We start from the raw sequence: 223,253 nt of genomic DNA, 5'->3' as shown, positions 1-223,253 counted from the left end.
CTTTACGGCGGCGCCGGCAACGACGTCCTTTATGGCGATGGCCTCGTTTCCGGGGGCGCGGCCGAAGGCGCCCGGATAACGGGCGGCGCGGACAGGCTGTTCGGGGGGGATGGCAATGACATCCTCTACGGCGACGGCCTGCTGGAGCTCTACGCCTCTGAAACGCACCTCATCGGGGGCGCGGATCTTCTGGACGGCGGCGCAGGCCACGACACCCTTTACGGCGACGGCATCGTTTCCCCGTATCTGTACATGGGCGGAGAGATGACCGGCGGCAGGGACATCCTGCACGGGGGTGCCGGCAATGACGTCGTTTATGGCGACGGCGGCGTTTCCACCTTCAGGTCCTCGGCACTGCTCAAGGGCGGGGCGGACAGGATCTGGGGCGGCAGCGGCAACGACCTTCTGCAAGGCGACGGCTGGGCCGATGGCAGCGATGCCGAGGTCGTGGGTGCGAACGACTACCTTGACGCCGGATCAGGCGCCGACACCGTCATCGGCGACGGATCGGTGAGCGCCGCGCCCGGCTTCAACCCCGGCAACGGAGTGCTGCGCGGGGGCAACGACACGATCGACGGCGGGACGGGCGCGGATTCGGTGCTTGGGGATGGCGGCGTCTTCACGAACGGCCAGTCTACCCTGACCGGCGGGGCCGACCGGATACAAGGGGGAAGCGGAAACGACACCCTTTACGGTGACGGGGTGGTCGAAGGCATGGACCTGGCCCTGCTGAAAGGCGGAAACGACACGATCCATGGCGGCGACGGCAATGACACGATCTACGGCGACGGGACTGCGGACACCTGGTATGGCGTCTCGTACTTCGGCCGTGTCGAGCTGCTTGGCGGCAAGGACCGGATCGTCGGCGGCAAGGGCGACGACGTCCTGTGGGGCGATGGCACGGCGAGCAACGGCACCGAGCGGGTGATTGCAGGCGGCGCCGACAAGTTCATCTTCAACGAACGCGACGGCCGGGACGTGATCATGGATTTCCGCAGCGCCGACGATGACCTTGTTCACTTCAACACCAGAAAACTGGCCTGGTCCGACCTTGATACCGACCGCAGCGGAAGGCTCGACGATGCCGACCGCTTCGTTCTTCTCGAAGACGGCGGCACCCGCATCGACTATGGCGCCGCCGGCGGGTTCAGCGATCCGGGGCAGGACATCCTCATGGTGGCCAGTGTCACGGGGATGACGGCTTCGGACTTCCTGTTCGGCTGAACGGCAAGGCAGCCAGGGTTCCCACGAGACGGCCCGAGCCTCGCCATTCCTGCTGGGGAGATGGCGAGGCTTCCGGGCTGGGGCCGGCCGATTCCGTCATCGCAAGCCGCACCGGCTGGGCGCATGGGAAGCAGGAATTGATCAGCCACCCTGCAAACCTTGTCAGCACGCCCGACAAGGAATTGAAATAACTTATAAAACGCGGGGTTTGGTAGGCCCGGAGGGACTTGAACCCCCAACCAAGGCGTTATGAGCGCCCTGCTCTGACCATTGAGCTACAGGCCCGCGCCTGAGGGCTGTCGCAAATGCGGGCGCGCGGGTCAAGGAAAACCGGGGCAGGCGGGTCGCGTTGATTGTCTGCGCCGGACGGCTGGGCTATCCAGCACCCAGGCAAGAGGGATGGGTGACATGACCAAGGCTGATGGCAGGGGCGGGCTTACCTACGCGCAGGCGGGTGTGGATATCGACGCTGGCAACGCCTTGGTGGAACGTATCAAGCCCGCCGCCGCGGCGACTGCCCGGCCAGGGGTGATGTCAGGACTCGGCGGCTTCGGCGCGCTGTTCGACCTGAAGGCGGCAGGCTACGCCGATCCGGTTCTGGTCGCGGCCACCGATGGCGTCGGCACCAAGCTGCGCATCGCCATAGAGACCGGAGAGCTTGACGGCGTCGGCATCGACCTTGTGGCCATGTGCGTGAACGATCTCGTCTGTCAGGGGGCCGAGCCGCTGTTCTTCCTGGATTATTTCGCCACCGGCAAGCTGCAGGTTGATGAGGCCGCCCGCGTCATCGCCGGCATCGCCGAGGGTTGCCGGCGTTCCGGCGCGGCCCTGATCGGCGGCGAGACGGCAGAGATGCCGGGGATGTATCACGACGGTGACTTCGACCTTGCCGGCTTTGCCGTGGGCGCCATGGAACGCGGCGCGCATCTGCCGCGGGATGTCGCGGAAGGCGACGTGCTGCTGGGCCTCGGCTCGGACGGCGTGCATTCAAATGGCTTCTCGCTTGTCCGCAAGGTGGTCGAAACGACGGGCCTCGGCTGGTCCGATCCCGCGCCCTTCGCCAAGGGGCCGCTCGGGCGGGCGCTGCTGACGCCCACCCGGCTTTACGTCCGCCCGGTGCTGGAGGCGATCCGGGCAGGCGGCGTCCATGCGGCCGCCCATGTCACCGGCGGCGGCATCACCGAGAACCTGCCGCGCGTCCTGCCCGAAGGAATGGGCGTCGAGGTCAACCTTGACAACTGGCAGGCTCCTGCCGTGTTCCAGTGGCTTGCCGATACGGCACGCATCCCCGAACGCGAGATGCTCAAGACCTTCAACTGCGGCATCGGCATGATCCTTGTGGTGGCCCCTGACCGTGCGCGTGCGCTGACCGGGATGCTGCGCGACGCAGGCGAGCGCGTGGTCGAGATGGGCGAGGTCGGCGGCGGCCGGGGCGTCGGTTATACCGGAACGCTGTGGTAAAACGCGTTGCGATCCTGATCTCGGGCGGCGGATCGAACATGGTCGCGCTGGTCCGTTCGATGACCGGCGACCACCCGGCCCGGCCGGTGCTGGTCGCCTCGAACGATCCCGCTGCGGCCGGTCTTGTCCGCGCCGCCGAGATGGGCGTGCCGACCGCAGCGGTGGATCACCGCCCGTTCCGCGGCGATCGCGGGGCCTTCGAGGCCGCGCTGCTTGAGCCGCTGCTTGCGGCCGAGCCGGACATCCTCTGCCTTGCCGGCTTCATGCGGATTCTCACGCCCGGCTTCGTGGACCGCTTTCAGGGCATGATGCTGAACATCCATCCCTCGCTGCTGCCGAAGTACCCCGGCCTTCACACGCATGCCCGCGCCATCGAAGCCGGCGACACGCGGGCAGGCGCCACCGTTCATCTTGTGACGCCGCTGCTGGACGACGGCCCCATCCTTGGTCAGGCCCATGTGCCGGTCGAGCCTGGGGATACGCCTGAAACCCTTGCTGCGAGGGTCCTGAAGGCCGAGCACCTCCTTTACCCGACCGTCTTGCACCGTTTTGCAGACGGCATGACGGGCCGGATCGACCTCTAGGGTTTTCTTCTTCGTCCAAATATCCCGGGATCGTCGTATACGACGATGGGGCAGAGCCCCGGAGACCGGCCGTTCCGTCAGAACTCACCGTTCCGGCAGCAGCCCCCGCGGCGCGAACCTCAGCACCAGCAGCAGCACGACCCCCATCGCGACATAGCGCATCTGCGGCGCGCTTTCGATCAGGTGGCGCTTGAGGCCTCCATCCGACAGCGGCGAGGTCAGCAGCGACATCGCGGCAGGCCCCCAGACCTCGGCCTTGATCCAGAGAAACCAGATCAGCACCGCGCCCAGCACCGCCCCCCAGTTGTTGCCCGACCCCCCGACGATCACCATCACCCAGATCAGGAAGGTATAGCGCAGCGGGTTGTATCCGCCCGGCGCCATCAACCCGTCCAGCGTCACCATCATCGCCCCCGAAAGCCCGATCACCGCGCAACCGAGGATGAACAGATGCAGGTGCCGCCGGGTGACGTCCTTGCCCATGGCCTCGGCCGCGATCTCGTTGTCTCGGATCGCCCGCATCATCCGGCCCCAGGGCGAATACAGCGCCAGTTCCGACAGCAGAATCAGCGTCAGCAGCACCGCCACGAAGATCGTGGCATAGGACAGCTTGACATAGATGGCAGAGGCCGTGGTCGGGTCCATCGCCCAACGCACGGCGGCCTCGACGAAGGCGGGGTTTGCCTGCAGGTCAAGCTCGTAAGGGACAGGGCGCGGGATGCCGGTGATGTTCAGCACGCCGCGGGCCAGCCAGCCTTCGTTCCTGAGGAGGGCGACGATGATTTCGCCGATCCCCAGCGTGGCGATCGCAAGATAGTCCGAGCGCAGCCCCAGCGCGACCTTGCCGATGCCCCAGGCGGCGATGGCGGCAAAGACCATGCCCACCGGCCAGCTCAGCAGCACCGGCAAGCCCAGCCCGCCGATGTTGCCGGCCTTGGAGGGATTGTTCGCCTCGATCGCGGCCACTGCCGGATCGAACAGCATCCGCGTCGCGACATAGCCTGCGATGACGACCAGCGCTGCGATCCAGAAGCGCGTTGCGCCCTTCAGCCGCGAGGCTGCCGCTGCAGCAATCACCAGCGTCGCAAGCCCGACCGCCAGCGCCAGGACCATCTGCGGTCCCCCGGCCGCCCAGGCGCCCTGCACCGGCTGGGTCGAGATCAGCACCGGGGCAACTCCCCCCAGCGCCACGAAACCGACGACGCCCGCGTTGAACAACCCGCCGTAACCCCAGATCATGTTGACGCCCAGCGCGGTCACGGCCGAAATCAACCCCATGTTCAGGATCGACAGCGCGCTGTTCCACGACCCCGAGAACATCGCGTTCGAGACCGTGCCTTCCAGCACGACCAGCAGGATCACCGCCGCGAACAGCAGCGGCGCGCGCCATGGGCTGGCAGAGGTTTCGGCCTGACGGTTGGCGCTCATTCAGGCCTCCTCAATAGGCTTTGCCGCGGAACAGCCCCGTGGGGCGCACCAGCAGAACGACGATCAGGATGACGAAGCTGATCGCCAGCTTGTATTCCGTGCCCAGCATCTGCAGCAGGCCGGTGGGCTCGAAACCCAGATATTCGGCGATCTTCTTCCAGGGATAGGTCAGCGCAACCTCGGAAAAGGCGATCAGGAAGCCCCCCGCGATGGCGCCGATTGGGCTGCCGAGGCCGCCCACGATGGCCGCCGCGAAGACCGGCAGGAGGATCTGGAAATAGTTGAACGCCTTGAAGGATTTGTCCAATCCATAAAGCGTGCCCGCCAGCACCGCGAGGCCGGTGGCGATGATCCAGGTCATCCGCACGACCCGGTCGGGGTCGATGCCCGACAGCAGGGCCAGATCCTCGTTGTCGGCATAGGCGCGCATCGCCTTGCCGGCGCGGGTGCGGTTCAGGAAGACGAACAGCGCCCAGACCGACAGCGCCGCGATCACCAGCGTGATCGCCTGCGTGGTCCTGAACGCAAGGCCCTCGCTTAGCCCGGTCATCTGCCGGAACTGCGGCACCGAGATGACAAAGCGGGCGCCGTCCGCGAACTGGATCTCGTCCACGCCGATCACAAGGCGCGTCAGGCCGTTCATCACGAACATGACGCCGACCGAGGCCATGACCACCACGATGGGCGCGGCGCGCACCCGGCGGTAGTGGCGATAGACCCAGCGGTCGGTCAGCAGCGCCAACAGCGCCGTCAGGGCGATTCCCAGCGGCAGCGCCAGGAGGGCCGAGGGCAGGGGGCCGAAAGATACCCCCAGCGACTGCAGCCCCCATGTCAGCAGGATCACGATGGCGGTGCCGAAGGCCATGGTGTCGCCATGGGCGAAGTTCGAGAACCGCAGGATGGCGTAGATCAGCGTCACCCCCAAAGCCCCTAACGCAAGCTGCGCGCCATAGGCCGAAGCCGGGATGACCACGAAGTTCAGGATCGCCACAAGGGCATTGAGAACATCCATCAGAGGCTTCCCCTTGCAGGTCGGACCTGCCCGTTCTGTCCGTCCATCGTCAGCCCCCCAGGAAGGTGCGGCGCACCTCGGGGTCGGCCATCAGCTCGGCCCCGGTGCCGGTGTAGCGGTTGGCGCCCTGCACCAGCACATAGCCGACATCGGCGATCTCCAGCGCCTGCTTGGCGTTCTGTTCCACCATCAGGATCGAGATGCCCGTGCGCGCGATTTCGATGATGCGGTCGAAAAGCTCGTCCATGACGATGGGGCTGACGCCTGCGGTCGGCTCGTCCAGCATCAGAAGCTTCGGTTGCGTCATCAGCGCCCGGCCAACGGCGACCTGCTGGCGCTGGCCGCCAGACAGTTCACCCGCGTTCTGGCGGCGCTTGTCGGCGACAGCCGGGAACAGCTCATAGACCTGCTGCATCGTTTGGCGGAAATCGTCCTGGCGCAGATAGGCGCCCATTTCCAGGTTCTCCTCGACCGTCATGGTCGGGAAGACATTGGCGACCTGGGGGACGAAACCCATGCCCGCCTTGACGCGGTCCTGCGGGTTCAGGGCGGTGATGTCCTGCCCGTCCAGCCGGACGCTGCCTTCCCGCAGGGTCAGCATCCCGAAGATCGCCTTCATGGCCGTGGACTTGCCCGCGCCGTTCGGGCCGACGATCACGGCGATCCGGCCCTTCTCGACCGCCAGCGTGCAGCCGTTCAGGATATCGGCCTTGCCATAGCCGCCGCGCATGTTCTCGCCGATGAGAAAGGGGTCGCCGGCAGGGCCGGGCCGGGCCGCGCCGCTGCGAAGGCTGCCCTGGAAAGTCCCGGCAGGACGCGGGTTCACGACCGAGGCGTCGCGGTTGCCGCGATTGGCAAAAGGATCGCTCATACCCCGACCTTGTCCTTGTTCTTGAGGCCGCGGCCCAGATAGGCCTCGATCACCGCCTCGTTTTCCATGATGCGCGCGGCAGACCCCTCGGCCAGGACCTTGCCTTCGGCCATGACGATCACCGGATCGCAGAGCTTGCCGATGAAATCCATGTCATGCTCGATCACGCAGAAGGTATAGCCGCGTTCCCGGTTCAGGCGGATGATAGCGTCGGCAATGGTGCCCAGAAGGGTGCGGTTCACGCCGGCACCCACCTCGTCCAGAAAGACGATCTTGGCCTCGACCATCATGCAGCGGCCCAGTTCCAGCAGCTTCTTCTGTCCGCCCGACAGGTTCCCGGCCTTTTCCTCGGCCACATGGCTGATGGTCAGGAAGTCCAGCACCTCGTCGGCACGCGCCCGGAGCGCGCGTTCTTCCTCGGCAATGCGCTTGCGGCCGAACCAGGTGTTCCACAGGCTCTCGCCCGACTGTCCGGGCGGGACCATCATCAGGTTCTCGCGCACCGACATGGACGAGAACTCATGCGCCATCTGGAAGGTGCGCAGCAGGCCCTTGTGGAACAACTCGTGCGGGGGCAGGTCGGTGATGTCCTCGCCGTCCATGACGACGCGGCCCGAGGTGGGCGGCAGCACGCCCGCAATCACATTGAACAGGGTGGACTTGCCCGCACCGTTCGGCCCGATCAGCCCGGTGATGGATCCGGTGCGGATCGTCAGGCTGGCGCCATCGACGGCGCGGAAGCCGCCGAAATGCCGGTGAAGGTCGTGGACCTCGATCATGCGCGCTCCGATTCTCCTGCCGGGTTCCCTAGACGACCGGGGGGCCATTCGCCAAGAAAAACCGGATGCGGCGCCCGAGAGGGCGCCGCGGATCTTGCGTCAGGGGTCAACGGGTGCGAACCGCGTTCAGGATGCCCCCCTTGAAGTCGACCTCGCGATAGGTGCCCGCGCTTTCGCCCGGGCCGACCAGTTCGACCGCCGAGGCGCCCACATAGTCGATGTCGGTGCCCGCCGCGATCAGTTCCAGCGCGCGGCCAAGCTGACCGGGCATGATCTGCTCGCCCGGCGCGTTGGCCACGTCCATCACCTTGTCCTTGTAGACGCGGGGATCGGTGGACCCGGAGGCCTGCATAGCCAGCAGGATCAGCGCAGCCGCGTCGTAGGCCTCGGCGGCAAAAGCATCCGAGCCTTCGAAGCCCGCATCCCGCGCGAGCGCGATGAAGGCGTCGCGCCCTTCACCCTCGGCCGAGGGGTTCTGGCCGAAGGAATGTTCCAGCTCGGTCCCGAAGCGGTCCACCAGCGCCTGCGTCACCATACCGTCGGTGAAGACGAAGGTGTCGAAGGCGCCGGAATCCAGCGCCCCGCGCACGATGCCCGAGCCGCCCTGATCGACATAGCCCGCGACGACCAGCGCATCGCCACCTGCGGCGGCCAGCGCGCCGACCTCGGCCGAATAGTCCGCCTTGCCGTCGTCATGCGCGGCGTTGATCGTGATCGTGCCGCCCTTGGCCTTGAAGGACTCGGCGAATGAATCCGCCAGACCCTTGCCATAGTCGTTGTTGGTGTAGGTCACGGCGACGTTCTTGATGCCGCGTTCGGAGATGATGTCGGCCATCACCTCGCCCTGCCGCGCGTCGGATGGCGCGGTGCGGAAGAAGAAACCCTTGTCGTCGATGGTGCTGAGCGCGGGCGAAGTGGCGGAGGGCGCGATCATCACCATGCCGTTCGGCACCGCCACGCGTTCAAGGCTGGCGATCGTCTCGCCGGAACACATCCCGCCGACAATGCCGTTGACCCGGTCCGAGGTTACCAGCCGCTCGACCGCCGAGACCGAGGCCGCCGCATCCGCGCAGGTGTTGTCGGCCTGCACGACGCTCACGGCGCCGCCTCCCAGCAGCTTGCCGGAGTCGCTGACCTCCTTTGCGGCCAGTTCCACCCCCTTCAGCATCGAGGGCGCCATCGATTCCAGCGGCCCGGTAAAGCCCAGCGAGACGCCCAGCTTCACGTCCTCGGCCAGCGCGGCCCCGGCCGTCAGCGCCAGCACGGCGGACGCCATCAGAAAACGGTTCATGTCATTCCTCCCAGTATGTGTTGTATCCCGTTCATGCGCGGGATTGCCGTGGTGACCGCCCTCCTGCGGTCATGAAACGCCCCGGCGCGGTGTGCCGGCCGGGGCGGATCGGATCAGCGGATGCGGACGGTGTTCATCTGGCCGCCGGCGAAATCCACCTCGCGGTAGGTGCCGGCGCTTTCGCCCGGCTCGATCAACTCGACCGCCGAGGCGCCGTCATAGTCGATGTCGGTGCCCGCCGCGATCAGTTCCAGCGCGCGGCCGATCTCTCCGGCGCTGATCTTCTCGCCCGGCGCGTTCGCGACCTCCATCACCTTGTCCTTGTAGACGCGGGGATCGGTCGAGCCCGCCGCCTGCATCGCCAGGACCAGAAGCGCCGCCGCGTCATAGGATTCGCCCGCGAAGGCCGAAGTGCCGTCGAAGCCTGCCGCCTGCGCCAGTTCATTGAACTTCGTCCGGCCCTCGCCCTCCGAGGAAGGGTTCTGGCCGAAGGAGGTCTCAAGTTCCGGCCCGAAACGGTCCACCAGAGCCTGCGCGACCATGCCGTCGGGCAGGATGAAGGTCTCGAACGCGCCCGAATCCAGCGCCCCGCGCATGATGCCCGATCCGCCCTGATCGACATAGCCCACGACCGCCAGCGCGTCCCCGCCGGCTGCGGCCAGTGCGCCCACCTCGGCCGAATAGTCGGCCTTGCCGTCGTCATGGGCCTGCAGCATCGTCACGGTGCCGCCCTTGGCCTCGAAGGCCGCGCGGAAGGATTCCGCCAGCCCCTTGCCGTAATCGTTGTTCGTGTGGGTGATCGCGACCGACTGGACCCCGCGTTCCTGCGCGATCCCTGCCATCACCTCGCCCTGCCGGGCGTCCGAGGGCGAGGTGCGGAAGAAGAAGCCCTGGTCCTGGATGTCCGTCAGCGCCGGCGAGGTCGCCGAGGGCGAAATCATCACGATGCCGTTCGGCACACCCACGCGTTCCAGGCTGGCGATCGTCTCACCCGAACACATGCCCCCCATGATGCCCTTGACGCCTTCGGCCGTGACCAGGCGCTCGACCGCCGCGACCGCTGCCGCCGCATCGGCGCAGGTGTTGTCGGCGCGCACCGGCGTGATCGTCGAGCCGTTCAGGAACTTGCCCGAGTCGTTGGCTTCCTTGATCGCCGTCTCGGCGCCATTCGCCATGTTCGGCGACATCGATTCGAGCGGCCCGGTGAAGCCCAGCGAAAGGCCGATCCTGACGTCCTCGGCCACCGCCAACCCTGCGCTGAAGGCAAGGGCGGTCGTGGCCAGAAACAGCTTCTTCATGCGGTCTTCCCCCTGATTGGACCTTTTGTCCTTGTTCGCGACACTAGGGCGGCGTTTTTCGAAAGAAAAGCATGTCGTGAAGGACAGGATCAAACGCGCCGGAACGTTTCCGGGGCAGGCTGCCGGTTGCCCGACTCAGGGTTTATTCCTTGGGGCAAGACCTTTATAACCCTGCAATCCGCAGGAGATGAGCCATGCCGCAGCAGACGCCCGACATCGACCGCAACGCAGCGCGCGCCAGCGACTGGCAGCGCGGAAGCTGGCGTGCGCGCCCGCGCGTGCAGATGCCGGATTATCCTGACGCAAAGTCCCTTGGAGCCGTCGAGACGCAGCTTGCCAAGTTCCCGCCGCTGGTCTTCGCGGGCGAGGCGCGCCGTCTCAGGGCGCAACTGGCCGACGTGGGGCAGGGGCGCCGCTTTCTTCTGCAGGGGGGCGACTGCGCCGAAAGCTTCGCCGAGTTCGCGGCCGACAACATCCGCGACACCTTCAAGGTGATGCTGCAGATGGCGGTGGTGCTGACCTGGGGCGCGCAGATGCCCGTGGTCAAGGTCGGCCGCATGGCGGGCCAGTTCGCCAAGCCGCGCAGCGCGCCGACCGAGGTGATGGGCGGCGTCGAACTGCCCAGCTACCGCGGCGACATCATCAACGGCTTCGACTTCACCCCCGAGGCGCGGGTGCCCGATCCGGGGCGGATGCTTCAGGCCTATACGCAGGCGGCGGCCTCGCTGAACCTGCTGCGGGCCTTCTCGACCGGCGGCTATGCCGACATCCATCGCGTGCAAAGCTGGATCGCCGATTTCACCGATGGGCCGGAAGCCGCGCGCTACCGCGACATCGCCGACCGGATTTCCGACGCGATGGCCTTCATGCAGGCCGCGGGCGTCACGGCGGAAACGGCGCATGAACTGGGCACGGTCGAGTTCTACACCAGCCACGAGGCGCTGCTGCTGGAATACGAGGAAGCGCTGGCGCGGATCGATTCCACCACCGGGCTGCCCGTCGCCGGCTCCGGCCACATGATCTGGATCGGCGACCGGACGCGGCAGGTCGATGGCGCCCATGTCGAATTCTGCCGGGGCGTGCAGAACCCGATCGGTCTGAAATGCGGGCCGTCGATCTCGACCGACGACCTCAAGGCGCTGATCGCGCGGCTGACCCCCGACAACGAGCCCGGCCGCCTGACGCTGATCGCCCGTTTCGGGGCGGGCACGGTCGGTGATCACCTGCCGCGGCTGATCCGGGCGGTGCGCGAGGAAGGGGCAGAGGTCGTCTGGTCCTGCGATCCCATGCACGGGAACACGATCAAGTCGGCCTCGGGCTACAAGACCCGGCCGTTCGAGTCCGTGCTGCGAGAGGTGCGCGAGTTCTTCGAGGTCCATGCCGCTGAAGGCACCGTCCCCGGCGGGGTGCATTTCGAGATGACCGGCCGCGACGTGACCGAATGCACCGGCGGCGTGCGGGCGATCACCGACCATGACCTGTCGAACCGCTATCACACCGCCTGCGACCCGCGCCTGAACGCCAGCCAGTCGCTGGAACTGGCCTTCCTCGTGGCCGAGGAACTGCGTGCCCGCCGCACCGGCACCCCCGTGCAACTTCGCGATGCAAGCTGACGGCTGAGAAGGACGGCGGCCTGTCGGGCGCGGTCCTCAGTCGTTGGAAATCACGCGGAAACGCAGGCGCCGTTCCTCGGGGGTATCATCCTCGTGGATATGAACGCGCGGTTCCGCGGGCGTCCACGACGCGCCGGGCTCTGCGAAGCCCGCAGCGGAAGGCGAGGGGGGAAGCAGCCGTCCGCCCTCGATGACCGGATCGGCCCGTTCGGCCATCAGGTCGAAGCGGCGCGGCGCGGTGCCGATCTCTCCTTCGGACGCAAGGCAGCCCAGCACGCGTGTCACGTCCCCCAGGTCGGACCGCAGCGGCAGCAGCAGCATCCTGCCCGTCAGTTCCGGTGCGCCGTAGGAACCAGGCGAGGCCAGCTCGATCTCGGCGATCTGCGGCCCTTGAAGCACGGCCTCAAGCACATCCGACAGCCTGCCGCGTGACCCGGGATGCATCAGCGCGCAAAGCGGCATGCCCCGGACCTCCATCCCCATCAGGTCGACAAGGTGCCGCCCGGCCAGCCGGAACCGCGCGCCGCCCGGACCGACCCGTTCCAGGATAAAGGCATATTCCAGCGCGCCGCCCAGACCCTGCGGCGTCACGTCGGCGCGTGAGGGCACCGCGCGGCCATGGCGCAGCGACGCCCAGTAGGCCCGCAATTCGGCCAGGATGCGGGATGGCTGCCGCGGCCCGAAGTCCGCCATTCGCAGCACCCGGTCCAGCGCCTCGTCGATGCCGTTGCTGTCGTTGCTCTCGACCATCACTGCGAATCCTCACTCGTGACAAAATATCTATAACGTGGAAACAGGTAAATTCACCGGGGAATTAAGGCCCTCGCCGGCTCAGGTTTCGGTCGCTGAAGGGCTCGGTGCCTCGCGCGGTTCGCGTGGGGGGCGGCCGACGATGTCACGCAGGGCGTCCAGCTCGATGAAGTTGTCGGCCTGCCGGCGCAGCTCGTCCGCGATCATCGGCGGTTGGCTGCGCATGGTCGAGACGACCGAGACGCGCACGCCCCGGCGCTGCAGCGCCTCGACCAGAGGGCGGAAGTCGCCGTCACCTGAGAACAGCACGGCATGGTCCAGGCGCGGCGCCAGATCCATGGCGTTGACGGCCAGCTCGATGTCCATGTTGCCCTTGACCCGCCGCCGGCCCATCGAGTCGGTGTATTCCCGCGCGGGCTTGGTCACGATCGTGTAGCCGTTGTAGTTCAGCCAGTCGATCAGCGGGCGGATCGGGGAATATTCCTCGCTTTCAAGCAGGGCGGTGTAGTAATAGGCGCGGATCAGCTTGCCGCGGCGCTCGAACTCCTGCCGCAGCAGCTTGTAATCCAGGTCAAAGCCCAGCGACTTCGCGGCGGCGTGCAGATTCGAGCCGTCGATAAACAGCGCCAGCCGGTCGTCCTTGTAAAACAAAGTGTTGCCCCTTCAAACTCAAGCACCGGAAATGGTTTGCAGAAGCTAGTCCTCGTCGCCATCGGCGCAAACCTGTTTTCTTCGACAGGTTGCCCTGCCGAAACCCTGCGCAATGCTCTGCGGGCGATGCCTGCCGAGGGATTGGCCGTGCGGCGGCTCAGCCGTTTCTGGCGCACGCCCGCGCATCCGCCGGGGTCGGGGCCGAACTATATAAATGGCGCCGCAACCCTGGCCAGCGACCATGATGCCGCGGGGACGCTGGAGGCGCTGCACCGGATCGAGGCGCGGTTCGGGCGGCTGCGCGACGGCGGTCGCTGGCAGTCCCGTACCATCGACCTGGACCTGCTGGCAGTTGGTGACACGGTGCTGCCCGACGCAGCGACCCAGGACGGCTGGCGGAACCTCGCCCCCGAGGCGCAGGCGAGGCTGTCCCCCAGGACGCTGATCCTTCCGCATCCGCGCCTTCAGGACCGCGGCTTCGTCTTGGCGCCTCTGGCTGAGATTGCGCCTGCTTGGCGTCATCCCCGCACGGGCCTGACCGTGGCGCGGATGCTGGCGGACTTGCCGTCACTGGCTCTTGCCGGCATGGCGCCGATGACGGGTTCACCTTGACTTTTCGCATCATAACTTCCACTTATGCCATCTTGCTCTTTCAGCCGATTCGCAGAGGTGTTGCATGGCACGCGTGACCGTCGAGGACTGCGTCGACAAGGTTCCGAACCGCTTTGACCTGGTGATGCTCGCTGCCCACCGCTCGCGTGAGATAGCATCGGGTTCGCCTGTGACCGTGGACCGCGACAACGACAAGAACCCGGTTGTCGCCCTGCGCGAGATCGCCGACGAGACCCAGCCCGTCGACGAACTGCGCGAGCGGATGATCGAGCAGTTCCAGACCCAGATCGAGGTCGACGAGCCGGAAGAGGACGCGATGGCGCTGCTGCTGGGGGCCGAGATCGATCGTCCTAAGCCCGCCGACGAGGAATCCGAGGAACGGATGCTTCGCATGATGCTCGAAGCGCAAAGCCGCGGCTAAGGCGGCGGAGCGGGCGGATCTTCGATTGGAGAAGTTCGACGTCGAGGATCTGATCGCGCTCGTCCGCAACTACAACCCGCGAACCAATGCCGAACTGATCCGGCGGGCCTATGACTATGGCCGCCGGATGCACGAAGGGCAGTTCCGCCACTCGGGCGAACCCTATTTCACCCATCCGGTCGCCGTCGCCGCCATCCTGACCGAGATGCGGCTTGACGACGCGACCATCGTGACCGCGCTGCTGCACGACACCATCGAGGACACCCGTTCCACATGGGTCGAGGTCGAGCAGATCTTCGGGCGCGAGATCGCCGATCTGGTCGATGGCGTCACCAAGCTGACCAACCTGCAACTGTCGGGCACCCATTCCAAGCAGGCGGAGAATTTCCGCAAGCTGTTCATGGCGATGTCCCGCGATCTTCGCGTGATCCTGGTCAAGTTGGCCGACCGCCTGCACAACATGCGGACGATCAAGTCGATGCGCCCCGACAAGCAGGTGCAGAAGGCGCGCGAAACGATGGACATCTTCGCGCCGCTGGCCGGACGCATGGGGATGCAGTGGATGCGCGAGGAGCTTGAGGACCTCGCCTTCAAGGTCATGAACCCCGAGGCGCGCAATTCGATCATCCGCCGCTTCGTCACGCTGCAGAAGGAAAACGGCGACGTCATCCCCCAGATCACCGGCGACATCCGCGCCGCGCTGGACGCCGAGGGGATCGAGGCCCATGTCTTCGGTCGCGCCAAGAAACCTTTCAGCGTCTGGCGCAAGATGCAGGAAAAGCAGCTGACCTTCAGCCGCCTGTCCGACATCTACGGCTTTCGGATCATCACCCGGACCGAGGCCGACTGCTACCGCACGCTGGGGATCATCCACCGCAAGTGGCGCGCGGTGCCGGGGCGGTTCAAGGACTATATCAGCCAGCCCAAGTCGAACGGCTACCGCTCGATCCACAGCACCGTGTCGGCCCGCGACGGCACCCGCGTCGAGGTCCAGATCCGCACCCGCGCCATGCACGAGGTGGCCGAGGCCGGGGTTGCCGCGCACTGGGCTTATCGCGACGGCGTCCGCAGCAAGAACCCCTTTGCCGTCGATCCGGGCGAATGGCTCGCCAGCCTCACCGAGCGGTTCGGAGAGGAGAACCACGACGAGTTCCTCGAACACGTCAAGCTCGAGATGTATCAGGATCAGGTTTTCTGCTTCACCCCAAAGGGCGACGTGATCCAGTTGCCCAAAGGGGCGACGCCCATTGACTTCGCCTATGCGATCCATACGCGGCTGGGGAACGGCTGCGTGGGTGCCAAGGTGGACGGCATCCGGGTGCCGCTGTGGACGCGGCTGAAGAACGGGCAGTCGGTGGAAATCATCGCGGCCTCGGGGCAGCGGCCGCAGGCAACATGGCTGGAGATCGTGGTGACGGGCCGCGCCAAGGCCGCGATCCGGCGCAGCTTGCGCGAGGAGGACCGTTCGCGCTTCATCCGGCTGGGGTCGGAACTGGTGCGCGTGGCCTTCGAGCATGTGAACCGCAAGGTCACCGACAAGGCCCTGCGTGCCGCGGCCAAGGCGCTGGCGCTGCCCGATTCCGATGAACTGCTGGCTCGCATCGGCTCGGCCGAACTGTCGGCGCGGCAGGTGGTGGGCGTCCTTTACCCCGACCTCGCCCCGGCCGAGGAGGAGATCGACCCCAACCGCGCCATCGCCGGGCTGGAAGCCGACCGCGAACTGACCCGCGCGCCCTGCTGCGATCCCCTTCCGGGCGAACGGATCGTCGGCATCACCTATCGCGGCAAGGGCGTCGTCATCCACGCCATCGACTGCCCGGTGCTGGCGGATTTCGAGGATCAGCCCACCCGCTGGGTCGATCTGCGCTGGCGCGAAGGGCGGCACCCGCCGGTCTATTCGTCCAAGCTGAACCTGACGATCCGCCATGACGCAGGCGTGCTGGGGCGCATCTGCACGCTGATCGGCGCGCAGGGTGCCAATATCTCGGATCTCGAGTTCCTGGACCGCAAGCCCGATTTCTACCGCCTTCGGATCGAGGTCGAGCTGCGCGACCGCGAGCATCTGCAGGCGCTGCTGACCGCGCTGGAAGCGGAAAGCGACGTGGCGCAGGTCGTGCGCATCCGGGATGCCACCGCGCGGGTCTGAGCCGCGATCACGCTTGGCGGCGCGGGCTTGCGTCCGCAAGGGGCGGCTGCTTCACTGGACCCGGTCCTGACAAGAGGCGCGGGTGTTCAAGCGCAAGCCACGCAGCTATTCGCAGATCGCCTCCGAGATGGTCTATCCCCGGGGGGGATGGTCGCGTGCCGCGCAGTATCTGGGCTACCGCGTCCGCCGCCTGCCGGACCAGCCGCACCGGATCGCGCGGGGCTTCGCGGCGGGCACCTTCATCAACTTCACGCCCTTGTTCGGCTTTCACCTGCTGGGCGCCTTTGCGCTTGCCTGGGTGATGCGGGGCAACCTGCTGGCGGCGGCTCTTGGCACGCTGATCGGCAATCCTGTGACGATCCCCTTCATGGCGATGACATCGATGGCGCTCGGCCGCTGGATGCTGGGGGTGGATGGCAGCATGACGCCCGCCGCGATCCTCAATGCCTTTGCCTCGGCGGGGCGGCAGTTGACCCACAATTTCATGTCGATCTTCGATGACCGCGTGGCCCAGTGGGACCAGTTGGAGACGTTCTTTCACGCAATCTTCCTGCCTTATCTGGTCGGCAGCATCATCCCCGGCACGATCGCCGCTGTGATCGCCCATTACCTGAGCCTGCGGGTGGTCGAGGGCTATCACCGTCACCGCGCCGCCCGCATGGCGAAGCGCGCGGCCAGGCAGGCGCGCAAGCAGGGGGGCGGCTGAGGCTCAGACGCCCAGTCGGTCGCGCAGGGAATACCAGCTCATCCCCGCGACCAGCAGGGGCCAGCGCAGCCCGCCGCCACCTGGGAAGGGGCGCGAGGGCAGGGCGGCCATGCTGTCGAACCCCTCGGACTGGCCCATCACCGCCTGCGCCATCAGCTTTCCCGCAAGGTTCGCCAGCGCCACCCCATGTCCCGAATAGCCGCCGACAGACAGGCAGTTCGGCGCAGGCCGGGCAAAATGCGGCATCCGGTTCAGCGTGATCGCCAGAGTCCCGCCCCAGGCATGGGTGATCGTCACGCCCTTCAACTGAGGATAGACCTGTTCCAGCGGCTTGCGGACCTTGGCGGCGATGTCCTTGGGGAAGCGGTATCCGAGGTTCTCGCCACCGCCGAAAACCAGCCGCCGGTCGTCGCTGAGCCGCCAGTAGTTCACCACGAAGCGGGTGTCATGGACGGCCACGTTCTCGCCCAGGATCTCGTCCGCACGGGCGCCCAGAGGCTCGGTCGCGACGACGAAGTTGTTGATCGGCATGACACGCGCGGCCACGCCTTCGTCCAGCCGGCCAAGGTAGCCGTTGCCGGCGAGGATCACATGGTCGCAGATCACCCGCCCGGTGCCGGTCTGAACCACGGTTTTCTCATCCGCGCGCCTTGCATGGCGGATCGCGTGGACATGGCTGCCTTCATGGATGCGGACGCCGGCCGCGACGGCCAGCCGTGCCATCCCCAGCGCCAAGGCCAGCGGGTCCAGATGCCCGGCGCCGCGGTCCACATCACCGCCCACATACAGGGGCGACTTGACCAGCGCCCGCAACCCTTCCGCATCCAGCGGCTCGATCAGGGGGTAGTCGTAGTCCCGGGCCAGCCGCTCGGCATTCGCGCGGGCATGGGTAGCCTCGCGCGCCGTCCGCGCCGCATGGGCGATGCCGGGATGAACCGTCACGCCCGCTTCGGCGGCAAGGGCGCGGGTCAGGGCCTTTGCTTCCTCGGCCATGTCCCACAGGCGCCGCGCGGCTTCGCGCCCGGCCAGCCGCTCAAGCTCGTCGACCTCCAGCCGCTGGCCGGACCCCATCTGTCCACCGTTCCGCCCCGAGGCGCCAAAGCCCACGCGCTGCGCCTCGACCAGCACCACCTGTCGCCCGGCGCGAGCCAGTGTCAGCGCCGCCGACAACCCGGTATACCCGGCCCCCACGACGACGACATCGGCCCGCGCCTCGCCGCGCAGAGGCGCGAAGGGCGGAAGCAGCGGGTTCTGCGCGGCATAAAGGCTCGGCGGATATTCCCCGCGCCGGTCGTTGGCAAACAGCAGGTTCATCGCGGCCTTCGTCAAATTCAGCAGACCTGCTTCTAACACGCTCTCGGCCAAGGGGAAATCGCCTTGGAAAAGTGCCGTATACTAAGGTTTCAAAGGCTTGGGTGAGTTGTCGGGTGGAATCATGCGGATCGGCAAGGGGCACGGGTGCTTCATGCGCTGCAAGTCTGGAAGCACAGGTTCGAGGGATGACAGGCTGCTGCGGTTTGCAGGATCGGTTGTTTTCAAAGTTCACCGAGGAACGGCGAGGATCGACAACGGAAATCTCTCGTTCGGTGGAGAATAGTGATCCGTGGACACTGGTGGAGGCCTTACTTATGTCAGCCCGAATGAGCACTCCTTGCGAACACGGCCTGTGGCATTCCAGAGGGATGACACGGCACATAACCTTGAAGTTTGCAGCAGGGGCTTTGATTGATCTGGCGGGCGGGCACCACAGTCTGTTGCAACCATCCAGAAATGTCACCCTTGCTGGCAATTCAGGAATGTCACCGGGCGCCACGATGCCGGCAGCCGGGCAGGGCGGAGACCTCCGCCATCGCAGCCCTGACCGGCTGCCTTGAGCGGCCGTCGGATCCAGTGCTCCGTCTGGCGTTCAGTTCGTTCTGGCTTCGACCTGCGCTCGACGTGCCTTGACCAGCAGAGGTGTGCGACCAGGTCCGACGGTGCCCTTGGGCTCATAGCGGGTGCGCTGCTTGCCGACGCGCCGCGCCCTGGGCGGGTCCTGGTCCTGCTGGGTCTGGATGAAGGCCAGCACCTCGGTCAGGCGCTTGTTCTCGGTGATCGCGGCGTGGGTGACGCGCTGCTCCTTGTCGAACATCCGGCAGGGCAGGGACACGCCCCTGGCCCGGATCTCCAGCCGGCCGTCCGGGAACTCGTAGGTGTCGACGTATGTGCCGACCAGGCCGAGCGTCAGGTGGTTCGGTTCGAGGATGATGCGCTTCCTGTCGTAGGACAGCGCCAGCTGCTGGCCGACATGGCGTTCGTCGCGCAGGCAGAAGATGTCGCGGAGCCGCTCCGGCTCGACGTTCAGGGGACGGTGCAGATCGTCCGACCGGCGCGGGATGCGGGCGAAGCGGGTATTGAAGGCCGCGATGAAGCCGGGCAGGAACGTATTGCCGGCTGCCATGTCCGCGATCCCGGCAAGCCGCAGTTCCTTGACCAGACGGTCCTGCAGGGTGCGATTGGCGCGCTCGACCCGGCCCTTGGCCTGCGAGGAATTGGCGCAGAGGATCTCGATGTTCAGCTCGTTCAGCGCCCGGCCGAATTGCGTCATGCCATGGCCGCTGCGCGCCTCGGTGCGGTTCACCCGAAACACGCTGTGCTTGTCCGAATAGAAGGCCACGGGCCGGCCGTGCTCCTGAAGGTAGCCCTCCAGCGCATTGAAATAGCTGAAGGTGCTCTCGGAGGCGACAAACCGGAGATGCATGAGCCGGCCGGTCGCATCGTCGATGAACACCAGCAACGTGCAGGCGGGGCCCCGATCCTCGAACCAGCGATGCTCCGAGCCGTCGATCTGGACCAGCTCACCCAGGGCCTCGCGCCGCAGCCGCGGCTGGTGCAGCACCCGCTGCTGCTTGCGCGAGACCCATAAACCGTCTTCGATCATCCATTTGCGCAAGGTCTCGTGCGAGATATGGATGTCATGCAGCTCGGCCAGCTTCTCGGCCGCAAGCGTCGGACCGAAATCGGCATACTGCGTCCGAACGAGTGCCAGCACCTGCTCCCGATGAAGGGCAGACAGGGCGTTGTTCGGCGCACGTCCGCGCGCACGGTGGGCCAGCCCGGCCGGGCCATCCGCCCGAAACCGCGCCAGCAGCCGAAATACCTGCCGCCGGGTCAGGCCGAGCAGGCCGGCGGCGTCTTCAACCCGCAACCGGCCAGTCCCAACCTCCGACAGCACCTCGATCCGGTTCAGCTCGCGTTCGCTCATCACCAGCCATCCCATGTTCGTCCCCCGAGGATCATGCTTCAACCGGGGGAGAGTGACATTCCTGCTTTGCTCAGCGGTGACATTTTAGCTTTGCGCGTATACAGTCAAGTTTTATAATCTGTATTATGTAAAATATTTCTCTGTGTCGACACCTTCCCTTGACACTTTCGCGCACCGCGACACCATGCCAGCCTGCTGTCACGCAAGGAATCCTCATGCCTCCCCGCCAAATCAATGAATGCTTTGCGGTCACTCCGCAGATCGACCCCGAGGATCTTTCGGCGCTTGCACAGGCTGGATTCACGACAGTGATTGCCAACCGCCCCGATGCAGAGGTCGATCCCCCTCATCGCAGTGCCGCCATGGCCGGCCATGCAGCGCAAGCAGGTCTCGATTATCACTACCTGCCAATCGTGCCGGGCCAGCTTGGTCCCGAGCAGATCGAGAAGTTCAGCGAGATCCTCGACAATGCGCCGGGGCCGGTGCTGGCCTATTGTCGTTCGGGGACACGCTCGATCACGGCTTGGGCGCTGGGGCAAGCGGGAAAGAAGCCGGTCGGCGAGATCATCGAGGCCGCACAGCAGGCGGGCTATGATCTTTCCCATCTGGCGCCTCTGCTGCGCGGCTGAGGGCCGCGCTTGTCGCGCGGCCGCTCGGTTCCACAGGATCAGCGCGCAAGCTCGCGCACGACCACGCCCCGGGAATTGATCGTGACAGTGACCGGCTCTCCCTCAGGGTTGACGGCCTCGACCTCGACACGGCCATCGTCGCGGCTGATGGCCCCCGGCTGGGTGTAGCCGCCATCCCGCAGCACGCCTTGAACCGCGGTGTCATCAAGAGGCTGCCCAGCCCTGTCGCCACCGCGGTCGCGACCGTCATCATCCCGTGAGCGCTCGCCCCGGCCCTCGCGCTTGCCATGGTGCTTGTCCCGGTCACTGCCGCGATCCATCCGCGGCCGGTCCATGTCGCCGCGGCCGAAACGCTGCAGCGTGCCGTCGGTCGAGAAGCCTGCGCGGATGCTCTCTCCCTGCGCGTCGGCGCCGGAAACCATCACGGCGTCATCGCCCCGTCCAATGCCTTCGACCCGCGCGAATTCCGAGAAAACGGCATTCGACCGCACGGCTTCGGGCACAAGCCGGGAAACGATGTCGGTGGGCAGCGCCGCGTCGTCTTGGGTCCCCATCATACGAAGCTGGCCCTGGTCGTCCAGCATGGCCCGGAACGCAGCGCCCCCCGGCAGTGTCCCTTCGACACGCTGCCCCCCGCGGCGGCCTTCGATGATGCGGGCATCGGTGATGCCCAACTCGGTCAGGGATGGCGGCAGCGTTGTCGCGGGCGCAGTTTCTGCCGGTGCTGCAGGCGGCGTGGCAGTTGTCTGCGCCGCCAGAGGCGCGGCAAGGGCCGAGACGGCTGCTAGTGCGGCCGCAGAGTTGCGAAGGATGCGAAGCATGAGAAAATCCTTTTGTTCGTGTTCATCGACGGGCTCAAATCGCCGGCGACCGAATCATCTCTAGTCGGCACCACCCGAACCGAAGGCCAATGGCCCGTTTGGACTTTGTTTGACTTTCTTCCTGTAGGCCGGGGAATGCGCCTCAGCTTGCTCATCGCCGCTGTTCTGGTCGGGCTGGCCCTGCTGGTTGTCACCCGCGACCGGCAGGACCGCCACGACCTGCCCCGGCCACCGGCCGGCATGGTGGCGATTCCCCGGCCGCAGGAACCCGGTCCGTGGGACGACCAGCTTTTCCGCGGCCGGGTCGATGAGGTCATGCCCATGCACAAGGCCGTCCGACTTGTCATGCGCCGCTTTGACGGCAAGGTGCTGGACATCGCCCTGATGCCCGCCCCGCGCGCCGATGTGGGCAGGCACCCGCTGATTTACCACATCCGCATCCTGACCGATGACCGCGACGTGCTGGACATTCGCATGGACGCCCTGACCGGGCAGTTTCTGGAACTGCGCGGCGAAGGCATCACCGATGCGCGGCGAACCCCGAGGAACGACTGACCATGCGCTGCCTGATTGCCGAAGACGACCCCACGCTTGCCGCCCAGCTCGCGGCCGCCATGAGCGACGGCGGCTTTGTCGCCGAGGTTTTCCACGACGGCGGAAAGGCCGAGTTAGCGGGCGCGACCGATGCCTATGACGTGGCCGTGCTGGATCTCGGCCTGCCGGGCATGTCGGGGATCGAGGTGCTGACCCGCTGGCGCGCACAGGGCGTGACCATGCCGGTGCTGATCCTGACCGCACGCGGCGACTGGTCCGACAAGGTGGCGGGCTTTCGCGCCGGCGCCGACGATTACGCCGTCAAGCCCTTCCGCCTGGACGAGGTCGTGCTGCGTGCGCAGACGCTGGTGCGCCGCGCCGCCGGTCACGCGCAGGTGGTCCTGCAGGCCGGTCCCCTCGCCTATGACACCCAGCTTGGCCTCATCACCCGCGAGGGCGTGACTCTGAGGCTGACCCCCTTCGAGACGCGCATCCTCGGCTATCTCATGCACCATCCCGACCGGGTGATCAGCCGCACTGAACTGAGCGAGCATCTTTACGACGCGGACAGCGACCGCGACTTCAAGTCGATCGAGGTGGTGATCGGCCGTCTGCGCCGCAAGATCGGCGACGGGCTGATCGAGACGCGGCGCGGCGAAGGCTATGTCCTGCGGCGAAGGCCATGATCCGCTCGCGGCTCGATTCGATCCGCGCGAGGCTGCTTGCGGCGGCGGCCTTGTGGCTGACCCTGACATTGCTGGCGGCCTGGTGGGTCATCGGCGGAGTGCTCGACCGCTTCGTGACCGAACGCTTCGATGCCGAGGCCGCCGCCATCGTCGAGACCGTCATCGCCGGGGTCGAGATCGCCGCGGACGGCACCCCTGCCCTTGCGCGCCCGCCCACCGACCCGCGCCTGTCCATGCCGCTGTCCGGCCATGCCTGGCAGCTTGAAGCCGATGACGGCGCCGGCATCGCGCGCTCACCGTCATTGCTGGACCTGCGGCTTGCGGCGCCGGCGGGCAGCTACGCCGGTTCCCCCGGCGTCGGTCCGGACGGCGAAGCGCTGCGGGTGATGCGGCGCCCCTTCACCCTGCCCGGCGGCGACCAGCCGCTTGCCGTGGTCGTGACCGTGCCGCAGGCCGAAATCGATGCCGCGCTTTCGCGCGTCCGCCAGCCGCTTGCCCTGTCGCTGATCGTGCTGGGCGCCGGGCTGGCGATGGCCAGCGTCCTGCAGGTCGGCTGGGGGCTTCGCACGCTCGACGCGCTTGGCCGCGACATCCGCGCCATCCGGGCCGGCCGCGCCGAAAGGGTCCCCCTGCCCCCGGTCGCCGAACTGCGGCCCGTCGCGGTCGAGATCAATGCGCTTCTGGACGCCAACCGCTCGGTGATCGGGCGGGCGCGCGAGCATCTGGGAAACCTTGCCCATTCGCTGCGGACCCCCCTATCCGCGCTGGCCAACATCCTGCCGGACGATCATCCGGGGCGGGCGCTGGTGGACCGCATGGATCGCCAGATCACCTGGCAGTTGCGCCGCGCCCGCACTGCCGGCACCCCCCGCCTGCTGGGGCACCGCACGCCCGTCGCGCCGGTCATGGACGACCTGCTGCTGGTCCTGCGCCGGACGGCGGCGACAGGCGGGCTGTCGATCGAGGTGACGGGCGAACCTTCGGCGCATTTCGCGGGCGAGCGGCATGACCTCGAGGAAATGCTGGGCAACCTTCTTGAGAATGCGGTCAAATACGCCGCCACCCGCGTCACCGTCTCGGTTGACCGGATCGAAGGGATGCTGAAGATCGGGATCGAGGACGATGGTCCCGGCATAAGGGACGTCGACCATGCGATTGCGCTCAGCCGCGGGGGCCGGCTGGACGAAATGGGGCCGCCCGGCGCTGGCCTGGGGCTTGCCATCGTCGCCGATCTCGCCGCCCTTTACGGGGGACGGCTGACGCTGGGACAGGGGATGCATGGGGGGCTGAGGGCCGGGCTGGTCCTGCCGGGATAGCCGGCAGGTGGACCTCATCGTGAACCCGAAAACAGGCTGTTCCGGCGGATTCCGGGGCGGTAGCCTTGCGACTCGATGCAGGTCGCGGGCATTGGGGCCGTTCCCATGCTGAAAGGTGCGACATGTCCGACCCTACCGACTTCGACCAGGCGCTCGGGCGCTTTCAGCCTGTCGCCGCCCCCGCCATCACCGGCGCGGAACATGACGCCCGGCTGGCGGGGCTGCAGGCGGCGATGCGCGGGAACGGCATCGGGGCGGTCTGGCTCGACGCTTCGACCTCGCTGGTCTATTTTCTGGGCCACGCATTGGGCCGGTCCGAGCGCATCCACGGCGCGCTGATCTTCGCCCAAGGCGAGCCGCTGCACGTCAGCCCCACCTTCGAGGAGCCGAAGCTGCGCAGCATCCTGCGCAGGCCCGGTGACATCTCGACCTGGGAGGAGGACGAGGACCCCTATGCCCTGATCGCCGCCGAGGTCGCGCGCCGCTGCGGACCGGGCGCGACGTTGGCCCTGGACGAGACGACCCCTTGGCTGTTCGCCGCCCCCATCACCGCCGCGATGGAGGGGCGCACGGTGCCGGCAAAGCCCATGATCTCGGGCCTGCGGCAGATCAAGTCGGCGGCGGAAATCGCCATCATCCAGACGGCCATGACCGCAAGCTGGCAGGTGCAGCGGGCGGTCTGGCAGGGGCTGCGGCCGGGCGTTTCCACCACCGAGGTCTGCGCCTTCATCGACGCGGCCCATCATGCGCTGGGCATGGCGCCGCTGTTCTCGGCCGTGCAGTTCGGCGAGGCGACGGCCTATCCCCATGGCGTGCCCTATCCCCAGCAGCTTGCCGGGGGCGACATGGTGCTGGTCGATCTGGGCGCGACCCTGCACGGCTATCATTCCGACATCACCCGCAGCTATGTCTTCGGCACGCCCACGCCCCGGCAGCGTGCGCTGTGGGAACACGAACGCGCGGCCCATGCGGCGGGTTTTGCGGCCGCACGGATCGGTGCCCCGGTCGAGGCGGTGGATCATGCAGCCCGTGACCTGCTGACGGCGGCAGGCTTCGGCCCCGGCTATGCGGTGCCCGGCCTGCCGCACCGGACCGGGCACGGTCTGGGGCTGGATATCCACGAGGAACCCTTCATCGTGAAGGGCAACCGCACGCCGCTGGCCGCCGGGATGTGCTTTTCCATCGAGCCGATGCTCTGCCTTTACGGCGAATGCGGCATCCGGCTTGAGGACATCGTCTACATGACTGATTCGGGTGCGCGCTGGTTCTGCCCGCCTGCTATCGCCATCGACGCGCCCTTCAAGGTGCCGGACGCTTGACGCAACGGTTCTGCAACACGGCAGTGGAACATCTGCCGCCCCTTCATCTATAGAACGGGAACAGAATCCGTCACATGCCTTGCAGACGGACAAAAACGACCTCAACAGTGAGTGAAAGGACCCTGGAATGAAGCTTCTCTCCCGCGGGCTGATCGCCGCGTCGGCGCTGGCCCTTTCGGCCGCCGCGACCCCGGTCATGGCCAAGACCTTCATCTACTGCTCGGAAGCCTCGCCCGAGGGGTTCGACCCGGCCCCCTACACCGCCGGCAGCACCTTCGACGCCTCGGCCCACCCGGTCTACAACCGTCTGACCGAGTTCACGAAGGGCACCACCGAGGTCGAGCCGGGCCTTGCCGAAAGCTGGGAGGTGTCCGAGGACGGCACCGAATACACCTTCAAGCTGCGCCAAGGCGTCAAGTGGCATTCCAGTGACCGCTTCACCCCCACCCGCGACATGAACGCCGATGACGTGGTCTTCTCGTTCGAGCGTCAGGCCGACCCCGCCCACCCGTGGAACCAGTATATTCCGGGGCTGAGCTACGAGTATTACAACTCGATGGACATGCCGAATCTGGTGCAGTCTGTCGAGAAGGTGGACGACCACACCGTCAAGGTCACGCTCTCCCAGCCCGAGGCGCCGTTCCTCGCGAACCTCGCCATGCCCTTCATGTCGATTCTGTCCAAGGAATACGCCGACGCGCTGGAAGCCGCGGGCACCAAGGAGGACATGAACAACGCGCCCATCGGCACCGGGCCGTTCCGCTTCGTGGCCTACCAGAAGGACGCTGTGATCCGCTTCCAGAAGAACGCCGACTACTGGGGCGCGGCACCGCTGATCGACGATCTCGTCTTTGCTATCACCCCGGACGCCGCCGTGCGCCTGCAGAAGCTGAAGGCCGGCGAATGCCACCTGATGCCCTTCCCCGCCCCCGCCGACATCGAGCAGATCCGGGCCGATTCGAACCTCAAGCTGGACGAGCAGGCCGGCCTGAACGTGGGCTATCTCGCCTATAACACGACTGTTGCGCCCTTCGACAATCCGAAGGTCCGCAAGGCGCTGAACATGTCGATCAACAAGCAGGCCATCGTGGACGCGGTGTTCCAGGGCGCGGCCGAGCCGGCGAAGAACCCGATTCCGCCGACCATGTGGTCCTATAACGATGCGATCCAGGACGACCCCTACGACCCGGAAGCTGCCAAGGCCATGCTGGCCGAGGAAGGCGTCAGCAACCTGCAGATGGAAATCTGGGCGATGCCCGTGCAGCGGCCCTACATGCCGAACGCGCGCCGCACCGCCGAACTGATGCAGGAAGACCTGTCGAAAGCGGGCGTGCAGGCCAGCATCGTGTCCTATGAATGGGGCGAATACCTGTCCAAGTCGATGGACCCCGGCCGCTCGGGCGCGGTCATCCTCGGCTGGACCGGCGACAACGGCGACCCGGACAACTTCCTGTCGGTCCTGCTCGGCTGCTCGTCGGCCAGCGAAGGCGGGGCGAACCGCGCCTTCTGGTGCAACGAGGAATTCTCGAACCTGCTGCAGCAGGCGAAAGTCACCTCGGATCAGGCGGAGCGCACGCGGCTTTACGAAGAGGCGCAGGTGATCTTCAAGGATCAGGCGCCCTGGTTCACCATCGCCCATTCGACGCAATATGTGCCGATGCGCCAGAACGTGACCGGCTTCGTCATGAGCCCGCTGGGCGACTTCACCTTCGAGACCGTGGACATCACGGAATAATCCGGGCTTCCCGGATGCCAACCGGATGCGCGGGACCTGATTCCCGCGCATCCCACAGGAAAGAGGCGAATGATCCGTTTCATCCTCTCACGGCTGCTCTATCTCGTCCCGACCTTCATCGGCATCACCATCATCGCCTTCAGTTTCCCGCGCTTCCTTGCGGGCGACCCGGTGCTGCTGATGGCGGGAGAGCGGGGCGTCAGTCCCGAGCGGCACGCCGAACTCACCGCGCAGCTGGGTTACGACAAGCCGCTGGTCATGCAGTATTTCGACTTTCTCGGCCGGTTGCTGCAGGGTGACTTCGGTACCTCGCTGGTCACGAAGAAGCCGGTGTTCACCGAGTTCCTGTCGCTGTTCCCCGCGACGGTCGAGCTTGGCATGGTCGCCATCTTCATTGCCGTCGTGCTGGGCGTGCCCATCGGCGTGATCGCCGCGATCAAGCGCGGAAGCTGGTTCGACCAGTTTTCCATGACTGCGGCGCTGGTCGGCTTTTCGATGCCGATCTTCTGGTGGGGCCTGCTGCTCATCATCTTCTTCTCGGGCTATCTCGGCTGGACGCCGGTATCCGGGCGCATCTCGCTGATGTATTTCTTTCCGAACATCACCGGCTTCATGCTGATCGACAGCCTGCTCTCGGGCCAGGACGGGGCCTTCGCCTCGGCGGCGCAGCACCTGATCCTGCCCTCGGTCGTGCTGGCCACGATCCCGCTGGCGGTGATCGCGCGCCAGACCCGGTCGGCCATGCTCGAGGTCATGTCCGAGGATTACGTCCGCACCGCCCGCGCCAAGGGGATGCCCCGCCGCCGGGTGATCGGCGTCCATGCGCTGCGGAACGCCCTGATCCCGGTCGTGACTACCATCGGGCTGCAGATCGGCGTGCTGCTGGCGGGCGCGATCCTGACCGAGACGATCTTTTCCTGGCCGGGCATCGGCAAGTGGATGATCGATTCCATCTCGCGCCGCGATTACCCTGCCGTGCAGTCCGGCCTGCTGCTGATCGCGGGCGTGGTGATGGTCGTGAACCTGCTGGTCGATCTCACCTACGGCCTCATCAACCCGAGGATCCGCCACAGATGAGCGATGCATCCGTCAAGCTTTCGGACGCCGCCATCCGCCGGCGTCAACTGGGCGAGTTCTGGTTCTACTTCAGCCGCAACAAGGGCGCGGTCGTCGGCCTCGCGATCTTCGTGCTGATGGTTCTGACGGCGATCTTCGCCGACTGGCTCGCCCCCCATAACCCGACGCTGCAGTATCGCGACGCCCTGCTGCTGCCCCCCTCCTGGCTGGAAGGCGGGCGCTCCGAGTTCCTGCTGGGCACCGACCCGGTGGGCCGGGATATCTTCTCGCGGCTGATCAAGGGTTCGCAATATTCGCTGTTCATCGGCATCGTGGTCGTCTCGATCGCGCTGGTGGGCGGTGTCATCATCGGTCTGGTCGCAGGCTTCTTCGGCGGCTGGATCGACGCGCTGGTCATGCGGATCATGGACGTGATCCTGGCCTTCCCTTCGCTGCTGCTGGCGCTGGTGCTGGTGGCGATCCTGGGCCCCGGACTGACCAATGCGATGATCGCCATCGCCATCGTCTATCAGCCGCATTTTGCCCGGCTGACACGCGCGGCGGTCATGGCCGAACAGCGGCGCGAATATGTCAGCGCCGCGCGTGTCGCGGGCGCGGGCAACCTGCGGCTGATGTTCCTGACGATCCTGCCGAACTGCGTGGCCCCCCTGATCGTGCAGGCGACGCTCTCCTTCTCCTCCGCCGTGCTGGATGCGGCCGCGCTTGGTTTCCTCGGCATGGGCGCGCAGCCGCCCGCGCCGGAATGGGGCACCATGCTGGCCGAGGCGCGCGAGTTCATTTCCCGCGCCTGGTGGGTCGCCACCTTCCCCGGCCTCGTGATCCTCGTCTCGGTGCTGGCGATCAACCTGATGGGCGACGGGCTGCGCGACGCGCTCGACCCCAAGATGAAGCGGAGCTGACGCGATGCCCGTTCTGAACATCCGCAACCTGACCGTCCGCTTCGCCACCGCCACCGGCAGCTTCACCGCCGTCGATGGCGTGGACATCAGCGTGGACCGGGGCGAGGTTCTGGCCATCGTGGGCGAATCCGGGTCCGGCAAGTCGGTGTCGATGCTGGCGGTGATGGGGCTTCTGCCCGATACCGCCACCGTGACCGCCGACGAGATGACCTATGACGGCCGCGACCTGCTGGCGATGCCCGCCGCCGAGCGTCGCCGCCTGATCGGGCGCGAGATCACCATGATCTTCCAGGAACCCGTTGCCTCGCTGAACCCCGCCTTCACCGTCGGCTTCCAGATCGAGGAGGTGCTGCGCCTGAATCTCGGCATGAGCCGCCGGCAGTCCCGCACCCGCGCGCTGGAACTGTTCCGTTCGGTCGGCATCCCCTCGCCCGAGGAGAAGCTGAAGTCCTATCCGCACCAGCTTTCCGGCGGCCAGTGCCAGCGGGTGATGATCGCCATCGCCATTGCGTCGAAGCCCCGCCTGCTGATTGCGGACGAGCCGACGACCGCGCTGGACGTGACGATCCAGAAGCAGATCCTCGACCTGCTGATGGATCTGCAGGAAGATTACGGCATGGCGCTGATCCTCATCACCCATGACATGGGCGTGGTGGCGGAAACCGCCGACCGCGTTGTCGTGCAATACAAGGGCCGGAAGATGGAGGACGCCGACGTGCTGTCGATCTTCGAATCCCCGCAGAACCCCTATACCCGCGCGCTGCTGTCCGCCCTGCCCGAGAACGCGACCGGCGACCGCCTGCCGACCGTGTCGGACTACTTTACCGCCGAGGCCGCCCGATGAGCGCGGTGGTGCTGGAAGGCCGCAAGCTCGTTCAGGACTATCACGTTTCCGGCGGGTTCTTCGGCGGGGCCAAGACGGTGCGGGCGCTCAAGGGCGTCGATTTCACCGTGGAAAAGGGCAAGACGCTGGCCATCGTGGGTGAATCCGGGTCCGGCAAGTCCACCCTCGCGCGCATCATCGCCCTGATCGACCCGCCCTCGGGCGGCGAGTTGCTGATCGAGGGCAACCGCGTGGACATCTCGAAGTCCCGGCCCGGCCCGGCGATGCGGTCCAAGGTGCAGATGGTGTTCCAGAACCCCTATGGCAGCCTCAACCCGCGCCAGAAGATCGGCAACGTGCTGATGGAGCCGCTGGTCATCAACACCGACACCCCCGCCGCCGAGCGCCGCGATCGGGCCGAGGCGATGCTGGTCAAGGTCGGCCTCGGGCCGGAACACTTCAACCGCTATCCGCACATGTTCTCGGGCGGCCAGCGCCAGCGGATCGCCATCGCGCGGGCGTTGATGCTGAATCCCTCGCTGCTGGTGCTGGACGAGCCGGTGTCGGCGCTTGACCTGTCGGTGCAGGCGCAGGTGCTGAACCTGCTGGCCGACCTGCAGGACGAGTTCCAGCTGACCTATGTCTTCGTCAGCCACGACCTGTCGGTGGTGCGCTATATCGCCGACGACGTGATGGTCATCAGCGAGGGTGTGGCGGTCGAACAGGGCACACGGGAAGAAGTCTTTTCCGACCCCAAGCACCCTTATACGCGCCAGCTTTTCGCAGCGACCCCGATCACGGATGTAGAATCGATCCGCGCCCGCGTCACCCGCCGCAAGGCCGCGAAAGCCGCTAGGGCGGGCTGATCCGGGGAAAGGTGGCCGGCGACGTGAGCCGGCCATCTTCTGCCTTACAGCGATCCGCCGCCCTGCATGGCCGCCTTGGTCAGCTTCTCGGCGATCTCGAACATCTCCTCGGGCGCATAGTCCGGGGTGAAGGCCGAGGGCACGCCCGTCAACTGGTGGATCTTGCCGCCCTCGGGCATCCCCTCGATCACCTCCAGCGGGCCGGGCGGATCGTCGGGCAGCGCCTCGCCGTTCCAGACGCCGGCAATTGCGGCGTAGTCGCCTGGCGAGAAGGTATAAAGCCGCCGATGCGCACCGGCCTGCAGGTATTTGCGGGCCTCCGGCACCTTGTCGGTCGGGATGTTCGGCGTCGGCAACATCTTGTGGATGTCCACGCCCGTCAGCCGCTTCAGCGCCAGGCCATAGGCATGGGCATGGACCCCGCCGCGCACCAGCAGATAGCCGCAAACCTCGCGCCCGGTGATGTTCGCATCGGTCAGCGACTCATAGACCCGCAGCTTGTGCAGCCGCGCGCCGCATTCCAGGTGGAAGTTGTGCAGCAGATCCACGATGACGTTGCCGGTCGTTGTCACCATGTCCGCGTTCCAGGACATCGAGTTCGAGTTGACCGGAACCGCCCCGCCCGCATGGCTGAAGAAGGACGCAGCCGAGCGGATGTCCTTCATCGCTTCGAACGGCGCGTTCGAGATGTCGCCGCCGTCGCCTTCGTCCCCGCCCGGCTTGTCGGGGCCGTTGGCCAGCATCGCCACTCCGTTCGAGACCAGTTCGACATGGCCCAGTTCCTCGGCCGTGATCGCGGCGACCAGTTCGTAGAACGGCCGCAGCTTGTTCTTGGACCGGAAGTTGAAGCTCTGGAACAGATAGTTGCCCAGGGTGGACATCTCGCCGTATTTGCCGCCCAGCAGTTCCTGCAGGGCAGCAGCGGCGTTGGGATCCTGGCGGGCAGGCGCAGGCAACTCGACTTGCAACTTGTCGACGCGAAGAAACATCTGTCGATTCCTCTTTGTGGCAGGACAGAGGCGCGGCTGATGAACCGGCGGCCTCGCGCCTCAACGCACGACGGAAGAAGTCAGACGATTTAAAAAATGTTAACTGTCCTCCTGCGACGGCATGGTCATCTGATCAGGATGGATGGTGCCCGAGGTCGGACTCGAACCGACATATCCTTGCGGATGGCGGATTTTGAATCCGCTGCGTCTACCATTCCGCCACTCGGGCACGCAGGCCAGCGATAAACCGGCAAAGGCGCCGGCGCAAGCGGCTCAGGCACCCGCCAGCTTCGCCTGCCGCGCTGCCCGCAGGCGAGCGAAGTCGTCCCCCGCGTGATAGGAGGACCGCGTCAGGGGCTTGGCCGCGACCATCAGGAAGCCCTTGCCCCAGGCGGCCTTTTCGTAGCCCGCAAATTCCTCGGGCGTGACGAAGCGGTCGACGCGGTGATGCTTGGGTGTCGGCTGCAGGTATTGGCCGATGGTGATGAAGTCGATGTCGGCCGCCCGCATATCGTCCATGACCTGCAGCACGCCCTGCCGGTCCTCGCCCAAGCCCACCATGATCCCCGACTTGGTGAACATCGCGGGATCAAGTTCCTTGACCCGCTGCAAGAGCCGCAGCGAGGCGAAATAGCGCGCGCCCGGCCGCACGGTTGGATACAGCCCAGGCACGGTTTCGAGGTTGTGGTTGAAGACATCGGGCCGTGCCGCGACCACGGTTTCCAGCGCCCCCGGCCTGGCCTTCAGGAAGTCAGGCGTCAGCACCTCGATGGTGGACCCCGGCGAGCGGTGGCGGATCGCCCGGATCGTCTGGGCGAAGTGATCCGCGCCGCCGTCGTCCAGGTCGTCGCGGTCCACGCTGGTGATGACCACATGGCTCAGCCCAAGGGTCGCGACCGCATGGGCCACCCGGCCCGGCTCGAATACGTCAAGCGCGTCGGGCTTGCCGGTGGTCACGTTGCAGAAGGAACAGCCGCGGGTGCAGATCTCGCCCATGATCATCATGGTGGCGTGGCCCTGGCTCCAGCATTCGCCGACATTGGGGCAGCCGGCTTCCTCGCAGACAGTGGAGAGGCGATTCGTCCGCAGGATGTCGCGGGTGTCCTTGTAGCCTTGGCTGACCGGAGCCTTGACCCGAATCCACGAGGGCTTCTTGGGCTGGTCCTGATCAGGGCGATGTGCCTTTTCGGGATGGCGCAGGACCGGGGGGGCGTCGGACATCGCAAAAAACCTCGGGGGTCAAGGGCCGAAGGGCCGTCGCTTCCCGAGGTAATCCCTTCCGCGCACCGGATCAACCGCCCTTCCCGGCTGGCGGAAACAGGTCATCCGATCAGCGGCCCGAACTTGCCGTAGCGTTCCCGGTAATGCCGTTCCAGCCGCATCAAGGCCAGCCGCAGGACGACCTTGCCCGACCGGGCGGGCCAGCCGAGGCGGCGCTCGGTCATCTCGATCCCCTCTAGAAAGCAGCAGACCCGCAGCACGAGGTCGCCCATCCCGGGGCCAAGCTCGCGCAGCGCCTCGGCCACGCGGCGACGCGCTGCCTCGGACCCGCCGCCGCCCGCGCCGGGAACATAGCTGGCGTCGATCCCGGCGGTCATGAAGCCGTCCCAGTTCTGGGTCACGCGCACGCCCATCTGCGCCAACTCGAAATCCTCGCGCAGGCGTTCGCCCGCCACCACCATGCCGTTGTCAAGGAACGGCTGGCCATTGGCATCCCGCCGACGCGCCATGACGTGCAGCGGGCTTTCCGCGATGTTCACCCGCATCCGGCGTGGCCCGCTGCCATCGGGGTCGTCGAGGACGCGATCTTCCATGATGCGGTGGGCCTGCGCGGCCCGGGGACCGGGATCGGCGCCCTCGAAGGGGGCCGCGGCCTCGGCCATGCCGGCGGGTGCCGGATCAACCCGCGCGGCATCGCTGAAATCCGCCGGAGCCGGCAGGCCGGCGCTGCCGCCAGTCGCCATCGCCTTCAGCGCCGCCCGTCCCGCCGCCGTGATGGCGTGGCGGGAAATGCGCCCCTGCGCGACGATCGCCACCCAGCCGCGCAAGGCAAGCATCTCTGCCACCGTCCGATCCAGCACGGCCGTGCGGATGTCGGCGCGGGTGACAATGGCCTTTTCCATCCCCGCGGCCACGGCCAGCACCGCCCCCGGTTCGGCCAGCCGCCGCAGCACGCGGCGCAGTTCGGTGCGGTCGGCCTGGGTGTCGCGTCCCCCCCGCTCGACCGCGCGGTCGACCAGCGGGTCGTCGCGCCGGTTCTCGAACTTGCGGATGCGGCGCAGGATCGTCGAGGCGTGGCAACCGGTTTCCCGCGCCAGCGCACGGATCGTTTCGCCCCCCTCGACATGGCGCAGGTACAGTCGCGCATCGTCGGGAAGGACCGAAGGCAGCGCCCCGATCGGTTCTGCGGTATCCACGGCAGCCGTTGCGGGGATCGCCGGTGTCGCTTCGGACGGCAGCCCGCCACAGGGTCGCGACGAGATGGCGGCGGCATCGGCGAAATCACCGGTCAGTATCGTCATTCCAATCTGTCCCTTGTCATCCTCGGGCCGATCATGGCCCTGGGTCTGGAACCTGTCCAAAAAGACAGGTGGTCCTCACATCGGTGACGAATGGCTAAGATTTCCTAAAGAACGTTAACCAAGGCGGACGGCGCAGCATGCGTTGACGCAACAGGGGCAGGGTTGAGGCAAGACTTGCGCCATCACCTGTCGCCCGGAGTATCCGATGAGCCTGATGTCGAACGTCCTCGCCTTTCCCGCGCAGCCGGTCCTGCCCCGGTTGCGCCGCCCGGCCGCGCTGATCCGCGCCGCCGTCGCCGGCCAGTCGCAGTGGCGGCGCGACCGCGACCTGCGCCGCACCCTGCGCTGCGAGATCCTGCCCCCGCCGGGCAAGGCGCTGGCGCGGCTGCGGGCGGACGAGGACAGGATGAACATGGCCCGGCAAGAGGGCGCGGCGGATTACGACATGCACTACCATGTCATGCTGATGATCGCGATTCTGGCCGAGTCACGGCTTTCCTCGGGCGAAAGCCCGCGGCTGAGCGCAATCTGCTGAAGGGTTCAGCGCCCCCGGAACATGGTTCCCAAGATGCCGCGGGCAATCGCCTGTCCGGTCTTGGTGCCAATCTGCCGGGCCATGCTTTTGCCGAACGCCTCGATCATCGTGTCGCCCCGACGGGCCGGCGCCGTGTTGCGCGTTCCGGCCTGCAGGCCCGGCTGATAGCGCCGGCCACGTCCCGTCTTGCCGGCGGGAATGGTGAACAGGTCGGCATCGGCCTGCGCCCGCTCGGCAGCGGCGGCCTGCCCGGCCGCCTCGGCCGCGCGCCGCGCCAGAATTTCATGGGCCGAGTCGCGGTCGATGATCTGCCCGTATTTCAGGCCCAGCGGGCCGAGCCGGACGATTTGCGCCCGTTCGGCTTCGGGGATCGGCCCGAGCCTTGACAGCGGCGGCCGGATCAGAGTCCGCTCGACGATGCCCGGCGCGCCCTTTGCGTCAAGAAAGGACGTGACCGCCTCGCCCGTGCCGACATGGCGGATCGCATCGGTGGTGTCGAAGGCGGGGTTCGGGCGATAGGTTTCTGCCGCCATCCGCAGCGCCTTCTGGTCGCGGGCGGTAAAGGCGCGCAACGCGTGCTGGACGCGGTTGCCAAGCTGGCCCAAGACGGCATCGGGCAGGTCGGCAGGATTCTGGGTGATGAACCAGACGCTGACCCCCTTGGACCGGATCAGCCGCGCTACCTGCTCGATCTTGTCCACCAGCGCCGCGGGCGCGTCGTCGAACAGCAGATGCGCCTCGTCGAAGAAAAACGCGAGCCGGGGCTTTTCCGGGTCGCCGACCTCGGGCAGTTGCTCGAACAGTTCCGACAGCAGCCACAGCAGGAAGGTCGCATACAGCCGGGGCGAGCGCATCAGCCGGTCGGCGGCAAGGATGTTGACGACCCCCTTGCCGGATGCGTCCAGCCGCATCAGGTCGGAAAGCTCCAGCGCCGGTTCCCCGAACAGGCGGTCGCCGCCCTGCTCCTCGAGCACCAGCAGGGCGCGCTGGATCGCGCCGACCGAGGCTGCCGGGACATTGCCATAGCGCAGGCTCAGGTCGCGGGCGTTCTGCCCCACCCAGACCAGCATCGCCCGCAGGTCCCTGAGGTCGGCCAGCGCCAGGGCCTCCTCGTCGGCGACCCGGAAGGCGATGTTCAGCACGCCCTCCTGCGCCGGGGTCAGGTCCAGCAGGCGCGACAGCAGCAGCGGTCCCATCTCGGCGGGGGTGGTGCGGACCGGATGGCCCTGCTCGCCCCAGATGTCCCAGAAGGTGACAGGAAAGGACTGGTAGTTTAGCGGCGCCCCCAACTGTGCCGCGCGCTTGAGAAAGCCATCGGCAAGCTTCGGGTCGGCGCCGCCGGGCATCGCCATGCCGGCAAGGTCGCCCTTGACGTCCGCCAGCAGCACCGGGACGCCTGCCAACGACATCGCCTCGGCCAGTGTCTGCAGCGTGACCGTCTTACCGGTGCCGGTCGCCCCGGCGATCAGCCCGTGCCGGTTGGCCTGGCGCAACAGCATCGCCTGTGGCTGCACGTGTCCCGGGCCTCCGCCGCCGACGAAAACGGTCCCGGAATCGTGATCGACGATGCGGTGCAGCGAGGTTTCGGCCGAAGGGGTTGGCAGGTCGGTCACGGGGGGGCCTCTGGCGGCTGCGTCGCGTCGAGCATACCTGATTTGTCCACCCTCGCCAGCGGTGCCGGTGCTGCCAACGCAATGGTTTTCCGGCAGTTGCCACCTGTCTTTTCCGGTTAATTGACGCTGGTTGCGGCTGCCCCTAAGGTCCCCGGCAATAAACCGCCAGTCCGACAGGGACGGAGGGGGAACGAAGCTTCGGAGTCGTTCCCCTTTCCCTGTCGCCTTGCCGGTCAGAGGGGTCGGCTGCCGCTGACAAGGGCCCGCGCCCGTGCTAACAGGGCCGCCGCGTTCAGCCGAAAGGATACCATATGGCTCGCACCTCCTCTGCCGTGCTGGCGGCCCTGATCGCGGTGGCTCCCTTCGCCGCCGCCCATGCACAGGAACCCACCGAACAGACCCCGCCCCCCGTCACTGCGCCCGCCGAGACCACCGATGCCCCGGCTGCGGATGCAGCGCCGCCACAGGCCGAATCTGGGGCCGAGGCCGCGCCGGCCGGGACGCCCGCGGACGCAGAAGCACCAGCCGAGGGGCAGGCCGCCGCAGCGCAGGACCAGGTCGGCAGCTATTACGCGAAAGCGACCCACGGCGACTGGCAGTTGCGCTGCCTGAGAACCCCTGACGGCAAGGACCCTTGCGAGCTTTACCAGTTGCTGCGGGACGAAAAGGAAACTCCCGTGGCCGAGCTTTCCGTGATCCCCTTCAGCGGCGAGGCTGCGGCGGTGCTGAACTTCGTGGCGCCCCTGGAAACCGACCTTCAGGCGGGCATGGGCCTGCAGATCGGCTCGGGCGAGGCCAACCGCTATCCCTTCATCGTCTGCGCCGCGATCGGCTGCGTCTCGCGGCTGGGGATGACCGAGGACGAACTGAACCTGCTCAAGCGCGGCAGCACCGCGACCGTGACGCTGCTGCCCTTCGGCGGAGAGCCAGAGGAAAACATGGTCGACCTGACGGTGTCGCTGGCCGGCTTCACCGCAGGTTTCACCGAGCTGCAGGGCCTTGTCGGCGCAAACCAGTAAGCAAGCCAGTAAGCCTGCTTTCCGCAATGCAAAAGAGGCGCCCCCGGGCGCCTCTTTTCGTTTCATGACGGGTGGGTCACTCTTCGATCGACAAGGCGACGAAGCGTGGCTCGCCTTCGCGGCGGATCAGCACCAGCACGGACTGGCGCCCGGCCTCGCGCGCCTCGGTGATGCGGGCGTTCAGGTCGGCCACGCTCGCGACCGGCTGCTGGCCCGCCTCGACGATCAGGTCGCCCGTGCGCAGCCCCTTGGCCGAGGCGTCGCTGGTGGCGTCGATGTCCTGCACGACCAGCCCGGACGTGCCTTCCGGCATCTGCATCCGGGCGGCGAGTTCCGGCGTCATCGGCGCAAGCGTCATCCCCAGCACCTGGCTGGACGATTCCTGCGTCCCGCTGCCCTCCGGCCGCTGGCCCGTGCCATCCGCATCGGCAAGCTCGCGCCGGCCCAGCGTGATCTGCAGCGTCACCGGCTCGCCGTCGCGCATCACGGTCACGTCCACCGCCTCGCCGACCGGGGCCGCGGCCACGCGGCGGACGAGGTCGCGGGTGTCCTCGACCTCGCCGCCCGCAAAGGCGGCGATGACATCGCCGGCCTGGATGCCCGCATCGGCGGCCGGGCCGGGCGGAACATCCGTGACCATCGCGCCCGCCTCGGATGCAAGACCCAGCGATTCCGCGATGTCGGGGCTGACGTCCTGAATCTTGACGCCCAACCAGCCGCGCCGGGTCTCGCCATATTCCTGCAACTGGTCCACGACGCCCGACACGACGTTCGACGCCATCGAGAAGCCGATCCCGATCGAGCCGCCGCTGGGCGACAGGATCGCGGTGTTCACGCCGATCACCTCGCCCTGCAGGTTGAACAGCGGCCCGCCCGAGTTGCCCCGGTTGATCGCCGCATCCGTCTGGATGAAGTCGTCATAGGTGCCCGTCAGCGCCCGGCTTTTCGCCGAAACGATGCCGGTGGTGGCGGAAAAGCCCTGCCCCAGCGGGTTCCCCAGCGCCAGAACCCAGTCGCCCACGCGGGCTTCGTCGCTGTCGCCGAAGCTGACGAAGGGCAGCGGATTTTCCGCCTCGACCTTCAGCACGGCGATGTCCGTGGTGGGGTCGGTCCCGACCAGCGTCGCCGGAAGGCGGGCGCCGGAATAGAACTCGATCTCGATCTCGTCGGCGCCCTCGATCACATGGTTGTTGGTGACGATCAGCCCTTCCGAGGACACGACGAAGCCCGATCCCAGCGCGTTCGACCGCTGCTGCATCTGCGGCCCTCCCTCGAAGGGCGATCCGGGGCCGCCGGGACCGGGAATCCCGAAGTCGCGGAACAGGTCCGAGAAGGGGCTGCCCTGCGGGAAGCCGGGGAACTGATTGACCGGCCGCGACACGATGGCGGTGGTGGTGATGTTGACGACGGCCGGGCTGACCTGCTCGACGATGTCGGCGAATGTCTGGGGCATGACGCCGGCGGTCGCGGCGACCTGTTCCCCCTGTGAGGTGGTCGCGTCAGGAGCCTGCGGCACCTCGCCCGTCATCGCCTCGCCGGGGACGGTCGTGGTCTCGGGGGTTTCGGACGGTTGCGCCTGCGTCGGCGTCACCTGCTGTTCCTGAAGGTTCTCGGGGGCGGGTTCGGCCTGCTGGGCAATGGCGGGGGCAAGGGCCAGCGACAGCGCCACGGCCGAGGCCGTCAGGCCGAGCCGGACCTTCAGAGGATTGAAACTCATCCATGATCTCCATGACTTGACCGGTTCATGCAGTCCCCGACCGGCCACGGGGATTGGCCGGGATATGGGGTAAGGCGTTGCCGGCGCGCAACACATCTTTCCGTCATTTTCCTGTGAAAGCAAAAGTTGCTTGACGGGGATTTTCAGGCTTCCTCCGGGGAAATGCGAAAAGGCGCGACCGGGACGGGCCGCGCCTTTCGTCAACAAGCCTGCGCCGGATCAGTTCCCGGCAGGGGCGGCGGGTTCGACCGGCACGGTCTGCGTCGTCACCCCGGCCTGGGGCAGGACCGCTTCCCCGGACGGGACGGCCGCCGCATCGGGCGCCTCGTCGCCGAGTGCCGGAGGGGCTGCCGTGGGGTCGACAGCCGCCGCGCCCGTCAGGGCATCGCCGCTCGGAGCGGTCTCCGGCTGGACGGGATCGCCGCCCACGGGCTGTTCGGCACCCTCAACAACCTCGGTTTCGCTGAGGCTCAACGCAGCCTCGGCGGCGGCCTCGGCCTCGGCGGCAGCGGCAGCGGCCTGCGCCGCGGCTTCCTCGGCCACCTCGCGGGACGACGGGGCATCCGGCGGAACTGCCGCCGAGACCTCAGGCGGGACCGCCACCGGGTTGATGCCGCTGTCCGCGCCGGTGCCGAGATAGCTGAAGAACTCGCCGGTCGGGTTCATCACGATCGAGCTGTTGCCCTGCTGCAGCGCCCGCTCATAGGCGGTCATCGAGCGGGTGAAGGCGAAGAACTCGGGGTCGCGGCCGAAGGCTTCGGCGTAGATGGCGTTGCGCTGGGCGTCGGCCTCACCGCGGACGATCTCGGCCTTGCGGCGCGCGTCCGAGGTCAGTTCCACCACCGTCCGGTCGGCGGTGGCGCGGACGCGCTGCGCGGCCTCGCCACCGCGCGCGATCTCGTCGGCGGCTTCGCGTTCCCGTTCCGCCCGCATTCGGGCATAGGTGGCGGCCAGGTTCTGTTCCGGCAGGTCGGTGCGGGTCAGGCGCACGTCGATGACCTGGATGCCGAGGGAATCCGCCTCGCGCCGGGCCACGTCGCGGATCTGCGCCATCAGCGCGGTCCGGTCATCCGACAGCACCGTGGTCGAGGGAACCGACCCCAGCACGCCGCGGATGGCGTTGGTCATGATGCCGGCAAGCCGCTGCTGGGCGAACTCGATCCCGCCTTCGCCAACGGCGCGGCGAAAGGTGACGGCGTCGGCGATCTGCCAGCGCGCGAATGCGTCCACCACAAGGCGGCGATCGTCCAGCGGCGTGACTTCCATCGGGTCGGTCTGCAGGCCGAGGATCCGCGCGTCATAGCGTACAATGCGGTCGATGATCGGCAGCTTGAAGCCAAGGCCCGGCTCCTCACGAACGGTGACGACCTCGCCGAAGCGCAGGACCAGCACCTTTTCACGCACGTCGACGATGTAGATCGAGGCCATGACGACGACCGCCACGACGACAACCAGCGGCAGGGCAAGGATGGATAAGGTACGGCGCATCAGTTGCCCCCCGTCGGCGCGGTTGCGATGGTCGTGTTGCTGGTGGCCCCGCTGTTCGCGGCGTTGACGTCGCTGGTGCCGCTGCGGGCGGCGGGCGGCGGCCCGCTGCGAAGCTGATCCAGCGGCAGATAGGGCACGACGCCCTGCCCCGCTTCACCGTCGATCAGCACCTTGTTCACGTTGCCCAGAACCCGCTCCATGGTTTCCAGATACATCCGGCGCCGGGTCACTTCGGGCGCCTTGACATATTCGTCATAGACCGAGGTAAAGCGCGCAGCCTCACCCTGTGCCGCGTTGACAGCCTGGGCGCGGTAGGCCTCGGACTGCTCGACCACCGCTGCGGCCTCGCCCCGCGCGCCGGCCAGCACACGGTTCGCATAGGCGTCGGCCTCTTTTTCCAGCCGGTCGCGTTCCTGCTGGGCGGCCTGCACCTCGCGGAAGCTGTCGATGACCTCGGCGGGCGGGTCGGCACGGCCGAGGTTCACCCGCACCACGTTGATGCCGGCCTGATAGCTGTCCAGCGTCGCCTGAATCGCCAGTTCCAGGTCGCGGGCGATCACGCCGCGGTCGCGGTTCAGGATCGGCGAAAGCTCGCTGCGGGCCACGATGTCGCGCATGGCGCTTTCGGCCACGGCGCGGATCGTGCCCTCGGGATCGGCGAGGTTGAACAGGTATTGTTCCGGGTTCGACACGTTCCAGACCACCTGGTAGGTCAGGTCCACGATGTTCTGGTCGCGGGTCAGCATCAGGCCGCTGTCCATCGGGTCGCGGCCGGTGCCGATGTCGATGGTCCGTTCGCGGGTCACGCCGACGATCTGGTAGGTGACAAAGGGCCAAGGCGCAAAGTTCAGACCGTCATCGCGCACGGCATAGGGACGCCCGAACAGAAGCTCGACCGATTTTTCAGAGGTGTCCACCTGGTAGATGCTGGCAAATCCCCAAAGGGCCACCGCGACAAGGGCGGCGATGCCCCATTTGCCGCGGTCCATGCTGGGCATCTGGCGGCGCGGGCCACGCGGACCACCCGTCCGGGGGGTGCCGTCGCGCCCGCCCATCAGCACGCGCAGCCGGTCCTGGCCCTTGCGCATCAGTTCCTCGATCTCGGGAATCTGCTCGGGGCGCTTGCCGCCGTTCGGAGGCTGCTGATCGGGTCCCGGTTGCCCCCAGGGACGCTGAGGCCCACCCCCATCGGGTTTCGGGGCCTGCGGACGGGCCGGCCGGTCGTCATCGCCACCGCCATTGCCGCCGCCCCATGGTCCCTGTTGTGCCATCCGTCTGCCTTTCGTGTGAAGTCATGTCCTAACTAGGGACATTGCCCGCAGGGACAAGACCTTGCCGGCAGGCGCCCCGCCCTGCGCGCCACAAGATCGCGTCAGGCCCTGGCGCCGCCTGCGCGGCGCACCGGCAGGCGCATCGTTACCAGTTCCTCGGCCAGCGTCGGGTGGACGGCGATGGCGGCGTCGAACTGTTCCTTGGTCGCGCACATGCCCACCGCCACGGCGACAAGCTGGATCATCTCGCCCGCCTCGGGGGCGAAGATATGGCAGCCCAGCACCCGGCGGTTGTCCGCGTCCACGATCAGCTTCATCATCGCGCGAAGATCCGACCCCGCGAAAAGCGAGCGCATGGGGCGGAACACCGCCTCATAGACCTCGATGGGGCCTTGCTCGGCCGCGTCCTCCTCGGTCAGGCCGATGGTGGCAAGCTCATGCGGACGGACATAGACGGCGCTGGCCACGAGGTCATGGCAGACGCGGCGGGGCTGGGCGCCGAAGACCGTATCGGCAAAGGCGTGTCCTTCGCGGATCGCGACGGGGGTCAGATTCACGCGGTCGGTCACGTCGCCCACAGCGAAGATCGAGGGCACGGCGGTCTGCGACCATTCGTCCACGACGATCTCGCCCCGCTTGCCCCGCTTGACGCCGGTGTTCTCCAGCCCCAGCCCCCCGGTGTAGGGCTTGCGGCCGGTCGCGAACATCACCGCGTCGTGGTGTTCAGTTGCCCCGTCCTCATAGGTGACGCGGATGCCGTCGCTGTCACGGTCAAGCCTTGCGGGATTGGCGTTCAGCCGCAGGGTGACGCCGATATGGGCCAGTTGGTTGGTGACAAGCGTGCGCCCGCCCTCGTCAAAGCCGCGCAGCAGCCTGTCGCCGCGATAGGCCAGCGTCGTCTCGGCCCCCATGCCCTGCAGGATCGTCGCGAATTCGCAGGCGATGAAGCCGCCGCCGACGACCAGCACGCGGCCGGGCATCTTCTCCATGGTGAACAGGTCGTCCGAGATCATCCCCAGCTCCTCGCCGGGGATGCCCGGCAGGGCGGGACGGCCACCGACGGCGATCAGGATGTGCCTGGCGGTGAACTGCCGCCCGTCGGCCAGCGCGACGGTGTGGTGATCGACCAGGGTCGCGCGGCTGTGGTGGACCTCTACGCCCGCGGTCAGCAACCCGCCTTCGTAGATGCCTTCCAGCCGCGACAGTTCGGTATGCAGGCTGTCGCGGAAGGCGGGCCAGTCGAACCGGCCGGCATCGGCATCCGCCCAGCCGTAGCCTCGCGCCTCGGCGGCGGCTGCAGGGGCCTGCGAGGCGAAGATCATCAGCTTCTTCGGCACGCAGCCGCGGATGACGCAGGTGCCGCCCATGCGGCTTTCCTCGGCCAGCGCCACTTTCGCGCCATGCTGCCCGGCGGCGATCCGGGCGGCCCGGACCCCACCCGAGCCGCCGCCGATGACGAACAGGTCGTAATCGAAGCTCATGGCCCCACCTCGGGCCGGGTCATCTCGATCACCGAGCCGTCGGGGGCGCCCACCAGCGCAAGATCGCACATGCCCAGAAACAGCCCGTGTTCCACCACGCCCGGAATCGCGGCAAGGCCCGAGGAAAGCCCCGAGCAATCCTCGATCACTTCCAGCGACAAGTCGATGATCAGGTTGCCCTCGTCGGTGCGGAAGGTGTGGCCGTCGCGCTGGCGCAGAAGGATCGGCCGCTGCGTCAGGTCCAGCGATTCAAGCAGGCGGCGGATATGGGTGACGGTTGTTTCCACGCCGAAGGGGATGACCTCGACCGGCAGGTGGAAGGCGCCCAGCGTTTCCACCACCTTGGTCGGGTCCGCGATCACCACCATCCGGTCGGATGCGGCGGCCGTGATCTTTTCGCGCAGATGCGCGCCGCCCCCGCCCTTGATGAGATTGAGGTCGGGGTCGATCTCGTCCGCGCCGTCCAGCGTCAGGTCGAGCCAGCCGATCTCGTCCAGTTCCTCGATATGGATGCCGAGATGCGTCGCAAGGTCGCAAGTTGCCCTGCTGGTCGCGGCGCAGCGCAACCGCAGCCCCTCGGCCCTGATCCGCCCGGCCAGCCGGTGGACCATGAAGACGGCGGTCGAGCCTGTCCCAAGTCCCAGCCGCATCCCGTCCTGCACCAGCGCGACCCCGGCGCGCGCGGCGGCATCCTTGGCGAGGTCGCTGGGGGAAAGATCGGTCATCGGCGGCTCCTGTCGCTTGGCGCGGTGTTGCCCAAGGGTATAGCGGCGACGGGCGGCCTGCGCGAGAGGGCGTTCCGGGGTCGAGCCGCCGCACCGGGGGTTTCACACCCCCGGTCCCCCGTGGGGTATTTGATCCAGAAAGAAGTCCTGCTGGGCTGGAAATGGTGTTGCACTGGCCTTGGGACACCGGTCGCGCTAATCGGCTGGCATGAGTTCCGACACTGCTTCCCGCCCCGCCCTGCCCCACGACCGCATTGCCGTCCTGATCACTGCCGCCGGGCGGGGAACGCGCATGGGGGGCGCGATGCCGAAACAGTGGCTGGACCTTTCGGGTCGCAGCGTGCTGGCCTGCAGCATCGACGCATTCGCGGGCTTCGAGCGCATCGTCGTGACCGTCCATCCCGAGGACATGGACCGCGCCATCGCCGAGCATGGCGGGCGCGTCACGCTGGTCGCGGGTGCCGAGTCGCGGTCCGGCAGCGTCCGCGCGGGGCTTGAGGCGCTGGAAGGGTCGGGCATCTCTCATGTCCTGATTCATGACGGCGCGCGGCCTCTGGTCACGCCGGCCACGATCCGCGCAGTCGTTGACGCGCTGGCCGAGGGCGCCGAGGCCGCTGCTCCCGGCCTTGCAGTCACCGATGCGCTGTGGCGCGGGGATGCTGCCACCGTCACCGGCTTTGCCGACCGCACGGGCCTGTTCCGGGCGCAGACGCCACAGGGGTTTTCGCTGCCGGTGATCCTTGCCGCTTATTGTGCAGCAGCCGGGGGCGCGGCGGACGATGTGGAGCTGGTGCAGAGGCAGGGGGTTGCCGTCCGCATCGTTCCGGGGGACGAAGACAACCTCAAGATCACATGGCCGGGCGACATGGAGCGCGCCGGGCGGATACTGCGGATGCGGGGGAACGACATGGATGTGCGGCTTGGCAATGGTTACGACGTCCACGCCTTCGGGCCGGGCGACCATGTCTGGCTGTGCGGGGTGAAGGTGCCGCATGACAAGGGCCTCATGGGCCATTCCGATGCCGATGTGGGCATGCACGCGCTGACCGATGCCATCTATGGCGCGCTGGCGCAGGGCGACATCGGGCGGCACTTTCCGCCCTCGGACCCGCAATGGAAGGGCGCGGCCAGCGAGATCTTCCTGCGCCACGCGGCCGAGCTTGCGCGGGGGATGGGCTATCGCCTTGGCAATGCCGATGTGACGCTGGTCTGCGAGCGGCCGAAGATCGGCCCGCACGCCACCGCCATGCAGGCGCGGCTGGCCGAAATCATGGGGGTCGAGGCCGACCGTGTCAGCGTCAAGGCCACCACCTCGGAACGGCTGGGCTTCACCGGGCGCGAGGAAGGCATCGCCTCGATCGCCACAGCAACGCTGATCCGAGAGGGATGATGGAACGGCAGATCGCTACCGGCTTCGGTATCGGATACCTGCGCCCCGCCCCCGGGACCTGGGCCTCGGCCGCGACGCTTGTGCTTGGCTACGCGCTGCACCGGCTGGGGCATTTTCCGCTGGTCGCGCTGGGCACGGTGCTGGTGATCGGCCTAGGCTTCTGGGCCGTCAACAAGGCTACCGCCGAGCTTGAGATCAAGGACGAAAGCGCCATCGTCATCGACGAGGTCGCCGGCCAGATGATCGCGCTTTGCGCCACCTCGGCTGGGTTCTGGTTTGCCGGGATGCCCGCCAGCGTCTTTCCCTGGCCCGCTTATGTCGTGCCCTTCCTGTTCTTCCGCCTGTTCGACATCTGGAAGCCCTGGATCATCGGCCGCGCCGACCGCCGCAGCGACGCGGCGGGGGTGATGCTGGACGACATCTGGGCCGGTATCTTCGCCGCCGTGGCCTCGATCCTCGCGGCGGGCCTTTCGCATGGAGTGATGTGATGGACAACGAGCCGACCAAAAGCCTCAAGGACCTTGCTGCCCGCGTCCTGAAGGCGGCCGAGGCGAAAGGGGTGATGCTGGCGACGGCCGAAAGCTGCACCGGCGGGCTGGTGACGGCGGCGCTGACCGATATTCCGGGATCGTCCGGGGCGCTGGATCGCGGCTTCATCACCTATTCCAATCAGGCCAAGCACGAGATGCTGGGTGTGAGCGCGCAGTCCATCGACGCCCATGGTGCGGTCAGCCCCGAAGTCGCGGCCGAGATGGCGAAAGGCGCGCGCGAACGTTCCGCAGCCGATATCGCCGTATCGATCACCGGCGTCGCCGGACCCGGCGGAACCGAGAAGAAGCCCGAAGGCCGTGTCTGCTTCGGCATCGCCGACGATAACGGTGTGCGGACCGAGATTGTGGACTTCGGCCCGCTGGGTCGTGACGGCGTGCGCCACGCCTCGACCGCCCATGCGCTGAAGCTGTTGATCAAGGCGCTGGGCTGAGGGCTAGAGCGTCCCCAGCAGCGCGCTGACTTCTTCCTCCATGGTGGCCCAGCTTGTCACCAGCCGGATCGTTCCCGCAGCCTCGTCGTCCTCGGCCACGGGCCAGTCCGCCGCACGCAGTCCTGCGGCGCGCAGGCGGGCGGTCAGGTTGCGCGGCAGACGGATGAAGATCTCGTTCGCCTCGACGGCGACCTGCGGTTGGAACCCCGCCGCCCGCAGGCCAGAGGCGAGTTCCGCCGCCGCCGCATTGGCGTGGCGGGCGAGGTCCAGCCACAACCCGCCGTCCAGCCATGCCAGCATCTGCGCGGCAAGGAAACGGTGCTTGGACCACAGGTGCCCCGCCCGCATCCGGCGGAAGGAAAAATCGCGGGCATGGTCGGGATCGAAGAACACCACGGCCTCCAGCGCGAGGCAGCCGTTCTTGGTCGCCCCCAACGACAGCGCATCGACGCCCGCCCGCCAGGTCAGGTCGGCGGGTGTCGCACCTGTCGCCGCCACGGCGTTGGAAAAGCGCGCGCCGTCCATGTGGACGGCCAGCCCGGCGTCCCGCGCGACCGCAGCCAGCGCGGACAGGCCCGAGGCATCGTGGACGGTGCCCCATTCGGTCGCGTTGGTGATCGACAGGACGGCGTTCCTGCCGTCATGCTCGTCCTCCTGCGGATAGTCCGCAAGCCGCGCAGCCACCGTCTGGGGGGTCATCCGGCCTGCCCCGCCCTCTACCAGCGCAAGCTGCGCGCCGCCGGCCATCCATGCGGGGGCGCCGGATTCCGAGGTCTCGATATGCGCGGTCCTGTGGCAGAAAATGCGGCCCCAGGGCGGGCAGAGTTGCGCCAGCGCAAGGGCATTCGCGCCGGTGCCGGTGCCCAGAAGGAAGACGGCGGCATCCGGGGCCTCAAGCACCTCGCGCAGCCGCTCGGCAGCACGTTCGGTCAGCGGGTCGCGGCCATAGGACGGGGCGGTCCCCTCATTGGCGGCGGCCAGCGCCTGCATGATGCGGGGATGGACGCCCGAGGCGTTGTCCGAGCCGAAATTCATGACAGATCCCCGATGACGTAGCGGTCCCATTCCTCTTCCGGGACGTCCAGTTCGCTGACGGTGCGGCCGCGCACCGAGACCCCGGCGCGATGGACCGCCTCGGGGTCGCCCGAGATCAGGTGGTGCCAAGGGTAAAGCGGCCTGCCCTCGGCCCGCAGGCGATAGGCACAGGTGGCGGGCAGCCACCATGAGATCTCGGCCAGCTTGTCCGGCGTCAGCACCACGCAGTCGGGCACATAATCGTGGCGGTTCGGGTAGGAGGAGCAGCGGCAGCTTTCCCCGTCCAGCAATCGGCAGGCGACGCAGGTGAAATCGAGGCTGCCGTCATCCTCGTATTCGATCTTGTTCAGGCAGCACTTGCCGCAGCCATCGCAGAGCGATTCCCACTCGGCGGCGCTGAGTTGATCCAGCGGCAGTTCCCAGAAGCGCGCGCGCATCAGGCGGCCGAAAGGATGCGGCGGGCCTGGTCCTCATCCTTGCGCATCTGGGAGATCAGCGCCTCCAGCCCCTCGAACCTGGCCTCGGGGCGGAGGTAATCGACCAGCGCGACCGAAAGATGGCGGCCGTAAAGGTCGCCGTCAAAGTCGAAGATATAGGTTTCCAGGTTGGGCGCGTTCTCGCCGAACATGGGGCGCACCCCCAGCGAGGCCACGCCGCGGTAATTGCCCTTGTCCGGTCCGTCCAGCACGTCCACCAGCACCGCATAGACGCCCAGCTTGGGCAGGTGCAACCCATCGACGGCAAGGTTCGCGGTGGGGTAGCCGAGTTCGCGGCCACGCTTGGCGCCATGCAGAACCTTGCCCTCGATCCGGTGCCAGTGGCCGAGCATCCGCTCGGCGTCGCGGGGGCGGCCCTCGGCCAGCGCCGCGCGGATCGCGGTCGAACTGGTGGCGGCGGCGTCGATTTCCAGCAGCGGCACAGCGGTGACGCCGAAGCCGAGGCGCCGACCGGCCTCGGCCAGCGTGCGGACATCACCAGCGCGGCCGCGGCCATAGCGGAAATCCTCGCCCACGGCGACATGGGTGACGCCAAGCCCCTCGGCCAGCACCTCGCGGGCGAAGTCCTCAGGGGTCAGACTGGCGAGCGTCGGGCCGAAAGGTAGTTCGTAAAGCTGGCTGACGCCGTAACGGGCAAGGCGGTTGGCGCGGGCCTCGGCGTTCATCAGGCGGAAGGGCAGTTCCTCGCGGCCTTTGAGGTGGGCGAAATATTCGCGCGGATGGGGTTCAAAGGTGACGATGCCCAGCGGCGCATCGGGCCGCGCGCCGCGCGCGGCATCGATCACGGCGCGGTGGCCGCGATGGACGCCGTCGAAATTGCCCATGGCCACGGTCGCACCCCGGGCGGCGGCGGGAAGGCCGCGCCAGTCGCGGTGGATGTGCATCGGCGGGTTCTGCATGGGCCCCCATGTCCGGGCCATGCCTTGGCCGGATCGGTCAGTCGAACTTGCGGGACGGCGCCAGAACCACCGCCTCGCCTTTCAGCACGACCGTATCGCCGACGAGGCAGCGCGTGGCAAGGGTGACGCGGCGCTTCGCATGGTCGATGCCTTCCACCTGCACCTCGGCCCGCACCATGTCGCCGGGGCGGACAGGCCCCATGAACTTCAGCGTCTGGCCCAGATAGACGGTGCCGTGGCCGGGAAGCTGTTCCCCGATCACCGCGGAAATCAGCCCCGCCGTCAGCATCCCGTGGGCGATCCGTCCCTCGAAGATCGTGTCGCGGGCATAGGCCTCGTCCAGATGCACCGGGTTCCGGTCGGTCGAGACCTGCGCGAACATCTCGATGTCCTGGTCCGTCACCTGCTTGAGCAGGTGGCGCATCATCCCGATCTCGAGATCCTCGATGACGATGGTGCCGCGTGGCTGGTTGTCGAGCATGTCCATGATCCCCTGCTGCATTGCAGCGTAGCAGAAGCCTTGGCATCGAGCAATAATACGAAAGTTCAATGCGCGGCAGGGAACGATTATTGCCGCAGCGTCACCGCAGCCTGCCGATGGCATAGGTGGGCGAGATCGCCTGTTCTTCCAGCCATTGCAGCATCCGTTTGGAATCGGGGCGCTCCACGTCCGCACCCATGTGCTCGGCGGCGAGGCCCCCGGTGACGAACAGCGAATCGATGCCTTGGTTCACGGCGCCGGCGATGTCGGTGCCGATGCCGTCGCCGATGGCGAGCGCCGGAACCTCGGGGCCGATGCCGAGGTGACGCCGGGCGAGGTCGTAGATCGGCGCGTGGGGCTTGCCGAAATACAGCGACTCGCCGCCCATGTCCTCATAAAGCGCAGCCAGCGCCCCGGCGCAGTAAAGCCGCTGCTCGCCGTAATCCACGACGAGGTCGGGATTGGCGCAAAGCAGCGGCAGGTTGCGGGCGCGGGCCTGTTCCAGACGCTCGCGGTAATCCTCGGGCGTCTCGGTCATGTCATCGTAGGGGCCGGTGACGACGATGCCCTCTGCCTCGTCCAGCGGCACGCGGGTGATTTCGGCGACACGCGGATCGTCCGTTTCGGTGAAGAAGCCGATGTCGCGATCGGGGCCGACATGCCAGACGCGGGCGCCGACGCGGCCCGAGAACATCGCATCCTGCGCCGCATCGCCCGAGGTCACGATGTCGTCCCAGGCATCATCCGGCACGCCAAGGCGCGCGATCTGCTCGGCCACCAGCGGGCGCGGGCGGGGGGCATTGGTCACAAGCGCGACGCGTCCGCCCTGGCGGCGATAGGCCTGAAGGGCAGCGATGGCAGCAGGATAGGCCTCGCGACCGTTATGGACGCAGCCCCACAGGTCGCAGAACAGCACGCCATAGTCGCCGCCGATCTCGGCGAGGTTCTTGATGATGCGGGTCACGTCCCTGCCCTTTCGCTGGCCTTCGGAAATGCGAGGGGCCGGGAATCGCCCCGGCCCCCATGGTCGTTCATTGCCCGGCTCAGACCTTGAGCGCAGGGATGATCTGCTTCTTGCGGCTCATGATGCCGGGCAGGACGACGGTGTCGCCCTCGACCGGGACGCCGAACGATGCCTCGGCCACACGGCGGACAAAGTCGTTGGGGACCAGCAGGGTGGCTTCCTCGTTCAGGATGTCCACGACGAACAGCATCACCTGGTCGGCGCCGTCCTCGGCCGCGACACCGGGCATGGCGGCCATCAGCCGGTCCTTGCGGTCCAGCAGCACCTGCGGCGCGGTGGTTTCCAGCACGGAAATCCGCATCTGCTTGCCGTCCACCATGTATTCCTTGCTGTCCATCTTCAGCAGCGCCGCGTCCGAGAAGGAGGAGACGTCGGATTTCGCAGTGAACATCTCGGTCGCAAAGGACGGGATCGCAATGTCGAGGTCCTTGGCCAGCTTTTCGGCGACCCTGCGGTCATGCGGCGTGGTGGTGGGCGAGCGGAATTCCAGCGTGTCGGACAGGATGCAGGTCAGCATCAGGCCCTTGACCCAGCGCGGCGCGCGGTCGAGGTCGGCGCCGATCAGATCGTGCATGATCGTCGCAGTGCAGGCCAGCGGGCGGATGGTGATGTTGATCGGCGTGCGGGTGGTGATGCCGCCGGCCAGCAGGTGGTGGTCGATGATCTCGATCACCTCGGCCTCGGCCAGCGAGGCGGGCAGTTCGGCCGGGTTGTTGGTGTCCACGATCACGCAGCGGTCGCCCGCGGCCACGTCGTCGATGATCTCGGGCATCTCGACGCCCCACTTGCCCAGCATCCACACGGCTTCCGTGTTGGGCATCCCCTGCAGCACCGCCTTGGCCGGGGTCTTGCGGGCCTCGGAAAGATACCAGGCCCAGATCAGGGGCGAGCCGGTCGAGTCGGTGTCGGGGGCCTTGTGGCCGAAAACCTGGATCATGGAGCATCCCTTCATGGCGGAGTCGCGGCGGCTTATAGGTGCGGGGAGGCCTGTTGTGAAGCAGAACCGCCGCGCAGGCGGCAGCGCCGGACCGGGGGCCAGCCCCCGGACCCCCGGGATACTTGCACGAAGAAGATGGGCGCAGATGGCGATGCGTTGGCGCTGGCCGCCGGAGAATCCGTGCGGCTAGCGGCCCATCGTGGCGGGTTCGGGATGGCATGCCGCCCCTGCGAGGGCGTGAAGCGGCGCGGGGCCTACCCGGTGATCGTCGTCTGCTGATGCTGGATCATCTGCCAGTCGTCCTTCTGCCGCACCCAGGTCGAGCTGCACAGCGCCTCGGTGTCGCCGTTCTTGCCATTCGCCGTGACGCGATAGGCCAGGACGACGCAATCCTCGGTCTCGACCATGCGGCGGTCGGTCAGCCGCGCGGCGGTCCAGCGGCGGCCGGCGTCAAGCCAGGTCCGGACCTCGCCGCCCTGCATCAGCCCCTTTGGGAAAACCATCACGCAGGAGGGATGCATCCGGCGCCACGCCTCGGCGGCCCCCATGGTCCACAAGGCTTCCTCGTCGGCCCAGCGGTTGTCGGTCCTGCTCATTCCCTGTCCCCTGTAATCGTCCAGCCATCGCGTTCCAGAAGCCGCAGCACCCCGGTCTCGCCCGGAAGGTGCAGCGCTCCGAAGGCCGCGACGACCGGCCTGCCCTCTGCCGCGGCCTTGTCCGCCGCCTGCGTCAACGGCTCGATCCACGATCTGTTCCGCTCGGTCATCAGCCGCGCTTCGGCAAGCTGCAACTGGCGGTCCACGGCCTCGCGCGGCAGGCCCGAGTCGTAGGCATCCAGCCGCCCGTATTCCCAGATCGCCCAGATGTCGCCACGGAAATAGGCTTCGAGCGTCGTCGCGGCATAGTCATCGGCCAGTTGCGCCGCGGGCAACGCGGCGCGGATCATGTCCAGCTCCTCTTCGGGCGTCAGGTCGCGGAAGATGCCGAAGACGGTGTCCCAGGGTTCCAGCGCAAGGATGGGCGTGCCGCTGTCCTCGGCGACCTCGATCAGCCGATGGTCGAGGCCCTCGCCACCATCCCCAGATTGCGCGGCCTCGATCATGCAGGGGGACAGCCCCAGCATCATCGCGACATACCAGGGCCGCAGGCGGCTGACCATGATCGCGGGCAGGCCACGCGCGGCCATGGCGGCGCTGAGTTCCCGCCATTCGGCATCGTCCATCCGCTCGGGCAGCGTCGGGCCATCGGCATCCACCATCAGCGACGGGTCGTCGGCCAGCGCGGCGGTCAGGCGGCGTTCCTCGTCTGGCCCCGCCTCGACCAGCAGCGCGCCTGCGTCTTCGATCAAGGGGCGCATGGCGGTCACCGTCGGATCGTGGCGCGGGTCGCCGAAGTGATAGGTGCCGACGATCTCGATCACCGCGTCACCCCTGGTCGCGCGGTAGCGGATGCCCTGCGCATAGGGGGTCGCCGCCACGGCCTCGGCGATCTGCGCCTGCCGTTCGGCGGGAAGATCCGCCATCAGGTCGGCGCCGGTGCAGAGGGGCGCATCCGTCCCACTGGCGCGGCCGGGATCGGTCAGCGCATGGCCCGGGCCGGTGGCCAGCAGCAGGGCGGCAGCGGCCACCATTGGCGCAAGCAGGCGGGTGACAAGGTTCATGGGCGGTTTCCTTTCATTCCCGATGCCATCTAGGCACAGGGACCCGGCCGTCCCAACCCGTGCATCCACGGGTTGACACCCTCGTGAGGCTGGCCTATCTCGACGCCATTGGCACTCGGCTGGTCTGAGTGCCAACAACACACTGCAACCTGAAATATCGGAGTGTTCACGATGACATTCAAACCGCTGCACGACCGCGTGCTGGTCCGCCGCGTCGAGTCGGAAGAAAAGACCAAGGGCGGCCTGATCATCCCCGACACCGCCAAGGAAAAGCCCGCCGAGGGCGAGATCGTCGCCGTGGGCGAAGGCGCCCGCAAGGATTCGGGCGAGTTGATCGCACCGGCGGTCAAGGCCGGCGACCGTATCCTGTTCGGCAAGTGGTCGGGCACCGAAGTGACGCTGGACGGCGAAGAGCTGCTCATCATGAAGGAAAGCGACATCCTCGGGATCATCGGCTGATCCCTGACGGCATCGCTTCAACCCTCAGACAAGGAACGAATAAATGGCTGGTAAAGAAGTCAAGTTCAGCACCGACGCGCGCGATCGGATGCTGAAGGGCGTGAACATTCTCGCCGATGCGGTCAAGGTGACGCTGGGTCCGAAGGGCCGCAACGTGATCCTGGACAAGTCGTTTGGCGCACCGCGCATCACCAAGGACGGCGTCACCGTCGCCAAGGAAATCGAACTGACCGACAAGTTCGAGAACATGGGCGCGCAGATGGTCCGCGAAGTGGCCTCGCGCACCAATGACGAGGCGGGCGACGGCACCACCACCGCGACAGTCCTGGCCCAGGCGATCATCAAGGAAGGTCTGAAGGCCGTCGCCGCCGGCATGAACCCGATGGACCTCAAGCGCGGCATCGACCTGGCCGTGACCAAGGTCGTGGAATCGATCAAGTCGGCCTCGCGCCCCGTGTCCGACAGCGCCGAAGTGGCCCAGGTCGGCACCATCTCGGCCAACGGCGAAGCCTTCATCGGCGAGCAGATCGCCCAGGCGATGCAGCGCGTCGGCAACGAGGGTGTCATCACCGTCGAAGAAAACAAGGGGATGGAGACCGAGGTCGAAGTCGTCGAAGGGATGCAGTTCGACCGCGGCTACCTGTCGCCCTATTTCGTGACCAACCCCGAAAAGATGGTCGCGGAACTGGAAGACGGCCTGATCCTGCTGCACGAAAAGAAGCTGTCCTCGCTGCAGCCGATGGTCCCGCTGCTGGAAGCCGTGATCCAGTCGGGCAAGCCGCTGCTGATCGTGGCTGAGGACATCGAGGGCGAGGCGCTGGCCACGCTGGTCGTCAACCGCCTGCGCGGTGGCCTGAAGGTCGCGGCCGTCAAGGCGCCGGGCTTCGGCGATCGCCGCAAGGCCATGCTGCAGGACATCGCGATCCTGACCGGCGGTCAGGTGATCTCGGAAGACCTCGGCATGAAGCTTGAGAATGTCGGCATCGACATGCTCGGCCGCGCCAAGCGGATCACGATCAACAAGGACAACACCACCATCATCGACGGTGCCGGTGAAAAGTCCGAGATTGAGGCCCGCGTTTCCCAGATCCGCCAGCAGATCGAGGAAACCACCTCGGACTACGACAAGGAAAAGCTGCAGGAGCGTGTTGCCAAGCTGGCCGGCGGCGTGGCCGTGATCCGCGTCGGCGGCATGACCGAGATCGAGGTGAAGGAGCGCAAGGACCGCGTCGATGACGCGCTGAACGCCACCCGCGCCGCGGTGCAGGAAGGCATCGTCGTCGGCGGCGGCGTGGCCCTGGTTCAGGGCGCCAAGACGCTGGAAGGACTGGAAGGCGAGAACTCCGATCAGAACGCCGGCATCGCCATCGTCCGCCGGGCGCTTGAGGCTCCGATGCGCCAGATCGCGGAAAACGCCGGCGTCGACGGCGCCGTGGTCGCGGGCAAGGTGCGTGAATCGGATGACAAGTCCTTCGGCTTCAACGCGCAGACCGAGGAATATGGCGACATGTTCAAGTTCGGCGTGATCGACCCCGCGAAGGTCGTCCGCACCGCGCTGGAAGACGCCGCCTCGGTCGCGGGCCTGCTGATCACCACCGAAGCCATGATCGCCGAGAAGCCCGAGCCGAAGTCGGCGGCCGGTGCCGGCGGCGGCATGGGCGGCATGGGCGGCATGGACATGATGTGATCCGCTGATAAAGCGGAAGAAGACCAGAGGGCGCCTGCGGGCGCCCTTTGTGTTTGCCCGAGCCATGAAAAGGCACATTATCCTGCAGGGTACGAGGAAACCGGAAACCAAGCCCCGGGTTCATGCATTTATCCGCTACTTTACAGAGTTCACACCCTGGCTGCAAAACAGCAGGGTTCAGGATGTTGGTTGATTGTCTGCCATGGATTTGACTGTTCTGTTCTCGACGCACAACGGTGCGGATGTGCTGCCTTTCGTTCTGGATGCGTATGCCCGTCAAAGCTGCGACTGCACCTGGAACATGGTTGTCGTGAACAATGCCAGCACCGATGAAACAGCGGAATGCCTTCGCAGCTATTCTTCACGCTTGCCTCTGACCGTCATCAATCATCCGGTGCCAGGGAAGAATGGTGCGCTGAATGCGGCTTTGCCGAAGCTTGAAGGATCGCTGATCGTTGTCACGGATGACGACGCGATTCCGGCCCCTGATCTTCTAAATCAGTGGGCGCGTATTGCGAAGGCCCAGCCCGATTTCGACCTGTTCGGCGGCCAGGTCGATCTGCTGTTCCAGAAGGAGCCCCCGGCGTGGATGCTCGAGTCCCGCTTCCATTTCGCGGAGTTGTTTGCCGCCTGCAACCACATGGAAGGCCCGATCGACGCGGGCGACATCTTCGGTCCCAACATGGCCGTTCGCCGGGCCGTGTTCGACAAGGGGATCACCTTCAACGAGGCCATCGGCCCCAATGCGAACAACAGGACCTACCCCATGGGCAGCGAAACCGAATTCTGCCTGCGCCTTGAGTCCTTGGGATACAGGTCCTTCTTTGCGTCAGGCCCGCGTGTCCAGCACATTGTCCGCCCGCATCAGGTTTCTCCGTCGTTCTGGAACTTTCGCGCCTATCGGCATGGACTCGGCGTCGGGCTGCGCGAACGCATGGAAAGAAGCGAGCACATCATTCCTCTCAGGAGGCGTCTGCCGAGCGTGGTCCTGGGCAGATTGAGACAGGCAAAAGGATACCTGGCTTTCAGATCCTCGTTGGCAGATACGTTCGATGCCCATGAAGGGCTGTGGAACTACCACTGGCACCGTGGCTATACCGATGCCAGAGGACATCCCCGGATCGAGGAAATTCACGCTGCCTGAAACCGCAATCGTCCTGCCTTCGGCAGAACGGCCCGCAGCATGGTTTCAGTTGACCACCGCCTCGACACCCATTCCCGCCGCAAGCGCCTTCAGCCGGGCCTCGGCGACCTCGGCCATCAGGTTGCGGCCGGTGCGGGTCAGGGTCAGTGTCAGGGTCCCGGCCTCGCGGTCCAGCGTCAACGTCCCCGCCTCGGCGGGTTCGCCGATGGCAAACATCGCGCCGAAGCGCATGGCGCGACCCAAGGTTTCCGCGTCGCGGATCTCCTCGTCGCTGAGCAGCTTCAGCAGCGGCGCCATCGGCGACGTGCCGACGGCGCGCCCGTTCTTGTAGCGGTTCAGCAGCGCCAGCCCCAGGAACACACGCTCGGGGTGCGACAGCGCAGCAAGGTTCGAGCGCGTCACGTTGTCGAAGCACGCCTCGGCCCGGTAGTCGGGATGCGCCCGCCAGCTCGTGTCGTGCAGGTGGCAGGCCGCGCGGACGAGGCGGTGACGCTCGGGCGGGGCGCCCTCGAACAAGGGCGACAGGAACTGGTGAAGCTTCTTGCCCGTGCCGGGGATGCGGGACATCTGCCGCTCGGTGAAGCGGGCGGCCTCGATCAGCGGGTCGCGCCGGCGGATGCTGTCGGACATCTGTTCGTAAAGCAGCCCCTCGCGGATGCCATATGAACTGACAGCGATCTCGCGCGGCTGGAACGTCTGGACAAGCTGGCGCAGCACCTGCACCGCCAGGGGCACCAGTTCCAGGCGGGACGCCGAAATCCCGGTCAGCGCCTTCAGCTCGGACAGGTTCATGCGGGCGATGAACTTGGCCGTGGCCGCCACGGCGTCGGGCGTCATGCGGTATTCGTGCAGCACCGTCATGGGATAGCCGCGCCGTTCCATGTCCAGCCGCGCGATCGCCCGCCACGATCCGCCGACCAGGTAGATCAGTTCGTGGTCGGCGCCCACGGCCTCGACCAGCCCCTCCATCACCGTCTCGATATGGCGCTTGAGGCCCTTGGCCTCGACCTGCTGCAACCGGAAGGGACCCAGCGGGGACGACGCGCGGCGTCCCACGGTGCCATTGCCGACCTCTGCCACCTCCATCGAGTTGCCGCCGATGTCGCAGACAAGCCCGCGGGCGTTGGGCCAACCCAGCAGCACGCCCTGGGCGGACAGGCGCGCTTCCTCCGTGCCCTCGATCACCACCAGCTTCAGGCCGGTCTGGCGGGTGACGGCGCGGTGAAAGGCGGGGCCGTCCTCGGCCTCGCGCACGGCGGCAGTGGCAACGCAGGTCAGATCCTCGATCCCCATCCCGCGGGCCAGCGCCGCGAACCGCTTGAGCGCGGCCATCCCTCGGACCACGCCCTCGGGGTTCAGCCGGCCGGTCGTGGCAAGCCCCTGCCCCAGCCCGGCCATGACCTTCTCGTTGTAGAAATAGGCGGGACTGCGGGCGGCGCCGTCGAAGACGACAAGGCGGATCGAGTTCGACCCCACATCCACGACCCCGACCCGCTTCAATTCGCGCGCCGAGCGGATGGGCAATCCCTGCTTGCCGAAGGGGGAAGGTTTCTGGCCGGGGGCGGTCGTCACGTTCATCGGTCTTCTCACTGGCTGGCGACGGGACGACAGGCCCGGCCGCGGTCGAGGTTCACTCGCTGGCGTGGGTCAGGGCCGGCACGTCTCCTGCCCCAGCCGTGCCCCGCCCCGACAGGGAGGGGTTTTCCATGAAGAAGCGGTGACAGTTGAACAGGTCGTCACGATCCTCGGGAAGATGACGCAGATAGCGGCCATCTGGTTGCAACAGCCAGCTCTGCGCCTCGTCGGCCATGTTGGCGGCCATGATCTGGCTGGTGATCTGGGCCTTGACCGTGTCGTTCATGCATTCGACCAGGGTTTCCACCCGGCGGGACAGGTTTCGGGCCATCCAGTCGGCCGAACTGATGAAGACCCGCGCCTTGCGCGAGGGCAGCCCGTGGCCGTTGCCGAAGCAGACGATGCGGCTGTGTTCCAGGAAGCGCCCGACGATGGACTTGACCCGGATGTTTTCCGACAGCCCCGCGATGCCGGGCCTGACGCCGCAGATGCCGCGGATCACGAGGTTGATCTTCACGCCCGCGTTGGATGCGGCGTAAAGAGCGTCGATCACGTCCTTCTCGATCAGGCTGTTCATCTTGGCCCAGATCTCGGCCGGGCGGCCACGGCGGGCGAATTCGGCCTCGCGCCCGATCAGGTCAATCAGCGTCGATTTCAGGTCGATGGGGCTGATGGCGAGGTTTTCCAGCCCCTCGGGCTGGACGTAGCCCGACAGGAAGTTGAAGACCTTGGCCGCATCGCGACCCAGCGCCGGGTCGCAGGTGAACAGCGACAGGTCGGTATAGATGCGCGCGGTGATCGGGTGATAATTGCCTGTCCCGTAATGGGTATAGGTCACCAGCCGCTCGCCCTCGCGTCGGACCACGCTGGAAATCTTGGCGTGGGTCTTCATCTGCATGAAGCCATAGACGACATGGGCGCCCGACCGTTCCAGCCGCCGCGACTGGCGGATGTTCGCGGCCTCGTCGAAGCGGGCCTTGAGCTCGACCAGCGCGGTGACGGATTTGCCGCTTTCGGCCGCCTCGCACAGCGCGTCCACGATCGGGCTGTCGCGGCTGGTGCGGTAAAGCGTCTGCTTGATCGCCACCACATCCGGGTCGCGCGCCGCCTGGTTCAGGAAGCGGATGACCATGTCGAAGGTCTCGTAGGGGTGGTGCAGCAGCATGTCCTTTTGCCGGATCGCGGCGAACATGTCGCCGTCGTGGTCCTGCACCCGTTCCGGCACCCGCGGCGTGAACGAGGGCCATTGCAGGTCGCGGCGGCTGTCCAGCACCAGTTCGCGCACATCGGCCATGCCCAGCAGGCCCTCGACCTCGACCATCTCATCGGACCCGACGTCCAGTTCCTGCATGATGGTGCGGCGCAGGCGGTCGGGCGAGCCGGCGGTGATCTTCAGGCGGATCACCTCGCCGCGTCGGCGGCGTTTCAGCGCCGTCTCGAACTCGCGCACGAGGTCCTCGGCCTCCTCCTCGACCTCGAGGTCACTATCGCGCAGAACCCGGAAGCCACAATGGCCAATGTCGCGATAGCCGGGGAACAGGCGCGACAGGTGCATCAGCAGCAGGTCTTCCAGCCGCAGGAAGCGCTGCCCGCCCGGCAGGGGGATGAACCGCTTGAGCTGGCCCGGAATCGGCAGAAGCGCCTGCATCTGCTGCCCGTCGGATTCGCGGGCAAGTTCCAGCGCAAGGCTGAAGCCGGCATTCGGGATGAAGGGAAAGGGATGCGCCGGATCGACCGCCATGGGCGTCAGCACCGGAAACACCTGTTCGATGAAATGCTGGCGCAGGAAGGCGGCCTCGGCACGGGTGACGCGGGACCGCGACAGGATGACGATTCCCGCGCGCTCCATCTCGCGGCGCAGCTTGTTCCAGACGGTCTGCTGCGCGCCCATCAGGCGGCGGGCGTCGGCGTTGATCAGGCTCAACTGCTCGGCCGGCGTCAATCCGTCGTCCGAGGGCGTGGCGTTCCCCTCGCGCACAAGTTCCATCAGCCCAGCGACGCGGACGGTATAGAACTCGTCAAGGTTGGTGGCCGAGATCGACAGGAACCGCAGCCGTTCCAAGAGCGGCACGCGCGGGTTCCTCGCCTCGTCCAGCACCCGCCAGTTGAAGCTGAGCCAGCTCATTTCCCGGTTGAAGAAGCGGGCAGGCCCGGTCGGCGGCCCGTCCGGCAGGGCGCGCGCCGGCGGGAACGGGCATTTCAGGAAGTCAGCCTGGGTCATGAAACGATCACGCGGCAAGGATCAAGCAACCGCCCGACTTGTGGCCCCCATGCGTCCCGCTGTCAAACGGATGCGGCCCGGCATCTCAAGGCCTTGTGCTTCTTTCCGGGTCGGACATCCCGGGGAAAACCCCCGCTGCGACCGCGCAGCCTCAGGCAAGGCCGCCGTTCAGCCGCTCCAGCGCCGCCATCGCCAGCGGCCGCGTCACTGCCCGCCCTTCGGACAAGGCGGCGCGGTCGATCTCGGCCACGAGGCGGCGGGCAAGGCCCAGGTCCCGGTCCATGTGGCGCACCAGCGCCTCGACGACACCCGGTCCGGGCGACAACTGGCGGTCGGCGAACAGCTTGACCAGCACGGCAGTCAGCAGCGGCTCGTCCGGGCGTTCCAGCCGCACCAGCGCGGTCGAGGCCATGCGCGAGGCAAGATCGGGCAGCGCCAGCCCCCAGTCGCGGGGTGGCGTCCGTGCCGTGATCAGCAGCAGCGCCCCCCGCTCGGCGGAAAGGTTCCACAGGTGGAACAGCGCAAGCTCTGCCCCCGCCGCGCCCCCTGCGCGATGGGCGTCCTCGACCACCAGCGCGCCGTCCTGTCCCACCAGCGTATCCGCGATCTCGGGCCGCAGGGCCGAGGCGCGGACCCGCTGCGCCCCGTTCTCGGCCGCCCAGAAGGCCGCGAGATGCGACTTGCCCGAGGCCTCGGGCCCGACCAGCAGCAACCGGCCCTGCGGCCAGTCGCGCGGGCGGTCCAGCAGCGCCATGGCCTCGGCATTGGCGGGTGCGGGTAGGAAATCCGCCCGCGACAGGGCGGGGGGCGTCCGCAGATCAAGCGTCAGTTGCCGCGCCACCCCGCTCAGCCCTTCCGTCCTTCCTCGATCATCTCGGCGGCGGTGCGGGGCGCGCGTCGCTCCTCCGGCTCCTGCGGGTCGGTGCCGTCCTCGGTGCGCCCGCCCCAGGTCCGCACGCGGGGGTTCGGTTGCCCGGTGCCCATCACAGGCGGCGCGTCGGGCCATTTCACCTCGACCTCGGCGACGGCGACCTTGGCATGATCCTCCTCGGCGGCCTCGATGGCGATAATGGCGGCCTCGTCGCGGGCCGATTCGATGCGGGCGTCGCGTATGGCCTCCCGGTGGGTGCGCTGCTGGCTCTCTACCCGGTGCGCGACGGTGCCGCGCGGCACAAGCTCGACCAGCGTGGGCGTGGGCACGGGGGCCGGCGCCTCGGCCCCCGTGTAAAGCGGGCTGACCTTGTAGCGATCGACCGAGTAGCGCACGATCACCCCCAACGCCGCGCCCAGCGGCACCGCGACCAGCAGCCCGACGAAGCCGAAGAGCGTGCCGAAGACGCTGAGCGCCAGCATCAGCCAGACCGGGTGCAGCCCGACATGGCCACCCACGATCTTGGGCTGCAGGTAGTTGCCTTCCAGCATCTGCCCCGCGACGAAGATGCCCGCCACCGCGATGATCCTCGCCGGTTCCCCCCAGAAGGTGAACAGCGCGACCCCGATGGACATGACGCCACCCAGCAGCGTGCCCACATAGGGAATGAAGGACAGCGAAGCCGCCGAGACCCCGATCACAATGCCGAAGGGCAGTTGAACGATCGCCAGCCCCACCGAATAGAACACCGCGAGGATCAGGATGACGACCGCCTGCCCCCGCACGAAGCCCGAGATGCTGTCATTGATCTGCCCGAAGATGCCGCGCAGCGTGTCCAGATGCGGGCGCGGCAGCAGCGCGTCGATGCGGCGCACCATCCGGTCCCAGTCCAGCAGCATGTAGAAGGCCACGACCGGCGAGATCACCATGACCATGACGAAGCCGATCACCCCGTTGAGCGAGCCCATCACCGTGCCGACGATCATGCCCATGCTGGCCGCCAGCGTCTCGCGCCCCCGCTCGATCGCGGTGTCGATGAAGCCGCCGTCCGGCAGCAGCTGCGGAAAGCGGCGCTGCACCAGTTCCTGCAGGCGGTCGATCATCGCGGGGGCGGTCTCGACCAGTTGCGTGCCCTGCCGGATCAGCAGCGGCACCAGCCAGACCAGCGCAGCAGCCAGCGCCAGCACCACGATGGCGGTGATCAGCACAACCGCCAGCACCCGCGACAGCCCCGCCCGTTCCAGCCGGTCCGCCACGGGATCAAGAAAATAGGCGATGGCCATGCCCAGCAGGAAGGGCATGATCGCGCCGCCCAGCACCCAGAGGACCAGCGCGAGGATCAGCGCCACCGCGCTCCACCAGATGGCCTGCTTGCTGCCGGCAAACCGCATTGCGAAACGCTCCGTTCCCGGCCGGGGTGCGGCCATGGTGCCTGCGGGAAAGCCCCGCCCGTGATCTTCTTTGTCGCGTCCCGCCCAGCGGCGCAAGCACGCTTGCGCCCGGCCGCGACCGTTGCCCCGCGCGGGGTGATCCGCTAACCCGGCGCCTGAACTCGCCAAAGGTCAATCCCATGCGTCTGTCGCGCTATTTCCTGCCCGTCCTGAAAGAGAACCCTTCCGAGGCGCAGATCGTTAGCCACCGGCTGATGCTGCGCGCGGGCATGATCAAGCAGCAGTCGGCGGGCATCTATTCCTGGCTGCCGCTGGGCCTGAAGGTCCTGCGCCGGGTCGAGCAGATCGTGCACGAGGAACAGCAGCGCGCGGGCCATATCCCTGTCCTGATGCCCACGCTGCAACCCGCCGACCTGTGGCGCGAATCCGGCCGCTATGACGATTACGGCGAGGAGATGCTGCGCGTCACCGACCGCCACAAGCGCGAAATGCTGTATGGCCCCACCAACGAGGAGATGATCACCGACATCTTCCGCGGCCATGTCAACAGCTACAAGGACCTGCCGCTGACGCTGTACCAGATCCAGTGGAAGTTCCGCGACGAGATCCGCCCCCGCTTCGGCGTCATGCGGGGCCGCGAGTTCCTGATGAAGGACGGCTACAACTTCGACCTGACGCGCGAGGACGCGCTGCACGCCTATAACCGGCACCTCGTCAGCTACCTGCGGACCTATGAACGCATGGGCCTGCAGGCCATCCCGATGCGGGCGGACAGCGGCCCCATCGGCGGCGAGAACACGCACGAGTTCCTCGTGCTGGCGGAAACCGGCGAATCCGAGGTCTTCTACGACAGCCAGATCACCGACCTTACCTTTGGCAATCGGCAGATCGACTATGACGACAAGGCCGCCTGTGCCGCCGTGCTGGAGGAGTTCACCAGCCGCTACGCCCGCACCGACGAGACCCATGACGAGGCGCTGTTCGCCGAAGTCCCCGAGGAACGCCGCAAGTCCGCCCGCGGCATCGAGGTCGGCCAGATCTTCTACTTCGGCACCAAGTATTCCGAACCGATGGGCGCCACGGTCGTGGGTCCCGACGGGCAGCGCGTGCCCGTCCACATGGGCTCGCACGGTATCGGCGTTTCCCGCCTGCTGGGCGCGATCATCGAGGCCAGCCACGACGACCGCGGCATCATCTGGCCCGAGGGCGTGACGCCCTTCCACGTCGGGCTGGTCAATCTCAAGCAGGGCGACGCATCCACCGACAGCGCCTGCGAGGCGCTGGAGCGGGAACTTTCCGCAAGGGGTCTTGAGGTGCTGTATGACGACCGCGACGAGCGCGCGGGCGCCAAGTTCGCCACCATGGACCTGATCGGCCTGCCCTGGCGGATCACCGTCGGCCCGCGCGGTCTGGCGAACAACGTGGTCGAACTGACCAACCGCCGCACGGGCGAGTCGGCCGAAATATCGGCCTCGGAAGCCGTGTCCCGCTTGGCCGACATCTACGCCCCCATCCTCGCGGCGGCCTACAAGCCGTGAGCGGGCTGTTCCGCCTGTTGATGGCGCTGGCCTTCGCGCTGGCGCTGTCGCAGTTCCCGGCCTTCTCGGACCAGTATGTCCAGCGGCTGGGCGGCCAGGCGGACGCCCTGCGCCAGGTCGCGGCCGAGTTCGACACCAGCGCCGACCGCGCCGGTCTGACCCGGCAAGCGGCGCTGGAGCAGATCGCAGGGTCCGCATTCCTCGATTCGCACGGGCAGGACATGGGCCGGGTGTTCGTGCGGCTGGCCCGGATCGAAAGCGACCTTGACCTTCTGCGCGCGGCCTCGCCGTTGGAACGCATCGCCCTGCCCCACCGGATGCGCGACACCGAGACGCTGGCCGCGACTTGGGGCGACTTTCGCCCGGCGGTGCCGCTGACGGCGGCCGGTTTCTGGGCGACCGGCTTCGGCTTCCTGCTGGGCTGGTTACTTGCCGGGCTGGTGCTGCTGCCGTTCCGCCGGAGCGAGCAGGAAGCATGGCGCTGATCCGCCGCCATCAGGCTGGCGGGGTCGAGTCCGAAGCGGTGTTCTCGGATTGCGAACGCTACCGCTATGCCCTTACGCGGGCCTGGGATGCGGCGCTGCCGCGGCTGGTCTGGGTGATGCTGAACCCCTCGACCGCCGACGAGCGCCGCAACGATCCCACCATCGCCCGCTGCGAGGCGCGGAGCCGCGCGATGGGCTGCGGCGCCTACCGGATCGTGAACCTCTACGCCTTCCGCGCGACCTATCCGAAGGATCTGCGCACCGCAGTCGATCCGGTTGGCGAAGGGAACGACGCCGCCCTGCAGGATGCGGCGGCGTGGGCGCGTCGGGTCATCTGCGGCTGGGGGATGCACGCCGCGCCGGATCCCGCGCAGGCGGCGCTGGCACTGTTCCGTCGCGCGGGGGCCGAACCGCTGCACCTCGGCCTGACCAAGGCAGGCCAGCCGCGCCATCCGCTGCATCTGGCCTACACAGTGGCGCCGCAGCCCTTCGCCGCCGATTCACAGGCGCCAGCGGGGCGCGCATCCTTCATGCGCATGACCCCGAGGTGAACCCAATGCGCGCCCGCCTGAACCTGACCGTCGAGGACTCTGTCGTCCACGAGGCCCGCGACTACGGCCTGAAGCTGTCCCGCATCGCCGAGGACGCGCTGCGCCACGCCGTCAAGCTGGAACGCAACCGCCGCTGGGTCGAGGAGAACCGCGAGGCGCTTGCGGCCTAGGCCCGCGACGTCGAGGAGCATGGGCTTCCGCTTGAAAAATACCGGATGTTCTGAACCTTGGCGCAGTTCGACATCCACCGCCTGCCCGACGGGCTGCATGTCGTGGACGTGCAGACGGATCTGATCGACCTGCCGCAATCGCGCCTTGTCGCGCCGATGTTCCGGGTGGATGAACGCGCGACGCTTGCGCAGTTGACGCCGGTGATCCTGTTCGACGGCCGGACATGGATGGTCCGCATCCCGCAGATGTCGGTGATGCGGCCCCGCGATTGGATCGGCCACGCCGTGGCGCGACGAAATCTTCCCCGCCATCGACATCCTGACCCAAGGGTTCTAGGCCAGCTCGCCCTCCAGCGAGTTCGAGGCGCTGGCCTTGATCCGCACCTGCACCAGATCGCCCACCTGCGCCTGAGGCGCATGGACGAAGACGGAATGCAGGTAGTCCGACTTGCCGACCAGTTGCCCCGGCATCCGGCCCGGCTTCTCGAACAGCACGCTCAGCGTCCGACCGACCATCGAGACCTGCGCCGCCTTCTGCTGGCGGTCCAGCAACGCCTGCAGTTCCTGCAGTCGCGCATTTGCCACGGCATCCTCGACCAGCGGGCGGTCGAAGGCGGGGGTGCCGGGACGCGGGGAATACTTGAAGCTGAAGGCGGTGCCGAAGCCCACCTGTTCCACCAGCCACAGGGTCGCGGCGTGGTCCTCTTCCATTTCGCCGGGGAAGCCCACGATGAAGTCCGAGGTCAGCATGATGTCGGGCCGCGCCGCGCGGATGCGGTCGATCAGGCGCAGATACTGATCCGCCGTGTGCTTGCGGTTCATCGCCTTGAGAATGCGGTCCGACCCGGATTGCACGGGCAAGTGCAGGTAAGGCATCAGTTGCGGGATGTCGCGGTGCGCCTCGATCAGGTCGCCCCCCATGTCGTTCGGATGACTGGTCGTATAGCGGATGCGGTCAAGGCCCTCGATCCCGGCGATGCGGCGGATCAGGGTGCCGAAGCCCTCGCCCGCATCACCGTGCCAGCCGTTGACGTTCTGGCCCAGCAGGGTGATCTCGCGCACCCCACGCGCCACCAGGTCGCGGGCTTCGGACAGGATGCGCTCGGCCGGACGGCTGACCTCGACCCCGCGCGTATAAGGGACGACGCAGAAGGCGCAGAACTTGTCGCAGCCCTCCTGCACGGTCAGGAAGGCTGCCGGCGCCCGGCGGGTCGCGGCGCGCGGCGGCAGGTGGTCGAACTTGTCTTCGGCCGGGAAGTCGGTGTCGACGGCGGGCGCATCGCCCCGCGCCATCGCGGGCAGGCGGTGATAGGCCTGCGGACCCACGACCAGATCGACCAGCGGCATCCGGCGGATGATTTCCTCGCCCTCGGCCTGCGCCACGCATCCCGCGACGCCGATCTTCAGGTCGGGCCGCGCGCCCTTCAGGGGTTTCAGCCGCCCGAGGTCGGAATACAGCTTTTCGGCTGCTTTCTCGCGGATGTGGCAGGTGTTCAGCAGCACCATGTCCGCATCCTCGGGGCGGTCGGTCTGGACATAGCCTTCCGCACCCATGGCCTCGACCATGCGCTGGCTGTCATAGACGTTCATCTGGCAGCCGTAGGTCTTGATGAACAGCCGCTTGGGGAGGTGCGAGGTCATGCAGGGTCCTGTAGCCATAATCCGGCGCCCTCATAACAGGCGTGGGCCGGCTGTGAAAGCCGAAGGATCTTGACCATCGATCCACCCGGATCTTTCTGATGCCTGCGCTGGATCACAGTTCTGACCAAATGGACAGCTTGCAACGCTTCGTAGTGAGATTAGTGTGGCGCAGGATTTCAGGACAGGTTTATCCTTTGTTGAACTTTTCAAAAACGGTTCTTCCCGGCTCGCTCTCATTTGATCCAAGAGAGGCGCCGCGCAGGCTGGATGGCATTCAGGCGGGTCGTGCGATAGCTGCGCTGGCTGTCGTCCTCTTCCACGCCAATGTCTATATCCTGCCCCACAAGCTTCATGATGGCGCAGCGGCGGCCACATTCTACAATGCGGGCTACACCGGAGTGGAGTATTTTTTCGTCCTTTCCGGCTTTATCATGTTCCACGTACACAGGCGTGACATCGGACATCGGGGCGCGTTACTGTCTTATGCGTGGAAAAGGTTTGTCCGTATCTTCCCGATTTACTGGCTGGTCCTGATCTCGCTATTCGTTGTCACGCTGATCGTGCCCGGAATCGGGTCAGCGGAACTGCGCGACCCACTGAAGCTGCTGGGATCAGCGCTGCTTCTTCCCTGGCCGCCTGCGCCCGCGCTGGAGGTCGCCTGGACGCTGCGGCACGAGTTGCTGTTCTACGCAGTCTTTGCTCTTGCGCTGGTATCCGCCCGCTGGGGGCTGGTGGTCTTGGCATCATGGACGATAGCCTGCATCGGCATGAGCAGCACGTCGCTTGGAAGCCATCCGCTGGGCTATCTGCTTTCGCCTTACAACGTTCTGTTCTCAATGGGCATCGCTGGTGCTGTCCTGTTCAGGCAGTTCGACCGGACCGCGGGACGGATCATGATCGCGATCGGCGTGCTCGGGTTCATCGCCATCGGACAGGCTGATGTTCAGGACTGGATGCCGTTGCCTTTCAGCCTGCGAACTTGGTTGCTGGGCTTGTGCGCTGCGATCACAATTGCCGGAATTGCGGCGGCCGAGCCATCGGTTCCCCGTGTCATGGCGCGCCTCGGAGACTCTTCTTATCTGCTTTATCTTATCCATGTGCCCGCGATGTCTGTCGTTGCGCGTTTGCTGGCCGCGGCCGGAGGGGCTGAGCTTCCGCCGGATGTCACCATCATCCTAGTAGTCGCGGCAGCGGTTGTCGTTGCTCACGGGCTGCATGTGATGATCGAAGCGCCGCTCTTGCGCCATCTGTCGCGGCGCATGTCGACATCGAGGGCACCGGCAGCACCGCCAGTCCATGTCATGGCGCTGGATCGTTGATCGGGTGCGGGGCCACGTCTCTGATCTTGGCAGCCTTGCCGACAACTGAAGCGAGCAGGGCAGCCTGTCCTGAAGAACACCGCCCTTGAAAGGGAGTGGCTCCTTCTACTCCCCGTCCCGCAGCTTTCCGGCCAGAAAATGGGCCGCCTTCTGCCACGATTCGTCATTGTCGCCGCGGAAGCTGAGTTCGGTATGCGTCTCCAGCTTCTCGCCCTCCAGATCGACGAGGCTGGCGAAAGCCTGCAGGATCAGGGTGCTGGTCTTCTGCACGACGATGAACAGGCCCCGCTCGGCCCCCCGCTCGCGCAGGGCCGCGACAAGGCATTCGGTCGTCTCGCGCGGGCAGGCGGCGGCGATCTCCTCGCGGCTGACCAGCGCGGCCGAAAGCTCGTCGGCAAGGATGCTCTCCATCAGCGCCATGCGGCGGTCATGGTCCGCCTGCTGGTCCTGCACCTCGTGCGAGGTGTCCAGCATCTTGACCGGCGGGATCGCCAGGTCCTGCGCCATCAGCGGCATCGGCAGCAAGGCCAGAGCGAACAGAAGCTTCCGCATGGCATCCTCCATCCCTGCCCCTGCAGGATGATCCTGCGCACAAGGCTGCAACAGCCCGACCAATGTCCTAGACTGTCACCCTGTCCTCTCGTGACGAAGGCTTTGTTGAACCCGCCAGCCCGCCCGGGTAGCCTTGCGCCAACCGCATTGGAGGCGATCATGGACGACAAGAGCTGGGCCGCGCGGGCCGAAACCGTTTCGATGTATGGCTTCACCGACCTGCCCAGCGTCGAAAGCCGGGGCACCATCGTCCTGACCCATGGCGAAGGGCCTTATGTCTTCGACACCCAGGGGAGGAAGTGGCTCGATTCGAACTCGGGGCTGTGGAACATGGTCGCGGGCTTTGACCATCCGGGAATGATCGAGGCCGCCAAGGCGCAATACGACCGCTTTCCCGGCTATCATGCCTTCTTCGGGCGGATGTCGGACCAGACGGTGATGCTGTCGGAAAAGCTGGTCGAGGTCTCTCCGTTCCGGCGCGGCAAGGTGTTCTACACCAACTCGGGGTCCGAGGCGAACGACACCATGGTCAAGATGCTGTGGTTTCTGCACAGGGCCGAAGGGAACCCGCAGCGGCGCAAGATCTTGACGCGCTGGAATGCCTATCACGGCGTCACGGTCGTCTCGGCCAGCATGACCGGCAAGCCCTATAACGAGGTCTTCGGCCTGCCGCTGGACGGATTCATCCACCTGACCTGCCCGCATTTCTGGCGCGAGGGGAAGGCCGGCGAATCCGAGGCCGAGTTCGTGGCCCGCCTTGCCCGCGAGCTTGAGGACACCATTCAGCGCGAGGGCGCGGACACCATCTCCGGTTTCTTTGCGGAACCCGTGCAGGGCGCGGGCGGGGTGATCCCGCCGGCCAGGGGGTATTTCCAGGCGGTCCAGCCGATCCTGAAAAAACACGGCATCCCGCTGATCGCCGACGAGGTCATCACCGGCTTCGGCCGCACTGGCAACACTTGGGGCTGCCAGACCTACGACTTCATGCCCGACGCGATCATCAGTTCCAAGAACCTCACTGCCGGGTTCTTCCCGATGGGCGCCGTGATCCTCGGCCCCGAACTCAGCGACCGGCTTGATGCCGCCATCGCCCCGATCGAGGAGTTCCCCCATGGCTTCACCGCATCCGGCCACCCGGTCGGTTGCGCCATCGCGCTGAAGGCCATCGACGTGGTGATGAACGAGGGGCTGGCGCAGAATGTCATCGACAAGGCCCCCCGGATGGAGGCGGGCCTGCGCGACATCATGCAGCGCCACCAGAACATCGGCGAGTTGCGCGGCGTCGGCTTCATGTGGGCGCTGGAGGCCGTGAAGAACGCCGAAACGAAGGAGCCGTTCCCCCCGCATCTGTCGGTCAGCGAGCGCATCGCCAACACCTGCACCGATATGGGCCTGATCTGCCGCCCTCTGGGGCAGTCCATCGTCCTCTGCCCGCCCTTCATCCTGACCGATGCGCAGATGGACGAGATGTTCGACAAGCTGGACGGCGCGCTCGGCCGCGTCTTCGATGGCTTGCGGGCTGAGGGGCACGCCTGACCGATCCGCGCAGGGTGACCCCATCCGCGCGTTGACCCCGGTCCATGCGCCCGATAGGTCACGCCCCGTTGATCCAGACAGGAATGCGCAGTGCCTTCTTCCCCGACCGTGCTGCTGATTGCCGGAATGCACCGCAGCGGGACCTCGTTCCTGGGGGAAAGCTGCGGCGCGCTGGGATTTGCGCTGCCGCGCGATGCGGGTGGCCCGGCTGACGACAACCCGCGCGGGCATTTCGAGCCGCAGGCCGTTGTCGCGCTGAACGAGGCCATCCTGTCGGATCAGGGCGCGCTGTGGTTCCGTGTCGGGCCGTTGGACCTTCCCGCGCCGGATGACGCGATCCTGGGCCGGATGGACAGGGCGGTGGCGGCCAGCTTCGGCAAGGCCGACCGCATCATGGTCAAGGACCCACGCCTGTCGCTGACCCTGCCTCTCTGGCGGGGGTGGCTGGATGCGCGGGGCGGGCGCGGCGCGGTACTGATCGCGCTGCGCGATCCGCGCGATGTCGCCCGGTCGATCAACCGCCGCAACGGATTCGCCGCCGATGCAGCGATGCTGTCCTGGATCAATCACACGCTCTCTGCGGTTGCCGGGTCCGAGGGGTTGCCGCGGCAGATCGTGCTGTTCCCCGACTGGGCGCAGGACCCCTCCCCCGTCCTTGCCCGTATCGCGGGTCTGTTTGACGAGGACGCGCCAGGCGGGGCGCAGTCGCGTGTTGCGGGAACCTTTCTGCCCGAGTCTGTCCACGGGCGGGACGACATCACGGCCAACGCCGGCCTGATCGAAAACCTTGCGCTTGAACTCTTCGACGCCCTCGCCGCAGCCGCAAGGCGCGGCGAGGTTCCGGCAGCGGCAGGGCTTGCCCTCTTCGCCCGGCGGTTCCATGCGCTGTCCGCCCCGGCCCGCGCGGTCGAGCAGGCGAATGCCGCCGCTTTGCGGGACGGTCATCTGGCCGCCGCCGCGCTGCGCCGCGATCTGGCCGCCCAGCAGGACCGCCTTCGCCAGACCGAGGCGCAGCGCGACGAAAGCGTGGCCATCCTGACCGAGCAGTTGCAATCGACCGAGGCCCAGCGCGACGAAAGCCTCGCCGCCATGGCCGACCAGCTTGCCCGGACCGAGGCGCAACGCGACGAGGCGACCGCCAGCCTCACCGCCCGCTTGCGCGCCACCGAGGCGCAGCGGGAAAAAAGCGTGGCGGACCTGACCGCGCAGCTTGCCAGCACCGAGGCGCAACGCGACGAGATGACCGCCAATCTTGCCGCTCGATTGTGCGCCACCGAGGCCCAGCGGGATGAGGCCGTTGCCACCTTCACGGCCCGGCTTCGGGCCACCGAGGCGCAGCGGGACGAGGGCATGGCCGCCCTTGCCGCCGAGCGGCGCGCAAGCGAGGCGCATCGCGTGGCCGCAACAGCGGCCGCCGCTGCGGCGGGCGATCTTGAACAGCTTGTCGCCGCGACCGAGGCGCAGCGCGACGAGATGACCGAGATCGCCGAGGCGCGCTGGGCCACCATCGAGCATCTGCAGGATCATGCAGCCCAGCTTGAGGCCCGGCTTGAGGCGACGGGGCAGGCGCTCGCCTCGGCCACGGCATGGCTTGAACGGGAACGCCAGACCATCCTGAAGCCGATCTACCGCCGGCTTTATCGCAGCGGTGGCCGGACCCTGCGCCGGGTGCTGCCCGGCGCCGCCGTCGAGCGCGTCAAGCGCGGCCTGCCGGTGCCGGGCGGCATCCCGCGGGCGCTGGCCTTTCCGCCGCTGTCGGCATCCAGCGCCGCAGGCTACGGGACCGTTCCCGCGCGGACAGGCGACAAGCCCGACATCTTCGTGCTGTCGATCATCAACTGGGATTTCCGCACCCAGCGGCCGCAGCATCTTTCCACCCGGATGGCGGCCGAAGGCCACCGCGTCTTCTTCATCGAGATGGAGCAGAACCTGCGCGAAGGCAGCGTGCGCGAGGTCGCGCCGATGGTCCATGTGGTCCGGCTGCCCGGCCGGGGAATGCGCGGGCTGCAATCCTATACCGGGGTGCCGACCGGGGCGCAGGCGCGTGCCTGGGTCGAACATTTCCACGCGCTGGCCGATGCGGTGGGCGCCTCGCCCGTTAGCCATGTGGTGATCGAGCATCCCTTCTGGTGGAACCTCGCCCGCCACCTGTCGCCGGAATACCAGATCACCTTCGACTGCATGGACGACATCGGCGGCTTTTCTAACACCGAACCCCATGTGCTGGAGGCCGAGCTGGAGATGATCGCGCGGGCCGACAAGATGATCGTCAGCTCGCAATATCTTCATGACAAGTTCGCCCCGATGCGCGAGGTGGCGATGGTCCGCAACGGCGCCGACGTGAGCCACTTCATCCGCGAGGGCGACGACCCCGCCCCCGCCTGGCTTGCCGGCAGGCTCAGGCCCGGCGCGATCCGCGTGGGCTATGTGGGGGCGATCGCCGAATGGTTCGACACCGACCTGCTGGAAGCCGTCGCCCGCGACAATCCGAGCTTCGACATCCATCTTTGCGGCGCGGTCACGGCCGAGCCTCCGCTGCGGCTGGGCCGGTTGCGGAATGTCACGCTGCACGGGGAAATCCCCTATGCCGACGTGCCGGCCTTTCACGGCCAGATGGACGTGCTGATCATTCCCTTCCAGTTGCTGCCGATCATCAAGGCCTGCGACCCGGTCAAGTTCTACGAATATTCCGCGGTCATGCGGCCGACCGTCTCGACCTCGCTGCCCGAACTCGACCGCGCGGGCGATCTGGTGTTCCGCGCCGACGATCCGGCGAGCTTCGCCGCGGCCATCCGCCGCGCGGCGCCGCTGGCACGGGACGCGGTGTTCGGCCAGCGGCTGCGGCAATATGCCCTGGACAACGCCTGGTCCTTCCGCGCCGCCGACCTGCTGGCCGAGATGCGGCGCGAGCCGAAGCTGTCCGTGATCGTGCTGCATTACGGCACGGACACCGACATGACGCTGGCCACGCTGCACGCGCTGCTGGGGCGGGGCGAGGTCTATCCAAACCTCGAAGTCGTGCTGGTGGACAACGGCTCGCCCCCCCAGGTGCGAGAGGTGCTGCGCGACCGCGCGGGCCAGGACGACCGTATCCTGCTGGTCGAGAACGGCGAAAACCTCGGCTTCGCCCGGGGCAACAACCGGGGCATCGCCGCGTCCAGCGGGGAATATGTCCTGCTGCTGAACAACGACACCTTCCTTGCGCCGGGCGCGCTTCTGGCGATGGTCCGTCACCTGCAGCGCAATCCCGTCATCGGCATCGTCGGCCCGATGACCAACAACATCGGCAACGAGGCGCGGGTCGAGGTCGCCTATGCCGACATGGACCAGATGATCCGCGCCGCTCGCGTTCTTGCGACCGGGCACCGGGGGGCATGGACGCCCCTGCACGTCTGCGCCTATTTCTGCGCCATGTTCCGCCGCGCCGACCTCGACCGGCTGGGGCATCTGCCCGAGGTCTACGGCCTCGGCATGTTCGAGGACGACGACCACTGCGCCACCTTCCGCAAGGCCGGGCTGCAGATGGCGCTGGCCGAGGACGCCTTCTGCCACCACCACCTGTCGGCCAGCTTCGACGCGCTGCCATCGGGCGAAAAGCAGCAGTTGTTCCAGCGCAACAGAGACATCTTCGAAAGCCGCTGGGGCACATGGATGCCGCACCGTTATCGGCAGGGCCGCCCCTCGGGCAGCCTGCCCGGCCGCTGATCGCCCGGAAGTTCCCGATGCGGACCGTCATCCTTCATTACCATATCTACAAGAACGCGGGGACGTCCTTCGATCACGTTCTCACCCACAACTTCGGCGACCGGCACGAGTTGTTTGACGGTCCCTATCCCTTCTTCACCATCGACCAGGACCAGTTGGACCGGATCATCATGCGCCGTCCGCAGGCGGTGGCGTTCTCCTCGCACCAGATCCTGCTGCCGCCGCCCAGTTCGATTGGCTACCGCGCGCTGGCCGCGATCTTCCTGCGCAACCCCTTTCTGCGGATCGCCTCGATCTACCGCTTCAAGCGCGGGCCGGAACGCGCTGACGGAACGCCGCTGGGCTCGCTCGTGCCCGAGGAGCTTGAGGCCGAACTGACCCGGCAGGCCGCCGAGGCCCAACGCACCGTGAACCCCGGCCTGCCCGAAGGAACGCTGCCCCTGCCAGAGCCGCTGCCCGCGCCCGATTTCGACAAGACGACGACGGCGATGGCCGCGCGCCGGCACGACCTTGCGGGCTGGATCGAGCATTGCCTGAACTCGCCGGCAGAGGTCGTCCATGTCTCGAATGCGCAGACCCGCTTCTTCGCCTCGCCCTACCGGACGCGGCCCGTCCTCAAGCGCACGGCAGAGGGGATCACCTATGATCTGGGAACCGCGCTGAGGACCCTTGCCGGGATCGAGCTGCTGGGCCGGACCGAGCAGTTCGAGGCCGACGTCGCCCGGTTCGGCGACATCCTGGCCGGCCACGGGCTGACGCTGTCCTTGCCCGACGACACGCGCCACAACGTCACCGATGCCGCGCCCGACAGCACGGCCGAGCGGGTCGAGGCGATGCTGTCCGCGCTGCCCCCTGCCCTGCGCGACCGGCTGATCCGCGCCAACTGGCAGGACGCCGCCCTTTACGACCGCGCCTGCGCGCTGATCGCAGCGGACCACCGGATATGAGGAAGAAGATTCTCTGCACCGTCGGCACCCGCCCCGAGGCGATCAAGATGGCGCCGGTGATCCGGGCATTGCAGGCTGATCCCTCCTTTGAATGCCGGGTGCTTGCGACGGCGCAGCACCGGCAGATGCTGGACCAGGTGCTCGACCTGTTCGAGATCACGCCCGATATCGACCTGGACATCATGGAACCCGGCCAGACCCTCGGCGGCCTGACCGGGCGGCTGCTGATCCGGCTGGAGGAGGTGCTGGCGGCCGAACAGCCGGACGCGGTGCTGGCGCAGGGGGACACGACCACCGTTCTGGCGACGGCGCTGTCATCCTTTTACGCGCAGGTGCCTTTCGGCCATGTCGAGGCGGGGCTGCGGACCGGCGACATCGCCAACCCCTTTCCCGAGGAACTGAACCGCGTCGTGGCAAGCCGCCTGAGCCGCTGGCACTTTGCCCCGACCCGGCTTTCCGCCGACCGCCTGCTGGCCGAGGGCTATCCCGCGGCCGACATCCATGTGACCGGCAACACGGTCATCGACGCGCTGCACCATGTGGCCGCGACCAAACCCCATATCGGCCTTGCCCTCGACCCCGGCAAGCGCCTGCTGCTGGTGACGCTGCACCGGCGCGAGAACTTCGGCGAGCCGCTGGGCCGCATCTGCGACGCGCTTGCGCGGCTGGTCGAGGACAATCCCGACGTCCAGATGGTTCTGCCGGTTCACCACAACCCGAATGTGCGCGGGGTCGTGCATGAACGCTTCGGCGCGATGGACCGCGTCCTTCTGTGCGAGCCGCTGGACTATGCCTCGTTTGTCGCCGCGATGAGCCGGGCGACGCTGATCCTGTCGGATTCGGGCGGCGTGCAGGAAGAGGCGCCGGCCTTGGGCAAGCCGGTCCTGGTGCTGCGCGAAACGACCGAGCGCCCCGAGGCGGTCAGCGCCGGGACGACGCGGCTTGTCGGCACCGAGACCGAGCCGATCCGCGCGGCGGCCCAAACCCTGCTGGACGATCCCGCAGCCTGCGCGGCCATGGCTTCCCGCGGATCGCCCTACGGCGACGGCAAGGCCGCTAGCCGAATCGTCGAGGTCCTGCGCCGCGATCTTTGTTGACGGCAGAGGATTGCTTCGGAGGAACAGCGTTCTAGGCAACCTCATCCACTTGCGCCGCGCGGATCTTCGACATGGATGCGCTTGGCCGCGACGGTTCCGACGAGGGCACATCCTCCAATCGAAGCCACGCATATGGAACAGGTCGCGGCCAGGATCATGGAGCCGGGCCGGGCAGCGCGGGAATATGCGAGCACGACCGCAGGTCCGAGGTTCGACGGAAGGAGGCGAGGGCGTTCTGGATTTTGCTTTTCGCGGCCAACCCCGAGCAGCCTGATTCCATCCCTCGGCTCGCCGTTGGCTCATCACGCTTCAAGCCGATAACAGCCTTTCGGTGACTGCAATCGTGCCTACCTTGCTGGAGGCAAAGCCATATCTCGCTATGGAAACGCCGCAGCAGCGCGGCGTCAGTCAGACAGCCTTGGGGACGCAGAGGGCATCCACTGCCTTCGCACGGCGCGCGAGGTCCAGAGCCGCCGTCCGTTCGCGGATGCGTCGCTGATCCACTGCATCTGCCCGTCTTGCAGAAAGCCCGCCGTGGCACCGCCGAGCGACAGGCGGGACTGATCGAACAGTTCGCAGCCGCCACTCAGGCCATCCGGCGCAGGGGCGGCAAGGATGACGATCGTGCCGCTGGTGCAAGCGTCGGCTGCCCGCCCGGCCGCGCCCTTGCCGGTGAGGTGAACGACGTCCCGACCGGCGAGGCTCGCGCGGCGCGCGCCCTGCTCGCCATGCCATCCCGGTCGGGCGGCGGCGTCCTCGGCACTGGCGAGATCGCCGTCGGCGCGCAGCCAGCTGTCCGCCACGAAGGCCCCGGCCGGCTTGGACAGCGACCGTCCTGCCGGGGTCATCAACCCGACCGCCGTCCCATCCGACGCGATCAGAAGATGGGGGCGCCCGGTCGCATGCCAGAGCGCCGCGCTGCCCAGCACCATCAGCCCTGCGAGGAAAAGGGTGATCCGGGAAAGCCGGCCGCGCGTTCCATGCAGGGCAAGCAGGCCGACCGTCACCCCCGTTCCGCCCAAGGGCAGCGCCGCCCAGTGGGGCGCGCGGACCGTCAGCACCGCGCCGCCCCAGCCGGTCACCTGCTCGGCCACGAACAGCATCCAGCGCGTCCCAAGCCCCATCAGCCATAAGGCTGGCTCGGCCAGACCGACAGGGGCCAGCAGCGCCGCGAGCGCGCCCGCGGGCATGACCACCGCCCCCATGACCGGGACCACCAGCAGATTCGCGACCAGGCCGTATTGCGCCGAGCGGTTGAAATGCGCCGCCGCGATGGGCGAGGTCGCCAGCCCCGCGATCAGCGACGAGATCACCAGCATAGCCACGCCCCGGACGATCCAAGGCAGCGCCTGCGCCCGCCGCGACCAGGCGGGAAACAGCAGGATCAGCGCGGCGGTGGCGGCAAAGCTCATCTGGAAGCCCGAGGTCACCAGCGCCTCGGGCGCCAGCAGCAGGATCACCAGCCCCGCAAGCGCCACCGTCCTCAGCGAGATCGCGCGGCGGTCCAGCAGAACCGCCGACAGCATCACCGCCACCATCAGCCAGGCCCGCTCGGTCGCCACGCCGCCGCCGGAGATCCACAGATAGACCGTGGCCACCACAAGGGCCACAAGCGCCGCGATCTTGTGGACCGCGATCCCCGCAGGCACCCCGCCGCCACGGGACTGCAGCGCGGCAAGCGCCAGCCGCAGTGCCGCATAAACGAACCCCGCCAGCATCGACATGTGCAGGCCCGAGATCGAGACGATGTGATAAAGATTCGAATCACGCATCATCTGGTTCGTGGCCTCGGCGATGCCGGAACGGTCGCCCGTCATCAGCGCCGCCGCGACCGCGCCCTCCTGCCCGCCGATGGACCGCTGCATGGCCTGCGAAAGCCGCGACCGGACGGCCGTCGCGTCGATCCGCCGGGCGGGTGCCGGCTCGACGGTCAGGATCGGCGTGCGGGTGTAGCCGACCGCGCCCAGCCTCTCGAAAAAGGCGGCGCGGCGGAAATCGAAGCCGTTAGGCTCGGCCGGACCGGGCGGCGGACCCAGGTGGCCCGTCAGCATGACACGGCTGCCCGGCGCAGGAAGCGCTAGTTCGCCCATCAGGGACAGCCGCACCTGATGGGGCGTTCGTCCGGGGGCTGTGTCGCGCAGCACCACCCGGTCCAGCGTCACCCGCATCCGGTCGCGGGCCGAGCGGTCGATTTCCACCACGCGGCCCTCGATGGGACCATAATAGCGGTAATCCATCACCGGTGCTGCCACGAGATGCAGGCGCAGCCCCGCCGCAAGAAAGCCTGTGAGCACCAGCGCCATGCCCATGGCGCCGAGCCGTAGCAGGTCGGCGCGGTTCCAGTCGAGCCGGCCCGCGACCGCACGACCCCGCGCGATGCGCGCGGCCCAGAGAGCGCCTGCCATTCCCGCCGCGGCAAAGGCGTAATGCGCCAAACCCGGCTCGAACCGCAGCAGGAACCAGCCGCCGATCCCCAGGGCAACCAGCACTGGCGCCCAGATCAGCAGCCCGGCGCGCGTCACCCGTTCGGCCGTCGGCAATGCGCGCGAACTTCCGCGAGTCATCAGGAACGTCCGAAGCACCCGCAACCTTGCGCGGAAGCGCCCACCGGAAGGTTCCGCCGCCTCGACCGCCGTCAATCTTGTTCTTCCCCGTTCCTGTCCGTATCCCTTCCGCGATCCTATCCCTCCGGTCCTTTCCGAAAGGTTAAGGCCCGCCCGAAGACCGAAAAGCAGGACCCGCCATGCCCTCATCCCCCGTTGTCACGCGCTTTGCGCCCTCGCCCACGGGCTATCTGCACATCGGCGGCGCGCGCACGGCGCTGTTCAACTGGCTTTACGCCCGCGGCCGCGGCGGCAGGTTCCTTTTGCGGATCGAGGATACCGACCGCGCCCGTTCCACCCCCGAGGCGACCGAGGCAATCCTTGAGGGGCTGACATGGCTGGGCCTCGACTGGGACGGCGAGCCCGTCAGCCAGTTCGCCCGCGCCGACCGCCATGCCGAGGTGGCGCGGCAGATGATGGCGGCGGGCACCGCCTATCCCTGCTACACCACGCCCGCCGAGATCGAGGCATGGCGTGCCGGGAACCCGAACCAGCCCTTTGTCAGCCCTTGGCGCGATGCGGACCCTGCGACCCGGCCCGACGCGCCCTTTGCGATCCGCCTGCGGGCACCGCGCGAGGGCGAAACGGTGATCCATGACGCGGTGCAGGGGGACGTGACCTTCCGCAACGACCAGCTGGACGACATGGTGCTGCTGCGGTCGGACGGGACGCCGACCTACATGCACGCGGTGGTGGTGGACGACCACGACATGGAGGTGACGCATATCATCCGTGGTGACGACCACCTGACCAACGCCGCGCGGCAGGCGCAGGTCTATGCGGCGAACGGCTGGGACCTGCCGGTCTTCGCCCATATCCCGCTGATCCACGGCACCGACGGCAAGAAGCTGTCCAAGCGTCACGGCGCCGTGGGCCTGCACGAATATGCGGCCTTGGGCTATCCGGCGGCGGCGATGCGCAACTACCTCGCCCGTCTGGGGTGGAGCCATGGCGATGCCGAGCTGTTCGACGACGCGCAGGCGCTGGAGTGGTTCGACCTCGGCGGGATCGGCAAGGCGCCGGCGCGGCTGGACTTCAAGAAGCTGGAGCATGTCTCGGGCCACCATATCGCCGCCATGACGGACGAGACGCTGCTGCAGGAACTGGCCGACTTTCTGAAGGCCACGGACCAGCCTGCCCTGACGTCTGTGCAATTGCAGCGCATGACGCCTGCGCTGGCCGCGCTGAAGCAGAAGGCCCGCACCCTGCCGCAACTGCTGGACCAGGCAAGGTTCGCGCTGATCGAGCGGCCGGTCGAGGCGGACGAAAAGGCGAAAAATGCGCTTGATACGGTGTCCAAAGGTATACTCGAAGATTTGACCGCTGCGCTGCAGAATGCTAACTGGGCGCGAGATGATCTGGAGGCGGCGGCGCAGCGGATTGCCGAGGCGCGGGGCGTGGGTCTGGGAAAGGTCGCGGCGCCCGTTCGGGCCGCCCTGGCCGGCCGGACCGCCACCCCCAGCGTATTCGACATGATGCTGGCCTTGGGCCGCGATGAAACGATTTCCCGTCTGGCGGACGCCACGGCGTGAAAGAACCCGACCTTACCGGCCCGGAATGGGTCAATGGCAAAAGGATTGTGCGATGGCCGACGCGAAGACTGCCCGGATCACGCTGAACGACAAGGATGTGGAACTGCCCATCCTGACCCCGACCGTGGGGCCGGAATGCGTGGACATCCGCAAGCTCTATGCCCAGGGCGATGTGTTCACCTTCGACCCCGGCTTTACCTCGACCGCCGCCTGCGAAAGCGCGATCACCTATATCGACGGCGACAAGGGAGAGCTGTGGTACCGCGGCTATCCCATCGAGCAATTGGCCGAGCACAGCCACTACCTTGAGGTCTGCTACCTGCTGCTGAACGGCGAACTGCCCACCCGCGAAAAGATGGAGTGGTTCGAGAACATCATCACGCGCCACACCATGGTGCATGAGCAGATGCACTATTTCTTCCGCGGCTTCCGCCGCGACAGCCACCCGATGGCGACCATGGTGGGCGTCGTCGGGGCGATGTCGGCCTTTTACCATGATTCGACCGACATCAACGATCGCAAGCAGCGCGAGATCGCCTCGCACCGGCTGATTGCCAAGCTGCCGACGATCGCGGCGATGGCCTACAAGTATTCCATCGGTCAGCCCTTTGTTTATCCGAAGAACGAACTGGATTACGCTTCGAACTTCCTGCACATGTGCTTTTCGGTCCCGGCCGAGGAATACAGGCCCGATCCGGCACTGTCCCGGGCGATGGACCGCATCTTCACCCTGCACGCGGATCATGAGCAGAACGCCTCGACCTCGACCGTGCGGCTGGCAGGTTCCTCGGGCGCGAACCCCTTTGCCTGCATCGCGGCGGGCATCGCCTGCCTGTGGGGCCCCGCGCATGGCGGCGCCAACCAGGCTGCGCTGGAAATGCTGCAGGAAATCGGCAGCGTGGACCGCATCCCCGAATACATCCGCCGGTCCAAGGACAAGGACGATCCCTTCCGCCTGATGGGCTTCGGCCACCGCGTTTACAAGAACTTCGACCCGCGCGCGAAGATCATGAAGCAGTCGGCGGACGAGGTTCTGGGCATCCTCGGGATCGAGAACAACCCGACGCTGCAGGTCGCCAAGGAACTGGAACGGATCGCACTGGAAGACGATTATTTCGTTTCCAAGAAGCTTTATCCGAATGTCGATTTCTATTCCGGCATCATCCTGTCGGCGATGGGTTTCCCCACCTCGATGTTCACGCCGATCTTCGCCTTGTCCCGCACGGTCGGCTGGATCAGCCAGTGGAAGGAAATGCTGGGCGACCCGGACAGCAAGATCGGCCGCCCGCGCCAACTTTACGTGGGCGAGGACCGGCGAGACTACGTCGCCGTGGACGCGCGCTGAATCTGCGAAAGACGAAGGAGGCCGCCGTGGCCTCCTTTTTCATCGGAATGCGCCGATGATCGGTCTGTCAGCCTGTGGATCTGGCGAAAGTTGATCCTCTGGCTGGACCTGTGTGCAGGACAAATCTCAACACAAGTGGCGGGCAGCGACGGCCTTCGGCTGCCCTTTCCAGACAGCTTGCAACGCCATGTCCCATTTCCCCACCTGTCAGACGAGGCGACCCGATTCCTGCGGCACGCGGTCCCTCAGGGCGCTGGCAGTCAGCGGGTCAGACTTTCCTCGGCCTTGTCGGCCAGCGCCTCGGCGCGGGCGGCGAGTTCGGCCAGCGCCTCGCCGATCTGCGGCGGGATCACCGGCACCTCGACCCGCGGCGGGTTCGACTTCAGCCGCGCCAACTCGCGTTCGACATTGACCAGCCGATCCTCAAGCCCCGAGGTCCGGTCGGCCAGCATCAGCCCCGCCAACAGCAACAGGCGCGGTTCCGGCATCCGCCCCGCCTGTTCCAGGATGGTGCGGGCCTCGGTGTCCAGCATGGCGGCCGCGCGCTTCAGCAGCCGCTCCTCGCCTTCCTGAGCGGAAAGTTCGTATTTCCTGTGGCCGATGGTGAACTCGACGATGGGCATCAGCGGCTTTCCTTTTCAACAGGCTCGTTGCCGCCCTCGCCGGCCCGGATGTCCTCGGGCAGCTCGGCATCGGCGGCAGGCTCGTCCTCGGGCAGTGGGTCCTCGTCGCGAAGGACGCCGGGTTCCGGGATCGCCATAGGACGGTCCTGCGGCTGAGTGCTGGCGGCATCAGCTTCCGGTTTCTGCACGGCATCGGCAGGGTTCCGGCCGTCCGTCGCGTGACTGCGCGGCGCGGTAGTCACGCCCAGCATTCGGTCCAGCGCGTCAAGGATTTCGCCCATCTGCGCGATCTCGGCCGCGCGAGCGGCACGCAGCGCATCCACCTCGGCCTGCAGAGCGGCAAAAGTCGCGACCTCGCCGTTTTCGGCCCAGGACTCCGGTCCGCCGCCGGTCGCCTCTATCAGTGCCCGGTTGGCCTGCGCGAGATCCTCGTTGGCCGCCGCAAGCCGCGCGGCCTCTCCGCCCATGACGGCCATGCGCTCATGCGCCTCGGACAGGCGCGCCTGCACGGCTGCGAGCATCGCCGCCTGACGCTCGCGCAGCGAGGCGACTTCGGCGGAAATCTCGGCATCGGCCGTTGCCGGGGGCCGGGGCGGGGGTGCCGCGATCGCCTCGGCCATCCAGCGGCCCGCCTGCTCGACAGCGTTGTCCAGGCGGTCCAGGGCGGCGATCAGCCGACGTTCGGCGGCGGAAAGGACTTTCATCAAAGAGCCTCAATCTGGTTGGCCCTTTGTGACAAAGCCCGCCCGCCAAGACAAGGACGGCCGAACCAAAGGCGGCGCGCCGCCGCTTGTCCCCGCCCGGCACCGTTCCTATAACGCGCCCCATGCTTTCAGCGGCGTGGATATCCCGAATTAGCGACCCGGCGGCGTGAGGTTTCGCGCCGCCGGGATGACGCTTGCCCGACCGCCCTGCCCCAAGGATTTCCGCCCATGAGCGCCGACCAGACACCCGACTACCGTAACACCGTCTTCCTTCCCGAAACCGATTTTCCCATGCGCGCGGGGTTGCCCCAGCGCGAGCCCGAGTGGCTGGCACGCTGGGAACGGCTGGGCGTCTACGACCGGCTTCGGGCGCAAGCCGAAGATCGCCAGCCCTTCGTGCTGCACGACGGCCCTCCTTACGCCAACGGGCACCTGCATATCGGCCACGCGCTGAACAAGGTTCTCAAGGACTTCATCGTCCGCAGCCAGCAGATGATGGGGCGCGATGCGCGCTATGTCCCCGGTTGGGACTGCCACGGGTTGCCGATCGAATGGAAGATCGAGGAGGAATATCGCAAGGCGGGCCGCGACAAGGACGCCGTGGACATCGTCGAGTTCCGCCAGGAATGCCGGCACTTCGCGGAAGGTTGGGTGGACATCCAGCGCGAGGAGTTCAAGCGCCTCGGCATCACCGGCAAGTGGGACGACCCCTATCTGACCATGGACTATCACGCCGAGGCGGTGATCGCGGGCGAGTTCATGAAGCTCTTGATGAACGGCTCGCTGTATCAGGGCTCGAAGCCCGTGATGTGGTCGCCGGTCGAACAGACCGCGCTGGCCGAGGCCGAGGTCGAATACCACGATCACACCAGCCACCAGGTCTGGGTGGCCTTCCCGGTCGCGTCGCAGCGCGACTTCGCGCCGCTGGACGGCTGCATGAGAACGGACCTGCTGGACGCCTCGGTGGCGATCTGGACGACGACGCCCTGGACCATCCCGCAGAACCGTGCCGTCGCCTTCGGGCCTGACATCGCCTACGGGCTTTATCAGGTCGGCGGAGAGAAGCCGGGCACCTACCTGCTGGCCGACAGGCTCGCGCCCGAGGTCTTCAAGGCAGCGAAGCTGGAAGCCGAGAACTGGCAGCGCCTGCGCGACGTGCCGGCCAAGGAACTGGCCTCGCTGGTGCTCGCTCACCCCTACCGCGGGATCGAGGGTGGCGCGGGCGAGTGGGACCATGACGTGCCCTTGCTGCCCGGAGACCACGTCACCGAGGACGCGGGCACCGGCTTTGTCCACACCGCGCCCAGCCACGGCGAGGACGACTATCAGATGGGCCTGAAACATGGCCTGCCGATGACCTACAACGTGATGCCCGACGGCAGCTATCGCGCCGACCTGCCGGTCTTCGGCGGTCAGGCGATCCTGACGCCCGAGGGCAAGGAAGGCCCGGCCAATGTCGGAAACATCAAGGCGCTGGCGGCGCAAGGAGCGCTGTTCGCCAAGGGCAAGCTGAAGCACTCCTATCCCCATTCCTGGCGGTCCAAGGCGCCGGTGATCTACCGCAACACGCCGCAGTGGTTCGCGGCCATCGACAAGCCGCTGGCCGATGGCATGGGCGAGCATGGCGACACGATCCGCGCCCGGGCGCTGGAAGCGATCGACCGGCTGGTGAAATGGACGCCGCCCTCGGGGCGCAACCGCATCTTCTCGATGGTCGAGAACCGCCCCGACTGGGTGCTGTCTCGCCAGCGCGCCTGGGGCGTGCCGCTGACGTGCTTCACAAAGCGCGGCGCCAAGCCCGACGATGCGAACTTCCTGCTGCGGAACGAGACAGTCAACGCCCGTATCCTCGAAGCCTTCGAGAAGGACGGCGCAGATGTATGGTATCGGGAAGATTTCAAGGATCGCGTCTTGTCCGGCATCGTGAATCCTGACGACTACGAGCAGGTCACGGATGTGCTGGACGTGTGGTTCGACTCGGGCTCGACCCACGCCTTCGTGCTGCGCGACCGCGAAGATGGCTCGCCTGATGGCATCGCCGACCTTTACCTTGAAGGCACCGACCAGCATCGCGGCTGGTTCCAGTCCTCGCTGCTGCAGGCCTGCGCGACCAAGGGGCGCGCACCTTATCGGGGTGTGCTGACCCACGGCTTCACGCTCGACGAAAAGGGCATGAAGATGTCCAAGTCGCTGGGCAACACCGTCGCCCCGCAAGAGGTAATCTCGCAATACGGCGCCGACATCCTGCGCCTGTGGGTGGCGCAGTCGGACTATACCGCCGACCTGCGGATCGGAAAGGAGATCCTCAAGGGCACCGCCGATGCCTATCGCCGGCTGCGCAACACCATGCGCTTCATGCTGGGCGCACTGGCGGGCTTTTCGGATGCCGAGCGGATCGCGCCCGCCGAGATGCCGGAACTGGAACGCTGGGTCCTGCACCGTCTGGCCGAACTCGATGCCCGCGTGCGCGAGGGCTACACGGCCTACGACTTCCAAGGCGTGTTCCGGGCGCTTTTCGACTTTGCCACCGTTGACCTGTCGGCCTTCTGGTTCGACATCCGCAAAGACGCGCTTTACTGCGACGCGCCCGACAGCCCCCGCCGCCGCGCCGTCCGCACGGTCATGGACGCGCTGTTCCACCGCCTGACGCTGTGGCTGGCGCCGATGCTGCCCTTCACGACCGAGGACATCTGGCTCTCGCGCTTCCCGTCCGAAGAGGACAGCGTCCACCTGCACGAATTTCCCAAAACGCCCGCCGACTGGCGCAACGAGGCGTTGGCCGCCAAGTGGGACGCCATCCGCCGTGCCCGCCGCGTGGTAACGGCCGCGCTGGAACTGAAAAGGGCCGACAAGACCATCGGCGCAAGCCTTGAGGCGGCGCCCGTGGTCCATGTCGAGGATGCCGCGTTGCTGAAATCCCTCCGCTCTGTCGATTTTGCAGATGTCTGCATCACCAGCGCCATCCAGTTGACCCCCGACCCCGCCCCGGCCGAGGCCTTCCGCCTGCCCGAAGTCCCCGGCATCGGCGTCGTCTTCGAGCAGGCCGAGGGAGAGAAATGCCAGCGCTGCTGGAAGATCCTGCCCGACGTGGGCAGCCACGACCACCCCGCCACCTGCACCCGCTGCGACGAGGTGCTGGACGCGGCTGTGTGACGTGTCAGCCGCATGGTGCCGGGCAAACCAGGCATCATGCGGCGCAGGCTGAAAAAGGATCGATCATATCACGCGCTGATCCGGCCTGATGTTGCGGCCCTCACCTTCCCTTGACGATCCGCAGGATTTTTTCCTTGAACCGTCAGAAAATCACGGAGGTTCCGTCCAAACCGGTAATCTGTGCTGCACCTCGGAATGGCACTAAAGAAAACATCTTCCTTGAGGCGGGGCGCAGCCTCCTCTATCAGGATGTCGTTTGCTCCATAGGCGCAATATCCTCTGCACGAGGATCAAGGGTCAGCAGTTCGATACCGGCAGCGGCAAGTGCCTCTTTCCCGAACTGCCGTGCGAACTCCTCTTCAGCCCGCTTTCGCACTTGACCGTTGACAAGTGCAGGCGCGACAGACCGCTTGTAAACGTCAAAATAACTGGTCGGATGCTGCCTTGCTTCCTGATACAATGTCGGCGAGGTGGTCTCGATTTCAACGAGCCATCTTCTTCCACGCGGAACTGAAAACAGCGGCACCTCTTGTCGAGCCGCAGCGACGGCAAACCATAGGTCGCAGACGCCCTTGGTCTGAAAGTCGTCGAGAGAAACCGCGAAGGTGGAACCATGCCAAGCTGCCGTTCCGGTTCCAAGTAGGTCCACGAAATGACCCTTGTGATGTTTGGCAAAATGATAAACGGTCCGCTGCTTCAGCCGTGAGAACTCTCCGGGCGGAAAGATCACCGCGTGAACACCGACCACGCAACGGCGCTCGAGCATTTCGATATGCTCGACCATCCGACTGACGTAATCCGTTGGATATATTAGATCGTCGTCAAACGTGAAGAGATACGCGTCGAGATCGCGCGGAAGGTCGTAGAACTTCCCATTGTCACGCAGGTCGCCTTCCGCTTCCTGGCTGCGGACCACACGGATTTTCGGTCGCTTCAGGAATCCTGGAACTTCCTCACAGTCATTAAGAGCGCCTAACAAAACCGCCTCTCGTGCGTTAGGGGACATGAGCAAGCCCCTTGTATCCGATGATCTGTGGGCGGCGCTGGAGCCGTTGCTGCCGAGGCCGCGGCCCAAGCCCCAGGGCGGCCGTCCCCGCTGCGATGACCGGCTGGCCTTGGCCGGCATCCTCTTCGTGCTCCGCTCCGGCATCCCTTGGGAGATGTTGCCGCGCGAGTTCGGCTGCTCCGGCATGACCTGCTGGCGCCGGCTGCGGGACTGGCAAGCGGCCGGCATCTGGGCTGGGCTCCACCGCATGCTGCTGGAGCGCCTATCGGATGCCGGACATCTGGACTGGAGCCGGGCCTCCCTCGACAGCGCCGCCGTGGCGGCCAAAAGGGGGGCACCGAGATCGGCCCGAACCCGACGGATCGCGGCAAACCAGGCACGAAGCGCCATCTTGTGGTCGACCGGAGAGGCACCCCGCTCGGGGTGCGCCTGAGTCCAGCCAACCGGCATGACAGCCTGATGCTGGCGCCCACCCTCGATGCCGTGCCGGGCGTGCGCCACGGTCGCGGCCGCCCGCGCAAGCGCCCCGACAAGCTCCACGCCGACAAGGCTTACGATAACCATCGTTGCCGGTCCGAATGCCGCGCCCGCGCGATCATGCCCCGCATTGCTCGGCGGACAGTGGACAGCAGCGAGAGGTTGGGCTGCCACCGCTGGGTCGTCGAACGAACGCTTGCCTGGCTCAACCGCTTCCGCCGTCTGACTATCCGCTATGAGCGACGCGCCGACATTCACGAGGCCTTCGTAATCCTCGGCTGCGCCCTCATCTGCCTCAACCAGATCAGAAGGTTTTGTTAGGCGCTCTAACACTACTCTGCCAGGTTTTGTGGTAGTTCGGGGTGGTGCTCACGGGAGGTGCCGTGATGAGAGCAACCACAAGCCACTGGCGGGCTGCCTATGAGGCTTGGCTCGCACCTTTCCTAGCTCGGCTCGGCAGGGTCGAGCAGCGCCGCTGGGCACCGGTGTATCTTCAGGGGCTGCTCGGGCCGGGCGAGCGCAAGAGCGTCGAGCCAATGGCCGCTCGCGTAGCGCCCGGAGACGTTCAGCAGCTTCACCACTTCATCTCCACCTCGCCTTGGCGCTGTGAGCCGCTCGAGGAGGAGCTGGTGCGGGCCGCCGACCGGCTCGTCGGTGGTCCAGAGGCTGTGCTGATCATCGACGACACCGCCCTGGTCAAGCAGGGGCGACACTCGGTGGGGGTTGCGCGCCAGTATTGCGGCCAACTGGGCAAAAAGGCCAACTGCCAGGCCTTGGTCTCGCTCACGCTGGCGCGCTGCGAGGTTCCGGTCTGTGTGGGCCTGCGTTTGTTCCTGCCTCGCGCCTGGGCCGAGGACGCAGGGCGGCGCGCCCGTGCCGGTGTGCCAGAGGCGATCCCCGGCCGGCCCAAATGGCGGATCGCCCTGGACGAGATCAGTCGCATCCAAGTGGCTGGAGCGCGCTTCGGCGCTGTGCTGGCGGATGCCGAGTACGGCAAGGTGGCAGACTTCCGGCAGAAGTGTTGATTTCCACCCGGAACTGACCCGGGTAGGGGCGTAATTTCCACTGAGAACTGACCCATGTGAACCTTCCCCAAAGCGGAGCGCGGCGGGGGTAATGGAGTGATCCACATGGGACTTTTGAACATCATCCGACGCATGGCGTTGCGGGAGAAGCTGCCGATCCGGGAGATCGCACGGCGGACCGGCCTGTCGCGCAACACCATCAGGAAGTATCTGAGCGCTGGGACCATCGAGCCGAGGTTCGCGACGCCTGATCGGCCGAGCAAGCTCGATCCGTTTTCCGAGAAGCTGGCGGCGTGGCTGAAGACGGAAGCCGGCAAGTCACGCAAGCAGCGCCGGACGCTGAAGCAACTCCATGCCGACCTCGTGGCGCTCGGCTTCACCGGCTCCTACGGCCGGGTCGCGGCCTTCGCCCGGCAATGGCGGATGGACCGGCAGCGCGAGCAGCAGACGACGGGCCGCGGCACCTTCGTCCCCTTGGTCTTTCGTCCGGGCGAGGCGTTCCAGTTCGATTGGAGCGAGGACTACGCGGTTCTGGGCGGGGAGCGCACGAAGCTTCAGGTCGCCCACATCAAGCTGGCACACAGCCGGGCCTTCCTGGTTCGGGCCTATCTGCTGCAAACCCACGAGATGCTGTTCGATGCCCATTGGCACGGGTTCCGCGTCTTTGGCGGCGTGCCGGGTCGCGGCATCTACGATAACATGAAGACAGCGGTTGACCGCGTTGGCCGCGGCAAGGAACGGCAGGTCAACATCCGCTTCCTCGCCATGACCAACCACTATGTCTTCGAGCCGGAGTTCTGCAATCCTGCCGCGGGATGGGAGAAGGGACAGGTCGAGAAGAACGTTCAGGATGCCCGGCCTCGTTTGTGGCAGCCGATGCCGAACTTTCCTGACCTGGCGGCGCTGAACGCCTGGCTGGAACGGCGCTGCCTGGAGTTGTGGCGCGAGATCCCGCACGGGGTTCTGCCCGGAACCGTCGCCGACGCCTGGGCCGAAGAACAGGCCGCGCTGATGCCGCTGCCGCCTGCCTTCGACGGCTTCGTCGAGCGGAGCAAGCGTGTCTCACCCACCTGCCTGATCAGCTTCGAGCGCAACCGCTACAGCGTGCCGGCGTCCTTTGCCAACCGTCCTGTCAGCCTCAGGGTCTACCCGGATCGGCTGGTGGTTGCCGCCGAGGGACAGATCCTGTGCGAACATGGGCGGGTGATCCAGCGGTCCCATCACCTGCCGCCTCGCACGATCTATGACTGGCGGCATTATCTGGCCGTCATCCAGCGCAAGCCGGGTGCCCTCAGGAACGGTGCGCCCTTCGCGGAACTGCCCGCGGCCTTCCGACAGTTGCAGGACCAGATGCTGCGACGACCCGGTGGCGATCGCGAGATGGTCGATATCCTGGCGCTGGTCCTGCAGCATGATGAACAGGCTGTGCTGGTTGCTGTGGAAATGGCCCTGGCCGAAGGCGTCGCGACCAAGACCCATGTGTTGAATCTCCTGCACAGGCTGATCGATGGCAAGACGACCGGCGGCCCGAACATCGACACACCGGAGGCGCTGATCCTGCGCCATGAGCCGAAGGCCAATGTCGAACGCTATGACGACCTGCGGGCGCAGATCGGAGACCGCCATGCGTCATGATCCCGCCAGCGGCGCCATCGTCATCATGCTCCGCAGCCTGAAGATGCACGGCATGGCCCAGGCCGTCACCGACCTGATCGAACAGGGGGCGCCGGCATTCGAGACAGCCGTGCCGATCCTGTCCCAGCTGCTGAAGGCCGAACTGGCGGAACGCGAAGTGCGCTCCATTGCCTATCACATGAAGGCCGCGCGCTTCCCGGCCTACAAGGATCTCTCGGGCTTCGACTTCGCTGCCAGCGAGATCAACGAGGTCACGGTGCGCCAGCTCCACCGCTGCGAGTTCATCGACGGCGCGCAGAATGTCGTGCTGATCGGCGGGCCGGGCACCGGCAAGACCCATGTCGCAACCGCCCTGGGCATCCAGGCCATCGAACACCACCGCCGGAAGGTCCGCTTCTTCTCCACCATCGAACTCGTCAATGCCCTCGAGCAGGAGAAAACCAAGGGCAAGGCGGGCCAGATCGCGGAGGGATTGACCCGGCTCGATCTCGTGATCCTGGACGAACTGGGCTACTTGCCGTTCAGCGCTTCAGGCGGTGCGCTGCTCTTCCACCTTCTGAGCAAGCTCTATGAGCGCACCAGCGTTGTCATCACCACCAACCTGAGCTTCAGCGAATGGGCCACCGTCTTCGGCGATGCCAAAATGACCACCGCGCTGCTCGATCGCCTCACCCACCGCTGCCACATCCTGGAGACCGGAAACGACAGCTTCCGCTTCAAGGCAAGCTCAGCCGCAGCAGCCAGGAAAACCAAGGAGGCCGGCCATGCCTTGACCCAAGCCTAACCCACGAAACATAACCTGAGGGTGGGTCAGTTCTCGATGGAAAACCCGGGTCAGTTCCGAGTGGAAATCAACAGGCAGAAGCTCTCGGAGCAGGGTCTCACCTGGGCGGTGGGCATTCTGCCGACCCAGACGGTCTATCCTGCCGACGTCATGATTGCTCCGGCTATGAAGCGACGGACCGGTCGGCCACCCAAGCATCCGGTGCCTTCCACCCGGACCTACAGCGTTCAGGCCGTCGTGGCCGCCCTGCCGAACGAATGCTGGCGGACCCTGTCGTGGCGGCGCGGCACCAAAGGCGATCTCAGGGCCGACTTTGCCGCGCTCCGGGTCCGGGTGGCCGATGGTCCGGTGATCTCGCGCAACCGGCGCCTGCCCGGTGAGACCGCCTGGCTGGTGTGCGAGCGCCGGACCTCCGGGGAGCGCAAATACTACCTGAGCAATCATGCGGAGGATGTCGCTCTGGAGAGCCTGGCGGCGCTGATCAAGCGTCGATGGGTTTGCGAGCAGATGCACCAGCAGATGAAAGGGGAGATCGGCCTCGATCACTTCGAGGGCCGCAGTTGGCGGGGCCTGCACCATCATGCGCTCATGACGATGATCGCCTTTGCCTTTCTCCAGCATCTGCGGCTTGGGGAAAAAAACCCCCACCAGACCGGGGCCGCCCCCAACCCCATCCTTGCCGCAGGTGCGTCGGCAACTCGCGGCCACACTCAGCGCCTTTGCACGGCTTTGTCCCCACTGCCGCAAGCCCGTGCCCTATCACCTCCGGCTATGAAGGTGGCAGAGTAGTGCTAAGATAGACGACAAGCTCGTCAAGTTGCGGCAGAATCGTGGAGACTGCGCGTTTCAGGCTGCCGAACCGAGGCGGGAAGCTGGCAATTCCGCCAATCCGCTTTTGCTGCCGTGAATGACGGGCCTGAGTCAGGCATTGCGGATGATGATGAGATGAGACGACATGATCTGGCTCGTTGAATGGGAAATGAAAAAGGAATGCGGCGCTCAGGCCCGCAGCCCGGCGAAGGTCATCGGGTCGAGGCTGACCTGCGCGAAGGTCGGCCCCTCGGTCAGCAGGCTGACGGCGTCGTGGGAATGCAACGATTCCTGGTGGCTCGCGATCACGCGGAAGTCGCCGACGCGGGGTTCCAGTTCCAGCTCGTGGGCGAAGGCGCGGACGGCGTCCTCGACGAAGATCGGGTTCGCGGCGTTCAGTTCCGCGAAAGCCTGCTCGTCCTCGCGCTTGACCATCACCTGCGTCTCGGTCGCAACCGCGCGGCGGCAGAGTGCCACCATGTCCTCGAACCACAGCTTCTCCTCGCCTTCCATCACTGCCGAGATACGGGCGATCGAGCGCTGGGAATGGGGCGTCGCCAGCTGGCTGCGCGATTCGCGGGCGTGTTCCGACAGTTCCAGCGAACAGGGGCAGGTCGAGGAATAAACGTAATCGAAGTGCATGACCTTCAGGCGCTGCCCGCCCTGGTCGATCAACTCCATCGCGATGTCGTAATACTGCCAGCCGCTGAGGCCCGAACGCAGCGATTCGACCTGTATCGGATAGGACAGCCGCATCTGCAGCCGCGCGTCGAAGGAATCGAGGTGGTCCTTGTAGTCGCTGACCGCCGCCGCCAGCACCCCCAGCGAGAACTGCTTTTCCGCATGGGCGTAGAAGGACCGCATGATCCGGCTCATGTTGATGCCCTTGCGGTCGGCGTCGAGGCTGACGGTGCCGGTCACGCTGGTTTCCAGCATGATCTCGCCCCCGTCCTGGCGGCGATAGCGGATCGGCAGGCGGAAATGGGAAATGCCGACGTGCTGGATGACCTTGCGGGCGCCGACGATCAGGCTGGCCGGGCCGTTCTGCAGGTCCGGCAGGCTGGCGCGATACTGTTCGTCCACCTTGAAGTCGGACGGATAAGTCCGGCTGAGTGCAGGATAAACGGGAATGAACGGCTTGTTGCGGGTCATGGCGCGTCCAGAGGCTATGCGTTGCCCCGAATATGGGGAACCGCGCCCGAAAGGCCAGAGGCTTAAGCCAAGGCCCCCAACAAGTCGGAGATCAGGTCGTCGGGATGTTCCAGCCCCACTGACAGCCGAACTAGCCCTGGCCCGATGCCCATGGTGGCGCGGCTGGCCTCGCCCAACCGCTGGTGGGTGGTGGTCGCCGGGTGGGTGGCAATGGACTTGGCATCGCCGAGGTTGTTCGAGATCGACACCAGCTCCAGCCGGTTCAGCATGGCAAAGGCTGCCTCCTGCGTGCCGAGGTCGAAGGCGATCATCGTGCCGCCGGACCCCATCTGCCGCATCGCGAGGTCATGCTGCGGATGCGACGGCAAGCCCGGATAGATCGTGGGCAGTCCCTCGCCCTCAAGCGCCTGCGCCACCAGCAGCGCACTGTCGGCCATGGCGCGGACACGCAGATCCATGGTCGTCAGCCCGTTCAGCATGATCCAGGCATTGAAGGGGCTGATCGCGCCGCCGGTGTGCTTGAGGTAAGGCTCGGCCATCTCGCGCACGAACTGGCGGGTGCCGCAGATGATGCCGCCGAGCGCACGGCCGCCGCCATCAACATGCTTGGTGGTGGAATAGACGACGACATCCGCGCCCTGTTCCACTGCGCGGGAAAAGACCGGGGTGGCGAAGACATTGTCGGCAATCACCAACGCGCCCGCTGCATGGGCGATTTCGGCGATGCCAGCAATATCCATGACCTCAAGAGTCGGGTTCGAGACTGTCTCAAAGAAGCAGCCCTTGGTGCCCGGCGTCACCGCCGCCCGCCACTGGTCAAGGTCGGTGCCGTCCACCAGCACCACGTCCACGCTGAATTTCTTCAGAACATCCAAGACGTAAAGACAGGAACCGAACAACTGGCGCGAGGATACCACACGGTCGCCGGGCGCGACCATGCCCATCAGCGCGCCATTCACCGCCGCCATGCCGGATGCAGTGGCAAAGGCGTCCTCGGTCCCCTCCAGCGAGGCCATGCGGTCCTCGAACATCCGGCTGGTGGGGTTGCCGTAGCGGGCATAGATGAACTCGTCGGGACCCACCTTCTGGAACCGCGCTTCGGCCTGCTCGGCGCTGTCGTAGGCGAACCCTTGGGTCAGGAACAGCGCCTCGGCCATCTCGCCATACTGGCTGCGGCGGATGCCGTGGTGGACGGAACGGGTGCGGGGATGGAGCTTGCGGTCGGCCATGGGGCGCCGATACTCCCCCGGCCGAAAAAGCGCAATCATCCCCTTGACGCTTCCGAAGCCGTCCCTAGGTTGAAGGCTCCTCGACCGGGCCCCTCTGGCGATCTCTGCGGATCGTGATGTCGGTCGCATCACGCAACACAACGCAGAGGACGACATGGAGCTGACCTCCCTTTTTCTTGGCCAACCCGTATGGATGTGGGCCATCTTCCTTGCCATCGTGCTGTTCCTGCTGGTGCTGGACCTTGGCGTCCTGAACCGCGGGCAGCAGGAAATCGGCGTGCGCAAGTCGCTGCTGATGTCCGCATTCTACATCGCCATCGGGCTGGCCTTCGGCGGCTTCGTCTGGGCGCAGCTCGGCCAGCAGTCCGCATTGGAATACTGGACCGGCTTCGTGGTCGAGAAGTCGCTGGCGATGGACAACGTCTTCGTCATCGCCACGATCTTCGGCTTCTTCGCCGTGCCCCGGCACCTGCAGCACCGGGTTCTGTTCTGGGGCATCCTCGGCGTGATCGTCCTGCGCGCGATCATGATCGGCTTCGGCGCGGCGCTGGTGCAGCGGTATGAGTGGGTGCTGCTGGTCTTTGCCGTCTTCCTGGTCGTCACCGGCATCAAGATGCTGCGCTCGGGGCACGAGGATGAAAGCGACCTGTCGCAGAACCGCGTGCTGAAATGGATGCAGCGGAACCTGCGCGTGACCGACGGCTTCGTGGGCGACCGCTTCTTCGTCCGCCAGCCTGGACAGTCGGGCAAGATGCGGACCTTCGTCACGCCCCTGTTCCTGGCGCTGATCGTGATCGAGTTCGCCGACCTCGTCTTCGCCGTCGACTCGGTGCCCGCGATCTTTGCCATCACGACCGACCCCTATCTGGTCTATACCTCGAACATCTTCGCCATTCTGGGCCTGCGGGCGCTGTATTTCGCGCTGGCCGCGATCCTGCACCGTTTCGCCTATCTCAAGCCGGCGCTGGCCGCGTTGCTGATCTTCATCGGCGGCAAGGTGCTGGTGGCCGAGGCGATCGGGATCGAGAAGGTGCCGCCGATGATCTCGCTGACCGTGACCTTCCTGATCCTTGCCACCGGGGTCATTGTCTCGCTCGTCAAGACCGCGCCGGGGCATGACGCCGCACTGAAGAAGGACGAGGCGGCCGAGCGTCTGGCCGAGAAGGCTGTGGGACAACCACGTTAATCTAGTCAGCGCAAACGTGAACGGAATGAGAACGCGGGCTTTGCAGAAAGGCCCGCGTTCTTTATGTTAGGCCGCATGAGCCAGTTCGACGATCACGACGCCTTCGAGGCCGCCGCCCGCCCTTCCCTGTCCCAGCGGGCGATGACGGGCCGCGCCGCGCCCTACCTTGACGGGCTGAACCCGGCGCAGCGGCTGGCGGTGGAGACGCTGGACGGCCCCGTCCTGTTGCTGGCGGGCGCGGGCACCGGCAAGACCCGCGCGCTGACGACGCGAATCGCCCATCTGCTGACGCAGGGCCGCGCCACGCCCGGCCGCATCCTTGCCGTGACCTTCACCAACAAGGCCGCGCGCGAGATGAAGGATCGTGTTGCCCGCCTGATGGGCGAGACGGTCGAGGGGATGCCCTGGCTCGGCACCTTCCATTCCGTCAGCGTCAAGATCCTGCGCCGCCATGCCGAACTGGTGGGCGACGGACAGGTCCACCTCAAGTCCAGCTTCACGATCTTGGACACCGACGACCAGATCCGGCTGCTGAAGCAACTGATTGCGGCCGGGAACATCGACGACAAGCGCTGGCCCGCGCGGATGCTGGCCGGGCTGATCGACGACTGGAAGAATCGGGCGCTGACGCCCTCGCGCGTGCCCGAAGGCGAATCGCACGCCTATGACGGCAAGGGTGCGAAGCTTTACGCCCAATATCAGCGGCGGCTGCTGGAATTGAACGCCGTCGATTTCGGCGACCTGTTGCTGCATTGCGTGATGATCTTCCAGGCGCACCCCGACGTGCTGGCGCAGTGGCAGGACCGCTTCCGCTATATCCTTGTGGACGAATATCAGGACACCAACGTCGCGCAGTATCTGTGGCTGCGGCTGCTGGCGCAGGCACACCGCAACATTTGCTGCGTGGGCGACGACGACCAGTCCATCTATGGCTGGCGCGGGGCCGAGGTCGGCAACATCCTGCGCTTCGAGCAGGATTTTCCCGGCGCGCAGGTGATCCGGCTGGAACAGAACTACCGCTCCACCCCCCACATCCTTGCTGCCGCTTCGGGGCTGATCGCGGCGAACAAGGGCCGGCTGGGAAAGACCCTGTGGACCGAGGCCGAGGAGGGCGAGAAGGTCCGCCTGATCGGCCATTGGGACAGCGAGGCCGAGGCCCGCTGGATCGGCGAGGAGATCGAGGCCTTCCACGGCGGCCACCGCCATTCCATCGGCAAGCGCAGCCTGAACGACATGGCGATCCTCGTGCGCGCCTCGCACCAGATGCGGGCCTTCGAGGACCGCTTCATGACCATCGGCCTGCCCTATCGCGTGATCGGCGGCCCCCGCTTCTACGAACGGCAGGAAATCCGCGACGCGATGGCCTATTTCCGGCTGGCCGTCAGCCCCACCGACGACCTCGCCTTCGAGCGGATCGTGAACACCCCCAAGCGGGGCCTCGGCGACAAGGCCATCCAGACCATCCAGCGCGAGGCGCGGGCCGAGGGTCTGTCGCTGCTGGAAGGCGCGGCGGCCGTGGTCGCCTCGGGCGCGCTGACCGGCAAGGGCGCGTCCAACCTGCGGCAGTTCACGCAGTTCATGGGCCGCTGGCACGCCGACGCCTTGGATTCCACCGTGAACCATGTCGAACTGGCCGAGCGCATCCTGGACGAATCCGGCTACACCGCGATGTGGCAGAACGACCGCTCGCCCGACGCGCCGGGGCGGCTGGACAACCTCAAGGAACTCGTCAAGGCGCTGGAGGAGTTCGACAACCTCCAGGGCTTCCTGGAACACGTCGCGCTGGTCATGGACGTGGCCGAGGGCGAGCAGGCCGAGGAAGTGTCGATCATGACCCTCCATGCCGCCAAGGGCCTGGAATACCCCATCGTCTTCCTGCCGGGGTGGGAGGACGGGCTGTTCCCCAGCCAGCGCAGCATGGACGAATCTGGCCTGAAGGGCTTGGAGGAGGAACGGCGCTTGGCCTATGTCGGCCTGACCCGCGCCGAGGAACTTGCGACGATCACCTTTGCCGGCAACCGCCGGATGTATGGCCAATGGCAATCCTCGCTGCCATCCCGCTTCATCGACGAACTGCCCGAGGATCACGTCGAGGTGCTGACGCCCCCCGGCCTTTACGGCGGCGGCTTCGGGGCCGCGGCGCAGGTGACGGGCCAGCCCTTCGCGCAATCGACCATGCACGATCGGGCCAGCCGCGCCGATGTCTACAACTCGCCCGGCTGGAAGCGGATGCAGGACCGCGCGGCCGTGCGGCCCGGCCCCTCGCACCGCCCGCCCATCGTGATCGACGCCGAACCCTCTGCCCGCTTTGCCGTGGGCGACCGGGTCTGCCACCAGAAGTTCGGCACCGGCAGCGTCATGGGCATCGCCGAGGACACACTCACGGTCGAGTTCCCGGCGGGCTTCAAGACCATCAAGGCGGCCTATGTCCAGCCTGCGGGTGGAACCAACGGCGACGTCCCGTTCTAAAGGGCGGCGCTGACCACATCCGCAAGCGGCGTGGTGGGCCGGCCGATCAGCGCCGAAAGCTGGCGGCCGTCCTCGAACAACGCTGCTTGGCCCGCATCCGCATCGAAGCCTGCGACCGCCGCGGCCATCTCCTGCGGCAGGCCCATGCCGGCAAGCGCCTCGGCGTAATCGGACTCGGACAGATTGCGATAAGGGATCTGCTTGCCCGTCTGCGCCGAAACCTCGGCCGCCAGATCCTCCAGCGTCCAGGCGGTATCACCCGCGAGTTCATAGGTCTTGCCGGCATGGCCCTGGCCTGCCAGCACCACGGCCTCAGCCTCGGCATAATCTGCACGCGCCGCGGCCGAGATGCGGCCGTTCCCCGCCGCGCCGATCAGCGCACTGTTGGCAATCGCCGCCTTCAGGTTGCCGGTGTAGTTCTCGGCATACCAGCCGTTCCGCAGAATCGTGTGCGGAATGCCCGACCGGGCAAGCACGTCCTCGGTCTGGCGGTGCTCCTCAGCCAGCGACAAGGGCGAGCGGTCGGCGTGCAGAAGGCTGGTATAGACGATCTCGCCGACACCCGCCTGCTTCGCCGCGTCGATCACGGCCTGATGCTGAGCCGCGCGCTTGCCGACCTCGCTGGACGAGATCAGCAGAAGCTTGTCCACTCCGGCAAGCGCCGGTGCCAGCGTCGCGGGCCGGTCATAGTCGAAAAGCCGCGCCTCGACCGCAAGATCGGCGGCTTTATCGGGCGAGCGGGCCAGCGCGACGATCTGCCCGGACGGCAGCAGCTTTTTCAGCTTCTCGATGGTCAGGCGGCCAAGCTGGCCGGTGGCTCCGGTGACGGCGACGGCCATGGTGTTCCCTTGGTTCCATGTGATGCAATTCAACGGGTCGGGTTGATCCGAAACGATGGTATCCCTTAGATGGTTGCCGTCCCTTACCCGCGAAAGGCAGCCCATGTCCCCCAAGTTCAAGGCCGCGCTCGACTACGGGCCGCTGATCGTCTTTCTGGCGGTGTTCCTGCTTTACCGCGACCGGACGGTCATGTTGTGGGGGCAGGAATATCCCGGCTTGATTCTCGCCACGCTGGTCTTTGTGCCGCTGACCATCGCCGCCAATGCCCTTCTGTGGTCGCGCACGGGCGAGTTGTCGGTGATGCAGCTTGTCACGCTGGTGGTGGTCGTGGTCTTCGGCGGGCTGACCGTCTGGCTGAACGACCCCCGCTTCATCAAGATGAAGCCGACGCTGATCTACCTGACCTTTGCCGCGCTGCTGGGCGTCGGTGCGGCGCTGGGCCGCAACTGGCTTGGCCTTGCGCTGGGCGAGGCGATCCCACTGTCGCCCGAGGGCTGGCGTATCCTGACCCACCGGATCATCTGGTTCTGCCTCGGCCTTGCGGCGCTGAACGAACTGATCTGGCGGACGCAGAGCGACACCGTCTGGGTCGTCTTCAAGACCGTCGGGTTGATCGTCCTGACGATGCTGTTCTTCGTCCTGAACGCCCGTGTCTTCGGGCGCTATGCGCTTTCGGCCCCGAAGGACAGCGGTCCCGGCGTCGGCTGAGGCGCCCCTGCGGCGAAGGGCGGCGCCAGAAGCCGCGACCAGCGCCGCGACGGCTGTTCGGGGCGGCAGCGCGCCAGCGAGGCCAGCGGCAGTTCCGCCGGCGTGCAGAGGATCGCGCGCCAGACGTCGAACAGCCCCCGCCGCAGATAGGGCGACCAGTGGCAGGCCCGGCTCGCCCCGCGCGCAATGGGGAAACCCAGCGCCCGCAGCCCGTCCAGCGTGCTGTCATCGTCGATCTGCAGGTCGAGCCAGTTCCCCCGCGGCCGGTCCAGCCCGAAGCCGAGCGCGCTGTGACGCCCGGCTGAAAGCAGCAGTTCCAACCCCAAGTCATAGGGGTCGTTCTCGCGCGAGGTAACGTTGACGACATCGGCCAGCATCCCGGCGGGACTGGCGATGGCGGCCTCGGCATCGTGGCGCAACTCGGCCGCGCTCAGCAGGATGACCCGGCCGACCGCGCCAGGCGTCGCCCGGCGCAGCGCCGACAGCGCCACCCTGCCCCCCAGCGAATGCCCGATCATCGCCACGGGGCGCTGCGCTGCCAGCGCCAGCCGGTCGATCAGTCCGGCAAGATCGGCCCCTACCCGCGAAGCCCGGGCATGGGCCTGCCGGAACCGCCCGAGCGCGGGCCAGCCGTGGGCGATGGCAAGCCCTTCGTTGCCATCCGCCGTGAACCCCAGCGCCGCGGGCCATGACACCGCCCGCCGTGTCCGGGGATCGGGGTCGAGCGACAGGATGTGCCTGTGCGGCGAGGTTTCGGCGCGTTCGGGCGAGAAGCGATAGCCGTGCAGCATGATGATGATCGGTGCGCCGGGTGGCAGGCTGGCCGCGCGGGCCCACAGGTCGGGTCGTGCCCCTGCTCCGCTATCCAGCGCGATCAACGCCATGGCTGCCTCGTCCTGCCGCGAGGCCGTGATGCCTGCCCGCTGCGACCGCAGGATGACGCGCCGGTGCAGGTTCGGTGACAAGGAAGGATCAGACCGGCGGCAAGCCCGCCTGCGGCTCAGGGGCGTTGGCCGCGGCCCTGGTTTCACGAGGCTCTGGTCTGCGGCCAGGAAAAGGAAAACCGCGCCACGGCAGCAGCCGGGCGCGGTTCTGGTCGTTCGGAAAAGGAGATCTTACTTGATCTTGCCTTCCTTGTATTCGACGTGCTTGCGCACGACGGGGTCGTATTTGTTGACGGTCATCTTCTCGGTCATGGTCCGGGCGTTCTTCTTGGTGACATAGAAATGCCCGGTGCCCGCCGTCGAGTTCAGCCGGATCTTGATCGTCGTCGGCTTCGCCATTGGTCCTGCTCCTGCTTCGGGGCGGGCCGTAGGCCAGTCCGATAACCCCGTGAAATTCCTGAAGCCCGCCTTTTAAGGCCAGCGCGCCCCGAGTCAACCGGATTCTGCGTGAAAGCCCATGGAAATCATGCGCGGATGGCCTGTAAGCCGGGTTCTGTCCGGGGGTGCCCTTGTAGAGGGGGCGCCCCGTGGATGACCATTCCTCTGGTCCCGCCGTTGCCGACGGGCTCTAGCTGCCAACCCGGATCTGCTGGGGCGCAGGCGGCCCTGCGGGGCCAGGCCCCGCGCGCGATCCCTATTCGGCATTGCTCCTGGTGGGGCTTGCCATGCCGGTCCGGTTGCCCGTCCCGCGGTGGGCTCTTGCCCCACCGTTTCACCCTTGCCCCCGCAAGCAGGGGCGGTCTGTTCTCTGTGGCGCTTTCCCTGGGGTCGCCCCCGCCGGGCGTTACCCGGCACCATGCCTGCATGGAGCCCGGACTTTCCTCGGAGGGCCGAAGCCGCCCGCGGTCATCCGGCCATCCGCGCGGGCTTCAGATAGAAGCCGCCGGCCAAGCGGTCAAGCCGCCTCAGTCCAACTGGACGGCTGCCAGGATCGGACCCGGCAGCCCGCCTGCCAGCGCCTGCTGGACAAGGATCGCGTGCCGCGTGTCGTCGGGATAGGCGTCGTTCGGATCGTTGCCCGCCCGCACGGTCAGCCGCAGCGGCTCGCGCGCGGGCCACAGGGTCACCGGCTCGGTCCCAACCACGATATTGCTGTAGACGATGCTGCGGCCGCGATTTTCGCCCGCCTTCACCAGCACCGTGCGATGCGGCAGGTAGCGCACCAGCGTCACCTCGACCCCGCCGGGAATCGGGGCGCGGGGGGTCAGGTCGATGACATGCCCGTCGCCCGCCTCGGTTGCCGTGACCATGACCACTGGCGGACGGGCATGGTGTTCGTCGATCAGCGCCATCAGCGCCGCGCGATGCAGGGTCAGCACCGTGTCCTGCCCGTCCACGATGATCTGCGGCGTATAGACCCCGCGCTCGCCCGCCACGGCGGCATAGCCTTCCTGCCGGGCAGCATGCTCGGGGCGGCCGAACTCATCCGTCCAGCCGAGATAATCCCAGTAGTCGACGTGCCAGCTGAGCGTCAGGACACCGGACTGTTCGGCAAGCGAGGCGACCAGCGCATCGGCCGGCGGGCAGGACGAGCAGCCCTGCGAGGTGAAAAGCTCGATCACCACCGGCGGATCGCCGACCAGCCCGACCCGCCCCTGACCCGGCGCCACGCCCGCCGCGGGGGGGTGGCGTTCGGGCACCAGCGAAAAGGCGCCCTCGGGGATCTGGGTTCCGGCTCCTTCGGGCGCCTCGATCAGCGCGACTTCTGCGGGGGCGGGACCGGCCATGACCGTGAGGGCAAGGCCGAATGCGGCCGCAAGCCGGACAGGACACAGGGAAAAAGTTAACGGCAACATCATCATTGCCGATCGGAGTAGGCCAGCAGGGCGGGCAAGGCCAAATCAAGGCTTCGTTAGCATCCGGGCATGGCGGGCCCACTTGCAAGTTCCGACGATTATGTATACCGTCGCATACAATCAATTGCGCCCCCCTGACTCGTCCAGAACGCTTGCACCGCAGGACGAGTCGGGGCAATTCGGGCGTCGTCTGCCACCTTGTCCCTGAGGAAGCTTGCCATGCCCATCGTCACCGGAACAGACACAGCCAAGACCCGCCGCGACCTGACGGTCGGCGGGAAGACCGTGGCCTATTACTCGATCCCCGCCGCGACCGAGGCGGGACTGGGCGATTTCTCGAAGCTGCCGGCCTCGCTGAAGGTCGTGCTTGAAAACATGCTGCGCTTCGAGGACGACGGCTTCACCGTCAGCGTGGACGACATCAAGGCCTTCGCCGAATGGGCGCAGAACGGCGGCAAGTCCGACCGCGAGATCGCCTATCGTCCGGCCCGCGTGCTGATGCAGGACTTCACCGGCGTCCCGGCGGTGGTGGACCTTGCCGCGATGCGCGACGGGATCGTGGCGCTGGGGGGTGACGCGCAGAAGATCAACCCGCTGAACCCGGTCGATCTGGTCATCGACCACTCGGTCATGGTGGACGAGTTCGGCAACCCCCGCGCCTTCCAGCGCAACGTCGATCTGGAATACGAACGGAACATGGAACGCTACCAGTTCCTGAAATGGGGCCAGGGCGCGTTCAACAACTTCCGCGTGGTGCCGCCCGGCACCGGCATCTGCCATCAGGTGAACCTGGAATATCTGGCGCAGACGGTCTGGACAGACACCGATCAGGACGGCAAGACCGTGGCCTATCCGGATACGCTGGTCGGCACCGACTCGCACACGACGATGGTCAACGGACTTGCCGTCCTCGGCTGGGGCGTCGGCGGGATCGAGGCCGAGGCCGCGATGCTGGGCCAGCCGATTTCCATGCTGATCCCCGAGGTCGTGGGCTTCAAGGTCACCGGCGCGCTGCGCGAGGGCGTGACCGCCACCGACCTCGTGCTGAAGGTCGTCAAGATGCTGCGCGACCACAAGGTCGTCGGCAAGTTCGTCGAGTTCTACGGCGAGGGGCTGGACAACATGCCGCTGGCCGACCGCGCCACCATCGCCAACATGGCGCCCGAATACGGCGCGACCTGCGGCTTCTTCCCGATCGACGACGAGACCCTGCGCTACCTGCGCCAGACCGGCCGCGACGAGGACCGCATCGCGCTGGTCGAGGCCTATGCCCGCGCCAACGGCATGTGGCGCGAGAAGGGCTTCGAGCCTGTCTTCACCTCGACCCTGCATCTCGACCTGGACGACGTGGTGCCGGCGATCTCGGGGCCGAAGCGCCCGCAGGACCACGTCGCGCTGGATGCCGCCGCCCAGACCTTCAAGGATTACATCAGCAGCCTGCCGCCCGCGCCGACGGCGCCCGTCCAGCAGAAGGCGAAGATGACGGCGGAAGGCGGCGCACCCATGCCGCACCCCGACGACATCCCGGGCGGCGACCGGGACGGCTCGATTGCGCGTGCCGCGGTCGAAGGCAAGGATTACGCGCTGCATGACGGCTCGGTGGTGATCGCGGCGATCACCTCCTGCACCAACACCTCGAACCCTTACGTGATGATCGGAGCGGGCCTTGTCGCCCGCAAGGCGCGGGCGTTGGGGCTGAACCGCAAGCCCTGGGTCAAGACCTCGCTGGCCCCTGGATCGCAGGTCGTCAGCGAATACCTGAACGCCGCCGGCCTGCAGGAGGATCTGGACGCGCTGGGCTTCGACCTCGTGGGCTTCGGCTGCACCACCTGCATCGGCAACTCGGGGCCGCTGGAGCCGGTGATTTCCAAGGCGATCAACGACAACGACCTGGTGGCCGTGTCGGTGCTGTCGGGCAACCGCAACTTCGAGGGCCGGATCTCGCCGGACGTGCGCGCGAACTACCTGGCCAGTCCGCCCTTGGTCGTGGCCTATGCCATCGCCGGGGACATGAACATCGACATCACGACCGAGCCGCTGGGCACGGGCAAGGACGGCCAGCCCGTCTATCTGAAGGACATCTGGCCCACCTCGCAGGAGGTCAGCGACCTTGTCCACGAGGTCGTCACCCGCGAGATGTTCCAGAAGAAATACGCCGACGTCTTCAAGGGCGACGAGCGCTGGCAGGCGGTCGAGACCACGGACAGCGAGACCTATGACTGGCCGCCGACCTCGACCTACATCCAGAACCCGCCCTATTTCCAGGGAATGTCGCAGGAACCCGGCGTGATCTCGGACATCGAGGGCGCGCGGGTGTTGGCGGTCCTCGGCGACATGATCACCACCGACCACATCTCGCCCGCCGGCTCGTTCAAGCCGACGACCCCGGCCGGGAAATACCTGATCGAGCGTCAGGTCGCGCCCGCCGACTTCAACAGCTACGGCTCGCGCCGCGGCAACCACGAGGTCATGATGCGCGGCACCTTCGCCAACATCCGCATCAAGAACGAGATGCTGGAGGGCGTCGAAGGCGGCTACACCAAGGGCCCGGACGGGCAGCAGGCATCGATCTACGACGCCGCGATGGCGTGGAAGGACCGGGGCGTTCCGCTGATCGTGGTGGGGGGCGTCGAATATGGCGCGGGTTCCAGCCGCGACTGGGCGGCCAAGGGCACCAACCTGCTGGGCGTCAAGGGTGTCATCGCCGAAAGCTTCGAGCGCATCCACCGTTCGAACCTCGTGGGCATGGGCGTGATCCCCTTCGAGTTCACGGGCGGCGACAACCGCAAGACCCTGGGCCTGAAGGGCGACGAGGAAATCTCGATCACCGGGCTGGCAGGCGACTTCAAGCCGCTGGCGCTCGTGCCCGCCACGATCCGCTACGCCGACGGGACCGAGAAGACCGTGCAGCTCAAGGCGCGCGTCGATACCGAGGTCGAGATCGAATATCTCAAGAACGGCGGCGTCCTGCACTACGTGCTGCGCAACCTTGCCAAGTCCTGAGCCTGTCAGGCAGCCTGTCTGGACATATCATCAAGGCCCCGGGAAACCGGGGCCTCTTTTCTGGGCCTTTCCGGCGTCCTGAATGCACGACGGATACCGCAGGCGAAAACAGGAACGCCTTCTTCCCATCACGGGTCAGAACCCCTCTATCGCCGGTCAGCAAACACCCGCCGGTCGCAATGGCGTCACGGGAATATTTTTCTCCGTGATACGTTGTCTTCGTGACCACACCCGGTCAGGCAAGGAGAATCGGCATGGCGATCATCAACGGAAACGACAGGGCGAACACTCTTTACGGCACCCCGCTGGGCGACCTGATCCGCGGGTTCGACGGTGACGACCGTCTTTATGGCCGCGCAGGCAACGACACCATCCATGGCGGCGATGACGATGACCGCATCTGGGGTGAGGCAGGCAACGATCTCCTCAACGGTGGCGACGATGAGGACTCGATCTGGGGCGGCACCGGCAACGACACCATCAATGGCGGCGACGACGACGACCGCCTATGGGGTGACGCTGGTAACGACCTCCTCACCGGCGGCGATGGCGAGGACTCGATCTGGGGCGGCGATGGTAATGACACCATCACCGCTGACGACGGCAACGACTATATCCACGGCGGCCTCGGGCACAACCTGATCAATGCCGGAGACGGCAACGACACGATCTGGTCGGCATCCGGTTCCGACACCATCAACGCGGGCGATGGCAACGACTGGATTTCGTCGGGCGCGGGCGGCGACCGGATCTTCGGGCTGGATGGCAACGACACCATCGACGCAGGGGCCGGCAACGACATCGTCATCGGCGGAGAGGGTAACGACCGCATCCGCGGCGGCGGCGGCAACGACGACCTGGCCGCGGGCGAAGGCAGCGACACGCTGGACGGCGGCGGTGGCAACGACATGCTGCGGGGCGGCGAGGGCGACGACCTGTTCATCTTCAACGCGGGGCAGGACACAATCCGCAACTTCGACAGCGAGGATGACAGGATCGACCTGCGCAGCTTTGCCGGGCTGGACAGCTTTGCCGATGTGCGGGACCACCTGAGTCAGTCGGGCGGGCACGTCTATTTCCGCGATGGCTCGGACTCGCTGAAGATCGAGTGGACCTCGCTGGCAAGCCTCGGGTCCGACGACTTCATCTGGTGATCGGGGGGCCGGGAGCCGGGGGTGCAGGCAAGGCGCTGCGCCCTCAGCTTCCGGCGGCCAGTGCCTTGTCCAGTTCGTGGCGGAAGCGGTCGGTGTAATCCTCGCGCACCAGCGGCCCTGCGTGGCGGTGCAGGATGTTGCCCTCGCCGTCCAGGATGAAGGTCTCGGGCGGGGCGGTCACGCCCCATTCGATCGCCGTGCGGCCCTGCGGATCGGTGGCGATCGCGGCGAAGGGATCGCCATGTTCCGACAGAAAGCGCAGCGCCGCAGGTTCAGGGTCCTTGAGATCAATGCCGACGACCTTGATGCCCTCGGCCGTCAGGGCCTCCAGCGTGGGATGCTCGGCCCGGCAGGGCGGGCACCAGCTTGCCCAGAAGTTGACAACCGTCACCTCGCCCGTCCGCAGGTCGGCGTCGGTCAGTTGCGTCTTGCCGGACAGCGTGGTCGCGGAGACCGGCGGCGCCTGCCGCCCCACGAAGGCCGAGGGCAGCTCGTTCGGATTGTCCCGCCCCATGCCCCACAGGAAGATGGCGGCAAGGCCCGCGAAGGCCAGCGGCGGAATGGCGACAAGCGGAGAGATCCTAGCCACGGCGTTCCACCTTCTCCAGCGCACGACGCGCCCGTGCTGCGGCGATCAGCGTCTGGGCGATCAGGCCCACGATCAGCACGCCGGAAATGCCCCAGGCGGTCAGCACCGGGACTGCGTGGCGTCCAAGCTCGGTCATCATGCGCGAATCTCCCTTGCCAGCAGGGCCGCGGTGCGGCGGCGGCGGATCTCGGTGCGGGTGCGGATCAGCAGCAGCGTGACGAACAGAAGGAAGAACCCCAGCATGCAGGCATACAGCGGATAGCTGTAGACCGAACTGATCCGGTCACCCGGCGCCACGCTGATGGTTGCGCCCTGGTGCAGCCCCTGGTTCCAGAAGTTCACCGCATAACGCGACAGCAGCGCAAAGACCGAGCCGACGAGGCACAGAACGCCCGTCAGATCGGCGGCGTTGTCAGGGTTCTCGATCGCCGACCACAGGGCCATGTAGCCCAGGTAGAACAGGAACAGGATCAGGAACGAGGTCAGCCTCGGGTCCCATTCCCACCATGTTCCCCAGGTCGGCTGGCCCCAGACCGCGCCAGTGACCAGCGCCATCAGCGTCATCACCGCACCGATGGGCGCTGCCGCGCGGGCGGCCAGCGCGCTGACGTGGTGGCGGCGGACCAGCCAGATCAGCGAGGCGACCAGCATCATGATCCAGATGTTGATCGCCATCATCGCGGACGGGACATGCAGGAACATGATCTTGACGGTCGCGCCCTGCTTGTAGTCCTCGGGCGTCATCCAGCCCCAGACCAGCCCGATGGGCAGGCAGATGGCCGTGGCCCCGATGATCCACGGCAGAACCGCACCGGAGGTCCGCATGAACTTGACGGGGTTGGCATATTCCCAGATCGACATGGTCTTTCCTCTAGCCGCCCAAGGCGGCGCCGTGAAGTCCCCTCACCGCAGGTTGACCCGCAGGGCACCCGCCGCGGCAAAGGGGATCGCGGCCAGCACAAGAAGGGTGATCCCGGCCAGCAGCACCAGAGGCGTCGTTCCGTCACCGCCTGCGGCCCCGCGTCGCACCGCCTCGGCCCCGAAGATCAGGGTGGGCACATAGAGCGGCAGGACCAGCAGCGACATCAGCAGCCCCCCGCGGCGCAGGCCCACGGTCAGGGCCGCGCCGAAGGCCCCCAACATCGACAGGGCGGGCGTGCCCAGCAGCAGCGCGGCGACCAGCCAGAGCTGCGCCTCCGAGGGAAGATGCAGCAGGATGCCGAAGACCGGCGCGGCCACGACCAGCGGCAGGCCGGTGGTGATCCAGTGGGCGGCGGCCTTGACCAGCACCGCGCCTTCCATCGGCAGGGGCGCGGTGGCGAGCAGGTCGAGGCTGCCGTCCTCCCAGTCCAGCGCGAAGATGCGGTCCAGCGACAGCAGACAGGCCAGCAGCGCGCCGACCCACAGGATGCCGGGCGCGATCCGGGCCAGCGTGCCCCCTTCCGGCCCGACGCCAAAGGGAACCAACGTGCAGACGATCAGGAAAAAGGCAAGGCCGAGGCCGAAGCCGCCCCCGGCCCGCGTGGCGAGCCTCAGGTCACGGATCAGCAGGGCGAGCATGACGCTCTCACTTGGGGCAATTCATAAAAATCCCGCGGGGCACCGTTCCCGTTCATGAGGGTGCGATGCTCTCGCCCCCACAGTGAAAGGCCAAGGTCATTCATCCGAAGGCCTCGTCGAAGCTTGCGGGTGCCCGAGAAGGCGCCCCTGCAGTGGCGCGATAGGCGCCCAGGTCCAGCACCCGCGCCTCGGGCAGCCCAAGGTCGATGTGGGTCGCCATCAGCGCCGCGCCCCCTTGCGCCAGATGGGCGCGGACCACTTGCGCGAACAATGCGACCGAACCCGCATCCAGCGAGACGGTCGGCTCGTCCAGAACCCAGACCGCGCGTCCCGTCACCAGCAGCCGGGCAAGGCCAAGCCGACGCTTCTGCCCCGCGGACAGCATCGCCGCCGGTCGCTCGGCCAAGGCAGTCAGGTTCATCGCCTCCAATGCCGGTTCGACGGCAGGTCCGCCGAAGACCTCGCGCCAGAAGCGCAGGTTCTCGGCCACGCTCAGCGCGCTTTTCAGCCCGTCGGCATGTGCGGAATAGGCGATCACGTCGGGATCGGTGATGATCTCGCCTTCGGTCGGCGGCTGCAGCCCGGCCACGGTCCGCAGCAGGGTCGTCTTGCCGATGCCGTTGGGGCCGCGCAGGATCAGCGCCTCTCCCCGGTCCAGCGCGAAGCTGATCCCTTCGACAGCGCGGCGGCCACCTCGGGACACGGCGAGGCCCCTCGCCTCGACCAGCGGCATCAGACGGGTATCAGCGCGCAGGCGACGCGCCGCCCCTCGGACAGCGTGAGGTTGTAGCTGCGGGCGGCGCTGGGGGTGGACATCGTCTCGACCATCAGCCCCGCGTCTTCAATCGCGGCCATCAGGGATGCGGGCAGTCGCGCGATCTCGGCGCCCATACCGATGAACAGCACATCGACCGACCCGCCGAGGCCCGTCAGCCCGTCCACGTCATCCAGCCCGCCCCAGGGCCGCAGATCTTCGCCGGCAAGCAGCACCGGGCCATGATGAACCTGACCCGCCACGCGGAAGAAGCCGGGGCCGTAGCCGTCCACCGGAATACCGTCGGGATAGTCGGTTTCGCGCATCGCCATCAGGGCGCGTCCTGAAAGGGCGTGCCCGCCAGTTCGTCCCGCTCGGCCTTCTGCGTCTTCTCGGGCTTGCCCCAGTCGCGGCGCACGCCCAACCACAGCACGATGCTTTTCGCCAGGTAGACCGTCGAGTAGGCCCCGATGAAGACGCCCAGGAACATCGCGAAGACGAAGTTGCGGATCACGTCCCCGCCCCAGATCAGCAGCGGCGCCAGCGCCAGCGCCGTGGTCATGGCGGTCATGACCGTGCGCGACAGCGTTTCGTTCACCGTCAGGTTCATGATGTCAATCAGGGGCATCGTCTTGAACTTGATCAGGTTCTCGCGCAGCCGGTCGAAGACCACCACCGTGTCGTTGACCGAATAACCGAGGATCGTCAGCAGCGCCGCGATGGTCGTGAGGTCGAAACGCAACTGGAACAGCGAGAAGATTCCGACCGTGATCAGCACGTCATGGATCAGCGCCGTGACCGCGCCCACTGCGAACTGCCATTCGAACCGCAGCCAGATATACAGCAGGATGCCAAGGGCCGCTGCGCTGACCGCGTAGATGGCGGTCATGATCAGCTCGCCCGAAACCTTTGGACCGACCGATTCCACCGCTGCGAAGCTGACATTCGGATCGACCACCTGCAGCGCGGCCTCGATCCGGTTCAGTTCCTCGGGCGTGACCGAGCCGGTGTCGTCGGTCGCGCCGATGCGGATCTGCGCGACATGACGGTCGGCGCCGAAGGTGGGGTCGAAGACCTCGGTGATCGAGACATCGCCGAGATCAAGCGCCTCAAGGGCCTGCCGGTAGTCGCTGACCTCGAAGGCGGTCGAGCTTTCCGCCCGGATCGTGGTGCCGCCCTTGAAGTCGATGCCGAAGTTCAACCCCATCGTCAGGGCGATGATGACCGAAGCAACCATCAGGACGAAGGAGATGCCGGTGGTCAGCCACTGCCAGCGGAAGAAGTCGATCTTCGTGTTGTCGGGGACGAGTTTCAGACGGAAGGCCATGATAATCCCCTTACAGGACCAGTTCGGTCGGGCGGCGGCGTTCCAGCCAGATTATGATCAGCAACCGCGTCAGGTAGATCGCGGTGAAGACCGAGGTCGCGATGCCGATGACCAGCGTGACCGCGAAGCCCTTCACCGGCCCCGAGCCGAGGAAGAACATCACCAGCGCGGCGATGAAGGTGGTGACGTTGGCGTCGATGATCGCGCTCATCGCCTCGTTGAAGCCGTCGTCGATGGCCTTCACCACGCGCTTGCCGGCCCGCAGTTCCTCGCGGATGCGCTCGTAGATGATGACGTTGGCGTCCACCGCCGTGCCCACCGTCAGCACGATGCCCGCGATGCCGGGCAGCGTCAGCGTGGCCCCCATCGCCCCCATGATCGCGAGGATCAGGATGACGTTGACGACAACGGCGATCGAGGCGAAGACCCCGAACAGCCCGTAGCTGGCCACCATGTAGGCCACGACCAGCACGGTCGCGATGGTGGCGGCCTTGCTGCCGGCGTCGATCGAATCCTGCCCCAATTCCGGGCCGATGGTGCGTTCCTCAAGGAAGGTCATCTCGGCCGGAAGGGCGCCCGCCCGCAGCAGCACGGCCAGTTGCGTGGACTCCTCAACCGACATCGCGCCCGAGATCTGGCCCGAGCCGGTGGTGATCGCCTGCCGGATCACCGGTGCCGAGATCACCTGTTCGTCCAGCACGATGGCAAAGGGCTGGCCGATGTTGGCCGTGGTATAGGCCCCGAAGCGGCGCGCACCCTGCGGACCGAAGCGGAAATCCACGGAAGGCTGGCCGTTCTGATCGAAGCTGGGCCGCGCGTCGGTCAGGTCCTCGCCGGTGACGACGGGCGCCTCGGCCAGCGTGTAATAGACGCCGGGCTCGTCCATGGACGGCACGACGATGTTGCCAAGGCCCGCCTGCACGTTCGGATCGGTGCCGCGCCCGACGACCGGGTTGAAGGTCAGCTTGGCGGTGGTTCCGATCAGTTCCTTCAACTCCTCGGCCGAGCCGATGCCGGGCACCTGAATCAGGATGCGATCCTGGCCCTGCCGCTGGATCGTCGGCTCGCGGGTGCCGACCTCGTCCACGCGGCGGCGCACGATCTCCAGCGACTGCTGGATGGTGCGGTCGTCGGTCGCGGCCTTTTCGGCCGCCGAAAGCTGCACGATCAGGGTGGGTCCGCTTGCCGTGACGTCGAGGGTCGAGGCCCCTGCCCCCGTCAGCGACACCACCGGCGCCGCGAAGGTCCGCGCGATCTGCACCGCGCGGGACATCTGGTCGGGATTGCCGATCTCGACATGCAACTGGTCAGGAGGCCCCGGAACCCGGCGGACGCCGCCTAAGCTGTCGCGCTCGGCCGCCAGCGCATCGCGCAGTTCCGGCCACAGCGCAGTCATGCGCGACTGATAGACCTCGTCGACATTGATCTCGCCCAGAAGATGCGCCCCGCCCCGCAGGTCAAGCCCGAGGTTCACCAGCGTCGAGGGCAGCCAGTCCGGCCACAGCGACCGGGCCGCCGCCTGTTCGGGCGTCTCGAACCCCGCCCGTCCGGCCTCGACGATGGCGTCGTTATGCGCCTCGACCCGCCCGTAGAACAGGTTGGGCATCGCATAAAGCAGCCCGAGGGCCACGAGGGCGAGGATCAGGATGCGCTTCCAGGTCGGGATCTGCAGCATGGCGGCCGCGCCTTACGCGTTCGCGGCGGCGGGGGCGGTGCGGTTGACCACCTGCGCGATAGTAGGGCGGACGACGCGGATGCGGACGCCCTGGGCGATCTCGACCTCGACCTCGTCGTCGCGCACGGCCATGACCTTGCCGATGATGCCGCCCTGGGTGATGACGGTGTCGCCCTTTTTCAACGTCTCGATCATCTGGCGATGCAGCTTCATCTTCTTCTGCTGCGGCCGCATGATCAGGAAATACATGATCAGGAAGACCAGAATCAGCGGGATGAACTGGGCGAAGGCTGCGCCGCCGCCGGCGGCGGGTGCCGCGGCCTGGGCAAAGGCGGGGGAGACGAACATGGGCGATCCTTGTCGAAGGGTCCGGGTGCGCGGGCCACAGGGGCGCCGGGCGGCGAATTGGCGCGGAACCTAGTCGCGCAAGCCGCCCTTGTCCAGAAACAGCCGCCGCTGTCGGGCCTACGCCAGGTCACGACTGCGGGGGCGGATGGTGGACTCTCTCCCTCCGCTCGTGTCTTTGGGCGGCAGTCCATCTCAGGGAGGCAATCTCCATGTCCGACGCATCCGAGGAAACCCGCCGCCTGATCGCCATCATGGCCGCCCTGCGCGACCCCCGGACCGGCTGCCCCTGGGACATCGAGCAGGACTTTGCCACCATCGCCCCCTACACCATCGAGGAAGCCCACGAGGTCGCTGACGCCATCGCGCGGCAGGCCTGGGATGAACTGCCGGGCGAGTTGGGGGATCTGCTGCTGCAGGTGGTGTTCCACGCACAGATGGCTTCTGAGAAGGGGATGTTCGATTTCGCCGATGCCGCCCGCGCGATCTCGGACAAGCTGGTGGCCCGCCACCCCCATGTCTTCGGCGACGAATCGCGCGAGAAATCCGCCGAGCAGCAGGTGAAGGACTGGGAGGCGATCAAGGCGCAGGAACGCGCCGCCAAGGCGGAACGCGGCACGCTGGACGGCGTGGCGCTGGGGCTTCCTGCCCTGACCCGGGCAGTCAAGCTGCAGAACCGCGCGGCCCGCGTCGGCTTCGACTGGCCCGCGACGGACCAGGTGCTGGACAAGCTGCGCGAGGAAACCGCCGAGCTGGTCGCCGCCCGCGACAGCGCCGACCCCGGGCATCTCGCCGAGGAATTTGGCGACCTGCTGTTCGTGATGGCGAACCTCGCCCGCCACCTCAGGATCGACCCCGAGGAGGCGCTGCGCGGCGCGAACGCCAAGTTCACCCGCCGCTTCCAGTCGATCGAGGCCGCGCTGGCCGCGCAGAGCCGCCGCCCCCAGGATTCGACGCTGGAAGAGATGGACGCGCTGTGGGACGCGGCAAAGGCGGCCGAGAAGACCTGACCGAAAACCACAACCGCGCGAGATGCGGCGGCGCGGCTTGACTTGGGTCTTCCCAGCTGCCGTCCTGAACCTGCCGCCCGCGGTTGCGGGCCAGCAGCAGAGGCAGCCCCATGGCCCCACATGATCCGACCCGTCGCGCGCTGCTTGCCGCGCTTGCGGCCACGTCCGCCGCGATGCTGGGTGCCCGCCCGACCGTCGCACAGGGGAACGCGGCGGCCTCGGCGGGCCTCATCTCGCCCAATGTCTGCCTGCTTGGCGTCGATGTGACGGAAGGCCCGTTCTACCTTGACCGGAGGATGGTCCGCGCCGACGTGACCGAAGGCAGACCGGGCCTTCCACTGGAGATGGCGATCCAGATCGTGGACGCATCCTGCCGCCCCATCCCGCAAGCGCGCGTGGACATCTGGCATTGCGATGCGCTCGGCGTCTATTCCAACGTCGCCGGACAGGATACCGCGGGGGAAACCTTCCTGCGCGGCACCCAGATGGCGGACGAGCGCGGGATTGTGACCTTCAGGACGATCTATCCCGGCTGGTACCGGGGACGCACCACTCATATCCACCAAAAGGTGCATCTTGATGACACCAACGTGCTGACCGGCCAGATCTTCTCTCCCGACGCGCTGTCCCGGCGGATTTATGACCAGATGCAGCCCTATGCCGGGCGGCGGGCGGAACGCGACACCTTCAACGGGAGCGACGGGATCGCGCGGCGTGCAGGCCCCGGCGCCTTCGCCGGGATGGAGGCGGCGGGCAATGGCTACCGCGGCAGCCTGGTCATCGGCGTGGACCCGCAGGCCACAAGCCGCAGCGCCTGACTAGCCGCTGACCGCGGCCAATGCGGCATCGTAGTCCCCGAGCGTTCCGCTCGCGCCGCGCTCGGACAGGATGCGCTTCCATGCCCTTGCGCCGGGGCGACCGTGAAACAGCCCCAGCATGTGCCGGGTGACCTGGTGCATCCGCCCGCCCGCCCCGATGTGCCGCGCGATCAGTTCGCGCATGGCCAGCGCAGCTTCCGCCGGTTCGGCAAAGGGCGGCTCGTCGCCCCAAAGCCGGTCCGCCGCCCCGAGGATGTTCCACGGCTCATGATAGGCTGCGCGACCGATCATGACGCCGTCCATCGCCCCAAGATGCGCCTCTGCCGCCTGCAGCGAGCCGATGCCGCCGTTGACCGACAGGTGCAGCGACGGGAAGGCCGCCTTCATCGCATGGACCAGCGGATAGTCGAGCGGCGGGATCTCGCGGTTCTCGCGCGGGCTGAGCCCCTGCAGCCAAGCCTTGCGGGCATGGATGGTGACGCGGCGCACCCCCGCGGCGGCAAGCGTTTCCAGAAAGGCGGGCAGCACCTCGGCAGGCTCCTGCTCGTCCACGCCGATGCGGCATTTCACCGTGACCTCGACGGGGCTGACGGCCTGCATGGCGCCGATGCAATCGGCGACCAGTCCGGGCGTCTTCATCAGCACGGCCCCGAAGCAGCCCGACTGCACCCGGTCGCTGGGGCAGCCGACGTTCAGGTTGATCTCGTCGTAACCCCAGTCGGCTGCGATCCGCGTGGCCTCGCGCAGTTCGGCCGGGTCCGAACCGCCAAGCTGCAGCGCCACCGGATGCTCGGCCGCGTGATGGTCCAGAAGCCGCGCACGGTCGCCATGGATGACGGCGGGCGCCGTCACCATTTCGGTATAAAGCAGCGCCCGCCGGCTGAGCAGCCGGTGGAACCCTCGGCAGGCGCGGTCAGTCCAGTCCATCATGGGGGCCACGGACAAACGGGCCGCCCGGACGGCCGGATCGTTGTCGCAGCGGTTCAGGGGCATTCCGACCGTCATCGGTGTATCAGTATGAGGGGGCAGCGGATTGGGCATGAGACTGGCGCATGTAGCAGATGCAGGGCACCGGCCGCAACTCGGCGGCCGATGACAGGCCGCCGGGGTTGATGCGGCCATGCAGGCGCGGCTTGAGCCTGACGCTGTCCCTTCCTATCTTGGTGGCAAGCGCGAAAGGCCTCCTCATGTTCTCGATCCCCGGCAAGTCCCCTGTCACCATCACTCCCGCCGCCGAGGTGCGGATCGCCCGGCTCATGGCCGACAAGGGCGCATCGGGCCTGCGGATCGGGCTGAAGAAGGGCGGCTGCGCGGGGATGGAATACACGATGGAACTGGCCGAGACCGCCCTGCCCAATGACGAGGTGGTGGAACAAGGCGCCGCCCGCGTGCTGATCGCACCCACGGCACAGATGTTCCTGTTCGGCACCCAGATCGATTACCAGACCGGGCTTCTGGACAGCGGCTTCCGCTTCGTGAACCCCAATGTCACCGATAGCTGCGGCTGCGGGGAATCGGTCCGGTTCGAGCCTCTGGAAGGCTCGGCTGCGCGCCGCGACAGCTGAGGGCGGCCCTTCGTCAGCGCCGGAGCCTCCGGCGGGGATATTTCAGGCCGAAAGACGGACTGTGCCTTTCTTGACCGGACGACGCTTCTTCTTCGGGCAAATATCCTGGGATCGTCGTGTACGCCGATGGGGCAACGTCCCTGCGCGGCGGTGACGCGCGGCACGGGGCCTTGATCCGCCTTGACCTGACGGGCTAGGCCAAGGCCGACCTTACAGGAGGATCTGATGTCGCCCCGCAAGCTCGCTGCCGGAAACTGGAAGATGAATGGAACCCTCGCCGCGCTGGCGGAGGTCGAGATGCTGATGCGCGACTGCGCGGGTGCGGGGGTCGAGATGCTGATCTGCCCGCCCGCCACGCTGCTGCGCCCGATGGCCGAGCGCGTCAGGCAAGGCACCGTTGCCGTCGGCGGGCAGGACTGCCACGCGAAGGAAGCGGGCGCGCATACCGGCGACATCTCGGCCGAGCAACTGCGGGATGCGGGCGCGACCCATGTGATCGTCGGCCATTCGGAACGCCGGGCCGATCACGACGAGACGGATGAGGCCGTTTCGGCCAAAGCCGTGGCCGCTCATCGCGCCGGCATCACCAGCGTCATCTGCGTCGGCGAAACCGAGGCGCAACGCGACGCGGGCGAGACGCTGGACGTGATCGCGCGCCAGCTTGCGGGCTCGGTCCCGGATTGCGCCACCGCCGGGAACACCGTGATCGCCTATGAGCCTGTCTGGGCCATCGGCACCGGCCGCACGCCCACGAGCGACCAGATTGCCGAGGTCCATGCAGCCATGCGCGATGCGTTGGTGGCCCGCTTTGGTGACGGGGCCGGGTTCCGCCTGCTTTACGGCGGCAGCGTCAAGCCGTCGAACGCCGCCGAAATCTTCGCCATCGCCAATGTCGACGGGGCGCTGGTGGGGGGCGCAAGCCTCAAGGCCGCGGATTTCGGTCCCATCGTCAAGGCGCTGGACGCCGCCTGAACCCTTGGCACGGCCCGGCGCGCCGGGCCGTCCCTACCGGAACAGGATCAGCGAGCCTGGCGACCAGCTTACGCGAGTGCGGGTGCCGAGGTCCGGCAGGTCGCGACCGAAGACGTTGCGCATCGAGATGCGGACCTGATGCGCCTGGCCGTCGAAGCGGTCGGCTCCGTCCAGCCGCACGTCGTAATACGTCATGTCACCGTAATAGACCATTTCCTCGATCACGGCAGAGGTCTCGCGGTCCGGCGCGGGGGCGTCGCGGGGCAGCAGCGTCACGGCCTCGGGGCGGAAGCCGACCGAGGGGCCGCTGTCGCCCGCATCGGCGCGGCTGACATTGGCGGCGGGGATGTCGAACTCGCCGAAGCCGGGGACATCGACCCTCACCCCCTGCCCCCTTTCGCCCAGGATATGGGCGGGCAGGAAGTTCATCACCCCGATGAAATCCGCGACCCGGCGGCTGACGGGGCGGGTGTAAAGCGCTTCGGCGTTGTCGAGCTGCGCGATCTCGCCCTCGAACATGACGGCGATGCGGTCGGACATGACCAGCGCTTCCTCCTGGTCGTGCGTCACCAGCACGAAGGTGATGCCGACCTGCCGTTGCAGCTTGATCAACTCGACCTGCATCTGCTCGCGCATCTTGCGGTCGAGGGCGGACAGCGGCTCGTCCAGCAGCAGCACCTTGGGCTTGAGGATCAGCGCGCGGGCCAGCGCCACCCGCTGCCGCTGGCCCCCCGACAGGGCGTGGGCGGCGCGGGCGCCGTAGCCGCGCAGCCCGACCATCTCCAGCGCTTCCTCGACCGCCTTGGCCTTTTCCGCCTTGGACCGGGGATCGCGGCGCAACCCGAAGGCCACGTTCTGGGCCACGGTCAGGTGCGGGAAGATGGCGTAGGACTGGAAGACCATGTTCGTCGGCCGCACGTTCGCGGGCACCTTCGCCATGTCACGCCCGTCAATCAGAACCACGCCCGAGCCGATGTCCTCGAACCCCGCAATGGTCCGCAGCAGCGTGGTCTTGCCGCAGCCCGACGGGCCGAGAAGCGAGAAGAACTCGGCCTCGCGGATGGTCAGGTCGATGCCGCGCAGGGCGTGGTAGTCGCCGTAATACTTGTGGACGCCCCGGCACTCGATCATGGCGCGGCGCGTCTCGATGGGCGTGGGACGGCCGTGTTCGTCGCGGGCAGGTCCGCCCTCGCGGGGGATGGGGTTTCGGGCGTTCACAGGAACCCTCCGCTGCTGGTCTGGCCGGTGCGGGCGGCGCCGCGGCGGCGGAAATATTCGGCGATCGCCAGAAGCAGGATCGACATCGCCACCAGCACCGTCCCCAGCGCCATGATCATCGGGATCGACTTGGGGAAGCGAAGCTGGCTGAAGATATAGGTGGGCAGGGTCGGCTCGTTCCCGGCGAGGAAGAAGGCGATGATGAACTCGTCCAGGCTGACGGTGAAGCTCATCAGCATGGCCGAGATGATGCCGGGCATGACCAGCGGCAGGATCACCAGCCGGAAGGCGCTCCATTTCGTTTCGCCGAGGTCGTAGGCGGCTTCCTCGAGCGACTTGTCCAGCGAGGAAAAGGCGGTCGTCATGATCGCCACGGCATAGGGCATGCAGATCAGCGTGTGGCCGATGATGACGGTCAGGATGGACAGTTGAACCCCCACCGCCAGCAGCACCACCAGAAGCGAGATGCCGACGATGATCTCGGGCAGGATCAGCGGCAGCATGATGAGGCCAAGCGCCGCTCCCTTCCCCGGAAAGCGGTAGCGGGTCGAGGCGCGGGCGGCGAAGATCCCGAGGCAGGTCGCCAGCACCGCCGAACTCAGCGCGATGGTCAGCGAGTTCACCAGCGCCCGCCGCAAGGTCGCATTCCCCCACATTTGCCCGAACCACTGGGTGCTGAAGTCCTGCAGCGGGAAGGCGATGATCGTGCCCGAGTTGAAGGCGAAGATCGGCAACAGCAGGATCGGCGCGTAAAGGAACAGCAGGTAAAGCAGCGCATAGGCGCGCAGGCCCCCGCCCCTCATTGCCGGACCCGCAGGAAGCGTCGGTTGAGCAGCAGGAAGATCACCGCCAGCACCGCGACGATGCCCATGGCCGTGACCGCGATGGCCGAACCATAGGGCTTGTTGTCGATGTCCAGCATCTGCGCCTGGATGAGGTTGGCAACCATGGGGATCTTGCCGCCGCCGATCAGGGTCGGGGTGACGTAGTCCCCGATGGTCGGGATGAAGACGATCAGCACCGCCGCCAGGACGCCCGGCATCGCCAGCGGCAGCGTCACCCGCCAGAAGGTCATCAGCCGGCTTTCGCCGAGGTCGCGACCCGCTTCCAGCAGCGAGCGGTCGATCTTTTCCAGCGCCACGTAGATCGGCAGGATGGCGAAGGGCGCATAGGCATGGGCCAGAGTCACCACGATCGACCCGGTATTATACAGAAGGAAGCCCAGCGGCTGCTCGATGACCCCGAGGTTCTTCAGGCCAGAGTTGATGACGCCGTTATAGCCCAGGATCACCTTCCACAGGAAGACGCGGATCAGGTAGCTGGTCCAGAAGGGGATGGTGATGAGGAAGATCCACATCGCCTTGTGCTTCGGCGGCACCACGAAGGACAGGAAATAGGCCACCGGAAAGGCCAGCACCACCGTCACCAGCGTCACCAGCCCCGCGACCCACAGCGACCGCAGCATCAGCGTGCGGAAGATCGGATCGGCCCAGACGGCGCGGTAGTTTTCCAGCGTGAACTCGCGGATGATGGTCTGGTAGCCGTCCTTGAGGAAGGAAAAGGCCAGGATCGTCAGCAGCGGGATGGCCAGCATCAGGACGGCATAGACCAGCGGCGGCGCGATCATGCGCAGCCCCTGCCCGGCCTCGCTGCCGTGTGCGGTCGCCATCGTTCCGTCCCTGCCGGTTAAATCGTTTTGCGGCATCGATTCCATAGTCCTGCGCCAAGGGAAAGACGCAATCGCGCGAGCGCGGCCAAAGCCCGAGATGACTTTCCGTCAGGTCGATGCGGCGCCATGTGGACAGACCCCCCGCGCAGATGCAATCTGCGCGCATAAAGCGGGGGCGGCCGGGTCAAGGCCGACATCCGTCACAGAGGAGGACATGATTTGACCGACAAGACCAAACTCGACCGCCGCCGGTTCCTGACGACCGCCTCGCTGGGCGGCGCCGCGGCTGCGGCCGGTGCGACGCTCGCAGCGCCCGCCATCGCGCAGGAGATGCCCGCAATCACCTGGCGCGTTGCCTCGTCCTTCCCCAAGTCGCTTGAAACCATCTACGGCAGCGGCGTCGACGTGTCCGAGCGCGTCAAGGCCATGACCGACGGCAAGTTCACCCTGCAGGTCTTCGCGGCGGGCGAGATCGTCCCCGGCCTGCAAGCCATCGACGCGGCGACCGATGGCACGGTCGAGGTCGCGAACTCGGTCGGCTACTACAGCTGGGGCAAGGACCCGGCCTTCGCCTGCGGCGCCGACCTGCCCTGGACCTTCAACGCGCGGGGCAAGGCGGCCTACAACTATCACGGCGGCGGGATCGATTCCTACAACGAGTTCCTGGTCAAGCAGAACCTGTTCTGCCTGCCCGTCGGCAACACCGGCGCGCAGATGGGCGGCTGGTACCGCAAGCAGATCACCGGGCTGGCGGACATGCAGGGCCTGAAGATGCGGATCTCGGGCCTTGCGGGCCGCGTGGTGGAAAAGCTGGGCGTCGTGCCGCAGCAGATCGCCGGGGGCGACATCTATCCGGCGCTGGAAAAGGGCACCATCGATGCCGCCGAATGGGTCGGCCCCCATGACGACGAGAAGCTGGGCTTCCAGAAGGTCGCCCCCTATTACTACTATCCCGGCTTCTGGGAAGGCGGGCCGACCGTGGGGATGTTCTTCAACCTCGCCAAGTGGAACGAGCTGCCCGAAGTCTACAAGGCGATCCTGCGGTCTGCCTGCCAGGCGACGGACCTGAACACGTTGTCGGAATACGACTACAAGAACCCGCCCGCGCTGAAGCGTCTGGCCCAGTCGGGCGCCCAGCCCCTTCCCTTCCCCGAGGACGTGATGCAGGCGGGCTTCGACGCCTCGCGTCAGGTTTATGACGAGCTTTCCGCCGAGAACGCCGAGTTCAAGCGGATGTGGGACGCGCAGAAGCCGTTCCTGTCGGACTGGTATCTTTACAGCCAGACGACGGACTACACCTTCGACACGATGATGATGATCCAGCAGCGCAACGGGAAAGTATAAGCCTTTCCGTTCGGGCTGCGCCGCCGTCCCTTCTCGGGGCGGCGGTTTTTTCCTGCCGGTATCGCAAATCGAAAAGGGCGCCTCGCGGGCGCCCTTTGTTTGTTCAGTTGCTGGCCGGAGCCGGCGGCGCGGGTGTGACCGGAACGGTGATCGTCCCGGTCGTCGTGCCCGCCTCGGGCTGGGCTGCCGGGGCAGGTGCGCCGAAGCTCGGCGGACCACCCAAGGCCCCAAGACCACCCGCCGGAGCCGCTGGCTCGGCTGCAGGTGCCGCAGGCTCGGGCGCAGGTGCAGGTGCAGGTGCAGGTGCGGGCGAACCGAAGTTCGGCGGGGCGCCAAGTCCCCCCAATCCGCCGCCCGGCGCTGCGGGAGCGGCAGGCGTCGCCGCATCCGAAGGCGCAGGCGCGGCGGGCGCCCCGAAGGGGTTGCCAAGTCCGCCCACCCCACCCGGCGCCGCGGGGGCGCCAAAGGGGTTGCCGCCAAGGCCGCCCAAGCCCCCAAGCCCGCCGCCGAGGTTGCCCGCCGGGAAGCTGACCTCGACATCCGAGGTGTCGATCGCCGGTCCCTTGTAGTGCATGACCATGCCCGGGAAGAGCATGACGATGCCGACCATCACCAACTGGATGCAGACATAGGGCACCGCGCCCCAGTAGATCTGCCCGGTCCGCACCGGCTCCATCATCAGGCCGGTCACCTTGTCCTTGTAGGGGACCTTGGGCGCGACTGATCGCAGGAAGAACAGCGAGAAGCCGAAAGGCGGGTGCATGAACGAAGTCTGCATGTTCACGCCCAGAAGGACGCCGAACCAGATCAGGTCGATCCCCAGGCTTTCCGCCGCAGGCGCCAGCAGCGGGACGATGATGAAGGCCAGTTCGAAGAAGTCGAGGAAGAAGGCCAGCAGGAAGACCAGGATCGAGACGACGATCAGGAAGCCGTACTGTCCGCCCGGCAGCGAGGTCAGCAGATGCTCGACCCAGATATGCCCGTTCACCCCGTAGAAGGTCAGCGAGAAGACCCGCGCCCCGATCAGGATGAACATGACAAAGGACGAGAGCCGCGTGGTCGCGGTCAGCGCCTGCGGGATCACGCCGCCGCCCAGCCGGCCCTTGGCGCCCGCGAGGATCAGCGCACCGACCGCGCCCATCGCTCCGCCCTCGGTGGGCGTTGCGATTCCAAGGAAGATCGTCCCCAGCACCAGGAAGATCAGCGCCAGCGGCGGGATCAGGACGATGATGACCTGCTGCGCCAGACGGCTCATCACGTTGGTCTTCAGCGTCCGGTCCAGCAGCGCCAGCACGTAGATCACGATCACCGCGGCCGAGGGCGCGAGGATATCCGCGTTGGTGCCGTAGCTCGGATACATCCAGATGAACAGCGCATAGGCCAGCGCACCCGTCAGGCCCAGCGCCACCAGCAGCGAGGTCACGCCGGAACCCAGCGTCCGTGCCTCTTTCGGCAGCGCTGGCATCGAGTTCGGGCGGATGATCGTCATCACGAAGATATAGGCCATGTAGAACCCGGTCAGCACGAGACCCGGGATCATGGCGCCCTTGTACATGTCGCCCACCGACCGGCCGAGCTGGTCGGCCAGAACGATCAGCACCAGGCTGGGCGGGATGATCTGCGCCAGCGTCCCCGAGGCCGCGATGGTCCCCGAGGCGATCCGCCGGTCATAGCCATAGCGCAGCATGATCGGCAGCGAGATCAACCCCATCGCGATCACCGAGGCTGCGACCACGCCCGTCGTCGCCGCCAGCAGGGCGCCGACGATGATGACGGCATAGGCAAGGCCGCCCCGCACGGGTCCGAAAAGCTGGCCGACGGTGTCGAGCAGATCCTCGGCCATGCCGGATTTCTCAAGCACGATGCCCATGAAGGTGAAGAAGGGGATGGCCAGCAATGTCTCGTTGGATAACAACCCCCACAGCCTGTCGGGCATGGCCTGCAGCAGGTTCCAGGACAGGTTGATGTTGCCGCCCGACAGGGGCGCGAGTTCCACCCCGATGACGAAGAACAGCAATCCGTTGGCGGCCAGCGCGAAGGCGACGGGGTAGCCCAGCAGCAGGAACACCACGAGGCTTGCGAACATGATCGGCGCCATGTTCTGCGCGATCAGTTCCATCATTTGCGCGGTCCCCGGTCGGTATGGTTGGTGCTGTGGTCAAGGGGATGGTCGATCTGGTCCGTCAGCGGATGATCAGGATCGGCAAAGCCCGCCCCGGACAGCAGCTTGTCGTCGATAACGACCTCGCCATGGGCCGAGAACTGCGCCTGCGTGTCGGGGATGATGCCGCGCATCACCGCGATCTTCTTGATGATCTCGGATATCCCTTGGAAGAACAGCAGCACGAACCCCGCCAGCAGCAGCGCCTTGGCCGGCCACAGGACCAGCCCGCCCGCGTTCATGGACCGTTCGCCCGAGGCGATCGAGCGTTCCAGCCAAGGCACCATCAGCCAGATCATCAGGATGACGAAGGGCATCAGGAACAGCACATGCCCGATCAGGTCGATCCAGTGCTGGGTCCGGCGCGAGCGACCGCCGTAGATGATGTCGATGCGGATATGTTCGTTTTCCAGCAGCGTATAGGCCGCCGCCAGCAGGAAGGCCGCGCCGAACAGATACCATTGCAGTTCCAGCCAGGCGTTCGAGGAAATCGACCATACCTTGCGGATGATCGCGTTCCCCGCGCTGACAAGCACGGCGACAAGGATCAGCCAGCTCACGCTGCGTCCGATCACCGTGTTGATGCGGTCGATGCCGCGGGACATGGCCAGCAGGCCGCTCATGTCGAGATCCCTCCCCGTCGCTGCCGCTTTGCCTGGGCCTTGGCGGCCTGTTTGATGCGGCCTTGATTGTCGCGCGGATATGGATGAGCAGCCCGGCAGCGGTCAAGCATTTCCGTGGGTCAGGCGATGGGTTGTGCAAACCAAGCGACAGACAGCATGAAGAACTACCGCAGCGCATGATTTCCGCATCACCTGCGACGGCTGAAAGCCCGGTCGGGCCGATCATTCGAGAAGCCCCCTCAGAAGCGGGTCGCCAGGCCGATCTTGAACAGGCAGCCGTCCTCGCGATAGTCCACCTCCGCCTTGGGCTGGTCGTCGGACAGATTGCCGACGCTCGCATGGAACAGCGTGCCGTCGGTCAGATCGCAGCACGCGGCCACGTCCACCATGTAACAGGGATCACTGTTCTGCCCGTCTGGGACTGAGGGCTGCTTGCCCGGACCCAGATCCATGTCATCCTCGACCACATGACCGGCCCGCTTGCCGACATAGATGACCTGACCCGACAGGTTCAGCCGGTCACTCGCCTGCCACGCCAACCGGGTGGCGACGTTCCATCCGGTCGTCGTCGCCATCGGATGGGCGGTGTCGAAATCACCATGCTCGAACTCGGTTTTCGCGATCCAGATGTCCGAGGTCGTCCACAGCAGGTCGTCGTTCAGGTAATGCTCGCCCCCGAACTCCATACCCGAGGTCTTGCCATGGTCGAAGTTGTCGCGTTCAAACAGGGGACTGCCGTCGGGCGTGAACTCGCCGGTGCGCCGGACGCCAGCATGTCCTTGATGTCGTTGTGGAAGGCGGTGATCTCCCAGCCTGTGTCCGCACCCTGATAGTTCAACCCGATCTCGCAGTTGTCCGAGGTCCTGGGGTCAGTCCGGGTCGCCGATGATCGTGCGAGGTTGCGCAGGTCGAGCGCGCCCGGCCTGCCGAGAGGCTGAGGTTGTCGCGCGGCGGCCCCGAAACATGGGTGCCCTTCCTGGTGATGATGTTGATGACCTTGCCCATCGCGTCCGAGCCGTGAAACGTGGACATCGGTCCCAGCACGACCTTGATGCAGTCTCTGGCGTCTGGCGGGACGATCTTCAGGTCGCCTCCATAAGCTCCGGGCGAGGGTGTTGCGGGTGCTGACCCGCTTGCCGTCGATCAGCCTCAGCGTGCGGCTGCTGGAAAGGCCCCGGAAAGACACGCCCGAGTTGCCGTCGTTGCTGCAAGTCAGGTTCCGCCTCGGCCTAGTCAGCAGCAGGTCGCGAATATCGCGTGCGCCGCTGGTCTGGATCACCTTCTGGTCGATCACCGTGATCGAGGAGGGGGCGTTCTGCACCGAGGTCGCGATGGACGGGATCGAGGTCATCAGGATCTCGTCCAGCGCGATGTTCTCGACGACTTCCTGCGCATGGGCGACAGGCGCGCAGACGATGTCAGCGCCGTTACGGAAAGAAGAGGCGAGCGGAGGCGGCGATCAGGGGCATCGCGATGCGGCATGTGACAACCTTCGACATGGGTAAAGATTCTGCCTGAGTGATGACGAAGATCGCCGGATGCCTTGGTAATTCAGTCTGCTTCTGGCAGGGTCAGCTCCGGTGAAGGTCGAAATCCATAATAAAAACAGTATGATGCCAAATCAGTCACATCAGCGCGGGGATGCTGAAGATGACCCTTCATGGGCAATGGACGTTTCGGCAAGGCTGCTGCGGTGAAGGTCCGCGCTGCCCCGGGCCGAGCGTTCCTCCGCATTGCCTAAGATCGCGAAGGCGGCCATCCAGGGCATACAGGGGAAACCCGGGGGCCGTTGTCCCTTCCCGAAAGATCGCGGTGCCATCGGTCCGCTACGGCGAAGGCTCAGTCGGCTGCGGCGATCCTGTCGATCATCGTGCCCCAAAGGACTGTGTCGGCCTCGATCCGCGCGGCCAGGTCGGCGGGCGTGCCGCCCTGGGCCTGCCATCCCGTCCCAAGCAGTTCTTCCTGCAGGGCAGGATCGGCAAGGATGTCGTTGATCATGGCATTCAGTCGCCGGATCACCTGGGGGTCGGTCCCGGCGGGGGCGATGATGGCGTTCCACAGCTCGGCACCGAAATCGTCGGGCAGGCCCGCCTGCCCCGCCATCACCGGCGCTTCGGGCATCTGCGGGGAGGCCTCGGCACAGGTGGCGCCAAGGATTCGCATCGTGCCGGACTCGACATGGGGCAGCGCGGCCGAGGGCGCCATGAAGCCCGCCTCGATGGCGTTCTCGAGGATGGAACTGGTGACCTCGGCGTAGCTGGCAAGGGGGACATGCCGCATCTCGATGCCCGCCGCCGCTGCGAAAAGCTCGGCGGTCAGATGGGCGGCCGACCCTTGCCCGACCGAGCCGTAGCGGATCGTCCCGGATTCGGCCTGCGCGGCCCTGACGAAGCCGGAAACATCCGTGTAGGCAGCATCAGTCGACACCGCCAGGACCAGCGGCGAGGTCGCGATCAGCGCCACGGGCGCGATGTCGGCCACCACGTCATAGCCCGGGTCCGACATCAATCGCGGAGAGGCTGTCAACGGCCCGTTGCTGGTGATCGCGAAAGCGTGGTTGTCAGGAGATGCGGCCAGCATCTGCCGGATGCCGGCGACACCGCTCTCGCCCTCGTTGTTCTCGACCACCACCGGCTGCCCCAGCCGCTTGGACAAGGGCCCGGCGATCAGCCGGGCCAGCGTGTCGGGTGACGAACCCGTTTGAAATCCGACATGAAGATGCACCGGGCCGGTCGGCCACGATTTTTCATGCGCCGTGGCGGCAATCGGCGGAAGGGCAAGAGCCAGAGCGGCGGCCAGGATGGTGCGGCGGGTTGAAATCAGCATCGGTCGGTCCTGAAGTCGTCAACGCCCGGTTGCGCGCGGCAGGACTGGGCGGGCGGACCCTCGGATATTCGGGATGAATGGGTCAACCCTCGAAGCGCGGAAAACTGTTTGCGTTCAATGCGGCAGAATGTCGTGCCATTCCGGGTGGCGGCGGAACTGCGCGGCGGCAAAGCTGCAAAGCGGCAGCAGCCTGCGCCCGTTCGCGCGGGCGTCCTCGACGGCGCGGGCCACCAGCGCCTGCCCGACCGATTGGCCGCGCAGCTCGGGCGGGACAAAGGTGTGGTCGATGATGTCGATGCTGTCCGACGCGGTCCAGGTCATCTCGGCCTCGGCGCCGTCCAGCCGGGCGACATAGCGTCCGCCCTTGTCGCTTTCCTCGCGTTCGATCTGCAATCCGGTCATTGGGATGTCCCTTCGTTTCTGCGATGTTCATGTGGCAACCGGATGTCCTCGGTGAATCCCTCGGCCCCGATGAGTGGGACAAAGGCGACGGCCCCAAGGTCATCCCGTTCGATGCCTCCCCGGGTCCGACGCAGGCGCAGCAGCCGCTGCATCGCGTGTCGCGGCCCGACCGGCATCACCAGCCGACCGCCCGGCGCAAGCTGCGCCAGCAGGGCGGGCGGCACCTCGGGTCCGGCCGCGGCGACCAGGATCGCATCGAACGCGCCCTTTTCGGGCCAGCCCCGCGAGCCGTCGTCATGGCGGATCTCGATGTTTTCATAGCCGAGCCGCGCCAGCCGCTCTCGCGCCGCCGCGGCCAGCGGTCCGATGCGCTCGACGGCTATGACCTCTCGCGCCAGCCTGCCGGCCACGGCGGCGGCATAGCCGGAACCCGCGCCGATCTCGAGCACGCGGTCGTCCGGGCTGATCTCGGCCGCTTCAAGCATCGCCGCGACGATATAGGGCTGCGAAATCGTCTGCCCCTCGCCGATCGGAAGCGGGCGGTCGGCATAGGCATCGGCGCCGCTGCCCGGCACAAAGGCCTCGCGCGGGACATGCCGCATCGCCTCCAGCACCCGGGGGTCGCGGACGCCGCGCGCCTCGATCTGGATGGCGACCATCTGCAGCCGTTCCTGTCTGCGGTCCGACATCGTGCAGCCTTCCATAACCCGGTGACACGGGATCAACGACCGTCCGGCCGCCGCGTTCCCGGCGCGCCCCTTGCACCCCCCCTCCCTCCGGCCTAAGTCAGACGGCAGCAGAGGAACCCGGAGGTTGTGACATGGCGATCGAAGCCTACGAGATCGAAACGTTGATCCGCGAGGCTTTTCCGTCGGCCCAGATCACGATCACCGACCTTGCGGGCGACGGGAACCACTATGCCGCCGAGGTCGTCGATGAAAGCTTCCGCGGCAAGAACCGGGTCCAGCAGCAGCGCATGGTCTATGCCGCGCTGAAGGGCCGCATGGACGGCCCGACCGGGGCGCTGCACGCGCTGGCGCTGACGACCAAGGCACCCGACTGATCGCAACTTGCTTGGGGACATACCCGAAATGACCGACACCCGCACCGCAATCCAGGAACTGATCGACAACAACGATGTCGTGCTGTTCATGAAGGGCACGCGCGAGGTTCCGCAATGCGGATTCTCAAGCCGCGTCGCTGGCGTGCTGAACTACATGGGCGTGGCCTACCGCGACGTGAACGTGCTTTCCAGCGACGACATGCGGCAGGGCATCAAGGATTTCTCGGACTGGCCGACCGTGCCGCAGCTTTACGTCAAGGGCGAATTCGTCGGCGGCTGCGACATCATCACCGAGATGACGCTGTCGGGCGAACTCGACCAGCTTCTGGATCGCACCGGGGTCGCCTATGACAAGCAGGCTGCCGACAAGATCCGCGAAGCCAATAGCTGAACAGGATTTCCGCAGGAAAAAAGGGCCGCAATCCGCGGCCCTTTTTCATGTCTCAGACGTAGCGGTCGTCGTCGCGGTACTGGTCATCGTCGTCATACGGGTCGTAATCGTGGCGTTCGTCCGACTGGCGGCGGCCCTTGACCCGGTTGGCGATGGCGATCCCGATCGCGAAGGCGCTGAGCAGCGGCGGTATCGTGGCCATGTCCGAATGCTTGACGCGGTCCACGGTGTTCTGCGCCTCGGCCAAGAAGCCCGGCGTCAGACCGACCTTCTGTGCCGCCTGCCCGGCGACATTGCGGGTGAACCCCTGGACCTTCGCCTCGGCGTCGCTGGCGAACTTCTCGGCCTTGTAGGCCGCATTGTCCATCAGCGTGTGCACCTTGTTCTCGACGGTGTCCACGACCTCGGTCGCCTTGACGCGGGCCTTTTCCAGCGCCGCGTCGGTGGCGAGGCTCAGCCGCGTCTCGACCTCGGCCTTCAGCTCGTCGGTGCTGGGCACCGGGTGCTCGACCTTCTTCGACATCGACAGAAGCACGACGCCGAGGATCACGAACAGGAGGCCGATGGCAAGCGAGGCCCCCAGCGGGCCCCAGCCGAGGTTGCGCGCAAGGAACGTCCACAACGCCGCCAGCAGGAAGCCCGCCGCCAGTGCGAAGACGGCGCCGGCGGCCGCCTTCATGGCGACCCTCCGGCCCGCGTCGCTCAGCGCGAGCTGCATGTTGCGCGCGTAATCGAACATCGGATCAGCGACGCGCGAGGATCAGGCCGACGAGAAAGCCGATGCCGGCCGCGATGCCCAGCGCCTGCGCGGGCTTGCGGCGGACCATGTCCGACATCTCGTCGTAATAATCGCCGGCATATTCCGCCACCTCATGGGCGCGGCGCTCGCCTTCGCGATACAGGCGGTCAGCCTCGGACTTGGCGCGGTCCACATACTCGGCGCCACGCTCCTTGGCCGTGTTTGCCACGTCAGCGGCGACGCTCTTGATCTTGTCGGCGTTGGTGTTGCCGGTGGCCTCGTTCCACGCGTCCTTGGCGTCGTCGGCCAGCTTGTTGACGCCGTGCTTCACATCCTTGGCAGTATCCTGCGCGGCGTCCTTCACGTCCTTGGCGGCCTGGTTCATGTCGTTCTGGGCGTTGGTGGGGTTGTTGGCCATCTTCGGTGTCCTTTCGAAAGGGCAGTTGCTTATGGCACCTGAACAAACCCCGCCGGGGTTTCGTTCCATGGTCGTGACGAAGATCGGGATGCCGCGATCCCCAAGGGGTTGGAACGCCCCGACAGTTCTCATCGTTGATCCTGTGACAGCCTGCAGGTTGCCGACGCCCTTGTATCCTGCAGCATGAACATGAAGGGAGTCCCCGGGCCATGACCGACATCACCGCCAACGCCGAACGCGACACTGAGACGCTGCGCAGCAGAAGGGGCTGGTTCATCGTCCTGGGCATCGCGCTGATCGCCCTCGGCATCATCGCCTTCGCCAACCTGTATGTCGCCACTGTCGCCACCGTCTATTATGTGGGCATCCTGATGATCGCCGGGGCCGTGGCGCAGATGGTCATGGCCTTTGGCGTCAAGGGCTGGACACGGGCGATCTTCCTGATCGGCGCGGCCATCCTTTACGGGCTGGCGGGGCTCTTCGCCTTCATGGACCCGCTGCTGGCCTCCACCGTCATCACGCTGCTGCTGGCGGCCATGCTGATCGCCTCGGGGATCGTGCGGATCGTGCTTGCCATGCGTGAACGGCCGCGCAGGGGCTGGGGCTGGGTGCTGGCAATGGGCATCCTCAGCATCATCGTGGCGCTGGTCGTGATGGCCGGATGGCCGGTCAACAGCCTGTGGATTCTGGGGCTGTTCCTGTCGGTGGACCTGATCTCGCAGGGTCTGGGCTGGCTTTTCGTGGGCATCGGCCTCGGCCGGGTCTGAGGCCCCCCGCCCATGCCGCGCAATCCGTTCTACAGTGGCCCGGTGTCCGACCATTTCGACGGGCTGCGCTTTCATTCCCCCCGGGAACCCGAGGCCAACAGCCTGCTTGAGCTTGCCTGGATGAACGCGGTCAAGACGGCGCGCTTCTGGCCGCCCGTCACCCCCGAGCCGCGCTTCGACCGCCCGCCGCAGCGGCATGGCGGGCTGCGGATCGCGATGATTGGCCATGCCAGCCTGCTGGTGCAGGTGGCGGGGACGAACCTGCTGGTCGACCCCGTCTATGCCGACCGGCTGGGACCTGTCCCCGGCACCGGCCCGCGCCGGGCGCAGCCGCCGGGCATCCGCTTCGACGACCTGCCGCCGATCGACGCGATCCTGCTGACCCACAACCATTACGACCACATGGACATCCCCGCGCTGATCCGCCTGTCGCGCCGGTGGGAGCCGAGGATCATTGCGCCCCTGGGCAATGACGTGCTGATCCACCGCCATGATCCGGGCGCCGGGGTCGAAGCCTATGACTGGGGCGAGACGGCCGTGTTGTCGCCCCGCCTTGCCGTTCATCTGGAACCGGCCTTCCACTGGTCGGGGCGCGGCGTGGCGGACCGGCGGATGACGCTGTGGTGTTCCTTTGTCCTGACCAGTCCCGGCGGGGGCGTCCTTTATCATGTCGGCGACACCGCCTATGGCGACGGCAGCATCTTCCCCCGTATCCCGGAACGCTTCGGCTGGCCCGACGTGGCGATCCTGCCCATCGGCGCCTATGAGCCGCGCTGGTTCATGCAGGCTCAGCATGTCGATCCGAACGAGGCCGTGCAGATCATGCTGGATACCGGCGCCCGCCGCGCCTTTGGTCATCACTGGGGCACCTTTCAGATGACCTACGAGGCGCAGGAAGAACCCTGCCACGAACTCCGCCGGGTGCTGGACGCCCGTGGCCTTCCCCGCCGGTGCTTCCAGCCGCTCAGCCCCGGCGAGGCGGTCGAGCTTCCCTGGCGCTGAGCCGTCACATCAGCGGGGAAAACAGCCGCGCGACCGAATCGCGAAAGCGCAGCGCGGCGTTGCGGCTGCGGTATTCCTCGGCCGTGAAGGCGCGGCAGTGCCTGCTGTCCTCAAGGAACGCCCTTTCAAGCTGTTCCGACAGCCCGGCGTCATAGATCACCGCGTTCAGTTCATAGTTGATGCTGAAGCTGCGGATGTCGATGTTGGCCGAGCCGACCGAACAGACCACCCCGTCGGTGATGACCGTCTTGGCGTGCATGTAGCCCGGTTCATACAGCAGCACGCTGGCGCCCGAGGCGGCGATCTCCTCCATGTAGGTGTTGGCGGCCCAGTAGGGCACATGCTGGTTGGTGCCGCGCTCGCTGATCATCACCCGCACGTCGACGCCCGACAGCGCCGCCGCCTTCAGCGCCTCCGAGATGCTGGTGTCGAGGATGAAGAAGGGCGACTGCATGTAGACGCGCTTGCGGGCGCTGGTGATCATGGCGAAGTAAAGCTGGCGGATCGCTTGCCATTCGGAATCCGGCCCCGACAGCGTCATCTGCACCGGCAGATGCGCATCGGCCAGCCGGTCGGGCGCGGGCGAGAAGTTTTCGGGCCGGAAAAGGTCCTCGCCGGTGGCGTTGTGCCAGTCCACGGCGAAAACCGCCTGCAGCAGCGTCGCGGCCGAGCCCACGACGCGGATGTTGGTGTCGCGCCAGGTCTCGAAGCCTTCGGGCGGCCTGATATGCTCGCACCCGATGTTCAGCCCGCCCGTGTGGCCGACCACCCCGTCGAAGACCGCGATCTTGCGGTGGTTGCGATAGGAAATGGTGTGGACGCGCCATAGCTTCGAAAAGGGCTCCATCCTGATGCCCGCCGCGCGCATCTTCCTGATGAGACGCCGCTTGAGCATGAAGAGCGAGCCGACCGGGTCGTAGATGATGCGCACATCCACGCCCTCGGCGGCCTTGGCGGACAGGATCTCGTAAAGCTCGTCGGCCAGCGCGTCGGTGTTCCAGCTGAAATACTGCAGGTGGATGGACTGGCGTGCCGCCTTCATGTCCTCGATCAGCGGCGGATAGGCCTCTTTCGCGTCATGCAGGATGCGAACCTCGTTGCGGGTGGTGATCGTCGAATGGCTGGTGTTGTAGACAAGCTGCGCCAGCGTGCGCCCCGACCCGCCGTTCGCGTCCATGCGGGCCACCGCCCGCTCGTGTTCCGGCGCGAGTGCCGCGAATACCGGGTTCAGCCGGTCGGCAAGTTCCTGGCGCATCAGGTTGCCGGTCTGGCCGAAATCCTGGTGCTTGCGCCCGAACAGCAGGTAGACGACCACGCCGAGGCCGGGCAGAACGAAGAACAGCAGCATCCAGGCGAAGGTCGCGCTGGGGCGGCGGTTCTCTGAGATGATGTAGGTCACGGTGACGACGAGATAGCCGGCGAAGGCTACGGACAGGATGGTGGTCATCGTCGCCTGCATCATGTCTTTCCTGATGTTCCCGCCGGTTCATATTGGCGGCGCGCCGGACCAAGGGCCAGCGGCTTCTGGCGGCGGAACTCAGCCGTCGCGGTCATAGGCGAACCAGTAGCAGCCGGCGATCAGCCCGCCGCCCACGATGTTGCCCAGCGTGGCCCAGAACAGGTTGGCCGCCATCCCGCCCATCCCCAACGAGGGGTCGGCCCCGGCGGCGGGGTCCAGCCACATCACCCCCAGTCCCATCGGGATCAGCGACATGTTGGCGACGGAATGTTCCAGTCCCGCCGCCACGAAGGCCGCGATCGGCGGCACCAGCGCCAGGATCTTGCCCTGCGTGGTGCGGGCGGCATAGCTCATCCACACCGCAAGGCAGACCAGCATGTTGGCCAGGATGCCCGAGGCGAATGTCGCCCCCGCCGACTTGGCCGTCTTCTGCCCGGCGACCTCCAGCGCGGCCGAGGCCAGCAACCCCTCGCCCGCCTCATGCCCGCCGGCGGCGATGAACAGGACCACCACGAAGACCGAGCCCGCGAGATTGCCGGGCCATGCCAGCGCCCAGGCGCGCCCGATCGCGGAAAACGAGGACTGCCCCTTGAACAGCCGCCCCAGCATGAGGGTGTTGCCGGTGAACAGCTCGGCCCCTGCCACCAGCACCAGGATCAGGCCCAGCGAAAAGGCAAGTCCCGCCCCCACCTGCAGGATGCCGAAGGGAACCGACCCTTCGGGAACCGCCATCACCACGAGAAAGGCGACCGAGCCGAAGGCGATGAACACGCCGGCAAGAAACCCAAGCACCAGCGTTTCCGCAGCCCCGAGATCAAGCGCATCCCCATAGCTGTCACGGGCTTCCGCCGGCAGATCGGGTGGCGCATGGTCGTCGATCTTCTTTCCGGCTTCGCTCACCCTCTGTCCTCCTTGGCCTCTGGTCCGAACCGATGGCGGGGAAGAGGGTTCCGAGCGGATGAGGCCGCTGGCGCGCATGTGAGGGAAAGACCGGGATTTTCCGTGGCGCGCGCCACCCGGAAACGAAGAACCCCCGCCGCGGCGGGGGTTCCATGGGGATCACTCGGCGATGGTGACGCGCGCCATGTAGTCGGGTTCTTCGACCGCGCCATTGGCGTTCGAGTCGCCCTTCTTGATCGCGTTCAGCACGTCCCAGCCTTCGACAAGCTGGCCCACCACGGTGTATTGTCCGTCAAGGAACGGCGCCGGGGCAAGGTCGATGAAGAACTGGCTGTTGGCGCTGTCCGGGTCCTGGCTGCGGGCCATGCCCACGGTGCCGGCCTGGAAGCTTTCGTCATTGAATTCGGCCTTCAGGTCCGGCAGGTCCGACCCGCCCATGCCGGCGCGAGAAAGGTCCGCGCCCTGCTTGCCGAATTCGGTATCGCCTGTCTGGGCCATGAAGCCGTCGATCACGCGATGGAAGACGACGCCATCATAGGCGCCCTGCTGCGCCAGTGTTACCAGCCGCTCGACATGGTTCGGGGCCTTGTCGGCCAGCAGGTCCAGCACGATCGTGCCCTTGGCGTTGCCGGCGGCATCCGCGACCTCGATCACCATGTTGGGACCGGGACCATCGGTGGCCTGCGGGGCGTCCTGCGCGGCGGCCATGCCCCCGGACAGGATCAGGGCAGAAGAGATCAGCAGCTTACGCATCGGCGGCAACCTTCATCGAGATCATGCGGTCCGGGTTCGCCGGCGGCTCGCCGCGGGCGATCTTGTCCACGTGCTCCATCCCCTCGATCACCTGGCCGTAGACGGTGTATTGGCCGTTCAGGAAATCGTTGTCCTTGAAGTTGATGAAGAACTGGCTGTTGGCGCTGTTGGGGCTCTGCGACCGCGCCGCCCCGATGGTGCCGCGGGCGTGCGGCAGTTTCGAGAACTCGGCCGGCAAGTCCGGCATGTCCGACCCGCCGGTGCCCGCACGGCCGGGGTTGTAGTCCTTTTCCATGTTGGCGTGCTGGACGTCGCCGGTCTGGGCCATGAAACCCTCGATCACGCGGTGAAAGGCCACGTTGTCGTATTTGCCGGCGCGGGCCAGTTCCTTCATCCGGGCTGTGTGCTTGGGGGCGACGTCGGGCAGAAGCTCGACCACCACGCGGCCGTCCTTCAGCTCGATGATGATCGTGTTCTCCGGGTCCTTGATCTCGGCCATCGGGGTTCCTTTCGTTTCTGCGGCGCCGGTCTAGGCGGGCCGCGGCACCGACGCAACGCCTGACGCCCCGCATGGGTCCGCCATGGACAGGGGCGGTTGACGCAGAGTTGACGCGCCGTCACCCTTTGGCGACAAGCACGGACAAATCCTCAAGGCAGGAAGGATGCCCGATGGCGCGCTTCAATACCATTGACGACATGGACCTGGATGGGAAGGTCGTCCTGACCCGCGTGGACGTGAACGTGCCGGTCGAGGGTGGCCGAGTCACCGATGCAACACGGATCGAGAAGATCGTGCCGACCGTCAAGGCGATCCAGGGCAAGGGCGGCATCCCCGTCCTGCTGGCCCATTTCGACCGGCCAAAGGGCAAGCGCGTCGATGAGATGAGTCTCCAGCAGATCCTGCCCGCGCTGGAACAGGCGCTCGGCCAGCCCGTCGCCTTCGCCGATGAGGCGATCGGCGGCGATGCCAAGCGCGCGGTCGCCGCGCTGAAGCCGGGCGACGTGCTGCTGCTGGAAAACACCCGCTTCTATCCGGGAGAGGAGGAGAACGACCAGACCTTCACCGCCTCGCTGGCAGCGCTTGGCCAGGCCTATGTGAACGACGCCTTCTCGGCCGCGCACCGGGCCCATGCCTCGAGCGAGGGGCTGGCGCGGCTGATGCCCTCCGGGGCCGGCAAGCTGATGGAGGCCGAGCTGAACGCGCTGGACGCCGCGCTGGGCACGCCCGAGCGACCGGTCGTCGCCATCGTCGGCGGGGCCAAGGTCTCGACCAAGCTGGACCTGCTGTCGAACCTGATCTCCAAGGTCGATCATCTGGTGATCGGCGGCGGCATGGCCAACACCTTCTTGGTGGCGCAGGGCATCGAGGTCGGGAAAAGCCTGGCCGAGCGCGACATGGCCGACACCGCCCGCGAGATCCTGTCGCGGGCGCAGGGAGAAGGCTGCACCATCCACCTGCCGGTCGATGTCGTGATCGCCCGCGAGTTCGCCGCCAACGCCCCCAGCGAGGTGGTCCCCGCCAACGCCTGCCCCGCCGATGCGATGATCCTCGACGCAGGCCCGCAGACGGTGGCGAAGATCCGCGAGGTCTTCGGCCAGTGCCGGACGCTGATCTGGAACGGCCCCCTGGGCGCGTTCGAGATCGAGCCCTTCGACGCCGCCACCACCGCCGCCGCGAAGGTGGCCGCCGAGATGACGCGGGCGGGCCAGTTGATCTCGGTCGCGGGCGGCGGCGACACGGTCGCGGCCCTGAACAAGGCCGGGGTAGCGGGTGACTTCACCTTCATCTCGACCGCGGGCGGTGCCTTCCTTGAATGGATGGAAGGCAAGGACTTGCCCGGCGTGGCCGCGCTGATCGCTTCGAAGCGCTGAGAACGGCTGCCGCAAGGCGCAAGGGCGGCCCGGCGGCCGCCCTTTTCATGGATGGTGGATCAGTTGCTGGCCGGCGGCGCTGCGTCCGTGCTGGTGGCGCTGTCCGACTGCAGGGCGTCGGTGCCGGGCGCGATGATCTCGACATCGCCGGTCTCAGGGTCGCCGCCCATCGGCGCGAACAGCAGTAAGGCGACCACCGCCAGCCCGATTGCGACGGCGATGGCCCAGATCGCCGGCCGATGGCGGCGGGCGGAACGCCCTGGAATGTTGTCGTTGTGGGACATGGGATGCCTTTCTTCCCGATGGCTCTGCTTTCGGCACGGTAACGTTGCTCGAAGGCGCCCCGTTCCGCCCGCCGATCCGTGCGGAACGGACCCGTTAGCGCAACCGCCCTTTCGTTCCCGCACTTGTCTGATATGGGAACGCCGACAATGACCAACGCGGAGCCAGCCCGATGCAGATGACCGACACCGTCAAGAAGATCCTTGCCAATTACGAGAGCGAGAACCCCGGGGTGAAGGGCAACCTGGCCCGGATGCTGATGACCGGGAAACTCGCCGGCACCGGCAAGATGATCATCCTGCCCGTGGACCAGGGCTTCGAGCACGGGCCGGCGCGGTCCTTTGCCAAGAACCCGCTGGGCTATGACCCCCATTACCACTACAGGCTGGCGATCGACGCGGGGCTGAATGCCTATGCCGCGCCGCTGGGCATGATCGAGGCCGGGGCCGACACCTTCGCCGGTCAGATCCCGACGATCCTCAAGTGCAACTCGGCCAACTCGCTGATGAGCGACACGGCCGGCAAGAACCAGGCCGTGACTGCCACCGTGCGGGACGCGGCGCGGCTGGGCTGCGCGGCCATCGGCTTCACCATCTATCCCGGCTCGGACATGGCGCTGGACATGTTCGAGGAGATTTCCGAAATGCGGGCCGAGGCTGCGGCCTATGGCATCCCGACGGTGATCTGGTCCTATCCGCGCGGCGAGGCGATCAGCAAGGACGGCGAAACCGCCATCGACATCGCGGCCTATGCCGCCCAGATCGCGGCGCTGCTGGGCGCCCATGTCATCAAGATCAAGCTGTCCACCGACCATCTTGAGAACAAGGACGCGAAGAAGGTCTACCAGGATCAGGGCATCGACATTTCCACGCAGGCCGCCCGTGTGCGTCACTGCATGGACGCGGCCTTCGGCGGCCGCCGGATCGTGATCTTCTCGGGAGGTGCTGCCAAGGGTTCGGACGCGGTCTACGAGGATGCCCGCGCGATCCGCGACGGCGGCGGCAACGGCTCGATCATCGGCCGCAACAGCTTCCAGCGTTCGCGCGAGGATGCGCTGGAGATGCTGGGCAAGCTGGTCGACATCTATCTCGACAAGGCCTGATCGCGACCGGCACGGGGCTTTGCCCCGCCGCCGGACCAAGGCATGAAGGGGCGGCGTAACCTGCCGCCCCTTTTTCACGAGCGTTCCGATGATCCCTCTCGGCCCCATCCGCATCGGCGCGGTCGCGCCCATCGCGCCGGGCGTTCTCAGCGCCATCGGCAAGCATCCCATGGACCAGCCTCTGTGGCTGGGGACCGAGGGCTTCGAGGGCAACAGCCAGGCCGACCCCCGCCACGGCGGGCCTGAGAAGGCTGTCCATCACTATGATGCGGGCCACTATCCGTCGTGGCGCGCGGATCTGGGCGACCTGCCGCAACTCGCCCCCGGCGGCTTCGGCGAGAACCTGTCGAGCCTCGGGCTGACGGAATCCGGCGTCGCCGTGGGCGACCGCTTCCGGCTGGGGGCCGCGCTGATCGAGGTGTCGCAGGCCCGCCAGCCCTGCTGGAAGCTGAACATCCGCTTTGGCATTCCCGACATGGCCCGCCGCGTGCAGGACAGCGCCCGCACCGGCTGGTATTACCGGGTGATCGAGCCGGGCATGGTCGCGCCGGGCGACGGGCTGGTGCTGGCGGATCGCTGCGCCCCCGACTGGACGTTGGACCGGCTGTGGCGCGTCCTTTACCGCGACCGGCTGAACCGGGCGGAACTGGCGGCCATGGCGGAACTGGCAGTGCTGTCCGAAGGCTGGCGGGCGCTGGCCCGCCGGCGGCTGGACAACATGGCGGTCGAGGACTGGACCGCGCGGCTGAAGGGCCAGCGCGGCGGGTAAACGCGCCATGCTGCGGGGCCCGTGATGATTCGCCGAAGGTCTATGCAGGGCGCCCACGGTTCCTCTTGCTCAGGATGAGCTTCGGCCACCCCGGCGCTGCCCTTCCCCTTTCGCGCCCGAAGCCCTAGTTTCCGCAGCACAACGAAAGGTGGCCCGGCATGTCGTTCTTTTCCAAGCTGCGCGAGCGTCTGACGAAGTCCTCGTCGAAGATCGGCGGTGGACTTGACAGCCTTGTCGCGGACCATGCCGACCAGTCGCCCCCGCCCGCCGAGCAACCCGCCCCGCGCAGGATCGAGCCTGTGCCCGCCGCCCCCGCTGCGTCTCCGCAGCCCGCAGCCGCCCCCCAGCCCGCCGAATCCCGCCCCGGCCTGATGGGCCGCCTGTTCGGCCGCACCGAGACCGTCCCTGCCGAGGCGCGGCGCGAGCTTGACGATGCGATGCTGGAGGAACTGGAGGACATGCTGATCTCGGCCGACATGGGCACCGAAACCGCGCTGCGGGTGACCGCGAACATCGCCGAAGGCCGCATGGGCCGCCGCATCAGCGCGACCGAACTCAAGCAGGCCTTGGCCAACGAGGTGACGCGGATCATGACCCCCGTCGCGCGTCCGCTGCCGCTGTATCCGAAGAAGCCGCAGGTCGTACTGGTGGTGGGCGTCAACGGTTCGGGCAAGACGACCACCATCGGCAAGCTTGCCAGCCAGCTCAAGGCCGCCGGCAAGAACGTCGTGATCGCGGCGGGCGACACCTTCCGTGCGGCGGCGGTCGAGCAGTTGCAGGTCTGGGGAAGCCGCGCGGGCGTGCCGGTGATGGTGGCGGCGCAGGGCTCGGACCCGGCGAGCCTCGCCTGGGACGCGATGACGCGGGCCGAGGCGGACGGGGCCGACCTGTTGCTGATCGACACCGCGGGCCGCTTGCAGAACCGCGCCGACCTGATGGAGGAACTGGCCAAGATCGTCCGCGTCATCCGCAAGAAGGATCCCTCGGCGCCCCACAACACCCTTCTGGTGCTGGACGCGACCACCGGCCAGAACGCGCTGAGCCAGGTGGAAACCTTCCGCAAGCTCGCGGACGTGTCGGGACTGGTGATGACCAAGCTGGACGGCACCGCGCGCGGCGGCGTGCTGGTGGCGCTGGCCGACAGGTTCGGCCTGCCGATCCATGCCATCGGCGTGGGCGAGCAGATCGACGATCTCGACGCCTTCGAGCCGAGCGAGTTCGCGCGGGCGCTGGTGGGCCTGTAATCTCAGGCAGCAGCACGGACCCTGAAATCGCTGCCGCGCGGCAGACGGGGCATCTTCCGCCACCGTGACGCAGGGGCGGAACCAGCCGGCACCTGCGCGCCGGCCGTTCTTGCAATCACCGCTGGCTGTTGTTTTCGCCCAGCTTTACGGGCGAGCCATCCTCTTCCTCGAACAACTGCCCGGCATTTGCGGCATCCGCCGAAAGCCACAGCTTGCCGCCCTCCGTGGAGGTCACGGCCGACAGCTGCACATAATGGTGGTGCTTGTCGTCCTGCCCATGCTCTTCGTCCTTGCGGACCATCTTGATGCGGTCGCCCTCGACCCCATCGACCTTGCCGACATGGACTCCGTCGGCGCCGACGACCTCCATGTGTTCCCTGATCTCGCTTGCTTCGACCATGACGGTCTCCCTTTCCGGCTGTGACGCGGGCCAACGCGCGAGAACGGGAAATGGTCCCTTTCAGTCGAAGGGCGTGGTCAGCTCGGTCACCCCGGTCTGCTTTTCGTAGATGCAGATCACTCGCTCGACACGCTCCTCGGCCTGCAGGGTGACGAGGGCCGCGGCGAAGCGTTCGGACCCGAAGGGGTTGACCTCGATCGTGGCGGCCGCGCCCTCGGGCAGCAGCGCACGGCACTTGGTTGCCACGTCAGCGCGCATCTCGGCCCATGCTTCTTCCGTCGAGGCATGAGCCGAAGTGGCAAGCAGCATGGCAAGCAGGACGAGGTGACGCATGGCGGCTCCTTCGGCACACGAACGCGGCGGGAAGCAGCGGGGTTGCAGGCTCAGCCCTGCGCGATGCCCAACCGCAGCGCAAGCTCGCGCATGGGCGCGGTCCCCGCGGCGGCGCGGTTGGCGAAAAGCGTGGCCTGGCTTGCATGGACCAGCGCATCGGGCAGGATCTTCAGGTGGTTCGCCCGCAGCGTCTCTCCGGTCGAGGTGATGTCGGCGATGGCCTCGGCGGTCAGGTTCGCCACGGTGCCCTCGGTCGCGCCCTGGCTGTCCACAAGCTGGTAGTCGGCGACCTCGTGTTCCGACAGGAAGGCGCGGACCAGCCGATGATACTTGGTGGCGATCCGCAGGCGGAAGCCATGGGCGGCGCGGAAGTCGCGGGCGATGGCGGCGAAATCGTCCAGGCCCTCGCAGTCGCGCCAGCAGGCGGGCACAGCCAGCACAAGGTCGGCATGGCCGAAGCCCATCGGTGCCAGTTCCACCACGTCGGACCGCCAGCCGGCCAGCTTTTCGCGGACGAGGTCGGAGCCGGTCACGCCAAGCTGGATGCGCCCGGCAGCGAGTTCGCGCGGGATCTCGCCCGCCGACAGCAGCACCAAGGACAGACCCTCGACGCCTTCGGCGCGGGCGGCATATTCGCGGTCGGACCCGGTGCGGGCCAGGCGGATGCCGCGCGCGGCGAACCAGTCGAAGCTTTGCTCCATCAGGCGGCCCTTGGACGGCAGGCCCAGCTTCAGCATGGCGCGCATTCCAGTTCCGTGACAAGGCCCGGACGGATGATGCCGCCGACGGCGGGGATCGCCTCGCCCTGCCCCAGCACCTTTGTCAGCGCGTCATAACGGCCGCCCGAAGCGACGGGCGGCCAGTCGGGACGCCCCTCGGCAGTGAAGGAGAAGGTCATGCCGTCGTAATATTCCATCGTCCGCCGTCCATGGCTGGTGTCGAAGCGGACCGTGGCCGGATCGATGCCGCGGGCTGCGATGGCCTTCAGTCGGGCGGCCAGCCGTTCCATCGCTTCGGCGATGGCAGGGATGTGGTCGGCCAGGACGCGCAATTCATCCACCGCCGTGGGCGCGGGGCCGGCAACGGAAAACAGCCGGTGCAGTCGTTCGCGCCATTCGGGGGCAAGCGGCGGACCTTCGGCGGCGGCCTCAAGCCGGGCAATGCGGGCCGCCATCTCGGCTTCGGTCCGCAACCCGGTCCAAGGGGCGCTGTTGACGGCGAAATGCCGGGGCTGCTCGACCTTTGAAAAGCGGTCGAGCAGGCGCTCGAACCTTTTGGGCCGCCAGATGTGATGCGCCAGCATCGCTCGGCGCGGGGCCGACAGCGGCAGGCCCGCCACGGCATCCAGCAGCAGATCCATGTCGCCCATCGTCGCCGTCAGGCCGCATGGGGCAAGAAGACAGTGGAACAGCGCGAAGACCTCGGCATCGGCGTCGGGGTCGCGCGAGAACAGCTCGAACCCGGCCTGCAGGGATTCGTTGTCGCGGGGGTTGGCGGGCCGGGTGTCGCCGTGGTCCTGCTTGCGGAAGACCTCGCCCAGATAGCAATAGCGGGCAGGTTCCGCGCCCTGCGCCATGTGCATCCGCACCACGGGCACGGTGAAGTCGGGGCGCAGCACGACCTCGCCGCGGATCGGGTCGGTGGTGAGGTAAGCGCGGGCGCGGATGTCCTCTCCGTACAGGTCCAGCAGGGTATCGGCGGGCAGCAGGATGTCCGGGGCGACCTCGACCGCGCCAGCCGCGCGGAAGGCGTCGAGGATGCGCCGGCCCACCGCCGCCTTGACGGTGCGGGAGATCATCGCGTCAGCATCTCGCGGACGGTGGCGACCAGATTTTCGCGCGGAACCTCGACCTGCGCGGGCTGGGATTTCCATTCCTCGACCGAGGCTTGCGTAGCGATCTTTGCGCCGAGAATGAGGTTTTTCACCTGCACGACATTCTGCGCCGCTTCGTTCGCGCCCTGGATCACGGCCACGGGTGCGCCGCGCCTGTCAGCATACTTCAACTGATTGCCGAAGTTCTTTGGATTGCCAAGATAAACCTCGGCCCGGATACCTGCAGCGTGCAGTTCCGACGCCATGGCCTGATAGTCGGCCATCCGGTCGCGGTCCATGACGGTGACGACGACCGGCCCCGCAGCCTCGGCCCCCGCCAGCCCCTTCTCGCGCAGCGCGGCCAGCAGCCGGTCCACGCCGATGGAGATGCCCGTCGCGGGCACTTTCTGCCCGGTAAAGCGCTCGACCAAGTCGTCATAGCGCCCGCCGCCCGCGACCGAGCCGAACTGGCGCTTGCGGCCCTTGTCGTCGAGGATCTCGAAGGTCAGTTCCGCCTCGAACACCGGGCCGGTGTAATAGCCAAGGCCGCGCACGACCGAGGGGTCGATGACGACCCGATCCGCGCCCATGCCCATGGCGTCCAGCATCGCAGCGATCTGGGCCAGTTCGTCCACGCCCTCGGCCCCTGTGGCCGAGCCGCCGACGGCCGCCCGCAGGTTCTCCAGCGTGGCGGCGTTGTCGCCGCCCTTCGAGGTCAGAAAGCGGAGCACCGGCTCGGCCTGCGAGGCGTCCAGACCAACGCCCTCGATCTCGGCCCCCGAGGCATCAAGGCGCCCGGTGGTCAGCAATTCGCGCACGCCGGTCTCGCCGACCTTGTCGAACTTGTCGATCTGGCGCAGCACGTCCGCCGCCTGATCGGGCTGGACGCGCGCAGCCTCCAGCACACCGTTCAGGACCTTGCGGTTGTTTACCCGCACCAGATAGTCGCCGCGGGCGATCCCCGCGGCTTCCAGCGCATCGGCCAGCATGGCGATGATCTCGGCATCCGCCGCGACGCTGGCCGCGCCCACGGTATCCGCGTCGCACTGGTAGAACTGCCGGTAACGCCCCGGCCCCGGCTTCTCGTTACGCCAGACCGGTCCCATCGCATAACGGCGGTAGGGCGAGGGCAGATCGTTGCGATACTGCGCCGCGACCCGCGCCAAGGGCGCCGTCAGGTCATAGCGCAGCGCCAGCCAGTCGCCCGCGCCGCCTCCGGGGACCGCTTCCTCCTGCCAGGCGAAGACCCCGGCGTTGGGGCGGTCCACGTCGGGCAGGAACTTGCCCAGGGCCTCGACCGTCTCGACGCCGCTGGTTTCCAGCGCCTCGAAGCCGTGCAGGTGGTAGACGGCCGCGATGCGGTCCAGCATCGCCTTGCGTTCCGTGACCTCCGGCCCGAAATAGTCGCGAAAGCCCTTGGGGGTCTCGGCGCGCGGGCGGCGCGGTTTCTGTTCCTTGGCCATGGGGGATCTTCCTTCAGGTCGCGGGCATCGCTTAACGGAAGGGTGCGGCATGGACAAGTTGCAGGCGCTGGAGGAGCGGATCGCCCATCTTCAGCGCAGCGTCGAGGACCTGTCAGACGTGGTCACCCGGCAGGCGGCCGAGATCGCCCGCCTGTCCCGCCATGTCGGCCTGCTGATGGAACGCGAGGCCGGGCGCGAGGCCGACGAGGGCACCATCCCCCTGGCCGATCAGCGCCCCCCGCACTGGTAGCGGTCGCGGCGCAGTTGCTGCCATGCCAAGATCGGCGCCACCAGCAGCATCAGGCAGACGAAACCGGCGACCATGGGGATCTCGGGCCAGCTCAGCGAGGCGGGGACGGCAGGGCCGAGCCGCTCGGACATGATGCGGGCGACCAGCGCCATAAGGATATAGCCCCGGTGCTGGCAAGGATCAGAACGGCGGCAAAGCCCTGGGCGACCGACAGGACGAAACGCGTGGGCGCCCCCTGTCGCACAGCAGGGCGAACTGTCCCGCGAACAGCGCCCTACCAGCGTCAGCGCGCCCAGTTCCGCGAGCGTCACCAATACCTGCCGCCACTGCAAGAATCGACAGCGCCGAACGCATATCACCGAGGATCGCGTGCAGTTGCGGCAGAACCGCGTCGGGGAAGAACGCGGCCGTCTTCCAACTGGCCGGAATACCGGCAGATGGCGCAGTTCGTGCCGGCCCCGTTGCCGTCGGCGATGAACAGGATCACGTTCCTGGCGCGGTTCACAACGTGCCGGGAGGTCCGGCAGGAGCGTGACAGGGCCGCGACGGCTGCGTGACGGCGAAATTCCGTCCGGATCAGCGTTCGGCAGGACCCAGTCGGCCGCCATTCCCCGGCATGGGTTCCGAGAAGATGCCGCCCGTGCGGGTTTCCGGCCGCTGTGCGGAAAGCGGCGGGCGCTGGACGAAGGGCGGCGCTTCGGCCGAAGCCTCGGCGCGGTCGGGGTCAAAACCCGGCTCGTCATAATCGTCCACCCGCGCGGCTTCCGCCCTGGCGGGTTCGGAGCGCGCGGTCTCGGCAGCCCCATCGCCGTCCGGCCAGTCAGGCGGAGGATCTGCCTGAACCGCCGCCTCGGGCGCCTTTGCCGCCGGCTGCACGGCAGCCAGAGGGCGCAGGGCGGGTCCCGCCTCGTGCGAGGCCGCAAGCGGCCGCTGCGTGCCCACGTCCTGCTGCACCTGCGCGGGGGCGAGCGCGCGGCGGAAGACCAGCAGGTTGTGGTAGACGGTCGTGCGGCTGGTCAGGCCGCTGCGTTCCTCGCAGGGCAGCGTCTCGGCGCGGACATATTCCCAGCCCGCCTGCGCCATCCGGTTGATCTCGGTCGCCAGCGCATGGGCGAAGCGGTCGGCGCCGCTGCGGGCGCCGCGGATCTTCTCGCCCCGGTTCGGCGCGGGCAGGACGGTGTATTCATAGGCTTGCATCGCACGCTCCTTGCGCCCCGGTCGCGTCAGTTTTAGCCGAACGCCCTTTTCCTCGCCAGCGTTGCAGATGGCCGGGGCTCAGAGCCCGAGCTTTTTCGCCACCAGCTCATTGACCGCCGCGGGATTCGCCTTGCCGCCGGTGGCCTTCAGCACCTGCCCCGTGAACCAGCCCGCAAGCTTGGGGTTCGCCTTGGCCTTTTCCACCTGCGCCGGATTTGCGGCGACGATCTCGTCCACCGCCGCCTCGATGGCGCCGAGGTCGGTGACCTGCTTCATGCCCCGCGCCTGCGCGATTTCGGCCGGGTCGCCGCCTTCGGTCCAGACGATCTCGAACAGATCCTTGGCCATCTTGCCCGAGATTTCCCCGCTGGCGATCAGGTCCAGCACGCCGCCAAGCTGTGCCGCCGACACCGGGCTTTCGCCGATGGACAGCCCCTGCTTGTTCAGCCTGCCGAACAATTCGTTGATGACCCAGTTCGCGGCCTGCTTGCCGTCGCGTCCACCGGCGACCGCCTCGAAGAAATCGGCGTTCTCGACCTCGGCCGTCAGCACGCCCGCGTCATATTCCGAAAGGCCGAGGCCCGTGACGAAGCGCGCCTTCTTCTCATCCGGCAGTTCCGGCATCGAGGCCGCGATGTCGTCCACCCAGCCCTGCTCGATTTCCAGCGGCAGCAGGTCGGGGTCGGGGAAGTAGCGGTAATCATGCGCTTCCTCCTTCGACCGCATCGAGCGGGTCTCGCCTTTGTCGGGATCGTAGAGGCGGGTTTCCTGCACCACCGTGCCGCCGTCCTCGATGATGGCGATCTGGCGGCGGGCCTCGTATTCGATGGCCGCCTGGATAAACCGCATCGAGTTCATGTTCTTGATCTCGCAGCGGGTGCCGAGGACCGAGAAATCCCCGGTCTCGATGAAACGCTCGTAATCGCCGGGCTTGCAGACCGACACGTTCACGTCGGCGCGCAGGTTGCCGTTCTGCATGTTGCCGTCGCAGGTGCCCAGATAGCGCATGATCTGGCGGAGTTTCGCGACATAGGCCGCCGCCTCCTCGGGGCCGCGGATGTCGGGACGGCTCACGATCTCCATCAACGCGACGCCGGTGCGGTTCAGGTCCACGAAGCTTAAGCTCGGGTCCATGTCGTGGATCGACTTGCCGGCGTCCTGTTCCAGGTGGATGCGTTCGATCCTGACGCGGCGGGCGATGCCGGGGGCCATGTCCACGATGATCTCGCCCTCGCCCACGATGGGGTGGTAAAGCTGGCTGATCTGGTAGCCTTGCGGCAGGTCGGGGTAAAAGTAGTTCTTGCGGTCGAAGGCGCTGAACAGGTTGATCCGCGCCTTCAGGCCCAGCCCGGTGCGGACCGCCTGCGCCACGCAGAATTCGTTGATGACCGGCAGCATCCCCGGCATCGCCGCGTCCACGAAGCTGACGTTCGAGTTGGGTTCCGCCCCGAAAGCCGTCGAGGCGCCGGAAAACAGCTTGGCGTTCGAGGCGACCTGCGCATGGACCTCAAGCCCGATGACCAGTTCCCAGTCGCCCTTGGCCCCGGCGATGACCCTGGGTTCGGGGGCGGTATAGGAAAGGTGGTCGAGCATGGTGGCCTCCGGCAGTGTTGCGGTGGTTTCTATTGCCGGGGCCATTTGGAGACAAGGGCCGCCTGCGCCGGTCCCGCGATGCCGGTTGAGGGCGGGCGTCCCGCAGGCTAGGTCACGGACCGGAAAAGGAAGGGAAACACCATGCAGCGCAAGATGCTTGCGGCATTGGCGGTCGCGGTGCTTGCCGGCTGCGGCGTGACCGAGGCCGCACGGCAGGCGACGACCGCCCCCACCATTGCCCCGGCAGGGCGTCCCTCGATCACCGGATGGCTTACCCCTGACGCCCAGACCCCCGCTACGGATGGCGTGAGCGGGGACATGGAATGGAAGCAGGCGGCGCTTGGAGCGCTGGAATCCGAAGGCGTCACGCTGCTCTCTGCCCTGCCCGCCGACGTGATGCAGTTCTGCCCCGGTTACGCCCGCCAGACACGAGAGAACCGGGCGGCCTTCTGGGCCGGGCTGGTCTCGGCCATAGTCGAGCGGGACGCCCGGCCCGAAGCCCGCGAAAGGCGGCTGCCGCTGATGCAGATCTCGTTGCCGGACGCGCGGGCGAACGGCTGCGGCGGCGCGATGACGGACGGTGCGGCCAACGCGCGCTGCGCCGTGCGGATCATGGCGCAGGCAGTCGCGCGGGACGGCGCGATCGCGGGCCGAAGCGGTGCAGGCAATTCCGGCTGGACGGGTCTTGCGCGCAACTGGCTGCCGCTGCGATCCGACCGGCAGCGCGGCGAGATCGCGGGCTGGACCCGCAGGCAAAGCTACTGCCGCTAGGTCAGCGGCCGTTCAGGATCGGCAGGTTGTAGGTGCGCCCGCCCTTGACGTAGCTGATCTTGCCGTTGCCGATCGAATTGATCGCGCCGCCGTCGATCCGGTCGCCCAGGCGCACCGTCACGATCTTGCCGTTGCGAAGGCGGATCAGCCCGCGGCTGGCCCGCCCGGCGCCGATCACGCCGATGACCTGCGTCTTGTTCAGCTCGATCCCGCGCACCGTCGCGTTCTTCGCGACATCGCCGGCGGTGCGGCCCTCGACCGGTTTCTGGGCGATCTCGGGCTCGTCATCGACCTCGGGCGGGCGGTAGCTGCCGCGTGCCGCGATGGCGGCGCGTTCCTCGGCCTCGGCCTGTGCGCGGGCGCGGGCTTCGGCTGCGGCGCGGGCCTGCAGATCGGCCCGTGCGTCCGCAGCGGCGCTCTGGCGGGCGCGTTCCTCGGCCTGCCGCTGCAGCCCCTCGTCCCGCAGCCGCTGGGCGGCTTCCGCCGGGGCGGGCTGGACGCTGGCGGCCGGAGGCATCGCGGGGGCCGTCACCGGAGCCGTCGCGTCGGGACGCGGCCGCATGGTCGTCGCGGCCGCCAGCGCCACGGTTTCCGGCACGGCGGGCGTCACGCGGGCAGGCTTGCGGACGGGCACGAGCGATGCGGCGGCGGCCATGGTCGCAGGCTCCGCCCCGGCGTTGGTGCCCACGGCTTCGGCAAGCGCGGCTTCGACAGCCGAGGGCGCGGGCGTGGTCCCGCGGGCGGGCCGCGCAACCGGCCGGCCCCTGGTGTTGGCCGCGGTCCTGACGGGGGCGCTTGCAGCCTCGGCAGGGGCGGCGGGCTTTGCCGCCGCGCGCTTGGCCGGGCGATCACCCCGAGCCGCCGCCGGCTTTGCCGCGACGGCTTCGGCGATGGCCGCATCCACTGCCGAACCGCTGCCGGGACGGCGGGACGGCCGGCTTTCGGCATAACGTTCTTCCGCCCCCGCGGGGAGTGACAGGCGCGGCAGCCACGGAGTGGCGGCGTAAAGATCGGACAGCAGAGAATCCGCCGCCACGCGTTCCTGCGGGGTCATCTCGGCGGCGGTCACGGATTCATCGGCCGAGCCTTCCTCGGGACGCGGGCGCGGCCGAGCCGAGGACACCGGCAAGGCGCTGGTTGCCTGCGGCTGTGCCGCTGCCCGCGGCGCGGCCTCGGGGCGCGGGGGGGCTGCGGGGCGCGAGGCGGCGGGTGCCGGCGCCGAAGGGGCGCGGCCCGGTGCCGCGGCACGGGCAGGTTCAGCCGCCCGCGAAGGCTGGGCCGGCGCCGCAGCGGGCCGAGAGCTTGGCCGTTCCGAACGGGTCAGCGTGCTGCGGCCGGGCACCACCGCAGGAAGCGGATCAGCCTGCGAGGCGGAGGGGGCAGCCGCAGGCGCAGGGCGCCGAGGTGCGTTCGACGGTCGGATCACCGGGGTCGGCGCGACCGGGGCTGCCGCAGAGGGAGCCTCTGCCCGTTCAGCAGGCGCCTCAGAAGGTGCCTCAGACGGCCGCGCCGCAGGGACGGCGGCGGGCGCTGCCGCAGCGAGTTCCGCGCGGGTGGCCGCCGGGTTTTCCTCGGCGGAAGCACGGTTCGCGGCGGGCTTCACCACGGTCGGGGTGGTCGGCGTCGAAGGAGCTGCCTGCATTTGCGCAGGCGGGCGTTCGTTCGGGGCCAATGCGCTTGTTCCGGCAGGGAAAGCGGCAGGTTCCCGCGCGCCGGGGCGCGACGTCACGGCAGGTTCTTCACGTGGTCCCGCTGGCCCCCCGATTCTGCCGGTCGGGGCCGCCGAGACGTTAGCCGCGTCCGGTGCCGATGGCGCTGTCGGGACAGCAGAGATCCCGGCATTGGCCGGGTCGTTGCTGGACGTGGCCCGAGCAGCAGGCGTGGCTGCAGGCTCCGGCACGGGTGCCGCGCTGCTCGGGGGGGGTTCGGACGGTCCCGCCAGAGGGGCAGAAAGCACGGGCTGCGCCGCATCAGCAGCAGGGGGCACGGCGGCTACACCCGCCGGAACAGTGCTTTCAACCGTCCGTGCGGCAGGTGGCACCGTTGCTGCCGGACGCCCCTGCGCGGGTTCGAGCGTCGTTGTCGAGGAAGCAGACGGCTGCGCTGAAGGCGGAGCTGCAGGCGGCGCAGACGCAGACGTTGTTCTCGCTGCGGGCTGCGTTGCGTCCAGGGTCGCGCTTTCGACGTCCGGAGAAGGTGTTCCGGCAGTCTGCGTGTCACCGGGACCGGGCGTCGCGAAAGCCCAGATCAGCACCAGTCCCAGCAGCAGCGCGCCCAGCATCACCAGCAGCGCCCCGACACCGCCTCGCGCGCCGGGATGGCGGCCGGATGGAACCGCCGGACCTTCGGGGATGATCGGCGCGCGGCCGGGTGAAACACGCGCCTGTTCGGGCGACAGTGCTGCAGGACGGCGCGCCGTCGGAACCATCCCGGAAGCACCACGACCCTCTGGCCTAGCGTCCTTGCGCACTGCGACCGGCGCTATCGGCTGAGCCGGAGAGCCCATGGGCCGGGTTTCGGCAGGCGTGTCTGCTGCAGCGGGCGTAATCGCCGCCGGCGGGAGCTCGCCCACTGCCTCGGCCGGCGCGGGGGCCTGCGTGGTCGGACCAGCCTCCGGCTCGGCTGCAAGGCTGTCAGCCGGGGTCTCAGAAAGGGTTGCGGCATCCGCTTCTGCCTGTGGCCGGTCAGGGGACAGGTCGATGCGGCCGGCCCTCTTCTCCTCATCCCCAGTGTCCCCCGCGGATGCGCCATTGTCCGAGGTCGATTCGCCCACATCCCCTGCCTCATCCGCGTCGGGCGGACCTGCGGGTGACAAGGGCGCGGGGGATACCTCGGCAACAGAGGCAGCGGCGTCCGGCTGCACGGCGGGCGAATCCTGCAGGGCAGCGATCCCGACCTCTCCATGATCATCGGCAGAGGCGCTGCCGGCGGTCTTGGCCGGGGAATCGGTCGGGGCCTCTGCCACCTCGGGCGGCGAAGCGGCCGCGACATCCTGCACGGCATCTCCCGGCAGGTCGGCGTCGCCCAAGGCCGCCCCGCTTGTCCAGTCCTTGCCGCCGAACTGGGGAGTCGCGGGAAACACCCCTTCGGGCGGGTCCGCCAGGAAACCCTCGGCCGCAAAACCGTGGCGGCGGGCGAAATCCTCGGCCTCGCGCAGCGTCTGCCGCGCCACCGCCGCCACGCGCACGTCGCCCGCGCCCTCGGGCCGCCAGTCCCAGGCCAGATCGGCCACGGGATAGGGCGTCAGCCCGTCCAGCGCGCGGCCGAGGTCGGCGGTTCTGCGGACATCCTCTCCCACCGGCAGCGAGGTGTACAGGATCTGGTCGTCGGGGATGATCAGCGCCACGCGCGCATCCGGCCCGTTCGCCGCCAACTTGTGCAGCCGCGTCATTTCGGCCCGGAAATCCGGCGCATCGAAGGCCGCGACCGCCTTTTCCTTCCACTGGATGGATGTCGCGGCGGGCGAGCCTGCGCGTTCCATCAGGTGGACGGCCTCACTGCTGAAGGACAGGGCGTATTCGGGCGCGGAACGCGTGCTCATGGGCGGGGCTTTTCCGTTCTGGCCGGTCGTCGTTCATGCGCGATCCGGTCCGTTTCTGCTCAACCCATGGATAACCCAACTGCGGCGCGGTGCAAAGCGAAACACCGTCTCGTGAAAGGCCCCCGGCGAAATTGCGAAGTTGCGCCCAAGGGGCCAGACTGGCGCCGACGAGCGGCAGCCTGCCCGTCGCGGAACTGTTCTCAAGGAGCGCCCATGGCCCAAACTTTCTCACTCATCCCGGCCGCGCTGGCGGGCGCGGCGGCGCTTGCGCTGACAGCGTGGCCGGTGTCGGCCCATCCTGCGGGGCATGGATGCGGCAAGCCCGCGACGATCAACGTGCAGGGCGAAGGCCGCGCCAGCGTCGCGCCTGACCTTGCCACGGTGTCGCTGGGCGTGACCACGCAGGCCCCCACCGCCGCGCAGGCGATGGCCGACAATGCCGCGCGCCAGACGGCAGTGATCGAGGCGCTGCGGGCGCAGGGCGTGGCCCCGGCCGACCTGCAGACGCAGGGGCTGAACCTGTCGCCGATCCAGGACTATTCGCGCGAAGGGCAGCCGCCGGTCATCACCGGCTACCAGGCGCAGAACATCGTGACCGCCCGCATCCGCGACCTGCCCCGCTTGGGCGAGATGCTGGACGCCATGGTCGGGGCCGGCGCGACCGACGTGCAGGGCATCGGCTTCTCGCGCGAGGACGCCGCCGCGACCGAGGACCGCGCCCGCACAGCGGCCGTGACCGAGGCCCGGCGCCGCGCCGGGGTGATCGCTGACGCCGCCGGAATGGAAGTGGGACCGCTGGTGTCGCTGACCGACACGAGCATGTCGGGCAGCCCCCGCCCCATGGCGATGATGGCGCGGGCGGCCGAGGCGGATGCCTCGACCCCCGTCGAGACCGGAGAGCTGACGCTGACGGCGCAGGTGACCGGCGTGTGGACGCTGCTGCCGGCGGGCGGGACCGCCGATTGCGGTCCCGGCAAGGGCCGGGGACACCACCATGGTAAGATGCCCGGCAAAGGGCATGGTCCGGGGGACGGCCATCATTCCGGCATGATGGACGGACATCGTCACGGCGAGGGGATGCCGCCGGAGGGCGAGGGGCGCCCTGCCCCGCCCGTCCCGCCGCAGGCTGCGGGCGAGCCGGCCGGGTCGCCCGGATGGTCGCTTGCGCCGCAACCCGCCCCGCTGTCGCCCTCGGACCCCGCTGGCGCCGTGCAATCCGCACCGGCGGCGATCCCGCCCGTATCCGGCGGCCAGGCAGCGCCGCAGGAACCCGCCCCACAGGTCGGCGGAACCGCCACCCCCACGAATGGCACCGATGCAGCCACCCCGGATACAGGCGACGCGGCATCCGTCCCGCCCGCGCCCCTGAACTGACGCGCCCCGCAGGAATGCGGAAAGGGGAGCCTGCAGGCTCCCCTTTCCCTTGTCTGCAGCCCCTTGTCTGCCGCAGCGGGTCAGTCCAGCCTAACCGACCAGATAAAGGTTTCGCCCGAAGCATCCTCCACCCCGTCGTTGTCGGTGGCGATCCATGCGGTGCCGTCCGAGGCGATGGCGAGGCTTTCCACCTTGTCCTGCACAAAGCCGCCCCAGCCCAGCAGGTCGGGAATGAGGTCGCGCACCGGCTCTTTCGTGACCAGCGGCAACTCGCCGCCCAAGGACGCAGGGTTCAGGTCGGCCAGCGGAATCCGGGTGATGGCCTTCAGCCGGGCGGCCTGACCGATCAGGTTGTCGCGCTCGATCACATAAAGGTGGTCGCCGTGGCGGGCGATCTCGGACAACCCGACCCAGCCCTCGCCGCTGTCCAGCGGATAGCGGACGGCGGCCCAGTCCTGTGTGGCGGGGTCCAGTTGCAGAAGCTTCGTCTGCCCGTCAGGATCGTCGCCCCATTCGCGCTGGACGGCCAGCCACAGCTTGTCCTCGACCAGCGCGATGCCTTCAAAGCCGAACCGCGTCTGATGCGGGTCCAGCGCCGCAGGAAGGCCGATCTCGTCCGTGATCGCGCCCGAGGCATCGACGCGCAGAACGGCGTGGGGCACGTCCTTCCCGGCATCGCCCTCCGAGGCAAGCCAGAAGCCGCCATGCCCGTCCGATGTGATCCCCTCCAGATCCAGCTTTTCGGCAGGCTGGCCGTCACGGGTCACGATGGTCTTCGCGGTGATCCGCGCGGGCGTCGCGGCCGCGTCGATCGTGTAGATCGCAGGTTCGGCCGAATAGGCGCTGTCGCTGACGGCGAAAAGCCGGGTGTCATCCGCCGGATCGACGGCCAAGCCCGAGATCGCGCCCCAGCCGATCAGCGGCTCGCTGCCTTCGCTGGTCAGCGTCGGATAGGCGGCAGGTCCCTCGGTGCGCTCGTAGATCATGACATGGGAACGGGCGCCGCCGTCCTCGCCCAGATCGGTCTCGTTCGCGGTGGCGAACAGGTTGCGCGCGGGAATGGGTGTCAGCCCCTCCGGCCCGATGCCCGAGGGCAGCAGTTGCAGCAGCCGCGGGTCCGCCGGGTCGGCGACGTCATAAACCCCCACCACGCTGCCGCGTTCGGAACCGACGAACAGCAGCCGCTGGTCGCCATAGGCGGCAAAGGCCATCCCCTCGGGCTCGACGCCCTTGTTGTCGGAACGGCCGTCCGGGTAGTGGCCGATGGCGATGAGCGCGCGTTCAAACGCAGTGCCGCTTTCATGGACGACGCTTCCGTCCTTGGACCAGATGGTGAAGCCGCGAGAGCCGCCCTTCCAGTCGCCCTCGTTCGCGGTGGCGAAATGGTCGTCGTCAAGCCACACCACGGCATCCGGTTCTCGCGGAACTTGGCGCTGTGCGCCGGTGAAATCCAGCCGGCCATCGTCCTCGGTATCGATCCCGTCCAGATCGACGGCGCCCGCGCTGAAATGCGCCGCCACCTGCCCGTCCGCGCCGATCACCACGAGATGGTTGTTTTCCTGCAGGGTGACGGCCAGCTCGCCCGCCTCGTTGAAGGACAGGTATTCGGGTTCGGGGTCCTCGGGGACGACATCGGCCAGCCCGGTCAGGTCGATCCGCTGCAGCCCTGCGCAATCGACGCCCGCGTCGGTGACCGGCAGGCGCAACACGAAGCCTGCGGGCATCTGCGGCAGCGCCCCGTCGTTCACCTCCTCGTCGCGCTCGTTCTCGATGGCCACCGCAATCATGTCGCCCGCAGGCGAGATCGCCACGGCATCGGGCTGCCCGCCCAGATCGCAACCGGCGATGACCTGCCCGCTGGACAGATCCAACGTCCGCAGCACGCCCGAAGGATCGGTGAAGCTGTCCGAGGTGTTCACGCCCACGAAGGCAAGGGTCCCGCGCACGACCGCAGTGGTGGGTTCCCCGTCCATCGGCACGTTACCAAGTGGCTTCGGCTGGCGCGGATCGGTGATGTCCACCATCCCCAGCGCCCCCAGCGGGCTGTCGGAATAGATCAGCATGCTGCCGTCCGGGGTCACGGCCATGATCTCGGCCGAGGTCTCGCGCGCGGGGTCTTCCCCTTCGGCCATGTTGTCCACGGTCGCAAAGCTCGCGATGCGGTTGAAATGCGGCTCGGCCAGCGCCGGGGCGGCGGCCAGAAGCGCAAGCGCCGAGGTCAGCATGGAACGGATCAGCACGGACAAAACCCCCTTGTTCGTGAAAGCTGCGCCCATGTCGCAGGCCAGCGTGACGGACGCATGACAGAATGGTGCGCTTGCCGTTTGGCGGGCATTGCCCTCGAATGGCTCAGGGTCTATGCGGCGCGCCGGGCTAGGCGGCGCGAGAGACTCGGGCGGCTGCCGCCGTCCGCAACGGAACGCCGGCTCTCGCGGTCGGGTGAAGCGAAAGGATCAGCATGGATTTCATCACCGGAGACTGGCTTGCGGCGCTGTTCCAGGTCATCGCGATCGACCTGGTGCTGGCGGGCGACAACGCCATCGTGATTGGCCTGGCCGCGGCCGGGCTGCCCAAGGACCAGCGCAACAAGGCGATCCTCGTCGGCATCATCGCCGCGACCGTCATGCGGATCGGATTCGCGCTGGTCACGACGCAGCTTCTGGCGATCACCGGCCTGCTGCTGGCCGGCGGCCTCTTGCTGCTGTGGGTCTGCTACAAGATGTGGCGCGAACTCAGCGCGGGCCACGCCCATCACGAGGTCGAGGCGCACGAGGTCCTCGAGGACGCCGACCTCGACCACGACGGCCGCGTGGGCGGGCCGCCGCGCAAGACCTTCGCGCAGGCCGCGACCCAGATCATCATCGCCGACGTGTCGATGTCGCTGGACAACGTGCTGGCCGTGGCCGGCGCGGCACGGCACCACATCGACGTGCTGATCATCGGCCTTGTGCTGTCGATCGCGCTGATGGGCTTCGCCTCGACCTTCATCGCCCGGCTCATCAACCGCTATCGCTGGATCGCCTGGATCGGCCTGGTCATCATCCTGTTCGTGTCGCTGAAGATGATCTGGGAAGGCTGGCACGAGGTCTCGGTCGCCTGGGCGCTCTGAGGCGTCTGCCGAGAGCCGACATCCCCGCCCCGGCCGGTCCTCCGGCCGGGGCTTTTCGTTTCCGCTCGTGGCGAGGTCAGCCTGACCGGATGGCGCGCAGGCCGCGGCGCTGGCGGCCATGCGCGTCGAAGTTTCCGGGCGACAGCCATTCCGCGTTCGCGGCGGCGATTGCGGGCCAGTCGGTATCGGTGATTGCCCACCAGGCGGTGTCGCGGTTGCGGCCCTTTATGACCATGTGGTTGCGGAATATGCCTTCATAAGCGAATCCATAGCGCCCGGCTGCCCGCATCGAGGCGGCGTTCAGCGCGTTGCATTTCCATTCCACCCGGCGATAGCCCGCGCCGAAGGCCCAGGCGATCATCAGCATGATTGCCTCGCTCGCCGCCGCTGTCCGCTGCAGGGCGGGCGCGAACTGGATATGGCCGATCTCGATCACGCCGTTGGCCGGGTCGATCCGCAGGAACGAGGCCACGCCCGCGACCCTGCCCGTCCCCCGCTCGCGCAGCGCGTAGAAGAAGGGATCGCGGCCCAGAGCGACGGAGTCCTGCCACGTCCGGTAGTCGGCCCGGGTCGTGAAGGGGCCGTAACCCATGTAGTCCCACAACTCGTCATGGCTGTCGTTGGCTTGGAACAGGTCATCCGCGTGCCGCGCCGGGTCGAGCCGTTCCAGGACGACGAACCGCCCCTCGATCCGGTCGGGACCGGGTGGCAGAGGAGGCGTGAAATCAGGAACCGGCGCGCCCAGTGGCCGTTCGGGCACTGCCATCTCAGGCGTCCTTCGGCAGCACCCGCAGGCGCAACTCGCGCAACTGCTCGTTGGTGGGCTCGCTGGGCGCGCCCATCATCAGGTCCTCGGCCCGCTGGTTCATCGGGAACATGATGACCTCGCGGATGTTCTGCTCGTCCGCCAGCAGCATCACGATCCGGTCGATCCCCGCCGCGCAGCCACCGTGCGGGGGGGCGCCATAGCGGAAGGCCTTGACCATGCCGCCGAAACGCTTTTCCACCTCGTCCCGGCCGTAGCCCGCGATCTCGAAGGCCTTGAACATGATGTCCGGCGTGTGGTTGCGGATGCCGCCCGAGATCAGCTCATAGCCGTTGCAGGCGAGGTCATACTGGTAGGCATGGACCTTCAGCGGATCGCCCTCCAGCGCCTCCATCCCGCCTTGCGGCATCGAGAAGGGGTTGTGGCTGAAGTCGATGCGGCCGTCCTCGGTCTTCTCGTACATCGGGAAATCGACGATCCAAGCGAACTTGAACTGGTTTTCGTCGATCAGCCCGAGTTCGCGCCCAATCTCGGACCGCGCCCGGCCCGCGACGGCCTCGAAGTCCGAGGGCTTGCCGCCGAGGAAGAAGACGGCATCGCCTTCGTTCAGGTTCAGCGCGGTGCGGATGGCCTCGGTCTTCTCGGGACCAAGCGCCTTGGCGATGGGACCGGCGGCCTCTGTCGCGCCCGTGTCATCCTTGCGCCAGAAGATGTAGCCCATCCCTGGCAGCCCCTGCTGTTGGGCAAAGGCGTTCATCCGGTCCGCGAACTTGCGGCTGCCGCCGGTCGGCGCGGGAATGGCGCGGATCTCGGTGCCCTCCTGCTCCAGCAGACGCGCGAAGATGCCGAAGCCCGAGCCGCGGAAATGCTCGGACACGTCCACCATCTCGATCGGGTTGCGCAGGTCGGGCTTGTCGGTGCCGTATTTCTTCAGTGCCTCGACATAGGGGATCAGCGGCCATTCGCTGTCCACGCGGCGGCCGTTACCGAACTGTTCGAACAGCCGCTGGATCACCGGCTGGATGGCAGCGAAGACGTCCTTCTGCTCGACAAAGCTCATTTCCACGTCAAGCTGGTAGAAGTCGGTAGGCGAGCGGTCGGCGCGCGGGTCCTCGTCGCGGAAGCAGGGGGCGATCTGGAAATAGCGGTCGAAGCCCGCCACCATGATGAGTTGCTTGAACTGCTGCGGCGCCTGCGGCAGCGCGTAGAACTTGCCCGGATGCAGCCGCGAGGGCACGAGGAAGTCTCGCGCGCCTTCGGGCGACGAGGCGGTGATGATCGGCGTCTGGAACTCGGTGAAGCCCGCGTCCCACATGGCGTCGCGCAGCCATTTCACCACGTGGGACCGCAGCATGATGTTGTTGTGCAGGGACTCGCGCCGCAGGTCGAGGAAGCGATAGGCGAGGCGCGTTTCTTCGGGGTAGTCATGGTCGCCGAAGACCGGCAGCGGCAGATCGTCGGACGCGCCCAGCACCGCGACATGCGTCGCATAGACCTCGATCTCGCCGGTCGGCAGCTTGGGGTTCACGAGGTTCGTGTCCCGCAGCTTCACCTTTCCGTCGATGCGGATCACCGTCTCGGCCCGCAGCTTTTCCAGCGTGGAAAACGCCGGAGAGTCGCTGTCGGCGATCACCTGGGTGATGCCGTAATGGTCGCGCAGGTCGATGAACAGCACGCCCCCGTGGTCGCGCACCCGATGCACCCAGCCCGACAGGCGCACGGTGGTCCCGGCGTCGGCGGCGGTCAACTGGCCGCAGGTGTGGCTGCGATAGGCGTTCATGGCGCGTCCTCTTGTGGTCCGGTGCCGCATGAACGCCGCGCGGGCCATCAAGTCAAGCCGGTCAGAACGGCTGCACCACGTTGCCCGAGAAGAAATACCGCCCCATGCACATCGTGAACAGCGCGTTGCCCGAGATGCCATGCAGCACCCAGACAGCCGGAAAGCCGCGGCGCAGATACACATGGGCGAACACCAGGCCGCCCAGGAAGGTCAGCGCCAGCACGACCCAGAACCATTACATCAGATGCGCCTGCGCCTCGCCGGAAAACAGCCCGGCATAGCGCTGGAGGAACAGCGAGCGGAAGATCAGCTCCTGCGGCAGTGCCGACAGCAGCGGACAAAGGCACCACAGCACCAGCAGGAAGCGCAGCCGGTCCGGCGACAGGTTCGGCAGGAAGCCCGGCTGCGCCAGCCACATGATGGCCAGCCCCGTGACCGCCACCAGTGCAGCGAAGGCGATGCTGCGGGTCCAGCTTACGCGCCCCCACCCGCACAGGAGGTTGCGCCAGTCGAAATTTCCGGTCCATCACAGCAGCCCAAGCCCCGCGAGGGCGAAAGCGAACAGCGCCGCGAACATCTCACGCGGGGGCAGGAACAGCGCGATGGCCAGCGGCGCGCCGACGAACAAGCTGGGGAACTCGGCCCATAATGCCGCGCGCCGCGTCATCGCCTCAGCGCTGCATCCGCATCGCCAGCCAGCGGTTCCACTGGGCGCGGTTGCCGGCGAAGGCGTTCAGGTCCACGTTGCCGCGGAAACCCGGCGCGGTGCCGGTGCCGGTGTACTGCCAGAAGCTCCAGCGCTGGCCCGGATAGGTGCCGCGCGGATGGTCGGCGACCGAACGCAGCCAGAACTCGGCATTCACGTTCCGCACGCCGGTCTCGCGGTAGAAATCGACGGTGGTGTAGATGATTGGGCGCTGGCCATAGTGGCGGGTCAGCATGTCCATGAAGATGGCGACCTCGCGCTGCACCTCGGCCGGCGTCGGCCGATAGCGGCAGGTCCGCGAATGGCTGTTCCATTCGAGGTCGAGGACGGGCGGCAGCGCGCCGCGTTCGCGCGGCACGTTGGCGATGAACCAGGCCGCCTGCTCGGCCCCGCGGCGGCAGAAGTAGTAGAAGTGATAGGCCCCGCGCGGGATGCCGGCGGCCCGTGTCTCGGCCCAGTAGCGGCGGAACATCGGGTCGATGTGGTCGCCACCCTCGGTCGCCTTGATGAAGGCGAAGCTGACGCCCGACTGCCGCGCCAGAGGCCAGTTCACGTCGCCCTGATAGCGGGCCACGTCCACGCCATGCACCGGCAGGTTGTAGGGGTGGCCGCTGGTCCAGACATGGGGGGCGGTATCCCCGAACAGCGGCACCGCGCCGCCGGTGAAGGCGCCCCGGACCGTCTGGCCCGACCCGATGCTGACATCCGTCACCACGCGCTGTGTCGGCGCGCCCGCACAGCCTGCCAACGCGGTGACGGCTGCCAGCGCCACCGCCTTGATCCACAATCTCATGTCCCGCCTCGTTCCGTTTCTTGGCCTTGTTTGGCGAGACTATTCCACGGGTTTCCGGGCAAAGTCACGACAGCCGCCCCGGGCAGCGGCGCGGCCCTGTTCACGAAACCGTCAGGCCCTCAGTCCATGTCCGGCAGCAGCTTGCCGGGGTTCATGATGTTGTTGGGATCGAGCGCCTGCTTGATGGCCGCCATCACCGCGCAGGCCTCGCCATGCTGGTTGCGCATCAGCTCGCGCTTGCCGATGCCGATGCCGTGTTCGCCGCTGATCGTGCCGCCCACCGCCAGCGCGCGTTCCGCCATGCGGTGGGCCAATCGCTTGGCAGTTGCAATCTCGCCCTCGTTGCCCGGCTCGACCAGCAGCAGCGTGTGGAAGTTGCCGTCGCCGACATGGCCGACGATATTGCCGAAGATGCCGGCTTCCTGCATGTCGGCCGCCGCCGCCTCGACCGCTGCAGGCAGTTCGGACATCGGCACGCAGATGTCGGTGACGACCCCCGTCGCGCCGGGCCGCAGCTTCAGCGTGGCCCAGTAGGCCGCGTGACGCGCCTCCCACAGCCGGTTGCGCTCGTCGGGGGTGGAGGCCCAGTGGAACCCCTGCCCACCGTTCTCGGCCGCGATCTCGCCGAAGCCCTGGGCATTGGCGCGCACGGCCTCGGGCGAGCCGTTGAACTCGACCATCAGATGCGGCTCCTCGCGGTAGTCCGAACCCGAGTGCAGGTTGATGGCGCGCATGGCCATCGGGTCCATGAACTCGATCCGCGCCATGGGAATGCCAAGCTGCATGGTCTGCGCCACGCAGGTCACGGCTTCGGAAAGCGAAGGGAAGGCGCAGACGGCGGCGGAGACGTCCTCGGGCTGGCCGTGCAGGCGCAGGGTCAGTTCGGTGATGATGCCCAGTGTGCCTTCGGACCCCACCATCAGCGCGGTCAGGTCATAGCCGGCGCTGGACTTGGCTGCCCGCGTGCCGGTGCGGATGATGCGCCCGTCGGCCAGCACGACCTCCAGCGCCAGGATGTTCTGCCGCATCGTGCCATAGCGCACCGAGGTCGTGCCGCTGGCCCGCGTCGCGGCCATCCCGCCCAGCGAGGCGTTGGCCCCGGGATCGACCGGGAACATCAGCCCGGTCGCCCGCAGTTCGGTGTTCAGCGCCTCGCGGGTAACACCCGGCTGGACGACGGCCAGCACGTCCTCGGGGCGGACCTCAAGCACCCGGTCCATCCGCATCAGGTCGACGACCAGCCCGCCATGGATCGCCAACGCGTGCCCTTCCAGCGAGGTGCCCGTCCCCCAGCCGATCACCGGCACGCCGTTGTCGTCGCAGACCTTCAGGATGCGCGAGACCTCGCCCGTGTCCAGCGGAAAGGCTACGGCATCCGGCGGCGGCGCCCGGTGGAAAGTCTCCGAGGCGCCATGCAGCGCGCGGTCGGATTCGCCGGTGGAAAGCCGATCGCCGAGGATGGCGCGCAATTCAGACAGGACGGCTTCGGAAATGGGCATGGTTAGTCCTCCAAGGCTGACGGAAGATGCCAGCGCACCGCGCCGCGCTCAAGGTGCTTCTTCTTCGTGAAAATATCCCGGGGAAGGCCGGAACGGCCGGGGGCAGCGCCCCCTGCGACCTCACCCCTGCAGCGGCGCCGTCGCTTGCTGCAGCCAACCCCGCACGTCCTCGGGCACCAGCGGCCCGATCTCGTCCCGCACCCGCGCGTGATAGGCGTCAAGCCAGGCAATCTCGGCGCGGCTCAGCATCCCGATCCCGATCAGGCGCTTGTCGATGGGCACCAGCGTCAGCGTCTCGAAGCCCAGCATCTCGCGCCCGTCCGGGCTGGCGGCGGGTTCCACGACGATCAGGTTCTCGATGCGGATGCCCCACTCGCCCTCGCGGTAATAGCCGGGCTCGTTGGAAAAGATCATGCCCGGTTCCAGCGGCAGTTCCGACCGGCGGGATATCCGCAGCGGCCCTTCGTGCACGCACAGCGCGGCGCCCACGCCGTGGCCGGTGCCGTGGTCGAAATCCATCCCGGCCGTCCAAAGCGGTGCGCGCGCCACCGCCTCGATATCCCGTCCCGACAGGCCATTGGGGAACCGCAACCGGCTGAGCGCGATCATCCCCTGCAGCACCCGCGTATAGGCGTCCCGCGCGGCTTCGGCCGGCGCGCCGATGGCGATGGTCCGGGTGATGTCGGTCGTGCCGTCGGGGAACTGGCCGCCCGAGTCCAGCAGCAGCAACTCGCCATTCTCGACGGTCCGGTTCGTGGCCCCGGTCACGCGGTAATGCACGATGGCGCCGTTCGGGCCTGCGCCGCAGATGGTGTCGAAGCTGATGTCGATGGCGCCCGCCTCGCGGCGGAAGCCTTCCAGCGTCCTGGCCACGTCGATCTCGGTGAAGCGGCCCGGCTCTCGCCCGTCCACCCACGCCAAAGCCCGGATCACCGCCACCGCGTCGCGGCGATGGGCGGCGCGCATCCCCTCGATCTCTGCGAGGGTCTTGCGGGCCTTGGGCAGCGCCACGGGATCGCGGTCGCGGGCGATCGCGATCCCCGCCTCCTCGACCGCGCGGAACACCGCCTCGGGGGCGGTGTCGGCATCCAGCCTGACCGGACCTTGCAACTGCTCAAGCGCCGGGGCGAACTGTGCAGGATGCGAGATCGTCACCTCATTGCCCAGATGCGCCCGCAGCTTGTCGTCGAACTTGTCAGGGTCCGCGAACAGGCCTACCCGCTCCTCGGCGTCGATGGTGGCAAAAGCCTGCACGATCGGGTTCCGGGGAATGTCCGCGCCCCGGATGTTCAGAAGCCAAGCGATCGAATCCGGCATCGTCAGCACCGCCGTCCGCTGCCCCGCCGCCTGCAGCGCCGCCGCGATGGCGGCCCGTTTCTCGGCCGGACCCGCCCCGGCCAGCGCCGCGTCATGGACGCGCGCCGCGCCTTTCGGCGGGGCCGGGCGGTCGGGCCAGATCGCATCGACCGGATTGGCGATGGGCCGCAGGACGATGCCGCTGCCCGCAAGCCCCTTTTCCAGCGCCTCGATCTCGGCGCGGGTATGCAGCCAGGGGTCGTAGCCCAGCGCCCCGCCCTGGGGCAGCGCCTTTTTCAGCCATGCGCTGGCGGTGGTCTCTGGCCAGGGCACGGGGGTGAGGATCGACGGATCCACCTCGGCCCGGACCTGCACCCGGTAGCGCCCGTCGATGAAGACGCCCGCTTTCAGGGCCGTGACGATGGCAAAGCCGGCGCTGCCGGAAAAGCCGGTCAGCCAGCGCAGCCGCGCGTCTGCGTCGGCCACGTATTCGCCCTGATGCGCGTCGGCGCGGGGCACGATCACCGCGTCAAGCCCCCGGCGCGCCATCAGGTCCCGCAGCGCGGCGATCCTCGGCCCCGCTGCCGCGGGGTCGAGGGTGGCCGAGAAGTCCTGCCAGCTCATCCGCTTTCCTTTCCTTCAGCGCCGCCCCAGCAGAGGCTGCGCGTCATCCGCCCAGCCACGCGCCGAGCGGCCCGTCGCCAGTCCCGCGGCGAACAGCGTGTTCATGTAAACCGCGTCGAATGGCTGGTAGGACGGCAGGTTCAGGTCAGGCGGCACCGCCGTCACGTTGAAGTCGAAGCCGTCGCGCCGGGCCTGGGCCTGCATGTCGGCAATGTTGCTGACCGACTGGTGCTTGATCAGCGTGGTCACGCTGCGCGCGGCGATCGACACGACGCCGGGCGGGGTGGCCTGATGCTCGGCCGCAAGCTTGGAATTGCGGATCACCCACATCCGCCGCGGTCCCCGCGGCGGCGGCGGCCGCAGGTCGGGCGGATAGGCGAAGACGCCGCGCGTGACGCCGCCATCGACATGCAGTTCCTGATAGCGCCGCCCGCCGGCCACCACGTCGATGGTGACGGGCGGGAAGGCCCCCGGCACCGAGGCCGAGGCGAGCAGGATCTTGCGGATCAACTGCACCCGGTCGGGCTGCCCTGATGCGGCGATCCGCCCGATGTCCCAGATCACCTGCCGCTGGGCATCGAGATCGGTCGTCCCGATCAGCAGCAACCGGCCGCGCCGTCGCTCGGCCGCGATGACGGCGACCATCTGCGGCGTGACGATCCGGTTGATCTGGTCGCGCAGCGGCGCGCTGTCCCCGATCGAGGGCGCGCCCGCCAGCACCGCCAACGGGCGCAGGATGAAGATGTCGGCGGCCGTGGTCTGGGTGTAGAACCGCTGCAGCGCGTCGTCATAACCGGGACCGAGGAAGGCCAGCGGCGCGATCAACGCCCCGGTGGACACGCCCGTCACATAGTCGAACTCGGGCCGGTCCCCACGCTGGGTCCAGCCCTTCAGCACGCCCGCGCCGAAAGCCCCGGCATCCGCGCCGCCCGACAGGGCCAGCAGGTCCAGAGGCTCGCCGGAGGCCAGCCGCTCCAGCGTGGCGCGGCCCAGGTCGTCGGCCGAGGCGTCGCTGGGTCCAAGCTCGTCGCCGTAGAAACGGATATGGGCATAGCCCGCGGGTTCGGCCTGCGACTGGACTGCGGCCGGAACGGCGGGGGCCATGCGCAACGGCACGATGCCGCAGCCGGCCAGCGCCACCGCCGCCGCCACCGCAAACATGCGCACGAAAGCCTTGGGGATCATCACGCCCGGCGCCGCAGCCGCTGCAACGGGCGTGGCACTGCCGTTTCCGCCATCACCCCCGCCGCCCTGCGCCGCCCATGGCCCGCGCGCGCTTCCTCGGGTCGCTTTCGAACAGCGCGGCCAGTTGTTCGGTCATCGCCCCGGCCAACTGGTCCACATCGGTGATCGTGACCGCGCGCTGGTAATAGCGGGTCACGTCATGGCCGATGCCGATGGCGATCAGTTCGACCTGCGCCCGCCGCTCGATCATGGCGATCACGTCGCGCAGGTGCTTTTCCAGATAGCTTGCGGGGTTCACCGACAGGGTGGAATCGTCCACCGGCGCGCCGTCCGAGATCACCATCAGGATGCGCCGCGCCTCGGTCCGCCGCGCCAGCCGCCGATGCGCCCATTCCAGCGCCTCGCCGTCGATGTTTTCCTTAAGCAAGCCTTCCTTCATCATCAGCCCGAGGTTCGGGCGAACCCGCCGCCAGGGCGCGTCGGCCCCCTTGTAGATGATGTGGCGCAGGTCGTTCAGGCGCCCCGGCGTGGCGGGCCGCCCATCCTGAAGCCATTTCTCGCGGCTCTGCCCGCCCTTCCAGGCGCGGGTGGTGAAGCCGAGGATTTCCACCTTGACAGAACAGCGTTCCAGCGTCCGCGCCAGCACGTCCGCGCAGATCGCGGCGATGCTGATGGGCCGCCCGCGCATCGATCCCGAGTTGTCGATCAGGATCGTGACCACCGTATCCCGGAACTCGGTGTCCTTCTCCCACTTGAAGGACAGCGGAGTCGTCGGGTTTGCCACCACCCGCGCCAGACGGCCCGCGTCGAGCGTCCCCTCCTCGCGGTCGAATTCCCAACTGCGGTTCTGCTGGGCCTGAAGGCGGCGCTGCAGCTTGTTGGCCAGACGGCTGACCGCCCCGCGCAGGGGTTCCAACTGCTTGTCCAGATAGGCCCGCAGGCGTTCCAGTTCGGCAGGATCGGCCAGATCCTCGGCCCGGATCTCCTCGTCGAAGGCCTGCGTATAGACCTTGTAGTCGGCGCTGGCCTCGCTGACGGGCGGGGGCAGGTCCGGCGGCATCTCGCTGTCCGCCATCTCGGCGTCCTCGACCAGTTCCTCGTCGGACTGGTCGTCCAGGGACACCTGCGCCTGCCGCTCGTCCTGCGTCCGCTCCTGGCTTTGTTCGGGGCTGGCCTCGGCGTCGTCGCCTTCCTCCTGCTCGCGGGACTGGTTGTCGCCGGATTCCTCGTCCTGCTCGGCGTTCTCGTCCGAGTCGTCCTGCTGCGGCTCGTCGGGGTCGTCGCCCAACTGGTCGCCATAGCCGAGGTCGGCGATGACCCTGCGCGACAGCCGTGCGAAGGCCGCCTGATCCGCCAGCGCCGCGCTGACGTCGGCCAGCGAGCCGCCCGCCTGCTGTTCCACGAAGGGCCGCCACAGGTCCGCGACATGCTGCGCGGCCGGGGGCAGCGCCCGACCCGTCGCCGCCTGCCGCACCAGATAGCCCGCCGCGACCGAGAGCGGCGCGTCGGCAGGGGCCTTGATCTGGGCATAGCCCTTGCGCTCGGCCTCGGCGCCCAGCCTGGCGTCAATGTTCGACAGCGCGCCGGGCATGTCGCGGGCGCCCAGCGCCTCGCAGCGGGCGGTTTCCATCGCCTCGTAAAGCTCGCGCGCCATGGGGCCTGCGGGCGCATAGCGGGCATGGGTGGGGGCGTCGTGGTGGCGCAGCTTCATCGCCAAGGCGTCGGCGGTGCCGCGCGCCTGCACGATCTCGTCCCGCGTCATCCGCCGGCTGATCTGCGGCAGCCGCATGGTGTCGCCCGCGACGCCCGAAGGGTCGGCGGTGAAGGTGACGTTCAGTTCATGCTCGTCGGCCAGGGCGCGGGTCGCCTCGGCCAGCGCCTTCTTGAACGGATCGGCGGGGTTGTCGGTCTTCTTCATGATGATCTTTTCCGACGTTCGGGGACGGCTGTCCATAAGGCTTCGCTGTCGGACCGGGGGCCAGCCCCATCGTCGTACACGACGATCCCGGGATACTTGTCCGAAGAAGATGGGATCAAGGAAGGCTCAGGAGTCCGGAATGACGCGCTGCCGCAATGTGCCGGCGCGGTCATAGAGCAGAATCTCGCCTGCATCGGTCACGACCACGGTCCAGTCGCGGGCAAAGGTGATCGCGGCGGCACTCGCGCCACCGGGCAGGGCCAGCCCTTCGGGCAGCGCGGGCAGCTGCGGTTGGGACAAGCGCAGCCAGAGGATCGCCACCAGCGCGAGGATGCCGAAGCCCATGACCAGCGCCAGCGCCGTCACCAGCCGGCGCAACCATGCGAGTTCGGGCACTTCCGCCGGGTCGTCACCTGCCCTATGATCCCGCGCCATGCCCGACCTCGTCCTGACCATCCCGGCCGACTGCCCAGCGGCCGACGCCTTGCGGCTTGATAAGGCGCTGGCCGAGGCCGCGCCAGAGTCAGCGGCCCTGTCACGCTCGCGCATCGGCAAGCTGATCGCCGAGGGCGCCGTGCGGGGACCGGACGGGCCGGTGCGCGACGGCAAGACCCGCGCGGTGCCGGGCGACTATACCATCACCATCGGCGCGCCCGAGCCGATCGACGCGCAGCCCGAAGCGATCCCGCTGGACGTCGTCCACGAGGACGATTCGCTGATCGTGATCGACAAGCCTGCGGGGATGGTGGTCCATCCCGCGCCCGGCTCGCCCTCCGGCACGCTGGTGAACGCACTGCTCGCCCATTGCGCGGGCAGCCTGTCGGGGATCGGCGGGGCAGCCCGGCCGGGGATCGTCCACCGGATCGACAAGGACACCTCGGGCCTGCTGGTGGTCGCCAAGACCGACCTCGCCCATCACGCGCTGGCCCGGCAGTTCGAGGATCACTCGGCCGCCCGCCGCTATCTGGCGCTGGCGCATGGCACAATCGACCTAGCCGACCCCCGGCTGCGCGGCCTGCCGGGCGTCAGCTTCGAACCCGGTGGTGTGCTGCGGATCGCAACGAAGCTGGGGCGCCATCCGACCGACCGCCAGCGGCAGGCGGTCAGCATGGATCATGGGCGCCACGCCGTCACCCGCGCCACGATGCTGGAAAGCTTCGGCACGCCTCCCTCGGCGATGCTGGCCGAATGCCGGCTGGAAACCGGGCGCACGCACCAGATCCGGGTCCATCTGGCCCATTGCGGGCTGGGGCTGATCGGCGATCCGGTCTATGGCGGCGCCCGTCGCGCCTCGGCCCGCGCGCTGGGCCGCGCCGCCGCAGCGGTCACAGGCTTCCCCCGGCAGGCGCTGCACGCCGCGCATCTGGGCTTTGCGCATCCGCAGGACGGGCGCTGGCTTGCATTCGATAGTGAAATACCCGCCGATATGCAGGCGCTGGTGGCGACCCTGCGGGGAACCCCGCCTTCAGGCGCGACGTTCCCTGAATGATCCCGCCAGCGTCATCACACAGGAAAGGACAATGGCAAATTATACAAGGCTTCCGGCACCCAGCCCGGAACAGGGCCTCAACCGCTACATGCAGGAGATCCGCAAGTTCCCCCTGCTGGAGCCGCAAGAGGAATACATGCTGGCCAAGGCCTGGGTCGACCACCAGGACTCCGAGGCCGCGCACAGGCTGGTCACGTCGCACCTGCGGCTGGCCGCCAAGATCGCCATGGGCTATCGCGGCTACGGGCTGCCGCAGGGCGAGGTCATTTCCGAGGCCAATGTCGGGCTGATGCAGGCCGTCAAGCGCTTCGACCCGGAAAAGGGCTTCCGCCTCGCGACCTATGCGATGTGGTGGATTCGCGCCTCGATCCAGGAATACATCCTGCGGTCGTGGTCCCTGGTGAAGATGGGCACCACTTCGGCCCAGAAGAAGCTGTTCTTCAACCTGCGGAAAGCCAAGGCCAAGCTGGGCGCGCTGGAGGAAGGCGACCTGCGCCCCGACAACGTCCGCCAGATCGCCACCGACCTGAACGTGACCGAGCGGGAGGTGATCGAGATGAACCGCCGCCTGTCGGGCGGCGATGCCTCGCTGAACGCGACGGTCGGTTCTGCGGACGGCGATTCGACTGCGCAGTGGCAGGACTGGCTGGAGGACACCAGCGCCAACCAGGCCGAGGACTACGCCGAGGCGGACGAGCTGGACACCCGCCGCTCGATGCTGCTGTCGGCGATGGACGTTTTGAACGACCGCGAGAAGGACATCCTGACCGAACGCCGCCTGCGCGACGACCCGATGACGCTTGAGGCGCTGTCCGAACGCTACGGCGTCTCGCGCGAGCGTATCCGCCAGATCGAGGTCCGCGCCTTCGAGAAGCTGCAGGAGCGGATGCGGCGGCTGGCGAGCGAACAGGGCATCCAGATCGGCGAGGAATAGGAACCGGCCGCAGCGTCAGGCCCGATCGTCGTGCAGGGCATTCCGGACGGTTCCAGGTATCCAGCGGGATCGTCATAGGCGACGCTGGGGGGCGTGAAGCCCTCGCTCCCCACCCGCAGTCGCCGCGAGGACCCCTTCGCGATTACCTTGGCCGCATCGCACGCACGGCTCTGGACGCAGGCTGCTGAATCGGCACATTCTTGCCGAAACCCCGCCCCGTTCCTGACGGACTGGCGCACCCACAGGAAAGGGCTTCCGCGATCGTGACCGCACTGACGCAGTTCCAGCGCCTCGAGGCGACCGGCGTCTGGCGGCCGAACCCGTCCGAGCGGCTGCGCGACGTGATCGTATCCTTCGGGGACGCCACGCTGATCCTGCGCGACCCCCGGTCCGAGGAACCCCTGTCCCACTGGTCCCTGCCCGCCGTCACCCGCCTGAACCCCGGCCAGATGCCCGCGATCTTCGCGCCGGGCGCGGCCGAACAGGACGAGGTCGTCGAGATCGGCGACACGCTGATGGTCGATGCGATCGAGCGCGTCCATTCCGCTATCGCGGCCAGCCGCCCACATCCCGGACGCCTGCGCGGGGTGCTGCTGTGGTCGCTGATCGGCGCGGTGGTGCTGGCGGGTGCGGTCTGGCTGCCGGGCGCGGTGATCGCCCATGCCGCGCGGATCGCGCCCTCTGCGCAGCGGACGGCGGTAGGGCTGTCGATCCTTGCCGACATGCGGCAGACCACCGGCGCGCCCTGTGACCGGCCCTCGGGCGCGGCGGTGCTGGACAGGCTGTCGGCACGGCTTCTGGGCCCCGAGGGGCGGATCGTGGTGCTGCCCGCGACGATGCGGGGCGCGCGGGCGCTGCCGGGACGGATCATCGCCATCGGCGACGACATGATCGCGGGCGAACCGGGGCCGCAGGTGGCGGCGGGCCATGTCCTTGCGGCGGACCTCGTGGCCGCCGAGGGCGATCCGCTGCGCAAGGTGCTGGACGAAGCCGGGCTGCGGGCCGCCATGTCGATGCTGACCTCGGGCGAACTGCCCGCCCGCGCCATCGCGGGACAGGGAACCGCGCTGCTGCTGCGCCCCGCCCCGCGCCCCAACGAAGATGCGCTGCTTGACCGGCTGCGCGAGGCGGGCGTGCCCAGCGAGCCCTATGCCCGCTCGCTCGATCCCAGCGGCGAGACGGTGCTGACGCTGATCGAGGCCGACCCGTTCCGCGCGAATCCTCCGCCCGAGCCGCTGATGTCGGACGGCGAGTGGGTCCAGCTTCAGCAGATCTGCTCGCGCTGATCCGGTCCCCGCGAGGGAACGGGGATCATTCCCCGCGGCCGGTGTTCCTGAACCACAGCGGACTGACCAGATTGAGGCCGAGGATGCGCAGGATGTGATGCGCGCCGACAAAGGCGGGCTCGAGGTTCAGGACCAGCGCCATGGCCGCCATTGCCTCGACCCCGCCCGGCGCATAGGCGAGCCACAACTGCCCGAAAGGCAGGTCCAGCACCCATGCGCCCCCCGCTGCGAACAGCGCCGAGACCGCCAGCGCCAGCAGGATGCTGACCGCTGCGCCCGGCACGGTCTGCGTGACCGTCTGCAGGGTCGTGCCCCGGAACCGCGCGCCGATGACCGCCCCCGTCGCGATGAAGCCCAGGATGACGAGCGGCTGCGGAAACCCTCCATGCACCAGGCCCGACGCATGCAGCGTGGCGCTGATGGTCATGGCGGCCAGCAGCGTGCCCGCCGGGACATGCAGGCGGTTCAGCAGCACCGCCGCGGCGCCGCTGGCCAGGAAGACCGCCAGCGCCTCGGGGACCGAATTGACGGGTCGCTGCGGCAATGCCGCGCCCTGCGCCTGCACGCCGCCATTCAGCAGCGACAGGATCGGCGGCATCAGCGCGACCAGCGTGAAGACCCGCAGGCTCTGGGCCAGGATGACGCGCGGCAGGTCGGCGCTGCTGTTCGCGGCGATGATGGCAACCGAGGAAAACGCCCCCGGCATCGAGGCGAAGCGCGCCGTGGTCCGGTCCCAGCCATGGACGCGCTGCAGGTAGAGGCTCGATACGCCCATGGTCGCACCGATCGAGGCCACCAGCATCACGACGCTGCCCGGCCATGCGGCGATCTCTGCAACGATGCCGGGCGTCACGCTGGACCCGATCGAGATGCCCAGAAGCAGAAAGGCGATCTCGCGCAAACCCCGGCGCAACTCGACCGGCAGGCCTGCGACCGCTGCCAGCGCCGTCGCGACCATCGCCCCCATCAGCCAGGCCGCAGGCAGGCCGAGCGCCGCGAACAGCCAGGCGCCGAAACCCGCGATGGACAGCGTTGCCAGATCCCACCCGAACCGCCGCAAGCCGGAACGGAAGAACATGGGTCGCGGCATTCTTCGGATGTCCTTTCGCTCGACGTCAGGTCTGCCCGACTTGCGCGGCCGGCGCTTCAGCCTCTGCCGGGATGGAAACGCGCGGGCAAGCCCTGCCGGCTGCCGATGAACCGGAAACCACAATTGCCGCTTGGGGCCAAAGCGGCAGTCCTTCTGCCCGGACTGGCGCCCACCTTCCCGGCCTCAGGCGTTGAACAGGAAATGCAGCACGTCGCCATCCTTGACCTCGTAGGTCTTGCCCTCGACGCGGAACTTGCCGGCCTCGCGGGCGCCGGCCTCGCCCTTGCCCGCAACGTAATCGTCATAGGCGATGGTCTCGGCTCGGATGAAGCCCTTTTCGAAATCGCCGTGGATCACGCCCGCCGCTTGCGGAGCGAGCGTCCCCTTGGTGATCGTCCAGGCGCGCGCCTCCTTGGGGCCGACGGTGAAGTAGGTCTGCAGGCCCAGAAGCGCGTAGCCCGCGCGGATCAGGCGGTCGAGGCCCGCCTCCTCCAGCCCCATCTCGGACAGGAACATCTGCGCCTCGTCGGGGGCAAGCTGGCTGATCTCCTCCTCGATCCGGGCCGAGATGACGACATGGCCGGCGCCTTGTTCGGCGGCCATCTTAGCCACGGCCTCGGAAAAGGCATTGCCGGTGGCCGCGTCCTCCTCGGCCACGTTGCAGACGTAAAGGACGGGCTTGGCGGTCAGAAGCTGCAGCATGTCCCAGGGCTTGCGGTCGTCCTCGGCCACCGTGACGGTGCGGGCAGGCTGGCCTGCCTCCAGCACGGCCTGCGCCTGCTTCAGCAGGCGCTCCTGCGCGACCGCCTCCTTGTCGCCGCCCTTCAGCTTGCGCTGCAGGTTCGCCATCCGCCGCTCGACCGACTCCAGATCGGCGATCATCAGCTCGGTCTCGATGGTCTCGGCGTCGGCAACGGGGTCCACGCGGCCCTCGACATGGGTGATGTCGCCATCCTCGAAGCAGCGCAGGACATGGGCGATGGCGTCCACCTCGCGGATGTTGGCAAGGAACTGGTTGCCCAGGCCCTCGCCCTTGCTGGCGCCCTTCACCAGCCCGGCAATGTCCACGAAGGTGATGCGCGTCGGGATGATCTGCTTCGACCCGGCGATCCCGGCCAGGGCGTCGAGGCGCGGATCAGGGACGGCGACCTCGCCCACGTTCGGCTCGATGGTGCAGAAGGGGAAGTTCGCGGCCTGCGCGGCGGCGGTGCGCGTCAGGGCGTTGAACAGAGTGGACTTGCCCACGTTCGGCAGCCCGACGATACCCATGCGAAAGCCCATGATCCCATTCCTTCCAGCGGTTGGGGCGCTATCTAGGTCACGCGGGCGGGGGCGTAAAGCGGGCCGCGCGGGCCTGCCCGCTTCCCCTTTGCGGCCGCTGCCGGTAAAGCTGCATCAACGCAGGAAAGGCCCCGGCATGAACAGCGAACCCCTCATCACCACCCCCGCCGAGGCCACGCGGCCGCAGACCCGCATCGACCGGCTTTTTGCCCGGCTGGGGGAAAACAACCGCAAGGCCTTTGTCACCTATATCATGGCCTTCGACCCGGACCGCGACGCCTCGCTGCAGATCATGCGCGGGCTGCCCGGCGCGGGCGTGGACATCATCGAGCTGGGCATGCCCTTCACCGACCCGATGGCGGACGGGCCGACCATCCAGGCGGCAGGTCAGCGGGCGCTGGCGGCAGGCGGCACGATCAGCGGCGTGCTGGAGATGGTGCGCGAGTTCCGCCAGTCGGACAACGAAACGCCGGTGGTGCTGATGGGCTATTACAACCCGATCTACGCGCGGGTGGGCGGGGTCGAACGCTTCCTGTCGGACGCGGCCGAGGCGGGCGTGGACGGGCTGATCGTCGTGGACCTGCCGCCCGAGGAGGATGCCGAGCTGTGCATCCCCGCGCAAGCCGCCGGGCTGAACTTCATCCGTCTGGCCACCCCCACGACGGACGACCGGCGACTGCCGGCAGTGGTGCAGAACACCTCGGGCTTCGTTTATTACGTCAGCGTGACCGGCATCACCGGCGGGCCTGCCGCCGACGCTGCCGAGGTCGCCCCCGAGGTCGTCCGCATCCGCAAGGCGGCCGGGCTGCCGGTGGTGGTCGGCTTCGGCATCTCGACGCCCGAGGCGGCCGAGGCGGTGGCGCGGGTCGCGGATGGCTGCGTCATCGGCTCGGCCATCGTGAAGCAGATCGCCGAGGGCAAGCCGGTGGCGGAGGTGCTGGATTTCGTGCGCGGTCTGGCCGAGGGCGTGCATCGGGGATGAGCGGGCGGCGCGGATTGCAGCCGCATGGGGGCTTTGCCCCCGTCGTTCTGCGAACGACTCCCCCAAGATATTTTTTCGAAGAAGATGAGGCTTGAGGGTTCTGGAATGGCCATGCCGGGGCCTTTCGTGATCCGGGATGCGGGGGCAGAGGATGCCCTTGGCATCGCGGCGATCTGGAACCCCATCATCCGCGACACCGCCATCACCTTCTGGCCCACCGAGCGCCGCGAGGACGAGATCGCCGCGATGATCGTCCAGCGGCAGGCGGCGGGCCACGCCTTCCTGATCGCCGCCACCGCTGCGGGCGTGGCGGGCTTCGCCACCTGCACGCAGTTCCGCGGCGGCGCGGGCTACGCGAAGGCGCTGGAACATTCGATCCATGTTGATCCCGCGCATCGGGGCATGGGGCTGGGTACGGCGCTGCTGGCGGCAATCGAGGATCACGCCCGTGCCGGCGGGGGGCGGATCATGATCGGCGGGATCACCGGCTCGAACCAGGGTTCGCTGCGCTTTCATGAACGCCACGGTTATGCGCGTTGGGGCTTCATCCCCGCTGCCGGCTGGAAATTCGGGCAGTTCCATGATCTGGTGCTGATGGGCAAGGACCTGTCCGCCCTGTGACCTTCGGCAGTGCCGTCGCGCATGGCCCGTATGCCTGCTGCCCTTTCGCACGGGCCTGCGCTCGGCTAGGCTGGGCGTCATGGACGATTTCGCGATCACCGCCCAGGCCCCGCCGCACCTGCCCCCGCCCCGCGGGTTCTGGCAGCGCATCGGCGACCGCCTTGCCGCGCTGATTGGGCGCAACCGCGCGGTCGTGCCGCCGGAACGGTCCGTCGCCTTTACCATCGGGGTGATCGCGCTGGGGGCCAAGATCGCCAAGGCCGACGGCCGCGTCGCGCGGGAGGAGGTCGCGGCCTTCCGCCGCATCTTCAAGATCCCCCGGTCCGAGGAACGCCACGCCGCCCATGTCTTCGACCTTGCCCGCAAGGACGTGGCCGGGTTCGACCTGTGGGCGGAACGGCTCGCGCGGCTGTTCCCACCCGGCGACCCGGTGCTGGTGGATGTGCTGGACGGGCTTTACGTCATCGCGACCTCGACCGCGCACGAGCTGCACGAAGGCGAGCAGGTGTTCCTGGACGAGGTCGCCCGCATCTTCGGCATCTCGCCCGAGGATCACGCCGCCATCCGCGCCAGCCGCACGCCCGGCCAGCCGCGCTGCCTGCCCTGCGAGGTGCTGGGCATCCCCCCCGGCACGCCCCTGCCCGAGGCGCGGACCCGCTATCGCAATCTGATCCGCGAAAACCACCCCGACCGCGCGCAGGCCCATGGCCTGCCGCCCGAGGCGATCCGGCTGGCCGAATCGCGCACCCGCGCCATCAACGAGGCCTGGGACGCCTGGCGCGCGCAGTTCGGCTGAGGGACGGCGCGGGAACCCTTGTCTCGCCCCGGCGGTTCGTCTTCTGCCGCCATCACAGGACTGCCCGCATGATCCGTTTCGCCCTGACCGCCGCGCTGGTCGTTCCCCTTGCCGGCGCAGCCACGGCCCAGGACTCGCCGTGGCAGATGCCGCGCGCCGAGGAGCCGCCGGCGGGCGAGGCGCGCCCCTACGAACTGCCGGATTCGGAACCGGGGCTGCTGGACAATTTCTTCAACGACCTTCTCAGCCGGGCGCAGCCGCACCTGCAGGGGCTTGCCCGCGACATGAGCGGGCTGATGCAGGACTATCGGCCCGTCTTCGAGGAAATGTCGAAGCTGATCGACGACCTCGGCAATTACGAACTGCCGCCCGAGCGGCTGCCGAACGGCGACATCATCATCCGCCGCAAACCCGGTGCACCCCCGCCTCCGCAGCCCGAGAACGTGCCGGACCTCGCCCCCCGGATCAACCCCGTCCCGCCGGGCGCAGGGATCGAGCTTTAATACCGCAGCCGCGCGAATTGCGACTGGTCCGAGGCCGCCCGCGCCTGCCCCAGCGTGACGATGCCCTGCCGCGCCAGCAGCGGGATCATGCGCCGGAACACCTCGGCCGTCGCCAGCGCATCGCCCAGCGCGGTGTGGCGCCCGCCGATCCGAACCCCCAGTCGCGCGGCGATGGCTTCCAGGCTGTGGCTTTCCTCGGCCGGATGCAGGACGCTGGACAGCAGCAACGTGTCCAGCACCGGGTGGTCAAAGCGCAGGCCGGTCGCCCGTTCCTTCATCTGCAGAAAGCGCAGGTCGAAGGCGACGTTGTGCCCGACCAGGACGCTGCCCTCGGCAAAGCGGTGGAAGACCGGCAGCGCCTCGGCGATGGTCGGCTGGCCCTGCACCATGTCCTGCCGGATGCCATGGATTGCGGTGCCCGCTTCCGGGATCAGGCGCCGGGGATCGACAAGCTGGTCGATCACCTCGCCTTCAAGGATGCGGGTGTTGAGAATGCGGACGGCGCCGATCTGGATGATCTCGTCCCCGCCCGCGGGATCGAGGCCCGTGGTCTCGCAGTCGAAGACGGTGAAGGACAGTTCCACCAGCGGGCGGCTGTCCACCGCCTCGCCATGGCCGGCGGTGAACAGGTCGAAGTCGTAGAACTCGGGGCGGCTGCCGGGCTTGGCCTCGGCCAGGGCCGTCTCGACGGCGGCGAGCGGCAGCAGCATGCGGAAGAAGGATCGCCCGGTGTCGGGGTTGCGGCCGACCCAGATCTCGCCCCCGTGGCGGTCGATCACATCGCGGACCGACACCGTGCCCGGCACGCCGTCGATCGGCTCGTCCGGCATCGTGCTGAGCGCGCGCGGGTCCACCGGGGGGATGCCTTCGCGCACCACCCAGTCGAGGTCCAGATGCGCATGACGCCCGGCGCGGTTCAGCCGCAGCCACAGCACCGGGTCGTGGCGCAGGTGCAGGATGCGCCGGGCGAGGTGATCCAGCGCACCGATCAGCCCGAAGCTGTCGATCCGCAGCCACAGTTCCGCGTCGGGCGGCGAGGTGGTGATGGGCGCCCCGGCCGTCGCCTGCAGCCTGCGGACGGCCGCCGCCATCAGGTCGCTGCCCAGCATGTCGTGCAGGGGCCAGCGGGCGGCAAGCTCATGCGCGGCCTCGGCATCGTCGGCCAGCAGCCGCTCGCGCATCTGCGCGACCTCGTCGCCAAGGACGGACAGGAAGCGCTCGCGGTCCTCGGGGGAAAGGTCGGGGTAATCCAGCATCTCCAGCGCCGCCTGCAGGTTGGCGATGGCGGCACGGCTGCGTTCCGTCATCCGCAGCAGCGCCCCGTCGCGCCGCGCCTGCCGCTGCTGGTCCTCGGTCACGTCATCGACCAGCAGGACGTAGCCCCGCAGCTCGCCCCGCTCGCCTTCGGCCTGCTGCACGGGGGCGAGACTGACGCGCAGCAGGTGCCCGTTGGCCGAGGTGGTGACGACCTGCGCGACCGAGGCGCTGGCGGGCACCCCCCGGGCGATCCGCCCTTCGACCGTTTCCAGCGCATGGCCGATGGCCGCGGGGTCCAGCACCGCATGGATCGACCGGCCCAGCGCCACCCTGTCCGCGCCGACCGCCAGCCGGCCGGCCAGCTTCCGCATCCGCGCGTTGTAAAGCAGCATGCGCCCGTCGCGGTTGCAGACAGCGACGGCGTGATCCAGTTCGTCCATCAGCGCCGCAAGCTGGTCGCGCTGTTCGGCGACGCTGCGGCTTGCCTCGTCGACCAGCCGCGCCATCTCGACCCGCAACTCGCGCCGCTCGGCCACGAGCCGCTCGATCTCGGACCCCAGGGCGCGGGTCGCGCGGGTCGTCATGACGGCTTCGGGCAGGCTGGCGGCATCTTCCTGTGCGGCAAGGATGCGGGTCGCGGCCAGCAGCCGCTCGGGGCCGCGGACCAGGCGGCCGTAAAGCTGGCGCACCAGCCAGCCCGCAAGGGCCGCGGCGATCAGCCACCACAGCACCAGCAGCATCCCGTGGCTTTGCAGCGCCACCCGCCAGGTCGCCCGCAGGGCGGCGCTGCGCGGTCCCAGCGCCAGCAGGAACACCACCGCGCCCAGCACGACCCACAGCGCAAGCGCGACCCCCGGCGCAAGAACCGCCGCCACGAGGCCGCGCCGCCTCATCCCAGAAGCTCGCGCACCCGCGCGATCAAGTCGCGGGTGGAAAAGGGCTTGGGGACATAGGCGTCGGCACCCGCGCCGATGCCCCGCGCCATGTCGGGGGGGCGGGCCTTGGCAGTGAGCATCAGGATGGGGGTCGCAGCGATCTCGGGGTCGGCGCGCACGGCCTCGCAGACCTCGAATCCCGACATGCCGGGCATCATCGCGTCCAGCAGCACCAGCGCGGGCCGCTCGGCCCGGATCAGGTCCAGCGCCTCGGCCCCGTTGCGGGCGATCAGCACGCGATGGCCCTCGCGCTTCAGCATGAACTCAAGCGAGATCACGATGTTCGGCTCATCATCGGCGATCAGGACGGGGCGGGTCATGCCGCACCCTCCGCCAGCGGCAGGGACAGGGCGAAGCAGGCGCCGGCGTCGGAAGGCTCGACCGACAGGCTGCCGCCATGGCGCCGGGCGATGCGGCGGCTGACCGGAAGGCCGAGGCCCGTGCCTGTCTGCCCCAGCCGGTGGAAAGGCTGGAACACCGCCTCGCGATCCTCGGGCGCGATGCCGGGGCCGTTGTCGATGACGCGGATGGTCACGGCGTCCCTGTCCGGGGCAAGCGCAAGGGCGACGTGCCCGCCCTGCCCCGAGGCAGCCTTCGCCGCGTTCGACAGCAGGTTCAGCAGCACCTGCAGCAGCCGGTCGCGGTCGCCCCGGACCGGGGGCGCGGTCGCCGGCAGGTCCAGCGACAGTTCGACACCGCGTTCCCGCATCAGCCCGGTGGCGAGCCGCGCGGCCTCGGCGGTCAGGGCCAAGGGGTCCAGATCCTCCATCCGCCACTCGGCCTCGGCCGATCCGATCCGCGCCGCCTCCAGAACCTCGTCGACCAGTCGTCCCAGCCGGCGCGATTCATCCGCAATGATGGACAGGAAGCCGCGCCGCTCGTCCTCCTCCATCTCCGGCGTGTCGAGCATCAGTTCCGCCAGCGCGCGGATCGTGGTCACGGGGGTCCGCAACTCGTGGACCATCGCGGCGACGGCTTCCTCGGTGAACAGGTCCGCGCTCATGCGACCAACCTGAAATGCTGGACCAGCCAGCCGCGGAAGTCGCGCACGATGGCCAGCGCCTGCTTCAGCCCCTGCCGGTTCAGCGTGCCAAGGGCATCGATCCGGATCAGGTTGTCCGGCACCCGCCCCTCGGCCATCTGCGCCAGGTTGTTGTCAAGTTTGACCCCCATCAGCAGATGCAGCGCGTCGGTCAGGTCGCGGGCCAGTCCTGGCCTGATCCGCCGGGCCGAGGCCAGAGCCCTCAGCCGCTCGGCCGTCGAAAGCTCGGGGATGCGGTATTGCAGCGCCAGCGCGCGGGTGCCCTGCACGATGGGAAAGATGCCCAGCTTCTTGATGTCGATCTCGGCCCCCGCGCGGCCCTTCATGCCGGGCAGGCGGCTCCACCAGCTTCCATCCTCGGCAAAGCTGTTGGCCGAGGCGGCAAAGCGCGCCAGATAGGCGTCGTTGCCCGCGATCAGCCGTCCCATATGCGCCTTGAGACCATCCAGCAGGCCCGTGTCCCCGGCCACCGGCAGGGCGTCCATGAAGATGGCGAGGTTCATCGGACCCTCGGGATCGGTCCCGTGAATCCATTCCCCGATCGCGGCGCGGTAGCCTGACACCGTGCGCCGCCAGTCGGGCCGGCTGGCCATGATGCCACCCGGACAGGGGGGATAGCCGAAATCGACCAGCGCGGCGGTGAAGGCGGCGGTCGCCTGTTCGGCCCGTTCCTCGGGAAAGCCGTCGGGCAGGATCAGGCCGTTGTCCTGGTCGGTCCGCATGATCTGCTCGCCCCGCCCCTCGCTGCCCATGACGATCAGGCAGGATGCGGCGCGCAGATCCTCGGGCGCGACCAGTTCCCACAGGCGGCGGAAGACGGCGCGGTTCAACTCGCCCACAAGCCGTGCGATCACCTCGACCCGCACGCCGTCCTCGTGCAGCACGGCGATCAAGGGCGCGATCTGGTCGGCGGCCTTCTTCAGTTCGGCCACCGTTCCCGCCTGCGCCGCTTGAATGGCGATCAGATGCGAGTGGTTCGCCACGAAGCTCATCAGGTCAAGCTGGCCAAGGACGCCCACGATCTTGCGGCCCTCGTGGACCGCGACCCGATGGACCCGGTGGCGCAGCATCAGGATCATCGCCTCGATCAGCTCGGCATCAAGGGGGACCGAGACGGCGGGAAAGCTCGCGACCTCGCGCACGGGGATGGCGGCGGGGGGCCGGTCCATCAGCAGCACGTCGCGAAGGTTGGTGGTGGTGAAGATGCCGATGCCCGCGCCATCGCGCACAAGGGCGTCGGTGACACCGTTCTCGGCCATCAGCCGGCACAGCGTCACGATGTCGGTGTCGCCATCGACGAAGAAGGGCTTGCGCAGGAACGCATCGCGCACCTGCGAGGACAGCAGCGTCAGCGTCTCTCGCCCGGCATGGTGGCCTGCGGCGGAGGTCAGGGAAACGGCCGGACCCGAAGGTCCGACCGCGTGGTCTTGCAGGTGGCGCCCGTTGTTCAATGCGCCGAGGCTTCTGACGCGCCGATGCCGGTTTCGGACCGGATCTGCTGCGGCAGGAACCCCGCCTTGTCGACTGCGGCGCGCCGGCTCTTGTCGGTCACCGAGAAGAGCCAGATCCCCAGGAAGGCCAGCGTCATCGAGAAGAGCGCGGGCGAGGTATAGGGGAAGGGCGCCGAACCCGCCTCATTGCCCAGCGTGACTTCCCAGACCGAGGGCGACAGCACCGTCAGCAGCACCGACGAGATCAGCCCGAGGAAGCCGCCGATCACGGCGCCGCGCGTGGTCATGCCGCTCCAGAGGATCGACAGGAACAGCACGGGGAAGTTCGCCGAGGCCGCGACCGCGAAGGCCAGCGACACCATAAAGGCGATGTTCTGCTTCTCGAAGAGAATGCCCAGCAGCACCGCGACTACGCCGAGCGCCAACACCGTGTAGCGGGATACCCGCAACTCGGCCGCGCTGTCGGCATGGCCCTTTTTCACAATTGTGGAATAGATGTCGTGCGACACCGCCGAGGCGCCCGACAGCGTCAGCCCGGCCACGACCGCAAGGATCGTCGCAAAGGCCACCGCCGACATGAAGCCCAGGAAGATGTTGCCGCCAACGGCGTTCGCCAGGTGGACGGCCGCCATGTTGTTGCCGCCGATCAGCGGAGCGCCAAGGACGCCGCCTTCCAGGAAGCCGGGGTTGGTCAGCACGAAGGTGATGGCGCCGAAGCCGATGATGAAGGTCAGCATGTAGAAATAGCCGATCCACACCGTCGCCCACATCACCGACTTGCGCGCCTCTTTCGCGCTGGGAACGGTGAAGAAGCGCATCAGGATATGCGGCAGGCCCGCGGTCCCGAACATCAGCGCCATGCCGAAGGAGATGGCCGAGATCGGGTCCTTGACGAAGTTGCCCGGTCCCATGATCGAGCGCCCCGTCGCGGCGGCTTCCTCGGGCGCAGCGCCCCCGGTCGCGGCAATGTCGGTCTTGATCCGTACCGATTCCGCAAATAGCCGCTCGAAGCTGAAGCCGAACTGCCACATCACCATCAGCGCCATGAAGGACGCCCCGCCCAGCAGAAGGCAGGCCTTGATGATCTGCACCCAGGTCGTGGCCGTCATGCCGCCGAACAGCACGTAGACCATCATCAGCCCGCCGACGATGACTACGGCCATCCAGTATTCCAGCCCGAACAGCAGCTTGATGAGCTGGCCCGCGCCGACCATCTGCGCGATCAGGTAGAAGGCCACGACGACCAGCGTGGACGATGCCGCGAACAGCCGCACCGGCGTCTGCGAGAAGCGAAAGGCCGCCACGTCGGCGAAGGTGAACTTGCCCAGATTGCGCAGCCGTTCGGCCATCAGGAAGGTCAGGATCGGCCAGCCGACAAGGAAGCCGATCGAATAGATCAGCCCGTCGAAGCCGGTCGCCATCACCGCCGCCGAGATCCCCAGGAACGAGGCCGCCGACATGTAGTCCCCGGCGATCGCCAGCCCGTTCTGGAAGCCGGTGATGCCGCCGCCCGCGGTGTAGAAGTCGGACGCCGACTTGGTGCGCCCGGCGGCCCATTTGGTGATGTAGAGCGTGCCCGCCACGAAGACCGCGAACATCCCGATGGCGGTCCAGTTGGTCGGCTGCCGCACCGCCTCGCCCTCGATGGCAGGCGCGGCCATGACCAGTGACGGGACGGCGATCAGAAGCGAAAGGCCGAGAATGCGGCCAAGTGTCAGGTTCGACGTCATTTTAGCGCCTCGCGCTTGATGCGATCGGTCAGGTCGTCGTATTCGCGATTCGCGCGCAGGACATAGACGCCGGTCAGGACGATGGTGATGAGGATCACGCCGAAGCCGATCGGAATCCCCCAGGTCGTGACCCCGCTGCCGATGGGCGTGGCCAGCAGGTCCTTGCCGAACGCCACCAGCAGGATGAAACCGTAATAGACGATCATCATGATGATCGTCAGCGTCCATCCGAATTTAAGTCGCCGCGTTCGCAGCTTGTCATAATTCGGGTCGGACGCGATGCGTGCAAGCATCGGGTCGAGCATTCAGTCGTCCCTCCTCCAAGGTTCCTTGACTTTTTTATCCTTTTGGACGCCCGGTCGCTGCCGGGCATCCGCGGGTTTCATCTGCAAGCCGCCAAGGCCCGCGTCAGTTGCGGTTCATGCGGTTCTCGATCAGTTCCTCGACCACGCCCGGGTCGGCCAGGGTCGAGATGTCGCCAAGGCTGCCATAGTCGTTTTCCGCGATCTTGCGCAGGATGCGGCGCATGATCTTGCCCGAGCGCGTCTTGGGCAGGCCCGGCGCCCACTGGATCAGGTCGGGCCTGGCGATGGGACCGATTTCCGTCCTGACCCAGGTTTCCAGGTCCTTGCGCAGTTCCTCGGTCGGCGTCACGTCGTTCATCACGGTGACATAGGCGTAGATGCCCTGCCCCTTCAGATCGTGCGGATAGCCCACGACCGCCGCCTCGGCGACCTTGGGATGGGCGACAAGCGCGCTTTCGACCTCGGCCGTGCCCATGCGGTGGCCCGAGACGTTGATCACGTCATCGACCCGGCCGGTGATCCAGTAATAGCCGTCCTCGTCCCGCCGGCAGCCGTCGCCGGTGAAGTAATAGCCCGGATACTGCTGGAAATACGCCTCTTCGAAGCGCTGGTGGTCGCCCCACAGCGTCCGCATCTGCCCCGGCCAGCTGTCGGCAATGCAAAGCACGCCCTCGACCCTGTTCCCTTCCTGCACCGCGCCGGTCGAGGCGTCCAGCACCGCCGGCTTGACCCCGAAGAAGGGCAGCGTGGCCGCGCCCGGCTTGGTCTCGATGGCATAGGGCAGGCTGGTGATCATGTGCCCGCCGGTCTCGGTCTGCCAGAAGGTGTCAACGATCGGGCATTTCCCCTTGCCGATGTGCTTGTCGTACCAGACCCAGGCCTCGGGGTTGATGGGCTCGCCGACCGTTCCGAGGACGCGCAGGCTCGACAGGTCGTGCTTCTCGACCCACTCCGTCCCCTGGCTTATCAGCGAGCGGATGGCAGTCGGCGCGGTGTAGAACTGGGTGACCTTGTGCTTTTCGCAGACCGCCCAGAAGCGCCCGGCGTCGGGATAGGTGGGCACCCCCTCGAACATCACGGTGGTCGCGCCGTTGGCCAGCGGGCCATAGACGATATAGCTGTGGCCCGTGACCCAACCCACGTCCGCCGTGCACCAGAAGACGTCGCCGTCCTGGTAGTCGAAGGTGTATTGATGCGTCATCGACGCAAAGGCCAGGTAGCCGCCGGTCGTGTGGACCACGCCCTTTGGCTTGCCGGTGGACCCCGAAGTATAAAGGATGAACAGCGGGTCTTCCGCGCTCATGGGCCGGGGCGGGCAGTCGGGGCTGGCAAGCTCCATCAGGTGCTTCACGTCCACGTCGCGGCCCTGCACCCAGGTCGTCTGGTCGCCGGTATGCTTGACGACAAGGCAGCGCACCTTGTCCGAACAATGCAGCAAGGCCGCGTCGGTGTTCGACTTCAGCGCCGTCCTGCGCCCGCCGCGCGGCGCGGTGTCCGAGGTGATGACCACCTTCGCGCCCGAGTCGTTGATCCGGTTCGCCAGGGCGTCGGGCGAAAATCCAGCAAAGACGATGGAATGGATCGCCCCGATCCGCGCGCAGGCCAGCATCGCATAGGCGGCCTCGGGGATCATGGGCAGGTAGATCACCACCCGGTCGCCGCGCATCACGCCCTGGCTCAGCAGGACGTTGGCGAAGCGGTTCACCTTTTCCGACAGTTCGGCATAGGTGATGTTCAGCGCAGGCTCGCTCGCATCGTCGGGTTCGAAGATGATGGCGGTCTGGTTGGCGCGCTTGGGCAGGTGGCGGTCAACGCAGTTCACGCAGGCGTTCAAGACCCCGTCCTCGAACCACTTGATCGAGACCTGCCCCAGCGTGAAGTCCGTGTTCTTCACCTTGGTGAAGGGCTTGATCCAGTCAAGCCGCTGCGCCTCGCGGCTCCAGAAGCCTTCGGGATCGGACAGCGACTCGGCGTAGCGGGCCTTGTAGTCTTCAGGCGTCACGTGGGCTTTGGTGAACCCTTCGGGGATAGGGTGCTTGGCGACATGTTCGACGGACATATGACCTCCTGGCAATGGAACGACCGGCAGCGGCTCCCCCCGCTGCGGAACGCCCGCGCGCACAAATCACGGCGGGTTGAGCAAAGCCTATGTGCGCGCCAGCGGCTTGTCACATGCAAATGTTGCAAAACTGTTTCCGCCCGCCATGCCACCTGCAAAACTCTGCCGCCGGTTTTGGAAGAAAGGAAACCCCATGACCCGAGACCCGCATCAGGACGCGGATGCCGGTGCCGTATCACAGGCCCATGCAATTCTGGATGCGGCGCGGGACGGGGTGCTGGCGGTGCTGGACGCGCAGGGCTGGCCGATGACCTCGCGCATCGCCTTGCAGACGGACCCGGCGGGTGAGCCGCTGGCGCTGCTGTCGGGCCTGGCGCTGCATACGGCGGCGCTGGGCCGCGATCCGCGCGCCGCGCTGCTGATCGACGAAAGCCGCGCCGGTGACGGGCGCGGCATGGCGCTGACCCGCGCCCGGCTGTCGCTGCAGGTCACGGCGACGATGGTCGCGGCCGAAGCCGAGGGGGATCTGCGCCGCGCATGGCGCGACCGCGACCCGAAGGCCGCGGTCTATGCCCGGCTGCCGGATTTCCGCTTCTGGCGGCTCGAGATCCGGGCCGGACTGCTGAACGCCGGTTTCGGCCGCGCCTTCCGGCTGACAGCGGACGATCTTCGCCGCTGAGGGAACGCCCGAAAGGCCCGGCAGCCTTCTGCCGGGCCTTGGTCATGTCCTGCCGCAGCCCTATTCCGGCTGGTCCATCCTGATCTTCAGCCCCATCGTCCCCCGCACGGCCTGCGAGAAGTCAAGGATCACCTGGTTCTTTCCCGATCCATGCCCGATCGAAACGGACGGCAGGTCGGTGTTGCGCGCACCCCCGCCTGTCTGCACCGTGCCCTGCGCCACGATCGATTCGACGCGCATGGACTGGCCGTTGAACGGCAGCGCGCCGTCCGTCGTCACCACCCAGCGGGCCGAGGCCGTGTTCTGGGCATGGCTGACGGTCAGCGGGTTGGCCGTCGGGATCTTGACGCCGTTGAAGGTGTTGCCCTCGAACCGCACGTTCCGCATCTTGCCGACGTCCAGGTTGGCAAAGCTCGTGTCCACGCGCTCGACCCGGTCGATCTGCGCGTAAAGCGACTTGAAGACGTTGCCCATCACCGTCAGCCCCTGCAGCGAATGTCCCGCGCCATAGGGCTTGATGACGATCCACGAAAAATTTGCCGCCGTATGCGAGCACAGGAAGGTGTTGCCCGTCAGCGTCAGACCGCCGAACGGTGGCTGGCCCGCGGCCCAGTTGGGCACCGGATGATGCTCGTTGGTCCATTCGACGGTGGCGTTGTCGATATAGTTTCCCGTCACGGTCACCTGCGCGTTGCGCCCGGTCAGCACCAGCCCCGCCGTCCGCAGCCCCGAGTTCTGGCTGTCGCCCTGGAACCAGTGGTTGCCGGTGATCAGGTGCCCGGTGCCCGCCGCCACGCAGAAATGGCCGAAGCGGACAAAGCGGTTGTCGCGGATCTTCACGTCATTGGCGTTGACGTTCAGGCAGACGCTGGTGCGGTCCTGCGCGGGACGGTCCATGTCGTCGGCCATGAACTCGCAGCGGTCGATCAGCATCCCCTGGCAGGCCTCGCCGATCGAGGTGATGGCCCGGTCCTTCGGTCGGGTCACGAAGCAGTCGCGGAATGACCACAAGCCCCCCTGCGGCGGCAGCATCACCCCGCTTGCCAGCCCGTCCAGCCCGAAATCGACGTTCATGAAATAGAATCGATCCACCTGCGGCACCGTCGAGAAGTCGAAGGCATAGCGGTAGCGCAGGAAGCCGTAGCTGCGGGTGCCCGCGCCGCCGTAAAGCGGCTGCGACAGGGTCAGGGTGCCGGTGGCGACGTTCTTCGCGCGCACATAGACCTCGCGCCCCACGCCGGGGCCGGTCAGGCGCGAGCCGACCTCGATCGCCGTGATCTGCGCCACGTTCCGCAGCTCCTCGGCCCGCGCCGGGTCATAGGTCGCGGTCGAGTTGACCGTGCGCGTCGCCCATTCCGGTCCGTCCACGATGCCGATCTGTCCGTTGGCAACCACACGGCGGGCCGAGAACTGGGTCAGGCCCGGCGCAAGCTCGCCGATCACCAGCGGCTCGGTCAGGTCCACCTTGCGCCCGCAAAGGTCGAAGATGTTGTGGTCGCTGTAGTCCAGCAGCGCCTGAAGCCCACGCTTCATCCCCTCGGTCTCGTCCCCGAAGGCGTCGGCATAAGAGGGCAGGTCGAAGTTGCGGCGCAGCCCCAGCCGGGCGCTGCGCGGCATCCGCAGGGTGCCGGTGAAGCGCACCGGCTCGTTCATGGTCAGGTTGCCGCCGATGTAATAGGTGCCGGCGGGCACCAGTACCTGACCGCCCGCCGCAGCGGCGTCCGCCCGCTGGAAGGCCGTGCGGTCGTCCGTCACGCCGTCGCCGATGGCGCCGTAATCGCGCACGTCCACCCAGTCGATCATCGCTGGCACGAAGGCGGCGGTCACGTCCTCGATCCGCAGGTTCTCGATGCGGATCGCGCCGCCGTTCGGCCCGGTCAGGTCCAGCCCCATGTGCCCCAGCGTGGCGGCCGGTCCCCAGCCCATGTTGACGCCCTGCCGGGTGGCGGTGGCGACGATGGCCGACACCTCGACCACCGCGCCATAGCCCGGCAGCGCGACTGCAGGCCCTGCTTCGGGCAAGCCCGTCACCCGCTGGCGCTGGGCGGTCCCCGGCCAACCCGCGATGCGGACCGAGGGCAGGTTGCCCGCGATCCCCTTCACCCGCGCCGAAACGCGCAGGTAGGTGCCGGGCAGGATCGGCGTCTCGCCAGTAAAGCGGATGCGGGTGACGTTCTCCTGCTTGACGATTTCCAGACAGGCGCCGAAGTCCTGGTCCGCCGGCACGATGGCCGCGTTCGGCGCATTGGCCCAGGTCGCCTCTCCCGACAGCCCGTTCGCCTGGGACCATGCGTCCAGACCCGCGGAAAACCCCGGAGGCATCAGTTGCAGCCCTGCGGTGATGGCGATGTTCATGCGCTCTCGTCCTCTCTCGTGGGCGCGAGGACGACGGCCCCGCGGCGATGCGAGGGAACCTGCCGGACGAGGGTTGACGCGCGGTTAACCGACCGCGCGGTGCAACGGGGATGGTGGCAACGCCGCGCCGGGAAAGATGCGCGGCGCTACGGGGCCGGCGCGCCCTGAAGCTCTCCGGCCAAGGCCCGCTCGATCAGCGCGCGGGTCTCATCGACGCCGTAGAGCGCGATGAAGCCGCCGAAGCGCGGCCCCTGATCGGCCCCCAGCAGCACCTGGTAGAGCGCCTGGAACCAGTCGCGCAGAGGCTCGAAGCCGTGTTCGGTTCCGACCGCGAAGGCCATGGTCTGCAAGGCTTCCGCATCCGCGGGCTGGTCCCATGCGGCCAGCCGGCCCGCCAGATCCTGCAGCGCCGCGCGTTCCTTGTCGGTGGGCACGCGGAACTGGCGGGTGGGCGCCACGAAGTCGTTGAAATAACGCACCGCGAAGCCCGCCGCCGCGTCCAGGTCGGGATGCGTCTCGGGGCTTGCCTCGGGCGCATAGCGGCGGATGAAGCCCCACAGCCCCTCCTTGTCCTGTGCCCCCGCGACCGAGGCGAGGTTCAGCAGCATCTGGAAGGGCACCACCATGTTGGACGCAGGCACCTTGCCGCCGTGGATATGCCAGACCGGGTTCGCCAGTTGCTGTTCGGGCATCTGGCCGGGGAAGGCGCGAAGCTGCTGGTGATATTCATCCACCGCCTTAGGGATCACGTCGAAATGCATCCGCTTGGCGGACTTGGGCTTCTGATACATGAAATAGGACAGGCTTTCGGTGGCCGCATAGGTCAGCCATTCGTCGATGCTCAGCCCGTTGCCCTTTGATTTGCTGATCTTCTGCCCGTGCTGGTCAAGGAACAGCTCGTAGGTGAAGTGCTCGGGTGCGCGGCCGCCCAGCACCTCGCAGATGCCGTCGTAGATCGGCGTGTTGGTGGAATGGTCCTTGCCATACATCTCGAAATCGACATCCAGAGCCGCCCAGCGGGCGCCGAAGTCCGGCTTCCACTGCAGCTTCACTTGCCCGCCGGTGACCGGCAGGGTCCATTCGCGGCCCGTCTCGTCGTCAAAGGTGATCTCGCCCTGGACGGCGTCCACGTTCTTGATCGGCACATACAGTACCCGACCCGTTTCCGGGTGGATCGGCAGGAAACAGGAATAGGTCTGCTGGCGTTCCTCGCGCAAGCTGGCCAGCATGATCTCCATGATCGCATCGTAACGCTCCGCCGCCTTCAGCAGCGTCGCGTCAAACTGGCCCGAGCGGTAGAACTCGGTCGCGCTGATGAACTCGTATTCGAAGCCGAAGGTGTCCAGAAACCGCCGCAGCATGGCGTTGTTGTGGTCGCCGAAGCTGGGGTATTCGCCGAAGGGATCGGGGACCGAGGTCAGCGGCCTCTGCAGGTGTTCGCGCAGCATGTCGGGCTGCGGCACGTTGTCCGGCACCTTCCGCATCCCGTCCAAGTCATCGGAAAAACAGAACAGCCGCGTGGGGATGTCGCTGATAAGCTCGAAGGCGCGGCGGATCATCGTGGTCCGCGCTACCTCGCCGAAGGTGCCGATATGCGGCAGGCCTGAGGGACCATAGCCCGTCTCGAACAGGACATATCCCTTCTCGGGGTCCTTGCCCGCGTAACGTTTCAGCACCCGGCGGGCTTCCTCGAAGGGCCAGGCCTTGGAATTCATCGCCGCATCGCGCAGGGTGCTCATGAGTGCTCTCCGTCCGTTCGGCCCTGCCGTAGCGGCCGGTCTGGGTATCGTCAACATTGCAGCCCTGCCCCCGGAGACCATGATGAGCCTCGACCTGCCCTCGTTTTCCCCTTGCGACGCCCTGGTCGCGGTGATGGTGGCGGTGTCGGCCTCGGGCAAGGGACTGGGAACCGCCGAGATGGTGGCGATCGAGCGGCTGGTGAACCACACTCCGGTCTTCGCGACCTATGACATCGGCCGGCTGCGGCCGGTGTCGCAGACCATCCTGACGATCTTCGAGGATGAGGAAGGGCTGGACGCGCTGTTCGGGCTGGTGCGCGACGCCCTGCCCGAAAAGCTGTTCGAGACGGCCTATGTGCTCGCCTGCGACGTGGCGACCGCCGACGGGCAGGTGGGACAGGACGAGTTGCGGATGCTGACCGAGTTGCGGGACGAACTGGACATCGACCGCCTGCACGCCGCAGCCATCGAGCTGGCAGCGCGGGCGAGGAACCGGCGGATCTGATCCTCCGTGTTGAAATCGGCGGGTGGTGATGGGGTGGAACCCCCACCCTACGGAAGCCCGTCCTGCCATGATGCAGATGCCAGAGCGCCGAGCCTTGCAAGGACGCAAGGTGGGGTTTCCACTCCACCATCACACCGCGCTTTAGATCTCCGGCGGCAACGCGCGCAGGGCACGGGGCGGCGCCATGCTTGCCGCGACCAGGTCGCGCTGCAGCAGCTTTGCGCGCTTGACCCAGGCAAGGCTGCCTTCGGGCCAGTCCTGCCCCTCGGTCGCGGCGCGCCGCGCCTCGTCGGCGGCCAGCACCGCAAAAGCCACCCTGCGTCCCTCGGGCATCGAGGCGTAACCGGCCAGCGAGGACACGAAGTTCAGCGTCCCCGTCTTGGCCTGCACCAGCGGCGCGCCGGCCTTTCCGCCGCCGCGCGAGGCCTCGCCCAGCACGTCCCGCAACGGGTCGGGGTTCAGCAGCGCCGGCAGGGCCGATTGCGCCTCTGGCCGCGCCAGCAGCCGCGCCAGCGTTTCGCCCGAGATGCGGTTCCCCGCATTCAGGCCCGAATGATCCGCCAGTTGCGCCATGCCCGCGCCGGTCGCCTGCAGCCACTCTGCCATGCGCTGCGCCGACGCCACCTGTCCGTCCGCCCCGCTCGCGGCCAGCCCCAGCACCTCGGCCGTCAGGTTCGTCGAGTGCCTGAGCATCCCGCCCAGCACCGCCGGCAGGGGCTGGCTGTCATGCCGGGCGATCTCATGGCCGCTGGGGGTTTCCTCGATCACCTCGGGCGACGGCAGCGGCAGGCCCGCGGCGCGGGCGAGCGTCTGGAACACGTCACCGGCATAGGCCTCGGGCTGGCGCACCGGCAGCCAGCGGGTGCCCCGCGCGCCTAAGCCCGCGCGCGGGATGTCCCAATGCTCGCGGCCCTCGCCGACGCAGTGCAGATATGCGCCGCCGCCCGGCCGCACGCCTGCGCCGATGGTATAGGCGCGTGGGGAATGGCCGCTGGCCCGCGCCTCGAGGCTGAGCGCGCAATCGGTATCGCAGCGCCAGCCCAGATGGACCCGGTTGAAGTTGAGGATCAGCCCGGAAACCGCCGGATTATAGGCAAGATGCGCCGCCTGCCCCGGCGCGATCTCGACCACCCGCGGCAGCGCGCCGCCCCAGACGGCAAAGCGCGCCGGACGCCAGTCGCCCGCAGCCTGCGCCGCCTGCCCGGCAAGGCTCGCCAGCCCGTCGCTGTCCAGCGTCGGATCGCCCCCGCCCGCCAGCACCAGCCTGTCCCCATCGCGCAGCACGCGGGTGGAAAAGCGGTGCGCGGCCCCGAGGCGATCCAGCGCATAAAGCGCCGTCACGATCTTGAGGGTGCTTGCCGGCGGCAGCATCAGCCCGGACTGGTGTTCGGAAACAGGAAGTTCCGTCGTCAGGTCGATGGCGACAAAACCAAGCTCCGCCCCGCCGAGCCTCGCCTGCGCCAGCATCTCTGCCGGAGAAAGCACGGGCCGGTGCCGGGGACGGTCCGCCAAGGCAGGTGTCGCCAACAGGGCCGAGGCACTCAGCGCCGAGAAAAGAAAGCCGCGTCTGTCCATCATCCTGAGGTCGGCACCTGGCGCATCTTCAGGGATCGGCCAAGCCGCCCGCCCTCGACCAGCCATCCGATCAGCGCAAACCCGGCAACCAGCAGCAGCCAGGCCCATGGCGGCAGCAGGGGACGCACGGCCAGCCCGTCCACTGCCTCGGCCTCGCGCGGGGTGATGGCGATCCACGGGCGCTGGATGCCCTCGCCAAAGGCCTGCCTGCCCTCGGCCACCCTCCGCAGGTCTGGCATCCCGTCCGACAGCCGCAACACGGCGCCGCGCGTGGCTTCGGCAAGATCTGCCATGGCCTCGCCGGTGGCGACGGTCTGCTCGAACTCGCGCGGCGCGGCGGGACCGACCGCGACGACACGCGACAACTCGCCCTCGGACAGGCGGTAAAGCCCCGGCCCCGGCGCCTGCCAGCGGGCCGAGAAGCGCCCGTCCGCGACAGGCTCCAGCCCCAGTTCGGCGGTTGTCCCGTCCGGCCGGGTTATGGTCACGGCTCCGACCGACTCCTCCATCGTCTGCCGCGTCACCTGCAGGCCCAGCCCCTCGGTGACGGAGACGGCCAGCGATTCTTCCTCAAGCTCCGGCTCCTTCATCGACCAGTGGGCAATGCGGCGCAAAAGCTCGGCCTGCGGGCCGCCGCCCTCGAAGCCGCGCGCCCAGAGCCAGACCTGGTCCGAGGTCAGCAGCGCGATCCGCCCCTCGCCCACCCGGTCGGCGATCAGCAGCGGACGGTCCTCCTCGCCCACCATCAGCACCTCGGCGCCCGGTTCGGGGATCACGTCGCCCATCTGCAGCCAGCGGCCCCAGTGCGAAGCCCCGGCCGCGTCGGGGTCGGGCGCGCCAGGCAGCGCGGCCGTGACCGGGTGGCGCTGTCCGGCATCGGTCAGGCGCGGCAGGAAGGGCACGTTCAGGAACCGCCCCGTGGGCCGGCCCGGCAGGATCGCGCCCAAGGGCGACAGGTGCAGGCTTTCGACGCTGGCGGCCTCGGGGCCGGATGACACCAGCAGCGCCCCGCCCGCTTCGACATAGCGGCGGATGTTGTCGAAATAGACCGGCGGCAGGATGCCGCGCACGCTGTAGCGGTCGAAGATGATGAGGTCGAAATCCTCGATCCGTTCCTGGAACAGCGCCTCGGTCGGGAAGGCGATCAGCGCCAGTTCGTCCACCGGAACGCCGTCCATCTTGTCCGGCGGGCGCAGGATGGTGAAATGCACCAGATCGACATTGGTATCCGATTTCAGGATGTTGCGCCAGACGCGGCTGCCCGGGTGCGGTTCGCCCGACACCAGCAGGACGCGCAGCCGGTCGCGAACGCCCTCGATCTGGACGGCGGCGCGGTCGTTGAGATCGGTCAGTTGCGGCGGCTCGGCCTCGGGCGCGTCGATCGAGATCGCCACCACGTTCTGCCCGGCGTGCGCGGGCGTCACGGGAATGTCCAGCGGCATTCCGGGCGGGATCGTCAACACCTGCTCCTCGGCCCCGTCGATCGAGATGCGCAGGGTCGCGGCGCGGCCTTGCACGGGGTCGGGAACCGCGCCCTGGTCCTCGACGCGGACGCGGATCGTCACCGGCTCTCCGATCAGGCCGAAGGCGGGGGCTTCCTCGATGACCAGCCGGCGGTCCCAGTCGGCGGGCTGGCCGGTCAGCAGGACGTGGACCGGCGCAGGGGCCGTGGCCGGCAGGGCGGCGGGGTCGTGCAACTGGCCGTCGGTGACGACGATGGCGCCCGCGACCCGCGCCTCGGGCTCGGCGGCCAGCGCACGGGTGATCGCCTCGCCCAGCCGGGTGCCGTCGGGATCGTCGCCGACCGTGATGCGGCGCAGTTCGGTGCCGGGGCTGGCGGTGAGGCGGTCTGCCATCGCCTGCGCGGCGGCGCGGGCCTGTTCGGTGCGGCCGGGCAGCGACTGGCTGGCGCTCTGGTCCTCGACCAGCAGCACAATGTCGGAAAGCCCGCGCCGCACCCCGGTTTCCAGCGTCGGTCCCGAAAGCGCCAGCGCCGCCGCAAGCCCGGCCAGCCCCCGCCACGGCCAGCCGTGCAAGCCCCGCCACCATGCCAGCGCCGCCGCCAGCACCGCCAGCGCCACCAGCGCCGCGACAAGGGGCCAGGGCAGCAGCGGATCGAAGTCGAGCCGCGTCATGGCAGCAGCCCCGGTATCCGCAGGTCCGAGGGCGGTTCGCCCCGTTCGCGCCCCAGCCGTTCCAGCAGTTCGGGGACATGGACCTGGTCGGACTTGTAGTTCCCGCTCAGCGCATACATGACAAGGTTGATGCCGAAGCGCAGCGCCAGTTCCCGCTGGCGGACGGCATCATAGCCCCGGCCGATGGCATAAAGCGGGCGGCCATATTCATCCTCGGCCCAGGCCTCGGCCCAGGCATTTCCCCCGATCACCACCGGCGACACGCCGTCGTTCGACCGGCCCAGCGCCCCCGTCCCGGCGCCCGCCTCAAGCGCCTCGACCCAGACGGTGGTGCCCTGCCAGCGGCCGGGAAAGTCGTCCAGCAGGTAGAAGGCGCGGGTCAGCACATGGTCGGGCGGAACCGGCGCCAGCGGCGGGATGTCGAGCGGCGCGGCCAGCCGCTGCAGCGCCGCCGAACCCCCCGGCGCCCCCGTCCCGGCCAGATCGCCGTCGCGGGTGTCGAAGAGGATCATGCCCCCTGTCCGCAGAAAGCGGTTCAGCCGCGCATAGGCCGTGGGCGAGGGCAGCGGCTGGGTGTCGGTAACGGGCCAGTAAAGGAAGCTGAGTAGCGACAGGTCGTCCTCGTCCAGCGCGACGGCGACGGGCGTTCCCGGCTCGACCGTCGTGCGCGCCCGCAGCGCCCCGGTCAGCCCGGCCAGCCCGAGGTCCGATGCCTCGTCCACCTCGATCTCTCCGGTGACGACATAGGCGAGCGAGCTTTCACGTGCCGCCTCGGCCAGCCGGGGGTCCGGCTCGGGCAGATCCTGCGCCTGTCCCAATGTCGGGACCAGCGCCGCCAGCATCAGCAGCGCGCGGCGGGTCAGGGGCCGGCTCATGCAGCGGCCCCCTGCCCGCGCCGGCTGCCCGCGATCAGGGCGGTGCCCAGGGCGTCGGCGGTCAGCAGCAAGCCGGCCAGCGCCAGCAGCCAGCCGGCCAGCGGCGTGCCGGGGGCGGTGTCCGCGGCCTCGACCGTGGCGCCGGGCCATGCGGCGGGCGACAAGGGCCCGCCCGCGTTCAGCGCCGCCCGGCGCTCAGCCGCGGCATAAACCCCTGCCGGGGCAAGCGGACTCGGCCCGGCCGCGAAATCCGCCGCCGCGACCGGGGCCAAGCCCTCGGGCGCCTGCGGGCGGCCGAAGCCGTCCAGCACGGTCTCGGCCGTCCAATGCGCGGCCTCGGCCGTGTCGGCAGGATCGGAGAGGCTGCGGCGGGCGGATTGCACCATGCGGTCCAGCATGCTCACGAACAGACCAGACAGGGCAAGGTTGCTCCATTCCGCATTGGCCGTGGTGTGGACCAGCATGACCTGCCCTTCGCCGAAGGGGGCGCGCGTGACCAGCGGCGTGCCGTCGGCAAGCTGCGCCAGCGTGCGGCCGGGCAGGTCCGGGTCGGGCTCTGGCAGCAACTGCGCCCGGATCGTCACATCCTGCGGGACCGCAAGACCGGCGAACAGCCCGTCCGCGGCGAAGGGAGAGATCCCCCGCGGCTCGCCCCAGCTGAGCGCGCCCCCCGCGTCACGGCCGCCGGGGCGCAGGCGCACGGGCAACAGCGGGTCCTCGGCCAGCGTTTCCTGTGCCGCCATGCGCGGACCGGCAAAGCGGATCAATAGCCCCCCGTCCTCGACCCATTCCGCCAGCGGGTCGGCATTGGCGCCCGGCGCGGCATCGACCAGAACCACGACATCCGGCGCGGCGGGCAGGACATCGGCAAGCCCTCCTTCGACGAGATCGGTCGACGGGGCGAGCGCCTGCCGGAGGTAATGCAGCGGCGACAGCAGGCTCTGCCCCTCGGTCGCGCGGGCGTCACCCACCAGCGCCACCTTGCGCCGCCTGACGCGGTCGTCGGCAAGCACCACGGCACCCGCCGAGGCTTCGCCCTCGATGGCAAAGCGGGTGACGCGGTTGCGAAGTTCGGGCGGCAGGTCGATGACCAGCGTAGCGGCAACGGCGCCATCCGGCGTGGCAACGGCTTCGGGCGGAGTCAGGCGCGCAAGCTGGCGCTGCACGCCCTGCGGGTCCGGTCCCATCGCCAGCACGTCCGGCAACGGCCCCGCCGCCGAGGCTCGCAGGACCAGCGCGGGCTGCGGCGCGCCGTCCAGCGCCAGCGAGCGCAGGATGCGGCGCGGCGGCACCACGGTCACGCCGCCCCGCGTGGCCAGAGCCTGCAGCAGCCCCGCGCGGCCCGGATGGTCCAGTCCATCGGCAAGCCACAGCGTATCGAGCCGCTCGGGTGCCTCGGCCAGCATCGCCGCCGGATCATCGGGGTAGCGCGTCCCCCAGGCCTGCGGTGCAGCGGCGCGCAGGGCGGCGGCAGCCTCCGCGCCCGTGCCGAACACCGGGCCTGAACCACGGCCACCCTGCCCGTCCGCAATCCATAGCGCCACCGGCCTGCCCTGCCCCTGCGCCTGGTCCAGCGCCGCGAGCCCCCGCGCCTGCGCCTCTTGCCAGCCCGGCGCCGCCGCCCAGCCCGCATCCACCACCAGCAGCAACGGTCCCGAGCCGGTCGTCTGCGGCCCCGGCCTCCAGACCGGGCCGGCAAGGGCCAGGATCGCCGCCGCGACCGCCATGAGCCGCAGCATCAGCAGCCACCAGGGCGTGTGCCGGGTGATCGGCGCGGGATCGGCCAGTCCCTTCAGCAGCGCGGTGCCGGGGAACACAACCTCGCGCGGGCTTGGCGGCACCGCGCGCAGCAGGAACCACAGCACCGGCAGCGCCGCCCCGGCCGCGAGCATCCACGGCACCGCGAAGCCCAGGGGGCCCAGCATCATCATGGCGCCAGCGCCTCGTGCAGCCACATCAGCGCGACCGAGGCCGCCGCGCCGGTGTCATGCGTGCCGAAGCGCCAGCCCGCTCCTTCGGCCATGCGCGACAGTTCCGCCCGCCGTTCGGCCAGCCGGGCGAGATAGGCCTCACGCAGCGCCCCGGCATTGCGGGTCGCGTGACGGTCGCCCGCGGGCGCGCGGAAGCGGACGGCGCCGGCAAAGGGAAATTCCTCCTCCATCGGGTCGAGCACCTGCATCAGCGCGCCCCGGCAGTTCAGCGCCGTCGCCTCGTCCAGCAGCGCCCGCAGGGGACCGATGTCACCCAGAAAGTCCCCGATAAGCACCACCCGGCGATGCGGACGCAGCGTGCCTGCGCCGGGAAGTTCGGCCTGCGCCGACAGCAGGTCCCGGCCCAGCACCTCGGCCTGCAGCCGCCCCGCCTTGGCATCCGCGGGACCGACGCCCACCCTCTCACCCCCGCGCAGCAGCAGCAGCCCCAGCGCCAGCGCCAGCAGCCGCGCCCGCTCGCCCTTCTGCGGCCGCGCGGCATCCCCGCTCCACCCCATGCCGGCGGCGCCGGACGCCCACAGCACCGCCGACTGCGGCGCCTGCCGCTCGCGTTCCCGCACGAAGGCCGCGTCGGACCGGGCCGAGCGGCGCCAGTCGATGGCGCTGGCCGGGTCGCCCGCGGCCGCAGGGCGGTATTGCCAGAAATCCTCGCCGCTGCCTGCCCGGCGCAACCCATGCGCACCGGGATCGACGCTGGCGGCCAGCTTTTCAGCCGACAGCATCAGCTCGGGCAGGCCAGCGGCTGCAGCTTCCGCCCCCAGGCGCAGCGCGACCGCGCCTTCCGCGCGAGGGGATGCGGGCTGACGCATCGCGGGCCTCAGGCGGCGGCCCGCAGGCTTTCGCCCATCAGCCGCCCGATCACGGCATCGGCTGAATCGCGCCGCGCGCGGGCGGCGAAGGACAGCGCCATGCGGTGTCGCAGCACAGGCGCCGCCATTGCCGCCACGTCGTCCAGCGTCGGCGCAAAGCGGCCCTGCAGCACCGCCCGCGCCCGTGTCAGCAGCATCAGCGCCTGCGCCGCGCGCGGCCCCGGTCCCCACACCAAAGTCTCGCCGACCCAGCCCGGAGCCTCGGCCCCACCCGGCCGCGCGGAGCGCACCAGATCAAGGATCGCCGCCGTCACGCCCTCGCCCACTGGCATCGCGCGGACCAGCCGCTGCGCGTCGATCAGCGAAGCCGCGTCCAGCACCGCATGGGGCCGGTCCCGCTGGACCCCGGTGGTTGCCAGCAGGATCGCACGTTCCGTGTCGCGGTCGGGATAGTCGATGTCCACCTGCACGAGGAAACGGTCAAGCTGCGCCTCGGGCAGAGGGTATGTCCCCTCCTGCTCGATCGGGTTCTGGGTCGCGAGCACATGGAACGGGCGGCCGAGCGGACGGTGCTGGCCGCCGATCGTGACCTCGCCTTCCTGCATCGCCTGCAGCAGCGCCGACTGGGTGCGGGGGCTGGCGCGGTTGATCTCGTCGGCCATCAGAAGCTGGGTGAAGACCGGCCCCTCGACGAAGCGGAAGGCGCGGGTGCCGTCCGGGCGCATGTCCAGCACCTCGGAGCCGAGGATATCCGCCGGCATCAGGTCCGGCGTGAACTGGATGCGGGCGCTGTCGAGACCCAGCACGGTCGAAAGCGTATCGACCAGCATCGTCTTGCCCAGCCCCGGCTGACCCACCAGCAGCGCGTGTCCGCCCGACAGGATCGCGGCCAGCACCTGTTCCACCACCTCGTGCTGGCCGACGAAGCGGCGCTCGATGCTGGCGCGGGCCTCGGTCAGCCGCCCGGCCAGAAGGGTGGCATCCGCGACGAGTTTATCTTCTGCGGCCATGACTCTGCCTTCGCTCTGCTGTAACGGAGAGCATATTGGCGGTTCGCGGAAGGCTCCACTGGCAATGACGGACAAGGGCGAAAAATCCGGGCACGATCGCGCGACCGGCGCGGGCATCATGGAAGCCGCACGACAGGCCGGACGGCGCGGGCCGCCCCCGGTTCACCTGTGGAACCCGCCCTATTGCGGCGAGATGGACTTGGAAATCCGCCCGGACGGGCAGTGGATCCACGAGGGCTCGCCCATTGGCCGGCCCGGGATGGTGCGGCTTTTTGCATCTGTGCTGAAGCGTGAGGGGGATCAATTCTTCCTCGTCACGCCGGTCGAGAAGCTGGGCATCCGGGTCGTGGACGCGCCCTTCCTCGCCGTGGATGCCGAGATTTCCGACGACCTGATCCGCTTCACCACCAATGTCGGCGACGAGGTGGTGGCCGGTCCCGACAACCCCATCCGGGTCGAGGACCGGGACGGCGAGCCGCGCCCCTATGTCCATGTCCGCCGCGGCCTTGATGCGCTGATCGACCGCAAGACCTTCTACCGGCTGGTCGAGGCGGCACAGGACGGCGGCTCGGGTCGGCTTGTCCTGCGTTCTCAGGGCGCCAGTTTCCCCCTGGAGGGCTGAATGGCGCGCTTTGCCGCCAACCTGACCTTCCTGTTCACCGAACTGCCGGTGCTGGAACGCTTTGCCGCCGCCCGCAGCGCGGGGTTCGAGGGCGCCGAGATGCTGTTCCCCTATGACCTCGCCGCGCCCGAACTGTCCGCCGCGCTGCGGGCAGCGGGACTGGAATTCGTGCTGATGAACACCCCGCCCCCGAACTGGGCGGGCGGACCCCGAGGCTTCGCCGCCGTGCCCGGGGGAGAGGAGCGGTTCCGCCGCGACTTTGATCGCGCCCTGCGTTTCGCCCAGGCGCTGCGCTGCCGTCACCTGCATGTCATGGCGGGCCGCGCCGAAGGCCCGGCGGCGCGGCGCAGCCTTGTCGAGAACCTGCGCTGGGCCTGCGCCCGCGCGCCCCATGCCAGCCTGCTGATCGAGCCGATCAACAGCGACGACATGCCGGGTTACTTCCTGGCCGACTACGACCTCGCGGCCGAGCTGATCGACGAGGTCGGCGCGCCGAACCTCGGGCTGCAGTTCGACGCCTACCACGCCCAGCGGATCACGGGAGACGCCATCGCCTGCTGGGACCGCCACGCCCGCCGCGCCCGCCATGTCCAGATCGCGGGTTTTCCCGGCCGGCACGAGCCGAAAGGCGGCGAGATCGACTATGCCGTGTTCTTTCGCCATGTGGATGCGGCGGGCTACAACGGCTGGGTCGGCGCGGAATACGTCCCCGCGACGACGACCGAGGCCGGGCTGCGCTGGTTGCGCGGAACGGCTGCCTGAGAACGGCCCGATGCGGCCAACCTTGTGGCAACCTCCGCAGGTCACGGCAGGGGATGCCGGCAAGCGGTGATCCGGTAATGCCTTGGCCTTGGCAAGGCTTCAGGATACCAGACCGCGTTCAGCCTGCGCGTCCGACCAGCAGCATCAGCACGGGGTCCGCCCCCGCGGAGCGGCTCTTTCCGGTCGCATTGCATCTCGTCCAGGCAGTGATTGCACAGCGCCCTTGGGAATGGCATCCGGGCGCCGACCACGCCACCGGCAAAAGGCTGCCTCCCTGACCATGCAGATGCCTGCACCGCCTTGTCGCCCCGTCCGGTCGGGGCCGCGCCCGTGACCGCCGGAGTTCTCGCCGCCCTTTCGCCTGTCGTCCTGCTGATCGGGCTGGGGTTCCTGATGCGCCGCAGGGGCTTTCTCGCCGCCGCTTTCTGGCCCCAGGCCGAGCGGCTGAGCTATTTCGTCCTGCTGCCGAGCCTGTTCTTCCACGGCCTCGTCACCGCCGACATCGGCGCGCTGCCAGTGGGGGCGCTGGCCCTGACGCTGGTCACGGCGATCGTGATCGTGGCGGCGCTGACGCTGGCCTTGCGCCCGGCGATGGGACTGGACGGACCCGCCTTCACCTCGGTCTTCCAGGGCAGCATCCGGTTCAACAACTATGTCGGCGTCACGCTGGCGGTGGGGCTGTTTCCCGAAAGCGGCATCGCGCTGGCGGCGATCTGCAACGCGGTGATCGTGCCCACGGTCAACATCCTCTGCGTGCTGGTCTTTGCCCGCCATGGCCATGCGCGGCTGGGCCTGCGCGGCGTCGTCCGGCAGGTGGCGACGAACCCGCTGGTGCTGGCCTCCTTCGCCGGGATCGCGGCGAAATCCGCGGGGTTCGAGATGCCGCCGGGAATCGGCCCTGCACTGCGCTCGCTGGGGGCGGCGTCTCTGCCGCTGGGGCTGCTCTGCGTCGGCGCGGCGCTGCAGTTCGGGGGCGCGCGGCGCTGGCTTGGGCCGGTCGCCACAGCCTCGGCGCTGAAGTTCGGGGCGATGCCGCTCGCCACGCTGGCCGTCGCGCTGCTGATGGGGCTTGAGGGGCAGGCGCTGGTGACGGCGCTGGTCTTCCAGACGCTGCCGACGGCCTCGTCCTCCTATATTCTCGCCCGCCAGCTTGGGGGCGATGCGCCGCTGATGGCGGGTATCACGGCGGCGCAGACGGTGCTGGCGGTGCTGGCAATCCCGCTGGTGCTGGCCGGACTGATCGCGATGGCGGGGATCTAGGGGCCGAAGCCCTCTACCCAGTCGATCAGGCGCGGCAGGCTGTGGCGGCGCAGGTCGTAGCCGCCGGCAATCACCGCTCGCGCCGCCGCCCGCAGCCCTTCGGCTTCGGGGTCGCCTTCAAGCGCGCGGATCAGCGCGGCTTCCAGCGCGGTGCGATCGTGGAAGGGAACGAGCCGGCCGTTCTCGCCATCGCGGATCAGTTCGCGCACCGGCTCGGTGTCAGAGGCGACGATCAGGCAGCCCGCCGACATCGCCTCGGTCAGCGACCAGCTGAGGACGAAGGGATAGGTCAGGTAGCAATGGACGCGCGAAACCTGCAGCGTGGACAGGTAAGTCTGATAGGGCACCCGGCCGAGGAAATGCACGCGGTCAAGCGGCAGCCGGTCGCCCATCTCGTCCAGCATCTTCGCCTTCCAGCTTTCGGCGTCGGCGGGCTTGCCGCCGTAGCTGACGCCCTCGGCCCCGATCACGACCACCTGCGCCTGCGGCCGCGCCGCCAGCACGCCGGGCAGCGCGCGCATGAAGACATGAAAGCCGCGGTAAGGTTCCAGCGAGCGCGAGACATAGGTCAGCACTTCGTCACCCGCGCGCAGCACCCGTCCATCGGGCAGCGGCAGCGTGGCCGAGGGGTCGGGCTTCACCCGGTCGCTGTCGATGCCGTCGTGGATGACGGTCAGCTTGGACCGCAGTTCGGGCGGGAAGCTCTCGGCCTGATAGCGGGTGGGCGACAGCCCGGCATCGGCCTGCACCAAGCCTTGGATGAGATGCGCCGAGCGGGCGACGGTGCGCACCCGCGCCTCGTCGGTGCCGGGGCTGATCTCGGGTTCGAAACCCACGTCATGGCCTCGGGTGCGATACATCAGTTCGGCATAGACCAGCAGCTTCGCCTCGGGCCAGATCTCGCGCAGGAACAGCGTCTCGCCCCAGCCGGAATGGCCGAAGATCACGTCGGGCGCATAGCCATGGCGATCCCTCAGCGCCCGAGCGCCACGGGCGGCGAGCCAGCCGCGCTCGGCCATCTCTGCATAGGTCCGCCCCAGCGGGTGGCTGGTCGTCACCTGCGGGGGCTTCGCGTATTTCACCACCCGGACCGGGCTGGCGCGCTCGTTCGCCTCGTCCGTCAGCGCCAGCACGTCATGGCCACGCGCGGCAAGCGCGGGGGCAAGGTGGGGGAACTGGCCGGGGAAGTTCTGGTGGACGAACAGGATCTTCACGGTCGGTCTTTGCTGTCGTGAAAGGCCGCGGCCATCAGGGCGCGGGTATAGTCGCTTTGGGGCGCGTCGAAGACCTGCGCGGTGGTACCCTGTTCCACCACGTCGCCCGCACGCATGACCATGATCTGGTGGCTCATGGCGCGGACCACGCGCAGGTCGTGGCTGATGAACAGGAAGGCGAGCTTATGGCGGCGCTGGAGGTCGCGCAGAAGCTCGACGATCTGGACCTGCACGGTCATGTCGAGCGCACTGGTCGGTTCGTCCAGCACCACCACCTTCGGCCGCAGGATCATCGCCCGCGCGATGGCAATGCGCTGGCGCTGGCCGCCCGAGAACTCGTGCGGATAGCGGTCCATCGTGGCGGGGTCGAGGCCGACCTCGGCCATGATCCCGGTCACCATCTGACGCGGATCGCGGCCCTTTTCGACGCCGTGCACGCCCAGTCCCTCGGCGATGATCTGGCCTACGGTCATGCGGGGGGAGAGGCTGCCGAAGGGGTCCTGGAAGACGATCTGCATGTCGCGGCGAAGCCGCCGCAACCCGCGGCCTTGCAGGGCCGAGATGTCGCGGCCCATGTAGACGATCGGGCCAGTACTTTCGATCAGCCGCATGATCGCCAGCGCCAGCGTCGTCTTGCCGGACCCGGATTCGCCCACGATCCCCAGCGTTTCGCCCGCCCGTACCCGCAGGGTCGCGGCGTTCACCGCCTTGACGTGCCCTACGGTGCGGCGCAGGAAGCCGCGCTTGATCGGGAACCAGACGCGCAGGGCTTCGGTCGAGACGATCTCGGGTGCGGCGGGGTCGATCGGCTCGGCGATGCCCTTGGGTTCGGCTGCCAGCAGCTTGCGGGTATAGGGATGACGGGGGTTGCGGAAGATGTCCTCGACCGGCCCTTGTTCCACGATCTCGCCGCCCTGCATGACGCAGACGCGGTCGGCGATGCGGCGCACGATCCCGAGATCGTGGCTGATGAACAGCATCGACAGCCCCTCGTCGCGCTTGAGGTCCGCCAGCAGGTCGAGGATCTGCGCTTGGATCGTCACGTCGAGCGCCGTGGTGGGTTCGTCCGCAATCAGCAGCTCCGGCCCGTTCGCCAAGGCCATGGCGATCATCACCCGCTGGCGCTGGCCCCCGGACAGTTGGTGCGGATAGTCGGCCAGGCGGCTTTCGGCATCGCGGATGCCGACGCGGTTCAGCAGTTCAATGATGCGCGTCTGTGCTTTCTGACCTGTCAGGCCCTGATGCAGCGCCAGGCTTTCGCCGATCTGCCGTTCCAGCGTGTGCAGCGGGTTCAGCGAGGTCATCGGCTCCTGGAACACGAAGCTGATATCGTTGCCGCGCACGGCGCGCAGCTTTTCCTCGGGCGCCCCGATCATCTCAGCACCATTGTAGCGGACGCTGCCCTCGATGCGGGCCGAGGCGCCCAGAAGCTGGACGGTGGACAGCGCCGTGACCGACTTGCCGGACCCTGATTCGCCCACCAGCGCGACGGTTTCCCCGCGACCCACGGTGAAGCTGACTCCCTTGACGGCGGGGGTCGAGCGGCCCTCGTTGACGAAGCTGATGCGCAGGTCGTGGACGGAAAGGACGGCGTTTGTGTCGCTGCCGGACCGGGCCGCCGCCCCGCTCGGGCTTCGCCCCTCATTTGCTGAAAACAGTCCGGCGGACTGTTTTCCGGGCGCTTCCGAGACTGGGATATGCTCAGACCGCTCGAAAATGGGCGGCTTGTCCGAGGTGGCCTCGGGGACAGCGGCGGCCTTGCCGGGGGACGGGACCACCGGCAGAACGGCAGCGGGGCCAGCAGGTTCCGTTGGGTCGGGGCGAGGGTCGGTCAGCACCTCGTCGCGGGCGGGGTCGCGCGGATCGCGGGCCATCGCCGGGTCGGCGGCGTCGCGGGGGCTGTCCAGCGGCGGGCGGGGGTCGCGGGGGTCCTTCACCGAAAGGTTTTCCTTGGGTCGAAGGCGTCGCGGATGCCCTCGAAGATGAAGACCAGAAGCGACAGCATGATGGCGAAGGTGAAGAAGGCGGCAAAGCCCAGCCATGGCGCCTGAAGGTTCTGCTTGGCCTGCAGCGCCAGTTCCCCGAGCGAGGGCGCCGAGGCGGGCAACCCGTAGCCGAGGTAGTCCAGAGCGGCAAGGCTGGAGATGGTGCCGGTCACGACGAAGGGCAGCATGGTCAGCGTCGCCACCATGGCGTTGGGCAGGATATGGCGGAACATGATGGTGCGGTCGTTGACGCCCAGGGCGCGGGCGGCGCGGACATATTCAAAGTTGCGGGCGCGCAGGAACTCGGCCCGGACGACGCCGACCAGCGCGGGCCAGCCGAACAGGATCGAGACGAAGACCAGCAGCCAGAAGCTGCGCCCGAGGATCGCAAACAGGATGATGATGACGTAAAGCGAGGGGGTCGAGCCCCAGATTTCCAGAAGGCGCTGGAAGATCAGGTCGGTGCGGCCGCCGAAATAGCCCTGCACCGCGCCTGCCGCGATGCCGAGGGCCGAGGCGATCACCGTCACGATCAGCGTGAACAGGATCGACAGGCGGAAGCCGTAGATCACGCGGGCCAGCACGTCGCGCGCGGTGTCGTCGGTGCCAAGCCAATGCGCGGCATCGGGGGCCGAGGGGGCGGTGCCCACGTTGTTGATCGTGCGGTAGTGGTAGGGGATCGGCGGCCAGATGGTCCAGCCGCGATGGATTTCCTCACCGTTCACGGTGCCGGTGCTGCGGGCCTCGGCGATGGTGGCCTCGGGGTCGTCCCAGCATTCCTCGCGCCCGCCCGAGATGATGAGGCATTCCACCGAGGGGTCGGTGTAGTTCGCCTGCGTCCCGAAGTCGCCGCCGAAGGCAGTTTCGGGGTAGAAGCGGTAGGCGGGGAAGTACAGGTCTCCCCGATAGCTGGCGACGATGGGCTTGTCGTTGGCGATGACCTCGGCCAGCATCGACAGCACGAAGATCACCGCGAAGATCACCAGCGACCAGAAGGCGCGCTTGTTGCGGCGGAAGTTGCGCCAGCGGCGCTGGTTCAGGGGCGACAGGCTCATCCGGCGCGGCTTTCGAAGTCGATGCGCGGATCGACCAGCACATAGGTCAGGTCCGAGAGGATGCCGACCAGAAGGCCCATCAAGCCGAAGACATAGAGCGTGCCGAAGATCACCGGATAGTCGCGCTGCACCGCGGCCTCGAAGCCAAGGCGGCCGAGGCCGTCCAGCGAGAAGATCGTCTCGATCAGGATCGAGGCGCCGAAGAACACGCCCAGGAACAGCGAGGGGAAGCCCGCGATCACGATCAGCATCGCGTTGCGGAAGACGTGGCCGTAAAGCACCCGCCGTTCCGCCAGCCCCTTGGCGCGGGCGGTCATGACATATTGCTTATTGATCTCGTCCAGAAAGCTGTTCTTCGTCAGCAGCGTCAGCGTGGCGAAGCTGGCGATGGTCGAGGCGATCACCGGCAGGGTGATGTGCCACAGGTAGTCCTTGACCTTTCCCCAGGCCGACAAGCTTTCCCAGTTGTCGCTGGTCAGCCCCCGCAGCGGGAAGATCTGCCAGTAGCTGCCGCCCGCGAACAGCACCATCAGCAGCACCGCGAACAGGAAGCCGGGGATGGCGTAGCCCACGATGATCGCGCTGGAGGTCCAGGTGTCGAACGGCGTCCCGTCCCGCACCGCCTTGCGGATGCCCAGCGGGATCGAGATCAGATAGGCCAGCAGCGTGGACCACAGGCCCAGCGTGATCGACACCGGCATCTTCTCGATCACCAGATCGACGACCGAAATGGACCGGAACCAGGATTCGCCGAAGTCGAAGCGCAGATAGTCCCACAGCATCGACAGGAATCGCTGGACAGGGGGCTTGTCGAAGCCGAACTCGCGTTCCAGTTCGGCGATGAACTCGGGCGGCAGGCCCTGCGCCCCGGCGTAGCGTTCGGTGGATGCGCCCTGCCCCGCGTCGCCCCCGCCGGCGATGTTGCGGAAGACGTCGCCTTCGCCCTGGACGCGAGCTACGATCTGCTCGATCGGGCCGCCGGGGACGAACTGGGTCAGGGTGAAGTTGACCAGCATGATGCCGATCAGCGTAGGGATGATCAGCAGCAGCCGCCGCAGAAGATATGCGCCCATCGGTGTCCCTGCCCGCGCGCCCGGCCGGTCAGCGGATCGCCCCGGCGCTTCTCAGCGCCTCGGCCTTATCCGCGTCATGCCACCAGAAATCAAGCTCACCCAGCGCGTAAGGAGGCATCGTCTCGGGGTGGCCGAACATGTCCCAGTAGGCAACGGTGTGCTTGCCCTTGAACCACTGCGGCACCCAGAAATACATCGCCCGCAGGCTGCGGTCGAGCGCATGGACGCCGGTGTTCAGTTCCTCCTGCGTAGTGGCGCCCTCGATATGCGAGATCAGCCGGTCCACCGCCGGATTCGCCAGCCCCATGACGTTGAACACGTCGTCGGTCGAGTTCGAGCCGAAATACTGCTGCAGCCCCGAGCCGGGGATCGGGTCCTGCCCCAGTTGCGCGGTGATCACGTCGAAATCGTGGTTGCGGCGGCGATCCTCAAGCTGCGCGTCGTCCACCCGCTCGTTCACCGCATCCACCCCGAGGGTCCGCAGGTTTTCGACCCACGGGTTGATCACCCGGTCGAAGGTCTGCGAATCGTTGAGTATCTGCACCCGCAGGGGCTGGCCTTGCGCGTTGCGGCGGATGCCGTCGCGGCTGCCTTCGGGGATCGTCCAGCCCGCCCCGCCCAGCAAGGCGGCCGCGCGGCGCAGGTTGCCGCGGTCCATCTGGCGCTCGCCGCTGATGGGGGGAACGGCGGCCTCCTCGGTGAAGACCTGCTCGGGCAGGTCGGCGCGCAAAGGTTCCAGCAGGGCAAGCTCGGCCTGACTGGGCAGGCCCGTGGCTTTCAGCGGGCTGTTGTCCCAGAAGCTCGTGATGCGTTCGTAAAGGCCGTAGAACAGCGTCGCGTTCGACCATTCGAAGTTGAAGACCATCCCGATCGCCTGCCGCACGCGCGGGTCCTGGAACTGCGGGCGGCGCAGGTTGATGGCCCAGGCTTGGCCGCTGGCGATGTTGCCGTCCTCCAGCTCTTCCTTCTTCACCCAGCCGTTGGTGAAGGACGGAAAGTCGTAGCGCGTCGCCCAATGGATCGAGGACGCCTCGTTGCGGAAGGTATAGGCCCCGGCCTTGAACGCCTCGAAGGCTGAATCGTAGTCGCCGAAATACTCGATGCGGATGCGGTCGAAGTTGTGGCGGCCCCGGTTGATCGGCAGCCCTTCACCCCAGTAGTCGGGGTTGCGCTTCCAACTGACGGAACGGCCGATGTCGGCGCTGTCGAACATGTAGGGGCCCGAGCCGACATAAGGAAGGTTCGAACTTTCGGCGATGTCGCGGTTGTTCGCGTCGAAATCGGACTTGGAAAAGACCGGAAGCCCGCCCACCGCCTGAATCACGTCGCGGCGCGGATAGTCGGGCGTGAAGGTGAAGCGGATGCGGCGGTCGTCCAGCACCTCGGCCTGCGCGACCATCTGCACGATCACCGCGCGGAAGGACGACAGCCCCTTGTCACGCAGCGTCTCATAGGAAAACAGCACGTCACCCGAGGACATGGGCGTGCCGTCGGAAAAGCGCACACCCTCGCGCAGGGTGAAGATCGCCCAGTCGCGGCTTTCCGGATATTCGATCGTTTCGCAGAGCAGGCAGTAGGCGGTCCCGATCTCATCGGCGGTGCCCTCCAGCAGGCTTTCCAGCATGACGGTGGACAGCGCCGCGCCGCGGCCCTTGACGGTGAAGGGGTTGTAGCTGTCGAAGCCTCCCGCCGCCCATTCGCTGATCTCGCCGCCTTTCGGCGCGTCGGGGTTGACGTAAGCGAGATGCGCGAAATCGGCAGGCAGGCGGATCGCGTCAAAGGTGCCGACACCATGGGAAACGATGGTTGGCCCGGTGGCCTCGCCTTGCGCGACGGCCAGCGTCGCCACCAAAGACAGAACCGCCGCCAGAATCCCGTTGCGTGTCGCGACCATGCGCTTCTCCCTTTGCCTGCCCTTTCCGGCAAACCGGCCAGGGATCGTTCGGACGCTAAGGCACGCAGCGCGGCACCCGCAAGCGGCCTGTCGCCATTGTGACGCCGGCTCGCCCCGACGGAATGGAAAAAGGCGCGGGGTTTCCCCCGCGCCCACAATCTTCCCCCGAAACGACGGATCAGTTGGTGGTCTGCAGATAGGCGATCAGGTTCGCACGCTCTTCCGCGTTCTTGATGCCGGCGAAGGCCATCTTGGTGCCGGGCATGTATTCGCGCGGGTTGGTGACAAAGGCGTCGATGTTCTCGGGTTCCCACGCGCCTTCCTGCTCAAGCGCGGCGGTGGAGTAGTTGAAGCCATCGACCGCGGCCTTGTCGCGGCCGACGACGCCGTTCAGGTGCGGCCCGACGCCATCGGTGCCGTCCAGCTTGTGGCAGGACCGGCACTTGCCGAAGGCACGTTCGCCCAGCGCGGGATCGGCCGAAGCCAGCAGCGTGGCCAGGTCGGGGCCTTCCTCGACGACCTCTTCCTCGCCGCCGCCGCTGCTGTCCTCGACCGGGATGCGGTAGGCCTGCGGGATTTCCTCGCCCTCGGCGACATGGCCGGTGTAGCCGACGTGATACAGCGACGACGCGAACCAGGATGCAAGCATCAGGAACAGCAGCGAGCCGATCAGCGCAGCGGCTGTCTTGGTCACCGTCATCGTGTTGAACATGGCGTCTTTCCTTGCGGTCGCGGCTTTTGTCTGGCCGCTATCTATCCGCTTTCACTTTGCCGGTTCAAGGTATAGTTCGGCCCCGCCGGACGATTGCAGGGCAGGTGTGACGCCAGCCCCGCACCGACTGCCCTTGGCCCCTTGCGACAGGTTCCAGATGCCCCAGCCCCCCACCGACCCCGCGTCGCCCGCCGGCACCCTCACCGGTCGGATCGCGTTCCAGGGCGAGCCGGGCGCCTATGGCCACGAGGCCTGCCGCCAGGCCCGCCCGGATATGGAGGCGCTGCCCTGCGCCACGTTCGAGGATACGGTGGAAGCCTGCCGGTCAGGCGTGGCCGACCTCGCGATGCTGCCGGTCGAGAACTCGACCTACGGCCGGGTCGCCGACATCCATCACCTGCTGCCCGAATCCGGCCTGCATATCATCGACGAGACCTTCGTGCGCGTCCACATCAGCTTGCTGGGCGTTCCCGGCGCCCGGATGGAGGACATCACCGAGGCGATGAGCCACACGGTCCTGCTGGGCCAGTGCCGCAACTTCCTGCGCCAGCACGGCATCAGCACCGTCACCGGCGCCGATACGGCCGGCAGCGCCTTGATGGTCGCGCAGGCCGGCGACAAGCGCCGCGCGGCGCTGGCAAGTCCGCTTGCCGGCGAGATCTACGGGCTGCACCGCCTGGCCGACCGGATCGAGGACCGCCAGAACAACACCACCCGCTTCCTGATCATGGCGCGCGAGCCGGATCACTCCCGCCGCCTGAACCGCGCGGGGGACGCCTCGATGCTGACCAGCTTTGTCTTCCGCGTCCGCAACATTCCGGCCGCGCTTTACAAGGCGATGGGCGGATTTGCCACGAACGGCGTCAACATGACCAAGCTGGAAAGCTACATGGTGGACGGCGTCTTCACCGCAACGCAGTTCTATGCCGACATCGAGGGCCACCCCGATGACCCCGCAGTGATGCGGGCGCTGGACGAGCTGCGCTATTTCACCTCGGCCCTGACCATCCTCGGCGTCTATCCCGCTGACCCGCTGCGCGCCGAGCAGTCCGCCCGCCGCTGACGACAGGGCTCAGCGCCGCCGTTCCGTCAGGTCGAACAGGAACTTGCCCACCTTGTCGGCGAACCTGCGGTCAAGCTGGGCCTTGCCAAGCTTGGCCGTCTGCAGCATCAGCCGCGCGCGCATGTTGCGGGGCTTCACCTTCAGCTCAAAGATCACCCTCGACTTGGCGCGCGTCAGCGCGACCACGGTCATCTCGATGCCGATGTCCAGAGAATCGCTTCCTCCCGCCATCGCGATCTTTTCTGGACGGTCGAACCGGGTGACGTCCAGCCGCAGCTCGCGGCGCTTGCCGCGATGATCGAAGGCCAGGTCCCAGGCCATGCCCGCGCCTGGTTCCTGCGCCGGATCGACCCGCCGGATGCTCGTGCCGCGCCGCACCAGCATCCGCTCCATCCGGGGGAAGTCGCTGATTGCGTCGAAAAGCTGGACCGCTGGCAATCCGGTATCCTGACGCAGTGAAAATTTCATCGAGCGGCCACCAGATCCTTGAAAATCACCAGCCTCATAAACTTGGACGTGCATGCTTACAAGTTAACACGCGCAGGTTGTCTTGGGATGAAGCGGGCTTGCAACGCGCCTTGTCCCGTCCTATCTGTCGGGCCGAGAGGTTGGCGCGGGCGAGCGCCTCGCCAACCCGGTCAGGTCCGGAAGGAAGCAGCCGTAACGAGCCCCGCTTGGGTCGTTGTCCAACCTCTCACCTTTCCCTTGCCTCGACCTGCTGACGCCCGATCCCGAGGATCTGGTAAAGCACCAGTGCCGCAAGCGTCGAGGTGCCGATTCCGCCCAGCGCGAAGTCTCCGATGTTCAGCGTGAAGTCGCCGGCGCCGAGAATCAGCGCTACGCCTACAGTGAACAGGTTGCGCGGGTCGGCGAAATCCACCTTGTTCTCGACCCAGATCCGCACCATGGCCGAGGCGATCAGCCCGAAGACCGACACCGACAGTCCCGCCAGCACCGGCGCGGGAATCGTCTGCAGGATGGCACCGAACTTGGGCGACAGCCCCAGGCAGATGGCGACCACGGCGGCGATCACGAAGACCAGCGTCGAATAGACCTTGGTCATCGCCATGACGCCGATGTTCTCGGCATAGGTGGTGACGCCCGTTCCCCCGCCCGATCCCGCGACCACCGTCGCCAGCCCGTCCGCGAAGAAGCCGCGCCCGATATAGCGGTCCATGTTCTGCCCGGTGATCGCGCCCAGCGCCTTGATATGGCCCAGGTTCTCGGCCACGAGGATGATCGCCACAGGTGCGATCAGGGTGATGGCGGACCAGTGGAACTCGGGCCGCTGGAAGGCCGGCAGGCCGAACCACGCCGCGCCCGCGACCTTGCCGAAGTCGATCCCCGGCACGATGCCGAGACCGTTCCCCAGCACCAGCACCAGCACATAGCCGAACACCAGCGCCAGCAGCACCGAGATCCGTCGCGAGGCCTGCGGCCCATGGCACGAGATCATGGCCATGCACAGCACCGTCAGCAGCGCGATGGTCGTATGCGCCGCCGTGGGATTGCCGAAGGCGTTGAGCTGCTGCACCGCGACCGGCGCAAGGTTCAGCCCGATCGCCACCCCGATGGTCCCGGTCACGACCGGCGGCATCAGCCGCTCGACCCAGCCCGAGCCGACCATCATCACGATCAGACCAATCAGCGCGTAAAGGGCGCCGCAGGCAACAATGCCCCCCAGCGCGTGCCCGATGGTCGCGCCCTCCTGCCCCATCACTGCCAGCACCACGGCGATGAAGGCGAAGGAGGACCCCAGATAGCTCGGCACCCGCCCGCCGGTGATGAGGAAGAACAGAAGCGTCCCTACCCCCGAGAAGAACACCGCCACATTCGGGTCGAAGCCCATCAGGATCGGCGCCACGATGGTCGAGCCGGACATCGCCAAGAGATGCTGGAGGCCCATGGTGAACGAGGCCGCCGCAGGCAGGCGCTCGTCCGGCATCACCACGGGGCCCGCGGCGGGGCGCCAGGTCGGAAAATAGGACATTGATTCCTCGGGGGTAGCGGTTCGGCGATTGCCTTACCGCTTTCACCGCGCAGCGCCAATCCATCCTCGGATCGGCGCCTCGGTGGCGACAGGCGATCCCACGATCCACAGCCGGATGCGAGACCCGGCGCAGATGCGTGGAAAAGCCATGCCATGCGGACCGTTCAACAGCCGCGCGCCTGCCGGCTCAGCGGCAATCCAGCGACACGTTCACCGGATTCGGGACCAGGTCCAGCATGGCCCCGCTGCTCGAATCCACGGCCACGCCGATCAGCCCGCCGACGAAGACGTTGCCCGCCATCGCCGCCCCGCCGCCACCGGCGACGCGGTTCGTCACCCGGATCTGCTGCGGCTGGCAACGTTCCTTCTGCACCAGCAAATTCAGTTCCGACTTGCGCGGCACCTTGAAGGTGCAGGGCGTGGCATCGCAGGTTTGCCCGTCGCTCATCTTCACCTGCGCCGCGCCCGGCGTCGAGTTCACGACAAGCGCATCGTTGGTGCCCCGCGTGATCGTGGCGCAACCCGCGGTCAGGGCGACCAGCCCGAGAATAACAAGTCTGGAATACATGGATTTTCCCCTTTCACATCCGTGATCGGAGATAGCGCGAGCCTGCTTAAGAACGGGTATCCGGGCATCCGCGGAATGGTTCAAATGCCATGCAGATGCCGGAACTGCCCCGGGGCAGGCTACAACCTGCCCGCCACCCACTGGCTGATCAGCCAGCCCGCGATCGCCCCCGCCCGTGGCGCCTTCAGCACCGCATGGGTGCCGGCCATGACCGAGGCCATCTCGTCCCGGGAAACCCAGCGGGCATCCTCAAGCTCGACCGGGTCAAGGGTGATCTCGTCGCTCTCGGCCTCTCCGACCATCCCCAGCATCAGCGAGGAGGGAAAAGGCCAGGGCTGGCTGGTGGCATAGCGGACAGAGCCGACGCGGACGCGGGTTTCCTCGAAGACCTCGCGGCGAACGGCGGCCTCGACCGTCTCGCCCGGCTCGATGAAGCCGGCAAGGCAGGAATACATCCCCTCGGGCCAGCCGGGCGAGCGGCCGATCAGCGCACGGTCCCCTCGCACCACAAGCATGATGACGAGCGGATCGGTGCGGGGGAAATGGGCGGTGGAACAGGCCGGGCAGATGCGCTGCCAGCCGGACTGGCGCGGCTCGCTCGGCTGGCCGCAGGCTGCGCAGAAACGATGGCTCGCGTGCCAGCCCGTCAGCGCGCGGGCGGTGGCGGCAAGCTCGGCCTCCAGCGGCGACAGGCGGGACATGACGCCGCGCAGTTCGACAAAGCGGGCCTGCGGCAACTCGGGATGGACCTGCTCGGTCGGGTCGAAGAACATCTGCGTCTCGGGCAACGAGGGCGGCAGCCAGGCAGAGATGTCTCGGGCCGCAACCGCCTGCTCGCCATCGAAGCCCAGCAGGACGGAGGGAAGGCCATCCTCCAGCGCCGGGTGATCGGCGGGAAGCCGCACCAGCCGCTCGCCTTCAAGGCAGAGCTTGCCGCGCCAGACCGGCAGCACCAGCGCGCCCTCCTGCCAGTCGCCGGACCCCCGCCGATCCGCCGCGCGGTCCAGCCCGCCGCCTGCAAATGCCAGATCCATGCCTGCCCCCATTCTGCCGCGCCACCCTGCCGCCGCAGCGCCGTAAAGCCAATGTCTTTCGGCCCCAAATATCCCCGCCGGAGGCACGCCCGGCCGCAAGCCGGGTGTTCTTGCAACCGTTGCCCTCGCCCGCCTCGCCGCCTACATTCCCCCGGTCAGACGAGGACCGAATGCCCGACACCCCCGCCTATCAGGTGCTCGCCCGGAAATACCGGCCGGAAACCTTTGCCGACCTGGTCGGCCAGGACGCCATGGTCCGCACGCTGCAGAACGCATTCGCCGCAGACCGCATCGCGCAGGCCTTCATCATGACGGGCATCCGCGGGACCGGGAAGACGACTACGGCGCGGATCATCGCCAAGGGGATGAACTGCATCGGCCCTGACGGCACCAGCGGCCCCACGACCAACCCTTGCGGGGTCTGCGAGCATTGCACGGCCATTGCCGAGGGCCGCCACGTCGACGTGCTGGAAATGGACGCCGCGTCTAGAACCGGCGTGAACGACATCCGCGAGATCATTGAATCCGTTCACTATCGGGCAGCGTCCGCACGCTACAAGATCTACATCATCGACGAGGTGCACATGCTCAGCACCTCGGCCTTCAACGCGCTGCTGAAGACGCTGGAGGAACCTCCGCCGCATGTGAAGTTCATCTTCGCGACCACAGAAATCCGAAAGGTTCCCGTCACCGTCCTGTCGCGCTGCCAGCGTTTCGACCTGCGCCGGATCGAGCCCGAGGTGATGATCGGCCTGCTGCGCCGGATCGCCACAGCTGAGGGCGCGCAGATCACCGACGACGCGCTGGCGCTGATCACCCGCGCGTCGGAAGGTTCGGCCCGCGACGCGACCTCGCTGCTGGATCAGGCGATCAGCCACGGCGCGGGGGAAACCACTGCTCCGCAGGTCCGTGCCATGCTGGGGCTGGCCGACCGGGGTCGGGTGCTCGACCTTTTCGACATGATCCTGCGCGGCGCAGCGGCCGAGGCGCTGGCCGAGCTGCAATCGCAATATTCCGAGGGCGCCGACCCGCTGGCAGTGTTGCGCGACCTGGCCGAGATCACCCACTGGGTCAGCCTCGTGAAGATCACGCCCGACGCGGCCGAGGATCCCACGGTCGGCCCCGACGAACGCACCCGAGGCCGCAAGATGGCCGAGCGCATCCCCATGCGCGCGCTGACCCGCCTGTGGCAGATGCTGCTGAAGGCGCTGGAGGAGGTCTCCGCCGCGCCGAACGCCATGATGGCCGCGGAAATGGCGATCATCCGCCTGACCCATGTGGCTGACCTGCCTGACCCCGAGGCGCTGATCCGCCGCGTGCAGGCGGGACAGGCAGCGGGCGAACTCGCGCGTCCGGCGATGCAGGCGCAGCGCGCACCGACCCATGCCGCGCCCAGCCACCAGATGTCCGCGCCCCCTGCCCGCATGACGGCCAGCGGTGCGATCGCGCTGGCGCCCGAGCCGCAGGTGGCGGCGGATGCGCTGGCAACCTATCCCGATTTCACCTCGGTGGTCGAACTGATCCGCCGAATGCGCGACATGGTGCTGCTGACGCAGGTGGAAGACCACATCCGCCTTGTCCGCTATGCCCCCGGCCGGATCGAGTTCCAGCCGACGCCAGATGCCCCGCGCGATCTCGCCCAACGCTTGGGCGAACGCCTGCGCGGCTGGACCGGCGGCGCCCGCTGGGCGGTCTCGGTGGTCGATCAGGGCGGCGGCCCCACGGTCAGCGAACAGAAGGCTGCGGCCCGCGCCGCCGCCGAGGCCGAGGCAATGAAGAACCCCGTGATCGCCGCAATCTTCGCGGCCGCTCCGGGCGCCCGCTTCAAGGCGATCCGCGACGAGACGCCGCCACTGGTGGATGACGAGACGGAAGACCTGCACGGCACCTCGCAAGGCGCGGTCGCGGCGGTCGAGGAATGGGATCCCTTCGAGGACGAGGAGTGAGACGATGAAGAACCCCTTCGGAGGAATGGGCGATCTGGGCAAGATGATGGCCGCCGCCCGCGACATGCAGGGCCGCGTCGAGGAGTTCCAGAAGACGCTGGAAACCCTGACCGTGACCGGAGAGGCCGGTGCGGGGCTTGTCCGCGTCACTGCCAATGCCAAGGGCGAGCTGAAGGGGCTTGAGATCGACCCTTCGATCTTCGTGCCGTCCGAAAAGCAGGTGGTCGAGGACCTGATCCTCGCCGCGATCAGGGACGCGCAGGAAAAGGCCGGAGCGCGGGCGCAGTCCGAGGGCCAGCGGCTTGCGGGTGACATGGGCCTGCCGCCGGGCATGAAGCTGCCCTTCTGACGTGGCCGAGGGCAGCGACGACATCCAGGCGCTGATCGCCCAGATCGCGCGGCTTCCCGGCCTTGGGCCGAGATCCGCCCGCCGCGTCGTGCTGGCGCTGATCCGCCGCCGCACCGGCCAGATGGCGCAACTGGCGCAACTGATGGCGACCGTGGCGGAACGGTCCCGCGAATGCACCCGCTGCGGCAACATCGGCGAATCCGACCTCTGCCCCATCTGCGCCGACCCCAAGCGTGGGAACGGCGAGCTTTGCGTGGTCGAGGATGTCGCCGACCTTTGGGCGCTGGAACGCGGCCGGGCCTTCCGGGGCCGCTATCACGTCCTCGGCGGGACACTATCCGCACTGGACGAGGTCGGGCCGGACCAGCTTGGCATTCCGCGCCTGATCGGGCGGGTGGGCGAGGAGGGCATCTCCGAGGTGATCCTTGCGCTCAACGCCACGGTCGAGGGCCAGACCACCGCCCATTACATCGCCGAGGCTCTGGAGGGGACGAATGTCACCGTCACTGGCCTCGCGCAAGGCGTCCCAATCGGGGGCGAACTGGACTATCTTGACGACGGCACCATCAGCGCGGCTCTGCGGGCGCGCAGACGGTTGTGAATGCGCCGCGATCCGACGCTCTGGCTGATCGATGCGTGGAAATCACGCAGGCTGCGCAGCGGCAGGGCGATATCGCGGATGCGGAGGTTGCGTGCCGGACAGATCGGTGCGTGAAAACCGCGCATCCTGCGGGCACTCCACAAGGACGGAGGACAGATTGACCACCCCCTTCACCAGCCCGCCGATGCAGGTCGAGCAGGACTGGACCGACTACAACGGTCATCTGAACATGGCCTATTACCACCTGTTGTTCGACCGCGCGGTGGACGGGGCGCTGGTGCCGCTGGGGCTTGGGCCCGAGGTTGCGGCGAAAACCGGCGCCTCGGTCTTCACCGCGCAGGCGCAGGTGCATTACATGCGCGAACTCCATGCGGGCGACAGGGTGGTGGTAGAAACGCGGCTGATCGAGCACGACTCGAAGCGGTTGCATTACGTCCAGACGATGCGGCGCGTCGGGGAAGACGCGCCCGCCGCCATCAGCGAGAACCTGGTCCTGCATGTCGATCTGAACAGCCGCCGCGTCGCGCCCTTCACGCCCGAGGTGCTGGCGCGGATCGCGGAAGCGGTCGCGGCCCATGCGGACCTGCCGCTACCCCGGCAGGTCGGGCGCCAGGTAGGATTGCGGCGCGACTGAAACGAAAAAGGGCGCGCGGGTCTCCCCGCAGCGCCCCCGATGCCTCGCCCGAACAGGTCAGGCGTCCAGCTTCTTGACCTCTTCGGCTTCCAGCGTCGTGCCGGCCGATTTCGAGATCTCGATCCTGCGCGGCTTCAGCGCCTCGGGCACCTCGCGCACCAGGTCGATGTGCAGCATCCCGTCAACGTGGCTCGCGCCCGTCACGCGGACATGGTCGGCCAGCGCGAACTTGCGTTCAAAGGCGCGGGTCGCGATACCGCGGTGCAGGAAGGTCTTGCCCTCGTCTTCCTCGGCCTTGCGGGCGGAAACGATGACGGCACCCTCCTTCATCTCGACCGACAGGTCGTCGGCGGCAAAGCCTGCGACGGCGATCGAGATGCGATAAGCATTCTCGCCGGTCTTCTCGATGTTGTAGGGAGGATAGGTGGGCGTGGTGATGTCGGCGGCAAGCGCGCGATCCATCAGGTCGGCAATGCGGTCGAAGCCAATCGACGCACGATATAGCGGGGTCAGGTCCATAGTGCTACGCATGGGTCGCATCCTTTTCAGCGATGTGAACAGTCATGCCCCCCGGAAACCGGGCAGGCGGTTCGCCGGCGCCATCTGGCCATCCGGCTGCAATGAATCTGGGAAGCGGCCCCGCCCCTGTCAAGGGGTGAGTCAGGTCGAAGGCACGCCCTTCGGGGCCCAGATCGCGGGGTCCGCAAGCTCGATGGAATTGCCCGCCGGGTCGCGGAAATAGATCGAGCGGCGGCCGTTCGGCCACAGGAAGTCCGCCTCGATCCCGATGCCGTGGTTTTCCAGATGCGCCCGCCAGCGGTCCAGCGCCTCGGGTGCGACGGCAAGGCAGGCGTGGCCCGGGCCACGTGCGCCATGCGGGGGCACAGGCTGGTCGGCGTCGGGCTTGGGCGGCACCTCGGTTGCATCGGGGTTGAAGACCAGCAGCACCTGCGGGCGCGGCTGGTCGGCCGTGCGAAAGAAGACATGGCGGTCGGGGACGCTGACGATTTCCTCCAGTCCCATGATCTCTGTCCAGAACATCCGGGCGGCATCAAGGTCGTCGGCGTAGAGCGCGGTTTCCAACGTGCCCAGCAGCGGCAGGATGGTCATGCGGCGTGCTCCAGTTCGGTCAGCGCGGCGGGGCGTGGGCCGCCGGTCGCCCAGTCGAGCAGCTCGACGGTGTGGACGATGGGGATGCCGGTGCCCTGCCCGATCTGCATCATGCAGCCGATGTTGCCGGCAGCGATGACCTGCGGGCCGACAGCCTCGATGGTGCGGACCTTGCGGTCGCGCAGGGCAGCGGAGAGTTCCGGCTGCAGCAGGTTGTAGGTGCCCGCCGAGCCGCAGCACAGGTGCGAATCTGCCGGTGTCACGACTGTCGCCCCCGCCTGCCCCAGCAGCACCTTGGGCGCCGCGACGATGCGCTGGCCGTGCTGCAGCGAACAGGCGGCGTGATAGGCCACGCGCAGGTTCAGGGGCTGCGTGACCGGGGGCAGGCCGTGGCTGTCGAGGAACTCGGTGATGTCGCGCGCGAGGCTGGCCACCCGCTCGGCGGCTTCGCGGTCTGGGTCATGGGCGAAGAGATGGCCATAGTCCTTGACGACCGTCCCGCAGCCTGAGGTGTTGACGATGATCGCGTCCAGCGGCGCCTCGGCGTCGGCTGCAAGGAAAGCGCGGATCGTGTCGCGTGCGGTTTCCCGTGCCGCGTCGTCGCGGCCCATGTGATGGGTCAGCGCGCCGCAGCAGCCGAGATCGCGCGGGATCACCACCTCGCAGCCTGCGCGGCGCAGCAGGCGGATGGTGGCGTCGTTGATGTCGGCATTCAGCGCCTTCTGCGCGCAGCCGGTCAGGATGGCGACTCGCGCGCGTTTCGGGCCGATGGGGGCATAGGTCGCGCCCTTGTCGTCGTTGGTGGGGCCGACGATGCGGGGCGGTGCCATCTCGAGCATCGCGCGCAGGCGGCGGTCGGGCATCAGCCGCGCGAAGGGTTTTGCTAGCTTTGCGCCGATCAGCGCCATGCGGAAGCGGCCGGGATGCGGCAGCACCCAGGCCAGAACCGAGCGCAGCGCCCGATCGCGCCAAGGGCGTCGGTAGGTCTTTTCGACATGGACCCGCGCATGGTCGATCAGGTGCATGTAGTCCACGCCCGAAGGGCAGGTCGTCATGCAGGCGAGGCAGGACAGGCAGCGGTCAAGGTGCAGCGTCGTCTTCTCGTCCGCCGGCCTGCCGGATTCCAGCATGTCCTTGATGAGGTAGATACGTCCGCGCGGACTGTCGAGTTCGTCGCCCAGGATCTGGTAGGTCGGGCAGGTCGCCGTGCAGAAGCCGCAATGGACGCAGGTCCGCAGGATCTTGTTGGCGGTGGCAATGCCGGGGTCGGCCAACTGTTCAGGGGTGAAGTTCGTCTGCATCTCAGGCCACCGTCAGTTCGGGTGCGGCGAATATCCCGCGCGGGTCGAAGCGTTCGCGCAACCCGTCCTCGAGCCTCCGGGTGACGGGATCGGGAGGGGGCAGCGGGCCGCGGTGCGTGCCTTGCAGGCAGAGGGCGCGGGCGCCTTGCGGCAATGCGGGACGAGCATTGGGCGCAAGTGAGAAGAAGATCAGCGAGGCGCCCCAGTCAAGCGCCAGCGGGGTCGCATCAGGGTTCATGGTCAGGATCGCGGCGGTCTGTGAGGGGCGGCACGCGATGCGCCAGATGGCGCTGCCGGACCGGGGCGCTGCCCCGGACCCCGGGATATTTCCACGAAGAAGAAGCCAAGGGTCATCCTTGAGGGACTGGACCTCTCCAAAGGCGGACAGGCGGGCGGTGAGGGTCTCGGCGCGAAGTTCGACCGAGCCTTCCAAGCCCTCGATGCGGACCAGTGCGCCCAGGTCGGGCAGCCAGGCGGCGCCGGTCACGTCCCAGGGGCCGGTCAGCGCGGCAGTGAGGGCGGGGACAGCCGCAGCGGCGTCTAGTTCAGGTAGCGCGAGCGTGAGGCTGAAGGGCGGGATCGGTTGGATCTTGAGGCTGACCTCGGTGAGAACGCCAAGGGTGCCGCGGCTGCCGGCCATCAGCTTGACGAGGTCGTAGCCCGTGACGTTCTTCATGACCCGGCCGCCGTTGCTGACGATCTTTCCGCCGCCGTCCACGAAGCGGACGCCCAGCAGGCTGTCACGGGCGGCCCCGTCCTTGACGCGGCGCGGACCGCTGGCGTTCGCCGCAATGACGCCGCCGATGGTTGAGCCCGGCGCGGGCGGTGGCTCGAAGGCGAGGCGCTGACGTTCCGAGGCCAGCAGCGCCTCGATCTCCGCCAAGGGAGTTCCGGCGCGGGCAACCAGCGTCAGGGCGGCTGGTTCATAAAGCGTCACGCCGGTCAGCGCGGCGGTCGGAAGCCGCGTCCCCTGCCCCTCGCCCGGCAGCAGGCGGGTGCCGCCACCGATGATTGACAGCGGGCCACGGCCTGCGCGGATCAGCGCGGCCAGTTCGGCTTCGGTTTCAGGCCGCATTGCGGCGGGCCTCCCGGCGGGTTTCGGAAACTTCCAGCGGGAAGACCTTGGCCGCGTTCAGCAGCCACTGGGGGTCGAAGACGTCCTTGACGCGCATCTGCGCCTCCATGTCGGCATCGGTGAACTGCGCAGTCATCAGGTCGCGCTTTTCCACGCCCACGCCATGCTCGCCGGTCAGGCAGCCGCCGACCTCGACGCAGAGGCGCAGGATGTCGGCGCCAAGCGCCTCGACGCGTTCCAAGTCACCGGGGCGGTTGGCGTCGAAGATGATGAGCGGGTGCATGTTGCCGTCGCCTGCATGGAAGACGTTGGCGACGGGCAGGCCCGCGGCCTCGGACATCTCGGCGATGCCGCGCAGCACCCTGGGCAGGGCCGAGACGGGGATCGTCCCGTCAAGGCACATGTAGTCGCCCATCTGCCCCATCGCGCCAAAGGCCGACTTGCGGCCCAGCCAGATGCGGCGGGATTCGTCCTCGGACTTGCTTTCGCGAAACTCGACGGGCGAGAACGCCTCGGCGATGGCGCGGATCAGGGTCAACTGCTCGTCAATTTCTGAGGGCGTGCCCTCGACCTCGACGATCAGCAGGGCCTCGCAGTCGGGATAGCCGGGGCGGGCAAAGTTTTCCGTGGCCACGATGCAGGGGCGGTCCATGAACTCGATGGCGACGGGCAGGACGCCCGCGCGGATGATCGCAGCAACGCAGGCGCCGGCGGTTTCCGAACTGTCGAAACCGATCAGCACGGGGCGGGCACCGGCGGGCTTGGGCAGGATGCGCAGCGTGGCCTCGGTCACGACGCCAAGCTGGCCCTCGGCCCCGCAGACGACGCCCAGCAGGTCGAGGCCCGGTCCCTCGCCCATCGGCCCGCCCAGTTCCACGATGCTGCCGTCCATCAGCACCATCGTCACGCCCAGCAGGTTGTTGGTCGTGACCCCGTATTTCAGGCAATGTGCCCCGCCCGAGTTCATGCCGATGTTGCCGCCGATTGCGCAGGCCAACTGGCTGGAGGGGTCGGGCGCGTAGAAGAACCCGGCTTCGTCCACAAAGGTGGACACAGACAGGTTCGTCCGTCCCGCCTGCACCCGGATCACGCGGTCGCCGTAATCGACCTCAAGCACGGCGTTCATGCGGGCGAGGCCAAGCACCACCGCGTCAGCCGTGGGCATGGACCCGCCCGCAAGGCTGGTGCCCGCGCCGCGGGGGACGACGGGCACACGTTCCTCGTGGCAGACTCGCAGGATGGCGGCGACCTCCTCGGTCGTTGTGGGCAGGGCCACGGCCAGCGGTGGGCAGCGGTAGGCTGACAGCGCATCGCACTCATAGGCGCGCGCCTCAACCGGATCGTCGATGACGTCACCCGCGCCGATGACCGCGCGCAACCGCGCGACGATCGACTCGCGGCGGGCGATCACGCCAGCGTCGGGGATGGGCATTCGCATGATTCAGCCTCCTGCGACGAGGCAGGCGGCCTCGTCCCTGAGCATGGCGCGGGGCTTGCAAGAGCCGGTTTCCGCATCGTCGGGCAGCCAAGCGAAACCGCTGCCCGTCATCTTCGAGGGGTCGATGCGGTCGGCGTCAGCGGGAAAATCCCCATGGATCGCGTGAGGAGCGGCCATCCTGTTCCTCCCTGTTCTTCTTTCCGAGATAGTCACCGACCGACGCGCTGGCAACCGCCGCAGGCCGGGCCTATCGTCTCTCCGACCGACCCGAGGGACACCCGTGACCCACCTGCCCCTGACCCTGACGCGCCTCGACCTTCTGGCGCTGGCGCTGCTGGCCGCCGCCTGGTTCGGCGCGGCGCGGGTGATCGAGCATCCGCCCGCGCGGCTGCCTTCCGTCTCGGTCCTGATGACGACCTATCGCCGCGACTGGATGCGCCAACTGGTCGCGCGCGATTCGCGCATCTTCGACGGGAACATCCTGACAAGCCTGCGCGAAGGCACGTCCTTCTTCGCCTCGGCCTGCATGATCGCCATCGGGGGCGGGCTGGCGCTGATCGGCAACACCGATCCCTTGGCCGGGATCGCCCGCGACCTGGACGCGGGCGAGATCCCCGAGATGCTGTGGCGGCTCAAGATCCTGCTGGTGCTGCTGTTCGTGGCGAACGCATTCCTCAAGTTCGTCTGGGCGCACCGGCTGTTCGGCTATTGCGCGATCATGATGGCCGCAGTTCCGAACGACCCCGACCTGCCGGAAGCCGAGCCGCGCGCCATGGCCGCCGCGCAGGTCAACATCCAGGCCGCCCGCAACTTCAACATCGGGCTGCGTGCGGTCTATTTCGCCCTCGGCGCGATCGGCTGGCTTGCGGGCGCATGGGGACTGATGCTGGGCACCGTGGTGGTGACCAGCATCACGCTGCGGCGCGAGTTCGCTTCGGGGTCGCGCCGGGCGATCGTCGCGGACCTGGGGCGGCGGGATTAACCCTGCCAGTGCGGCTTGCGTTTGGCGAAGAAGGCCTCAATGCCGTGGGGGGCCTCGTCGTCCTCCCACACGGCGATCAGCGCGTCCACGGACATGTCGATGATCCCGCGGTCGATCCGGGGACCCAGCGCACGGGTCAGGCGCTTGGCTGCGGCCACCGCCTTGGGCGCGGTCTGCAGGTAGGGCGCCACCTCGTCCTCGATGGCGGCGTCAAGGTCCTCGGGGTCCACGGCATAGGCGAGCAGGTTCAGCGCCTCGGCCTCGGCTGCGTCGAAGATGCGGCCGGACATGAAAACGCGGCGGGCCTTGTCCTCGCCCATCCGCGCGACAACGTAGGGGCCGATGGTGGCGGGGATCAGGCCGAGCTTCGTTTCCGTCAGCCCGAACTTCGCCGTGCGCGCGCCCACCGCCACGTCGCAGACCGACATCATGCCGATGCCGCCGCCAAAGGCGTTGCCATGGACGCGGCCGATCAGGGGCTTGGGCAATTCGTTCAGCGCATTCAGCATCAGCGCCAGTTCCGCCGCGCCCTGCCGCCGGGTCGCGGCGTCTGCGGCCATCTGGTCCTGCATCCAGCCGAGATCGCCGCCCGCGCAGAAGCTTTTGCCTTCGGCGGCCAGCACCACCACACGCACCGCAGGATCGGCGCCAAGCTGCTCTGCGGCTTGCGTCAGCTCGGCGATCATCTGCGCCGACAAGGCATTGTGCTTGTCGGGACGTGCCAGCCACAGGGTCGCTACCCCGCGCGCGTCTGTTTCGATGCGGATCGTTTCCATTCAGTTCTCCCGTTTCCGCGCTCGCCTTATTCCCTACCCGCGCATCCCCTGCGCCATCTCGGCGGCCTGCCGCAGCACGGCCATGTCCAGCCCGGTGTCGAACCCGCGCCCGGCCAGATGCGCGGCCACCTTCTCGGTCGCGACGTTCCCTGCCGCGCCCGGCGCATAGGGGCAGCCGCCGAGGCCGCCGACCGCGGCGTCGAAGACCCGCAAGCCC

At 67.6% G+C, this 223,253-nt stretch carries 208 protein-coding genes, 2 tRNA genes, 2 other RNA genes and 3 pseudogenes (2 of these 215 running past the window's edge); 85 read left to right on the top strand and 130 right to left on the bottom strand.

The features are described 5' to 3' along the window. Positions 1-1,224, top strand: partial view of a calcium-binding protein gene (locus JGR78_RS04745; protein WP_182804356.1) — the 3' portion only. The gene continues 372 nt to the left of window position 1, outside the view; only the last 1,224 of its 1,596 coding nucleotides appear in the window; the start codon falls outside the window, past its left edge; the stop codon is at positions 1,222-1,224. A 209-nt stretch (positions 1,225-1,433) separates the two neighbouring features. Here the strand turns inward: JGR78_RS04745 and JGR78_RS04740 are convergent. Beyond that, positions 1,434-1,509: transfer RNA gene (locus JGR78_RS04740), tRNA-Ile, on the bottom strand. 123 nt (positions 1,510-1,632) lie between these two features. On the opposite strand from JGR78_RS04740, the gene purM reads away from it, so the two are divergent. Continuing rightward, the gene (purM, locus tag JGR78_RS04735; RefSeq protein ID WP_182804354.1) at positions 1,633-2,685 is read left to right on the top strand and encodes a phosphoribosylformylglycinamidine cyclo-ligase; all 1,053 of its coding nucleotides are present in this window, start codon (positions 1,633-1,635) and stop codon (positions 2,683-2,685) included. Beyond that, entirely contained in the window at positions 2,679-3,269 is a 591-nt protein-coding gene (purN, locus tag JGR78_RS04730) for a phosphoribosylglycinamide formyltransferase (protein WP_182804352.1), read from the top strand. Before purM ends, purN begins: the two co-directional genes overlap by 7 nt. Before the next feature lie 84 nt (positions 3,270-3,353). On the opposite strand, the gene JGR78_RS04725 is transcribed toward purN, so the two are convergent. The 6 genes from JGR78_RS04725 to JGR78_RS04700 form a co-directional block, all read right to left on the bottom strand. Next, positions 3,354-4,697: a branched-chain amino acid ABC transporter permease gene (locus JGR78_RS04725; protein WP_182792544.1), complete on the bottom strand. Its 1,344-nt coding sequence runs from the start codon at positions 4,695-4,697 to the stop codon at positions 3,354-3,356. A gap of 10 nt (positions 4,698-4,707) precedes the next feature. Continuing rightward, positions 4,708-5,709, bottom strand: coding sequence for a branched-chain amino acid ABC transporter permease (locus JGR78_RS04720; RefSeq protein ID WP_182792545.1), 1,002 nt, complete (start codon positions 5,707-5,709; stop codon positions 4,708-4,710). A 49-nt stretch (positions 5,710-5,758) separates the two neighbouring features. Further along, positions 5,759-6,580 carry an ABC transporter ATP-binding protein gene (locus tag JGR78_RS04715; RefSeq protein ID WP_182792546.1) on the bottom strand — a complete coding sequence of 274 codons (822 nt, stop codon included), beginning with the start codon at positions 6,578-6,580 and terminating at the stop codon, positions 5,759-5,761. Beyond that, on the bottom strand, positions 6,577-7,359 hold the full coding sequence (locus JGR78_RS04710) for an ABC transporter ATP-binding protein (protein ID WP_182792547.1): 783 nt from the start codon (positions 7,357-7,359) through the stop codon (positions 6,577-6,579). Before JGR78_RS04710 ends, JGR78_RS04715 begins: the two co-directional genes overlap by 4 nt. 106 nt (positions 7,360-7,465) lie before the next feature. Beyond that, the gene (locus JGR78_RS04705; protein WP_182792548.1) at positions 7,466-8,650 is read right to left on the bottom strand and encodes an ABC transporter substrate-binding protein; all 1,185 of its coding nucleotides are present in this window, start codon (positions 8,648-8,650) and stop codon (positions 7,466-7,468) included. Between the two features lie 113 nt (positions 8,651-8,763). Next, positions 8,764-9,948 (bottom strand): ABC transporter substrate-binding protein, encoded by a 1,185-nt coding sequence (locus tag JGR78_RS04700; protein WP_182792549.1) that lies wholly within the window; start codon positions 9,946-9,948, stop codon positions 8,764-8,766. 194 nt (positions 9,949-10,142) lie between these two features. Between JGR78_RS04700 and JGR78_RS04695 the strand changes: the two genes are divergently transcribed. Then, positions 10,143-11,561, top strand: a complete 1,419-nt coding sequence (locus JGR78_RS04695; RefSeq protein WP_182804350.1) for a class II 3-deoxy-7-phosphoheptulonate synthase — start codon at positions 10,143-10,145, stop codon at positions 11,559-11,561. A 36-nt stretch (positions 11,562-11,597) separates the two neighbouring features. Here JGR78_RS04695 and JGR78_RS04690 read toward each other — a convergent pair whose 3' ends face one another. Both JGR78_RS04690 and JGR78_RS04685 read right to left on the bottom strand, forming a co-directional pair. Continuing rightward, positions 11,598-12,311 (bottom strand): PAS domain-containing protein, encoded by a 714-nt coding sequence (locus JGR78_RS04690; RefSeq protein WP_182792551.1) that lies wholly within the window; start codon positions 12,309-12,311, stop codon positions 11,598-11,600. Positions 12,312-12,392: 81 nt separating this feature from the next. Beyond that, a complete protein-coding gene (locus JGR78_RS04685) occupies positions 12,393-12,962 on the bottom strand; it encodes an NYN domain-containing protein (RefSeq protein ID WP_182792552.1) in 570 nt (189 codons plus the stop codon). Positions 12,963-12,998: 36 nt separating this feature from the next. Between JGR78_RS04685 and folK the strand changes: the two genes are divergently transcribed. The 4 genes from folK to JGR78_RS04665 all read left to right on the top strand — a co-directional run bounded on the left by folK (position 12,999) and on the right by JGR78_RS04665 (position 16,847). After that, positions 12,999-13,574 carry a 2-amino-4-hydroxy-6-hydroxymethyldihydropteridine diphosphokinase gene (folK, locus tag JGR78_RS04680; RefSeq protein WP_182792553.1) on the top strand — a complete coding sequence of 192 codons (576 nt, stop codon included), beginning with the start codon at positions 12,999-13,001 and terminating at the stop codon, positions 13,572-13,574. A 64-nt stretch (positions 13,575-13,638) separates the two neighbouring features. Continuing rightward, positions 13,639-13,995, top strand: coding sequence for a DNA-directed RNA polymerase subunit omega (gene rpoZ, locus JGR78_RS04675; protein ID WP_182792554.1), 357 nt, complete (start codon positions 13,639-13,641; stop codon positions 13,993-13,995). Between the two features lie 25 nt (positions 13,996-14,020). Then, positions 14,021-16,141 carry a bifunctional (p)ppGpp synthetase/guanosine-3',5'-bis(diphosphate) 3'-pyrophosphohydrolase gene (locus tag JGR78_RS04670; RefSeq protein ID WP_182792555.1) on the top strand — a complete coding sequence of 707 codons (2,121 nt, stop codon included), beginning with the start codon at positions 14,021-14,023 and terminating at the stop codon, positions 16,139-16,141. A gap of 82 nt (positions 16,142-16,223) precedes the next feature. Beyond that, the gene (locus tag JGR78_RS04665; RefSeq protein ID WP_234450856.1) at positions 16,224-16,847 is read left to right on the top strand and encodes a DUF2062 domain-containing protein; all 624 of its coding nucleotides are present in this window, start codon (positions 16,224-16,226) and stop codon (positions 16,845-16,847) included. A 3-nt stretch (positions 16,848-16,850) separates the two neighbouring features. On the opposite strand, the gene JGR78_RS04660 is transcribed toward JGR78_RS04665, so the two are convergent. Together JGR78_RS04660 and JGR78_RS04655 are read right to left on the bottom strand one after the other, a co-directional pair. Then, on the bottom strand, positions 16,851-18,161 hold the full coding sequence (locus JGR78_RS04660; RefSeq protein ID WP_182792556.1) for an FAD-binding oxidoreductase: 1,311 nt from the start codon (positions 18,159-18,161) through the stop codon (positions 16,851-16,853). A 592-nt stretch (positions 18,162-18,753) separates the two neighbouring features. After that, the gene (locus JGR78_RS04655; protein WP_200559425.1) at positions 18,754-20,106 is read right to left on the bottom strand and encodes an ISNCY family transposase; all 1,353 of its coding nucleotides are present in this window, start codon (positions 20,104-20,106) and stop codon (positions 18,754-18,756) included. A gap of 200 nt (positions 20,107-20,306) precedes the next feature. Between JGR78_RS04655 and JGR78_RS04650 the strand changes: the two genes are divergently transcribed. Next, positions 20,307-20,720, top strand: a complete 414-nt coding sequence (locus JGR78_RS04650; protein WP_182792812.1) for a TIGR01244 family sulfur transferase — start codon at positions 20,307-20,309, stop codon at positions 20,718-20,720. 38 nt (positions 20,721-20,758) lie between these two features. On the opposite strand, the gene JGR78_RS04645 is transcribed toward JGR78_RS04650, so the two are convergent. Beyond that, a complete protein-coding gene (locus JGR78_RS04645) occupies positions 20,759-21,541 on the bottom strand; it encodes a hypothetical protein (protein WP_182792811.1) in 783 nt (260 codons plus the stop codon). Positions 21,542-21,676: 135 nt separating this feature from the next. Here JGR78_RS04645 and JGR78_RS04640 point away from each other — a divergent pair, with 135 nt between their 5' ends. The 9 genes from JGR78_RS04640 (at position 21,677) to JGR78_RS04600 (ending at position 30,796) form a co-directional block, all read left to right on the top strand. Continuing rightward, positions 21,677-22,096 (top strand): PepSY domain-containing protein, encoded by a 420-nt coding sequence (locus JGR78_RS04640; RefSeq protein ID WP_182792810.1) that lies wholly within the window; start codon positions 21,677-21,679, stop codon positions 22,094-22,096. Between the two features lie 2 nt (positions 22,097-22,098). After that, entirely contained in the window at positions 22,099-22,761 is a 663-nt protein-coding gene (locus JGR78_RS04635; protein ID WP_182792809.1) for a response regulator transcription factor, read from the top strand. Further along, positions 22,758-24,077, top strand: a complete 1,320-nt coding sequence (locus JGR78_RS04630; RefSeq protein WP_182792808.1) for an ATP-binding protein — start codon at positions 22,758-22,760, stop codon at positions 24,075-24,077. Before JGR78_RS04635 ends, JGR78_RS04630 begins: the two co-directional genes overlap by 4 nt. Before the next feature lie 122 nt (positions 24,078-24,199). Further along, positions 24,200-25,396: a Xaa-Pro peptidase family protein gene (locus JGR78_RS04625; RefSeq protein WP_182792807.1), complete on the top strand. Its 1,197-nt coding sequence runs from the start codon at positions 24,200-24,202 to the stop codon at positions 25,394-25,396. Positions 25,397-25,523: 127 nt separating this feature from the next. After that, entirely contained in the window at positions 25,524-27,131 is a 1,608-nt protein-coding gene (locus JGR78_RS04620) for an ABC transporter substrate-binding protein (protein WP_182804892.1), read from the top strand. A gap of 69 nt (positions 27,132-27,200) precedes the next feature. Continuing rightward, positions 27,201-28,208 (top strand): ABC transporter permease subunit, encoded by a 1,008-nt coding sequence (locus JGR78_RS04615; RefSeq protein ID WP_182792805.1) that lies wholly within the window; start codon positions 27,201-27,203, stop codon positions 28,206-28,208. After that, positions 28,205-29,107 (top strand): ABC transporter permease subunit, encoded by a 903-nt coding sequence (locus JGR78_RS04610; protein ID WP_182804894.1) that lies wholly within the window; start codon positions 28,205-28,207, stop codon positions 29,105-29,107. Before JGR78_RS04615 ends, JGR78_RS04610 begins: the two co-directional genes overlap by 4 nt. A gap of 4 nt (positions 29,108-29,111) precedes the next feature. Continuing rightward, a complete protein-coding gene (locus JGR78_RS04605; protein ID WP_182792803.1) occupies positions 29,112-29,951 on the top strand; it encodes an ABC transporter ATP-binding protein in 840 nt (279 codons plus the stop codon). Further along, a complete protein-coding gene (locus tag JGR78_RS04600; RefSeq protein ID WP_182792802.1) occupies positions 29,948-30,796 on the top strand; it encodes an ATP-binding cassette domain-containing protein in 849 nt (282 codons plus the stop codon). The genes JGR78_RS04605 and JGR78_RS04600 overlap by 4 nt, the downstream gene beginning before the upstream one ends. Positions 30,797-30,840: 44 nt before the next feature. Here the strand turns inward: JGR78_RS04600 and JGR78_RS04595 are convergent, their stop codons facing one another. The 4 genes from JGR78_RS04595 to JGR78_RS04580 form a co-directional block, all read right to left on the bottom strand. Continuing rightward, positions 30,841-31,785: a manganese catalase family protein gene (locus JGR78_RS04595; RefSeq protein ID WP_182792801.1), complete on the bottom strand. Its 945-nt coding sequence runs from the start codon at positions 31,783-31,785 to the stop codon at positions 30,841-30,843. 143 nt (positions 31,786-31,928) lie between these two features. Then, positions 31,929-32,014, bottom strand: a tRNA-Leu gene (locus JGR78_RS04590). A gap of 44 nt (positions 32,015-32,058) precedes the next feature. Beyond that, complete coding sequence (gene lipA, locus JGR78_RS04585) at positions 32,059-33,006, bottom strand: lipoyl synthase (protein WP_182792800.1); 948 nt, start codon at positions 33,004-33,006, stop codon at positions 32,059-32,061. A gap of 101 nt (positions 33,007-33,107) precedes the next feature. Then, the gene (locus tag JGR78_RS04580) at positions 33,108-34,313 is read right to left on the bottom strand and encodes a DUF6456 domain-containing protein (protein WP_182792818.1); all 1,206 of its coding nucleotides are present in this window, start codon (positions 34,311-34,313) and stop codon (positions 33,108-33,110) included. Positions 34,314-34,512: 199 nt separating this feature from the next. On the opposite strand from JGR78_RS04580, the gene JGR78_RS04575 reads away from it, so the two are divergent. Continuing rightward, entirely contained in the window at positions 34,513-34,842 is a 330-nt protein-coding gene (locus tag JGR78_RS04575) for a DUF6477 family protein (protein ID WP_182792799.1), read from the top strand. A 5-nt stretch (positions 34,843-34,847) separates the two neighbouring features. Here JGR78_RS04575 and JGR78_RS04570 read toward each other — a convergent pair whose 3' ends face one another. Continuing rightward, complete coding sequence (locus JGR78_RS04570) at positions 34,848-36,341, bottom strand: helicase HerA-like domain-containing protein (protein ID WP_182792817.1); 1,494 nt, start codon at positions 36,339-36,341, stop codon at positions 34,848-34,850. Positions 36,342-36,766: 425 nt separating this feature from the next. Here JGR78_RS04570 and JGR78_RS04565 point away from each other — a divergent pair, with 425 nt between their 5' ends. Continuing rightward, entirely contained in the window at positions 36,767-37,474 is a 708-nt protein-coding gene (locus JGR78_RS04565) for an invasion associated locus B family protein (protein WP_182792798.1), read from the top strand. Between the two features lie 76 nt (positions 37,475-37,550). Here the strand turns inward: JGR78_RS04565 and JGR78_RS04560 are convergent, their stop codons facing one another. The 5 genes and pseudogenes from JGR78_RS04560 to rpiA all read right to left on the bottom strand — a co-directional run bounded on the left by JGR78_RS04560 (position 37,551) and on the right by rpiA (position 44,156). Beyond that, entirely contained in the window at positions 37,551-39,002 is a 1,452-nt protein-coding gene (locus tag JGR78_RS04560) for a DegQ family serine endoprotease (RefSeq protein WP_370576448.1), read from the bottom strand. Positions 39,003-39,824: 822 nt separating this feature from the next. After that, positions 39,825-40,679 (bottom strand): annotated as a pseudogene (gene hflC / locus JGR78_RS04555) (protease modulator HflC); the annotation flags it as partial. After that, on the bottom strand, positions 40,679-41,950 hold the full coding sequence (gene hflK, locus JGR78_RS04550) for an FtsH protease activity modulator HflK (RefSeq protein ID WP_182792796.1): 1,272 nt from the start codon (positions 41,948-41,950) through the stop codon (positions 40,679-40,681). The pseudogene hflC and the gene hflK, both read right to left, overlap by 1 nt. A 101-nt stretch (positions 41,951-42,051) precedes the next feature. After that, the gene (gene gorA, locus JGR78_RS04545) at positions 42,052-43,431 is read right to left on the bottom strand and encodes a glutathione-disulfide reductase (protein ID WP_182792795.1); all 1,380 of its coding nucleotides are present in this window, start codon (positions 43,429-43,431) and stop codon (positions 42,052-42,054) included. Next, positions 43,428-44,156, bottom strand: coding sequence for a ribose-5-phosphate isomerase RpiA (gene rpiA / locus JGR78_RS04540; protein WP_182792794.1), 729 nt, complete (start codon positions 44,154-44,156; stop codon positions 43,428-43,430). Before rpiA ends, gorA begins: the two co-directional genes overlap by 4 nt. 208 nt (positions 44,157-44,364) lie before the next feature. On the opposite strand from rpiA, the gene JGR78_RS04535 reads away from it, so the two are divergent. From JGR78_RS04535 to JGR78_RS04525, 3 genes are read left to right on the top strand one after another with little or no spacing between them, the layout of a single operon-like run. Further along, on the top strand, positions 44,365-45,546 hold the full coding sequence (locus tag JGR78_RS04535; protein WP_182804896.1) for a bifunctional 2-C-methyl-D-erythritol 4-phosphate cytidylyltransferase/2-C-methyl-D-erythritol 2,4-cyclodiphosphate synthase: 1,182 nt from the start codon (positions 44,365-44,367) through the stop codon (positions 45,544-45,546). After that, positions 45,546-46,034: a phosphatidylglycerophosphatase A gene (locus tag JGR78_RS04530; RefSeq protein ID WP_182792816.1), complete on the top strand. Its 489-nt coding sequence runs from the start codon at positions 45,546-45,548 to the stop codon at positions 46,032-46,034. Before JGR78_RS04535 ends, JGR78_RS04530 begins: the two co-directional genes overlap by 1 nt. Next, the gene (locus JGR78_RS04525) at positions 46,034-46,528 is read left to right on the top strand and encodes a CinA family protein (protein ID WP_182792792.1); all 495 of its coding nucleotides are present in this window, start codon (positions 46,034-46,036) and stop codon (positions 46,526-46,528) included. The genes JGR78_RS04530 and JGR78_RS04525 overlap by 1 nt, the downstream gene beginning before the upstream one ends. Positions 46,529-46,531: 3 nt before the next feature. Here JGR78_RS04525 and JGR78_RS04520 read toward each other — a convergent pair whose 3' ends face one another. From JGR78_RS04520 to JGR78_RS04485, 8 genes are all read right to left on the bottom strand, one after another. Continuing rightward, on the bottom strand, positions 46,532-47,563 hold the full coding sequence (locus tag JGR78_RS04520; protein WP_182792791.1) for a low specificity L-threonine aldolase: 1,032 nt from the start codon (positions 47,561-47,563) through the stop codon (positions 46,532-46,534). Further along, positions 47,560-48,000, bottom strand: a complete 441-nt coding sequence (locus JGR78_RS04515; protein ID WP_182792790.1) for a YcgN family cysteine cluster protein — start codon at positions 47,998-48,000, stop codon at positions 47,560-47,562. The genes JGR78_RS04520 and JGR78_RS04515 overlap by 4 nt, the downstream gene beginning before the upstream one ends. After that, positions 48,000-48,944, bottom strand: a complete 945-nt coding sequence (locus tag JGR78_RS04510; RefSeq protein WP_182792815.1) for a bifunctional riboflavin kinase/FAD synthetase — start codon at positions 48,942-48,944, stop codon at positions 48,000-48,002. Before JGR78_RS04510 ends, JGR78_RS04515 begins: the two co-directional genes overlap by 1 nt. 52 nt (positions 48,945-48,996) lie before the next feature. Further along, positions 48,997-49,440, bottom strand: a complete 444-nt coding sequence (locus JGR78_RS04505; RefSeq protein ID WP_182792789.1) for a MaoC family dehydratase — start codon at positions 49,438-49,440, stop codon at positions 48,997-48,999. A 100-nt stretch (positions 49,441-49,540) separates the two neighbouring features. Next, the gene (locus JGR78_RS04500; RefSeq protein WP_182792788.1) at positions 49,541-50,404 is read right to left on the bottom strand and encodes a TIGR01459 family HAD-type hydrolase; all 864 of its coding nucleotides are present in this window, start codon (positions 50,402-50,404) and stop codon (positions 49,541-49,543) included. Positions 50,405-50,483: 79 nt separating this feature from the next. Then, a complete protein-coding gene (locus tag JGR78_RS04495) occupies positions 50,484-51,401 on the bottom strand; it encodes a manganese-dependent inorganic pyrophosphatase (protein WP_182792787.1) in 918 nt (305 codons plus the stop codon). A gap of 254 nt (positions 51,402-51,655) precedes the next feature. Beyond that, positions 51,656-51,997: a nuclear transport factor 2 family protein gene (locus JGR78_RS04490; RefSeq protein WP_182792786.1), complete on the bottom strand. Its 342-nt coding sequence runs from the start codon at positions 51,995-51,997 to the stop codon at positions 51,656-51,658. Next, entirely contained in the window at positions 51,994-53,061 is a 1,068-nt protein-coding gene (locus JGR78_RS04485; RefSeq protein WP_182804898.1) for a TraB/GumN family protein, read from the bottom strand. The genes JGR78_RS04490 and JGR78_RS04485 overlap by 4 nt, the downstream gene beginning before the upstream one ends. A gap of 171 nt (positions 53,062-53,232) precedes the next feature. On the opposite strand from JGR78_RS04485, the gene groES reads away from it, so the two are divergent. The 3 genes from groES to JGR78_RS04470 all read left to right on the top strand — a co-directional run bounded on the left by groES (position 53,233) and on the right by JGR78_RS04470 (position 56,351). Then, positions 53,233-53,520, top strand: a complete 288-nt coding sequence (groES, locus tag JGR78_RS04480; RefSeq protein ID WP_182792784.1) for a co-chaperone GroES — start codon at positions 53,233-53,235, stop codon at positions 53,518-53,520. Positions 53,521-53,563: 43 nt separating this feature from the next. Beyond that, entirely contained in the window at positions 53,564-55,207 is a 1,644-nt protein-coding gene (gene groL / locus JGR78_RS04475; RefSeq protein ID WP_182792783.1) for a chaperonin GroEL, read from the top strand. A gap of 202 nt (positions 55,208-55,409) precedes the next feature. After that, entirely contained in the window at positions 55,410-56,351 is a 942-nt protein-coding gene (locus JGR78_RS04470) for a glycosyltransferase family 2 protein (RefSeq protein WP_182792782.1), read from the top strand. 45 nt (positions 56,352-56,396) lie between these two features. Here the strand turns inward: JGR78_RS04470 and JGR78_RS04465 are convergent, their stop codons facing one another. The 4 genes from JGR78_RS04465 to JGR78_RS04450 all read right to left on the bottom strand — a co-directional run bounded on the left by JGR78_RS04465 (position 56,397) and on the right by JGR78_RS04450 (position 62,409). Further along, complete coding sequence (locus JGR78_RS04465; protein WP_182792781.1) at positions 56,397-57,929, bottom strand: Ppx/GppA family phosphatase; 1,533 nt, start codon at positions 57,927-57,929, stop codon at positions 56,397-56,399. Between the two features lie 52 nt (positions 57,930-57,981). Next, positions 57,982-60,147 carry an RNA degradosome polyphosphate kinase gene (locus tag JGR78_RS04460; RefSeq protein WP_182792780.1) on the bottom strand — a complete coding sequence of 722 codons (2,166 nt, stop codon included), beginning with the start codon at positions 60,145-60,147 and terminating at the stop codon, positions 57,982-57,984. 151 nt (positions 60,148-60,298) lie between these two features. Beyond that, positions 60,299-60,988 carry a chromosomal replication initiator DnaA gene (locus JGR78_RS04455; RefSeq protein ID WP_182792779.1) on the bottom strand — a complete coding sequence of 230 codons (690 nt, stop codon included), beginning with the start codon at positions 60,986-60,988 and terminating at the stop codon, positions 60,299-60,301. A gap of 5 nt (positions 60,989-60,993) precedes the next feature. After that, complete coding sequence (locus JGR78_RS04450; RefSeq protein WP_182804927.1) at positions 60,994-62,409, bottom strand: AI-2E family transporter; 1,416 nt, start codon at positions 62,407-62,409, stop codon at positions 60,994-60,996. Between the two features lie 179 nt (positions 62,410-62,588). On the opposite strand from JGR78_RS04450, the gene proS reads away from it, so the two are divergent. The 5 genes and pseudogenes from proS to JGR78_RS18380 form a co-directional block, all read left to right on the top strand. Continuing rightward, positions 62,589-63,947: a proline--tRNA ligase gene (gene proS / locus JGR78_RS04445; protein WP_182792777.1), complete on the top strand. Its 1,359-nt coding sequence runs from the start codon at positions 62,589-62,591 to the stop codon at positions 63,945-63,947. Next, entirely contained in the window at positions 63,944-64,432 is a 489-nt protein-coding gene (locus JGR78_RS04440; RefSeq protein ID WP_182792776.1) for a DUF2937 family protein, read from the top strand. Before proS ends, JGR78_RS04440 begins: the two co-directional genes overlap by 4 nt. Then, positions 64,423-64,983 carry a DUF1643 domain-containing protein gene (locus JGR78_RS04435; protein ID WP_182804900.1) on the top strand — a complete coding sequence of 187 codons (561 nt, stop codon included), beginning with the start codon at positions 64,423-64,425 and terminating at the stop codon, positions 64,981-64,983. The genes JGR78_RS04440 and JGR78_RS04435 overlap by 10 nt, the downstream gene beginning before the upstream one ends. A 5-nt stretch (positions 64,984-64,988) precedes the next feature. After that, positions 64,989-65,153 carry a type II toxin-antitoxin system CcdA family antitoxin gene (locus JGR78_RS04430; RefSeq protein WP_182804930.1) on the top strand — a complete coding sequence of 55 codons (165 nt, stop codon included), beginning with the start codon at positions 64,989-64,991 and terminating at the stop codon, positions 65,151-65,153. A gap of 57 nt (positions 65,154-65,210) precedes the next feature. Continuing rightward, positions 65,211-65,429, top strand: a pseudogene (locus JGR78_RS18380) (CcdB family protein); the annotation flags it as partial. Positions 65,430-65,486: 57 nt separating this feature from the next. On the opposite strand, the gene miaB reads toward JGR78_RS18380, so the two are convergent. After that, complete coding sequence (gene miaB / locus JGR78_RS04420; RefSeq protein WP_182804902.1) at positions 65,487-66,794, bottom strand: tRNA (N6-isopentenyl adenosine(37)-C2)-methylthiotransferase MiaB; 1,308 nt, start codon at positions 66,792-66,794, stop codon at positions 65,487-65,489. A gap of 98 nt (positions 66,795-66,892) precedes the next feature. Between miaB and JGR78_RS04415 the strand changes: the two genes are divergently transcribed. Then, positions 66,893-68,113 (top strand): acyltransferase, encoded by a 1,221-nt coding sequence (locus JGR78_RS04415; RefSeq protein WP_182804904.1) that lies wholly within the window; start codon positions 66,893-66,895, stop codon positions 68,111-68,113. A gap of 105 nt (positions 68,114-68,218) precedes the next feature. Here the strand turns inward: JGR78_RS04415 and JGR78_RS04410 are convergent, their stop codons facing one another. Beyond that, the gene (locus JGR78_RS04410; protein ID WP_182804906.1) at positions 68,219-68,665 is read right to left on the bottom strand and encodes a DUF2380 domain-containing protein; all 447 of its coding nucleotides are present in this window, start codon (positions 68,663-68,665) and stop codon (positions 68,219-68,221) included. A 159-nt stretch (positions 68,666-68,824) separates the two neighbouring features. On the opposite strand from JGR78_RS04410, the gene JGR78_RS04405 reads away from it, so the two are divergent. The 4 genes from JGR78_RS04405 to wecB all read left to right on the top strand — a co-directional run bounded on the left by JGR78_RS04405 (position 68,825) and on the right by wecB (position 75,950). Continuing rightward, positions 68,825-70,201 carry an aminotransferase gene (locus tag JGR78_RS04405; protein ID WP_182804908.1) on the top strand — a complete coding sequence of 459 codons (1,377 nt, stop codon included), beginning with the start codon at positions 68,825-68,827 and terminating at the stop codon, positions 70,199-70,201. A gap of 90 nt (positions 70,202-70,291) precedes the next feature. Beyond that, positions 70,292-73,906 carry a glycosyltransferase gene (locus JGR78_RS04400; RefSeq protein WP_182804910.1) on the top strand — a complete coding sequence of 1,205 codons (3,615 nt, stop codon included), beginning with the start codon at positions 70,292-70,294 and terminating at the stop codon, positions 73,904-73,906. Between the two features lie 17 nt (positions 73,907-73,923). Next, positions 73,924-74,853: a hypothetical protein gene (locus JGR78_RS04395; protein WP_182804912.1), complete on the top strand. Its 930-nt coding sequence runs from the start codon at positions 73,924-73,926 to the stop codon at positions 74,851-74,853. Beyond that, positions 74,850-75,950, top strand: a complete 1,101-nt coding sequence (gene wecB, locus JGR78_RS04390; RefSeq protein WP_182804914.1) for a non-hydrolyzing UDP-N-acetylglucosamine 2-epimerase — start codon at positions 74,850-74,852, stop codon at positions 75,948-75,950. The genes JGR78_RS04395 and wecB overlap by 4 nt, the downstream gene beginning before the upstream one ends. A gap of 404 nt (positions 75,951-76,354) precedes the next feature. Here the strand turns inward: wecB and JGR78_RS04385 are convergent, their stop codons facing one another. Next, entirely contained in the window at positions 76,355-78,514 is a 2,160-nt protein-coding gene (locus tag JGR78_RS04385; RefSeq protein WP_182804916.1) for a ComEC/Rec2 family competence protein, read from the bottom strand. 179 nt (positions 78,515-78,693) lie between these two features. Between JGR78_RS04385 and gltX the strand changes: the two genes are divergently transcribed. Both gltX and gltA read left to right on the top strand, forming a co-directional pair. Further along, positions 78,694-80,085 carry a glutamate--tRNA ligase gene (gene gltX, locus JGR78_RS04380; protein ID WP_182804918.1) on the top strand — a complete coding sequence of 464 codons (1,392 nt, stop codon included), beginning with the start codon at positions 78,694-78,696 and terminating at the stop codon, positions 80,083-80,085. Positions 80,086-80,137: 52 nt separating this feature from the next. Continuing rightward, the gene (gene gltA / locus JGR78_RS04375) at positions 80,138-81,430 is read left to right on the top strand and encodes a citrate synthase (RefSeq protein WP_182792768.1); all 1,293 of its coding nucleotides are present in this window, start codon (positions 80,138-80,140) and stop codon (positions 81,428-81,430) included. A 260-nt stretch (positions 81,431-81,690) separates the two neighbouring features. Here gltA and zapA read toward each other — a convergent pair whose 3' ends face one another. Together zapA and JGR78_RS04365 are read right to left on the bottom strand one after the other, a co-directional pair. Beyond that, positions 81,691-82,053 (bottom strand): cell division protein ZapA, encoded by a 363-nt coding sequence (zapA, locus tag JGR78_RS04370; RefSeq protein ID WP_182792767.1) that lies wholly within the window; start codon positions 82,051-82,053, stop codon positions 81,691-81,693. Continuing rightward, entirely contained in the window at positions 82,053-82,757 is a 705-nt protein-coding gene (locus tag JGR78_RS04365) for a hypothetical protein (protein WP_182804920.1), read from the bottom strand. Before JGR78_RS04365 ends, zapA begins: the two co-directional genes overlap by 1 nt. 228 nt (positions 82,758-82,985) lie before the next feature. Between JGR78_RS04365 and ileS the strand changes: the two genes are divergently transcribed. Continuing rightward, on the top strand, positions 82,986-85,910 hold the full coding sequence (ileS, locus tag JGR78_RS04360; protein WP_182804923.1) for an isoleucine--tRNA ligase: 2,925 nt from the start codon (positions 82,986-82,988) through the stop codon (positions 85,908-85,910). 244 nt (positions 85,911-86,154) lie between these two features. Here the strand turns inward: ileS and JGR78_RS04355 are convergent, their stop codons facing one another. Next, entirely contained in the window at positions 86,155-86,916 is a 762-nt protein-coding gene (locus tag JGR78_RS04355; protein ID WP_182804925.1) for a glycosyltransferase, read from the bottom strand. Between JGR78_RS04355 and JGR78_RS04350 the strand changes: the two genes are divergently transcribed. The 5 genes and pseudogenes from JGR78_RS04350 to JGR78_RS04330 all read left to right on the top strand — a co-directional run bounded on the left by JGR78_RS04350 (position 86,915) and on the right by JGR78_RS04330 (position 91,626). Then, positions 86,915-87,714 (top strand): IS5 family transposase gene (locus JGR78_RS04350; RefSeq protein WP_200559300.1). Its coding sequence is split into 2 segments (ribosomal slippage): positions 86,915-87,248 and positions 87,248-87,714, totalling 801 coding nucleotides; the frame shifts between segments, so codons are not numbered across the junction. The genes JGR78_RS04355 and JGR78_RS04350 overlap by 2 nt on opposite strands. A gap of 65 nt (positions 87,715-87,779) precedes the next feature. Continuing rightward, positions 87,780-88,409 (top strand): annotated as a pseudogene (locus JGR78_RS04345) (IS701 family transposase); the annotation flags it as partial. A 114-nt stretch (positions 88,410-88,523) separates the two neighbouring features. After that, positions 88,524-90,053, top strand: a complete 1,530-nt coding sequence (istA, locus tag JGR78_RS04340; RefSeq protein ID WP_200559303.1) for an IS21 family transposase — start codon at positions 88,524-88,526, stop codon at positions 90,051-90,053. After that, positions 90,043-90,837, top strand: a complete 795-nt coding sequence (gene istB, locus JGR78_RS04335; protein ID WP_200559304.1) for an IS21-like element helper ATPase IstB — start codon at positions 90,043-90,045, stop codon at positions 90,835-90,837. Before istA ends, istB begins: the two co-directional genes overlap by 11 nt. Before the next feature lie 21 nt (positions 90,838-90,858). Then, positions 90,859-91,626: a transposase gene (locus tag JGR78_RS04330; protein WP_200559444.1), complete on the top strand. Its 768-nt coding sequence runs from the start codon at positions 90,859-90,861 to the stop codon at positions 91,624-91,626. A 210-nt stretch (positions 91,627-91,836) separates the two neighbouring features. Here the strand turns inward: JGR78_RS04330 and folE2 are convergent, their stop codons facing one another. Both folE2 and JGR78_RS04320 read right to left on the bottom strand, forming a co-directional pair. Next, positions 91,837-92,799 carry a GTP cyclohydrolase FolE2 gene (gene folE2 / locus JGR78_RS04325; RefSeq protein ID WP_182803200.1) on the bottom strand — a complete coding sequence of 321 codons (963 nt, stop codon included), beginning with the start codon at positions 92,797-92,799 and terminating at the stop codon, positions 91,837-91,839. Between the two features lie 62 nt (positions 92,800-92,861). After that, the gene (locus JGR78_RS04320) at positions 92,862-94,028 is read right to left on the bottom strand and encodes an aminotransferase class I/II-fold pyridoxal phosphate-dependent enzyme (protein ID WP_182803198.1); all 1,167 of its coding nucleotides are present in this window, start codon (positions 94,026-94,028) and stop codon (positions 92,862-92,864) included. A 154-nt stretch (positions 94,029-94,182) separates the two neighbouring features. Between JGR78_RS04320 and JGR78_RS04315 the strand changes: the two genes are divergently transcribed. Further along, positions 94,183-95,214, top strand: coding sequence for a TerC family protein (locus tag JGR78_RS04315; protein ID WP_182792431.1), 1,032 nt, complete (start codon positions 94,183-94,185; stop codon positions 95,212-95,214). A gap of 75 nt (positions 95,215-95,289) precedes the next feature. Beyond that, positions 95,290-97,683 carry an ATP-dependent helicase gene (locus tag JGR78_RS04310; protein ID WP_182803217.1) on the top strand — a complete coding sequence of 798 codons (2,394 nt, stop codon included), beginning with the start codon at positions 95,290-95,292 and terminating at the stop codon, positions 97,681-97,683. Here the strand turns inward: JGR78_RS04310 and JGR78_RS04305 are convergent. Beyond that, complete coding sequence (locus JGR78_RS04305) at positions 97,680-98,522, bottom strand: SDR family oxidoreductase (RefSeq protein ID WP_182803196.1); 843 nt, start codon at positions 98,520-98,522, stop codon at positions 97,680-97,682. The genes JGR78_RS04310 and JGR78_RS04305 overlap by 4 nt on opposite strands. 103 nt (positions 98,523-98,625) lie before the next feature. Here JGR78_RS04305 and JGR78_RS04300 point away from each other — a divergent pair, with 103 nt between their 5' ends. Continuing rightward, on the top strand, positions 98,626-99,231 hold the full coding sequence (locus JGR78_RS04300) for an inner membrane-spanning protein YciB (protein WP_234450854.1): 606 nt from the start codon (positions 98,626-98,628) through the stop codon (positions 99,229-99,231). On the opposite strand, the gene JGR78_RS04295 is transcribed toward JGR78_RS04300, so the two are convergent. The 4 genes from JGR78_RS04295 to JGR78_RS04280 all read right to left on the bottom strand — a co-directional run bounded on the left by JGR78_RS04295 (position 99,186) and on the right by JGR78_RS04280 (position 101,902). Further along, positions 99,186-100,196 (bottom strand): alpha/beta fold hydrolase, encoded by a 1,011-nt coding sequence (locus JGR78_RS04295; protein ID WP_182803194.1) that lies wholly within the window; start codon positions 100,194-100,196, stop codon positions 99,186-99,188. The genes JGR78_RS04300 and JGR78_RS04295 overlap by 46 nt on opposite strands. A gap of 150 nt (positions 100,197-100,346) precedes the next feature. Continuing rightward, complete coding sequence (gene rpmG, locus JGR78_RS04290) at positions 100,347-100,514, bottom strand: 50S ribosomal protein L33 (RefSeq protein ID WP_011750518.1); 168 nt, start codon at positions 100,512-100,514, stop codon at positions 100,347-100,349. A 127-nt stretch (positions 100,515-100,641) separates the two neighbouring features. After that, positions 100,642-101,037, bottom strand: an RNA gene (gene rnpB, locus JGR78_RS04285) — RNase P RNA component class A. 43 nt (positions 101,038-101,080) lie between these two features. Next, positions 101,081-101,902: a thioredoxin family protein gene (locus tag JGR78_RS04280; protein ID WP_182803192.1), complete on the bottom strand. Its 822-nt coding sequence runs from the start codon at positions 101,900-101,902 to the stop codon at positions 101,081-101,083. Positions 101,903-102,190: 288 nt separating this feature from the next. Between JGR78_RS04280 and acnA the strand changes: the two genes are divergently transcribed. Both acnA and JGR78_RS18495 read left to right on the top strand, forming a co-directional pair. Further along, a complete protein-coding gene (gene acnA / locus JGR78_RS04275) occupies positions 102,191-104,974 on the top strand; it encodes an aconitate hydratase AcnA (RefSeq protein WP_182803190.1) in 2,784 nt (927 codons plus the stop codon). Positions 104,975-105,228: 254 nt separating this feature from the next. Continuing rightward, positions 105,229-106,128, top strand: coding sequence for a calcium-binding protein (locus JGR78_RS18495; protein WP_182803188.1), 900 nt, complete (start codon positions 105,229-105,231; stop codon positions 106,126-106,128). A gap of 43 nt (positions 106,129-106,171) precedes the next feature. Here the strand turns inward: JGR78_RS18495 and JGR78_RS04265 are convergent, their stop codons facing one another. The 9 genes from JGR78_RS04265 to yajC all read right to left on the bottom strand — a co-directional run bounded on the left by JGR78_RS04265 (position 106,172) and on the right by yajC (position 112,381). After that, positions 106,172-106,717 carry a DsbE family thiol:disulfide interchange protein gene (locus JGR78_RS04265; RefSeq protein ID WP_182803185.1) on the bottom strand — a complete coding sequence of 182 codons (546 nt, stop codon included), beginning with the start codon at positions 106,715-106,717 and terminating at the stop codon, positions 106,172-106,174. Next, positions 106,710-106,856, bottom strand: coding sequence for a heme exporter protein CcmD (gene ccmD / locus JGR78_RS04260; RefSeq protein WP_182792422.1), 147 nt, complete (start codon positions 106,854-106,856; stop codon positions 106,710-106,712). Before ccmD ends, JGR78_RS04265 begins: the two co-directional genes overlap by 8 nt. Beyond that, entirely contained in the window at positions 106,853-107,578 is a 726-nt protein-coding gene (locus tag JGR78_RS04255; RefSeq protein WP_182792421.1) for a heme ABC transporter permease, read from the bottom strand. The genes ccmD and JGR78_RS04255 overlap by 4 nt, the downstream gene beginning before the upstream one ends. 42 nt (positions 107,579-107,620) lie before the next feature. Further along, complete coding sequence (gene ccmB, locus JGR78_RS04250; RefSeq protein ID WP_182792420.1) at positions 107,621-108,277, bottom strand: heme exporter protein CcmB; 657 nt, start codon at positions 108,275-108,277, stop codon at positions 107,621-107,623. Between the two features lie 100 nt (positions 108,278-108,377). Next, a complete protein-coding gene (gene ccmA / locus JGR78_RS04245) occupies positions 108,378-109,010 on the bottom strand; it encodes a heme ABC exporter ATP-binding protein CcmA (RefSeq protein WP_182803183.1) in 633 nt (210 codons plus the stop codon). Next, the gene (locus JGR78_RS04240) at positions 109,010-109,363 is read right to left on the bottom strand and encodes an Mth938-like domain-containing protein (protein WP_182792418.1); all 354 of its coding nucleotides are present in this window, start codon (positions 109,361-109,363) and stop codon (positions 109,010-109,012) included. The genes ccmA and JGR78_RS04240 overlap by 1 nt, the downstream gene beginning before the upstream one ends. After that, on the bottom strand, positions 109,363-110,358 hold the full coding sequence (secF, locus tag JGR78_RS04235) for a protein translocase subunit SecF (RefSeq protein WP_182792417.1): 996 nt from the start codon (positions 110,356-110,358) through the stop codon (positions 109,363-109,365). The genes JGR78_RS04240 and secF overlap by 1 nt, the downstream gene beginning before the upstream one ends. Before the next feature lie 10 nt (positions 110,359-110,368). Then, the gene (gene secD / locus JGR78_RS04230) at positions 110,369-112,033 is read right to left on the bottom strand and encodes a protein translocase subunit SecD (RefSeq protein ID WP_182792416.1); all 1,665 of its coding nucleotides are present in this window, start codon (positions 112,031-112,033) and stop codon (positions 110,369-110,371) included. A 12-nt stretch (positions 112,034-112,045) separates the two neighbouring features. Continuing rightward, the gene (yajC, locus tag JGR78_RS04225) at positions 112,046-112,381 is read right to left on the bottom strand and encodes a preprotein translocase subunit YajC (protein ID WP_182803181.1); all 336 of its coding nucleotides are present in this window, start codon (positions 112,379-112,381) and stop codon (positions 112,046-112,048) included. A gap of 209 nt (positions 112,382-112,590) precedes the next feature. On the opposite strand from yajC, the gene mazG reads away from it, so the two are divergent. Next, positions 112,591-113,388 carry a nucleoside triphosphate pyrophosphohydrolase gene (gene mazG, locus JGR78_RS04220; RefSeq protein ID WP_182803179.1) on the top strand — a complete coding sequence of 266 codons (798 nt, stop codon included), beginning with the start codon at positions 112,591-112,593 and terminating at the stop codon, positions 113,386-113,388. Positions 113,389-113,498: 110 nt separating this feature from the next. Further along, positions 113,499-114,206 carry an intradiol ring-cleavage dioxygenase gene (locus tag JGR78_RS04215; protein WP_182803177.1) on the top strand — a complete coding sequence of 236 codons (708 nt, stop codon included), beginning with the start codon at positions 113,499-113,501 and terminating at the stop codon, positions 114,204-114,206. On the opposite strand, the gene dusA is transcribed toward JGR78_RS04215, so the two are convergent. Then, the gene (gene dusA, locus JGR78_RS04210) at positions 114,207-115,199 is read right to left on the bottom strand and encodes a tRNA dihydrouridine(20/20a) synthase DusA (RefSeq protein WP_182803175.1); all 993 of its coding nucleotides are present in this window, start codon (positions 115,197-115,199) and stop codon (positions 114,207-114,209) included. 194 nt (positions 115,200-115,393) lie between these two features. Between dusA and JGR78_RS04205 the strand changes: the two genes are divergently transcribed. Further along, positions 115,394-115,771 (top strand): iron-sulfur cluster assembly accessory protein, encoded by a 378-nt coding sequence (locus JGR78_RS04205; RefSeq protein WP_182792411.1) that lies wholly within the window; start codon positions 115,394-115,396, stop codon positions 115,769-115,771. A gap of 225 nt (positions 115,772-115,996) precedes the next feature. Continuing rightward, positions 115,997-116,743, top strand: a complete 747-nt coding sequence (tpiA, locus tag JGR78_RS04200; protein WP_182792410.1) for a triose-phosphate isomerase — start codon at positions 115,997-115,999, stop codon at positions 116,741-116,743. 33 nt (positions 116,744-116,776) lie between these two features. On the opposite strand, the gene JGR78_RS04195 is transcribed toward tpiA, so the two are convergent. The 3 genes from JGR78_RS04195 to JGR78_RS04185 form a co-directional block, all read right to left on the bottom strand. Beyond that, positions 116,777-117,874 (bottom strand): ABC transporter ATP-binding protein, encoded by a 1,098-nt coding sequence (locus tag JGR78_RS04195; RefSeq protein ID WP_182803215.1) that lies wholly within the window; start codon positions 117,872-117,874, stop codon positions 116,777-116,779. Positions 117,875-117,957: 83 nt separating this feature from the next. Beyond that, positions 117,958-118,764, bottom strand: a complete 807-nt coding sequence (locus JGR78_RS04190) for an ABC transporter permease (RefSeq protein WP_182803171.1) — start codon at positions 118,762-118,764, stop codon at positions 117,958-117,960. After that, positions 118,761-119,630 carry an ABC transporter permease gene (locus tag JGR78_RS04185; RefSeq protein ID WP_182803169.1) on the bottom strand — a complete coding sequence of 290 codons (870 nt, stop codon included), beginning with the start codon at positions 119,628-119,630 and terminating at the stop codon, positions 118,761-118,763. Before JGR78_RS04185 ends, JGR78_RS04190 begins: the two co-directional genes overlap by 4 nt. A 219-nt stretch (positions 119,631-119,849) precedes the next feature. Here JGR78_RS04185 and JGR78_RS04180 point away from each other — a divergent pair, with 219 nt between their 5' ends. After that, positions 119,850-120,974, top strand: a complete 1,125-nt coding sequence (locus tag JGR78_RS04180; protein ID WP_182803167.1) for a TRAP transporter substrate-binding protein — start codon at positions 119,850-119,852, stop codon at positions 120,972-120,974. Positions 120,975-121,077: 103 nt separating this feature from the next. Here JGR78_RS04180 and JGR78_RS04175 read toward each other — a convergent pair whose 3' ends face one another. The 7 genes from JGR78_RS04175 to JGR78_RS04145 all read right to left on the bottom strand — a co-directional run bounded on the left by JGR78_RS04175 (position 121,078) and on the right by JGR78_RS04145 (position 127,675). Continuing rightward, positions 121,078-123,096: a TRAP transporter large permease subunit gene (locus tag JGR78_RS04175; RefSeq protein ID WP_182803165.1), complete on the bottom strand. Its 2,019-nt coding sequence runs from the start codon at positions 123,094-123,096 to the stop codon at positions 121,078-121,080. Further along, entirely contained in the window at positions 123,093-123,758 is a 666-nt protein-coding gene (locus JGR78_RS04170) for a TRAP transporter small permease subunit (protein WP_182803163.1), read from the bottom strand. The genes JGR78_RS04175 and JGR78_RS04170 overlap by 4 nt, the downstream gene beginning before the upstream one ends. Positions 123,759-123,997: 239 nt before the next feature. Continuing rightward, complete coding sequence (locus JGR78_RS04165; RefSeq protein ID WP_182792405.1) at positions 123,998-124,444, bottom strand: hypothetical protein; 447 nt, start codon at positions 124,442-124,444, stop codon at positions 123,998-124,000. Further along, positions 124,417-125,109 (bottom strand): TonB-dependent receptor plug domain-containing protein, encoded by a 693-nt coding sequence (locus JGR78_RS18560; RefSeq protein ID WP_182803161.1) that lies wholly within the window; start codon positions 125,107-125,109, stop codon positions 124,417-124,419. Before JGR78_RS18560 ends, JGR78_RS04165 begins: the two co-directional genes overlap by 28 nt. 488 nt (positions 125,110-125,597) lie before the next feature. After that, positions 125,598-126,584, bottom strand: a complete 987-nt coding sequence (locus tag JGR78_RS04155) for a tripartite tricarboxylate transporter substrate binding protein (RefSeq protein WP_182792403.1) — start codon at positions 126,582-126,584, stop codon at positions 125,598-125,600. Between the two features lie 114 nt (positions 126,585-126,698). Then, entirely contained in the window at positions 126,699-126,986 is a 288-nt protein-coding gene (locus JGR78_RS04150) for a GNAT family N-acetyltransferase (RefSeq protein WP_182792402.1), read from the bottom strand. Next, positions 126,983-127,675, bottom strand: a complete 693-nt coding sequence (locus JGR78_RS04145; protein ID WP_182803159.1) for a protein-L-isoaspartate(D-aspartate) O-methyltransferase — start codon at positions 127,673-127,675, stop codon at positions 126,983-126,985. The genes JGR78_RS04150 and JGR78_RS04145 overlap by 4 nt, the downstream gene beginning before the upstream one ends. 131 nt (positions 127,676-127,806) lie before the next feature. Here JGR78_RS04145 and JGR78_RS04140 point away from each other — a divergent pair, with 131 nt between their 5' ends. Then, entirely contained in the window at positions 127,807-128,049 is a 243-nt protein-coding gene (locus tag JGR78_RS04140; RefSeq protein WP_182792400.1) for a BolA/IbaG family iron-sulfur metabolism protein, read from the top strand. Between the two features lie 28 nt (positions 128,050-128,077). Next, a complete protein-coding gene (gene grxD / locus JGR78_RS04135; protein ID WP_182792399.1) occupies positions 128,078-128,440 on the top strand; it encodes a Grx4 family monothiol glutaredoxin in 363 nt (120 codons plus the stop codon). 52 nt (positions 128,441-128,492) lie between these two features. On the opposite strand, the gene JGR78_RS04130 is transcribed toward grxD, so the two are convergent. Together JGR78_RS04130 and JGR78_RS04125 are read right to left on the bottom strand one after the other, a co-directional pair. After that, on the bottom strand, positions 128,493-129,179 hold the full coding sequence (locus JGR78_RS04130; RefSeq protein ID WP_182803157.1) for a phage holin family protein: 687 nt from the start codon (positions 129,177-129,179) through the stop codon (positions 128,493-128,495). Between the two features lie 4 nt (positions 129,180-129,183). Then, on the bottom strand, positions 129,184-129,597 hold the full coding sequence (locus tag JGR78_RS04125) for a YqjD family protein (protein WP_182792397.1): 414 nt from the start codon (positions 129,595-129,597) through the stop codon (positions 129,184-129,186). 209 nt (positions 129,598-129,806) lie between these two features. On the opposite strand from JGR78_RS04125, the gene JGR78_RS04120 reads away from it, so the two are divergent. Beyond that, a complete protein-coding gene (locus tag JGR78_RS04120; RefSeq protein ID WP_182803155.1) occupies positions 129,807-130,364 on the top strand; it encodes an HdeD family acid-resistance protein in 558 nt (185 codons plus the stop codon). Positions 130,365-130,376: 12 nt separating this feature from the next. Then, on the top strand, positions 130,377-131,366 hold the full coding sequence (locus JGR78_RS04115) for an MBL fold metallo-hydrolase (protein WP_182803153.1): 990 nt from the start codon (positions 130,377-130,379) through the stop codon (positions 131,364-131,366). Between the two features lie 4 nt (positions 131,367-131,370). Here JGR78_RS04115 and cls read toward each other — a convergent pair whose 3' ends face one another. The 4 genes from cls to JGR78_RS04095 form a co-directional block, all read right to left on the bottom strand. Continuing rightward, positions 131,371-132,828, bottom strand: coding sequence for a cardiolipin synthase (cls, locus tag JGR78_RS04110; RefSeq protein ID WP_200559442.1), 1,458 nt, complete (start codon positions 132,826-132,828; stop codon positions 131,371-131,373). Positions 132,829-132,903: 75 nt separating this feature from the next. Continuing rightward, on the bottom strand, positions 132,904-133,725 hold the full coding sequence (locus tag JGR78_RS04105; protein WP_182803149.1) for a formate/nitrite transporter family protein: 822 nt from the start codon (positions 133,723-133,725) through the stop codon (positions 132,904-132,906). Between the two features lie 159 nt (positions 133,726-133,884). Further along, complete coding sequence (locus JGR78_RS04100) at positions 133,885-134,478, bottom strand: peptidylprolyl isomerase (RefSeq protein WP_182792392.1); 594 nt, start codon at positions 134,476-134,478, stop codon at positions 133,885-133,887. Next, positions 134,471-134,977, bottom strand: a complete 507-nt coding sequence (locus JGR78_RS04095) for a peptidylprolyl isomerase (RefSeq protein ID WP_182792391.1) — start codon at positions 134,975-134,977, stop codon at positions 134,471-134,473. Before JGR78_RS04095 ends, JGR78_RS04100 begins: the two co-directional genes overlap by 8 nt. Positions 134,978-135,147: 170 nt before the next feature. On the opposite strand from JGR78_RS04095, the gene pgk reads away from it, so the two are divergent. Further along, positions 135,148-136,350 (top strand): phosphoglycerate kinase, encoded by a 1,203-nt coding sequence (gene pgk, locus JGR78_RS04090; RefSeq protein WP_182803147.1) that lies wholly within the window; start codon positions 135,148-135,150, stop codon positions 136,348-136,350. A gap of 59 nt (positions 136,351-136,409) precedes the next feature. On the opposite strand, the gene JGR78_RS04085 is transcribed toward pgk, so the two are convergent. Further along, on the bottom strand, positions 136,410-136,634 hold the full coding sequence (locus tag JGR78_RS04085; RefSeq protein ID WP_182803144.1) for a hypothetical protein: 225 nt from the start codon (positions 136,632-136,634) through the stop codon (positions 136,410-136,412). Positions 136,635-136,804: 170 nt separating this feature from the next. Here JGR78_RS04085 and JGR78_RS04080 point away from each other — a divergent pair, with 170 nt between their 5' ends. The 3 genes from JGR78_RS04080 (at position 136,805) to ftsY (ending at position 139,747) form a co-directional block, all read left to right on the top strand. After that, positions 136,805-137,734, top strand: a complete 930-nt coding sequence (locus tag JGR78_RS04080; protein WP_182803142.1) for a class I fructose-bisphosphate aldolase — start codon at positions 136,805-136,807, stop codon at positions 137,732-137,734. Between the two features lie 88 nt (positions 137,735-137,822). Beyond that, positions 137,823-138,503, top strand: a complete 681-nt coding sequence (locus JGR78_RS04075) for an MOSC domain-containing protein (RefSeq protein ID WP_182803140.1) — start codon at positions 137,823-137,825, stop codon at positions 138,501-138,503. 158 nt (positions 138,504-138,661) lie between these two features. Further along, positions 138,662-139,747 carry a signal recognition particle-docking protein FtsY gene (gene ftsY / locus JGR78_RS04070; protein ID WP_182803138.1) on the top strand — a complete coding sequence of 362 codons (1,086 nt, stop codon included), beginning with the start codon at positions 138,662-138,664 and terminating at the stop codon, positions 139,745-139,747. Between the two features lie 115 nt (positions 139,748-139,862). Here ftsY and JGR78_RS04065 read toward each other — a convergent pair whose 3' ends face one another. The 5 genes from JGR78_RS04065 to hisS are packed head-to-tail and all read right to left on the bottom strand — an operon-like array spanning position 139,863 to position 143,756. Further along, positions 139,863-140,147, bottom strand: a complete 285-nt coding sequence (locus tag JGR78_RS04065; protein ID WP_182803136.1) for a DUF2171 domain-containing protein — start codon at positions 140,145-140,147, stop codon at positions 139,863-139,865. Positions 140,148-140,207: 60 nt separating this feature from the next. After that, positions 140,208-140,480, bottom strand: a complete 273-nt coding sequence (locus tag JGR78_RS04060; RefSeq protein ID WP_182792384.1) for a hypothetical protein — start codon at positions 140,478-140,480, stop codon at positions 140,208-140,210. A 50-nt stretch (positions 140,481-140,530) separates the two neighbouring features. Then, the gene (gene hisG / locus JGR78_RS04055; protein ID WP_182792440.1) at positions 140,531-141,217 is read right to left on the bottom strand and encodes an ATP phosphoribosyltransferase; all 687 of its coding nucleotides are present in this window, start codon (positions 141,215-141,217) and stop codon (positions 140,531-140,533) included. Then, positions 141,211-142,275, bottom strand: a complete 1,065-nt coding sequence (locus JGR78_RS04050) for an ATP phosphoribosyltransferase regulatory subunit (RefSeq protein WP_370576431.1) — start codon at positions 142,273-142,275, stop codon at positions 141,211-141,213. Before JGR78_RS04050 ends, hisG begins: the two co-directional genes overlap by 7 nt. Next, positions 142,275-143,756 (bottom strand): histidine--tRNA ligase, encoded by a 1,482-nt coding sequence (gene hisS, locus JGR78_RS04045; RefSeq protein WP_182792382.1) that lies wholly within the window; start codon positions 143,754-143,756, stop codon positions 142,275-142,277. Before hisS ends, JGR78_RS04050 begins: the two co-directional genes overlap by 1 nt. Positions 143,757-143,805: 49 nt before the next feature. On the opposite strand from hisS, the gene JGR78_RS04040 reads away from it, so the two are divergent. Continuing rightward, positions 143,806-144,006 carry a SlyX family protein gene (locus JGR78_RS04040; RefSeq protein WP_182792381.1) on the top strand — a complete coding sequence of 67 codons (201 nt, stop codon included), beginning with the start codon at positions 143,806-143,808 and terminating at the stop codon, positions 144,004-144,006. Here the strand turns inward: JGR78_RS04040 and JGR78_RS04035 are convergent. From JGR78_RS04035 to gatB, 3 genes are all read right to left on the bottom strand, one after another. Then, positions 143,985-144,158, bottom strand: a complete 174-nt coding sequence (locus JGR78_RS04035; protein ID WP_182792380.1) for a hypothetical protein — start codon at positions 144,156-144,158, stop codon at positions 143,985-143,987. The genes JGR78_RS04040 and JGR78_RS04035 overlap by 22 nt on opposite strands. Positions 144,159-144,582: 424 nt before the next feature. Next, positions 144,583-145,203, bottom strand: coding sequence for a DUF4177 domain-containing protein (locus JGR78_RS04030; RefSeq protein ID WP_182792379.1), 621 nt, complete (start codon positions 145,201-145,203; stop codon positions 144,583-144,585). Positions 145,204-145,281: 78 nt separating this feature from the next. Further along, a complete protein-coding gene (gatB, locus tag JGR78_RS04025) occupies positions 145,282-146,796 on the bottom strand; it encodes an Asp-tRNA(Asn)/Glu-tRNA(Gln) amidotransferase subunit GatB (RefSeq protein ID WP_182803134.1) in 1,515 nt (504 codons plus the stop codon). A 141-nt stretch (positions 146,797-146,937) separates the two neighbouring features. On the opposite strand from gatB, the gene JGR78_RS04020 reads away from it, so the two are divergent. Beyond that, entirely contained in the window at positions 146,938-147,567 is a 630-nt protein-coding gene (locus JGR78_RS04020) for a hypothetical protein (protein WP_182803132.1), read from the top strand. Position 147,568: 1 nt separating this feature from the next. On the opposite strand, the gene JGR78_RS04015 is transcribed toward JGR78_RS04020, so the two are convergent. Then, positions 147,569-151,108 carry a hypothetical protein gene (locus JGR78_RS04015; RefSeq protein WP_182803130.1) on the bottom strand — a complete coding sequence of 1,180 codons (3,540 nt, stop codon included), beginning with the start codon at positions 151,106-151,108 and terminating at the stop codon, positions 147,569-147,571. A 213-nt stretch (positions 151,109-151,321) separates the two neighbouring features. On the opposite strand from JGR78_RS04015, the gene JGR78_RS04010 reads away from it, so the two are divergent. Beyond that, positions 151,322-152,482: an SIMPL domain-containing protein gene (locus JGR78_RS04010; protein WP_182803128.1), complete on the top strand. Its 1,161-nt coding sequence runs from the start codon at positions 151,322-151,324 to the stop codon at positions 152,480-152,482. Between the two features lie 80 nt (positions 152,483-152,562). On the opposite strand, the gene JGR78_RS04005 is transcribed toward JGR78_RS04010, so the two are convergent. Then, positions 152,563-154,728, bottom strand: a complete 2,166-nt coding sequence (locus JGR78_RS04005) for an esterase-like activity of phytase family protein (protein ID WP_182803213.1) — start codon at positions 154,726-154,728, stop codon at positions 152,563-152,565. Between the two features lie 212 nt (positions 154,729-154,940). Between JGR78_RS04005 and JGR78_RS04000 the strand changes: the two genes are divergently transcribed. Further along, positions 154,941-155,591, top strand: coding sequence for a TerC family protein (locus JGR78_RS04000; protein ID WP_182792374.1), 651 nt, complete (start codon positions 154,941-154,943; stop codon positions 155,589-155,591). Positions 155,592-155,667: 76 nt separating this feature from the next. Here the strand turns inward: JGR78_RS04000 and JGR78_RS03995 are convergent, their stop codons facing one another. The 11 genes from JGR78_RS03995 to JGR78_RS03955 all read right to left on the bottom strand — a co-directional run bounded on the left by JGR78_RS03995 (position 155,668) and on the right by JGR78_RS03955 (position 166,593). After that, a complete protein-coding gene (locus JGR78_RS03995) occupies positions 155,668-156,357 on the bottom strand; it encodes a GNAT family N-acetyltransferase (protein WP_182792373.1) in 690 nt (229 codons plus the stop codon). A 1-nt stretch (position 156,358) separates the two neighbouring features. Continuing rightward, positions 156,359-158,137 (bottom strand): aspartate--tRNA ligase, encoded by a 1,779-nt coding sequence (gene aspS / locus JGR78_RS03990; protein WP_182803125.1) that lies wholly within the window; start codon positions 158,135-158,137, stop codon positions 156,359-156,361. A 61-nt stretch (positions 158,138-158,198) separates the two neighbouring features. Next, the gene (locus JGR78_RS17995; RefSeq protein WP_234450852.1) at positions 158,199-158,360 is read right to left on the bottom strand and encodes a hypothetical protein; all 162 of its coding nucleotides are present in this window, start codon (positions 158,358-158,360) and stop codon (positions 158,199-158,201) included. Positions 158,361-158,372: 12 nt separating this feature from the next. After that, positions 158,373-158,579 carry a hypothetical protein gene (locus JGR78_RS17990; protein ID WP_234450851.1) on the bottom strand — a complete coding sequence of 69 codons (207 nt, stop codon included), beginning with the start codon at positions 158,577-158,579 and terminating at the stop codon, positions 158,373-158,375. Between the two features lie 84 nt (positions 158,580-158,663). Continuing rightward, positions 158,664-158,804: a hypothetical protein gene (locus JGR78_RS17985; protein ID WP_234450850.1), complete on the bottom strand. Its 141-nt coding sequence runs from the start codon at positions 158,802-158,804 to the stop codon at positions 158,664-158,666. Positions 158,805-158,808: 4 nt separating this feature from the next. After that, entirely contained in the window at positions 158,809-159,636 is an 828-nt protein-coding gene (locus JGR78_RS03980; protein WP_182803123.1) for a GH25 family lysozyme, read from the bottom strand. A 119-nt stretch (positions 159,637-159,755) separates the two neighbouring features. Beyond that, positions 159,756-161,135: an FAD-binding oxidoreductase gene (locus JGR78_RS03975; RefSeq protein ID WP_182803121.1), complete on the bottom strand. Its 1,380-nt coding sequence runs from the start codon at positions 161,133-161,135 to the stop codon at positions 159,756-159,758. Between the two features lie 120 nt (positions 161,136-161,255). Beyond that, the gene (locus tag JGR78_RS03970) at positions 161,256-163,055 is read right to left on the bottom strand and encodes an aminopeptidase P family protein (RefSeq protein WP_182792369.1); all 1,800 of its coding nucleotides are present in this window, start codon (positions 163,053-163,055) and stop codon (positions 161,256-161,258) included. 15 nt (positions 163,056-163,070) lie between these two features. Next, positions 163,071-164,216, bottom strand: coding sequence for a patatin-like phospholipase family protein (locus tag JGR78_RS03965; protein ID WP_234450928.1), 1,146 nt, complete (start codon positions 164,214-164,216; stop codon positions 163,071-163,073). Between the two features lie 76 nt (positions 164,217-164,292). Then, a complete protein-coding gene (gene cobT, locus JGR78_RS03960; RefSeq protein WP_182803116.1) occupies positions 164,293-166,158 on the bottom strand; it encodes a cobaltochelatase subunit CobT in 1,866 nt (621 codons plus the stop codon). A 126-nt stretch (positions 166,159-166,284) separates the two neighbouring features. Continuing rightward, a complete protein-coding gene (locus JGR78_RS03955) occupies positions 166,285-166,593 on the bottom strand; it encodes a DUF6476 family protein (protein ID WP_182803114.1) in 309 nt (102 codons plus the stop codon). Here JGR78_RS03955 and JGR78_RS03950 point away from each other — a divergent pair. From JGR78_RS03950 to JGR78_RS03940, 3 genes are all read left to right on the top strand, one after another. After that, on the top strand, positions 166,592-167,647 hold the full coding sequence (locus JGR78_RS03950) for an RluA family pseudouridine synthase (protein WP_182803112.1): 1,056 nt from the start codon (positions 166,592-166,594) through the stop codon (positions 167,645-167,647). The two genes, JGR78_RS03955 and JGR78_RS03950, sit on opposite strands and share 2 nt — an antisense overlap. 31 nt (positions 167,648-167,678) lie before the next feature. Next, positions 167,679-168,581, top strand: a complete 903-nt coding sequence (gene rpoH / locus JGR78_RS03945; RefSeq protein ID WP_182792364.1) for an RNA polymerase sigma factor RpoH — start codon at positions 167,679-167,681, stop codon at positions 168,579-168,581. A gap of 263 nt (positions 168,582-168,844) precedes the next feature. Beyond that, positions 168,845-169,867, top strand: a complete 1,023-nt coding sequence (locus JGR78_RS03940; protein ID WP_182803110.1) for a hypothetical protein — start codon at positions 168,845-168,847, stop codon at positions 169,865-169,867. 25 nt (positions 169,868-169,892) lie between these two features. On the opposite strand, the gene JGR78_RS03935 is transcribed toward JGR78_RS03940, so the two are convergent. Beyond that, positions 169,893-170,957, bottom strand: a complete 1,065-nt coding sequence (locus tag JGR78_RS03935; RefSeq protein WP_200559440.1) for an AbrB family transcriptional regulator — start codon at positions 170,955-170,957, stop codon at positions 169,893-169,895. Between the two features lie 183 nt (positions 170,958-171,140). Next, the gene (ychF, locus tag JGR78_RS03930; RefSeq protein ID WP_182803106.1) at positions 171,141-172,238 is read right to left on the bottom strand and encodes a redox-regulated ATPase YchF; all 1,098 of its coding nucleotides are present in this window, start codon (positions 172,236-172,238) and stop codon (positions 171,141-171,143) included. 136 nt (positions 172,239-172,374) lie between these two features. Between ychF and trpA the strand changes: the two genes are divergently transcribed. The 4 genes from trpA (at position 172,375) to JGR78_RS03910 (ending at position 175,140) form a co-directional block, all read left to right on the top strand. Beyond that, entirely contained in the window at positions 172,375-173,220 is an 846-nt protein-coding gene (gene trpA / locus JGR78_RS03925) for a tryptophan synthase subunit alpha (RefSeq protein ID WP_182803104.1), read from the top strand. 111 nt (positions 173,221-173,331) lie between these two features. Next, positions 173,332-173,841, top strand: a complete 510-nt coding sequence (locus JGR78_RS03920; RefSeq protein ID WP_220495354.1) for a GNAT family N-acetyltransferase — start codon at positions 173,332-173,334, stop codon at positions 173,839-173,841. Positions 173,842-173,920: 79 nt separating this feature from the next. After that, on the top strand, positions 173,921-174,637 hold the full coding sequence (locus JGR78_RS03915) for a molecular chaperone DjiA (RefSeq protein ID WP_182792360.1): 717 nt from the start codon (positions 173,921-173,923) through the stop codon (positions 174,635-174,637). 68 nt (positions 174,638-174,705) lie between these two features. Further along, on the top strand, positions 174,706-175,140 hold the full coding sequence (locus JGR78_RS03910) for a hypothetical protein (RefSeq protein ID WP_182803102.1): 435 nt from the start codon (positions 174,706-174,708) through the stop codon (positions 175,138-175,140). Here JGR78_RS03910 and JGR78_RS03905 read toward each other — a convergent pair. The 7 genes from JGR78_RS03905 to acs form a co-directional block, all read right to left on the bottom strand. Next, positions 175,137-177,290, bottom strand: a complete 2,154-nt coding sequence (locus JGR78_RS03905; RefSeq protein ID WP_182803100.1) for an exonuclease domain-containing protein — start codon at positions 177,288-177,290, stop codon at positions 175,137-175,139. The two genes, JGR78_RS03910 and JGR78_RS03905, sit on opposite strands and share 4 nt — an antisense overlap. Beyond that, positions 177,287-177,652 carry a response regulator transcription factor gene (locus JGR78_RS03900; RefSeq protein WP_182792357.1) on the bottom strand — a complete coding sequence of 122 codons (366 nt, stop codon included), beginning with the start codon at positions 177,650-177,652 and terminating at the stop codon, positions 177,287-177,289. The genes JGR78_RS03905 and JGR78_RS03900 overlap by 4 nt, the downstream gene beginning before the upstream one ends. After that, a complete protein-coding gene (locus tag JGR78_RS03895; RefSeq protein WP_182792356.1) occupies positions 177,649-178,335 on the bottom strand; it encodes a sensor histidine kinase KdpD in 687 nt (228 codons plus the stop codon). Before JGR78_RS03895 ends, JGR78_RS03900 begins: the two co-directional genes overlap by 4 nt. Then, positions 178,332-179,825 carry a DUF294 nucleotidyltransferase-like domain-containing protein gene (locus JGR78_RS03890; protein ID WP_234450849.1) on the bottom strand — a complete coding sequence of 498 codons (1,494 nt, stop codon included), beginning with the start codon at positions 179,823-179,825 and terminating at the stop codon, positions 178,332-178,334. Before JGR78_RS03890 ends, JGR78_RS03895 begins: the two co-directional genes overlap by 4 nt. Beyond that, positions 179,822-181,555, bottom strand: a complete 1,734-nt coding sequence (locus tag JGR78_RS03885; RefSeq protein ID WP_182803098.1) for a cation acetate symporter — start codon at positions 181,553-181,555, stop codon at positions 179,822-179,824. Before JGR78_RS03885 ends, JGR78_RS03890 begins: the two co-directional genes overlap by 4 nt. Then, complete coding sequence (locus JGR78_RS03880) at positions 181,552-181,860, bottom strand: DUF485 domain-containing protein (RefSeq protein WP_182792354.1); 309 nt, start codon at positions 181,858-181,860, stop codon at positions 181,552-181,554. Before JGR78_RS03880 ends, JGR78_RS03885 begins: the two co-directional genes overlap by 4 nt. A gap of 103 nt (positions 181,861-181,963) precedes the next feature. Next, positions 181,964-183,919, bottom strand: a complete 1,956-nt coding sequence (gene acs / locus JGR78_RS03875; protein ID WP_182792353.1) for an acetate--CoA ligase — start codon at positions 183,917-183,919, stop codon at positions 181,964-181,966. Positions 183,920-184,112: 193 nt separating this feature from the next. On the opposite strand from acs, the gene JGR78_RS03870 reads away from it, so the two are divergent. Further along, positions 184,113-184,598, top strand: a complete 486-nt coding sequence (locus tag JGR78_RS03870; protein ID WP_182803096.1) for a pyridoxamine 5-phosphate oxidase — start codon at positions 184,113-184,115, stop codon at positions 184,596-184,598. Between the two features lie 60 nt (positions 184,599-184,658). Here the strand turns inward: JGR78_RS03870 and JGR78_RS03865 are convergent, their stop codons facing one another. Both JGR78_RS03865 and JGR78_RS03860 read right to left on the bottom strand, forming a co-directional pair. After that, a complete protein-coding gene (locus JGR78_RS03865; RefSeq protein ID WP_182803094.1) occupies positions 184,659-186,953 on the bottom strand; it encodes a glycosyl hydrolase family 28-related protein in 2,295 nt (764 codons plus the stop codon). A 146-nt stretch (positions 186,954-187,099) separates the two neighbouring features. Next, positions 187,100-188,692 (bottom strand): lysine--tRNA ligase, encoded by a 1,593-nt coding sequence (locus JGR78_RS03860; RefSeq protein ID WP_182803092.1) that lies wholly within the window; start codon positions 188,690-188,692, stop codon positions 187,100-187,102. A gap of 82 nt (positions 188,693-188,774) precedes the next feature. Here JGR78_RS03860 and JGR78_RS03855 point away from each other — a divergent pair, with 82 nt between their 5' ends. Next, positions 188,775-189,197, top strand: coding sequence for a tellurite resistance TerB family protein (locus JGR78_RS03855; RefSeq protein WP_182792436.1), 423 nt, complete (start codon positions 188,775-188,777; stop codon positions 189,195-189,197). Between the two features lie 141 nt (positions 189,198-189,338). Here the strand turns inward: JGR78_RS03855 and JGR78_RS03850 are convergent, their stop codons facing one another. Genes JGR78_RS03850 through JGR78_RS03830 form a run of 6 tightly spaced genes read right to left on the bottom strand, consistent with a single transcriptional unit; the run spans position 189,339 to position 197,592 of the window. Next, positions 189,339-190,775, bottom strand: coding sequence for a D-alanyl-D-alanine carboxypeptidase (locus JGR78_RS03850; protein WP_182803090.1), 1,437 nt, complete (start codon positions 190,773-190,775; stop codon positions 189,339-189,341). Beyond that, positions 190,772-192,907: a hypothetical protein gene (locus JGR78_RS03845; RefSeq protein ID WP_182792348.1), complete on the bottom strand. Its 2,136-nt coding sequence runs from the start codon at positions 192,905-192,907 to the stop codon at positions 190,772-190,774. Before JGR78_RS03845 ends, JGR78_RS03850 begins: the two co-directional genes overlap by 4 nt. After that, positions 192,904-193,782 (bottom strand): DUF4159 domain-containing protein, encoded by an 879-nt coding sequence (locus JGR78_RS18555; protein ID WP_370576424.1) that lies wholly within the window; start codon positions 193,780-193,782, stop codon positions 192,904-192,906. Before JGR78_RS18555 ends, JGR78_RS03845 begins: the two co-directional genes overlap by 4 nt. Continuing rightward, the gene (locus JGR78_RS03840; RefSeq protein ID WP_370576423.1) at positions 193,779-195,713 is read right to left on the bottom strand and encodes a BatA domain-containing protein; all 1,935 of its coding nucleotides are present in this window, start codon (positions 195,711-195,713) and stop codon (positions 193,779-193,781) included. The genes JGR78_RS18555 and JGR78_RS03840 overlap by 4 nt, the downstream gene beginning before the upstream one ends. Further along, positions 195,710-196,582 carry a DUF58 domain-containing protein gene (locus JGR78_RS03835; RefSeq protein WP_182792347.1) on the bottom strand — a complete coding sequence of 291 codons (873 nt, stop codon included), beginning with the start codon at positions 196,580-196,582 and terminating at the stop codon, positions 195,710-195,712. The genes JGR78_RS03840 and JGR78_RS03835 overlap by 4 nt, the downstream gene beginning before the upstream one ends. An 8-nt stretch (positions 196,583-196,590) precedes the next feature. Then, positions 196,591-197,592: a MoxR family ATPase gene (locus JGR78_RS03830; RefSeq protein ID WP_182792346.1), complete on the bottom strand. Its 1,002-nt coding sequence runs from the start codon at positions 197,590-197,592 to the stop codon at positions 196,591-196,593. Between the two features lie 64 nt (positions 197,593-197,656). Between JGR78_RS03830 and JGR78_RS03825 the strand changes: the two genes are divergently transcribed. The 3 genes from JGR78_RS03825 to JGR78_RS03815 all read left to right on the top strand — a co-directional run bounded on the left by JGR78_RS03825 (position 197,657) and on the right by JGR78_RS03815 (position 200,236). Further along, positions 197,657-198,214: a DUF1285 domain-containing protein gene (locus tag JGR78_RS03825; protein WP_182792345.1), complete on the top strand. Its 558-nt coding sequence runs from the start codon at positions 197,657-197,659 to the stop codon at positions 198,212-198,214. Beyond that, entirely contained in the window at positions 198,215-198,976 is a 762-nt protein-coding gene (locus tag JGR78_RS03820) for a hydroxypyruvate isomerase family protein (protein ID WP_182792344.1), read from the top strand. A 330-nt stretch (positions 198,977-199,306) separates the two neighbouring features. After that, positions 199,307-200,236 carry an AEC family transporter gene (locus JGR78_RS03815; RefSeq protein ID WP_182803088.1) on the top strand — a complete coding sequence of 310 codons (930 nt, stop codon included), beginning with the start codon at positions 199,307-199,309 and terminating at the stop codon, positions 200,234-200,236. Here the strand turns inward: JGR78_RS03815 and JGR78_RS03810 are convergent. The 6 genes from JGR78_RS03810 to JGR78_RS03785 all read right to left on the bottom strand — a co-directional run bounded on the left by JGR78_RS03810 (position 200,233) and on the right by JGR78_RS03785 (position 208,169). Next, positions 200,233-201,450 (bottom strand): glycosyltransferase, encoded by a 1,218-nt coding sequence (locus JGR78_RS03810; protein ID WP_182792342.1) that lies wholly within the window; start codon positions 201,448-201,450, stop codon positions 200,233-200,235. The two genes, JGR78_RS03815 and JGR78_RS03810, sit on opposite strands and share 4 nt — an antisense overlap. Beyond that, positions 201,447-203,387, bottom strand: coding sequence for an ABC transporter ATP-binding protein (locus JGR78_RS03805; RefSeq protein WP_234450848.1), 1,941 nt, complete (start codon positions 203,385-203,387; stop codon positions 201,447-201,449). Before JGR78_RS03805 ends, JGR78_RS03810 begins: the two co-directional genes overlap by 4 nt. Further along, positions 203,384-204,490 carry an ABC transporter permease gene (locus JGR78_RS03800; RefSeq protein ID WP_182803086.1) on the bottom strand — a complete coding sequence of 369 codons (1,107 nt, stop codon included), beginning with the start codon at positions 204,488-204,490 and terminating at the stop codon, positions 203,384-203,386. The genes JGR78_RS03805 and JGR78_RS03800 overlap by 4 nt, the downstream gene beginning before the upstream one ends. Next, positions 204,487-205,563: a microcin C ABC transporter permease YejB gene (locus tag JGR78_RS03795; protein ID WP_182792340.1), complete on the bottom strand. Its 1,077-nt coding sequence runs from the start codon at positions 205,561-205,563 to the stop codon at positions 204,487-204,489. Before JGR78_RS03795 ends, JGR78_RS03800 begins: the two co-directional genes overlap by 4 nt. 28 nt (positions 205,564-205,591) lie before the next feature. Further along, positions 205,592-207,457 (bottom strand): extracellular solute-binding protein, encoded by a 1,866-nt coding sequence (locus tag JGR78_RS03790; protein ID WP_182803084.1) that lies wholly within the window; start codon positions 207,455-207,457, stop codon positions 205,592-205,594. A 178-nt stretch (positions 207,458-207,635) separates the two neighbouring features. After that, positions 207,636-208,169 (bottom strand): cytochrome c family protein, encoded by a 534-nt coding sequence (locus JGR78_RS03785; RefSeq protein ID WP_182803082.1) that lies wholly within the window; start codon positions 208,167-208,169, stop codon positions 207,636-207,638. A 157-nt stretch (positions 208,170-208,326) separates the two neighbouring features. Here JGR78_RS03785 and JGR78_RS03780 point away from each other — a divergent pair, with 157 nt between their 5' ends. Then, positions 208,327-209,232 carry a prephenate dehydratase gene (locus tag JGR78_RS03780; protein WP_182803080.1) on the top strand — a complete coding sequence of 302 codons (906 nt, stop codon included), beginning with the start codon at positions 208,327-208,329 and terminating at the stop codon, positions 209,230-209,232. A gap of 9 nt (positions 209,233-209,241) precedes the next feature. Here JGR78_RS03780 and JGR78_RS03775 read toward each other — a convergent pair whose 3' ends face one another. Continuing rightward, positions 209,242-209,700, bottom strand: coding sequence for an SRPBCC family protein (locus JGR78_RS03775; protein ID WP_182803078.1), 459 nt, complete (start codon positions 209,698-209,700; stop codon positions 209,242-209,244). 133 nt (positions 209,701-209,833) lie between these two features. Between JGR78_RS03775 and ffs the strand changes: the two genes are divergently transcribed. Continuing rightward, positions 209,834-209,932: signal recognition particle sRNA small type (ffs, locus tag JGR78_RS03770), an RNA gene on the top strand. Here ffs and JGR78_RS03765 read toward each other — a convergent pair. The 3 genes from JGR78_RS03765 to nudC form a co-directional block, all read right to left on the bottom strand. Further along, positions 209,927-211,222 carry a solute carrier family 23 protein gene (locus JGR78_RS03765; protein WP_182803076.1) on the bottom strand — a complete coding sequence of 432 codons (1,296 nt, stop codon included), beginning with the start codon at positions 211,220-211,222 and terminating at the stop codon, positions 209,927-209,929. The two genes, ffs and JGR78_RS03765, sit on opposite strands and share 6 nt — an antisense overlap. Positions 211,223-211,409: 187 nt before the next feature. Further along, entirely contained in the window at positions 211,410-211,790 is a 381-nt protein-coding gene (locus JGR78_RS03760; RefSeq protein WP_182792334.1) for a translation initiation factor 2, read from the bottom strand. A gap of 119 nt (positions 211,791-211,909) precedes the next feature. Continuing rightward, positions 211,910-212,824 (bottom strand): NAD(+) diphosphatase, encoded by a 915-nt coding sequence (nudC, locus tag JGR78_RS03755; RefSeq protein WP_234450847.1) that lies wholly within the window; start codon positions 212,822-212,824, stop codon positions 211,910-211,912. A 170-nt stretch (positions 212,825-212,994) separates the two neighbouring features. Here nudC and JGR78_RS03750 point away from each other — a divergent pair, with 170 nt between their 5' ends. The 4 genes from JGR78_RS03750 to JGR78_RS03735 all read left to right on the top strand — a co-directional run bounded on the left by JGR78_RS03750 (position 212,995) and on the right by JGR78_RS03735 (position 216,354). Next, entirely contained in the window at positions 212,995-214,770 is a 1,776-nt protein-coding gene (locus tag JGR78_RS03750; protein ID WP_182792332.1) for a DNA polymerase III subunit gamma/tau, read from the top strand. A gap of 4 nt (positions 214,771-214,774) precedes the next feature. Continuing rightward, positions 214,775-215,119 (top strand): YbaB/EbfC family nucleoid-associated protein, encoded by a 345-nt coding sequence (locus tag JGR78_RS03745; protein WP_182792331.1) that lies wholly within the window; start codon positions 214,775-214,777, stop codon positions 215,117-215,119. 1 nt (position 215,120) lies between these two features. Beyond that, positions 215,121-215,720: a recombination mediator RecR gene (gene recR, locus JGR78_RS03740; protein WP_182792330.1), complete on the top strand. Its 600-nt coding sequence runs from the start codon at positions 215,121-215,123 to the stop codon at positions 215,718-215,720. A gap of 157 nt (positions 215,721-215,877) precedes the next feature. Further along, positions 215,878-216,354 carry a thioesterase family protein gene (locus JGR78_RS03735; RefSeq protein ID WP_200559438.1) on the top strand — a complete coding sequence of 159 codons (477 nt, stop codon included), beginning with the start codon at positions 215,878-215,880 and terminating at the stop codon, positions 216,352-216,354. A gap of 57 nt (positions 216,355-216,411) precedes the next feature. On the opposite strand, the gene JGR78_RS03730 is transcribed toward JGR78_RS03735, so the two are convergent. The 6 genes from JGR78_RS03730 to JGR78_RS03705 all read right to left on the bottom strand — a co-directional run bounded on the left by JGR78_RS03730 (position 216,412) and on the right by JGR78_RS03705 (position 221,455). Beyond that, the gene (locus JGR78_RS03730; RefSeq protein WP_182792328.1) at positions 216,412-216,885 is read right to left on the bottom strand and encodes an Hsp20 family protein; all 474 of its coding nucleotides are present in this window, start codon (positions 216,883-216,885) and stop codon (positions 216,412-216,414) included. A 129-nt stretch (positions 216,886-217,014) separates the two neighbouring features. Beyond that, entirely contained in the window at positions 217,015-217,464 is a 450-nt protein-coding gene (locus tag JGR78_RS03725; RefSeq protein WP_182792327.1) for a VOC family protein, read from the bottom strand. Further along, positions 217,461-218,765, bottom strand: coding sequence for a glycolate oxidase subunit GlcF (gene glcF / locus JGR78_RS03720; protein WP_182792326.1), 1,305 nt, complete (start codon positions 218,763-218,765; stop codon positions 217,461-217,463). Before glcF ends, JGR78_RS03725 begins: the two co-directional genes overlap by 4 nt. Before the next feature lies 1 nt (position 218,766). Continuing rightward, positions 218,767-219,840, bottom strand: a complete 1,074-nt coding sequence (locus JGR78_RS03715) for an FAD-binding protein (protein WP_182792325.1) — start codon at positions 219,838-219,840, stop codon at positions 218,767-218,769. Further along, positions 219,830-221,278, bottom strand: coding sequence for an FAD-linked oxidase C-terminal domain-containing protein (locus JGR78_RS03710; RefSeq protein ID WP_182803071.1), 1,449 nt, complete (start codon positions 221,276-221,278; stop codon positions 219,830-219,832). The genes JGR78_RS03715 and JGR78_RS03710 overlap by 11 nt, the downstream gene beginning before the upstream one ends. 3 nt (positions 221,279-221,281) lie before the next feature. Continuing rightward, positions 221,282-221,455 (bottom strand): hypothetical protein, encoded by a 174-nt coding sequence (locus JGR78_RS03705; RefSeq protein ID WP_182803069.1) that lies wholly within the window; start codon positions 221,453-221,455, stop codon positions 221,282-221,284. 103 nt (positions 221,456-221,558) lie between these two features. Here JGR78_RS03705 and JGR78_RS03700 point away from each other — a divergent pair, with 103 nt between their 5' ends. Then, entirely contained in the window at positions 221,559-222,260 is a 702-nt protein-coding gene (locus JGR78_RS03700; RefSeq protein ID WP_182803067.1) for a DUF599 domain-containing protein, read from the top strand. Here the strand turns inward: JGR78_RS03700 and JGR78_RS03695 are convergent. Next, complete coding sequence (locus tag JGR78_RS03695) at positions 222,257-223,036, bottom strand: crotonase/enoyl-CoA hydratase family protein (RefSeq protein ID WP_182803064.1); 780 nt, start codon at positions 223,034-223,036, stop codon at positions 222,257-222,259. The genes JGR78_RS03700 and JGR78_RS03695 overlap by 4 nt on opposite strands. Positions 223,037-223,069: 33 nt before the next feature. Next, positions 223,070-223,253, bottom strand: partial view of a hydroxymethylglutaryl-CoA lyase gene (locus JGR78_RS03690; RefSeq protein ID WP_182792320.1) — the 3' end only. Its footprint extends 668 nt past the window's final position; the window shows 184 of its 852 coding nt (coding positions 669-852); its start codon lies beyond the right edge, outside the window; it ends in the stop codon at positions 223,070-223,072.

It is taken from the genome of Paracoccus sp. MC1862 (assembly GCF_016617715.1).
Lineage (GTDB): Bacteria > Pseudomonadota > Alphaproteobacteria > Rhodobacterales > Rhodobacteraceae > Paracoccus.
Note: the sequence above shows the minus strand (reverse complement) of the source record. Positions and strands in the feature narration are given on the sequence as shown.

What these genes read in the sequence shown, in the direction of transcription:
- ileS (WP_182804923.1), top strand. Translation starts at nt 82,986, where the DNA reads ATGAGCGCCGACCAGACACCCGACTACCGTAACACCGTCTTCCTTCCC.
- JGR78_RS03970 (WP_182792369.1), bottom strand. Translation starts at nt 163,055, where the DNA reads ATGAGCTGGCAGGACTTCTCGGCCACCCTCGACCCCGCGGCAGCGGGG.
- JGR78_RS03800 (WP_182803086.1), bottom strand. Translation starts at nt 204,490, where the DNA reads ATGAGCCTGTCGCCCCTGAACCAGCGCCGCTGGCGCAACTTCCGCCGC.
- cobT (WP_182803116.1), bottom strand. Translation starts at nt 166,158, where the DNA reads ATGAAGAAGACCGACAACCCCGCCGATCCGTTCAAGAAGGCGCTGGCC.
- lipA (WP_182792800.1), bottom strand. Translation starts at nt 33,006, where the DNA reads ATGTCCGACGCCCCCCCGGTCCTGCGCCATCCCGAAAAGGCACATCGC.
- JGR78_RS04700 (WP_182792549.1), bottom strand. Translation starts at nt 9,948, where the DNA reads ATGAAGAAGCTGTTTCTGGCCACGACCGCCCTTGCCTTCAGCGCAGGG.
- JGR78_RS04355 (WP_182804925.1), bottom strand. Translation starts at nt 86,916, where the DNA reads ATGTCCCCTAACGCACGAGAGGCGGTTTTGTTAGGCGCTCTTAATGAC.
- JGR78_RS04150 (WP_182792402.1), bottom strand. Translation starts at nt 126,986, where the DNA reads ATGACCGGATTGCAGATCGAACGCGAGGAAAGCGACAAGGGCGGACGC.
- JGR78_RS03715 (WP_182792325.1), bottom strand. Translation starts at nt 219,840, where the DNA reads ATGCGGCCTGAAACCGAAGCCGAACTGGCCGCGCTGATCCGCGCAGGC.
- JGR78_RS04305 (WP_182803196.1), bottom strand. Translation starts at nt 98,522, where the DNA reads ATGGCCGTCGCCGTCACCGGAGCCACCGGCCAGCTTGGCCGCCTGACC.
- JGR78_RS03710 (WP_182803071.1), bottom strand. Translation starts at nt 221,278, where the DNA reads ATGCGAATGCCCATCCCCGACGCTGGCGTGATCGCCCGCCGCGAGTCG.
- JGR78_RS04660 (WP_182792556.1), bottom strand. Translation starts at nt 18,161, where the DNA reads ATGAACCTGCTGTTTGCCAACGACCGGCGCGGGGAATATCCGCCGAGC.
- acnA (WP_182803190.1), top strand. Translation starts at nt 102,191, where the DNA reads ATGCCCATCGTCACCGGAACAGACACAGCCAAGACCCGCCGCGACCTG.
- JGR78_RS04085 (WP_182803144.1), bottom strand. Translation starts at nt 136,634, where the DNA reads ATGTCCCACAACGACAACATTCCAGGGCGTTCCGCCCGCCGCCATCGG.
- grxD (WP_182792399.1), top strand. Translation starts at nt 128,078, where the DNA reads ATGACCGACACCCGCACCGCAATCCAGGAACTGATCGACAACAACGAT.
- JGR78_RS04520 (WP_182792791.1), bottom strand. Translation starts at nt 47,563, where the DNA reads ATGAATTTCGGCTCGGACAACGCCTCGGGCGTCCATCCCCGCATCATG.
- JGR78_RS04100 (WP_182792392.1), bottom strand. Translation starts at nt 134,478, where the DNA reads ATGCGTAAGCTGCTGATCTCTTCTGCCCTGATCCTGTCCGGGGGCATG.
- proS (WP_182792777.1), top strand. Translation starts at nt 62,589, where the DNA reads ATGCGTCTGTCGCGCTATTTCCTGCCCGTCCTGAAAGAGAACCCTTCC.
- JGR78_RS03840 (WP_370576423.1), bottom strand. Translation starts at nt 195,713, where the DNA reads ATGATGATGCTGGGCCCCCTGGGCTTCGCGGTGCCGTGGATGCTCGCG.
- JGR78_RS04485 (WP_182804898.1), bottom strand. Translation starts at nt 53,061, where the DNA reads ATGAACCTTGTCACCCGCCTGCTTGCGCCAATGGTGGCCGCTGCCGCC.
- JGR78_RS03915 (WP_182792360.1), top strand. Translation starts at nt 173,921, where the DNA reads ATGGACGATTTCGCGATCACCGCCCAGGCCCCGCCGCACCTGCCCCCG.
- nudC (WP_234450847.1), bottom strand. Translation starts at nt 212,824, where the DNA reads ATGGATCTGGCATTTGCAGGCGGCGGGCTGGACCGCGCGGCGGATCGG.
- JGR78_RS04560 (WP_370576448.1), bottom strand. Translation starts at nt 39,002, where the DNA reads ATGACGGGCGAGGTGCCGCAGGCTCCTGACGCGACCACCTCACAGGGG.
- JGR78_RS04240 (WP_182792418.1), bottom strand. Translation starts at nt 109,363, where the DNA reads ATGGCGATGCGCGAAACCGACTATCCCGACGGTATTCCGGTGGACGGC.
- hisG (WP_182792440.1), bottom strand. Translation starts at nt 141,217, where the DNA reads ATGCTGAAGCTGGGCCTGCCGTCCAAGGGCCGCCTGATGGAGCAAAGC.
- JGR78_RS04185 (WP_182803169.1), bottom strand. Translation starts at nt 119,630, where the DNA reads ATGGCGACCGCACACGGCAGCGAGGCCGGGCAGGGGCTGCGCATGATC.
- JGR78_RS04060 (WP_182792384.1), bottom strand. Translation starts at nt 140,480, where the DNA reads ATGCGTCACCTCGTCCTGCTTGCCATGCTGCTTGCCACTTCGGCTCAT.
- JGR78_RS04020 (WP_182803132.1), top strand. Translation starts at nt 146,938, where the DNA reads ATGCAGCGCAAGATGCTTGCGGCATTGGCGGTCGCGGTGCTTGCCGGC.
- JGR78_RS04255 (WP_182792421.1), bottom strand. Translation starts at nt 107,578, where the DNA reads ATGTCGATCTGGGAATATGCCAACCCCGTCAAGTTCATGCGGACCTCC.
- JGR78_RS04705 (WP_182792548.1), bottom strand. Translation starts at nt 8,650, where the DNA reads ATGAACCGTTTTCTGATGGCGTCCGCCGTGCTGGCGCTGACGGCCGGG.
- JGR78_RS04145 (WP_182803159.1), bottom strand. Translation starts at nt 127,675, where the DNA reads ATGTCGGACCGCAGACAGGAACGGCTGCAGATGGTCGCCATCCAGATC.
- ccmB (WP_182792420.1), bottom strand. Translation starts at nt 108,277, where the DNA reads ATGCTCGCCCTGCTGATCCGTGACCTGAGGCTCGCCACGCGGGCCGGG.
- JGR78_RS03885 (WP_182803098.1), bottom strand. Translation starts at nt 181,555, where the DNA reads ATGACGTCGAACCTGACACTTGGCCGCATTCTCGGCCTTTCGCTTCTG.
- JGR78_RS03935 (WP_200559440.1), bottom strand. Translation starts at nt 170,957, where the DNA reads ATGCCGCGACCCATGTTCTTCCGTTCCGGCTTGCGGCGGTTCGGGTGG.
- JGR78_RS03850 (WP_182803090.1), bottom strand. Translation starts at nt 190,775, where the DNA reads ATGATGGACAGACGCGGCTTTCTTTTCTCGGCGCTGAGTGCCTCGGCC.
- JGR78_RS04515 (WP_182792790.1), bottom strand. Translation starts at nt 48,000, where the DNA reads ATGCGCGCGCGCTTCTGGGAACTGCCGCTGGATCAACTCAGCGCCGCC.
- JGR78_RS04395 (WP_182804912.1), top strand. Translation starts at nt 73,924, where the DNA reads ATGCGGACCGTCATCCTTCATTACCATATCTACAAGAACGCGGGGACG.
- JGR78_RS04030 (WP_182792379.1), bottom strand. Translation starts at nt 145,203, where the DNA reads ATGCAAGCCTATGAATACACCGTCCTGCCCGCGCCGAACCGGGGCGAG.
- JGR78_RS04015 (WP_182803130.1), bottom strand. Translation starts at nt 151,108, where the DNA reads ATGAGCACGCGTTCCGCGCCCGAATACGCCCTGTCCTTCAGCAGTGAG.
- JGR78_RS04510 (WP_182792815.1), bottom strand. Translation starts at nt 48,944, where the DNA reads ATGCACATCCACCGCGACTGGCGCGGCCTTCCCGCCGCCGCCCGGGGT.
- JGR78_RS03860 (WP_182803092.1), bottom strand. Translation starts at nt 188,692, where the DNA reads ATGAGCACCCTGCGCGATGCGGCGATGAATTCCAAGGCCTGGCCCTTC.
- JGR78_RS04650 (WP_182792812.1), top strand. Translation starts at nt 20,307, where the DNA reads ATGCCTCCCCGCCAAATCAATGAATGCTTTGCGGTCACTCCGCAGATC.
- wecB (WP_182804914.1), top strand. Translation starts at nt 74,850, where the DNA reads ATGAGGAAGAAGATTCTCTGCACCGTCGGCACCCGCCCCGAGGCGATC.
- JGR78_RS04320 (WP_182803198.1), bottom strand. Translation starts at nt 94,028, where the DNA reads ATGGCCGACCGCAAGCTCCATCCCCGCACCCGTTCCGTCCACCACGGC.
- secF (WP_182792417.1), bottom strand. Translation starts at nt 110,358, where the DNA reads ATGGCCTTCCGTCTGAAACTCGTCCCCGACAACACGAAGATCGACTTC.
- JGR78_RS04065 (WP_182803136.1), bottom strand. Translation starts at nt 140,147, where the DNA reads ATGGTCGAAGCAAGCGAGATCAGGGAACACATGGAGGTCGTCGGCGCC.
- rpiA (WP_182792794.1), bottom strand. Translation starts at nt 44,156, where the DNA reads ATGACCGATCTTTCCCCCAGCGACCTCGCCAAGGATGCCGCCGCGCGC.
- yajC (WP_182803181.1), bottom strand. Translation starts at nt 112,381, where the DNA reads ATGTTCGTCTCCCCCGCCTTTGCCCAGGCCGCGGCACCCGCCGCCGGC.
- JGR78_RS03920 (WP_220495354.1), top strand. Translation starts at nt 173,332, where the DNA reads ATGCCGGGGCCTTTCGTGATCCGGGATGCGGGGGCAGAGGATGCCCTT.
- JGR78_RS03830 (WP_182792346.1), bottom strand. Translation starts at nt 197,592, where the DNA reads ATGGCCGCAGAAGATAAACTCGTCGCGGATGCCACCCTTCTGGCCGGG.
- JGR78_RS04435 (WP_182804900.1), top strand. Translation starts at nt 64,423, where the DNA reads ATGGCGCTGATCCGCCGCCATCAGGCTGGCGGGGTCGAGTCCGAAGCG.
- trpA (WP_182803104.1), top strand. Translation starts at nt 172,375, where the DNA reads ATGAACAGCGAACCCCTCATCACCACCCCCGCCGAGGCCACGCGGCCG.
- hflK (WP_182792796.1), bottom strand. Translation starts at nt 41,950, where the DNA reads ATGGCACAACAGGGACCATGGGGCGGCGGCAATGGCGGTGGCGATGAC.
- rpoH (WP_182792364.1), top strand. Translation starts at nt 167,679, where the DNA reads ATGGCAAATTATACAAGGCTTCCGGCACCCAGCCCGGAACAGGGCCTC.
- JGR78_RS04525 (WP_182792792.1), top strand. Translation starts at nt 46,034, where the DNA reads ATGGACAACGAGCCGACCAAAAGCCTCAAGGACCTTGCTGCCCGCGTC.
- istA (WP_200559303.1), top strand. Translation starts at nt 88,524, where the DNA reads ATGGGACTTTTGAACATCATCCGACGCATGGCGTTGCGGGAGAAGCTG.
- cls (WP_200559442.1), bottom strand. Translation starts at nt 132,828, where the DNA reads ATGATGCAGGCGACGATGACCACCATCCTGTCCGTAGCCTTCGCCGGC.
- JGR78_RS04300 (WP_234450854.1), top strand. Translation starts at nt 98,626, where the DNA reads ATGTCCCCCAAGTTCAAGGCCGCGCTCGACTACGGGCCGCTGATCGTC.
- purM (WP_182804354.1), top strand. Translation starts at nt 1,633, where the DNA reads ATGACCAAGGCTGATGGCAGGGGCGGGCTTACCTACGCGCAGGCGGGT.
- JGR78_RS03975 (WP_182803121.1), bottom strand. Translation starts at nt 161,135, where the DNA reads ATGCCCATTTCCGAAGCCGTCCTGTCTGAATTGCGCGCCATCCTCGGC.
- pgk (WP_182803147.1), top strand. Translation starts at nt 135,148, where the DNA reads ATGGCGCGCTTCAATACCATTGACGACATGGACCTGGATGGGAAGGTC.
- JGR78_RS18560 (WP_182803161.1), bottom strand. Translation starts at nt 125,109, where the DNA reads ATGACCTCGATCCCGTCCATCGCGACCTCGGTGCAGAACGCCCCCTCC.
- JGR78_RS04605 (WP_182792803.1), top strand. Translation starts at nt 29,112, where the DNA reads ATGCCCGTTCTGAACATCCGCAACCTGACCGTCCGCTTCGCCACCGCC.
- ychF (WP_182803106.1), bottom strand. Translation starts at nt 172,238, where the DNA reads ATGGGCTTTCGCATGGGTATCGTCGGGCTGCCGAACGTGGGCAAGTCC.
- mazG (WP_182803179.1), top strand. Translation starts at nt 112,591, where the DNA reads ATGTCCGACGCATCCGAGGAAACCCGCCGCCTGATCGCCATCATGGCC.
- JGR78_RS04595 (WP_182792801.1), bottom strand. Translation starts at nt 31,785, where the DNA reads ATGTTTCTTCGCGTCGACAAGTTGCAAGTCGAGTTGCCTGCGCCTGCC.
- JGR78_RS04000 (WP_182792374.1), top strand. Translation starts at nt 154,941, where the DNA reads ATGGATTTCATCACCGGAGACTGGCTTGCGGCGCTGTTCCAGGTCATC.
- JGR78_RS04430 (WP_182804930.1), top strand. Translation starts at nt 64,989, where the DNA reads ATGCGCGCCCGCCTGAACCTGACCGTCGAGGACTCTGTCGTCCACGAG.
- JGR78_RS03870 (WP_182803096.1), top strand. Translation starts at nt 184,113, where the DNA reads ATGACCCGAGACCCGCATCAGGACGCGGATGCCGGTGCCGTATCACAG.
- tpiA (WP_182792410.1), top strand. Translation starts at nt 115,997, where the DNA reads ATGTCGCCCCGCAAGCTCGCTGCCGGAAACTGGAAGATGAATGGAACC.
- JGR78_RS04035 (WP_182792380.1), bottom strand. Translation starts at nt 144,158, where the DNA reads ATGGCGCTGGTCGCCCGCATCATGTCCGAGCGGCTCGGCCCTGCCGTC.
- JGR78_RS04535 (WP_182804896.1), top strand. Translation starts at nt 44,365, where the DNA reads ATGAGTTCCGACACTGCTTCCCGCCCCGCCCTGCCCCACGACCGCATT.
- JGR78_RS04465 (WP_182792781.1), bottom strand. Translation starts at nt 57,929, where the DNA reads ATGAACGTGACGACCGCCCCCGGCCAGAAACCTTCCCCCTTCGGCAAG.
- ccmD (WP_182792422.1), bottom strand. Translation starts at nt 106,856, where the DNA reads ATGATGACCGAGCTTGGACGCCACGCAGTCCCGGTGCTGACCGCCTGG.
- JGR78_RS04640 (WP_182792810.1), top strand. Translation starts at nt 21,677, where the DNA reads ATGCGCCTCAGCTTGCTCATCGCCGCTGTTCTGGTCGGGCTGGCCCTG.
- JGR78_RS04215 (WP_182803177.1), top strand. Translation starts at nt 113,499, where the DNA reads ATGGCCCCACATGATCCGACCCGTCGCGCGCTGCTTGCCGCGCTTGCG.
- JGR78_RS04710 (WP_182792547.1), bottom strand. Translation starts at nt 7,359, where the DNA reads ATGATCGAGGTCCACGACCTTCACCGGCATTTCGGCGGCTTCCGCGCC.
- JGR78_RS03980 (WP_182803123.1), bottom strand. Translation starts at nt 159,636, where the DNA reads ATGAGATTGTGGATCAAGGCGGTGGCGCTGGCAGCCGTCACCGCGTTG.
- JGR78_RS03765 (WP_182803076.1), bottom strand. Translation starts at nt 211,222, where the DNA reads ATGTCCTATTTTCCGACCTGGCGCCCCGCCGCGGGCCCCGTGGTGATG.
- miaB (WP_182804902.1), bottom strand. Translation starts at nt 66,794, where the DNA reads ATGACCTCGCACCTCCCCAAGCGGCTGTTCATCAAGACCTACGGCTGC.
- folE2 (WP_182803200.1), bottom strand. Translation starts at nt 92,799, where the DNA reads ATGACCCGCAACAAGCCGTTCATTCCCGTTTATCCTGCACTCAGCCGG.
- JGR78_RS04495 (WP_182792787.1), bottom strand. Translation starts at nt 51,401, where the DNA reads ATGATCCAGGTTTTCGGCCACAAGGCCCCCGACACCGACTCGACCGGC.
- JGR78_RS04190 (WP_182803171.1), bottom strand. Translation starts at nt 118,764, where the DNA reads ATGAGGGGCGGGGGCCTGCGCGCCTATGCGCTGCTTTACCTGCTGTTC.
- hisS (WP_182792382.1), bottom strand. Translation starts at nt 143,756, where the DNA reads ATGGCCAAGGAACAGAAACCGCGCCGCCCGCGCGCCGAGACCCCCAAG.
- JGR78_RS04095 (WP_182792391.1), bottom strand. Translation starts at nt 134,977, where the DNA reads ATGGCCGAGATCAAGGACCCGGAGAACACGATCATCATCGAGCTGAAG.
- JGR78_RS03780 (WP_182803080.1), top strand. Translation starts at nt 208,327, where the DNA reads ATGCCCCAGCCCCCCACCGACCCCGCGTCGCCCGCCGGCACCCTCACC.
- JGR78_RS04195 (WP_182803215.1), bottom strand. Translation starts at nt 117,874, where the DNA reads ATGATCGAGTGCCGGGGCGTCCACAAGTATTACGGCGACTACCACGCC.
- JGR78_RS03905 (WP_182803100.1), bottom strand. Translation starts at nt 177,290, where the DNA reads ATGAGGCGGCGCGGCCTCGTGGCGGCGGTTCTTGCGCCGGGGGTCGCG.
- JGR78_RS04155 (WP_182792403.1), bottom strand. Translation starts at nt 126,584, where the DNA reads ATGCTGATTTCAACCCGCCGCACCATCCTGGCCGCCGCTCTGGCTCTT.
- JGR78_RS03880 (WP_182792354.1), bottom strand. Translation starts at nt 181,860, where the DNA reads ATGCTCGACCCGATGCTTGCACGCATCGCGTCCGACCCGAATTATGAC.
- JGR78_RS03955 (WP_182803114.1), bottom strand. Translation starts at nt 166,593, where the DNA reads ATGGCGCGGGATCATAGGGCAGGTGACGACCCGGCGGAAGTGCCCGAA.
- JGR78_RS04645 (WP_182792811.1), bottom strand. Translation starts at nt 21,541, where the DNA reads ATGCTTCGCATCCTTCGCAACTCTGCGGCCGCACTAGCAGCCGTCTCG.
- JGR78_RS03855 (WP_182792436.1), top strand. Translation starts at nt 188,775, where the DNA reads ATGAGCCTCGACCTGCCCTCGTTTTCCCCTTGCGACGCCCTGGTCGCG.
- JGR78_RS04310 (WP_182803217.1), top strand. Translation starts at nt 95,290, where the DNA reads ATGAGCCAGTTCGACGATCACGACGCCTTCGAGGCCGCCGCCCGCCCT.
- gltA (WP_182792768.1), top strand. Translation starts at nt 80,138, where the DNA reads ATGGCCGACGCGAAGACTGCCCGGATCACGCTGAACGACAAGGATGTG.
- ccmA (WP_182803183.1), bottom strand. Translation starts at nt 109,010, where the DNA reads ATGCCGCTGGTCGAGGCGAGGGGCCTCGCCGTGTCCCGAGGTGGCCGC.
- JGR78_RS03845 (WP_182792348.1), bottom strand. Translation starts at nt 192,907, where the DNA reads ATGACGCGGCTCGACTTCGATCCGCTGCTGCCCTGGCCCCTTGTCGCG.
- JGR78_RS04010 (WP_182803128.1), top strand. Translation starts at nt 151,322, where the DNA reads ATGGCCCAAACTTTCTCACTCATCCCGGCCGCGCTGGCGGGCGCGGCG.
- JGR78_RS04655 (WP_200559425.1), bottom strand. Translation starts at nt 20,106, where the DNA reads ATGGGATGGCTGGTGATGAGCGAACGCGAGCTGAACCGGATCGAGGTG.
- JGR78_RS04565 (WP_182792798.1), top strand. Translation starts at nt 36,767, where the DNA reads ATGGCTCGCACCTCCTCTGCCGTGCTGGCGGCCCTGATCGCGGTGGCT.
- gorA (WP_182792795.1), bottom strand. Translation starts at nt 43,431, where the DNA reads ATGAGCTTCGATTACGACCTGTTCGTCATCGGCGGCGGCTCGGGTGGG.
- JGR78_RS04470 (WP_182792782.1), top strand. Translation starts at nt 55,410, where the DNA reads ATGGATTTGACTGTTCTGTTCTCGACGCACAACGGTGCGGATGTGCTG.
- JGR78_RS04460 (WP_182792780.1), bottom strand. Translation starts at nt 60,147, where the DNA reads ATGACCCAGGCTGACTTCCTGAAATGCCCGTTCCCGCCGGCGCGCGCC.
- JGR78_RS03745 (WP_182792331.1), top strand. Translation starts at nt 214,775, where the DNA reads ATGAAGAACCCCTTCGGAGGAATGGGCGATCTGGGCAAGATGATGGCC.
- JGR78_RS04125 (WP_182792397.1), bottom strand. Translation starts at nt 129,597, where the DNA reads ATGGCCAACAACCCCACCAACGCCCAGAACGACATGAACCAGGCCGCC.
- JGR78_RS03750 (WP_182792332.1), top strand. Translation starts at nt 212,995, where the DNA reads ATGCCCGACACCCCCGCCTATCAGGTGCTCGCCCGGAAATACCGGCCG.
- ftsY (WP_182803138.1), top strand. Translation starts at nt 138,662, where the DNA reads ATGTCGTTCTTTTCCAAGCTGCGCGAGCGTCTGACGAAGTCCTCGTCG.
- JGR78_RS04040 (WP_182792381.1), top strand. Translation starts at nt 143,806, where the DNA reads ATGGACAAGTTGCAGGCGCTGGAGGAGCGGATCGCCCATCTTCAGCGC.
- dusA (WP_182803175.1), bottom strand. Translation starts at nt 115,199, where the DNA reads ATGCCCCTGAACCGCTGCGACAACGATCCGGCCGTCCGGGCGGCCCGT.
- JGR78_RS03795 (WP_182792340.1), bottom strand. Translation starts at nt 205,563, where the DNA reads ATGGGCGCATATCTTCTGCGGCGGCTGCTGCTGATCATCCCTACGCTG.
- JGR78_RS03785 (WP_182803082.1), bottom strand. Translation starts at nt 208,169, where the DNA reads ATGTTCAACACGATGACGGTGACCAAGACAGCCGCTGCGCTGATCGGC.
- JGR78_RS04450 (WP_182804927.1), bottom strand. Translation starts at nt 62,409, where the DNA reads ATGCGGTTTGCCGGCAGCAAGCAGGCCATCTGGTGGAGCGCGGTGGCG.
- JGR78_RS04690 (WP_182792551.1), bottom strand. Translation starts at nt 12,311, where the DNA reads ATGGTCGAGAGCAACGACAGCAACGGCATCGACGAGGCGCTGGACCGG.
- groL (WP_182792783.1), top strand. Translation starts at nt 53,564, where the DNA reads ATGGCTGGTAAAGAAGTCAAGTTCAGCACCGACGCGCGCGATCGGATG.
- JGR78_RS03995 (WP_182792373.1), bottom strand. Translation starts at nt 156,357, where the DNA reads ATGGCAGTGCCCGAACGGCCACTGGGCGCGCCGGTTCCTGATTTCACG.
- gatB (WP_182803134.1), bottom strand. Translation starts at nt 146,796, where the DNA reads ATGCTCGACCACCTTTCCTATACCGCCCCCGAACCCAGGGTCATCGCC.
- acs (WP_182792353.1), bottom strand. Translation starts at nt 183,919, where the DNA reads ATGTCCGTCGAACATGTCGCCAAGCACCCTATCCCCGAAGGGTTCACC.
- JGR78_RS17985 (WP_234450850.1), bottom strand. Translation starts at nt 158,804, where the DNA reads ATGACGCGGCGCGCGGCATTATGGGCCGAGTTCCCCAGCTTGTTCGTC.
- JGR78_RS04405 (WP_182804908.1), top strand. Translation starts at nt 68,825, where the DNA reads ATGGACGACAAGAGCTGGGCCGCGCGGGCCGAAACCGTTTCGATGTAT.
- JGR78_RS04410 (WP_182804906.1), bottom strand. Translation starts at nt 68,665, where the DNA reads ATGCGGAAGCTTCTGTTCGCTCTGGCCTTGCTGCCGATGCCGCTGATG.
- JGR78_RS04725 (WP_182792544.1), bottom strand. Translation starts at nt 4,697, where the DNA reads ATGAGCGCCAACCGTCAGGCCGAAACCTCTGCCAGCCCATGGCGCGCG.
- JGR78_RS04530 (WP_182792816.1), top strand. Translation starts at nt 45,546, where the DNA reads ATGGAACGGCAGATCGCTACCGGCTTCGGTATCGGATACCTGCGCCCC.
- JGR78_RS04315 (WP_182792431.1), top strand. Translation starts at nt 94,183, where the DNA reads ATGGAGCTGACCTCCCTTTTTCTTGGCCAACCCGTATGGATGTGGGCC.
- JGR78_RS04505 (WP_182792789.1), bottom strand. Translation starts at nt 49,440, where the DNA reads ATGCTCGACAACCAGCCACGCGGCACCATCGTCATCGAGGATCTCGAG.
- JGR78_RS04080 (WP_182803142.1), top strand. Translation starts at nt 136,805, where the DNA reads ATGCAGATGACCGACACCGTCAAGAAGATCCTTGCCAATTACGAGAGC.
- JGR78_RS04130 (WP_182803157.1), bottom strand. Translation starts at nt 129,179, where the DNA reads ATGTTCGATTACGCGCGCAACATGCAGCTCGCGCTGAGCGACGCGGGC.
- JGR78_RS18495 (WP_182803188.1), top strand. Translation starts at nt 105,229, where the DNA reads ATGGCGATCATCAACGGAAACGACAGGGCGAACACTCTTTACGGCACC.
- istB (WP_200559304.1), top strand. Translation starts at nt 90,043, where the DNA reads ATGCGTCATGATCCCGCCAGCGGCGCCATCGTCATCATGCTCCGCAGC.
- rpmG (WP_011750518.1), bottom strand. Translation starts at nt 100,514, where the DNA reads ATGGCGAAGCCGACGACGATCAAGATCCGGCTGAACTCGACGGCGGGC.
- JGR78_RS04415 (WP_182804904.1), top strand. Translation starts at nt 66,893, where the DNA reads ATGCCTGCGCTGGATCACAGTTCTGACCAAATGGACAGCTTGCAACGC.
- JGR78_RS04120 (WP_182803155.1), top strand. Translation starts at nt 129,807, where the DNA reads ATGACCGACATCACCGCCAACGCCGAACGCGACACTGAGACGCTGCGC.
- gltX (WP_182804918.1), top strand. Translation starts at nt 78,694, where the DNA reads ATGCCCTCATCCCCCGTTGTCACGCGCTTTGCGCCCTCGCCCACGGGC.
- JGR78_RS04490 (WP_182792786.1), bottom strand. Translation starts at nt 51,997, where the DNA reads ATGAGCAGGACCGACAACCGCTGGGCCGACGAGGAAGCCTTGTGGACC.
- JGR78_RS03900 (WP_182792357.1), bottom strand. Translation starts at nt 177,652, where the DNA reads ATGACCCGCCCCGTCCTGATCGCCGATGATGAGCCGAACATCGTGATC.
- JGR78_RS03950 (WP_182803112.1), top strand. Translation starts at nt 166,592, where the DNA reads ATGCCCGACCTCGTCCTGACCATCCCGGCCGACTGCCCAGCGGCCGAC.
- secD (WP_182792416.1), bottom strand. Translation starts at nt 112,033, where the DNA reads ATGCTGCAGATCCCGACCTGGAAGCGCATCCTGATCCTCGCCCTCGTG.
- JGR78_RS03965 (WP_234450928.1), bottom strand. Translation starts at nt 164,216, where the DNA reads ATGTTTGCGGTGGCGGCGGCGGTGGCGCTGGCCGGCTGCGGCATCGTG.
- JGR78_RS04385 (WP_182804916.1), bottom strand. Translation starts at nt 78,514, where the DNA reads ATGACTCGCGGAAGTTCGCGCGCATTGCCGACGGCCGAACGGGTGACG.
- JGR78_RS18555 (WP_370576424.1), bottom strand. Translation starts at nt 193,782, where the DNA reads ATGAGCCGGCCCCTGACCCGCCGCGCGCTGCTGATGCTGGCGGCGCTG.
- JGR78_RS03730 (WP_182792328.1), bottom strand. Translation starts at nt 216,885, where the DNA reads ATGCGTAGCACTATGGACCTGACCCCGCTATATCGTGCGTCGATTGGC.
- JGR78_RS04165 (WP_182792405.1), bottom strand. Translation starts at nt 124,444, where the DNA reads ATGGAGTTCGGGGGCGAGCATTACCTGAACGACGACCTGCTGTGGACG.
- JGR78_RS03790 (WP_182803084.1), bottom strand. Translation starts at nt 207,457, where the DNA reads ATGGTCGCGACACGCAACGGGATTCTGGCGGCGGTTCTGTCTTTGGTG.
- JGR78_RS04610 (WP_182804894.1), top strand. Translation starts at nt 28,205, where the DNA reads ATGAGCGATGCATCCGTCAAGCTTTCGGACGCCGCCATCCGCCGGCGT.
- JGR78_RS04170 (WP_182803163.1), bottom strand. Translation starts at nt 123,758, where the DNA reads ATGAGCGGCCTGCTGGCCATGTCCCGCGGCATCGACCGCATCAACACG.
- JGR78_RS03760 (WP_182792334.1), bottom strand. Translation starts at nt 211,790, where the DNA reads ATGTATTCCAGACTTGTTATTCTCGGGCTGGTCGCCCTGACCGCGGGT.
- JGR78_RS03835 (WP_182792347.1), bottom strand. Translation starts at nt 196,582, where the DNA reads ATGCGTCAGCCCGCATCCCCTCGCGCGGAAGGCGCGGTCGCGCTGCGC.
- JGR78_RS03775 (WP_182803078.1), bottom strand. Translation starts at nt 209,700, where the DNA reads ATGAAATTTTCACTGCGTCAGGATACCGGATTGCCAGCGGTCCAGCTT.
- rpoZ (WP_182792554.1), top strand. Translation starts at nt 13,639, where the DNA reads ATGGCACGCGTGACCGTCGAGGACTGCGTCGACAAGGTTCCGAACCGC.
- JGR78_RS03895 (WP_182792356.1), bottom strand. Translation starts at nt 178,335, where the DNA reads ATGAGCGCGGACCTGTTCACCGAGGAAGCCGTCGCCGCGATGGTCCAC.
- zapA (WP_182792767.1), bottom strand. Translation starts at nt 82,053, where the DNA reads ATGCCCATCGTCGAGTTCACCATCGGCCACAGGAAATACGAACTTTCC.
- JGR78_RS03910 (WP_182803102.1), top strand. Translation starts at nt 174,706, where the DNA reads ATGATCCGTTTCGCCCTGACCGCCGCGCTGGTCGTTCCCCTTGCCGGC.
- JGR78_RS03725 (WP_182792327.1), bottom strand. Translation starts at nt 217,464, where the DNA reads ATGACCATCCTGCCGCTGCTGGGCACGTTGGAAACCGCGCTCTACGCC.
- groES (WP_182792784.1), top strand. Translation starts at nt 53,233, where the DNA reads ATGACATTCAAACCGCTGCACGACCGCGTGCTGGTCCGCCGCGTCGAG.
- JGR78_RS04570 (WP_182792817.1), bottom strand. Translation starts at nt 36,341, where the DNA reads ATGCTGTTGCGCCAGGCCAACCGGCACGGGCTGATCGCCGGGGCGACC.
- aspS (WP_182803125.1), bottom strand. Translation starts at nt 158,137, where the DNA reads ATGAACGCCTATCGCAGCCACACCTGCGGCCAGTTGACCGCCGCCGAC.
- JGR78_RS04280 (WP_182803192.1), bottom strand. Translation starts at nt 101,902, where the DNA reads ATGGCCGGTCCCGCCCCCGCAGAAGTCGCGCTGATCGAGGCGCCCGAA.
- JGR78_RS03695 (WP_182803064.1), bottom strand. Translation starts at nt 223,036, where the DNA reads ATGGAAACGATCCGCATCGAAACAGACGCGCGCGGGGTAGCGACCCTG.
- JGR78_RS04575 (WP_182792799.1), top strand. Translation starts at nt 34,513, where the DNA reads ATGAGCCTGATGTCGAACGTCCTCGCCTTTCCCGCGCAGCCGGTCCTG.
- JGR78_RS04625 (WP_182792807.1), top strand. Translation starts at nt 24,200, where the DNA reads ATGTCCGACCCTACCGACTTCGACCAGGCGCTCGGGCGCTTTCAGCCT.
- JGR78_RS04600 (WP_182792802.1), top strand. Translation starts at nt 29,948, where the DNA reads ATGAGCGCGGTGGTGCTGGAAGGCCGCAAGCTCGTTCAGGACTATCAC.
- JGR78_RS04630 (WP_182792808.1), top strand. Translation starts at nt 22,758, where the DNA reads ATGATCCGCTCGCGGCTCGATTCGATCCGCGCGAGGCTGCTTGCGGCG.
- JGR78_RS03820 (WP_182792344.1), top strand. Translation starts at nt 198,215, where the DNA reads ATGGCGCGCTTTGCCGCCAACCTGACCTTCCTGTTCACCGAACTGCCG.
- JGR78_RS04620 (WP_182804892.1), top strand. Translation starts at nt 25,524, where the DNA reads ATGAAGCTTCTCTCCCGCGGGCTGATCGCCGCGTCGGCGCTGGCCCTT.
- JGR78_RS03825 (WP_182792345.1), top strand. Translation starts at nt 197,657, where the DNA reads ATGACGGACAAGGGCGAAAAATCCGGGCACGATCGCGCGACCGGCGCG.
- JGR78_RS03865 (WP_182803094.1), bottom strand. Translation starts at nt 186,953, where the DNA reads ATGAACATCGCCATCACCGCAGGGCTGCAACTGATGCCTCCGGGGTTT.
- JGR78_RS04695 (WP_182804350.1), top strand. Translation starts at nt 10,143, where the DNA reads ATGCCGCAGCAGACGCCCGACATCGACCGCAACGCAGCGCGCGCCAGC.
- JGR78_RS04365 (WP_182804920.1), bottom strand. Translation starts at nt 82,757, where the DNA reads ATGAAAGTCCTTTCCGCCGCCGAACGTCGGCTGATCGCCGCCCTGGAC.
- JGR78_RS04635 (WP_182792809.1), top strand. Translation starts at nt 22,099, where the DNA reads ATGCGCTGCCTGATTGCCGAAGACGACCCCACGCTTGCCGCCCAGCTC.
- JGR78_RS04205 (WP_182792411.1), top strand. Translation starts at nt 115,394, where the DNA reads ATGTTCTCGATCCCCGGCAAGTCCCCTGTCACCATCACTCCCGCCGCC.
- JGR78_RS04115 (WP_182803153.1), top strand. Translation starts at nt 130,377, where the DNA reads ATGCCGCGCAATCCGTTCTACAGTGGCCCGGTGTCCGACCATTTCGAC.
- JGR78_RS04175 (WP_182803165.1), bottom strand. Translation starts at nt 123,096, where the DNA reads ATGATGGAACTGATCGCGCAGAACATGGCGCCGATCATGTTCGCAAGC.
- JGR78_RS04075 (WP_182803140.1), top strand. Translation starts at nt 137,823, where the DNA reads ATGATCCCTCTCGGCCCCATCCGCATCGGCGCGGTCGCGCCCATCGCG.
- JGR78_RS04720 (WP_182792545.1), bottom strand. Translation starts at nt 5,709, where the DNA reads ATGGATGTTCTCAATGCCCTTGTGGCGATCCTGAACTTCGTGGTCATC.
- JGR78_RS04140 (WP_182792400.1), top strand. Translation starts at nt 127,807, where the DNA reads ATGGCGATCGAAGCCTACGAGATCGAAACGTTGATCCGCGAGGCTTTT.
- JGR78_RS04715 (WP_182792546.1), bottom strand. Translation starts at nt 6,580, where the DNA reads ATGAGCGATCCTTTTGCCAATCGCGGCAACCGCGACGCCTCGGTCGTG.
- glcF (WP_182792326.1), bottom strand. Translation starts at nt 218,765, where the DNA reads ATGCAGACGAACTTCACCCCTGAACAGTTGGCCGACCCCGGCATTGCC.
- JGR78_RS04615 (WP_182792805.1), top strand. Translation starts at nt 27,201, where the DNA reads ATGATCCGTTTCATCCTCTCACGGCTGCTCTATCTCGTCCCGACCTTC.
- JGR78_RS03705 (WP_182803069.1), bottom strand. Translation starts at nt 221,455, where the DNA reads ATGGCCGCTCCTCACGCGATCCATGGGGATTTTCCCGCTGACGCCGAC.